This is a genomic window from Agrobacterium sp. CMT1, assembly GCF_037203725.1.
Classification (GTDB): domain Bacteria; phylum Pseudomonadota; class Alphaproteobacteria; order Rhizobiales; family Rhizobiaceae; genus Agrobacterium; species Agrobacterium pusense.
In genome coordinates this window covers 341392-556921 of the sequence record NZ_JBBCAR010000003.1, presented here as the reverse complement: position 1 = coordinate 556921, position 215530 = coordinate 341392, and the positions used below count along the sequence as shown (strand labels likewise).

The 215530-nt window shown below is 59.3% G+C and carries 198 protein-coding genes, 4 tRNA genes and 2 other RNA genes (1 of these 204 cut by a window edge); 88 read left to right on the top strand and 116 right to left on the bottom strand.

Annotated features, from left to right (window positions below; translation table 11 throughout):
* A partial coding sequence (locus WA845_RS07675; RefSeq protein WP_337322247.1) for a GTP-binding protein occupies positions 1 to 611 on the bottom strand: 611 nt, incomplete at its 3' end.
* Positions 612 to 1012: 401 nt separating this feature from the next.
* On the opposite strand from WA845_RS07675, the gene WA845_RS07670 reads away from it, so the two are divergent.
* Positions 1013 to 1645, top strand: coding sequence for a TerC family protein (locus WA845_RS07670; protein WP_004442646.1), 633 nt, complete (start codon positions 1013 to 1015; stop codon positions 1643 to 1645).
* A 455-nt stretch (positions 1646 to 2100) separates the two neighbouring features.
* Here WA845_RS07670 and WA845_RS07665 read toward each other — a convergent pair whose 3' ends face one another.
* Positions 2101 to 2469, bottom strand: coding sequence for an MliC family protein (locus WA845_RS07665; RefSeq protein WP_112557187.1), 369 nt, complete (start codon positions 2467 to 2469; stop codon positions 2101 to 2103).
* A 498-nt stretch (positions 2470 to 2967) separates the two neighbouring features.
* The gene (locus tag WA845_RS07660) at positions 2968 to 3417 is read right to left on the bottom strand and encodes a hypothetical protein (protein WP_004442652.1); all 450 of its coding nucleotides are present in this window, start codon (positions 3415 to 3417) and stop codon (positions 2968 to 2970) included.
* 262 nt (positions 3418 to 3679) lie between these two features.
* On the opposite strand from WA845_RS07660, the gene WA845_RS07655 reads away from it, so the two are divergent.
* Entirely contained in the window at positions 3680 to 4000 is a 321-nt protein-coding gene (locus WA845_RS07655) for a BA14K family protein (RefSeq protein WP_006700351.1), read from the top strand.
* Positions 4001 to 4138: 138 nt separating this feature from the next.
* Here the strand turns inward: WA845_RS07655 and WA845_RS07650 are convergent.
* Together WA845_RS07650 and WA845_RS07645 are read right to left on the bottom strand one after the other, a co-directional pair.
* A tRNA-Gly gene (locus tag WA845_RS07650) sits at positions 4139 to 4212 on the bottom strand.
* A 25-nt stretch (positions 4213 to 4237) separates the two neighbouring features.
* A tRNA-Tyr gene (locus WA845_RS07645) sits at positions 4238 to 4322 on the bottom strand.
* Positions 4323 to 4531: 209 nt separating this feature from the next.
* Between WA845_RS07645 and WA845_RS07640 the strand changes: the two genes are divergently transcribed.
* From WA845_RS07640 to WA845_RS07630, 3 genes are all read left to right on the top strand, one after another.
* On the top strand, positions 4532 to 5419 hold the full coding sequence (locus tag WA845_RS07640; RefSeq protein ID WP_006700352.1) for a TrmH family RNA methyltransferase: 888 nt from the start codon (positions 4532 to 4534) through the stop codon (positions 5417 to 5419).
* A gap of 76 nt (positions 5420 to 5495) precedes the next feature.
* Entirely contained in the window at positions 5496 to 5888 is a 393-nt protein-coding gene (locus tag WA845_RS07635; RefSeq protein ID WP_004442658.1) for an acyl-CoA thioesterase, read from the top strand.
* A 5-nt stretch (positions 5889 to 5893) separates the two neighbouring features.
* Entirely contained in the window at positions 5894 to 6487 is a 594-nt protein-coding gene (locus tag WA845_RS07630) for a hypothetical protein (protein ID WP_035209760.1), read from the top strand.
* A 65-nt stretch (positions 6488 to 6552) separates the two neighbouring features.
* Here WA845_RS07630 and WA845_RS07625 read toward each other — a convergent pair whose 3' ends face one another.
* Positions 6553 to 7029 carry a nuclear transport factor 2 family protein gene (locus tag WA845_RS07625; RefSeq protein WP_004442663.1) on the bottom strand — a complete coding sequence of 159 codons (477 nt, stop codon included), beginning with the start codon at positions 7027 to 7029 and terminating at the stop codon, positions 6553 to 6555.
* Positions 7030 to 7041: 12 nt separating this feature from the next.
* Entirely contained in the window at positions 7042 to 7653 is a 612-nt protein-coding gene (locus WA845_RS07620; RefSeq protein WP_006700354.1) for an NAD(P)-dependent oxidoreductase, read from the bottom strand.
* 145 nt (positions 7654 to 7798) lie between these two features.
* On the opposite strand from WA845_RS07620, the gene WA845_RS07615 reads away from it, so the two are divergent.
* Positions 7799 to 8182: a winged helix-turn-helix transcriptional regulator gene (locus WA845_RS07615; RefSeq protein ID WP_004442667.1), complete on the top strand. Its 384-nt coding sequence runs from the start codon at positions 7799 to 7801 to the stop codon at positions 8180 to 8182.
* Between the two features lie 39 nt (positions 8183 to 8221).
* On the opposite strand, the gene WA845_RS07610 is transcribed toward WA845_RS07615, so the two are convergent.
* Positions 8222 to 8644, bottom strand: coding sequence for a GNAT family N-acetyltransferase (locus tag WA845_RS07610; RefSeq protein WP_081859515.1), 423 nt, complete (start codon positions 8642 to 8644; stop codon positions 8222 to 8224).
* A gap of 102 nt (positions 8645 to 8746) precedes the next feature.
* Positions 8747 to 9100 (bottom strand): DMT family protein, encoded by a 354-nt coding sequence (locus tag WA845_RS07605; RefSeq protein WP_003507620.1) that lies wholly within the window; start codon positions 9098 to 9100, stop codon positions 8747 to 8749.
* Between the two features lie 263 nt (positions 9101 to 9363).
* On the opposite strand from WA845_RS07605, the gene uvrB reads away from it, so the two are divergent.
* Positions 9364 to 12333, top strand: a complete 2970-nt coding sequence (gene uvrB / locus WA845_RS07600) for an excinuclease ABC subunit UvrB (RefSeq protein WP_107339400.1) — start codon at positions 9364 to 9366, stop codon at positions 12331 to 12333.
* A gap of 90 nt (positions 12334 to 12423) precedes the next feature.
* Here uvrB and WA845_RS07595 read toward each other — a convergent pair whose 3' ends face one another.
* Positions 12424 to 13020, bottom strand: a complete 597-nt coding sequence (locus WA845_RS07595) for a hypothetical protein (protein WP_337322246.1) — start codon at positions 13018 to 13020, stop codon at positions 12424 to 12426.
* Between the two features lie 181 nt (positions 13021 to 13201).
* On the opposite strand from WA845_RS07595, the gene WA845_RS07590 reads away from it, so the two are divergent.
* Positions 13202 to 14170 (top strand): alpha/beta hydrolase-fold protein, encoded by a 969-nt coding sequence (locus WA845_RS07590; protein ID WP_112557190.1) that lies wholly within the window; start codon positions 13202 to 13204, stop codon positions 14168 to 14170.
* Positions 14171 to 14210: 40 nt separating this feature from the next.
* Here WA845_RS07590 and WA845_RS07585 read toward each other — a convergent pair whose 3' ends face one another.
* The gene (locus tag WA845_RS07585; RefSeq protein WP_112557202.1) at positions 14211 to 14630 is read right to left on the bottom strand and encodes a DUF1801 domain-containing protein; all 420 of its coding nucleotides are present in this window, start codon (positions 14628 to 14630) and stop codon (positions 14211 to 14213) included.
* A gap of 140 nt (positions 14631 to 14770) precedes the next feature.
* On the opposite strand from WA845_RS07585, the gene WA845_RS07580 reads away from it, so the two are divergent.
* Positions 14771 to 15226, top strand: coding sequence for a PRC-barrel domain-containing protein (locus tag WA845_RS07580; RefSeq protein ID WP_004442682.1), 456 nt, complete (start codon positions 14771 to 14773; stop codon positions 15224 to 15226).
* Between the two features lie 200 nt (positions 15227 to 15426).
* Complete coding sequence (locus WA845_RS07575) at positions 15427 to 15993, top strand: DUF922 domain-containing Zn-dependent protease (protein WP_443111965.1); 567 nt, start codon at positions 15427 to 15429, stop codon at positions 15991 to 15993.
* Positions 15994 to 16000: 7 nt separating this feature from the next.
* On the opposite strand, the gene WA845_RS07570 is transcribed toward WA845_RS07575, so the two are convergent.
* Complete coding sequence (locus WA845_RS07570; RefSeq protein ID WP_003522436.1) at positions 16001 to 16603, bottom strand: J domain-containing protein; 603 nt, start codon at positions 16601 to 16603, stop codon at positions 16001 to 16003.
* A gap of 393 nt (positions 16604 to 16996) precedes the next feature.
* Between WA845_RS07570 and WA845_RS07565 the strand changes: the two genes are divergently transcribed.
* Positions 16997 to 17350 (top strand): nuclear transport factor 2 family protein, encoded by a 354-nt coding sequence (locus WA845_RS07565; RefSeq protein WP_004442686.1) that lies wholly within the window; start codon positions 16997 to 16999, stop codon positions 17348 to 17350.
* A 61-nt stretch (positions 17351 to 17411) separates the two neighbouring features.
* Here the strand turns inward: WA845_RS07565 and WA845_RS07560 are convergent.
* Positions 17412 to 17487, bottom strand: a tRNA-Thr gene (locus WA845_RS07560).
* 212 nt (positions 17488 to 17699) lie between these two features.
* Between WA845_RS07560 and WA845_RS07555 the strand changes: the two genes are divergently transcribed.
* Positions 17700 to 19439: a GGDEF domain-containing protein gene (locus WA845_RS07555; RefSeq protein WP_337322245.1), complete on the top strand. Its 1740-nt coding sequence runs from the start codon at positions 17700 to 17702 to the stop codon at positions 19437 to 19439.
* A gap of 29 nt (positions 19440 to 19468) precedes the next feature.
* On the opposite strand, the gene WA845_RS07550 is transcribed toward WA845_RS07555, so the two are convergent.
* The 5 genes from WA845_RS07550 to WA845_RS07530 form a co-directional block, all read right to left on the bottom strand.
* Positions 19469 to 20578 (bottom strand): endonuclease/exonuclease/phosphatase family protein, encoded by a 1110-nt coding sequence (locus WA845_RS07550; RefSeq protein WP_112557194.1) that lies wholly within the window; start codon positions 20576 to 20578, stop codon positions 19469 to 19471.
* 74 nt (positions 20579 to 20652) lie between these two features.
* On the bottom strand, positions 20653 to 21681 hold the full coding sequence (locus tag WA845_RS07545) for an ATP-binding cassette domain-containing protein (RefSeq protein ID WP_112557196.1): 1029 nt from the start codon (positions 21679 to 21681) through the stop codon (positions 20653 to 20655).
* Positions 21669 to 23363: an ABC transporter permease subunit gene (locus WA845_RS07540; protein WP_112557198.1), complete on the bottom strand. Its 1695-nt coding sequence runs from the start codon at positions 23361 to 23363 to the stop codon at positions 21669 to 21671. The genes WA845_RS07545 and WA845_RS07540 overlap by 13 nt, the downstream gene beginning before the upstream one ends.
* 9 nt (positions 23364 to 23372) lie before the next feature.
* Entirely contained in the window at positions 23373 to 24356 is a 984-nt protein-coding gene (locus WA845_RS07535) for an ABC transporter substrate-binding protein (RefSeq protein ID WP_004442696.1), read from the bottom strand.
* A 335-nt stretch (positions 24357 to 24691) separates the two neighbouring features.
* Positions 24692 to 25936, bottom strand: coding sequence for an aminotransferase-like domain-containing protein (locus tag WA845_RS07530; protein WP_004442697.1), 1245 nt, complete (start codon positions 25934 to 25936; stop codon positions 24692 to 24694).
* Between the two features lie 272 nt (positions 25937 to 26208).
* Between WA845_RS07530 and WA845_RS07525 the strand changes: the two genes are divergently transcribed.
* Both WA845_RS07525 and WA845_RS07520 read left to right on the top strand, forming a co-directional pair.
* Entirely contained in the window at positions 26209 to 26661 is a 453-nt protein-coding gene (locus WA845_RS07525; RefSeq protein ID WP_004442699.1) for an RbsD/FucU family protein, read from the top strand.
* A 108-nt stretch (positions 26662 to 26769) separates the two neighbouring features.
* Positions 26770 to 27801, top strand: coding sequence for an endonuclease/exonuclease/phosphatase family protein (locus WA845_RS07520; RefSeq protein ID WP_337322244.1), 1032 nt, complete (start codon positions 26770 to 26772; stop codon positions 27799 to 27801).
* Positions 27802 to 27869: 68 nt separating this feature from the next.
* Here the strand turns inward: WA845_RS07520 and ilvC are convergent, their stop codons facing one another.
* From ilvC to WA845_RS07500, 3 genes are all read right to left on the bottom strand, one after another.
* Positions 27870 to 28889, bottom strand: a complete 1020-nt coding sequence (gene ilvC, locus WA845_RS07515) for a ketol-acid reductoisomerase (protein ID WP_003495030.1) — start codon at positions 28887 to 28889, stop codon at positions 27870 to 27872.
* Positions 28890 to 28938: 49 nt separating this feature from the next.
* A complete protein-coding gene (locus tag WA845_RS07510; protein ID WP_004442706.1) occupies positions 28939 to 29592 on the bottom strand; it encodes a TetR/AcrR family transcriptional regulator in 654 nt (217 codons plus the stop codon).
* 398 nt (positions 29593 to 29990) lie between these two features.
* Entirely contained in the window at positions 29991 to 30896 is a 906-nt protein-coding gene (locus WA845_RS07500) for an AraC family transcriptional regulator (protein WP_004442707.1), read from the bottom strand.
* Between the two features lie 189 nt (positions 30897 to 31085).
* Here WA845_RS07500 and WA845_RS07495 point away from each other — a divergent pair, with 189 nt between their 5' ends.
* Positions 31086 to 32132, top strand: coding sequence for an NAD(P)-dependent alcohol dehydrogenase (locus WA845_RS07495; RefSeq protein WP_004442709.1), 1047 nt, complete (start codon positions 31086 to 31088; stop codon positions 32130 to 32132).
* A gap of 69 nt (positions 32133 to 32201) precedes the next feature.
* Here WA845_RS07495 and WA845_RS07490 read toward each other — a convergent pair whose 3' ends face one another.
* Complete coding sequence (locus tag WA845_RS07490) at positions 32202 to 33467, bottom strand: NAD(P)/FAD-dependent oxidoreductase (RefSeq protein WP_004442710.1); 1266 nt, start codon at positions 33465 to 33467, stop codon at positions 32202 to 32204.
* A gap of 174 nt (positions 33468 to 33641) precedes the next feature.
* Positions 33642 to 34397: a pyridoxine 5'-phosphate synthase gene (locus tag WA845_RS07485; protein WP_006697805.1), complete on the bottom strand. Its 756-nt coding sequence runs from the start codon at positions 34395 to 34397 to the stop codon at positions 33642 to 33644.
* Between the two features lie 234 nt (positions 34398 to 34631).
* Here WA845_RS07485 and WA845_RS07480 point away from each other — a divergent pair, with 234 nt between their 5' ends.
* Positions 34632 to 35330, top strand: a complete 699-nt coding sequence (locus WA845_RS07480) for a MerR family transcriptional regulator (RefSeq protein ID WP_337322243.1) — start codon at positions 34632 to 34634, stop codon at positions 35328 to 35330.
* 6 nt (positions 35331 to 35336) lie between these two features.
* On the opposite strand, the gene WA845_RS07475 is transcribed toward WA845_RS07480, so the two are convergent.
* Positions 35337 to 36464 carry an ATP-dependent DNA helicase gene (locus tag WA845_RS07475; RefSeq protein ID WP_004442716.1) on the bottom strand — a complete coding sequence of 376 codons (1128 nt, stop codon included), beginning with the start codon at positions 36462 to 36464 and terminating at the stop codon, positions 35337 to 35339.
* 207 nt (positions 36465 to 36671) lie between these two features.
* Here WA845_RS07475 and WA845_RS07470 point away from each other — a divergent pair, with 207 nt between their 5' ends.
* The 3 genes from WA845_RS07470 to WA845_RS07460 are packed head-to-tail and all read left to right on the top strand — an operon-like array spanning position 36672 to position 38372.
* Positions 36672 to 37052, top strand: a complete 381-nt coding sequence (locus WA845_RS07470) for a COG4315 family predicted lipoprotein (RefSeq protein ID WP_048902723.1) — start codon at positions 36672 to 36674, stop codon at positions 37050 to 37052.
* Positions 37036 to 37587, top strand: a complete 552-nt coding sequence (locus WA845_RS07465) for an RNA polymerase sigma factor (RefSeq protein WP_022556561.1) — start codon at positions 37036 to 37038, stop codon at positions 37585 to 37587. The genes WA845_RS07470 and WA845_RS07465 overlap by 17 nt, the downstream gene beginning before the upstream one ends.
* Positions 37584 to 38372 carry an anti-sigma factor family protein gene (locus tag WA845_RS07460; RefSeq protein WP_022556562.1) on the top strand — a complete coding sequence of 263 codons (789 nt, stop codon included), beginning with the start codon at positions 37584 to 37586 and terminating at the stop codon, positions 38370 to 38372. Before WA845_RS07465 ends, WA845_RS07460 begins: the two co-directional genes overlap by 4 nt.
* Positions 38373 to 38390: 18 nt before the next feature.
* Here the strand turns inward: WA845_RS07460 and WA845_RS07455 are convergent, their stop codons facing one another.
* On the bottom strand, positions 38391 to 38984 hold the full coding sequence (locus tag WA845_RS07455; RefSeq protein WP_004442723.1) for a LysE family translocator: 594 nt from the start codon (positions 38982 to 38984) through the stop codon (positions 38391 to 38393).
* 162 nt (positions 38985 to 39146) lie between these two features.
* On the opposite strand from WA845_RS07455, the gene WA845_RS07450 reads away from it, so the two are divergent.
* Positions 39147 to 39992, top strand: a complete 846-nt coding sequence (locus WA845_RS07450) for an aldo/keto reductase (protein ID WP_112553873.1) — start codon at positions 39147 to 39149, stop codon at positions 39990 to 39992.
* 163 nt (positions 39993 to 40155) lie between these two features.
* Here the strand turns inward: WA845_RS07450 and WA845_RS07445 are convergent, their stop codons facing one another.
* From WA845_RS07445 to WA845_RS07430, 4 genes are all read right to left on the bottom strand, one after another.
* Positions 40156 to 40689: an SRPBCC family protein gene (locus tag WA845_RS07445; RefSeq protein WP_035209722.1), complete on the bottom strand. Its 534-nt coding sequence runs from the start codon at positions 40687 to 40689 to the stop codon at positions 40156 to 40158.
* A complete protein-coding gene (locus WA845_RS07440; RefSeq protein WP_006697797.1) occupies positions 40682 to 41050 on the bottom strand; it encodes an ArsR/SmtB family transcription factor in 369 nt (122 codons plus the stop codon). The genes WA845_RS07445 and WA845_RS07440 overlap by 8 nt, the downstream gene beginning before the upstream one ends.
* A 301-nt stretch (positions 41051 to 41351) precedes the next feature.
* Entirely contained in the window at positions 41352 to 41924 is a 573-nt protein-coding gene (gene ilvN / locus WA845_RS07435; protein WP_004442728.1) for an acetolactate synthase small subunit, read from the bottom strand.
* Between the two features lie 19 nt (positions 41925 to 41943).
* Positions 41944 to 43737: an acetolactate synthase 3 large subunit gene (locus WA845_RS07430; protein WP_037089928.1), complete on the bottom strand. Its 1794-nt coding sequence runs from the start codon at positions 43735 to 43737 to the stop codon at positions 41944 to 41946.
* Positions 43738 to 44118: 381 nt separating this feature from the next.
* Between WA845_RS07430 and WA845_RS07425 the strand changes: the two genes are divergently transcribed.
* Positions 44119 to 46125: an ATP-binding protein gene (locus WA845_RS07425; RefSeq protein WP_022556567.1), complete on the top strand. Its 2007-nt coding sequence runs from the start codon at positions 44119 to 44121 to the stop codon at positions 46123 to 46125.
* A 6-nt stretch (positions 46126 to 46131) separates the two neighbouring features.
* On the opposite strand, the gene miaA is transcribed toward WA845_RS07425, so the two are convergent.
* Complete coding sequence (miaA, locus tag WA845_RS07420) at positions 46132 to 47028, bottom strand: tRNA (adenosine(37)-N6)-dimethylallyltransferase MiaA (protein ID WP_112553875.1); 897 nt, start codon at positions 47026 to 47028, stop codon at positions 46132 to 46134.
* Between miaA and serB the strand changes: the two genes are divergently transcribed.
* Both serB and WA845_RS07410 read left to right on the top strand, forming a co-directional pair.
* Positions 47027 to 47917 (top strand): phosphoserine phosphatase SerB, encoded by an 891-nt coding sequence (gene serB, locus WA845_RS07415; protein WP_112553877.1) that lies wholly within the window; start codon positions 47027 to 47029, stop codon positions 47915 to 47917. The two genes, miaA and serB, sit on opposite strands and share 2 nt — an antisense overlap.
* Entirely contained in the window at positions 47914 to 48477 is a 564-nt protein-coding gene (locus tag WA845_RS07410) for a GNAT family N-acetyltransferase (RefSeq protein WP_004442733.1), read from the top strand. Before serB ends, WA845_RS07410 begins: the two co-directional genes overlap by 4 nt.
* Before the next feature lie 23 nt (positions 48478 to 48500).
* On the opposite strand, the gene WA845_RS07405 is transcribed toward WA845_RS07410, so the two are convergent.
* The 8 genes from WA845_RS07405 to WA845_RS07370 form a co-directional block, all read right to left on the bottom strand.
* Positions 48501 to 49250 (bottom strand): SDR family oxidoreductase, encoded by a 750-nt coding sequence (locus WA845_RS07405; protein ID WP_077987453.1) that lies wholly within the window; start codon positions 49248 to 49250, stop codon positions 48501 to 48503.
* Between the two features lie 88 nt (positions 49251 to 49338).
* Complete coding sequence (locus tag WA845_RS07400; protein ID WP_112553879.1) at positions 49339 to 50883, bottom strand: Do family serine endopeptidase; 1545 nt, start codon at positions 50881 to 50883, stop codon at positions 49339 to 49341.
* Between the two features lie 210 nt (positions 50884 to 51093).
* Positions 51094 to 51981, bottom strand: a complete 888-nt coding sequence (locus tag WA845_RS07395) for an EamA family transporter (protein ID WP_112553881.1) — start codon at positions 51979 to 51981, stop codon at positions 51094 to 51096.
* A gap of 132 nt (positions 51982 to 52113) precedes the next feature.
* A complete protein-coding gene (hflC, locus tag WA845_RS07390) occupies positions 52114 to 53037 on the bottom strand; it encodes a protease modulator HflC (protein ID WP_004442736.1) in 924 nt (307 codons plus the stop codon).
* A gap of 1 nt (position 53038) precedes the next feature.
* Positions 53039 to 54157 (bottom strand): FtsH protease activity modulator HflK, encoded by a 1119-nt coding sequence (gene hflK, locus WA845_RS07385; protein WP_004442737.1) that lies wholly within the window; start codon positions 54155 to 54157, stop codon positions 53039 to 53041.
* A gap of 143 nt (positions 54158 to 54300) precedes the next feature.
* On the bottom strand, positions 54301 to 54828 hold the full coding sequence (locus WA845_RS07380) for a dihydrofolate reductase (protein ID WP_337322242.1): 528 nt from the start codon (positions 54826 to 54828) through the stop codon (positions 54301 to 54303).
* Complete coding sequence (locus tag WA845_RS07375; protein WP_004442739.1) at positions 54825 to 55619, bottom strand: thymidylate synthase; 795 nt, start codon at positions 55617 to 55619, stop codon at positions 54825 to 54827. Before WA845_RS07375 ends, WA845_RS07380 begins: the two co-directional genes overlap by 4 nt.
* A 99-nt stretch (positions 55620 to 55718) precedes the next feature.
* Entirely contained in the window at positions 55719 to 56027 is a 309-nt protein-coding gene (locus WA845_RS07370; protein ID WP_004442740.1) for a DUF2853 family protein, read from the bottom strand.
* A 142-nt stretch (positions 56028 to 56169) separates the two neighbouring features.
* On the opposite strand from WA845_RS07370, the gene ssrA reads away from it, so the two are divergent.
* From ssrA to WA845_RS07350, 4 genes are all read left to right on the top strand, one after another.
* Positions 56170 to 56541: a transfer-messenger RNA gene (ssrA, locus tag WA845_RS07365) on the top strand.
* A gap of 230 nt (positions 56542 to 56771) precedes the next feature.
* Positions 56772 to 57284 (top strand): ClpXP protease specificity-enhancing factor SspB, encoded by a 513-nt coding sequence (locus tag WA845_RS07360; protein ID WP_112553883.1) that lies wholly within the window; start codon positions 56772 to 56774, stop codon positions 57282 to 57284.
* Positions 57285 to 57322: 38 nt separating this feature from the next.
* Entirely contained in the window at positions 57323 to 57526 is a 204-nt protein-coding gene (locus WA845_RS07355) for a DUF4169 family protein (RefSeq protein WP_035209709.1), read from the top strand.
* Positions 57527 to 57632: 106 nt separating this feature from the next.
* A complete protein-coding gene (locus WA845_RS07350) occupies positions 57633 to 57842 on the top strand; it encodes a ribbon-helix-helix domain-containing protein (RefSeq protein ID WP_035209777.1) in 210 nt (69 codons plus the stop codon).
* 373 nt (positions 57843 to 58215) lie between these two features.
* Here WA845_RS07350 and WA845_RS07345 read toward each other — a convergent pair whose 3' ends face one another.
* The 4 genes from WA845_RS07345 to WA845_RS07330 all read right to left on the bottom strand — a co-directional run bounded on the left by WA845_RS07345 (position 58216) and on the right by WA845_RS07330 (position 67862).
* Positions 58216 to 61914 (bottom strand): AsmA family protein, encoded by a 3699-nt coding sequence (locus WA845_RS07345; RefSeq protein ID WP_112553885.1) that lies wholly within the window; start codon positions 61912 to 61914, stop codon positions 58216 to 58218.
* 91 nt (positions 61915 to 62005) lie between these two features.
* Positions 62006 to 63418 (bottom strand): FAD-linked oxidase C-terminal domain-containing protein, encoded by a 1413-nt coding sequence (locus WA845_RS07340; RefSeq protein WP_112553887.1) that lies wholly within the window; start codon positions 63416 to 63418, stop codon positions 62006 to 62008.
* A gap of 131 nt (positions 63419 to 63549) precedes the next feature.
* Positions 63550 to 66699: an efflux RND transporter permease subunit gene (locus WA845_RS07335; protein ID WP_022556577.1), complete on the bottom strand. Its 3150-nt coding sequence runs from the start codon at positions 66697 to 66699 to the stop codon at positions 63550 to 63552.
* The gene (locus WA845_RS07330; protein ID WP_337322241.1) at positions 66696 to 67862 is read right to left on the bottom strand and encodes an efflux RND transporter periplasmic adaptor subunit; all 1167 of its coding nucleotides are present in this window, start codon (positions 67860 to 67862) and stop codon (positions 66696 to 66698) included. The genes WA845_RS07335 and WA845_RS07330 overlap by 4 nt, the downstream gene beginning before the upstream one ends.
* Before the next feature lie 223 nt (positions 67863 to 68085).
* Here WA845_RS07330 and WA845_RS07325 point away from each other — a divergent pair, with 223 nt between their 5' ends.
* From WA845_RS07325 to WA845_RS07305, 5 genes are all read left to right on the top strand, one after another.
* The gene (locus WA845_RS07325; protein WP_112553891.1) at positions 68086 to 68496 is read left to right on the top strand and encodes a carboxymuconolactone decarboxylase family protein; all 411 of its coding nucleotides are present in this window, start codon (positions 68086 to 68088) and stop codon (positions 68494 to 68496) included.
* 102 nt (positions 68497 to 68598) lie between these two features.
* The gene (locus WA845_RS07320) at positions 68599 to 71073 is read left to right on the top strand and encodes an ATP-dependent helicase (RefSeq protein WP_333898460.1); all 2475 of its coding nucleotides are present in this window, start codon (positions 68599 to 68601) and stop codon (positions 71071 to 71073) included.
* A gap of 103 nt (positions 71074 to 71176) precedes the next feature.
* On the top strand, positions 71177 to 71989 hold the full coding sequence (locus WA845_RS07315; protein WP_034498809.1) for a glycosyltransferase family 25 protein: 813 nt from the start codon (positions 71177 to 71179) through the stop codon (positions 71987 to 71989).
* Between the two features lie 272 nt (positions 71990 to 72261).
* Positions 72262 to 72744, top strand: a complete 483-nt coding sequence (locus tag WA845_RS07310) for a DMT family transporter (protein WP_045531899.1) — start codon at positions 72262 to 72264, stop codon at positions 72742 to 72744.
* Positions 72741 to 73166 carry a DMT family transporter gene (locus WA845_RS07305; RefSeq protein WP_022556583.1) on the top strand — a complete coding sequence of 142 codons (426 nt, stop codon included), beginning with the start codon at positions 72741 to 72743 and terminating at the stop codon, positions 73164 to 73166. The genes WA845_RS07310 and WA845_RS07305 overlap by 4 nt, the downstream gene beginning before the upstream one ends.
* Before the next feature lie 12 nt (positions 73167 to 73178).
* Here the strand turns inward: WA845_RS07305 and WA845_RS07300 are convergent, their stop codons facing one another.
* Positions 73179 to 74465 carry a DUF2778 domain-containing protein gene (locus WA845_RS07300; protein WP_045531901.1) on the bottom strand — a complete coding sequence of 429 codons (1287 nt, stop codon included), beginning with the start codon at positions 74463 to 74465 and terminating at the stop codon, positions 73179 to 73181.
* A gap of 451 nt (positions 74466 to 74916) precedes the next feature.
* Between WA845_RS07300 and pncA the strand changes: the two genes are divergently transcribed.
* A complete protein-coding gene (pncA, locus tag WA845_RS07295; RefSeq protein WP_112553893.1) occupies positions 74917 to 75543 on the top strand; it encodes a bifunctional nicotinamidase/pyrazinamidase in 627 nt (208 codons plus the stop codon).
* An 80-nt stretch (positions 75544 to 75623) separates the two neighbouring features.
* On the opposite strand, the gene WA845_RS07290 is transcribed toward pncA, so the two are convergent.
* Positions 75624 to 75860 (bottom strand): DUF2164 domain-containing protein, encoded by a 237-nt coding sequence (locus WA845_RS07290; protein WP_337322240.1) that lies wholly within the window; start codon positions 75858 to 75860, stop codon positions 75624 to 75626.
* A gap of 166 nt (positions 75861 to 76026) precedes the next feature.
* On the opposite strand from WA845_RS07290, the gene WA845_RS07285 reads away from it, so the two are divergent.
* Together WA845_RS07285 and WA845_RS07280 are read left to right on the top strand one after the other, a co-directional pair.
* Positions 76027 to 76746, top strand: coding sequence for an AzlC family ABC transporter permease (locus tag WA845_RS07285; protein ID WP_045531905.1), 720 nt, complete (start codon positions 76027 to 76029; stop codon positions 76744 to 76746).
* Positions 76743 to 77057 carry an AzlD family protein gene (locus tag WA845_RS07280; RefSeq protein WP_004442758.1) on the top strand — a complete coding sequence of 105 codons (315 nt, stop codon included), beginning with the start codon at positions 76743 to 76745 and terminating at the stop codon, positions 77055 to 77057. The genes WA845_RS07285 and WA845_RS07280 overlap by 4 nt, the downstream gene beginning before the upstream one ends.
* Here the strand turns inward: WA845_RS07280 and WA845_RS07275 are convergent.
* The gene (locus tag WA845_RS07275; RefSeq protein ID WP_112553895.1) at positions 77054 to 78895 is read right to left on the bottom strand and encodes a M24 family metallopeptidase; all 1842 of its coding nucleotides are present in this window, start codon (positions 78893 to 78895) and stop codon (positions 77054 to 77056) included. The genes WA845_RS07280 and WA845_RS07275 overlap by 4 nt on opposite strands.
* A 293-nt stretch (positions 78896 to 79188) precedes the next feature.
* Here WA845_RS07275 and WA845_RS07270 point away from each other — a divergent pair, with 293 nt between their 5' ends.
* Positions 79189 to 79362, top strand: coding sequence for a hypothetical protein (locus WA845_RS07270; RefSeq protein ID WP_003522343.1), 174 nt, complete (start codon positions 79189 to 79191; stop codon positions 79360 to 79362).
* Between the two features lie 147 nt (positions 79363 to 79509).
* Here WA845_RS07270 and WA845_RS07265 read toward each other — a convergent pair whose 3' ends face one another.
* The 3 genes from WA845_RS07265 to WA845_RS07255 form a co-directional block, all read right to left on the bottom strand.
* Complete coding sequence (locus WA845_RS07265; RefSeq protein ID WP_004442762.1) at positions 79510 to 80388, bottom strand: 50S ribosomal protein L11 methyltransferase; 879 nt, start codon at positions 80386 to 80388, stop codon at positions 79510 to 79512.
* Positions 80389 to 80468: 80 nt separating this feature from the next.
* A complete protein-coding gene (sco, locus tag WA845_RS07260; RefSeq protein WP_022556589.1) occupies positions 80469 to 81077 on the bottom strand; it encodes a cytochrome oxidase assembly protein Sco in 609 nt (202 codons plus the stop codon).
* A gap of 141 nt (positions 81078 to 81218) precedes the next feature.
* On the bottom strand, positions 81219 to 81377 hold the full coding sequence (locus WA845_RS07255; RefSeq protein WP_006697769.1) for a hypothetical protein: 159 nt from the start codon (positions 81375 to 81377) through the stop codon (positions 81219 to 81221).
* A 226-nt stretch (positions 81378 to 81603) separates the two neighbouring features.
* Here WA845_RS07255 and WA845_RS07250 point away from each other — a divergent pair, with 226 nt between their 5' ends.
* Entirely contained in the window at positions 81604 to 82071 is a 468-nt protein-coding gene (locus WA845_RS07250) for a chemotaxis protein CheW (RefSeq protein WP_003522339.1), read from the top strand.
* A 36-nt stretch (positions 82072 to 82107) separates the two neighbouring features.
* On the opposite strand, the gene WA845_RS07245 is transcribed toward WA845_RS07250, so the two are convergent.
* Genes WA845_RS07245 through gcvA form a run of 3 tightly spaced genes read right to left on the bottom strand, consistent with a single transcriptional unit; the run spans position 82108 to position 84199 of the window.
* Positions 82108 to 82599, bottom strand: a complete 492-nt coding sequence (locus WA845_RS07245; RefSeq protein ID WP_004442768.1) for a CreA family protein — start codon at positions 82597 to 82599, stop codon at positions 82108 to 82110.
* A 46-nt stretch (positions 82600 to 82645) separates the two neighbouring features.
* Complete coding sequence (locus WA845_RS07240) at positions 82646 to 83254, bottom strand: 3'-5' exonuclease (protein ID WP_045531907.1); 609 nt, start codon at positions 83252 to 83254, stop codon at positions 82646 to 82648.
* Between the two features lie 42 nt (positions 83255 to 83296).
* Positions 83297 to 84199 carry a transcriptional regulator GcvA gene (gcvA, locus tag WA845_RS07235; RefSeq protein WP_337322239.1) on the bottom strand — a complete coding sequence of 301 codons (903 nt, stop codon included), beginning with the start codon at positions 84197 to 84199 and terminating at the stop codon, positions 83297 to 83299.
* Between the two features lie 197 nt (positions 84200 to 84396).
* On the opposite strand from gcvA, the gene WA845_RS07230 reads away from it, so the two are divergent.
* Positions 84397 to 85326 (top strand): EamA family transporter, encoded by a 930-nt coding sequence (locus WA845_RS07230; protein WP_162719138.1) that lies wholly within the window; start codon positions 84397 to 84399, stop codon positions 85324 to 85326.
* A gap of 179 nt (positions 85327 to 85505) precedes the next feature.
* Complete coding sequence (locus WA845_RS07225; protein WP_035209694.1) at positions 85506 to 86039, top strand: GNAT family N-acetyltransferase; 534 nt, start codon at positions 85506 to 85508, stop codon at positions 86037 to 86039.
* A 4-nt stretch (positions 86040 to 86043) separates the two neighbouring features.
* On the opposite strand, the gene WA845_RS07220 is transcribed toward WA845_RS07225, so the two are convergent.
* The 9 genes from WA845_RS07220 to WA845_RS07180 form a co-directional block, all read right to left on the bottom strand.
* On the bottom strand, positions 86044 to 86937 hold the full coding sequence (locus WA845_RS07220) for a phosphotransferase (protein WP_112553899.1): 894 nt from the start codon (positions 86935 to 86937) through the stop codon (positions 86044 to 86046).
* A 64-nt stretch (positions 86938 to 87001) separates the two neighbouring features.
* Positions 87002 to 89176, bottom strand: a complete 2175-nt coding sequence (gene ligA, locus WA845_RS07215) for an NAD-dependent DNA ligase LigA (protein WP_072494635.1) — start codon at positions 89174 to 89176, stop codon at positions 87002 to 87004.
* A gap of 116 nt (positions 89177 to 89292) precedes the next feature.
* Positions 89293 to 90966: a DNA repair protein RecN gene (recN, locus tag WA845_RS07210; RefSeq protein WP_004442779.1), complete on the bottom strand. Its 1674-nt coding sequence runs from the start codon at positions 90964 to 90966 to the stop codon at positions 89293 to 89295.
* Between the two features lie 15 nt (positions 90967 to 90981).
* A complete protein-coding gene (locus WA845_RS07205; RefSeq protein WP_006697761.1) occupies positions 90982 to 91848 on the bottom strand; it encodes an outer membrane protein assembly factor BamD in 867 nt (288 codons plus the stop codon).
* Positions 91849 to 92081: 233 nt separating this feature from the next.
* Positions 92082 to 93041 carry a UDP-3-O-acyl-N-acetylglucosamine deacetylase gene (gene lpxC / locus WA845_RS07200; RefSeq protein WP_004442781.1) on the bottom strand — a complete coding sequence of 320 codons (960 nt, stop codon included), beginning with the start codon at positions 93039 to 93041 and terminating at the stop codon, positions 92082 to 92084.
* A 271-nt stretch (positions 93042 to 93312) separates the two neighbouring features.
* Positions 93313 to 95067, bottom strand: coding sequence for a cell division protein FtsZ (ftsZ, locus tag WA845_RS07195; protein ID WP_004442782.1), 1755 nt, complete (start codon positions 95065 to 95067; stop codon positions 93313 to 93315).
* Positions 95068 to 95158: 91 nt separating this feature from the next.
* Positions 95159 to 96490 carry a cell division protein FtsA gene (gene ftsA, locus WA845_RS07190; RefSeq protein ID WP_004442783.1) on the bottom strand — a complete coding sequence of 444 codons (1332 nt, stop codon included), beginning with the start codon at positions 96488 to 96490 and terminating at the stop codon, positions 95159 to 95161.
* Positions 96487 to 97419 carry a cell division protein FtsQ/DivIB gene (locus tag WA845_RS07185; protein ID WP_162719139.1) on the bottom strand — a complete coding sequence of 311 codons (933 nt, stop codon included), beginning with the start codon at positions 97417 to 97419 and terminating at the stop codon, positions 96487 to 96489. The genes ftsA and WA845_RS07185 overlap by 4 nt, the downstream gene beginning before the upstream one ends.
* Positions 97407 to 98333, bottom strand: coding sequence for a D-alanine--D-alanine ligase (locus WA845_RS07180; protein ID WP_112553903.1), 927 nt, complete (start codon positions 98331 to 98333; stop codon positions 97407 to 97409). The genes WA845_RS07185 and WA845_RS07180 overlap by 13 nt, the downstream gene beginning before the upstream one ends.
* A gap of 236 nt (positions 98334 to 98569) precedes the next feature.
* Here WA845_RS07180 and WA845_RS07175 point away from each other — a divergent pair, with 236 nt between their 5' ends.
* Both WA845_RS07175 and WA845_RS07170 read left to right on the top strand, forming a co-directional pair.
* Positions 98570 to 98698: a hypothetical protein gene (locus WA845_RS07175; RefSeq protein ID WP_333899972.1), complete on the top strand. Its 129-nt coding sequence runs from the start codon at positions 98570 to 98572 to the stop codon at positions 98696 to 98698.
* Positions 98699 to 98873: 175 nt separating this feature from the next.
* Positions 98874 to 100178: an MFS transporter gene (locus tag WA845_RS07170; protein ID WP_004442787.1), complete on the top strand. Its 1305-nt coding sequence runs from the start codon at positions 98874 to 98876 to the stop codon at positions 100176 to 100178.
* Between the two features lie 89 nt (positions 100179 to 100267).
* On the opposite strand, the gene murB is transcribed toward WA845_RS07170, so the two are convergent.
* The 18 genes from murB to WA845_RS07080 form a co-directional block, all read right to left on the bottom strand.
* Positions 100268 to 101233: a UDP-N-acetylmuramate dehydrogenase gene (gene murB, locus WA845_RS07165; RefSeq protein ID WP_004442789.1), complete on the bottom strand. Its 966-nt coding sequence runs from the start codon at positions 101231 to 101233 to the stop codon at positions 100268 to 100270.
* Positions 101230 to 102645, bottom strand: a complete 1416-nt coding sequence (gene murC / locus WA845_RS07160; RefSeq protein WP_004442790.1) for a UDP-N-acetylmuramate--L-alanine ligase — start codon at positions 102643 to 102645, stop codon at positions 101230 to 101232. Before murC ends, murB begins: the two co-directional genes overlap by 4 nt.
* Positions 102642 to 103778 (bottom strand): undecaprenyldiphospho-muramoylpentapeptide beta-N-acetylglucosaminyltransferase, encoded by a 1137-nt coding sequence (murG, locus tag WA845_RS07155; protein ID WP_112553905.1) that lies wholly within the window; start codon positions 103776 to 103778, stop codon positions 102642 to 102644. The genes murC and murG overlap by 4 nt, the downstream gene beginning before the upstream one ends.
* 6 nt (positions 103779 to 103784) lie before the next feature.
* Entirely contained in the window at positions 103785 to 104939 is a 1155-nt protein-coding gene (ftsW, locus tag WA845_RS07150) for a putative lipid II flippase FtsW (RefSeq protein ID WP_004442795.1), read from the bottom strand.
* A gap of 5 nt (positions 104940 to 104944) precedes the next feature.
* Positions 104945 to 106354 (bottom strand): UDP-N-acetylmuramoyl-L-alanine--D-glutamate ligase, encoded by a 1410-nt coding sequence (gene murD, locus WA845_RS07145; RefSeq protein WP_112553907.1) that lies wholly within the window; start codon positions 106352 to 106354, stop codon positions 104945 to 104947.
* Positions 106355 to 106357: 3 nt separating this feature from the next.
* The gene (mraY, locus tag WA845_RS07140; protein ID WP_003522196.1) at positions 106358 to 107458 is read right to left on the bottom strand and encodes a phospho-N-acetylmuramoyl-pentapeptide-transferase; all 1101 of its coding nucleotides are present in this window, start codon (positions 107456 to 107458) and stop codon (positions 106358 to 106360) included.
* A gap of 23 nt (positions 107459 to 107481) precedes the next feature.
* On the bottom strand, positions 107482 to 108915 hold the full coding sequence (locus tag WA845_RS07135) for a UDP-N-acetylmuramoylalanyl-D-glutamyl-2,6-diaminopimelate--D-alanyl-D-alanine ligase (protein WP_112553909.1): 1434 nt from the start codon (positions 108913 to 108915) through the stop codon (positions 107482 to 107484).
* On the bottom strand, positions 108912 to 110381 hold the full coding sequence (locus WA845_RS07130) for a UDP-N-acetylmuramoyl-L-alanyl-D-glutamate--2,6-diaminopimelate ligase (protein ID WP_112553911.1): 1470 nt from the start codon (positions 110379 to 110381) through the stop codon (positions 108912 to 108914). Before WA845_RS07130 ends, WA845_RS07135 begins: the two co-directional genes overlap by 4 nt.
* Positions 110382 to 110438: 57 nt before the next feature.
* A complete protein-coding gene (locus WA845_RS07125) occupies positions 110439 to 112181 on the bottom strand; it encodes a peptidoglycan D,D-transpeptidase FtsI family protein (RefSeq protein WP_004442804.1) in 1743 nt (580 codons plus the stop codon).
* Complete coding sequence (gene ftsL / locus WA845_RS07120; RefSeq protein ID WP_004442805.1) at positions 112181 to 112738, bottom strand: cell division protein FtsL; 558 nt, start codon at positions 112736 to 112738, stop codon at positions 112181 to 112183. The genes WA845_RS07125 and ftsL overlap by 1 nt, the downstream gene beginning before the upstream one ends.
* Position 112739: 1 nt before the next feature.
* Positions 112740 to 113765, bottom strand: a complete 1026-nt coding sequence (gene rsmH, locus WA845_RS07115) for a 16S rRNA (cytosine(1402)-N(4))-methyltransferase RsmH (RefSeq protein WP_022556601.1) — start codon at positions 113763 to 113765, stop codon at positions 112740 to 112742.
* Between the two features lie 14 nt (positions 113766 to 113779).
* Entirely contained in the window at positions 113780 to 114220 is a 441-nt protein-coding gene (mraZ, locus tag WA845_RS07110) for a division/cell wall cluster transcriptional repressor MraZ (RefSeq protein WP_035209666.1), read from the bottom strand.
* Between the two features lie 401 nt (positions 114221 to 114621).
* Positions 114622 to 115023, bottom strand: an RNA gene (rnpB, locus tag WA845_RS07105) — RNase P RNA component class A.
* 56 nt (positions 115024 to 115079) lie between these two features.
* Positions 115080 to 116270: an FAD-dependent oxidoreductase gene (locus WA845_RS07100; RefSeq protein ID WP_112553913.1), complete on the bottom strand. Its 1191-nt coding sequence runs from the start codon at positions 116268 to 116270 to the stop codon at positions 115080 to 115082.
* A gap of 60 nt (positions 116271 to 116330) precedes the next feature.
* Positions 116331 to 117518 carry an FAD-dependent oxidoreductase gene (locus WA845_RS07095; RefSeq protein ID WP_112553915.1) on the bottom strand — a complete coding sequence of 396 codons (1188 nt, stop codon included), beginning with the start codon at positions 117516 to 117518 and terminating at the stop codon, positions 116331 to 116333.
* Between the two features lie 88 nt (positions 117519 to 117606).
* Positions 117607 to 118146 (bottom strand): lytic transglycosylase domain-containing protein, encoded by a 540-nt coding sequence (locus tag WA845_RS07090; RefSeq protein ID WP_004442810.1) that lies wholly within the window; start codon positions 118144 to 118146, stop codon positions 117607 to 117609.
* A gap of 248 nt (positions 118147 to 118394) precedes the next feature.
* Positions 118395 to 119174: an N-acetylmuramoyl-L-alanine amidase gene (locus WA845_RS07085; protein ID WP_107339236.1), complete on the bottom strand. Its 780-nt coding sequence runs from the start codon at positions 119172 to 119174 to the stop codon at positions 118395 to 118397.
* Positions 119171 to 119911, bottom strand: coding sequence for a J domain-containing protein (locus WA845_RS07080; RefSeq protein ID WP_034498855.1), 741 nt, complete (start codon positions 119909 to 119911; stop codon positions 119171 to 119173). The genes WA845_RS07085 and WA845_RS07080 overlap by 4 nt, the downstream gene beginning before the upstream one ends.
* A 328-nt stretch (positions 119912 to 120239) precedes the next feature.
* Between WA845_RS07080 and WA845_RS07075 the strand changes: the two genes are divergently transcribed.
* The 7 genes from WA845_RS07075 to WA845_RS07045 all read left to right on the top strand — a co-directional run bounded on the left by WA845_RS07075 (position 120240) and on the right by WA845_RS07045 (position 128004).
* Entirely contained in the window at positions 120240 to 121451 is a 1212-nt protein-coding gene (locus tag WA845_RS07075; RefSeq protein WP_112554321.1) for a pyrophosphate--fructose-6-phosphate 1-phosphotransferase, read from the top strand.
* A 52-nt stretch (positions 121452 to 121503) separates the two neighbouring features.
* Positions 121504 to 122139 carry a LysE family translocator gene (locus tag WA845_RS07070; RefSeq protein WP_022556608.1) on the top strand — a complete coding sequence of 212 codons (636 nt, stop codon included), beginning with the start codon at positions 121504 to 121506 and terminating at the stop codon, positions 122137 to 122139.
* 123 nt (positions 122140 to 122262) lie between these two features.
* Positions 122263 to 123342 carry a transglycosylase SLT domain-containing protein gene (locus tag WA845_RS07065; protein ID WP_112554323.1) on the top strand — a complete coding sequence of 360 codons (1080 nt, stop codon included), beginning with the start codon at positions 122263 to 122265 and terminating at the stop codon, positions 123340 to 123342.
* 333 nt (positions 123343 to 123675) lie between these two features.
* The gene (locus WA845_RS07060) at positions 123676 to 124926 is read left to right on the top strand and encodes a DUF3419 family protein (protein WP_112553917.1); all 1251 of its coding nucleotides are present in this window, start codon (positions 123676 to 123678) and stop codon (positions 124924 to 124926) included.
* Complete coding sequence (locus tag WA845_RS07055; RefSeq protein WP_162719140.1) at positions 124923 to 125642, top strand: methyltransferase; 720 nt, start codon at positions 124923 to 124925, stop codon at positions 125640 to 125642. Before WA845_RS07060 ends, WA845_RS07055 begins: the two co-directional genes overlap by 4 nt.
* A gap of 233 nt (positions 125643 to 125875) precedes the next feature.
* The gene (locus tag WA845_RS07050) at positions 125876 to 126655 is read left to right on the top strand and encodes a GH25 family lysozyme (protein WP_112553921.1); all 780 of its coding nucleotides are present in this window, start codon (positions 125876 to 125878) and stop codon (positions 126653 to 126655) included.
* Positions 126656 to 126777: 122 nt separating this feature from the next.
* Positions 126778 to 128004 carry a lytic murein transglycosylase gene (locus tag WA845_RS07045; RefSeq protein WP_112553923.1) on the top strand — a complete coding sequence of 409 codons (1227 nt, stop codon included), beginning with the start codon at positions 126778 to 126780 and terminating at the stop codon, positions 128002 to 128004.
* A gap of 465 nt (positions 128005 to 128469) precedes the next feature.
* On the opposite strand, the gene metF is transcribed toward WA845_RS07045, so the two are convergent.
* The 3 genes from metF to ettA all read right to left on the bottom strand — a co-directional run bounded on the left by metF (position 128470) and on the right by ettA (position 132187).
* Positions 128470 to 129363 (bottom strand): methylenetetrahydrofolate reductase [NAD(P)H], encoded by an 894-nt coding sequence (metF, locus tag WA845_RS07040; RefSeq protein WP_006697742.1) that lies wholly within the window; start codon positions 129361 to 129363, stop codon positions 128470 to 128472.
* A gap of 1 nt (position 129364) precedes the next feature.
* Positions 129365 to 130378, bottom strand: a complete 1014-nt coding sequence (locus tag WA845_RS07035) for an ArsR/SmtB family transcription factor (RefSeq protein ID WP_022556615.1) — start codon at positions 130376 to 130378, stop codon at positions 129365 to 129367.
* 159 nt (positions 130379 to 130537) lie between these two features.
* Entirely contained in the window at positions 130538 to 132187 is a 1650-nt protein-coding gene (gene ettA / locus WA845_RS07030) for an energy-dependent translational throttle protein EttA (RefSeq protein WP_022556616.1), read from the bottom strand.
* Positions 132188 to 132334: 147 nt separating this feature from the next.
* Between ettA and WA845_RS07025 the strand changes: the two genes are divergently transcribed.
* The 4 genes from WA845_RS07025 (at position 132335) to WA845_RS07010 (ending at position 137181) form a co-directional block, all read left to right on the top strand.
* Complete coding sequence (locus tag WA845_RS07025) at positions 132335 to 133315, top strand: alpha/beta fold hydrolase (protein ID WP_112553925.1); 981 nt, start codon at positions 132335 to 132337, stop codon at positions 133313 to 133315.
* A 167-nt stretch (positions 133316 to 133482) separates the two neighbouring features.
* The gene (locus tag WA845_RS07020; RefSeq protein ID WP_112553927.1) at positions 133483 to 134685 is read left to right on the top strand and encodes a CaiB/BaiF CoA transferase family protein; all 1203 of its coding nucleotides are present in this window, start codon (positions 133483 to 133485) and stop codon (positions 134683 to 134685) included.
* Positions 134682 to 136349, top strand: a complete 1668-nt coding sequence (locus WA845_RS07015) for a thiamine pyrophosphate-dependent enzyme (RefSeq protein ID WP_162719141.1) — start codon at positions 134682 to 134684, stop codon at positions 136347 to 136349. The genes WA845_RS07020 and WA845_RS07015 overlap by 4 nt, the downstream gene beginning before the upstream one ends.
* 67 nt (positions 136350 to 136416) lie before the next feature.
* On the top strand, positions 136417 to 137181 hold the full coding sequence (locus tag WA845_RS07010) for a pyridoxamine 5'-phosphate oxidase family protein (protein ID WP_112553929.1): 765 nt from the start codon (positions 136417 to 136419) through the stop codon (positions 137179 to 137181).
* Between the two features lie 269 nt (positions 137182 to 137450).
* Here the strand turns inward: WA845_RS07010 and WA845_RS07005 are convergent, their stop codons facing one another.
* From WA845_RS07005 to WA845_RS06995, 3 genes are all read right to left on the bottom strand, one after another.
* The gene (locus WA845_RS07005) at positions 137451 to 137792 is read right to left on the bottom strand and encodes a RidA family protein (protein ID WP_004442838.1); all 342 of its coding nucleotides are present in this window, start codon (positions 137790 to 137792) and stop codon (positions 137451 to 137453) included.
* Between the two features lie 50 nt (positions 137793 to 137842).
* Positions 137843 to 138181, bottom strand: a complete 339-nt coding sequence (locus WA845_RS07000) for a TIGR01244 family sulfur transferase (RefSeq protein ID WP_003522797.1) — start codon at positions 138179 to 138181, stop codon at positions 137843 to 137845.
* 115 nt (positions 138182 to 138296) lie between these two features.
* Positions 138297 to 139130, bottom strand: coding sequence for a DUF4432 family protein (locus WA845_RS06995; protein ID WP_112553931.1), 834 nt, complete (start codon positions 139128 to 139130; stop codon positions 138297 to 138299).
* A 155-nt stretch (positions 139131 to 139285) separates the two neighbouring features.
* Here WA845_RS06995 and WA845_RS06990 point away from each other — a divergent pair, with 155 nt between their 5' ends.
* The gene (locus tag WA845_RS06990) at positions 139286 to 140671 is read left to right on the top strand and encodes a L,D-transpeptidase family protein (RefSeq protein ID WP_004442842.1); all 1386 of its coding nucleotides are present in this window, start codon (positions 139286 to 139288) and stop codon (positions 140669 to 140671) included.
* Positions 140672 to 140728: 57 nt separating this feature from the next.
* Here the strand turns inward: WA845_RS06990 and WA845_RS06985 are convergent, their stop codons facing one another.
* The 9 genes from WA845_RS06985 to WA845_RS06945 form a co-directional block, all read right to left on the bottom strand.
* The gene (locus tag WA845_RS06985) at positions 140729 to 141934 is read right to left on the bottom strand and encodes an MFS transporter (RefSeq protein WP_337322238.1); all 1206 of its coding nucleotides are present in this window, start codon (positions 141932 to 141934) and stop codon (positions 140729 to 140731) included.
* A 46-nt stretch (positions 141935 to 141980) separates the two neighbouring features.
* Positions 141981 to 142604 carry a TetR/AcrR family transcriptional regulator gene (locus WA845_RS06980; protein WP_162719166.1) on the bottom strand — a complete coding sequence of 208 codons (624 nt, stop codon included), beginning with the start codon at positions 142602 to 142604 and terminating at the stop codon, positions 141981 to 141983.
* Positions 142605 to 142772: 168 nt separating this feature from the next.
* Positions 142773 to 143489 (bottom strand): ParA family protein, encoded by a 717-nt coding sequence (locus tag WA845_RS06975; protein WP_112553935.1) that lies wholly within the window; start codon positions 143487 to 143489, stop codon positions 142773 to 142775.
* A 166-nt stretch (positions 143490 to 143655) separates the two neighbouring features.
* A complete protein-coding gene (locus WA845_RS06970; protein ID WP_112553937.1) occupies positions 143656 to 144030 on the bottom strand; it encodes a hypothetical protein in 375 nt (124 codons plus the stop codon).
* A gap of 17 nt (positions 144031 to 144047) precedes the next feature.
* Positions 144048 to 145193: an iron-containing alcohol dehydrogenase gene (locus WA845_RS06965; protein WP_104679546.1), complete on the bottom strand. Its 1146-nt coding sequence runs from the start codon at positions 145191 to 145193 to the stop codon at positions 144048 to 144050.
* Positions 145190 to 146578: an aldehyde dehydrogenase family protein gene (locus WA845_RS06960; RefSeq protein ID WP_112553939.1), complete on the bottom strand. Its 1389-nt coding sequence runs from the start codon at positions 146576 to 146578 to the stop codon at positions 145190 to 145192. Before WA845_RS06960 ends, WA845_RS06965 begins: the two co-directional genes overlap by 4 nt.
* A gap of 18 nt (positions 146579 to 146596) precedes the next feature.
* Positions 146597 to 147964 carry a glutamine synthetase family protein gene (locus WA845_RS06955; RefSeq protein WP_006697733.1) on the bottom strand — a complete coding sequence of 456 codons (1368 nt, stop codon included), beginning with the start codon at positions 147962 to 147964 and terminating at the stop codon, positions 146597 to 146599.
* Positions 147965 to 148028: 64 nt separating this feature from the next.
* Positions 148029 to 149543, bottom strand: coding sequence for an amino acid permease (locus WA845_RS06950; protein ID WP_022556629.1), 1515 nt, complete (start codon positions 149541 to 149543; stop codon positions 148029 to 148031).
* Between the two features lie 214 nt (positions 149544 to 149757).
* A complete protein-coding gene (locus WA845_RS06945; protein WP_006697732.1) occupies positions 149758 to 150531 on the bottom strand; it encodes an N-formylglutamate amidohydrolase in 774 nt (257 codons plus the stop codon).
* 174 nt (positions 150532 to 150705) lie between these two features.
* Here WA845_RS06945 and WA845_RS06940 point away from each other — a divergent pair, with 174 nt between their 5' ends.
* From WA845_RS06940 to WA845_RS06905, 8 genes are all read left to right on the top strand, one after another.
* Positions 150706 to 151584, top strand: coding sequence for a MurR/RpiR family transcriptional regulator (locus tag WA845_RS06940; protein WP_112553941.1), 879 nt, complete (start codon positions 150706 to 150708; stop codon positions 151582 to 151584).
* Between the two features lie 288 nt (positions 151585 to 151872).
* Complete coding sequence (locus WA845_RS06935) at positions 151873 to 152979, top strand: ABC transporter substrate-binding protein (RefSeq protein ID WP_006697730.1); 1107 nt, start codon at positions 151873 to 151875, stop codon at positions 152977 to 152979.
* A 100-nt stretch (positions 152980 to 153079) separates the two neighbouring features.
* On the top strand, positions 153080 to 153964 hold the full coding sequence (locus WA845_RS06930; RefSeq protein WP_037089843.1) for an ABC transporter permease: 885 nt from the start codon (positions 153080 to 153082) through the stop codon (positions 153962 to 153964).
* Positions 153961 to 154743 (top strand): ABC transporter permease, encoded by a 783-nt coding sequence (locus tag WA845_RS06925; RefSeq protein WP_004442862.1) that lies wholly within the window; start codon positions 153961 to 153963, stop codon positions 154741 to 154743. The genes WA845_RS06930 and WA845_RS06925 overlap by 4 nt, the downstream gene beginning before the upstream one ends.
* Positions 154744 to 154755: 12 nt before the next feature.
* A complete protein-coding gene (locus tag WA845_RS06920; protein ID WP_337322237.1) occupies positions 154756 to 155814 on the top strand; it encodes an ABC transporter ATP-binding protein in 1059 nt (352 codons plus the stop codon).
* 95 nt (positions 155815 to 155909) lie between these two features.
* A complete protein-coding gene (locus WA845_RS06915; RefSeq protein WP_112554331.1) occupies positions 155910 to 156953 on the top strand; it encodes a zinc-dependent alcohol dehydrogenase family protein in 1044 nt (347 codons plus the stop codon).
* A 58-nt stretch (positions 156954 to 157011) separates the two neighbouring features.
* A complete protein-coding gene (locus WA845_RS06910; RefSeq protein WP_112553945.1) occupies positions 157012 to 157788 on the top strand; it encodes an AAA family ATPase in 777 nt (258 codons plus the stop codon).
* A gap of 77 nt (positions 157789 to 157865) precedes the next feature.
* Complete coding sequence (locus WA845_RS06905; protein WP_004442867.1) at positions 157866 to 159197, top strand: MFS transporter; 1332 nt, start codon at positions 157866 to 157868, stop codon at positions 159195 to 159197.
* A gap of 69 nt (positions 159198 to 159266) precedes the next feature.
* Here the strand turns inward: WA845_RS06905 and metH are convergent, their stop codons facing one another.
* A complete protein-coding gene (metH, locus tag WA845_RS06900) occupies positions 159267 to 163040 on the bottom strand; it encodes a methionine synthase (RefSeq protein WP_112553947.1) in 3774 nt (1257 codons plus the stop codon).
* 179 nt (positions 163041 to 163219) lie between these two features.
* Here metH and WA845_RS06895 point away from each other — a divergent pair, with 179 nt between their 5' ends.
* Positions 163220 to 164479, top strand: a complete 1260-nt coding sequence (locus WA845_RS06895; protein WP_162719142.1) for an AGE family epimerase/isomerase — start codon at positions 163220 to 163222, stop codon at positions 164477 to 164479.
* Between the two features lie 130 nt (positions 164480 to 164609).
* On the opposite strand, the gene WA845_RS06890 is transcribed toward WA845_RS06895, so the two are convergent.
* Together WA845_RS06890 and WA845_RS06885 are read right to left on the bottom strand one after the other, a co-directional pair.
* A complete protein-coding gene (locus tag WA845_RS06890; protein WP_112554333.1) occupies positions 164610 to 165170 on the bottom strand; it encodes a dual specificity protein phosphatase family protein in 561 nt (186 codons plus the stop codon).
* 198 nt (positions 165171 to 165368) lie between these two features.
* Positions 165369 to 165821 carry a hypothetical protein gene (locus WA845_RS06885; protein WP_112553951.1) on the bottom strand — a complete coding sequence of 151 codons (453 nt, stop codon included), beginning with the start codon at positions 165819 to 165821 and terminating at the stop codon, positions 165369 to 165371.
* Positions 165822 to 166257: 436 nt separating this feature from the next.
* Between WA845_RS06885 and WA845_RS06880 the strand changes: the two genes are divergently transcribed.
* Together WA845_RS06880 and WA845_RS06875 are read left to right on the top strand one after the other, a co-directional pair.
* Positions 166258 to 166890, top strand: coding sequence for an outer membrane protein (locus WA845_RS06880; RefSeq protein ID WP_022556638.1), 633 nt, complete (start codon positions 166258 to 166260; stop codon positions 166888 to 166890).
* Between the two features lie 211 nt (positions 166891 to 167101).
* On the top strand, positions 167102 to 167467 hold the full coding sequence (locus WA845_RS06875; protein WP_006699675.1) for a hypothetical protein: 366 nt from the start codon (positions 167102 to 167104) through the stop codon (positions 167465 to 167467).
* 177 nt (positions 167468 to 167644) lie between these two features.
* Here WA845_RS06875 and WA845_RS06870 read toward each other — a convergent pair.
* Positions 167645 to 167720: transfer RNA gene (locus tag WA845_RS06870), tRNA-Ile, on the bottom strand.
* Between the two features lie 178 nt (positions 167721 to 167898).
* Between WA845_RS06870 and WA845_RS06865 the strand changes: the two genes are divergently transcribed.
* On the top strand, positions 167899 to 168642 hold the full coding sequence (locus tag WA845_RS06865; RefSeq protein WP_004442875.1) for an SIMPL domain-containing protein: 744 nt from the start codon (positions 167899 to 167901) through the stop codon (positions 168640 to 168642).
* A gap of 155 nt (positions 168643 to 168797) precedes the next feature.
* On the opposite strand, the gene WA845_RS06860 is transcribed toward WA845_RS06865, so the two are convergent.
* Together WA845_RS06860 and WA845_RS06855 are read right to left on the bottom strand one after the other, a co-directional pair.
* Positions 168798 to 169133, bottom strand: coding sequence for a hypothetical protein (locus WA845_RS06860; protein WP_004442876.1), 336 nt, complete (start codon positions 169131 to 169133; stop codon positions 168798 to 168800).
* 150 nt (positions 169134 to 169283) lie between these two features.
* Positions 169284 to 169706 carry a secondary thiamine-phosphate synthase enzyme YjbQ gene (locus WA845_RS06855; protein ID WP_045531971.1) on the bottom strand — a complete coding sequence of 141 codons (423 nt, stop codon included), beginning with the start codon at positions 169704 to 169706 and terminating at the stop codon, positions 169284 to 169286.
* A gap of 253 nt (positions 169707 to 169959) precedes the next feature.
* Between WA845_RS06855 and WA845_RS06850 the strand changes: the two genes are divergently transcribed.
* Positions 169960 to 172512, top strand: a complete 2553-nt coding sequence (locus WA845_RS06850) for an HWE histidine kinase domain-containing protein (protein ID WP_112554040.1) — start codon at positions 169960 to 169962, stop codon at positions 172510 to 172512.
* A 78-nt stretch (positions 172513 to 172590) separates the two neighbouring features.
* Here the strand turns inward: WA845_RS06850 and WA845_RS06845 are convergent, their stop codons facing one another.
* The 4 genes from WA845_RS06845 to WA845_RS06830 form a co-directional block, all read right to left on the bottom strand.
* Positions 172591 to 173508 (bottom strand): DUF930 domain-containing protein, encoded by a 918-nt coding sequence (locus WA845_RS06845; protein WP_004442882.1) that lies wholly within the window; start codon positions 173506 to 173508, stop codon positions 172591 to 172593.
* A gap of 194 nt (positions 173509 to 173702) precedes the next feature.
* Positions 173703 to 175757 carry an RNA polymerase sigma factor RpoD gene (gene rpoD / locus WA845_RS06840; protein WP_004442883.1) on the bottom strand — a complete coding sequence of 685 codons (2055 nt, stop codon included), beginning with the start codon at positions 175755 to 175757 and terminating at the stop codon, positions 173703 to 173705.
* A gap of 393 nt (positions 175758 to 176150) precedes the next feature.
* Positions 176151 to 178136 (bottom strand): DNA primase, encoded by a 1986-nt coding sequence (gene dnaG, locus WA845_RS06835; protein WP_045531976.1) that lies wholly within the window; start codon positions 178134 to 178136, stop codon positions 176151 to 176153.
* Between the two features lie 391 nt (positions 178137 to 178527).
* The gene (locus WA845_RS06830; protein WP_112554041.1) at positions 178528 to 178980 is read right to left on the bottom strand and encodes a GatB/YqeY domain-containing protein; all 453 of its coding nucleotides are present in this window, start codon (positions 178978 to 178980) and stop codon (positions 178528 to 178530) included.
* A 335-nt stretch (positions 178981 to 179315) separates the two neighbouring features.
* On the opposite strand from WA845_RS06830, the gene carA reads away from it, so the two are divergent.
* A complete protein-coding gene (carA, locus tag WA845_RS06825) occupies positions 179316 to 180521 on the top strand; it encodes a glutamine-hydrolyzing carbamoyl-phosphate synthase small subunit (RefSeq protein ID WP_045531978.1) in 1206 nt (401 codons plus the stop codon).
* A 37-nt stretch (positions 180522 to 180558) separates the two neighbouring features.
* Here the strand turns inward: carA and WA845_RS06820 are convergent, their stop codons facing one another.
* Positions 180559 to 181956: an MATE family efflux transporter gene (locus WA845_RS06820; protein ID WP_112554042.1), complete on the bottom strand. Its 1398-nt coding sequence runs from the start codon at positions 181954 to 181956 to the stop codon at positions 180559 to 180561.
* Positions 181957 to 182286: 330 nt separating this feature from the next.
* Between WA845_RS06820 and mcpU the strand changes: the two genes are divergently transcribed.
* Both mcpU and WA845_RS06810 read left to right on the top strand, forming a co-directional pair.
* Positions 182287 to 184377, top strand: coding sequence for a methyl-accepting chemotaxis protein McpU (mcpU, locus tag WA845_RS06815; RefSeq protein ID WP_112554043.1), 2091 nt, complete (start codon positions 182287 to 182289; stop codon positions 184375 to 184377).
* A 288-nt stretch (positions 184378 to 184665) separates the two neighbouring features.
* On the top strand, positions 184666 to 185145 hold the full coding sequence (locus tag WA845_RS06810; RefSeq protein WP_112554044.1) for a DUF2938 family protein: 480 nt from the start codon (positions 184666 to 184668) through the stop codon (positions 185143 to 185145).
* A 30-nt stretch (positions 185146 to 185175) separates the two neighbouring features.
* On the opposite strand, the gene ypfJ is transcribed toward WA845_RS06810, so the two are convergent.
* Together ypfJ and WA845_RS06800 are read right to left on the bottom strand one after the other, a co-directional pair.
* On the bottom strand, positions 185176 to 186093 hold the full coding sequence (gene ypfJ / locus WA845_RS06805) for a KPN_02809 family neutral zinc metallopeptidase (protein ID WP_004442894.1): 918 nt from the start codon (positions 186091 to 186093) through the stop codon (positions 185176 to 185178).
* A 98-nt stretch (positions 186094 to 186191) separates the two neighbouring features.
* On the bottom strand, positions 186192 to 186680 hold the full coding sequence (locus tag WA845_RS06800; RefSeq protein WP_112554046.1) for a DUF2306 domain-containing protein: 489 nt from the start codon (positions 186678 to 186680) through the stop codon (positions 186192 to 186194).
* Positions 186681 to 186727: 47 nt separating this feature from the next.
* Between WA845_RS06800 and WA845_RS06795 the strand changes: the two genes are divergently transcribed.
* The 3 genes from WA845_RS06795 to WA845_RS06785 all read left to right on the top strand — a co-directional run bounded on the left by WA845_RS06795 (position 186728) and on the right by WA845_RS06785 (position 191659).
* On the top strand, positions 186728 to 187591 hold the full coding sequence (locus tag WA845_RS06795) for a LytTR family transcriptional regulator DNA-binding domain-containing protein (protein WP_112554048.1): 864 nt from the start codon (positions 186728 to 186730) through the stop codon (positions 187589 to 187591).
* A gap of 158 nt (positions 187592 to 187749) precedes the next feature.
* Positions 187750 to 191238, top strand: coding sequence for a carbamoyl-phosphate synthase large subunit (gene carB / locus WA845_RS06790; RefSeq protein ID WP_107339153.1), 3489 nt, complete (start codon positions 187750 to 187752; stop codon positions 191236 to 191238).
* Positions 191239 to 191455: 217 nt separating this feature from the next.
* Positions 191456 to 191659 carry a hypothetical protein gene (locus WA845_RS06785; protein ID WP_006699640.1) on the top strand — a complete coding sequence of 68 codons (204 nt, stop codon included), beginning with the start codon at positions 191456 to 191458 and terminating at the stop codon, positions 191657 to 191659.
* 18 nt (positions 191660 to 191677) lie between these two features.
* Here WA845_RS06785 and WA845_RS06780 read toward each other — a convergent pair whose 3' ends face one another.
* The 3 genes from WA845_RS06780 to WA845_RS06770 form a co-directional block, all read right to left on the bottom strand.
* On the bottom strand, positions 191678 to 192817 hold the full coding sequence (locus tag WA845_RS06780) for a diguanylate cyclase (protein WP_112554052.1): 1140 nt from the start codon (positions 192815 to 192817) through the stop codon (positions 191678 to 191680).
* A gap of 135 nt (positions 192818 to 192952) precedes the next feature.
* Positions 192953 to 194395, bottom strand: a complete 1443-nt coding sequence (locus WA845_RS06775) for a UdgX family uracil-DNA binding protein (RefSeq protein WP_112554054.1) — start codon at positions 194393 to 194395, stop codon at positions 192953 to 192955.
* Positions 194395 to 195627, bottom strand: a complete 1233-nt coding sequence (locus WA845_RS06770; RefSeq protein ID WP_035209288.1) for a putative DNA modification/repair radical SAM protein — start codon at positions 195625 to 195627, stop codon at positions 194395 to 194397. Before WA845_RS06770 ends, WA845_RS06775 begins: the two co-directional genes overlap by 1 nt.
* A 221-nt stretch (positions 195628 to 195848) precedes the next feature.
* Between WA845_RS06770 and greA the strand changes: the two genes are divergently transcribed.
* Complete coding sequence (gene greA, locus WA845_RS06765; RefSeq protein WP_003522847.1) at positions 195849 to 196325, top strand: transcription elongation factor GreA; 477 nt, start codon at positions 195849 to 195851, stop codon at positions 196323 to 196325.
* A gap of 86 nt (positions 196326 to 196411) precedes the next feature.
* Positions 196412 to 197467: a glycosyltransferase gene (locus tag WA845_RS06760; RefSeq protein WP_112554058.1), complete on the top strand. Its 1056-nt coding sequence runs from the start codon at positions 196412 to 196414 to the stop codon at positions 197465 to 197467.
* Between the two features lie 19 nt (positions 197468 to 197486).
* Here WA845_RS06760 and WA845_RS06755 read toward each other — a convergent pair whose 3' ends face one another.
* Positions 197487 to 197954: an Lrp/AsnC family transcriptional regulator gene (locus WA845_RS06755; RefSeq protein WP_004442906.1), complete on the bottom strand. Its 468-nt coding sequence runs from the start codon at positions 197952 to 197954 to the stop codon at positions 197487 to 197489.
* Positions 197955 to 198204: 250 nt separating this feature from the next.
* Between WA845_RS06755 and trxB the strand changes: the two genes are divergently transcribed.
* From trxB to WA845_RS06735, 4 genes are all read left to right on the top strand, one after another.
* Entirely contained in the window at positions 198205 to 199179 is a 975-nt protein-coding gene (trxB, locus tag WA845_RS06750) for a thioredoxin-disulfide reductase (RefSeq protein WP_112554060.1), read from the top strand.
* A gap of 24 nt (positions 199180 to 199203) precedes the next feature.
* Positions 199204 to 200100 carry a LysR family transcriptional regulator VtlR gene (locus tag WA845_RS06745; RefSeq protein ID WP_034498849.1) on the top strand — a complete coding sequence of 299 codons (897 nt, stop codon included), beginning with the start codon at positions 199204 to 199206 and terminating at the stop codon, positions 200098 to 200100.
* 596 nt (positions 200101 to 200696) lie between these two features.
* Positions 200697 to 200987, top strand: a complete 291-nt coding sequence (locus WA845_RS06740) for an ArsR/SmtB family transcription factor (RefSeq protein ID WP_004442911.1) — start codon at positions 200697 to 200699, stop codon at positions 200985 to 200987.
* A 123-nt stretch (positions 200988 to 201110) separates the two neighbouring features.
* Positions 201111 to 202226 carry an alkene reductase gene (locus tag WA845_RS06735; RefSeq protein WP_006699634.1) on the top strand — a complete coding sequence of 372 codons (1116 nt, stop codon included), beginning with the start codon at positions 201111 to 201113 and terminating at the stop codon, positions 202224 to 202226.
* Positions 202227 to 202273: 47 nt separating this feature from the next.
* Here the strand turns inward: WA845_RS06735 and WA845_RS06730 are convergent, their stop codons facing one another.
* Both WA845_RS06730 and WA845_RS06725 read right to left on the bottom strand, forming a co-directional pair.
* On the bottom strand, positions 202274 to 202663 hold the full coding sequence (locus WA845_RS06730) for a DUF6220 domain-containing protein (RefSeq protein WP_035209279.1): 390 nt from the start codon (positions 202661 to 202663) through the stop codon (positions 202274 to 202276).
* Positions 202663 to 203700: an NAD-dependent epimerase/dehydratase family protein gene (locus WA845_RS06725; RefSeq protein WP_112554062.1), complete on the bottom strand. Its 1038-nt coding sequence runs from the start codon at positions 203698 to 203700 to the stop codon at positions 202663 to 202665. The genes WA845_RS06730 and WA845_RS06725 overlap by 1 nt, the downstream gene beginning before the upstream one ends.
* An 89-nt stretch (positions 203701 to 203789) precedes the next feature.
* On the opposite strand from WA845_RS06725, the gene WA845_RS06720 reads away from it, so the two are divergent.
* On the top strand, positions 203790 to 204734 hold the full coding sequence (locus tag WA845_RS06720) for a LysR family transcriptional regulator (protein WP_045532003.1): 945 nt from the start codon (positions 203790 to 203792) through the stop codon (positions 204732 to 204734).
* 102 nt (positions 204735 to 204836) lie between these two features.
* On the opposite strand, the gene WA845_RS06715 is transcribed toward WA845_RS06720, so the two are convergent.
* Positions 204837 to 205103, bottom strand: a complete 267-nt coding sequence (locus tag WA845_RS06715; RefSeq protein ID WP_004442919.1) for a DUF2188 domain-containing protein — start codon at positions 205101 to 205103, stop codon at positions 204837 to 204839.
* A 195-nt stretch (positions 205104 to 205298) separates the two neighbouring features.
* Between WA845_RS06715 and WA845_RS06710 the strand changes: the two genes are divergently transcribed.
* On the top strand, positions 205299 to 206405 hold the full coding sequence (locus WA845_RS06710; protein WP_006699630.1) for a calcium:proton antiporter: 1107 nt from the start codon (positions 205299 to 205301) through the stop codon (positions 206403 to 206405).
* Between the two features lie 59 nt (positions 206406 to 206464).
* Here the strand turns inward: WA845_RS06710 and WA845_RS06705 are convergent, their stop codons facing one another.
* Complete coding sequence (locus WA845_RS06705; RefSeq protein ID WP_004442922.1) at positions 206465 to 207667, bottom strand: pyridoxal phosphate-dependent aminotransferase; 1203 nt, start codon at positions 207665 to 207667, stop codon at positions 206465 to 206467.
* Positions 207668 to 207879: 212 nt separating this feature from the next.
* On the opposite strand from WA845_RS06705, the gene WA845_RS06700 reads away from it, so the two are divergent.
* The 4 genes from WA845_RS06700 (at position 207880) to WA845_RS06685 (ending at position 210967) form a co-directional block, all read left to right on the top strand.
* Positions 207880 to 208803, top strand: coding sequence for an EAL domain-containing protein (locus tag WA845_RS06700; RefSeq protein WP_112554064.1), 924 nt, complete (start codon positions 207880 to 207882; stop codon positions 208801 to 208803).
* A 136-nt stretch (positions 208804 to 208939) separates the two neighbouring features.
* Entirely contained in the window at positions 208940 to 209251 is a 312-nt protein-coding gene (locus WA845_RS06695) for a hypothetical protein (RefSeq protein WP_004442924.1), read from the top strand.
* A 152-nt stretch (positions 209252 to 209403) separates the two neighbouring features.
* Positions 209404 to 210306, top strand: a complete 903-nt coding sequence (locus tag WA845_RS06690; RefSeq protein ID WP_112554066.1) for an EamA family transporter — start codon at positions 209404 to 209406, stop codon at positions 210304 to 210306.
* Positions 210307 to 210751: 445 nt separating this feature from the next.
* Positions 210752 to 210967, top strand: coding sequence for a cold-shock protein (locus tag WA845_RS06685; RefSeq protein WP_003494703.1), 216 nt, complete (start codon positions 210752 to 210754; stop codon positions 210965 to 210967).
* A gap of 86 nt (positions 210968 to 211053) precedes the next feature.
* Here the strand turns inward: WA845_RS06685 and WA845_RS06680 are convergent, their stop codons facing one another.
* The gene (locus tag WA845_RS06680; protein WP_004442926.1) at positions 211054 to 211698 is read right to left on the bottom strand and encodes an MBL fold metallo-hydrolase; all 645 of its coding nucleotides are present in this window, start codon (positions 211696 to 211698) and stop codon (positions 211054 to 211056) included.
* A 229-nt stretch (positions 211699 to 211927) separates the two neighbouring features.
* On the opposite strand from WA845_RS06680, the gene WA845_RS06675 reads away from it, so the two are divergent.
* From WA845_RS06675 to WA845_RS06660, 4 genes are all read left to right on the top strand, one after another.
* Positions 211928 to 212527, top strand: a complete 600-nt coding sequence (locus WA845_RS06675) for a DUF1236 domain-containing protein (protein WP_004442927.1) — start codon at positions 211928 to 211930, stop codon at positions 212525 to 212527.
* A 237-nt stretch (positions 212528 to 212764) separates the two neighbouring features.
* A complete protein-coding gene (locus WA845_RS06670) occupies positions 212765 to 213271 on the top strand; it encodes a MarR family winged helix-turn-helix transcriptional regulator (RefSeq protein ID WP_022556671.1) in 507 nt (168 codons plus the stop codon).
* A gap of 2 nt (positions 213272 to 213273) precedes the next feature.
* Complete coding sequence (locus WA845_RS06665; RefSeq protein WP_006699625.1) at positions 213274 to 213987, top strand: response regulator; 714 nt, start codon at positions 213274 to 213276, stop codon at positions 213985 to 213987.
* A gap of 31 nt (positions 213988 to 214018) precedes the next feature.
* The gene (locus WA845_RS06660) at positions 214019 to 215398 is read left to right on the top strand and encodes an ATP-binding protein (protein WP_006699624.1); all 1380 of its coding nucleotides are present in this window, start codon (positions 214019 to 214021) and stop codon (positions 215396 to 215398) included.
* A gap of 14 nt (positions 215399 to 215412) precedes the next feature.
* Here the strand turns inward: WA845_RS06660 and WA845_RS06655 are convergent, their stop codons facing one another.
* Positions 215413 to 215530, bottom strand: the 3' portion of a protein-coding gene (locus WA845_RS06655) for a tRNA-binding protein (RefSeq protein ID WP_112554068.1). It continues 224 nt past the right edge of the window; the window shows 118 of its 342 coding nt (coding positions 225-342); its start codon lies beyond the right edge, outside the window; its stop codon occupies positions 215413 to 215415.

Here is a 215530-nt window from a genome sequence, read left to right as displayed (position 1 = left end):
ATCGGACGCTCAGGCGTCGGGATGTAGGCGTCAACCGCAGCCATCAGCTCGCGGATCGCGTCTTCACCGATCTTCTTGTCGGAATCTTCAAGAGCAGCAAGCGCCGAACCCTTGATGATCGGAATATCGTCGCCCGGGAAGTCGTAGGACGACAGAAGTTCGCGAACTTCAAGCTCGACGAGCTCGAGAAGCTCGGCGTCGTCAACCTGGTCGACCTTGTTGAGGAACACGACGATGGCCGGAACGCCAACCTGACGGGCAAGCAGGATGTGCTCGCGCGTCTGCGGCATCGGGCCGTCAGCGGCGGAGCAAACCAGGATCGCGCCGTCCATCTGGGCAGCACCGGTGATCATGTTCTTCACGTAGTCGGCGTGGCCGGGGCAGTCAACGTGAGCGTAGTGACGGTTGGCCGTCTCGTACTCAACGTGTGCCGTCGAGATCGTGATACCACGAGCCTTCTCTTCAGGAGCCGCGTCGATCTGGTCATACGCCTTGAACTCGCCGAAGAACTTCGTGATTGCTGCCGTCAGCGACGTCTTGCCATGGTCAACGTGACCGATCGTGCCAATGTTGACGTGCGGCTTCGTCCGCTCAAACTTGCTCTTTGCCATGTGAATTGCTTCCTGTGAACGTGAAGTAGTTTCCCCGGCGAACCGGTTTGGTGTCGCCGTTTAAGGCTTTGTAAGCGAATGCGCAAGACTTAATTGTGAAAGCGCCTTCGCGCGCGCTCTAAGCGTGCCTTGTGGGGCGTATATGGTGTATGTTTTGCGACATTCAAACCCGCGCCGTGGCATCACACAGAGATACAGACGAGCCGCCTTTTCAGTCGCAGCCGATCACTAATTAAGATATTTCCATCACAACTTCTTTACCTGGGGCGGCTCGATGGCTTAAGGACACTTCATCGCCGGGGGGAGACGGGCGAGCGGAAACGGGCGCTGCTGCGCTACCATGCATGTCTCGACCGCCGCTTTTCCCCGCGCCGCCTCTCTATCCGTTTCAGGACCAGCCAATGGAAATCTTCACAGCCGCCGGTTTCACGGCATTCTTACAGGTCATTGCGATCGATCTCGTTCTGGCAGGCGACAACGCCATCGTCATCGGCCTTGCCGCCGCCGGTCTTCCCGCGCATCTCCGCCGCAAGGCGATCCTTGTCGGCATCATCGCCGCCACGGTTCTCCGCATCGGGTTTGCCGCCGTCACCGTACAGCTTCTTGCCATCGTCGGCCTGCAGCTCTTTGGCGGCCTGCTGCTCGCCTGGGTCTGCTGGAAGATGTGGAGCGAACTGCGCGAAGCTTCGGGATCCATCGAGGACGAGGTGACGGATGAAGAGGCCGACCTGACCAAGGGCCACAAGACGTTCTTCCAGGCAGCGACCCAGATCGTCATCGCCGACGTCTCCATGTCGCTGGACAATGTGCTCGCCGTCGCCGGCGCCGCGCAGGAACATGTGACTGTTCTGGTCATTGGACTCATCGTCTCGATCGCGCTGATGGGACTTGCAGCCAACTTCGTAGCCAAGCTTTTGCACCGCTACCGCTGGATTTCCTATCTCGGCCTGATGGTCATCATCTACGTGGCGCTCAACATGCTGTATCACGGCACGCTCGAAGTCCTGCCCTACATTCAGGCCTATCTCGGCTGAGCCACCTGCAGAAACACACTTTCAAAAGGCCCGGAAGCCTCGCTTTCCGGGCCTTTTGCATGACGGGGCCAGCTCACCGACCACCCGGCCTTTGCGTTGGTGGAGCGAGCGGGGAATCAGCTGTCGCCTTCGCTGCAACATCCGGAGAAGATTGGGAAATCGTGATTTGTCGCCGGTGGATTCTGGCAATTGAGGTCAGCCACGGGCAAGCCTAGGGAGCTACTTATAAGTCATAATAATAAAAAGAAAGGTAGAGCTCCCAATGGCTTATGACTGGAGCGGCGGACGTACCCGTCGTCTTCGCCGAATGAAGCTTGGCGTCGTCGCCAGTTCTCTCATTCTGCTGGCGCTTCTGGCGTCGCTTGTTCTTGGCTGAGCATGCAGCCTGACACTGACCGGCGGCATGGCACGGTTTTCAAAACCGCCCTGCCGCCGCTCCATGAATATCATGGCGATCAGGTTTTTTTCTCTTCCACGCAGTGAACCGGTTGTTTCATGTCCGGATCCGCCATCACATCGTAGAGATCGGCTTCGTCTCCTTTGGACCACCAGACACGAGCGCCGCCCTGGTATTTTGCTCCGGAGCCTGAAACAACATTGGCGGCGACGATAACGCCGTCCTTCAAGCCCAGCCGAACAAGACTGATGTCGCCGGCATTGTAATAAACCGCCTCCACCGTCTCGGCGCCGCACCGATAGACAGCATCGGTTTTTTCAACCGTTGTATCCCCAGGAAGCGGAATCACCAGATCCTCGGCAAGCGCGCTGGAGGCAGCCGGCAGGGTTAGAGCGGCAAGATAGAGGGCTGCAACGGATTTCTTCATGATGGGCCTTCCTGATTTGACCCCGTCATAAGGTCACGCCAGCAAAGCCAAATTGCGGCAGCTCCAGGAACCGCCGCCATATCCCCGATTCATTGCCGCTGGACGCGTGCATCATTGCAATCCACCCCAAGCGGGGCTGGCTATCGAAACAACCAGTAAACAATGCCGAGAATCACAGCCCACATCGCCAAGGATATGGCCAGAACTACGAGATAATTTCGAAACCGTCTGGTCATCCGCCCCCATCGCCGGACGGCCGTTGCTCGACAACCGTAACCGTTGAATTGCTGGATGCGGATAAACCGCAGGGATCAGCCTGTCTACCAAGAGGCTGAATCACAGGCTATTCGGATATTTTACCCGCCCGAAATGGGGTCGATGGACGGAGCAGGACGCACAAATCCGCCAGCGCGCGGGTCTTCGCCTCCAGCGCTACACGCTTCATGCGATATCGGCTCGGGACAGGGCGGCGGAAACCGACCGCCGCCCCTGCCCGCCTCAGCTCTTCAGCGCCGTGTTGCACAGGCTCCAGTAGCCGCCGCCCTTCTGGATCCATTTCAGATCGCCGAGCGTACCGTCATTCTTGTTCTTGTGATAGGAGTCGACACAGGTTTTCAGGCGGGCCTTTGCCGGCGTCTCGCTTGAATATTTCTTGTCAACAGCGCTCGGGAAAGCGACGCCCTTCGGAGCCTTGATCGTCGCTTTTTCGGGTTCCTTCTCGGTTGTGGCCGCGACCTGCTTGTCGTCGGCCGCATCTTCAGCCGCCGCCTCGCTGCCGCAGAACTTGGCGCGATAATCGTTCCACTTGATGTCCTTGGCGGACCCGTCAGCTTTCGCTGCCTGATATTTTACGCTGCACTCCTTCATGGTGAGTGCCGCAGCGGGGGAGACAAACGCCGCCGATGCCAGCAGCGCAAAGGATGAGAGAATGACAACCCTGTTCAACATTGAAGACTCCCGTTTGCATGATTGCCGGTCGACTATCTGACCGGATTTTCCGCTTGTCAACGAGCAGTGCGGCATGGATACAAAGTCTGGTTGAGCGAGCATAAATCCATCCTTCCGCGCCTCGGATTCCCCATGAGGCCGCTCCGAATCCACGCTCTCCGATCAAGCCGAAGAATCACGTCTTCGTGTGGCGTCAAGCCTCCATCGGAACGAAATTCCTAAATTTTCGTTAGCATCCCGAACGAATAATGAGGATTTATCGATGTTGAGGATGCCGAAGACCATCTCCGCGCTCGCTCTTAGCGTCGCATTATCTGCTGCTTTTGTTATGCCCGCTGAGGCGTTGAGCCTCATACAGCCAGCCTATGAAACGCAGGCACAAAATTCAGGCCAGCGCGGTTATCCCGCATCCGCCTTTGCCGCGGGAACCGGGGAAGAAGCCACGCCTGACGGATACGCCCTGTCGCAGGCCGAAATAAATCACGTAAAATGGTGCGCGGCGCGTTACGCCTCCTATCATCCTACTGACAACAGCTACCTGGCGCCCGCAGGCACAAGAAGCCAGTGCCGTTCGCCTTACTGAGCGTGACTGGGGGCGCGGCATTCATGGCGTATAGGATAAATTAGAGCCCATCACCGCATCGGCTGAATGCTCACGGCACAAATACCCGAGGACGCGAAACACGTCGCGCAGCGATAAGGTGATTTACTGAGAGGAAGCTGGAGCGGGTAGCGGGAATCGAACCCGCGTATTCAGCTTGGAAGGCTGCTGCTCTACCATTGAGCTATACCCGCGGTGGCGATTTCGATCCGTGCAGAATGGTGGAGGGAGTTGGATTTGAACCAACGTAGGCGTAGCCAACGGATTTACAGTCCGTCCCCTTTAACCACTCGGGCATCCCTCCAGTTATCTGCGAGGATCAAGCGACCAAGCTCTTCAGATTTCGCTGCGGCGAAGCGCCGTTGCGTCGTCTGTGGCGCGTATATGACGGCCTCGTTCGTTTCTGTCAACACGCCCTTTCACGAATTTTCGGGAAAAAATTCAATCCCCTTTGCAGCCCTGTGGATTATCACGGGGGCTGGTGCGCGGCACGCGCCGGAGATATAAGGCGCCATGAGCAAAGACGATCCCAACAACAAATCCACCCGCGACACACATTACGCCAACCTGCGTCGTGCCGTGCGCGACGCGAAGCGCGAGCGCGGTGAAATTCCGACCCCGCAGCAGTCGAAGCGCCGGAACCGCGGCGCCGACGATTGGAAGCCGCCGCAACTTGCGCCAGACCAGGTGCACCTTTACGGCCTGCATACCGTACGCGCAGCCCTTGCCAATCCGGAGCGGCAGATTGTCAAGCTTTCGGTTACCCAGAATGCCTTTGCACGTCTCGATATCGGCGAGGCGGAGGCGCAGCCCTTCCCGGTCGAGATAGTATCCCCGCAGGATATCGACAGGGTTTTGGGGCCTGAGGCGATCCATCAGGGCGTGATGCTGGAGACCCGGCCGCTGCCGGTCAAGCGGCTGGGCGCGCTGAAGGATAGCCCACTCATTCTCGTGCTCGATCAGGTCACCGATCCGCATAATGTTGGCGCCATCATGCGCTCGGCAGTCGCCTTCAATGCGGGCGCCGTCATCACCACGATGCGCCATAGCCCGACCGAGTCGGGTGTGCTGGCGAAATCCGCCTCAGGCGCGCTGGAACTCATCCCCTATATCCAGATCACCAATCTCGCCGATGCGCTGGGTGAACTGCACAAGCTCGGCTTCTTCTCGGTCGGCCTCGATTCGGAGGGCCCCGCCCCGATTGAACGGACCTTCAGCGGCGAAAAAATCGCACTGGTGCTCGGCGCCGAAGGCAAGGGCCTGCGCCAGAAGACCCGCGAGACCGTCTCGGCGCTCGCCCGTCTCGATATGCCGGGAGCGATCAAATCGCTCAACGTGTCGAACGCGGCGGCCATCGCCCTTTACGCAACGCAGCAATTTCTGGGCAAAGCGTCGTCCTGACGCTTGCCATTCCTTGCGAAATCACAAAGCGCATCGCATGCTGCGCCTTTGTCATTCGCACGGAGCACATCTCAACATGACCGACCAGACCATCAAACCGACCGGCGAGCTGACGCTCAGAACGCTCGCCATGCCGGCCGACGCCAATCCGGCCGGCGATATTTTCGGGGGCTGGGTCATGTCACAGATGGACTTGGCGAGCGGCATTCGTGCGGCGGAACGCTCTCGCTGTCGCGTGGTCACGGCGGCAGTCAAGGAAATGGCCTTTGAACTGCCGGTGAAGATCGGCGACACGCTGTCCATCTATACCGATATTGCCCGCGTCGGCCGCACCTCCATCACGCTGACGGTAGAGGCCTGGGCGCAGCGGTCGCGTTACGACAAGCTGGAAAAGGTAACCGCCGGCACCTTCATCATGGTGGCGATGGACGAAAACGGGCAACCGACGCCCATTCCTCCGGCGGAGTAGGAGCGATGGAGGCCGCCGTCAACGCCGCAGAAGCCTATTCGCACATCCGCGCGGTCATGGGCATGGTGGTCGGCCTCAGCCTCGCCCGATTGCTGACCGGCCTTGCAGGTTTCGTGCAGCATCCCAAAAAAGAACGGATTTATCCCCTGCACATCGGCTGGGTGGCGTTCCTGTTTCTGATGCTGGTGCATTTCTGGTGGTGGGAGCACCGGCTTTCTGCCACAGGCCATGTACTGGGCTTCGGCGCGTTCCTTTTCCTGATCCTGTTCTGCTCGCTGTTTTATTTCCTGTGCGTTCTGCTCTTTCCCACGGAGATGAAGGAGTACAAGGGATATGAGGATTATTTCCTTTCCCGCAAAAGCTGGTTCTTCGCCTTTCTGGCAGCGCTTTTCGTCACCGATGTCGGGGATACTTTGCTGAAAGGCCAGGACTATCTCGCCTCACTTGGTCCGGAATACCTTATACGCACCGCCATCTACGTCATTTTGTTCACGCTGGCGATCTTCATCGAGAACCGCCGTTTCCATCGGTTTCTCGTCATCTTTGCGCTGATTTACCAGATCGCCTGGATTTTCCGTACTTACGATCTTCTGGCCTGAAGTTTACCCGTTCCGGCAAGCGGGCACGATCCCGGCGTGCCCGCCTGCCTCAAAAGTTCGTCGCCTCAGAACATCGTATTGTTGTTCGCCGCCGTCTCCGGCACGGGCTGGATTACATCCCAATGCTCGGTGATCTTGCCATCGGTCACCCGAAAAATATCGACGATGGCCCTGCCCCGGTCTCCGTCCTTTTCTGTTGAATGAATATGCAGATAGACAAGGTCGCCATCCGTGGCGCTTCTCACGATCCGCGCCTTGGACTGCGGGTTTTCCTTGAAGTGGCCGGTGAAGTAATCCACGAACGGTTTCTTGCCATCCGGCACCATGGGATTGTGCTGCTTGTAGCTGTCGACAATAACGGCAGCACCCTTTTCCACTTCGTGCTTGTTGAAGACGGTATCGTAAAACTCGATCACCAGCTTGCGATTGGCCTCTTCCCGGGCGAAATCCCGCCCGGCGGTTTCGGCCAGCACCGGAACGGCTGTCAATGCGGGCGCAAGAGCGAGAGCGGCGATGGCGAGACGACGTGTCATGACATTCATGGGTGATACCTCTCAATAACCGACGGTGAAGCGCTGGCGGGAATGCTGCGGCTTCTCGATTTCATCGACAAGCGCAATCGCGTAGTCTTCGAAGGAAATGCGGCTACCCTCTTCATTGCTCAGAAGATTGTCCTTGCCGATGCGGAATTTGCCCGTTCTTTCACCCGGCACGAACTCGGCGGAAGGCGAAAGGAAGGTCCAGTCGAGCTGCTTTTCCTGTTTCAGCAAATCAAGAAACTCCGCACCCTTGGTGGCCTCGGCCTTGTAAGCGGCAGGAAAATCCGGCAGGTCGACGACACGCTGACCGGGCGCGATTTCAAGACTGCCGGCGCCACCAACCACGAGGTAGCGTGGAACGCCGGAGGCACGCACGGCCTCGATCAGCGTCACCGGGTCGCTCGCCGTGAAATGCACCGAACTGATCACGGCATCGTGACCTGCAAGCAGTTTTGAAAGTCCGGTTTGATCGAAGACATCGCCTTTCTTTGCAACGACGTTCGGCAGGGTGGCAATCTTTTCGGGGCTGCGGGCAATGGCCGTAACATGATGCCCCCGGTCGGAAAGTTCCTTGAGAATACGGGACCCGGCATTGCCGGACGCACCGATGAGCGCGATTTTAGCCATGGCTTCTTCCTTTTGTTGCTATTGTCGTTGGTCTAAATAATAGACCGAAAGAAAGAGCTATGGTATCGCGTCCTCGGCCGCAAGAAGTCAGCAGCCGGTGATCTGGTCACACGGCGATGACCTGCAAGGATATGGGGTAATCGAAATGTCGGATACGCAGACGAAAGAAATCTTCGACTTCGAGCAGCCCTGCCCCATTCGGGATGTGCTGGACCGCATCGGAGACCAATGGAGCCTTCTGGTTCTCGAAGCGCTGCAGGGCGGCGTGCTGCGCTTCAACGAGTTGAACCGCAGGATTGACGACATTTCCAAGCAGATGTTGTCCCGTACGCTGAAGCGGCTGGAGGAGGATGGATTCATCCGGCGCACGCTTTATGCCGAGGTGCCGCCGCGCGTGGAGTATGAGCTGACAGGTCTTGGCCGCTCGTTTCTGGTACCGATGCAATTGCTGGTCCAATGGGCCGACGAAAACCACGTCCGCATCTGCAAGGCCCGCCTGCAATATTCCGAAAACGACAATCGCAGCTGACCATCAGAGCAATACCTGACCGGCAGCGGCACGCCGCATCTAGTCCAGTCGGTAAACCTTGCAGACCAACCCTTCCGGCTGGCGGTAGGTCATGAAGCCCATGGCATCATAATAACTCTGCCCGAGCGCATTGTCCGCGCCGATGCTGGCGTCGATATTCTTGAGGCCCCGCGCCTCCGCCGCCCTGCGCGTCGCGGCGAAGAGGGCGGATCCAACGCCTCTTCGCGCCGCCTGCGGACTGACATGGGTGCCGATGATGCCCCACCCTTCCGCCACGCCATAGGGATTGTCCGCCCGTGCATAACGCAGCGACTGGAAGCCCAGGATATGCCCGTCTTCATCCTCCGCGACCGAACACTCGATACGGTCGGCGTGCTGGATGTAATTCTCCAGCACCGCCGCGACGTCCGTCGGCGCTTTTCGAAGGCCGGCCGCGAATATCTCGTTTTGAACCGCTGCCATTCCCTTTGCATCGTCAAGTCTCGCAGGCCGTATTTTCATCGATACATCACCTCTTGTCCGTTGCGATGGTTCTGGGCAGGCAAAGCGCGGGTCTCCTCCTATTCAGGACCGGAAAATGAAGGAAGCACCGAAAGCGATCAGCGCAAAGCCGATGACATGGTTGATGGTGATGCTTTCCTTCAGCCAGAAGATCGAAAACAGCGCGAAGACCGCGAGCGTGATGACCTCCTGAATGGTCTTGAGCTGCGCGGTGGAGTAAACCTCCGACCCGATGCGGTTCGCGGGAACGGCGAGCACATACTCGAAAAAGGCGATGCCCCAGCTGGCGACAATCGCCAGAAAGAGCGCGCTGCCCTTGTGCTTGAGGTGGCCGTACCAGGCGAAGGTCATGAAAACATTGGAGGCGATGAGCATCAGGACAGGCCAGATGTGGGCAGGGCTGATTGAGAACGGCATGATGGGTCCTGGAAAAAGAGGGATGTTGAAAATGCAGCGGAAGAAGGCAGTCTGAGGGGATCCCTCATCCCGCCGTAATGGATTTGCTCTAGCGCATCCGACCGAAAACCGGAATCGATTTCTACGGATCGCGGCAAGGCCGTGTTCAGCCGCTACGCAACGCATCCGGCGGAATTTTGTTCCGCATGCTCCGTTTCCTTTTTGTACTCATTTTTTCACTGTCTCCCCTTCCCTTTGCGCGTGACTCTCTCCATATTTCGCCCATGGCCAGATCACCGAAAAACTCCACCTCCTCGCCCTCGGGCTTCGAGGAAGCTCCGCAATCGTCATTCGAAGGCGCGCCGCTCGGCGGCAGCGTTGCCGATTGGGTCAAGCAACTTGAGGCGGAAGCGGAAGCATCCTCCGTGGAGACCCAGCGCGAAATCGCTTCGAAGGCGGGCAAGCACCGCAAGAAGATCGAAATAGAAGCGCGCAAGGAAGCGGAAAAAGCCGCCACCAAGACGGCGAAAAAGACCACCGCGTCAAAAACGGCACGCGGCGTTTCGATCGGCGCGTCGAGCGATCCGAAAACGCGCGCCGCCGCGGGTCTCAATCCTGTGGCAGGGCTCGATGTCTCCTTGGAGGATGCCCAGTCCCTGGCACCGGGCGCGGTGACGGCGACGGTGGACGCGCTTTCCAAACTGATCGAAAGCGGCAACCCGCTCTTCAAGGATGGCAAGCTGTGGACACCCCACAGGCCGGCCCGTCCGCCGAAATCGGAAGGCGGCATCGCCATCGAGATGGTGACGGACTACAAGCCATCCGGCGATCAGCCGACCGCCATTGCCGATCTCGTCGAAGGCCTCAATTCCGGCGACCGCTCGCAGGTGCTGCTCGGCGTCACCGGCTCCGGCAAGACCTTCACCATGGCCAAGGTGATCGAGGCCACACAGCGCCCGGCCGTCATTCTGGCGCCCAACAAGACGCTGGCGGCCCAGCTCTATTCCGAATTCAAAAACTTCTTTCCAAACAATGCGGTGGAGTATTTCGTTTCCTATTACGATTATTACCAGCCGGAAGCCTATGTGCCGCGTTCCGACACCTATATCGAGAAGGAATCGTCGATCAACGAGCAGATCGACCGTATGCGCCACGCCGCAACCCGCGCCATTCTCGAACGTGACGACTGTATCATCGTCGCTTCGGTTTCCTGTATCTATGGTATCGGTTCGGTCGAGACCTATACGGCCATGACCTTCCAGATGCAGGTGGGCGACAAGCTGGATCAACGCCAGCTTCTTGCCGACCTCGTGGCCCAGCAATACAAGCGGCAGGACATCAACTTCGTGCGCGGCTCCTTCCGCGTGCGCGGTGATACGATCGAGATCTTCCCCGCCCACCTTGAAGATGCGGCCTGGCGCATTTCCATGTGGGGTGACGAGATTGAATCCATCACCGAATTCGACCCGCTGACCGGCCATAAGACCGGCGACCTGCAATCGGTGAAGATTTACGCCAATTCGCACTATGTGACACCGCGCCCGACGCTGAACGGCGCGATCAAGTCGATCAAGGAAGAGCTGAAGCTGCGCCTCGCCGAGCTTGAAAAAGCCGGCCGCCTGCTGGAAGCCCAGCGTCTGGAACAGCGCACGCGCTACGATGTCGAGATGCTGGAGGCCACGGGCTCCTGCGCCGGCATCGAAAACTATTCACGCTATCTCACCGGCCGCAATCCGGGCGAGCCGCCGCCGACCCTGTTCGAGTATATTCCCGACAACGCGCTGATCTTCATCGACGAAAGCCACGTCACCGTTCCTCAGATCGGCGGCATGTATCGCGGCGACTTCCGCCGCAAGGCAACGCTGGCCGAATATGGCTTCCGCCTGCCCTCGTGCATGGACAACCGTCCCCTGCGCTTCGAGGAATGGGACGCCATGCGCCCGCAGACCATTTCCGTCTCCGCCACCCCCGGAGGCTGGGAAATGGAGCAATCCGGCGGCGTTTTTGCCGAACAGGTCATCCGTCCGACCGGCCTCATCGATCCTCCGGTCGAAGTCCGCTCCGCCCGCACCCAGGTGGACGATGTTCTCGGCGAAATCCGCGAGACCGCCGCCAAGGGCTACCGCACGCTCTGCACCGTGCTGACCAAGCGGATGGCCGAAGACCTCACCGAATATCTGCATGAACAGGGTGTCCGCGTTCGTTACATGCACTCCGATATCGACACGCTGGAGCGCATCGAGATCATCCGCGACCTGCGGCTCGGCGCTTTCGACGTGCTCGTCGGCATCAACCTGCTGCGCGAGGGTCTCGATATTCCGGAATGTGGTTTCGTAGCCATCCTCGACGCAGACAAGGAAGGCTTCCTGCGCTCGGAGACCTCGCTGATCCAGACCATCGGCCGCGCCGCCCGTAACGTCGATGGCAAGGTCATCCTTTATGCCGACAATATCACCGGTTCGATGAAGCGGGCGATGGAGGAAACCTCCCGCCGCCGTGAAAAGCAGATGGCCTATAACCAGGAACATGGCATCACGCCGGAATCGGTCAAGGCGAGGATCTCCGACATTCTTGATTCCGTGTATGAACGCGACCACGTAAGAGCCGATATTTCAGGCGTTTCCGGCAAGGGCTTCGCCGATGGCGGTCATCTGGTCGGCAACAATCTCCAGGCGCATCTCAACGCGCTGGAAAAATCCATGCGCGACGCCGCAGCGGACCTCGACTTTGAAAAGGCAGCCCGTCTGCGCGACGAAATCAAACGCCTCAAGGCAGCCGAACTTGCCACCATGGACGACCCCATGGCCAAGGAAGAAGCACGTGCGGTCGAAGGCGGCGGGAAAAACAACAGACGGAGCCACTTGTCGATTTCCTCCCCTGAGGGGGAGACAGCCGGCAGGGCAGACGGGGATGCCGCTTCCACGAACGAAAGCGGGAAGTCTCTCTTCGCCAAACCTTCGCTGGACGAGATGGGTCCGGGCTCCGACGCAGGAAAACCGCTTTTCCGCAAGAACACGCTGGACGAGATGACCGTGGGTCGGACCGAAAAGCCCGTAAGGGGCGCGGTGCCCGATAAGCCCGCGACCGAACCCGGCAAGAGGTTCTCCCCGCTGCTGGAAGGCCAGCCCGAACGCGCCACGGACGATCCGCGGCCGCTGGTCCGTGGCAAGATCGGCGCCGGTTCCTATGAAGATGCCGGCGAGCAGAAGCGCAAAAGCCGGACCAAGGGCAAGACTGGCCGTCCAGGCCGCTGATACGCTCTGTGCAAGGCCCGCCTGACATGAACAGCGGCTAAGGCTCCCATCTTTCATGTCGGCGCCGTCTGCGCATGCCGGCGGCGCCTGTCAGCCTTCACAAGGCGTGATCAGCGACTTGACCGCGGTTGCCCCGAACAGCTTGACCAGATCCGCATCAAGCGATGTGGGAATATAGTCTTCGTTTTCCGCCGGTTTCATATAGATCGAGGAATAGATCGGGCCGGCGGGAAACGTGCCTTTGAAGCAGGCTTTCACGATCTTGATCTCGGTACTGCCCCTGATACGTGGACCCTGAGCGCGGGAACGGCGCACCCGCTCCTGTAGCTCCGCGAGCCTTCCGACGTCTTCGGGCTTTACCCGCCATACGCTCGCCAACATACCATCCCGTTTTTCCGGCCGGAATTTAGCGAGCGCAGCCGCATCCGTATCCGCCACCAGCGCGTAGGTCGCAACGGTTTCTTCGTCCGCGCCGTCCGTCCTGCTCCGGGTGATCATCACGGCGTCACCGGACCGGAGGGAAAGATTGGCTGGCAGTTGCAATCCGACCCGCACATACTCGAAATCCATCGTCAGAAAATCCTGCCGCATCAGCTTGGGAATGCTGGAGATCGGTACGGTCATGCAACCGGCGAGGAACAGGAGAAAAACAGACAGGCAGGCAAAACGCGATAATGGCAATGTCATCCTATTGGAACCTGAAAAAAGCAGCTTAATGAAGTGGGCTTGTCAAACCACGTCTGCGGCGTCGCAATCGCCAGACCGCGCGCAAACTTGCGCGAACAGCATTGCCGTAACATTATGAAATCAGGAACGCGTAGGCCCGGGGAACGTTGATCGCTTTCCGGAATGATGACAGGAGACCCATATGTATCGAAAAAAACTTATGGCCTTCTGTCTGTTCATGTCTTCCGGTTCAGCCTTCGCCGGCCATATCGAAGACGCCACCTTTCACAGCGCCGCCCTGAACGCGCCGCTCCCTGTCAATATCTATCGCCCCGAAGGTCCGCCGCCCGAAAACGGCTGGCCTGTACTTTACCTCCTGCACGGCCATGACGGCGACCAGAACAGCTGGCGCGATCTCGGCAATATCGAAAAGACGCTCGACACGCTCATCGAGGCTGGCGCCATCCGCCCTCTGGTTGTCGTGATGCCCGGCGTGAAAAACAGCTGGTACGTCGATTCCGCCGCCGTCGGTGGCCCCGGCGATTACGAGACCGCCCTGACCGGCGACCTGCGCCACCAAATTGAAAAAACGCTGCCGGTGCGAAAGGATCGGCAAGGCCGTGCCATTGCCGGACTTTCCATGGGCGGTTTCGGCGCCCTGCATCTCGCCTATGGCCACGAGGACCTCTATGGCGCCGTCGCCAGCCTGTCGGGCGCCATCTGGCAAAACGTGCCCGCCTCCGATCTCGACAAGACACCCGCCGAACTCAAGCTCATTCAGGACAGCGCCTTTTTCCACCGCGTCGACCGCACCACCGTCACCAGCGGCATCGTGCTTCCCTCAACCGGTGATCATTTCTCCGGCGCCTTCGGCACCCCTTTCGATGCACGTCTCTTTAACGAAAAGAATGTCTTCACCCTCGTCGCACAGCATGTCGCAGAAAGTCAGGATCTCCCCGCCACCTATTTGACTGTGGGAGATGACGATGGCTTCTTCCTCTGGCGCGGTGCCATTGCCCTGCATGAGACCCTGCAGGCGGACAACCGCAAATCCGAACTGCGGGTGACGGATGGCGACCACGTCTGGTCCGTGTGGAAGGCTTCGATCATTGATGCGCTGAAATTCATCGACGGAGAGTGGGACAATACAGCGGATGCCAACCGCGATTAAATCATGATCTGTCGTTCTTTGCGGGTGACACCGCCCGGCCTTATCCCCGCTTCTTTCCGCTTTTTCCCGCCACGTTCAACGCCACCGCAGCGCGGATCAGCGCTGCCAGCGCCTCCTCATCAACGACATCGCCCTCGTGAAAATCGATGGCGCGCCGCGTGTTGCCCTCAAGGCTCGAATTGAACAGGCTTGACGGGTCCTCCAGAGAGGCGCCCTTCGCAAATGTCATCTTCACCGCGCTTTTATAGGTTTCGCCGGTGCAGAGAATGCCCGCATGCGACCAGACCGGAACGCCGCGCCACTTCACCTCTTCCACCACTTCCGGATCGGCCTTCTGGATCACCGCGCGAACACGCGCGAGCGTCTCGCCGCGCCAGTCGCCCAGCTCCGCGATCTTCCGGTCGATGAAGTCTGATGGTGCGGTCTGCTCCGCATCTTCAGTCACCGTGTTTTTCGCCATGACATCCTCCCGATTTCGACGCACGCCTGTTTCTTTTTCACCATAGACCAAATTTTCCTGTCATCCCATGAGGAACCAAATCCGCTCTTTGCCGTTTCTTCCCCGAACGCAATGTTCAGCATAAAAAGGGAAGAAACATCATGAAAATCAATGTCATCGCTCTCGCTGCCGCAGCAGCGCTCTCCTCTTCCGTGGCATTTGCCCAGACGGCTGCCACGGCTCCTGCTGCCGGCGCGGATGCAACCTTGTCGGGCCCCGGCATTACCATGGGTACGAAGGCAACCGGCCCGCTGAAGTTCGTCAATGTCCAGAAGACCGATCTCACCGCTTCCCAGCTTGATGGCATGGATATCTATAACGCCCAGAATGAAAACATCGGCGAAATCGAAGACGTCGTGATCGGCGATGGCAAGGCGGTGATCGGCCTCGTGGCCAGCGTCGGCGGCTTCCTGGGCATCGACAAGAGCTACGTGGTGCTCGATCCGGCCTCCGTGGCCGTTCATAATGACAACGGCACATGGAAGGCCTTTGTCGATACCACCAAGGATGCATTGCAGAACGCTCCGAAGCTCGATTACGACAAGCTGGACGACTGATTACCCCTGCAGTCGAGGCTTGTCCCCCCGCGCTCCGGCGCGGGGGTTTTCATGCGTGGAAGTCTGAACATCAGGCAGCATTCCCACCGCTCGCACCCTTGCCTCACTGCCCGCCTCTCGCCTATCTTCGGCGCGCAACCTGCAAGGATCGATGCGTGCCCGTCAACAGCCTCCCCAAATTCACCGTCAGCGCCGCAACCATGTTGCTGAGCGCTCTCCCGCTATACGCACAGTCCACCGGCTGGAAACCCGCCGAGCAGATAAAGACCTATGCCGTCAGCGGCAATACGGGCGGTGCGCTTTATCAGTCCATCGGCGAGCGCGGCCCGACTGCGGGCGTGCAGGCCATTGCCCACACCACCTTCAAGCTGACGTGGCGGAGAGACTACCGACCGCAGCCCGACGGTGCCTGTGTGCTGGCCAGTGCCAGACCCAATCTCACCATCATCTACACCTGGCCAAAGGCGCCTGCCCATCTGCCGGCCGCCGTCGCCGCCAGCTGGAAGACCTTCATTTCCGGGGTGGAAACCCATGAGCGTGTTCATGGCGAGCACATTCTCGATATGGTGAGAAAGATCGAAGCCTTCAGCACCGGGCTACGGGCAGAAGACGATCCCAAATGCCAGAAGGTGCGCGCTGTTCTGCAGCAAAGGTTAGGTGAGCTTTCCAACGAGCAGCGCCAACGCGGCCGAGATTTCGACCGGGATGAGCTGTCCCCGGGCGGGCGGGTTCACCAGCTTATACTCGCCCTCGTCAACGGCCCATGACAGGCAGTTACTCCGCCGCCTCGCCCTTCAGCAACGGCTCGGCGAGCGTCACGCTCTCCAGCTCGTAGGAATAGCCCTCGAGCATGGTATAGGCCTGTTCTATCGCCTCGATCTGCGCCTCCGCGTTGCGTATGGCTTCGGCTATGGACTGGCTTCGGGCGCGGAGCATCGAACTCAGCACATCGGTTTCCGGCTTCCGTCCGAGACGGTCCATATGTTTACGCACCCGGGTACGGTGCCGTTCGAGTTCCAGAATATGGAAGCGGCTTTTCAGAATATCGTCGGTCAGCTTCCGGCGCATGGCAGCCACGGGATCAAAACTCCCGGGTTCCCGCTCGTCCAGGATGAATTCATTGACCAGCGTTTCCAGCATCAGCAGGCCCTTGAGATCCTTGGCATCGGCAAGCTGCGGATCGTAACCCGTGTCATCGAAGACCTTGCGGCGCACGGGATCCTTCAGAAGTTCATAGGCTGTCTGCAGGCGCGCGAACTGCTCGGCATCGCCACCGCTGTCGGGATGGGCAGCCTTCGCAACCTTGCGGTAGGCCGACTTGATCGCCGCCTCGTCGGCATCCCGCTCCACGCCAAGCAAAACATAGGGATCAATCACAAAAACACCTTCAAACGCAAACTGTTACCCGCACGCTGCTATCACTCTCAACCGGTCAGCAACCGGATCATAGGCCAAATCCGCCCCGTGCGGCACCCCGCGACGGCGCTTAAACCGGCAGAACACGAATTTACGCGCTCCCGCACGAGAGGGTCTCTCTGGCGAAAAAGCCCTTGAGGCTGAAATTTGTCGGACCCAAGGCGACTATACCGACAGCCGGGACAAAATTGTGGACAGTGGCAGCAAAACGTCGACCGGCATCGGAACCGCTCCAGCACGGGCCGCCACGAGAGATCGTCACGTGCCCCGAACAGGCGCATTTTCAGGAGGTTATGGTGGAATGTCGCCAAGGGGTGTAAGCTCCCCTTTTGGATCCGAGGGAGGGAAGATCCGATGCCGCAAACCATTACCCAGACCGTGACGGATTATGTGCACGCCATGGCCTATGCGGATGAAGGCCTGATGCGCGATGTTTTTGACCCGCGCGCCAGCATCGTCGGCACATTCGAAGGCGCGACTGAATGGCTGTCTCTGGAGGACTTTGTCGATCAGGTCCGCAAAACCGAACGCGGCCTTCCCGATCACGACCCCGCCTTCGAAATCCTCGGCATCGACAAGGAGGGAGACAGCGCCTCGGTAAAGCTGACAACCCGGTTCGACGGTATGGATTTTTACGAATATCTGTCCCTGCTGGAGCACGACGGCAACTGGACGATCGTACACAAGCTCTATCACATAAAGCCATAGCCGCTGCACGAACATCAGTCGTGCAGTGCGTATGAAAGACAGGCCAAATCCTTGAAAATACTGGTGCCCCCGGCAGGGTTCGAACCCGCGACCCCCTGATTACAAATCAGGTGCTCTACCAACTGAGCTACAAGGGCAATCCAGTGCCTTGCCAACTATCAGATTCTGACCGGGTGTAAAGCAAAAACTGATCGTGCAGCACGGGCGGCGCGCTTTTCCACACCATGCCCGCAGGCTTGGCGGCAGGATCGTCAAGACGGCAAAAGCGCAGCAATATAAGCGAAGTATTTACGCGGCGTAGCTAAAATGGTGATGAATTATACCCGATCGAGTGAGAACAACGCATCAAATGCGCGCAAGCATACAGAAAATTCAGCTAACGGGCACAATCGTCATCGCCGCGAGCTCCATCCTGCTGGCCACACTTGCCGCGCTGCCAAGCGTTTCCAACTACCTGCGTTACCGCACCAACGCGGCGCAGCTCACCCGCTTCGAAACCGCTCTCCAGTCCGCATGGCTTGTTTCGGCCGAGCGCGGTCCCGCGAACAATGTGATGGGCGCATCCACCGCTGAACAGGATTTGGTCGCAGCTCTCGCTGCCGCGCGCAAGGCAACGGACGACAAGCTGTCGGAACTGGAAGCTTCCTTCGCCGACGACATCAGGACCCAGCCGGAGCTGGCGAAATCGCTGGCCGAGACCCGCGAGAAACTCGCGCAGTCCCGCAACGCGGTGGATCAGGTAGCCGCCCTTCCACTGTCAGCACGCAGCCACACGGCCATGTCGGGCGCCATATCATCGATGTTCAAGGCCGCCGACAGTGTCAATCTGCTGCGTGGCAAGGCAGCGCGTGCCATCATCAAGGTGACGCCCGATGTGGCGATAGACGTCGCGATGACGGGCACCGCCGGTGTCATGCGGGACAGGATCGGCCGCCTCGGCTCCTATGTGATCATGGGGCTGCGGGCGAACAGACAGGAAAAGCTGGGTTATCGCGCCAAGTTCGATGCGGAGATGCAGAGCCTGCTATCACTGAAGGCATCGTTGACCAACTACACCGCCGCCTATCTTTCCACGCCGCGACTGGACAGGGCATTCCGCGATCTCGAAACCTATTATTTCGGACAGGCGCTGCGCTACGCGCAGAATACGATCGTGATCGCCATGCCGTCCGCCCAGCCGAGCGTGCTTGAATTTTCCAGGAACTATATTTCGGGGATGCGTTCATCCGATACGTTGCGCGATCTCATTCTGGCCGAGACACGCGCGCGACTCGAAAAGAAGCAGCAGGAAGCCCTGATCTACGGCGCCACATCGCTTTTTCTCGCAGGTATTGCGGTTCTGGTCCTGCTACGGCTCACATCTGTCTACAAAACAGCGCTGTTCCGGCCCATGCAATCCGTTCAGGCACAGATTGCGGCCATCGCCGCGGGCGATCTTTCAGAGGCGCAGCATGAGGACAGGGTCGCCCCGGAGGTGAAGAAGATGTTCCAGGAACTCGACTTCCTGCGGGAGCAGCTTCGTCAGAAGGGCGAAATGGAGAACCAGCAGCGCGCGCTGGCCGAACAGTTACGCGCACTTTCCGAGACGGATGCGCTGACGGGCGTCTTCAACCGACGGGCGCTCGAAAAGGCCGTTCGTTCCCTGTTGACGGGCGAGGACCAGTGTCAGTCGCTCGGCGTGATGATCGTCGACATCGACCATTTCAAATCGATCAATGACCGTTATGGCCATGCCATGGGTGACATTGCACTTCAAAAGACCGCGGCTCTGTTGCGGGGTGCATTGCGCAAGAACGACATTCTTGCCCGCTATGGCGGCGAAGAATTCGTCGTGGTGCTGCAGGATGTCAGCCATGCCACGGCAACGGCAACGGCCGACCGCCTCCGCCGCCTGATCGAAGCCCAGATCGTGGATGAACAAAGTGGATTGTCGCTGACGGCGAGCTTTGGCGTCGTCTGGCAGGAAGCGCGGGCGGTCAACAGCTGGGACGAGTTGATCGCGATTGCCGATGACCGGCTTTATGAAGCCAAGCGCGCAGGTCGCAACCGGGTCTGGGCCACCTATTTCCCGAAAGCCGCCAACGGTTAGAAGCCACCGGTTTCCGACCGCCGGCGACGTCAGATCAGGTCCAGCGTCATCACGACAGGGCAATGATCGGAAGCCTTGGGGCGGTCCCAGCCGGTGCGCGGATAACGCTCCACCTCCTGCCCCGGCGGAAAGATGGTGCGATAAGGCTGGCCGGCGCGGACGATTTCGGGAACCCGCGTCGCGTTGCTTTCGGCCAGGCGCGGAGAAAGCCAGATGTAATCAAGCTGGCACAAATGCTGCTCCTGTGGGCCCCGCGAATGATAGAGCGTCCAGCGGTCCATGACATCGCGACGCAGCATCGGATTGATGACGAAATCGTCGGCAGTGAAGACATCGAGCGCACTTCTTGCCTCTTCGACGGGCGTGAAGCTGTAGCCATTGCGCCTGTCACCGGCAATCGCGACGCGTTCCTGATAGTCGTTCATGTCGCCGCAGATCGCGAAATTCTTGTTGCGCGTATTGCCCGCACCCCAGCGATTTTCGATGATGCGGCGCACAGCCATGGCTTCCGCCTCGCGGATGGGCATGGTGCCGAGCCGGGCGTCCAATGCTTCGCGGGCATTGGTCATGGACTTGAAATGCGTGACGTAAAGCGTCAGCGGCTTGCCGCCGATCCTCAGATCGATTTCAAGGCAATCCCGTTTGAATATCTTGTCATCGATCTGGTTGGTCGCGGCAAGTGCCGGATTGAAGAGATCGAGATTGCGATAGGTCAGCGCCGCATGGCTCTTGATGTCGACCACCTCGATCTTCTCGCCATCCCGCGTCTCCTCGCGCATGACGACCGCGACATCGATACCGCGGCTGTCATTGCCCTCGACCAGATATTTCTGCAGATAGCCATTGCCGACCATGCGATAGAGATAGCCATATTCGAAGGCCTGCAGGGCCGCCATGTTGTCGACTTCCTGCAGGCAAAGAATATCGGCATCCGCGTCGGCGATGGCGAGCGCCGAAAGCTGGCGCGTATCGTCGGTGGAGGACACCATTCGCGCACTTTCAAGGGCCTGACAGGTCGCCTCGTCCCTGATATCAAAAAGCTGGATCGCCCTGTCGCGTCGCGTCTGGTTGCGAAAGCCGGTGAAATCGAAACGGGTGAGAAGATTTTCGATATTGAAGGTGGCAAGCCGAAGCGACATGAATCATTCCTATTGCTGCGACCCCAGCTTAGCCGGTGTCGCTTCGCCTTTCCAGCGTTCGGCAGTGCGTGCGCTCAAAGCCGCCACCCGCTGCGAATGGCAACCGGAAGCCTGTCACCCACAGCTGCGGCTTCACGCGAATAGGCTCTGACCGCCTGCCCATCCGGCAGGTCAAGACGAAGGGCATAACGCTCGCCCTCGTACAGAACCGAGGTGACGGTGCAGGCAATGCCTTCCGCATCCCGCACCACATCCTGCGGCCTCACAAGCACGTCGGCCTGCGATCCTCCCGCGCCTCTCTCCATCGCCGCCCGAAGTGCGGACCAGTCGAGATCGCGCGATGCCCCTTCCGGCAGTGGGAGGCTGAGGATCGTCCCCTGCCCGACCAGCGACCCGACCAGCCTGCCCTCCGGCCGCGCGTAAAGCTCCGCAGGCGCCGCGACCTGAAGCAGCTTGCCGTGCGACATGACGGCGACATCGGTTGCCAGCGCCATGGCTTCCGCCTGATCGTGAGTGACATAGATCATCGTCGCGCCGGAACGGGCATGGAAATCCCGAAATGTCTCTTCCATTTCCTGCCGCAGATGCCGGTCGAGGTTGGCGAGCGGTTCATCGAGCAATACGACGTCAGGCTCGGTGACGAGGCAGCGGGCGAGCGCAACACGCTGCCGCTGGCCACCGGAAAGTTCGGCGGGACGGCGATCCGCGAAGCTCTCAAGTCGGACGGCGGCAAGCGCCTGACGCACCCTCTCGCGGTATTTTTCGCCCGTAATACCGCGCACCTTCAAAGGGTAGCCGGCATTGTCGGCAACCGACATGTGCGGCCACAGCGCATAGGACTGGAACACCATTGCCATGTTGCGCCGCTCCGGCGCCACCATGCTGCCGGCATCGGCCAGCACCCGCTCGCCGAGCAGGATGGAACCATCCGTCGGCTGTTCGAACCCGGCAACCATGCGCAGCACTGTGGTCTTGCCGCAGCCGGAGGGTCCGAGCAGCGCCAGAAAGCCGCCTTCCCGCACAGTGAGAGAAACATCGTCCACGGCCGGTTTCGAACCGGCACCGAAGCTCTTCGACAGGCGGTTAAGGATCAGTTTCGCCAAGGCACAACTCCTTTTGGCAGATAGCGCCCCAGAATTTCGAGCAGCAGCATGAGGAAAATCACCATGATGACGACAAGCACCGATAGCGCCGAGGCGAGATCGAAGCTGCCGCTGTCATCGAGGTTGTAGATGAGCACGCCGAGCGTCTGTGTGCCGGCAGACCAAAGGAGCGCCGAAACCGTCAGCTCGTTGCAGGCGATCAGAAACACGAGGATGACGGAAGCCCCTGCCGCGGGCCCGACCAGCGGCAGGATAATATCCTTGAGCCGTCGCCAGAAACCCGCGCCCGACAGCCTTGCTGCCTCTTCCAGCGATGGATCGAATTGCAGGAAAGCGCTGACCATTGGTTTCAGGCTGACCGCGAAGAAAGAGGAGAAATAGGCAAGCAGAATGATCCAGATCGTGCCGTAAAGCGTAATGCCGAGCAATGGAATGGGAGCGGCGAAAAGCAGCACGAAAGAGACGGAAATCACCACCCCCGGCAGCGCATAGGGAATATCCACCAGCGCCGAGAGCAGGAACATGAACCGGCTTTTGCCACGCACCAGAAAGTAGGCCGTCAGCACCGTCACCGCCAGCAGGCAAAGCGATGTGGCGGTTGCCAGAAACAGCGAATTGCGGAAGGCCGTGCGGGTCACGCTCTGCCGATATAACAGCTCCTCATAGGCATGCAGCGTCGCGGTCTTGAGGCTGAGCGGCACGCCATAGGCGGGAGCGAGCGAGCTTGCCACCAGCGCCGTCAGCGGCGCCACCAGCATGAAGAACAGCACGAGCCACAGGGCAAGCTCCGCCGCCACCCGCCACAGCCCAAGCCGGAAGGTCGCCGCCTTGCCGGAAAGGCCAATGATGCGATAGTCCCTCCCCTTCATCGCCCGTTCCTGCAGCGCAAGCCCGGCGACCGAAATGATGGCGATCATGGTCGAGAGAATGGCGATATCGCCGAATGTGCTTGTGCCGAAACTGGCAAAACGGCTGTAAATGAGCGTCGGCAGGGTAAAGATCGAAGCGGGTATGCCGAGGATCGCCGGAATGCCGAAATTGCCGACGTTGGAGACGAAGGAGATCGCCGCGCCCGCGATCAGTCCAGGCGTGGAAAGCGGCAGGATGATATCGCACAAGACGCGCCGCGGTGAAGCCCCGGAAAGCTTGGCGGCCTCTATGCCATCCTGCGGCAAGGCGAGTAGCCCCGCGCGCAGCGACAGATAGACGAGCGGCGCGTGCTGCACACCGAGCAGGAGTGCGATGCCAGCGATGGAATAAAGCGGCTGCGGCGAACCCATCGCCGGCGCGAGACCGATGGCCTTCAGCAGCGTGCTCGACGGGCCGGTCATGCCGATCCACGACAGCGCCGTCACCTGCGGCGGGATCATCATCGGCAGCATGAACAGGAAGCTTAAGATCGACTTGCCGCGGATGTCGCAGAGCGTCAGGGCAAGCGCGAAAGCGCCGCCGATTCCGAGTGAAATCAGCATGCCTGAAAACGAGGTGGAGAGCGTGTTCAGCGCCGCATCCCAGAGCGCCGGATCGGCCAGAAGTCGCCATATATCACCATTCAGTGACGAAACGACGCCGGTATAGGCGAGGCGTCCGAGCGGCAGCGCGCTCAGCGCAAAAACAACACTCACCACAAAAGGAAACAGCCAGCGCGGCTGGCTGTTTCCATAAGCCTTGGAACGGGTCATTCCGATTTATCAGCCCTTGGAACCGAAAATATCGGAGAAGGTTTTGAGATCCTGTTCGGAATTCTTCAGTGCATCGGCAGCGCTGAGCGGCAGAACCTTGATCTTGTCGCGGGCCGGGAAACCTTCCGGCATGCCGGCATCGGCACGGACAGGGATGTAACCGAGCTTGACGAAGCCCTGCTGGCCCTTTTCCGAAAGCACGTAATCGACAAACTTCTTGGCCGCTTCCTCGTGCTTGGTGCCCTTGATGATCGCGACCGGCTCGGTGACAGCAGAAACGCCCTCTTCCGGGAAGACGAATTCGACCGGTGCGCCCTTGGCCTTTTCACGGATCGGCATGTAATCAACCACCACGCCGTAAGCCTTTTCGCCCGAAGCGACGGACTTCAGCACCGCGCCGTTGCCACCGCCGGCAATGGCTTCATTGGCCTTCAGCTGCTTGTAGTAATCCCAGCCGAGGCCATTTGCGGCGGCAAGCGTCTGCGCGTGAATCAGTGCGGCACCTGACGTCAGCGGGCTCGGCATGGTCACGAGACCCTTGGCTTCCGCCTTCGCCAGATCTTTCCAGCTCGTCGGCTTCATCGCGGCGGCCGTATTGTACATTATGCCTGTCGTGATGAGCTTCGTGGAGTAATAGAAGCCGTCCGCATCATAGAGCGTGGCATCGATATTCTTGGCTTCGGGAGACTTGTGGGCGAGCAGCTGACCGGCCTGCTTCATGCGCTCCAGCGTCACGGTATCGGCGATGAGAAGCACGTCGGCAACCGGATTGCCGGCGCTGATTTCCGCCATCAGCTTGGCCATGATTTTCGGCGTTCCGTCACGCACCCACTCGACTTCGAGACCGGGATTGGCAGCCTTGAACCCGTCAACGGTCGCCTGCGCGTCCTCATTCGGCTGGCTGGTATAAAGCACCAGATCGGCGGCATTGGCAGCAGTGGCGATGAAGCCAAGCGATACGATGGCGGTGAAAGCGGAGAGCAGCGTTTTCATGGATCCAGTCCCTGTTGTTCGGTGGGACCGCTAAAACATGATTGCATAACATGTATGTGACAGGCAGGATTTTAGTGGTGTGATCTGTTGGGGCCAGCGGGATTGAGGGGAACAGTGCCTCTTGGTGCTTGCGGCTCACCCCCCTCTGCCCTTCCGGGCATCTCCCCCTCAAGGGGGGAGATCGGCAAGAGGCGTTGACAGCACTTCATTTTCAACTGTTGCGATAGGCGATATCTTAACCGCGAGTCGATCTCCCCCCTTGAGGGGGAGATGTCCGGCAGGACAGAGGGGGGTGAAGCCACAACCCCCGTCGCCGCCGAAAAACCTCGCAACCCTCAAATCGCCGGAACTACCTCAGCCGTTTCCGCCTGAGCCGTCGCAATCAACCGCCCGAGGCGCTTCATGCCTTCCTCGATCATCGCCTCGTTGGCGCAGGAGAAGCTGATGCGCAGTGTGTTCGTGCCCGAACCATCCGCAAAGAAAGCACGGCCGGGAACGAAAGCGACCTTTTCCGTGGCAATGGATTTGGCAAGCAGCGCCGCCCCATCCATGCCCTCAGGCAGCGTCACCCAGATGAACATGCCGCCTTCCGGCTTCGTCCAGCTGGTGGTCTTCGGCATGTACTTCTCGAGCGCCGCCAGCATCGCATCGCGGCGTGCGCTATAGGCTGCCTTGATCTTGGCCACCTGCTTGTCGAAGCCGCGCGAGGCGACGCGTTCGATGGCGATCTGGTTGATCGTCGAGGAATGCAGGTCGGCGGCCTGCTTCATCAGCACCAGCTTACGGATGACAGGGGCGGAAGCGACGATGTAACCGACGCGCAGACCCGGAGCGAGCGTCTTCGAGAAGCTGCCGCAATAGATGGTGCGGGTGTTTTCGATGCCGCCCGAACGGGCAATGTCGAGCGCCATGATCGGCGGAACGGCTTCGCCATCATAACGCAGCGACTGATAAGCCGCGTCTTCTATGACGGCGATATCGAGCTCGTCAGCAAGCTCCAGGAGCTTCTGCCGTCCGGCCAGATCGACGGTTTCGCCGGTCGGATTGGAAAAATCGGCCGATAGATAAGCGAACTTCACCGAACCGCCAAGCTTGGCCGCGGTTTCGCGGTAAGCCTCGGGCGTGCGGTTACCGCCGGGGTTCAGCTGGTCATAATTGGGCTCATAGGCATTGAATGCCGAGAGCGCGCCGAGATAGGTCGGCCAGGTGACCAGCGCCGTATCCTTTGGCGACAGGAACAGCTTGCCGAGATAATCGAGACCCTGCTGCGAACCGGAAACGATGAAGACGTTGTCGGCGGTGCATTCGATGCCGATCTTGTCCATTTCGCCCGCCAGCCATTCGCGCAGCGGCTTGTAACCTTCGCTGACGGAATATTGCAGCGCGGCGTTGACCTGCGCGCCGGAAAAAATTTCCGCGTAAGCCTGCTGAAACTCCTCTGCTGGGAAAAGAGCGGGGTCCGGAATACCGCCGGCAAAGGAAATGATGTCGGGCTGCTCGAGCAGCTTCAGCAGCTCGCGGATTTCAGACGCTTTCATGCGCGAAGAGCGCGTGGCGAAAATTTGTTCCCAATTGAGCATGGGTACGTTTCCTCTTGTGTCGTTTTTATGCGTGCATCTTTACAGAAATGTCGATACGTCAGCAATACTGACTTATCAGTTTTTCGAATTATTTCTGCCTCCCTGCACATTGCCCTTAACTGGTCTCAATCGAGGCCGATTTCGCGGACAAAGCCAAATACACCCTTGCGCAAAGCTTCACAATCACACCTTTGCGATTGACGCCACGGGGTTTTCCGGCTGGATTGCACGCGAGCCACGACACGGCGAAAGCATCATGGGAGTTTGAGGACATGCTGAAGAATATCGACCCGGCACTGAATGCCGACGTTCTGCACGCGCTGCGCGCCATGGGTCACGGCGACACGCTGGTGATCTCGGACACCAATTTCCCCTCCGACTCTGTTGCCCGCCACACCACAGTCGGCAAGGTTCTTCACATCGACAACGTCTCCGCTGCCCGCGCAATGAAAGCGATCCTGTCCGTCCTGCCGCTCGATACCCCGCTGCAGCCCTCGGTCGGCCGCATGGAAGTGATGGGCGCGCCCGATCAGCTGGAACCGGTGCAGGCCGAAGTGCAGAGGGAAATTGACGCGGCGGAAGGAAAATCCGCCCCCATGTACGGCATTGAACGCTTTGCCTTCTACGAAAAAGCCAAGCAGGCCTATTGCGTCGTCACGACGGGCGAGACGCGGTTTTACGGCTGTTTTCTTCTGACGAAGGGCGTCATCCCGCCGGGCAAGTAAGATCGCACGACAAGATGGGCCGGGTATCTCACCCGTCATGACAATTTCAAGTTGTTGTGGCAAAAACTTCCCCTAGGTTTGCAAAACCAACCGGAGGGGTGAGGTATCATGACACGATATGTCCTGGCATTCTGGAATGTCGAAAACCTGTTTGCGCCGGAGGGGTATCCGGCGCGCGAGCCGTGGATTGCCGAGCGGCTGAAGAACGATCTGAAAGGCTGGAGCGAAGACCTGTTCAAAACCAAGGTCAAACAGCTCGGCCTGATCATAAGTCAGATCGGCGGCGCGGGACCGGATCTGCTGGGTGTCTGCGAAGTCGAGAACCGTTTTGTGCTGGAGACGCTGGCGGAACATCTGAACGATCTCATGCCCACGCGAGCCTATCGCGTTGTGCACGCCGATTCCAGCAAGGACCAGCGCGGCATCGACACCGCCTTCATCTATGACAGCAGGAAGCTGCTGATCAACGAGAACGAGATTTTCAGCCATTTCGTCATGCGCCGCACCGGCACGCGAGACATTACCCAGTGCACCTTCATCACCAAGGGGGGCCGCCAGCTTATCGCGCTTTCCAATCACTGGCCGTCGCGATCCGGCGGCGCAGTGGAAAGCGCCGGTTTTCGCATGACAGCCGGCGAAACGCTGGGCTACTGGCACCAGCGGATCAGGGAAGAGAAAGGCAACGACATCGCCGTCATCGCCTTCGGCGACTTCAACGACGATCCTTCCGATGCTTCGCTGCGCTACCACGCCAATTCCACCCGCGAGCGCGACGATGTCGAAAACTCGCAATCGGCCATGTTCTACAATCTTGCCTGGAACTACCTGCGCCAGCCGGTGATGGATTCCGTCGGTTCAGCGCGAACGATTTATGGCACGCTCTACTTTAACGGCGATGCCAATATCTTCGACCAGATTCTCGTCTCCAGATCACTTCTTGTCGGCAGCAGCGGTTTCAAGGTGCGGGAAGAAACCGCAAAGGTCGAAGCCATCGCCGCCATGGTCAGCCACAGCAAGAACGAGGGGCCTATCCGCTTCGGCCTGTCGAAGGGCGACGCGGTCAAAAATGTCAATCTCGGCGGTTTTTCCGATCACTTTCCCGTTTCCGTTATCGTCGAGGAAGACGACGCCATCATGTGAGGGCACATCGAAAACGAAAGGCCGGAGCTTTCGCCCCGGCCTCCAAAATTTTCATCAAGCAATGAAGCTTAGTTGACGGCCTTGTCGACCAGCTTGTTCTTGCCGATCCAGGGCATCATGCCGCGGAGCTTGGCGCCGACTTCTTCAATCTGGTGGCTGTCGTTGTTGCGACGGATACCCTTGAAGCGAGCGCCGCCGGCCTTCCATTCCTGCATCCACTCGGAGGTGAACTTGCCGGTCTGGATGTCGTGCAGGACGCGCTTCATTTCAGCCTTGGTGTCGGCAGTGATGATGCGCGGACCGGTGACGTATTCGCCCCATTCTGCGGTGTTGGAGATCGAGTAGTTCATGTTGGCGATGCCGCCTTCATAGATCAGGTCAACGATCAGCTTCACTTCGTGCAGGCACTCGAAATAGGCCATTTCCGGAGCGTAACCGGCTTCGACCAGAGTTTCGAAACCAGCGCGGATCAGTTCGACGAGACCGCCGCAGAGAACGACCTGTTCGCCGAAGAGGTCGGTTTCGCACTCTTCCTTGAAGTTGGTCTCGATGATGCCGGAACGGCCGCCGCCAACGCCGCAGGCGTAGGAGAGAGCGAGTTCAAGGGCGTTGCCCGAAGCGTTCTGGTGAACGGCAACGAGGCAGGGAACGCCGCCGCCCTTCTGGTATTCGCCGCGAACCGTGTGGCCAGGGCCCTTCGGTGCGATCATGACGACGTCGAGCGATGCCTTTGGCTCAATGAGGCCGAAGTGAACATTGAGGCCGTGTGCGAAAGCAATCGCTGCGCCATCACGGATGTTGCCGGCAATGTCGGCCTTGTAGATGTCGGCCTGCAGTTCGTCAGGCGTTGCCATCATCAGCAGGTCGCCCCACTTGGCGGCTTCGGCAACGGTCATGACCTTGAAGCCATCGGCTTCGGCCTTCTTGACGGTCGGAGAACCGGCCTTGAGAGCGATGACGACGTTCTTGGCACCGGAATCCTTGAGGTTCAGCGCATGGGCGCGGCCCTGGGAGCCGTAACCAACGACGACGACATTCTTGGACTTGATGAGATTGAGATCGGCATCACGATCATAATAAACGCGCATTTTATGGTCCTTCCCTAATGCTTGTCTCTCAGTTGTCTGAACCGGAAGCTTAAGCGACCTTGCCGCCCAGTTCCGAATGTACCTTTTCCGTGCCGTAGAGGGTCAGGAAGGCAATGACCGCCTTCTTCGCCCGGGCAGAAAAATCCTTGTCCGGCGCCTCGCCCAGCAGCATGCGCACATGCAGATCCGAGACGATAAGGCCGTAAAAACTGCGATATGCCTCTTCGGCATCATCGAAACGCAGGTAACCGGAACGGCGACCTGCCTCGATCAGCCCACGGGCGCGGCGGTCGATCTGGCGACGACCACGTTCCAGCAGCAGATCACCGAGCTTCGAGCCATCCCGGCTCGCCTGCCCTATCGCCAAACGGTTAAGCGCCAATGACACGTCGCCTGCCAGCACATCCAGCAGGTCATGGGCGAAAACCTCGAGGTGATCGGCAAGCTGCGGTGCGGAGACGCGGTCACCCGCCTTTTCGAAGGTGCGGACCTTGCTCTGCTGGAATGTGATCATCGCCGCCAGCAGGCCATCGCGATCACCGAACCACTTGTAAAGGCTTTCCTTGGAACAGTTGGCGGCGCGCGCCAGTCCCGATGTGGTCAGCGCTTTCTCGCCACCTTCGACCAATAGACGCAATGCCTGGTCCAGAACGGCGTTCTGGCGCGGCGAAAATTCCTGCGCTGTGATCGGGTCGGAAGCCAAGTCTTTCCACTCCAAGGGGCTCGATTGATGTACCGTACGGTACGGTTCGAACGCCATTTAAGCGGAGGCGGCGTTGCGGTCAAGCGGATTCTTTAGAGGGGGATGAGAATTGACGCGGTGCGGCGTGGGATGAATAGCACGCGGGGTACGTCTTCAAGCGGTTGTGTGTGGTAGCGGATCGTCGGTGGGTGTGGCTTACCCCCCTCTGCCCTGCCGGGCATCTCCCCCTCAAGGGGGGAGATCGATATGCGGCTAGGTTTCGACCATCTCAGCGGTCGAGGATGGAGTGGCGAAAGGGGCCTCTTGCTGATTTCCCCCCTTGAGGGGGAGATGCCCGGCAGGGCAGAGGGGGGTAAGCCACACCCACCGACGACCCGCTACGAATGCACAGCCCCAGTCTACCCCGCCGCAATCTCGCGCGATGCATCGACGTCCCGTGACGGCGACAGCCCGTAAAAGCGGCTATATTCTCGGCTGAACTGCGAAGGGCTCTGATAACCGACGCGATGGCCCGCGGTGCCGGCATCCAGTCGCTCCAGCAGCATGAGCCGCCGCGCCTCATGCAGGCGAAGCTGCTTCTGGTACTGGACCGGCGTCATGGCCGTGATCGTCTTGAAATGATGATGGAAGGACGACACGCTCATGCCGATGTGATCTGCAAGGTCTTCGACCCGCAGCTGGCGTGCGAAATTCTCGCGCAGCCATGCGATGGCGCGGGCGATGCGGTTGCCGTGACTTCCAGCGGCAATGATGTTCATCAGCTGCCCGCCGGCCGGTCCGGTCAAAATGCGATAAAGGATTTCCTGTTCGATGAGCGGCGCCACGGCGGCAATGTCTGCGGGACGATCGAGCAGGCGCAGCAGGCGGATGGCCGCATCGAGAAGTTCCGGCGTGGCTGTGTTGACCACGATGCCGCGCTGCGCATTCGTCGGCTCCACCGGCGGATCGATAGGAACACGCCGCATGAGATCGAGCAGCTTTTCACTGTCGATGGCAAGCGAGATGCAGAAATGCGGCACTTCCCTGCTCGCCTCCACCACCCGCCACGCAACCGGCAGATCAAGCGATGTCAGGAGATAATCGCCGGCACCGTAGTTGATGGTGTCCGTCCCCAATTGGACGCTTTTCGATCCCTGGATCACCATGGCGAGACAAGGGCGATAACTGCCGTGGCAGGGAGCGCTCGGAGTCGTACGCCGGCTGATGCCAAGGGAGCCGATTGCCGTCTGCACCTCGCCGTCGCTGGTGGCATGCCGCGCGGCGATGGAAGCAATTTCCTGATAGACATTGAACGACAAGGACATAGGGGAAATCCCTTGACTGACGGAAGAGGTGTATTTGATGTCATCTATCTAGAAAGCCTCTCGGCCCGCGCAAAGAGCGCACCATCATATTTTTGCAGGATCGTGCAAAAAGCTAGGAGGATCGCTCTAACGCCCGTTCATTCTTCCATTGCATATTCCGCCGTCCCCAACTCCCGAAAGGATATTCAGATGGCTATTGCAAGAGGTTACGCTGCGACAGATGCGTCGAAGCCGCTTACCCCGTTCACCTTCGAACGCCGCGAGCCGAATGATGACGACGTCGTCATCGATATCAAATATGCCGGTATCTGCCATTCCGACATTCATACCGTCCGCAACGAATGGAAGAACGCCGTCTACCCGATCGTTCCGGGCCACGAAATCGCCGGTGTCGTCCGCGCCGTTGGCTCCAAGGTCACCAGATTCAAGGTCGGTGATCATGTCGGCGTGGGCTGCTTTGTCGATTCCTGCGTCGGTTGTGCCACGCGCGATCTCGACAATGAACAGTACATGCCGGGTCTCGTGCAGACCTATAACTCCGTCGAACGCGACGGCAAGACCGCCACGCAGGGCGGTTACTCCGACCATATCGTCGTGCGGGAAGATTACGTCCTCTCCATTCCGGAAAACCTGCCGCTCGACGCCTCCGCTCCCCTGCTCTGCGCTGGTATCACGCTTTATTCGCCGCTTCAGCACTGGAATGCCGGTCCGGGCAAGAAGGTGGCTATCGTCGGCATGGGCGGTCTTGGCCATATGGGCGTGAAGATCGGTTCAGCCATGGGCGCGGATATCACCGTGCTTTCGCAGACACTCTCCAAGAAGGAAGACGGCCTTAAGCTTGGTGCGAAGGAATATTATGCCACCAGCGATGCCTCGACCTTCGAAAAGCTCGCCGGTACCTTCGACCTGATCCTGTGCACCGTTTCGGCGGAAATCGACTGGAATGCCTATCTCGGCCTGCTGAAGGTCAATGGCACCATGGTGCTTCTCGGTGTGCCTGAACATGCGATCCCCGTGCACGCCTTCTCGGTCATCCCCGGCCGCCGTTCTCTGGCTGGCTCTATGATCGGCTCTATCAAGGAAACCCAGGAGATGCTGGATTTCTGCGGCAAGCACGACATCGTGTCCGAAATCGAAAAGATCGACATCAAGGACGTCAACGAGGCTTATGAGCGCGTGCTGAAGAGCGACGTACGTTACCGCTTCGTCATCGACATGGCGTCGCTCGACGCTTGATGCGTCCGGAAACGGCGAAACAGGAAACGGCGGGAAGCCATGCTTCCCGCCGTTTCTTTGTCACTTGCCTCACGCCTCGTCCTTCAGCGTTTCTTTCTGGGTGATCAGCCGCGCGCTGTGCTGGCCACTCAAGTAAATCCAAAGCCAGCTCCACGCCACGGCCAGCCGCGAACGCGTTCCGATCAGGAAATAGATATGGGCAAGTCCCCATATCCACCATGCCAGCACGCCCTTGAGCTTGAACCGGCCAAAATCGATCACCGCGGCGCGTTTGCCGATCGTGGCAAGATTGCCCTGATGGCTGTAGCGGAAGGGTGAAGGAAACGGCTTGCCGTCAAGCCGCGCCTTGATGACCTTCGCGACATAAGCGCCCTGCTGCTTTGCCGCAGGCGCAATACCCGGCACCGGCTTGCCGTTTTCCTGATTGACGGCGGCGGTATCGCCGATGACGAAGATATCGGGATCGTCTTCCAGATTAAGCTGTGGCCCCACAATGGCCCGCCCTGCCCTGTCGGCGGCGGCATTGAGCCATTTGGCCGCGGGAGAAGCCTGCACGCCGGCGGCCCAGACGACCGTACGGCATGGATAATGGGTCTCGCCCACCGTCACGCCCTCGTCGCTGCAGGCCGTCACCGGCGTTCCGAGCAGAACCTCGACGCCAAGTTTCTCAAGCGCCTCCTTGGCATAGGCCGAAAGATCCTCCGTAAAGACCGGCAGCACGCGGGGACCAGCCTCGACGAGCAGCACACGGGTCTTTCGGGTGTCAACGTTGCGGAATTCCGCCGGCAGCGCCTTATGGGCAAGCTCTGCAATCATGCCTGCCATTTCCACGCCGGTCGGGCCTGCCCCTATGATGACAAAGGTTAGCAGTGCCTGTCGTTCCTCTTCGCTGGTCGCGAGTTCGGCCCGTTCGAAGGCAAGAAGCAGGCGGCGGCGAATTGTCGTTGCATCCTCCAGCGTCTTGAGACCCGGCGCGGAACGCTCCCACTCATCGTGACCGAAATAGGCGTGGCGTGCGCCTGTAGCCAGCACCAAAGTGTCGAAGCGGATCGTTTCACCGGTGTTGAGATGCACGGTCCGGGCCGCCCGATCTACGCCGGTCACCTCGGCAAGCAGCGTCGTGACCTCCTTGCGATCGCGGTAGAGATGACGGATCGGCCACGCGATCTCGGATGTCGCCAGCGCAGTCGTCGCAACCTGATAAAGCAATGGCTGGAAAAGGTGATGATTGCGACGATCGATCAATGTGATGCGGACAGGGGCTCCCTCCAGCCCGTGTACCAGCTGCAAACCGCCGAAGCCTCCACCCACGACGACAACATGATGTTCTTGCATATGTCTCTGCCTTCAAAAGCCCGAGCATCGGTCCGGAAAGTGAATTCCGACTATCGGAAACGCCGATACTCAACCCAGAACCTAGTTCGGCGGGACCGGTTCCGACATATCTCCCGCCGCCCTCGCGCACGGAGCATGCGCAAGGCAGAACATAGGCGAAAAAATTGGCTTTGGTTATGAAATAGCCTGACCGCAGGCCTGCCGAAAACGCCGGACTGTTTCCGCCATGCCATATTCCAGGGCATCCGCCGTCAACCCGTGGCCGATTGAAACCTCGGCCAGATAAGGGATACGTTTCATCAGCTTTGGCAGGTTCGCGACGGTGAGATCATGGCCCGCATTGACGGCAAGTCCGAGCGCCGCAGCATGGTCCGCCGTCCGCCCAAGCGTCTCGACGAGCACATCGGCCTTGTGCGGATCGTCATAACAGCCGCCATAGGGCCCGGTATAAAGTTCGATACGCGCAGCGCCCGTCTCAGCCGCCAGTTCCACCGGCTCGCGTTCGCCGTCGCCATCTGCGAAAAGCGACACCCGCATGCCGCCCGATTTCAGCCGTCCGACGACCTGCTTCAGAAATTTCGCATGCGCGCGGAAATCCCAGCCATGATCGGAGGTTGCCTGCGACGGATCGTCAGGTACGAGTGTGACCTGTTCGGGCTGGGTCTTTTCGCACAGAAGGAGAAAATCCTCACTCGGATATCCTTCAATGTTGAACTCCGCGGAGGGAAACCTGTCATCGATCAGCGCGCGCAGGGCCGGTAGATCCGAGAAGCGGATATGGCGCTGGTCAGGCCGCGGGTGTACAGTCAGCCCGCTCGCCCCCGCCTCCAGTGCAATATGCCCGAAATGCGCGACATCCGGCCACGGAAGATCGCGGCGGTTGCGTAACATGGCAATTGCGTTCAGATTGACAGAGAGTTTTGCGGGCATGGCATCGGGCTCCGGTTCGGAATTGACATCCTGTTTCACGCAGGTTGACGCCGACCGCAAGGAGGCTGATAAATTTTTTATCATACTGGGAACGAAAGTGCGCATGACACGTTCCGGTTTTGATGTAGCGTTTGGCATTATGTTTTTATCGAAAAACGGTCTGTTGCGGGGGAATAAGCAACAGACGCCTTTAAAAAGGCAGACACGCTGCCGGAGAGCGCGAAGGGGGAGACAATGCAGGATGGCCGGATGCCGTTCGAAAGTCACGGCGACGAGGACAAACCCAATCTAAGGGTCAACAGCTTTCTACCGGATATAAGCCTGCCCTCATCGCTGCCCGCGGAACCGGTTCCGATCGCCGACATGGCCAATATCTTCGGAGTGACCCACCGTACCCTGCATTTTTACGAAGAAAAGGCACTGCTGACGTCTAAACGCATCGGACAGATGCGGGTCTATTCTCACCGCAACGTCCAGCGCATGGCCGTTATCAACGTTTGCCGCGAAGTCGGTATTTCCGTGGCTTCGATTACGGAGATCATGGAAAAACTGGTCCGTTCTCTCTCGCAGGAAGAGGCAGACGATATATTTCGCGACGCACTAAGGCAGCGAAAGCGAGAGTTGACGGCGGAGCTTTCCACGCTCCAGCGCCAGGCCCAGCAGATCGAGGAACTGCTCGTCACCGATAGCGACGAAGATGGCGCGGACGCGGCCGAGAGGGGACAGGCAAACGACATCGCGCTAACCGATCTTGAACGGAAATGTCTCGAACTCATGGCGGAAGGATACGCCCCTGTCAGGCTCGCCCGCGCCCTTGGTCTTTCGGCAAACGAGCTTAACATCCTCGAAGCGAAGATTATCGGCAAGTTCAGCGCCAGCAACCGTTTTCAGGCGGTGGCCAAGGCGGTTCTGCTCGGCGTCATCCGCGCCTGATCAGGATCAGCGAACGATGGTCAGGGTCTCAGCCGCGCGGGTAATGGCGGTGTAAAGCCACCTCTCGCGCGAGTCCCGGAACGCATAACTCTCATCGAAGAGAACCACGTTATTCCATTGCGAACCCTGGGCCTTGTGCACCGTCAACGCATAGCCGAAATCGAATTCGTCATAACGCTTGCGCGTGGACCACGGAATTTCGGTCTCCACGTCCTCGAAGGCCGCCTTCAGCAGTTTGATCTTGGCCGCACCGCGATCCATATCGTCGTCTTCAGGCCGGATCATCAGGTTGATACCAGGCTTCACCGTCTCGCGCGACGAACTCATCACCTGCCACAGCGAGCCGTTGAGCAGGCCCTTGGCAGGATCGTTGCGAAGGCAGACCAGCTTGTCGCCCGATTGCGGATAATCGGCGGTAAAACCCTTTAGCTCGCGAAGACGTTGATTATAGCGGCGGCGGGTGCGGTTGGTGCCAACCAGCACCTGATCGGCATCGAGCACCAGCGACTGCGTCACCTCGGATTTGGAGATCACCTGCGCGGAACCATAATCGCCGCGCATGATCTCCCGGCCTTCCCGCACATCCATGGCAAGATGGATGATGGGATTGTCCTTCGCCTGGCGATGGATTTCCGACAGCAGATAATCCGGCTCCTGCTCGGTAAAGAAGCCTCCGCCCGAAACCGGCGGCAGCTGGCCGGGATCGCCGAGCACGAGGATCGGCGTGCCGAAACTCATCAGATCCTTGCCAAGCTGTTCGTCTACCATCGAACATTCATCGATGATGATGAGCGCCGCCTTGGCGAGCGGGCTCTGGCGGTTGATGGAGAACATCGGGGCAATCGAGGTCTTGCCGGTTTCTTCGTCTTCCACCGTCTCCTCTCCGCGCGGGCGGTAGATCAGGGAGTGGATGGTGCGGGCATTGGTCGCGCCGCGCGAACGCAGCACCTGCGCCGCCTTGCCGGTGAAGGCCGCAAACAGCACCTCTCCATCGACGTTTTCCGCAAAATGCTTGGCAAGCGTGGTCTTGCCGGTTCCGGCATAGCCGAACAGCCGGAAAACCGGCGACCGGCCTTCCTTGAGCCAGCGGGAAACAGCCTTGAGCGCTTCGTCCTGTTGCGGTGAAAATAACATGCGCCCTCATCGCAGGATTCGAGCCCGGTACGCAACAGAAAAAGAACGAAAGATGAATATCGTGAGCGCTGAAGCGCAGGTTTACGACCGGTTTTCCCCGTTCGTCATCAGGCTGCTGAAAAAAATATTTTGCGAAGGGAATAAATCACGGACCAGCGGTGTCTCTTGTTGTGCCGGCGGCTCGAGCCCGCCCGAACCAAGGAGGATATGTCCATGAAAATCCGCTTCATCGTCCCCGCCCTCGTTCTGGCCTTTGCCGGAACAGCCTATGCCGCCCCGGCGGTCGAAACGGTCAAGACCGCAAAAGGCAATGTGCTCGCAGGTGAAAAAGGCATGACGCTCTACACTTTCAAGAACGACAAGAAGGGCGTATCCAATTGTTATGACAAATGCGCCACGAACTGGCCGCCCTTCTTCGCTGCGGAGAATGCGAAAGCCGAAGGGGTTTACTCCATCGTGACGCGCAAGGACGGCAAGAAGCAATGGGCGAAGGACGGCATGCCGCTCTATTACTGGATCAAGGACACCAAGAAGGGCGATGCCACCGGCGACGGCGTGAACGGTGTGTGGGATGCAGCAAAACCCTGACGAGATGGAAGCTGCGACGCGGGGGAGACAGTCCCCCGCGGCCGGCAGCTTCGAAGCGGAGATGCTGGCCCTGATACCGATGCTGCGCCGTTATTCCCGCAGCCTTTCGCGCTCAGATACCGATGGAGAGGACCTGTTGCAGGACTGCGTCGAGAAGGCGCTGGCCAATAAAGCAACATGGCGGGGAACCGGTTTGAAATCATGGGCCTACACCATAATGACGAATCTTTATCGCAACCGCCACCGGACAGAGAAACGGCATCCTTCGGAAAGTCTCGATGAAACGATCGCCGCTGCCGAAACGCTGGGCGATACGCTGGAGAACGACCGCCTGCACGGCGCGCTTGCGCTGCTTTCGCCTGAGATGCGCGCCGTACTGATGCTGGTGACGGTGGAGGGCTACAGTTATCAGGAGGCGGCGGAGACATTGTCGATCCCGCTCGGCACCGTCATGTCCAGACTGTCCCGCGCCCGCGAAACCCTTCGCCAGCATCTGGCGGCGGATAATATCATTCCCCTGCGGAGACCACGATGAAACGGGCTGATGCCATAACCGAAGACGACCTGCACGCCTATGTCGACGGGCTTCTCTCCGACGATGACCGCGCGGCTGTCGAGGCATGGCTCGCGGAAAGACCGGAAGAGCAGAGCCGGGTGGAAGACTGGAAGAGACAGGCCGACAGCCTGAGAAATGCCTTCGCCTCCTATGCCGCCGCACATCCGCGTGACGCATCGATGCTGATTCGCGAAAAGGTCGCACGCGCCTGGCGGCTTAAACCCCTTCTCCTGCGAACCGCGGCAGCCTTCCTGATCTTCACGGCGGGCGCGGCAGCCGGCAGGCTTCTGCCGTGGTCCGTTTCCACACCGCAGGATGTGGTGCTGGCATCGCTGACGACGGACATTCCTGCACAGGCGAAATCCGCTTATCTCATCTACGCGAGCGAAGTGCGTCATCCCGTAGAGGTGGGGGCCGGGGAACAGCAGCATCTGGCAACCTGGCTTGGCAAGCGGCTCGGCTACCCCTTCGCGATTCCCGATCTTTCGAAGATTGGATATGACCTCGTCGGTGGGCGTCTTATCCCCGTCAGCGGCAAGCCGGGTGCGATGTTGATGTACCAGGACAGGACCGGCAGGCGGGTGACGGTGCTGATAGGCCACAACGAGGAAAACCGCACCACCAGTTTCCGCATGGCCAGCGCCGATGGAATCGAGACCTTCTACTGGATCGACAACGATCTGGGTTACGCCGTCTCCGCGGAACTGACGCGAGCCGAGGTACAGGCGATCGCCGAGGAATGTTACCGGCAGTTCCCGACATAGAGTCGCCGAGTGGAGCCGCTATTTCAGCATCGGCCAGAGACTGATGACGAGAAGCACGGCCATGCTGATGTTGAACCATTTGAGCCGGACCGGAACGGAGAGCCAGTCGCGAAGCGCCGAGCCGAAACCGGCCCAGGTGGAAACACTGGGAAGATTGACGGCAGCGAAGGCCACCCCCACAAGCATTACGGTAAGGAAATACTGCGTCTCATCCGTATATGTCGCCATTGCCGTGACCGCCATCACCCACGCCTTGGGATTGACCCACTGGAACGCCGCTGCTGCAAGAAAACTCATCGGCTGCGAAGCCGCCGTGCCTTCATGGAGGCTGCGGGACGTTCCGATTTTCCACGCGATCCAGACGAGATAAAGCCCACCCGCAAATTTCAGCCCGGTATAAAGTGCCGGTACCGAATGCAACAGTGCCCCGAGGCCAAATCCGACCCCTATCAGCAGCGAAAGAAAGCCCGCACCGATGCCGAGCATATGCGGGACGGTGCGACGGAAACCAAAATTCACGCCGGAAGCAAACAGCATCATATTGTTCGGACCGGGCGTGATGGAGGTGGTGAAGGCAAACAGCACCAGCGCGATAAATGTCTCGGCAGTCATGATCTCTCCTGTGAAGGCAACCCTACCCACGGGACCGCCATCAGACCAGCCCGGCAAACCGATCGACGAGGTCAATTTTTTTGATGGATCGATCCCGTCCGTGCCGGGTTGAGAAGTCGGAACAAAGGCTTATTCTTCGCCCGAGAACCCTGGAGCGAAACGATGTATGATGACATTCCCTACGTTGCCCTCCCATCCGGAAAAGAGGTCCCAGCCCTCGGCCTCGGGACGTGGAACATGGGGGAGACGAGATCATCCGCCGAGCAGGAGGTCGAAAGTATCCGAAGGGCCATCGACCTTGGCATGACGTTGATTGACACGGCGGAAATGTACGCGGACGGCCGATCGGAAGAGATAGTCGGCAGGGCTATCGTCAATCATCGCGAAGACGTGTTTCTGGTAAGCAAGGTCTATCCTTGGAATGCCAGTGCCACCGGCACTGTTGACGCCTGCGAGCGCAGCCTCGCCCGGCTCGGCACCGACCACATCGATCTCTATCTGCTGCACTGGCGCGGAGAGCACCCACTCGAAGAAACCGTGGCGGCTTTCGAAAGACTGAAGAGGGACGGCAAGATCGGCGACTGGGGCGTCTCCAATTTCGACACGGACGACATGGAAGAGCTTTTCGCCGTTCCTGACGGCAGGAACTGCGCCGCCAATCAGGTACTTTACAATCTGTCCCGACGCGGGCCGGAGTTTTCGCTGTTGCCCTGGTGCCAGCAACACGGCGTGCCACTGATGGCCTATTCTCCCATAGAACAGGGCCGTATTCTCAAGAACCATGAACTCATACGCATCGCCAAGGCCTATCAGGCGACCCCGGCGCAACTGGCTCTGGCCTTTCTGCTGGAAAGGGAAGGCGTCATCGCGATCCCGAAATCCTCGAATCCCGCGCGCGTCGAAGAAAATCGCGGCGCGACCGATCTTGATATAACCGAGGAGGACTGGGCCGCCCTGGATGCCGTCTTCCTCCCGCCAACGCGCAAGACGGCGCTGGAAATGCTTTGACGTAACAAACGGTTAGGAGACACTTCGGAATCAATCGCTCAAGCGGTTGGATCGGAATGTGAACGCCAGGTCCATAGTCAGCCCTGTCGCCCAGGGAAGATCAGGCGGACCAATCGAAACGGCGCGGCAAGCCGCGCCGTTGCATCACGAGAACGCACCGTGCCTATTGCGGTATCCGGTGCTCATATTCCTCTTTCAGACCCAGCCATGTTTCCCAGAAGGGTCCCGGCTCCTCCTCCTGAAGGCGGGCAGCGAGAACATCAAGGTGCACGTGCCAACCGGCGCTGACATTGAGCCTTGTGGTGCGATCCGCCAGCCGGCGATGGATCAGCGTCAGGAGCACGTCCTTACCAAGAGCCTGGAGTTCGATGGAAACCTCGGCACCCTCGCCCCATGTGAAGACAAGGCGGTGCGGCGGAACAACCGTAATGATGCGGGAAGCCATCCTGTGCTCTTCGGAAAAGCCCTCAGGGCGGCGTCCGGGTGGATTGGAAAGTTCATCATTCCGCCACACCAGCTCGAATGGTGCGCCGGCGGCAAGCCGCATCTCGCCGGAAGCCAGCCAGCGGCGGCGAAGGTCGCTTTCCGTCAGATAGGCCCATACCCGTTCGACCGGCCCCGGCAGCAGCCGCTCGATCTTCAGGGTCGTCGGTTCAACGAGGCGACCATAGGTGTCAGGCATTGCAATATCAGCCATTGTCATTTCCTCCATCTGCAGGGGTTTTTCCCTGATCTTCCTCCCTGAGCATCTGCTCAAGAATATCGAGGCGGCTGCCCCAGAACTGCCGGTAGAAATCCAGCCATTCATGCGCTTCTTCCAGCCGTTCCGGCGCAAGGCGGCAGACATGGATACGCCCCCTCACCTCGCGGCGGATGAGCCCCGCATTTTCCAGCGCCTTGATGTGCTTTGAAGCCGCAGCGAGCGAGATGTCGAACGGCTGAGCCAACTGTGTCACCGTTCGCTCACCGCGGGAAAGATCCCGCAGCATCGTGCGTCGCGTGGCGTCGCCCAAGGCATGAAAGACAGTGTCTAGATGTGAAGCGGATAATTCAACCATGTTGTTGAATATAGACGAGAGCCACAGAAAGTCAACCACATGGTTGAATATTGAGCCGCGCGATGGTTATAAAAAAACCGCGGCGAGTGCCGCGGTCTAAGGTGATGAAAAATATTGATATTTAGTTGACGTCATCCTTGGGCTCGGGACAAGGATTCAATCACGTCCAACAAAACTGAGATCTCGCAGATGCTCGGGACAAGCCCGAGCATGACGAAGAGAGCGTTCAAAACATTTACAAGTCCAGCCCGCCGCAAACCGCGGTTCGCACCGAAGGGAACTTGCTCTGCACTCGGAGAAATTACATCCCCTGCGAGCCACGGTTCATCGCGGCAATACCCGTGCGGCAGATTTCGATCAGGCCGAGCGGCTTGATGATCGCCACGAACTGGTCGATCTTCGACGACTTGCCGGTGATTTCGAAAATGAAATGTTCCACCGTCGCATCCACGACCTTGGCCTGAAACGCATCGGCAAGCCGCAACGCCTCGGCACGGACTTCACCGGTGCCGGCAACCTTGATCAGCGCCACTTCCCGCTCGATCGGCCGCTCCTGCCCCAGTTCACGGGCGCGAACGGTCAGGTCGAGAACCCGGTGCACCGGCACGATCCGTTCCAGCTGCGCCTTGATCTGCTCCAGCACGATGGGCGTGCCGCGCGTCACGATGGTGATGCGCGACAGATGCGCCTCATGTTCGGTTTCCGAAACCGTCAGGCTTTCAATGTTGTAGCCACGGCCGGAAAAGAGCCCGATGACCCGAGCCAGCACGCCGGGCTCGTTGTTGACGAGAACCGACAGCGTGTGGTTTTCGACGGCAGCCGTTTCCTTCTGGATGAAGTAGGCAGAGCCGGTGGGTTGTAGGTGTGCGTTCATGTCCTTTTCCTCTCCCGGCTCAGACTAGCTGACGGCCCTTGGCGTCAATGGCGTTGGCAACTGCTTCATCCGTCGCCTCATCCGGCAACAGCATCTCGTTATGAGCCTTACCAGACGGAATCATCGGGAAGCAATTGGCGAGATTAGCAACGCGGCAATCGAAAATGACCGGCTTCTTGACTGCGATCATCTCGGCAATCTTGTCATCCAATTCCTTCGGGTCGTCGCAATACATGCCAACCGCGCCATAGGCTTCCGCGAGCTTGACGAAATCAGGCATCGCTTCGGTATAGGAGTTGGACAGGCGGTTGCCGTGCAGCAGCTGCTGCCACTGGCGCACCATGCCCATATACTGGTTGTTGAGGATGAAGATCTTCACCGGCAGGCCGTACTGGATGGCGCAGGACATTTCCTGAATGCACATCTGGATCGAGGCGTCACCGGCAATGTCGATAACCAGCGCTTCGGGGTGCGCGACCTGAACCCCGATGGCCGCCGGCAGTCCATAACCCATCGTGCCGAGACCGCCCGAGGTCATCCAGTGGTTCGGCTCCTCGAAGCCAAAAAACTGCGCCGCCCACATCTGGTGCTGGCCGACTTCTGTCGTGATGTAGGTGTCACGCCCCTTCGATGCCTCATAAAGCCGCTGCAGGGCATATTGCGGCATGATGACATCGTTGGAATTCTTGTAGGCAAAGGAGTTGCGGGCACGCCAGCGCTCGATCTGTGACCACCACTCTGCGGTCTGCGCCTTCTCCGGCTTCTTCGGCAAAGCGCGCCACAGGCGAACCATGTCTTCCAGGACATGGCTAACATCACCAATGATCGGAACGTCGACGCGAACCGTCTTGTTGATCGAGGAGGGATCGATATCGATATGGATCTTCTTCGAATTCGGCGAGAAAGCGTTGATGCGGCCGGTGATACGGTCGTCGAAACGCGCGCCGACGCAGACGAGAACGTCGCAATCATGCATCGTCATATTGGCTTCGTAGGAACCGTGCATGCCCAGCATGCCGAGCCAGTTCTTGCCGGACGCCGGATAGGCACCGAGACCCATCAATGTCGACGTGATCGGGAAGCCGGTCAGCTCGACCAGTTCACGCAGCAACCGGGTTGCTTCCGGGCCGGAATTGATGACGCCGCCGCCGGTGTAGAAAACCGGCTTTTTCGCCTTCGACATCAGTTCGATGGCGGCATGGATGGCATTAAGGTCGCCCTGAACCTTCGGCTTGTAGCTCTTCTGCTGGACGGCAGCCGAAGGCGGCGTGTAGGTGCCGGTGGCGAACTGGATGTCCTTCGGGATATCGACAACGACAGGACCCGGACGTCCGGTCTGCGCAATGCGGAAAGCCTCATGGATGATACCAGCCAGTTCGTTGACGTCCTTCACCAGCCAGTTGTGCTTGGTGCAGGGGCGCGTGATGCCAACAGTATCGCATTCCTGGAACGCGTCCGAGCCGATCAGCGTGGTGGGAACCTGGCCGGACAGGCAGACGAGCGGAATGGAATCCATCAGCGCATCCTGCAGGGGAGTAACTGCATTGGTCGCGCCGGGACCTGAGGTGACGAGCATGACACCGACCTTGCCGGTCGAGCGGGCATAACCTTCAGCCGCATGGCCAGCGCCCTGCTCATGGCGCACGAGAATATGCTGGATGTCTTCCTGCTGGAAAATCTCGTCATAGATCGGAAGTACGGCGCCGCCGGGATAACCGAAGATGTGCTCGACGCCGTTGTCCTTCAGCGCCCGCAAAACGATCTCCGCACCTGTCATGCGATTGCTGTTTTCCGTATTGTCCTTATCCGTCATTGCCTGTTTCCATCCCGCTTTGGCTTTGGATATCGAGGAGCCCGAGGGCCTGTTTGAAGACATAAAAAAAGGCCCCTAGAGGAGCCTCGTTCAGCGCATGGGTGCTTTCGCCGGATGGTTACACCATCCTGCCCATGCGCCGTCCCACCACGATAAGTACGTTAAGATTTTTCATGGGCCGGAGTGTTAGCCACAAAAGCCCCAGCCGTCAACGCATATTGCATGAAAAAATCACCGTCGCCTTCTTTTATTACCGGAAAGCGCGTCTGCGCGAAATTTTCGAACGCAAGTGATACACCTGTTGTTAAGCATAATCTTTTATACCGGGAAGGCAGATGCTGCCGGAACCACCGCGATCATCCGCATGTACCGGGAAAAAATGTGAGTAACGACACGTTTCATAACGCGTCCCGCATGGGCGAAAACGAACGGCGATCCGGCGAGCAGCCGGCCAACCGCATGCTCGGCCGTGTCATCGCCTGCGACGGCGCACGCGCCACCATTGTTGCGGAAACCGAACCGGGTACCACAGACGTATCGCAACTCTGGTCCGTCGGACGCCTGATCTCCATTGAAATGGGCACGAGCCGCGTCGCCGCGCTTGTCTTTGCCATGCGGACCGGCGAAGAATACTGGGCGCCAGACAAGCCGAACAGGCTGCTGATCGACGTTGAACTCGTGGGCGAGGTTTATCGTACCGAAGATGGCAGCGAACGCTTTTCCACCGGCATCTCCCGTTATCCCTATCTCGGCGCGGTCGCGCATCGTATCCGTGCGAGCGACCTCTCCAGGATTTACGACGGCGGCAAGCGCGACGCCTGCGTCATCGGCAAGCTGACGCAGGACGATACGATCAATGCCGCCATCAATATTCCGCAGATGCTGGCCAAACATTTCGCCGTTGTCGGTTCGACCGGTGTGGGCAAGACCACTGCGGTCTCCCTGCTTTTGAACAAGGCAATCGAGACCGACCCGAAACTGCGTGTCCTCATTCTTGATCCGCACAACGAATTCGCCGCCGCCTTCCCAGATCATTCCGTCGTCATCGACACCGATACGCTGGACCTTCCCTTCTGGTTGATGCGCCTGGAGGAGTTCGCGGAAGTTGTGTTCCGCGGCCGCAAACCCGTGCCGGAGGAAATGGATGTTCTGCGGGATCTGATTCCCGAGGCGAAAAAAGCGTTTCGCGGAACCGAAGGTTCGGCCGTTCGCCGCACCTCCGACAAGAGCGCGATCACACCGGACACGCCGGTTCCCTACCGCATCGCCGATCTTCTCGCCCTCATTGACGAGCGCATCGGGCGGCTGGAGGGGCGTGGCGAAAAACCGGCGCTGCGCACGCTGAAAGGCCGCATTCTTTCGGCCATCAACGACACGCGCTATAATTTCATGTTCTCCAGCAATACGATCAGCGACACGATTCTGGAAACCGTGGCGCATATTTTCCGCATTCCCGGGGAAGGCAAACCGATTTCGGTATTCCAACTGTCGGGCATCCCGTCCGAAGTGGTAAACTCGGTGGTTTCCGTTCTTTGCCGTATGTCCTTCGAACTGGCGGTGCTGGCGCGCGGTTCGCTGCATATGCTCGTGGTGTGCGAGGAAGCGCACCGTTATGTTCCCGCCGACCCTGAGCGCGGCTTTTTCCCCACCCGGCAATCCATCGCCCAGATTGCCAAGGAAGGCCGGAAATACGGCATTTCGCTGGGCATCATCACCCAGAGACCCAGTGAGCTGGATCAGACAATCCTGTCGCAATGTTCGACTGTTTTCGCCATGCGGCTGTCGAACGAGATCGACCAGAAGATCATTCTCTCGGCTGTGCCGAACGCATCGGCCTCAACCACAAGCTTTCTTTCCTCCATCGGCAATGGCGAAGCCATCGCCTTCGGCGAGGCAGTCGGGGTGCCAATGCGCATGCGTTTCGACCGGGTGCCCACCATCAAATTGCCCAAGGCGAGCGGCACGATCAGCCACGCCAGCCAGGAAACGCCCGATACCGTTGACCTGAACGCCATCGTCACCCGCATGCGCGCCGCAAGCAGACCGGTTATCACAGGCTTTCAGCAGAGCGTGGAAGCGGCCTTTTCAGATCCGGCGGAACCGACCGCGCGGCCTCTCGATGCCGCCGATATCGATCCCTGGAAGCGGGAGTTGGGCGCGGCCGTAAGCGAGGAATACGAACCCTACCGCCCGGACATGCTACCTGGGCGCGCCCTGCCTGCATCACAAAATCCGGTAGGCACCGACACCGCCTCCAGCGCCGTCAACGAGTTGCGCAAAGCCGGTTTCCAGATGCAGGCGCAGAATGGTCCCCAGGGTGATACACGCCCGTCGCTGCGTGAAAGCCTGCTCAAGAAACCGCTCGGCAGTCTCTACAGGAAAGATTGAGTTCCTTCACGGCTGAATACGCATCCAGTCTTCATCCATCTGGTTGCGGAACCATGTCATCTGCCGTTTGGCGTATTGTCGGGTTGCAGCGGCCGATCTTTCAACTACATCCGCCGTGCTCATGCGCCCGGCCAGCATTTCAGCGATCTGGCCAACGCCAATCGCCTTCATGACGGTGGCATCGGCCGGAAGATCGAGGGCGAGAAGCGCCTGTACCTCCTCCACCGCACCGCTATGCATCATGGCTTCGAAACGCCGGTTGATACGCGCATGCAATACCGGCCTCTCCGGCAGGACCACGAGTTTTTGCGCCCGGTCCGGATCAACGATCATCGGGCCACGGGCAAGCTGAAAATCCCTGATGGACTTCCCGGTCGCTTCAAGCACCTCCAGCGCGCGGACAATACGCTGGCCGTCTCCCGGCTGGAGCATGTCGGCCATGACGGGATCGCGCCGGACAAGCTCGGCGTAAAGGATGGCTGCGCCTTCTTCGATCAACCGGGCTCGCATCGGCTCACGGATCGTGTCCGGAATGGCAGGCATGTCGGAAAGCCCGCCTGTCAGCGCCTTGAAGTAAAGCCCCGTGCCGCCGACGATGACGGGGAAACGCCCCTGCCCGCGCAGATCGGCAAGCACGACGGAGATGTCCCGCAGCCATTCGCCCGTGGAGTAGAGGCTGCTCGCCGGCACGTGACCGTAGAGGAGATGCGGCACCCCCTCCATCTCGTCTTCGGACGGTCGGGCGGTCAACACGCGCAGCGTGTCGTAAACCTGCATGCTGTCGGCATTGATGACGACACCGTCCCGCTCCACAGCCAGACGAAGCGCAAGCGCGGACTTGCCGCTAGCCGTCGGGCCGGTTATCAGGATCGCATCAAAATTCTCATCAAGGTTTTTCATCATGGCTATGGTTGCCACGCTTATCGCCAATCCGTCAAATCCTGTTCTGACACCGGCCCTCGGCGAAGCGGCCGCGAAGGCCGTGAACGCATCGGGCCTCTACTGGCTGGCGGACGGGATTGCCTGCGATATCGCACTGCCCTCCGGCACCGCAATAGAGCAGGCACACAGGGCTATCGCTGACACCCTCGCCGGCCAGCCGATCGATATCGTGATCCAGGAGCAGGACCAGCGTCGCAAGAAACTCCTGATCGCAGACATGGATTCGACCATGATCGGTCAGGAATGCATCGATGAGCTGGCAGCTGAAGTCGGGTTGAAGGACAAGGTCTCAGCCATCACCGCACGCGCCATGAACGGCGAAATCGCCTTTGAACCGGCACTGCGGGAGCGCGTCGCGTTGCTGAAAGGACTGCCGGTTGCTGTCATCGATGACGTCATCGAAAAGCGCATCACGCTGACCCCGGGTGGCAAGGAACTCATCGCCACCATGAAGGCGAAAGGCTATTACACGGCCCTCGTGTCAGGCGGTTTCACCGTCTTCACCAGCCGTGTCGCCGCGGTGCTCGGTTTTGACGAGAACCGCGCCAATCTGCTTGGTGAGGCAAATGGCGAGCTTGATGGCACCGTTGCCGAACCCATCCTCGGAAAACAGGCGAAAGTGGATGCGTTGAATGATATTGCCGCCAAACTCGGCATTTCTCCAGATGAGGCGATGGCGGTTGGCGATGGAGCCAATGATCTGGGCATGCTGCATGTGGCGGGCGCGGGCGTGGCCCTGCACGCCAAGCCGGCCGTGGCGGCCGAAGCGCAGATGCGCATCGACCATGGCGACCTGACGGCGCTTCTTTACATTCAGGGTTATCGAAAGACGGACTTTGTCACCCCATGATCATTCGCGAGACGCCAAGACTTATTCTGCGCGAGTGGAAGGAGAGCGACCGAGACCTTTTCCGTGAAATCAATGCCGACGAGAAGGTCATGGAATTTTTCCCCTTCCGCCGCAGCCATCAGGAAGCGGACGCGGTTCTCGAAACCATCAATGGCATGATCCGCGGCAGTGGTTATGGCTTCTATGCGATGGAGCAGCGGGAAACAGGCGAATCCATGGGATTTTGCGGTATTTCGCCCGTCCTTAATCTCGACCCGCCCTTCCCGGTCGGCACCATGGAGATCGGCTGGCGGCTCGCCACCCGTTTCTGGGGACATGGCTATGTCACCGAAGCGGCGCAGTCGCTGCTCGTGATGGCCTTTGACGAAAAGGAGACGCCGGAAATCGTCTCCTTCGCTGTCTGGAACAACCACCGTTCGACCGCCGTGATGGAGCGAATCGGGCTGAAACGTGATCCCTCGCGGGATTTCGACCATCCCCGCGTGCCCGCAGAGACGCATCCCCATCTGCGTCCGCACGTCACCTATGCGCTGACGCTGGAGCAATGGCGGGCGCGTTGACGTCGTGACCCGCCGGTCCGGAATTATTTCACCGCGGCGTTGCCACCATCGGCAAAAAGCGCCGCGCCAGCGACAAAACTCGCCATCGGGCTGGCGAGGAAAAGCGCTGCCTGCGCTATTTCCTCGGGCTGGGCGATGCGTTTCATCGCATGCAGGCCGGCGGCCCAGTCCTTTTGTGCCTGATCCCCTGCCATCGGCGTGTCCACACCCCCGGGCAACAACGCATTGGCGCGAACGCCGCGGGCGGCATAATCGGCGGTAATACCCTTCACCAGCCCCATCAGCGCGGCCTTCGCAGCGCCATAAGCCGACATGCCCGGTATGCCGACACTGGTGCCGACGAAGCTTGAGGTAAAGACGATGGAACCGCCGCCGCGCCTCAGCATCAGCGGAATCTGATAGCGCGCGCCAAGAAAGGCGGAAGTCAGGTTGACGTTAAGCACGTAATCCCATTCGTCAGGCGAAATCTCCGCCAGCGGCTTGGCGGCACCCACGCCGCCTGCATTGTTGACGGCGATATCGAGACCACCAAAAACGTCGGTGGCCGCCTCGGCCAAACGGGAATGGGTTTCCGCAACGCCAGCGTCGCCGGCAACCGTGTGCACATGTCCGCCCGCCTCACGAATCTCGGCGGCAACCTCGTCCAGCGCCTTTTCGCCGCGCGCATTGATGACGACGGCGGCGCCATGAGCGGCAAACAGGCGCGCCGTCGCGCGGCCGATGCCGGATGACGCGCCGATGATGATGGCGACTTTGTTTTCAAGTAATTTCATAGCCTTGGTCTCCGTTCGGTGGAGGCCAAGGCTTAAAGAGCCGGCAGCATCGGAACCACCCGATTCCTGCCCGACCGTGCGGAAAGCGTTATTCCAGCGGCAGCGCCACCACGCGCAGATTGCCCTGCGCATCGGCCACCATCATGTGGGCGTTCTTGCGGCCTTCCGATTTCAGACCATTCACCCGCACCAGCACGTCGCCGGGAACCTCCATGAAGTCCTGTCCGACTTCCACAATCACATCGCCTGCCTTCATGCCCTTCTGTTCTGCAGGCGAACCCGGATCGACACTTGCGACCAGCACGCCTTCAACGCTCTCGGCAATGCCCTTTTCCGTCCGCAACTCATTGCTGAGCACAACGAGATTCATGCCAAGCACGCTCTGCGGCGCTTCACGCACCTCCGGAGTCTGATCCTGGGCCTGATCGTCGCCGCCATCATTGTCTTCCGGCGCGATCACACCGCTGTCGCCGTCGTCAGTCTGCTGGTCGTCAGTCGAAGCCTTCTCATCCGTGGTATCCTGCAGCTGGCCCAGCTTGACCTTGACGGTCTCTTCCTTTCCGTCGCGCAGGATGACGACATCGACTTCCTTGCCAACCGGGCTTTCCGCCACGATCCGCAGAAGGTCGCGCATCTCGTGAATATCTTTGCCATCGAATTTCAGCACGACGTCGCCAGCCTGGATAGGACCGTTTTCCACCGGGCCGCCCTTGGCGACCCCGGAAATCAGCGCGCCCTTGGCGCTGTCCATGCCGAGGCTCGCGGCCACATCGTCCGTGACCGGCTGGACGCGAACACCCAGCCAGCCGCGGCGGGTCTCTCCGAATTCGATCAGTTGCTGAACGATGTTCTGTGCAAGCTCCGTCGGCACGGCGAAACCGATACCGATCGAACCGCCGCTCGGCGAAATGATCGCCGTATTGATGCCAATCACCTCGCCCTTCATGTTGAAGAGCGGTCCACCGGAGTTACCCTTGTTGATGGCCGCATCCGTCTGGATGAAATTGTCATAAGGGCCGGCATTGATATTGCGGCCGCGCGCTGAAATGACGCCAACGGTCAGCGATCCGCCAAGCCCGAAGGGGTTACCGACCGCCATTACCCAGTCGCCAATGCGCATGCTGCGCGAATCGCCAAATTTGACCGCCTTCAGCGGCGTTTTTGGCTCCACCTTCAGAACGGAAAGATCGGTCTTGGTATCGGTGCCGACAAGCGTCGCCTTGAGCTTCGAGCCATTCGGGAAAATCACCTCGATGGCATCGGCACCCTCGATGACGTGGTTGTTGGTGACGACATAACCGGCGGGATCGATCACAAAACCGGACCCGAGGGAATTGACCTTTTCACCGCCTTCCGGCTTCTGGCTGTCGAAATAATCCTTGAAGAACTCTTGGAAGGGCGAACCTTCCGGCAGACGTGGCGGAACCGGCCCCTTGCCATCTGTCTTGACGTTCTGCGACGTGGAAATATTCACCACCGCATCCAGCAGCGGCTCGGCAAGATCGGCAACAGATTCCGGCCCGTGGCTTTGCGCGCCCGCCGGAAGCGGCGCCGCAAGGCTGCCCGCAACAAGCGCTATTACCGCGACTGCGGAAATGCTGCTGCGAAAAGGCGAAAGAAGGGTCACGGCCATATGCGTCCTCGCGTTTCAAATCGTCTTGCCCTGCATATATCGTCAAAGCATAAGGCGGAATGATGAAGTGTAAAAATACCTTTTCGTGAACAGGCAATCGATTCCGCCACCTCATCGCGTCTCAAAGCCGTACAGAAAAGCGAGGACGAGGCAAACACCTATTGTCAATAGTAATGGTTTCCAGAAAAAAACGCAGAGGGCACACGGCGGTCATCGAGCGGGCGGCGTCGTCCGGCTGAACATTAGCCCAATAACTCCGCTGACGAAAACAAGGCAGTAGCCCGACCACAAAAGCAAAACGGGCTGTTCCGAGAAAAATAGGTAGCCGAACAACAAACTCCACAGAAGTTGGGTATATTGAAGTGGCGCGACGATGGACGATTGCGCCATGCGGATCGAAAGCGTGAGGCACAATCTCCCGATTGCCAGCAATGCACCCGCCCCAATGTAAAAGAGCCACTCAATCGGCGTTGGCGGAGTATAGCTTTCCGGGAGAAGGACACCGGTGATGAAAACCAGAATAATGACGGGCAGCATGGTATCCGCCAATGGAGTCGATTGGGCCCTCCATCGTCTCACCATGATAGTCGATGCCGACTGCGCAAAAGCGGCAGCAAAGGCGAGGGCAACGGCTAGGCTGTCTATTATGCCGCTCGGCTGCAGAACGACCAATACGCCGGCAAGGCCTAGAAGGGCGGACAGCCACTGAAGCCCGACAGGACGTTCGTTCAAAAACACCAGAGCCAAAAATATCGTGATGATCGGGCTCGTGAAGCGAATCGAATAAACATTGGCGATTGGCATACGAGAGATCGCATACAACGTCAGCCATATCATGGCGACGGACATGAGTCCCCGAGCAGAGACCACCGCCCATCCCTTAACCGAATTAATTTTGAATCCACCCAACGGCTTGGCAAGCAACAAACCGAAAAAGATCGCGAAAATTCCGGAGAAAAAGAGGACTTGAGGAAGAGAGTGCAAGCCGCTGAGAATTTTTGAAACAGCGTCCATCAATGAAAATGCTGCAAATCCTACTATGGCGAAAGTAAAAGCAGCTTTGTAATTGTCTCTGTCGTGGCCAGGCGTAGGCGACATCTTCCGGTTTCCATATGATGAAAGACAGAAGATTATTGCCGCTGACCCACAATTTTATGAATTTCAGAGCGCAACACCTCAAAAAGAAAGGGCCGGTAAAAACCGGCCCCTCCAAATTCATTTTATCCGCTATCAGTTCGCCGGCGCAGGTGCGGGCGCGGCCGGAGAGGCAGGGGCCGCACCGTCGATATTGTTGAAATAACGGAAGAAGGTCGAGTCCGGCGACAGAACCAGCGTCGTGCCATTGCCGTTCAGTGCGTTGGCATAGGCCGACATGGAACGATAGAACTCGAAGAAGTTCGGATCGCGCTGGAAAGCCTCGCCGAACACCTTGTTACGCTCCGCATCGCCTTCACCGCGCAGAACTTCGGACTGGCGGCGAGCGTCGGATTCCAGTTCCACAACCTGACGGTCGGCGATAGCGCGGCGGCGCTGCGCTTCTTCGTTACCACGGGCGCGGATCAGTTCGGCTTCCGCCAGACGCTCCGACTTCATGCGTTCGAAGGTCTGCTGGGAGACTTCCTGCGTCAGGTCGGTACGGCGGATGCGGACATCGACGATGCTGATGCCGAGCGATTCCGCATCGGGACGCAGATCGTCACGCACTTCCTGCATCATCGACGCACGTGCATCCGACAGCGCCGATTCAAATCCGCGCAGACCGTAAACCCGGCGCAGCGATGCGTCGAGACGGGTGCGCAGGCGCGATTCAGCCGACATCTGGTCACCGGAGACCGTCTGCCGGAAGCGGCGCGCATCCGTAATACGGTACACCACGAAGGCATCGACCTCGTAGAACTTGCCGCCGGAAACCTGAACACGGATATTATCGTGGTCGAAACGCAAGGCGCGGTTCTCGATATATTGCACGCGGTCAGCATCCATGAAGGCGAAGGGCAGCTTGAAATAGAGGCCCGGCGCTGTTTTCACGTCCTGGATTTCACCGAAGCGGACGACGATGGCCTGCTGGCGCTCGTTGACCACGAAGATCGACGAATAACCGAGAAAAAGCAGGACGGCGAGACCGACGAGAACGGCTGTAAGACGGTTACCCATATCAGTTGCCTCCCTGCGGTGCTGCGCCCGGATTGTTGCGCATGATCTCGTTCAGAGGCAGATAAGGCACCACGCCCTGTTTTTCATCGATGATGATCTTGTTGGATCCCTTCAGGACCTGTTCCATCGTTTCCAGGAACATGCGCTGACGGGTCACGTCAGGCGCGGTGCGATACTGGTCATAGATGGAGACAAAGCGCTGCGCCTCACCCTGCGCCTCGTTGACGACGCGCGACTTGTAGGCGTTCGCCTCTTCGAGGATCTGCGCGGCCTGACCGCGAGCAGCGCCGAGCTTCTGGTTGGCGTATTGATTGGCTTCCTGAACGAAGCGGTCTTCGTCCTGCTCGGCACGCTGCACTTCATCAAACGCGTCGGCCACTTCACGCGGCGGCGCCGCATCTTCGATGGCCACGGCATTGATGGAAATGCCGGCGCCATAACCGTCCATGGTGGACTGGATGATGGTGCGCACATCCGCCGCAATTGCCTGACGGTTATCGCGGAAGATATCCTGCGCCGGACGACGGCCGACGACTTCGCGCATGGCGCTTTCGGAAACCTGCTGCAGCGTCTCGGCCGGGCTGTCGACGTTGAAGAGATAGGATTTCGGATCGGAAACCGTATAGAGCACCGAGAACTGAACGTTGACGATGTTCTGGTCGCCGGTGAGCATCACGCCGCTCGACGAAGACGACGAGGCCCGCGAACCGATATTCTGCTGCTGCTCGGTGACCTTGACGATTTCAACCGTCTCGATCGGCCACAGATGGAAATGCAGACCGGGCATCGAGATTTCGTCCTTCGGACGGCCGAAACGCAGCTCCACGCCGCGCTCGTCCGGCTGGACGGTGTAGATGGACTGGATGCCGAGGAAAACCAGCACGACGAGAACCACGATGGCAACTGCGCCGCCATTGAAACCGCCGGGCAGCACATTTTTGAAACGGTCCTGGCTGCGCCGGATGATCTCTTCCAGATCGGGCGGACCGCCATTGCCGCCGCCACCGCCGCGAGGCCGGTTGGGCCCCTGCCCCCACGGGCCGCCACCGCCGCCCTGGTTGTTTCCTCCACCGCCGCCGCCCCATGGGCCGCCGCCGCCATTCTGATTGCTCCAGGGCATCAATACCTCTTTGTAAAAGCCTCTCCCGGTTCCGTTCGAAAGCGATTGCTCGCGTGCGGCGGGAATATCGACCCGTTATAGGAAGGAGAAGCGTTCGTTTCAACGCAGAGGTGGTAACTAAATACCCAATCTGGGTAAATAGTTCACTTTGCCGCGGCTCTCCGCATATACGTGGTAAACAGAACGGGATAATTGTCCTTTTCCCCAGCGGGAGCCGGGATTTCCTCGGTTTTCTCAAAAACGACGGGATCGATCTCCGGGAAAAAAGTGTCGCCATCGAGCTTTACCGGGACGTGGGTGACGGAAAGTTGATCGGCGAAGGGCATGGCCTGACGGTAGATCTCTCCACCACCGGCCACGAAGACCTCATCCACGCGGAGTTCCGCAGCCTTGCTTTTGGCGAGCTTCAAGGCCTCCTCCAGTGATGAGACGACATCGACACCCTGCGGCCGGTAATCGGCATTACGACTGACGATGATATGCGGGCGGCCGGGCAACGGACGCTCGCCGACGGATAAAAACGTCTTGCGGCCCATGATGAGCGGCTTGCCCATCGTCATCGCCTTGAAGCGCTTGAGGTCGGTGGAAAGCTTCCACGGCATGTCGAGGTCGCGGCCGATGACGCCGTTCTCGGACACTGCGACGATGATGATGATACGCGGCTCGGTCATACCGCAATCGGTGCCTTGATGCTTGAATCGGCCTCGTAGTTTTCCAGCGTAAAGTCTTCGAACTTAAAGCCGAAAAGGTCCTTAACATCAGGATTGAGGCGCATCGTCGGCAAGGCCTTCGGCGTGCGAGTCATCTGCAGCCGTGCCTGTTCGAAATGATTGGCATAGATATGCGCATCGCCGAGCGTGTGGACGAAATCGCCCGGTTTCAGACCAACCACCTGCGCGACCATCAGAGTCAAAAGAGCATAGGACGCGATGTTGAACGGCACGCCGAGGAAAATATCGGCGGAACGCTGGTAAAGCTGGCAGGAGAGCTTTCCGTCAGCAACATAGAACTGGAACAGGCAGTGGCAGGGCGGCAGCGCCATCTCGTCCACCAGCGCCGGGTTCCAGGCGGAGACAATATGACGGCGCGAGTTCGGGTTGGTTTTCAGGCCCTCGATCAGAAGCGCGATCTGGTCGATGTGGCGTCCGTCCGGCGCGGGCCAGGACCGCCACTGTGCGCCATAGACCGGGCCTAGATCGCCGTTCTCATCGGCCCATTCATCCCAGATGGAAACGCCGTTTTCCTTGAGATAGGCGATATTGGTATCGCCGTTCAGGAACCACAGGAGTTCATGGATAATGGACCGCAGATGCAGCTTCTTGGTGGTGAGGACCGGAAACCCCTCTGCAAGGTCGAAACGCATCTGGTAACCGAACACCGAGCGCGTGCCGGTGCCGGTGCGGTCTCCGCGGTCGGAGCCGGTTTCCATCACATGCCGGAGAAGATCGAGATATTGTTTCATGCGTTCTGCCGCCGATTCCCTGATATCAGGCAGATATAATAGCACAGGGCGGCAGAACCAATCACCGGGGAAACGCTTATCCCCGTTTTTCCGGGAAAATCAGAGCGACTGAAGCTTTCCGAGTTCCTTGGCGACCAGGTAATAAAAGGTCACGCGCGATTTTGAGCGGTCGGCGGCCATGGCTTTCGCAACGGCATCGATTGCCTTGTCGGCGCTGTCATCGGTGACACCAAGCTTCTTGCCGCACCAGCTAGCCTTCACACGTGCAAGCTCTTCCGGATCGGACGCGGACACCAGCGAGGAATCCCGGTTGCGCAGGGCAATGCCGAGATGTTTGACGATCTTGCCGACAACGGCTTCGTCGGCTGCTGCATCGTATTTCTTCACATCTGCGAGATAGTCAGTCATGTCCACTCCTTCGTGTGTCCCCGGCCCGGTGTTGCTTCTAATGACCGGTTGCAGGGAGAATGAGACAGCAATCCCTCGTCGTCAAGAATTGTCTAAATTGCCGGCGTCAAACACGAAACCTTTTCATCGAATTGTCATCTCCCCCCTTTTCTCAGCCGGTCGAAACGCCTATATGAGCCTTGCCGGGGCAACCCGGCTATGGCGATAAACGGTCGGTGTAATAAACCTATTGGACCCGGGGGCGGTACCCGGCGCCTCCACCAAAAACCGGCGGCTTTAAGATGAAAGGCCGGCTTTTGATGGGGGCGAAATAGGATCGACAAGGGTGTAAAGATCGAACTTTTGCTCGGCATGATACCGCCGTTATCGGGTCACAAGTGTAGTTGCAAACGACAACAACGCTAAGGAATACGCTCTCGCTGCCTAATGGCGGTGCGGGAATTCCGCTCTAAAGCCCTCACGGTTAGCCCCGTGAGGCGGGGTTCGGAGGTACCTGGCAACAGAAACCTCCACCTTCTCCATTTTGCCTGAATTGGTTATATGATAGCTGACTTGCGGACAGCATCGGCTTTTCCATTGCTGCCGTTCGGGACATTGCGTATACTTGAGCAAAGCGTAACCATCCGGATCGGAATTGATCCCGGCTCAAGGATTACGCAGAGATTCAAAGTGTTACAGCGTCCTTGGTACCCAAGGCGCGCCGTGCATGAAAAAGACGTTCGAATAAGGGAAAGACAGGACCGCATGGGGCAGGATCATATCCGTTACGACATTCTCGCACAGGATGCCCTTCGCGGCGTTATTCGTAAGGTATTGGGCGAAGTGGCCGCCACCGGCCGTCTGCCCGGCGACCACCATTTCTTCATTACCTTCTTGACCGGTGCACCCGGTGTGCGGATTTCGCAGCACCTCAAGGCGAAATATGCCGAGCAGATGACCATTGTCATCCAGCATCAATTCTGGGACCTGAAGGTCACCGAAACCGGCTTCGAAATCGGTCTCTCCTTCTCCGATACACCGGAAAAGCTCGTCATTCCCTATAATGCCATCCGCGGTTTCTACGATCCTTCCGTGAATTTCGAACTTGAGTTCGATGTCCCCCTGGCGGACGAGGAAGAAGTGGAAGACGCGGAAATCACCGCATATCCGGTGTCGCACGAGGCGAAGCCGGCTTCCGCTTCCGAAACGCCCAAGGCCGGCGAGGAAAAGAAGGAAGGCTCCGTCGTCTCGCTGGATGCTTTCCGCAAGAAGCAATAACGCCTGCCTGAGCGCGAAACCCGAGGAGACGTATCCGCATGGCCGCCGATATCGTCAATCTGCGCCAGTTCCGGAAGCAGAAAGCCCGCAGCGAAAAAGAAAAACAGGCGGAGCAGAACCGCCTGTCCTTCGGACGCACCAAAGCGGAAAAGAACCTCACATCAGCCCTGAATGAAAAGGCCGAAAAGGCACTTGACCAGGGCCGGCTCGAAAACGACGCTCACGAGCCCCGGAAGGACTGAGACCGGCCTGCCTAGGGACAGACAGAGCCAGCAAATCGGAAAAGAATCGTAAAACAGGGGCTTGCCGGCAAAACATGATTCAGATTTCCAGCCAAAGACCGATCTGATGATCCGCAAGCATTCCACGACGTTGCACGGCCACCGGACCAGTATTTCGCTTGAGGACGCCTTTTGGGATGAGTTAAAAATCATCGCGGAAAGACGCAAGATCAGCTTCGCAGCCCTGCTGGCCGAAATCGATGACAACCGCCCCTCCGACAGCAATCTGTCTTCGTCGCTACGCGTTTATGTGCTGAACTGGCTCAAGACCCGATAAATTCACGACGGAGTCACCCGGCGACGCCAGCCCGCAATTTATGTTCGCCGACTACAAAACATTCCCGCCGAAAACTGGTAACGCTGCGAAAGTATTCATTAAACATTCGCGGACTAATCTGCGCTGCAAGGCATTCCCGTATTGCGTAGCCTTGTTTCCTGCCTTTGTCCGAACCTCCCCGTCCAGACATCCCCCGATGGGGATACCCAGGGTTTCTCCGGGAACAGCCAAGCTTTCTCCCCTTCATTCACTGTCTCTTCAACCGTTTCGGACCTGAAAGTCCGGATTGCGGGGTAGCGACCGGAGCCGGTCCAGACCGCGGACATGGAACCGAAGCAGAGATGAAAAGCGACGCCGAGCCCTTTTCGGAAAATTACGGATTGGCGGGAGCATTTTCCGGGGCGAGTTCCCGGATTGCATTTTCCGTCGGTGGCACCACCAGAACCGGCGCTGACTGCGGCTGCGGCACGGGCTGCTGCTGTTGCTGCTGCAAACGTTCCTGCTGTTCCTTTTCCTGCCGCAGACGTTCTTCGGCAGCAGCCTTCAGCCGTGCTTCTTCCTCTGCCTTCGCCTTGGCTTCCGCCTCCGCCCGTTCCTTTTCCGCCTGCCGCTCAGCCGCCTGGAAACGATAAAGCGCCACTTCGCGGCGCAGGCGTTGCTTTTCAAGGACGCTTGCCTGCATTGCCTCCACCCTGCGCCGCTCCTTTTCGAAGGCCCGGAGGGACAGGTAGTTGGTGAGCGCCGAAACGTCGGTTGTCAGGGCTGGCGCAGCAAGCGGACCGTTGTAATTCAGGCGCAAAGACGGTTCGGCGCCGGCAACCGTTTCGGTGCCGGGATTGAACAGGAGATCGAAGTCGCCATTCACCGTGAAAGCAGCAAGATCAACCGTCGCATCGGCTGTCAGCGTCAATGGATCGATCGCCGCCCGCAAATTCTGGAAATGCAGCGCACCACCATTCACCGAGAACGGCAGGGATACATCGCCGAGCCCGATCTCGCCCTGCCACAGGCTCTGGTCCACCAGCGGCCGAACTTTCGGAGCATCGATCGGCTGCTGCAAGCCATCCGCCGCCTGCAGGATTGGCGGCAGGGCACCGGGATTGAGCCCCTTCAGCACCAGCCCGCTGGCCCGGATTTCACCCGAGCCACCCGCTGATTTCAGCATTTCACCAACGCTTTTGCCGGTCGATTCTGCCGTGAGATCAATGGCCACGCGGCCGGTCGCAACCGGACCGTTCGCATTCGCCCAAAGGATCGGCTCCGGGTTGGCGTCGGTTACCGCGATCTTGGTGCGGAAAATGCCCGCCCCCTCGCCCGTGGACATCGCAAACCGTCCTGCAATCTTGCCGCCCATGAAGCCGCCGGTGATGTCGTCGAGTGCGAGACTGCCCGAATCATGCGTTACCTTGGCCGTCAAACCCGTGACCGTGCCGAAAGGTCCAGCCTCGAAGCTTTCCGCCTTGAGCGAGAGAGACGCCTTGAGCTGCGGGAAAGCCGGCATGGCCAGCGGCTTGGCATTGAGGCCGCCGGTTTCCGGATCGATCACCGGACCATAGATTGCGTCGCCAAGCCAGGCGAGATCGGCGGTCCGGACTGAGAGATCGCCGCTGACGGAATGGGGCGCGGCGCGTTCGAACGTCAGATTGCCGGAGAAGGGATTACCGCCTGCCTGTCCGCCGACAGAAGAAAGCGCAATTTTTTGTCCATCCACCACAACCTTCGCATTGGCCTTCACCGCCATGCCCCCACCGAGCTGCGGCAGCCCAACGGCATTCATGATGAGATAGGGCTCGATATCAGCGCTTTCGAGAACGACATCGGCGCTGCCCTCACCGAAATTGGCAGCTGAAACGGCAAAGGAGCCGTTCGCCGAAAAATGTGTGCGTTCCGTCGAGAAGCGGATATCGGTCTGTGCCGGCGCGCCGAGCGTGCCATTGAGCTTGACCGACAGGAGGCCCTCGCCGTCAGCGTCGAAGGGCAACGGGTCAAGTCCGGCCTGGCCGAACAGGATGGCCGTCGACTGGTTTTTCAAGACAGCTTCCAGCGACATGGCCGTGTCATCGGTGATCGACAGGAAATCCGGCATCTTGGCGACGGCGGACAGCCGGCTGCCGTTAACGGTACCGGAGACGGCAACATTGGCGCCGCCGTTTTCGCTGTTGACCGAGACATCCATTGCAAGGTCGGAATTGGCGTACCATGGCGCGCTGGCCGCCAGGCGGCTCAGGAAGGGATGAGCAGGCAGTTTCTGCTGCAGCATCGTAAAGAACGGCTGCATATCCGCCGCGTGCAGGTTCACCGTGCCCTTCCCCGCATATTTCAGCAACGACCCCTGCAATTCGCCTTTTGCCCTGACCTCTGCACCGGCGATATCGCCGGCCGTCATATTTTCCAGCGAAAGAACCCCGCCCGCCATCGTGAAGGCGGTCTCGACATGATTGGCGGTCACCCCGGCTATGTTGAACCGGTCGGCCTTGAACTTCGCAGTAATGCGGTGGTCGAGAACCGAGCTTCCGACCTGATCGCCGAGCGCCAGACTGCCGAGTGCCTTCAGCGCGTCCAGGTCGATTTCGTTGCCCGCAAGATCGATCGAAAGATTGGAGGTCTTGCCGTCGGAGCGCCGTTCCAGCTCGCCTTTCAGCGACGCGTCGCCGATGGCGAGCTCCAGATTGTCGAAGCGCTGGTTCAGCGTCGTCAACGAGACATCGGCAGAAAAGCCGGCGGCATTGAGTTGCCGGATGGCCGGATCGACGGAGCCGGAAAGCCAGTTCGCCAGCCCCGAGGGCTGGTTGGACGCAACGAGCATATTGCCGTTGAAGGCCGGACCACCAAGCAGGGTCAACGATCCCTTGGCCTCCAGCTGGGTTCTTCCTGGCAACGTCGCCACCGCATTCACCACCTGCCAGCCGCTGCCCTGCGGCCGAACATCCAGCCGGATGTCACGAATGGTCGTGTCGTCGGAAACCAGGGCGGGAAGGCTGATGCTCGCCTTGCCCGGCACCGGCGGTACGGGAATGCGCGCCACCATGGCGGCAAAGGCCTCGATGCGCTGGCGCACGGAAACGGTGGGCTGGCGCGAGGTCTTGCCCGTCTGCACGACAGGCGGCGCAAAACGTGCGACATCGATCTGCTGGCCATCGGCCGTCAGCAGGAATTCGGGCTTGGCGCCGGTATCGAGCGTCGCCTCTCCGGTCACGACATAGGGATTTTCGTTACCGCCGAGTTCCATGCGGTAGCTCGGTATACGCACGCTCTCATTGGTCAGTTCAAAACTGCCGCGGGTGCGCGGCGAGGAGAAGAGTGATTGCCCGGCCTGTTTCTGCTTTTCGTCTTCCCTGAAGCTGAAAGAAAAGGAACCGCTATAGGCGGGCTTTCCCGCCGCTGCGGCAATGACGCCATCCAGATCGACCTCGACGGGATGCTCATCCGGCACGACACGGACGCGAAGGCCCATGCGGCCATTGGCATAATCAGGTTCGCTGCTTGAGAGGGAGAAAGAGCCGGGATGCCCGTCGACGGCAGCCCGCCCGTCCGCCTTCCATGGTCCGGCCAGCGAATTGGCGGACATATCGGCGGTAAGACCGGTGATCAGGCGGTTGCGGCCCGATTGCTCGTCGATGAACTCGATCTGGCCGCCCTCAATCTGCACGCTTTCCAGAACCACGGTTCGGGCGGGAATTTCCGCGCGGCTGCCGCGCATCCAGTCCAGCGTGCCGTCTTTCAGCAGCCTGATCTTCGCCTTGGGTTCCTCGATGCGCATGTCAAAGATGCGCGCCTCGCCGGAAAGGAAGGGCGCGAGCTCGGCGTCCATGGAAAAACGCGCGACCTGGATGAGCGGCGATCCATCGGCATCCGTCCCGGCCCGGACGTCATGCAACGTTACCGAAGGGAACGGCAGGATGCGGGCCTCGACGCGGCCATGCACCACAACCTTCTTACCGAGAATACGGCTCGCCTGATCCTCAAAATCACGGCGGAAATCCGTCCAGTCGACGAAATAGGGAATAAGCAGCGCCGAAAACAGCACCACCGCCAGCAGTCCGCCCAGAAAAACCAGAATACGCCCGAGCACTGACCTGCATCTCCCTTCACGAACGCTGCAAACCTATTCTTTTTTGCCTTAACGGCAAGCAGCCTTTTGTACCAATCAAATGTGAGAACGATCAGACAAGACGGAACAACTTGCCCGGATTGAAAATGTTGTCCGGGTCGAGCGACATTTTGATGGCGCGCATCACATCCAATGCATTGCCGGCCTCTTCGGCGAGGAAACTCATCTTGCCCTGTCCTATGCCGTGTTCGCCGGTGCAGGTGCCGTCCATGGCGATGGCGCGGCGGTTGAGACGGGCAACGAAGGCTTCGGTTTTCGCTACGCTTTCCGCATCTTTTCCATCGAACAGAATAAGGACATGAAAGTTCCCGTCGCCGGCATGGCCGACGATCGGTGCGAGAAAGCCGTTTTCCTGGATATCCAGCTGCGTTTCAACCACGCAATCCGCCAGCCTCGAAATCGGCACGCAGACATCGGTGGAAAGCCCGTCGAGATGGGGCGCAAGCGCCCGCGAGGCCCAATAGGCGTCATGCCGCGCCTTCCAGAGCTTGTTGCGTTCGGCGGCATCGCTTGTCCAGCGGAAGTCGATGCTTCCGCATTCAGCCGCGATTTCTGCGAACTGCTGCGATTGTAGCGCCCCCGTCTCCTCGGTGCCGTGGAACTCCACGAAAAGCGTCGGCTTCTCCGCATAGTTCAGGCCGGAATAGGCATTGCAGGCCCGGACCTGGACCTCATCGAGCAATTCGATACGGGCAACCGGAACCCCCATCTGGATCGTCATGATGACGGCATCGCAGGCCGCCTTGATGCTGTCGAATGTGCAGACGCCGCCGGCGATCTTTTCCGGTATGCCCTGCAGCCGCAGCGTCACCGAAGTGATGACGCCGAGCGTCCCCTCGGCCCCCACGAAAAGCCGCGTCAGGTCATAGCCGGCAGACGACTTCCGAGCGCGGCGCGCGGTGCGGATTTCCTCGCCGTTGGCGACGACGGCGGTAACGGCGAGCACATTGTCCTTCATCGTGCCGTAACGCACGGCATTTGTGCCGGAAGCGCGTGTCGAGGCCATGCCGCCGATCGAGGCATTGGCGCCGGGATCGATCGGGAAGAACAGGCCGGTATCGCGCAGATAGACATTGAGGTCCTCGCGCGTCACGCCCGGCTCCACCGTCACATCAAGATCTTCGGCATTCACCTCAATGATGCGATTCATCCGGCTGAAATCGATGCAGATTCCGCCGCTGGGCGCATTCACCTGCCCTTCCAGCGAAGACCCCGTCCCAAACGGAATCACCGGCACCTTATATTGCGAGCAGACCTTCACGACGGCCTTCACATCATCAGCACTCTCCGCAAAAACGACGCCGTCAGGCGCCTGGAGTGTCAGATAGGTGGTGGTGTGGGCGTGCTGCTCCCGAAACGCCTGTCCGGTCTGGAGCCTGTCGCCGAGTTGCTGCTTCAGAACGGCGAGCGCAGACGCAATGCCCTCTTCGTTACGCTTTCCTGCCACCACATCTTTCAACGCCATCGTCCGTCTCCACCGCAACATCAGCCCGTAAAGGATTCGATCCGTTACGAAATTCCGTCAGGTGGTATGGGATAAGGTTAACGCTTTGTCCAGCCGCGCAATGGCGCCAGACGGCAAGGCGGCAACCGTTTTTATTCCGCAGCAAGCAGCGGCTTGTCCTCTTCCAGCGCCTTGCGGCGGGCGGCAAGTTCCAGTTCGCGGTGAAGGCGGATTTCCTCATCCGCTTGCGGTTTGGCGAAGCGGGCGATCAGCAGGTAGGAGACCGGTGTGATGTAAAGCGTCACCAGCGTCGCGAAGCCCAGTCCGCCGACGATGACCCAGCCGAGCGCGATGCGCGCCTCGGCGCCGGCTCCCTGCGCCAGAACCAGCGGCACGCCGCCAAGGATGGTCGCGATCATCGTCATCATGACAGGACGCAGACGGATGCTGGTGGCTTTTTCGATAGCTTCCCGCACGGTCGCACCCTGATCACGCAGATGGTTGGCGAATTCAACAATCAGGATACCGTTCTTCGCCATGACGCCAACGAGCAGCACGAGGCCGATCTGGCTGTAGACATTGAGGCTGGAGCCGGTGACGAGCAGCGCGATGACGGCACAGGCAAGGCCGAGCGGCACCGTTGACATGATGATGATCGAACTCAGCACGCTTTCGAACTGCGCGGCAAGCACGAGGAAGATGATGGCAATCGCGAAACCGAAGGTGAGCAGCATGCCGCTCGAATTCTCCTCCAGTGTCGCAGCCTCGCCCAGCGGCAGCAAGCGTGCACCGGGCGGCAGGACGGATTGCGAGAGCTCGTTCACCTTTTGCAGCGCCTCGCCCAGCGAAACGCCGTCCTTGAGGTTGGCGGTAAAGCCGACGGAGGGAAGCTGCTGTTCGCGGTTGAGCTGCGGCGCGACCGCATTTTCCTTGAGCGACGCGATGACCGACATCGGCACGATCTTGCCGTCGCCCGTCTTCAGGAAGACATTCTCAAGATCGGTCGGATCATTGATCGGCCGGGTGGAGGACAGGAGCCGCACCGGGATCGCATCGCCATCCACGAAGACGTCGACAATCGAGCGCCCTTCCAGCAGCGACTGCATGGCGCGAGAGAGGCCGGTGATGTCGATGCCGAGATCAGACGCGCGCTCACGGTCGATGGAGACCGAAATCTGCGCCTGATTGGGTTCGTTGTCGAAACGTGGCGTATCAAACAGGCCGCTTTCTTCCATGGAAAGCAGCAATTTCTGCGTCGCCTCTGTCAGCGCCGCATAATTGCTGCCGACCATCGCCATCTGCAATCCGTTGCCGGCGCCGCGAATGCGGAGGCTGTTCGGCTGCATCGCATTGCCCCGCAACGCCGGAACCTTGTTGGCGGCAGAGGTGACATCGGCAGCGATCTGGTTCTGAGTGCGATCTCGGTCGGCCCAGGGCGCCAGCGTCAGCACCATGAAGCCGGTATTGGACGAGCCGTTCATGCCAGTGATGGAGTAGATGTTACGGATTTCCCCGCTGTCGCGTAGCGGCTGCAGGTTTTCCTCGATCCGCTGCAACTGGTCGCGGGTATATTCGAGGCTGACGCCCTGCGGCGCGGTGACCCGCATCATGATAGAGGCGCGGTCCTCGCGCGGCGTCAATTCACTCTGGATCATGCCGAAGGCGATCCATGACAGGCCGGAAAAGATGAGCGCAACGACGATGACGATGAGGGGGTTGTTGAGGCAGGCGGACAGCGTTGACTTGTATGTGGAGGCAAAGACATTACCGAACCAGGCGAGCGGCCCGGTCGGCTCCTTCAGTCCCTCCTTCAGCATGCGCGAAGCAAGCATCGGGCACAGCGTCAGTGCCACGATGGAGGACAACCCCACCGCGAAGGCCAGCACAAAACCGAATTCACGGAACAGGCCGCCAAGCTGACCCGGCAGGAAAGAAAGCGGAATGAACACGGCAGCCAGCGTCGCCGTCGTCGCGATGACGGCGAAAAACACCTCCTGCGTGCCGAGAACGGCAGCGGCCCGGGGCCCCATGCCTTCCGCCCGGCGGCGCACGATATTTTCCAGCACCACGATGGCGTCATCGACCACCAGACCAGTCGCCAGAACGATGGCGAGCAGTGTCAGGATATTGACGGAGAAGCCGACCATATAAATGGCGACAATGGTGCCAATCAGCGCCACCGGCATGGTGATCGCGGGAATGAGGGTGGCGCGCCAGTCGCGCAGGAAGAGATAAAGCACCACAACGACGATGATCGCCGAGAGCCCGAGCGCCAGTTCGACCTCGTGCAGCGCGCCTTCGATGAAGACGGCATCGTCACTGGTCACGACGACACGCGTGCCCTCCGGCAGATTGGCCGACATGGCGTCGACTGCGGCTTTCACACCGGTCGAGATACTGAGCGTGTTTGACTGTGCCTGGCGGATGATGCCAAGACCGACGCCCTGAACGCCGTTCGAGCGCAGCGACGTGGATTCGTCGTCCGCCCCCAGCATGACGGTCGCCACGTCCCTGAGGCGGATATTGTTCTTGATGAGAAGATTGGAAAAATCCTCGGGCTTTGTCAGGCTCGCGGTGGCGCGCACGACGATATCCTGCGTCGTGCTTTTCAGCGAACCCGCAGGCACATCGAGCGCTGCACTTGCCAGTGCATTGGAAACGTCGGTCACCGTCAAACCACGGCTGGCGAGTGCCGCCTGATTGAGGTCTACTCGAAAGACCTTTTCCTGATCGCCGTAAAGTTCCACGTCCGCCACACCATCGACGGCGGCCAGGCGGTCGATGATCTCGTCATCCACCAGCTTGGTCAGGTCTTCCATGCTGAGCGTGGAGGATGTAACGGCAAGACGCATGATCGGCTGGCTGTCGGAATCCGCCTTGATGATCTGCGGCTCGTCGGCATCGTCGGGCAACTGGTTGGTGACGCGGCCAATGGCGTCGCGCACATCATTGGCCGCAACGGCCATGTCGACATTGTCGCCGAATTCCATCGTCACGCGGCTGGTGCCGAATTGTGAGTTGGACGCGATGGATTTGATGCCGCTGACACGCGCCACCGCACCTTCGATGGTCTGCGTTACCTCCTGATCGATCGTTTCAGGCGCGGCACCTTCATACGTGGTCCTGACGCTGATCGTCGGCCGGTCGACGTCGGGCAATTCGCGCACTTCGACGCCGACCAGAGCGGCGAGGCCGGCAACGACCAGCAGCGTGTTAAGGACCGCGGCCAGAATTGGCCGACGCACGAACAATGCGGTAAAGGCGAGCTTGGAATCCTGACCAGAAGGCGGCTGGGTCGTCATTGGCTGGCAACCTCCTCGGGCTTGGGCTGGTTGCCGACCCGCACCGCCCCGCCTTCGCGCACGCGCTGCAGGCCCTCAATCACGACAGGTTCGCCTTCCGCCAGTTCAGCCTCGACGAGAACGGCATCCGGGTTGCGCTGCACGATCTGCACCCGCACCTTGTTGGATTTATTGTCAGCCACACGCCAGACATAGGAGCCTTCCGCATCCCACTGCACGGCCAGCGGATCAACCGAGGCATAAGTTTCCCCGGCGAAGCGCATGGTGACGCCGAATGACATGCCCGCCCTCAACTCATCCTTCTCATTTCCGAACTTCGCCCGGATGCGGATGGTGCGGCTCGCCTCGTCGACACGGTTGTCGACGGCCTCGATCTCCCCCTTAAAAGTCTCACCCGGGCGCGAAATCGACGTGGCCTCCACCGGCATGCCGATCTTGATCGCAGTCGCGAAACGCTCGGGAGCCCAGAAATTGACGAGAATTTCAGACCGGTCGTCAATGCTGACAATGGTGGACTGCGTCGTGACATTGTCACCGATATTGGCGGCGACGATACCGGCCACGCCTTCGATGGGCGCGACGATATCACGCCGCTTGAGATTGAGTTCGGCGGTGCTCAGCGCAAGCTTGGCGGCTTCTTCGGCAATCTGGGCATCCAGCACGTCGAGGCGGGAAACGGATTTCAGGTTCTTGTAGGAATTGGATTTTTCGACGGCGCTGCGCAGCGCCACCTGCGCCTTGTCGCGTTCGATCACCTGCTCCTCGTCATCGAGCCGCGCCAGCACCTGCCCCTTCACGACGCGTGCGCCGGACGATGTACGAATTTCAGAAAGCGTGCCGGAAACCTGCGGCATGACGACGACGGACTGGATCGCCTCGCCATTGCCGATGGCGTTCAACCGGTCGTTGACCGTGCCTTTCTTCACAGGAGCGGTCACAACCAGTGTGGCGTTATTGTTGCGGCGTGCACCACCCGCATTCTGTCCCGTCGGCGCGCCGGCCGCCGATCCGCCGGCTGCGGCGACTTCGACCGAAGCAGCGGGTGCTTTGACCAGCCCGATGCTGGCGAGCATATTGCGGGCGTCGGGCGAATAGACGCCCCAGAGACAGAGACCTGCCCCCACCACGGCCAGACTGACACCCACCTGTTTCCAGACCCGCATATAGTTCTCCGGTTGATCATCGCAGCATAAGAAAGCCCCTGAAGCTCAGGCTTCGGGACATCAGCAGTATTCCCCGTCGTTTAAAACGAGGCAACGCACAAATACGTTTCTTACGTAATTGTAATTTGTGATGGATTCTCGTCGAGCACACCATAAACGCTATATTATCGCAAATATTGTTCAGCGCGGTAGTCTGTCAGCACGAAATGAGCCGGAGGAAGCCATGAGCACCGTCACGAAAACACAAAATCCCGAAGCCGATCCGCGCGTGAAAGCGGTGTTCGATGATATCCGCACCACCCGCAAATCGGACTTCATCAACAATATGTGGCTTTACCTCGCCTTTGATCCTGATCTTCTGGAAAAGACATGGGCCGAGGTCAAGGCGGTGATGGCGACACCCTCGGCGCTCGACCCGCTGGTGAAGGAAATGCTTTACATCGCAGTGTCCGTCACCAATGGCTGCTCCTATTGTGCCCATTCCCATACGGCGGCCGCGAAAGCCAAGGGCATGACGAATGAACAGCATGCCGATCTGATGCGGATTATCGCGCTCGCCGCCAAGACCAACCAGCTTGCGGTGGCCCTTCAAGTGCCTGTCGATGCCGCTTTTGAAGCCGACCAGAGGGCATGAACCCGAAATAATGCCTTGGAATAGGCGTTTTGAGCGGCGATACCGGAATAAAAGCAGAACGCGGTTCTGGCCTTTATATCCCGAATCACTACATTGGGCCGCATGAGCAACAGTTTTGACGATATGCCGTTCTTCGATGAGGAACCCGTGGCGCCGCGCAGGGCGACGAACAATGCCCCTTCGGAAAACGGCGGCGGGCTTGGCATTGCCGCCCGCGCCATGGCTGCGCGCGATCAGACGCGTGCCGCACCCGATTATCTTTCCGGCCTCAACCCGGAACAGCGCGATGCCGTGGAAACGCTGGACGGGCCGGTTCTCGTCCTCGCCGGCGCCGGCACCGGCAAGACCCGTGTTCTGACAACCCGCATTGCCCATATTCTCGCCACCGGCCGCGCCTATCCCAGCCAGATCCTCGCCGTGACCTTCACCAACAAGGCCGCACGCGAGATGAAGGAACGTATCGGCGTTCTCGTCGGGGGCGCTGTGGAGGGCATGCCCTGGCTTGGCACGTTCCACTCCATCGGCGTCAAGCTGTTGCGTCGTCACGCCGAACTCGTCGGCCTGAAGTCGGATTTCACCATTCTCGATACGGATGACGTGGTGCGGCTGATCAAGCAGCTCATCCAGGCCGAAGGTCTCGATGACAAGCGCTGGCCGGCCAAACAGTTCGCCGGCATGATCGACGGCTGGAAGAACAAGGGCCTGACGCCGCCGGATATTCCTGAAGGAGACAGCCGCGCCTTCGCCAATGGCAAGGGCCGCGAGCTCTATACCGCCTATCAGAACCGGCTGAAAACGCTGAATGCCTGCGACTTCGGCGACCTTTTGATGCACCCGATCAGCATCTTCCGCCGCCATACGGATATTCTGAAGGAGTATCACCAGAAGTTCCGTTACATTCTGGTGGACGAATATCAGGACACCAACACGGCGCAATATATGTGGCTGCGGCTGCTTGCGCAGCGCGCCAAGGGCGAGCCGCAAAACGTCTGCTGTGTGGGTGACGACGACCAGTCGATCTATGGCTGGCGCGGCGCGGAAGTGGACAACATCCTGCGCTTCGACAAGGATTTTCCCGGCGCCAAGGTCATCAAGCTCGAACGCAATTACCGCTCCACCGAGCATATTCTCGGCGCGGCCGGCCACCTCATCGCGCATAATGAGGGACGCCTCGGCAAGACGCTGTTTACCGAACGCAGCAGCCCTGACGACGAAAAGGTCGTGGTGCATGCGGCCTGGGATTCCGAGGAGGAAGCCCGCGCAGTCGGCGAAGAGATCGAGCAGCTTCAGCGCAAGGGTCACCTGCTGAACGACATGGCGATCCTCGTCCGCGCCTCCTTCCAGATGCGCGAATTCGAAGACCGTTTTGTCACGCTCGGCCTCAATTACCGCGTCATCGGCGGCCCGCGCTTTTATGAGCGCCTCGAAATCCGCGATGCCATGGCCTATTTTCGCCTCGTCTGCCAGCCGGCCGACGATCTCGCCTTCGAGCGGATCGTCAATACGCCGAAGCGCGGCCTTGGCGATACGACGATCCGCAACCTGCACGACTATGCGCGTGCCCGCGACATTCCGATGCTGGCGGCGGCGGCCGACATCATCGAAACCGACGAGCTGAAGCCGAAGGCGCGCAAGGCGCTGTTCGATGTGGTGCAGGATTTCCGCCGCTGGCAGGGTCTGCTCGAAAACACCGAGCACACCACGCTTGCCGAGCAGATTCTCGACGAAAGCGGCTATACCGCCATGTGGCAGGCCGACAAGACGGCCGAAGCGCCCGGACGCCTTGAGAACCTGAAGGAACTCATCCGCTCGATGGAAGCCTTTGAAAGCATGCGCGGTTTCCTCGAGCATGTCGCCCTCGTCATGGATGCCGAGCAGAACGAAAATCTCGATGCCGTCTCCATCATGACGCTGCATTCCGCCAAGGGTCTGGAATTCGACACCGTCTTCCTGCCCGGCTGGGAAGAAGGCCTGTTTCCGCACCAGCGGGCGCTGGATGAAGGCGGCCGCTCCGGTCTGGAGGAAGAACGTCGTCTTGCCTATGTCGGCATTACGCGTGCCAAGAAACTCTGCCATATCTGGTTCGTCTCGAACCGGCGCATTCACGGGCTGTGGCAATCCACCCTGCCCTCGCGCTTTCTGGATGAACTGCCGCCCGCCCATGTCGATGTCGCAGCATCCGACAGCAATTACGGCGGTTATGGCGGGCGTGGTGGCTACGGACAATCGCGTTTCGACAAGGCAGATCCCTTTGCGAACACCTATTCCACCCCGGGCTGGAAGCGTGCGCAGCAGAACCGTAGCGATGCCACCCGCGACAACTGGGGCACGCGCTCCGGCCATGCGGTAGAACGAATCGGTTATGGCGAAAGCGGCCCGCGCACCCGCACTATTGATGGGGAACTGGTGGCCAAATCCGTGGCCGACACGCCGTCAAAATTCTTCGTCGGCGACCGCGTCTTCCACATCAAGTTCGGCAACGGCAATATCGCTGCCATCGAGGGGAACAAGCTCACCATCGACTTCGACCGCGCCGGCCAGAAGCGCGTGCTGGATGGATTTGTGGAAAAGGTTTGATTCAACAACTATGAGTGCCTGAAGGCCGCTTTTCCCATAGCCCACGTCACGCCATTGCAATAAAGGAGTTGCAATGGGATGTGAGAACCGGGTGAGGACTGCTTTGCATATATTGCCGAAAAGCCAGCGCAAGCTTGCGGTTTTCCTGATCAACATGGACGGCGCCACCAAGCGCCTCGCGGATATGACCGCGCGCCTTGATGCCATGGGTCTCAAGGCGGAGCGCATCCCAGGCGTCAATGGCAGGGAGCTGAATTATCCAATCCCGGAATTCAGCGAAATTTCCTATATGCTGATGCATGGCCGCCGCACGTCACCTCCGGAAATCGGTTGCTATCTCAGCCATGTCGCCTGCGCCCGAAAATTCATGGAAGGCGATGCCGATATCTCGCTCATCCTCGAGGATGACGTGATCTTCGATGATGATTTTCTAAATGCGATTGATGAGGCGGCGCTGAATGGCTCAGACTGGGACTTGCTGCGTCTCACGACGGTCAGCAATGGCCGGAAATTTCCGTTCCGTCCGCTCTCGAACGGTCGCTCGCTCGCCATTGCGCTGACACGCGAAAAAGGCTCAGGCGCCTATCTCGTCAACCGTCGCGCCGGGCAATGGATATCGAAGCTCATCCCGATGCGGCTCGCCTACGATATCGCCTTCGATCTTGAATATCTCTCCGGCTTGAAGGCCGCCTTCATCTATCCGCTCTGCGCCACACAGGATGCGGATGGTGAAAGCCAGATCCAGAACAATCTGCGCATTTACCGCCTGCCGCGCTGGCGGTATTTCACTGTCCTGCCCTATCGGGCCTATCTGGAAACCAGCCGGTTCCTGCTGCGCGGTATTCGCTTCGCGGTCGCCAGGGCGCGCGTTGCAATGGAACGCGGCAAGGGCAACGCCGCCCCAGCCGGTCATTGATCGCTCCGTCTTACACTTCGCCGGGCGTGAAGCCGATGAGATAAATTGCCGCCACAACGGCTCCGACAATAAAAATCGAGACGACGAAAATCGTCATCCGGTTCAACGGTTTGCGTGTCGTTTTCTTCATGCTGCAATAATGCGTGGCCACATCGCTTGTTCCGCAACGCACAGGATAATCCCGTCCAAATCCGCCAGCTCTCGCAATTCGATTCCGATTCACGCGCAGATGGGCTAAAGCTCGTGTCCATCTTCAGCTTTTCCGATCCGACATGACAGACACGACGCATCCACGCCTGAATCCGCTGCATCTCGCCGCCGCCTTCGCCAGCGGTTGTCTCTTGACGCTGATGGTGCATTTCAACGGACAGCTGGCCCATTACGGCAACGCGCTGTTTTCTTCCTGGACGGCGCACGGCACCGGCACGGTGGCGGCGCTGGTCTATCTGGCTATCATGCGTTCGAAGAAAGACCTTTCGGCCCCGGCAAAACCGAAAGCGCCGCTCTGGGCCTATTGCGGCGGCGTTGTGGGTGCCGCGATCGTCATCCTCACCTCCACCGCCGTCAATTCACCGCTTGCGCTTTCGGGAACCATTGCGCTCGGACTTGGTGGACAGGTCATCTTCAGCCTTCTGGCTGATATTTTCGGTCTGTTCGAACTGCCCAGAAGAAAGCCGGACCTTCGGGACATGGCGGCAGTGGCGCTCATTCTGTGCGGCAGCGCACTCATCATCCTTGTCGGGAGAACGGCATGATCGTCTGGATCGCCATGGCCTTTACCGGCGGCGTCTTCGTGGCGCTGAGCCGCCAGATCAACGGCCGGCTCAGCCTGTCAAACTCGCCGCTCATCGCGTCTTTCTGGAACCACATCGTCGGCTTTGCCGTACTGACCGTGATCGGACTCGTTGTCGGCGGCCTCATTCCACCGGGTGCGGCCGATGCACCCTGGCTTGCCTTTATCGGCGGCCCCATCGGCGTCGTCTTCATCGCTTCGGGAAGCTGGCTCATCCCCCGCATCGGCGCGGTCAACACCGCGCTTCTGGTCATAAGCGGCCAGATGGTCTCAGGTGTGATGCTCGATCTTTTCAGCGATCATCCGCCGAAAATCTGGGCCAGCGCTCTCGGCATCCTGCTCATTCTGGCCGGCATGGTGCTGACGCAGCGGCGCAGCCGTTAAATATTCGCGCAATCACGAGTCGCTGCCGCGCGAGAACATGCCGAGCAGCGTCTTGCCGCCGCTTTTACCACCGCTGCTCGCGAGCGTCGGGCGGTTGCCGTTCAGCTTCGGCACGACCACCATGCGCTTGACCTCACCGCGCTTGAAGGCCGCGAGGAAGCGGGAATAGTCGCGGAACACGACGCAGCCATTGGACTCGCCGCGTTTCGCTAGCATGTATGTATGGGCAAGAAGCCCGTCGCGGCCGTGCGGATTGACACCATTTTCCGGCGTCAGGCGAATGGCTTCAACGCCGTGGAAGCGCGCCTCGCGCATTGTCAGCTTGTAGCTTGAAGGCGGTGTGGACCCGCGCATCTTGACGTGAACATAATCGGGATTGTCGCGCATCTTGCCAATACCGGAATGCGCTTCCAGTTTCTCGCCATTCGGCATGTGCACCACACCGGAAGAAATATCGTAGATCGCCGTGCCATTGCCACGGTCAGGCCACGGAACCGCATCCATCTTGCTTGGCTCACGCATCGGATTATCCGGTTTCGCGAAGGCCAGCATGGCGCCGGTGCTCTGTTTCGGCGCCTGCGGCGCCCGCAGCGGAACGGGCGCATCGAAAGCAGGCGCAGAGGCGACAGCGGGAACGCGCTCATCCGCCTTGGCAGTTGCCGCAGGACGCGGTGACGGCTCGACCGTTTGAGCTGTCGCGACATCAGGTCTGAAGCTTGGCAGCGGCACGTCGTCGGGGAGCAGACTGCTTGCCTCTTCCTCGACCTGCGGTCGGGCCAGCGCCACTTCGAATGCCGGATGCTGCGGAACGGCGCTCTGATAGGCAACCTCGGAGGTGCGTCCAAGCGCCGAATCGACGATCGCGGAAGGCTGAAGCGCGGCAAGTTCCTTGACGGTCGCCTGTCCTTTGGCGTTTGCCGCCGCGCCAAATCGTTCGCCGAATTCTTTCGCGCCGATCTCCGGCATGATGCCGGCAAGGCGGACGGCCTTCTGCTGGCCGTGACTGTGGTCGCTCAGGCGCGAAAACTTGCGGACGTGAATATCACGCGCCGCCGTGCGGGCAATCGCCGCCTCGGCGGTATCCAGCCTTGCCACAAGCGTCTTTTCAAATTGTCCGACGCCATGCGAGGCGGCGGCCATGCTGTGCAGCGAAGCGAAAGCGGCAAAGGCAAAAAGGCCGGCAAAGGCACCGCCACCAAGAAGCGCCGACATTCGCCCGAACGAGAAGGATTTGCCTCTCTTGAGGGAATGCGAACCGGCAAGACCGGCGCCGTTATAGGCCGCAGCAGAAAACGCCATGATACTCGTTACTCGAACCGTTCACGCATACCCGGCCGACGCCGGAGGGATTTTGGGACATCCGAAGAACGGGCGAACACCGGGCCGCTTTCGGAACTGACTGGTTCGAAGCATGACGAATTATGGTAACCAAAGTGTTTACGAGTCCCTGCAAAAATATTTCGTTAAGGTCTGCGCATTGTGGGGCTAAGGCAAAACAATGACTTACGCGGATACCGTGTGCTTGTGCACCGCGTGGTCCCGGGGAAGCGCCCTAATGGCGTCATTGGCCTTGAAAAATTTCCGCCGTATTGTCAGGTAATTTCCGACTTTGCCGGAAATTTGCTGGAAATGCGGCAGGAGTGCGACATGAAAGGTCGCTGCTCCCCACCACAGCACATGCCGGGCAGGCGGAAAAAGGCTTGATCCCCCAGGAGCAGCTTGGCATCCTGCCCGGAAAAGGGAGGCCATCATGAAGGCGTTGCTGCTCATCGATATTCAGAACGGTTTCTGCCCGGGCGGCAATCTGGCCGTTGCCGATGGAGACAAGGTTGTGCCCACTGCCAATGCCCTGATCGACAATGGCGGCTACGACCTCATCGTCGCCTCGCAGGACTGGCACCCGGAAAACCACGGCAGTTTCGCCTCGCAGCATCCCGGCAAGAAACCCTTCGACATGGGCGAACTCTCCGGCAAACCGCAGATGATGTGGCCCGACCATTGCGTGCAGGGCACGGCGGATGCGGAATTCCACCCGGATCTGAAGACGGAAGCTTTCGACTACATTCAGCAGAAAGGCGAAAACCCCGCTGTCGACAGCTATTCCGCCTTTCGCGACAATGACCAGGGCGCGACGACGGGGCTTTCCGATTATCTGACCCGACAGGGCGTGACGCAACTCGATGTCTGTGGCCTCGCCACCGATTATTGCGTCAGTTTTTCGGTGCTCGATGCGCTGGACATGCTGCCCGGCGTCAAGGTCCGCTTCATCGAAGATGCCAGCCGCGGCATCGACCCGCAGGGTATAAAAGCCGCTATTGCGACGATGCGTGAAAAAGGCGCGATCATTCTTAAAAGCCGCGACATATTGGGCGATTAAAGGGAGCTGCGCCTACCAGTTTACCGATTGCCGTGCTCGCCACAGGAGCCCTTTTGATAGGCCTCTGCGCAGTGGGTGCATCAGCGCGGCTTCGGTTTCTCCAGCACGTCTATATCCCCCGCCCCGTCCTCAAGACGTCTCAGAATCGCCGCCTGCGCATCGCGAAGCCCCTGATTGTAGAACACATATCCCAATTCCTCCGCCAGAAAATCCACGAAGATTTCCGCCTGCAGAAGGCCGATTTCAGCTTCGGCTTCCCGGGCAAGATAGTCCCGGACACGTGCGGCCAACGCGGCCTTCTCCTGCTTCTCCAGCATCGATCTTCCATGGTCTGATTATTTAGCGGCGTCGGAAGACGGCGACGAGACCGTCAGCCGGCACCATACCGTAACGGAAGCTTCAAGTTAATCAATCGATCCATTCATGCAATTCGTTTGCCAGTCGGACGGGACGGCGATAGAGCGGCGGCAAGGAGTTCCAGAGATGTTCAATAAAGATTTTCGCGAGGGATTGAAGGGCGGTTTCCCGATCGCCCTCTCCGCCGCCCCTTTCGGTGCGCTGTTCGGCGCGGTCGCGGTCGATAACGGGCTGAGCGTCACCGAAGCCACGATCATGAGCGGCACCGTCTACGCCGGTGCAAGCCAGCTCGTCGGTATCGAACTGTTCGGCCAGAAGGTTGCCCCCTGGCTGATCGTTCTTTCCGTGTTCGCCGTCAATTTCCGCCATATCCTCTATTCCGCCGCCATCGCCCGAATGATCTCGAACTGGTCATTCCTACAGAAGGCCGCGGGTTTCTTCGTGCTGGTGGATCCGCAATTCGCCGAATCGGTGAGGAAATACGAAAATACCGGCACGGTGGGCTTTTCCTGGTACATGGGCTTTGCGGCACCCGTTTATGTGCTGTGGCTGGCCATGACCATTCTCGGCGCATCGCTCGGCAATATGATCGGCGACCCGAAAGCCATCGGTCTCGATGTCCTGCTCCCGATCTATTTCATGGGCATGGTGCTGAGCTTCCGTCAGCGAGAAAATTTCTACCCTGTCATGCTGGCAAGTGCAGTCGGCGCAACGGTTGCCTATCACATCGTCGGTTCGCCGTGGCATGTCAGTCTCGGCGCCGTCGCCGGAATTCTCGTCGCGGTCCTCTATCCGCCGAAACCGAATGGCGCGACGAATTCTGAGAATGGGGTGGAAACGCCATGAGTAACGTTCTGCACGCAGATACGATTTTCCTGATCGCACTCGCCGCCATCGCCACCTATCTCACCCGCATCGGCGGTTATGTGTTGATGACGCGGATGAAATCCATCCCGCCGCGGATGGAGGCGGGCCTGAACGCCGTTCCCGTGGCGGTTCTCACCACACTCGTCGCACCCGCCTTTTTTGAAGGCGGATACGAGGTGAAGATCGGCATGGTGGGCGCCCTTCTGGTCTGCCTGCGCTTTCCCGGCCTGACGATGCTCGCCATCGGCTGGGCCATCGTCATCGCCATCCGGCATTTCGGGCTGCTTTAGGCAACCCGCTCCAATGGCTTGGTCGCCGCAACGAGCCACACCTTGACTTCTTCGTCGGTTATCAGGGGAGAAAGCTTCTCCAGGACGCCTGCGTGGTAGGCATTTAGCCAGTTGAGCTCCTCGTCAGTTAAAAGTGCGGTGACCACCAGCCGTCGGTCAATGGGGCACCATGTCAGCGTCTCGAAAGAGAACATCGGCTGGTCGCCTCCGGCCACCTCTTCTGCCTCGCGCACATAGATGAGGTTTTCGATACGGATGCCGAAGGCACCGGGACGATAATAACCCGGCTCGTTCGACAGGATCATGCCGGGCAAAAGCTCCTGTGTCGACAGCCGCGAAATGCGCTGCGGCCCCTCATGCACCGAAAGATAGGAACCGACACCGTGGCCGGTGCCGTGGGCATAATCCGCGCCAGCTTTCCAGAGAGCGATGCGCGCCAGCGGATCGAGATCGCAACCGCGCGTTCCCTTTGGAAACCGTGCGGTGCTTATGCCGATCATGCCCTTCAGGACCAGCGTGAAGAAGCGCTTCTGCTCCTCCGGAACGCTGCCGACGGCAACGGTGCGGGTGATGTCCGTGGTGCCGTTGACGTATTGCGCACCGGAATCGACGAGGAACATCTCACCATCGGCAAGTGTTCGATCCGTATCTGTCGTGACGCGGTAATGGATGATGGCAGCATGTGCGCCGGCCCCGGAAATCGTGTCGAAAGAGACATCCTTGAGCGGGTTTTGCAGTCCCTGCCCCACCTTGACGCGAGCCGCCTCCAGCGCCTTGACGGCGTCGATTTCCGTCACCGTGCCGGGCTGCTGACGATCCAGCCAGCAGAGATATTCAACCATGGCCGCCCCATCCTGCACATGGGCGGCGGCGGAACCGGCAAGCTCAGCTCTGTTCTTGCGCGCGCGGGGCAGACGCACTGGATCGGCTTCCTCGATCAGGGAGCCGCCCGCTGCGGTAATTGCGCCGGTCAGCGCCACTGGCGTCAGATCGGCATCCACCATCACCCGGCCCTTGGCGCTGGCAATGGCGTGCAGGCGATCCGCGATCTTCGACGGCGGCAATTGTGTCGCGAGCTGCGCCAGATAGGCCTCGGCCTCGATGCCGGTCTTGCGCTTGTCGAGAAAAATATCGGCCCTGCCATCTGCATAAATGATCGCGCGGGCGAGCGGGTGCGGTGTATGCGGCACGTCGTTGCCGCGAATATTGAAAATCCAGGCGATGGACGATGGGTCGGTCACCAGCAGCGCATCTGCCCCCTTTGCGGAAACGGTTTCCGCCAGTGAAGCAATCTTCTCCTTCGCCAGCTTGCCGGTAAATGCCTCTGGCTGGATGACGACGGGCTCCAGCGGTTCGGAGGGACGGTCCTGCCACAGCGCATCGAGCGGGTTCTTTTCCAGAAGAACGATTGAACCGCCCTTGCCGGCGATCGCCTTTTCAAGCCGCTTCAATTCGGCGCCGGTGTGCAGCCACGGATCGATACCAAGCCGGAAACCCTTTGGAGCATGTTCGGCAAGCCAGACGGAAGGTGGCGCACCGACCAGATCACCACCAGTGAACACTGTCTGGTCAACCTGCGAGCTTAGCTGCGTCGTGTAGCGCCCATCGACGAATACCACCGCTTCCTTCCGCGTTACCAGTGCAATGCCGGCGGAACCGGTAAATCCGGTCAACCATGAGAGGCGCTCGGCGCACTCAGGCACATATTCTCCCTGATATTCATCGGCGCGCGGCACCAGAAACCCATCGATACCGAGGGCATCGAAACCGGCGCGCAGCGCCTCGACGCGAGCCTTGCCGAATTGCGGCGCGGATTTGTTTTCGAAGGTCTGGAACATGGGCATCTTTCGGGAACTGACATGGAGAAAGCTGTTTGTCGGCACCATCAAATCGTTGGCGCGCAACGACAATGCCACGCGGACAAAGCCGGTTTCAAGACATAAGTGATGCCCGGGATTGCGGTGATAAATTGGGCATATTTTGCGGAATAAGTAATACTGAAGGCTTAATGATATGCAAAAAATGCATTCCTACCCTGAGATATACCCTCTAACCAAACAAAAACACATCGCTTATATTAGGATCAACACAGCGAGAGAGACACTCTCCTGGCAAACAAGGATTTGAAGCAATGGCAAAATCTTTCCTCCGCACCGCCTTCGATCGCGTCGTTGAAGCACGCGAGCGTCAGGTCAGCCGTCATGTCAACGCCGCCCTTCTGAACCTCGACGACAAGTCGCTCGAAGCGCTCGGCATGAACCGCGCCGATCTGCGTCGCAAGGCAAAGTCCAGCTACGTATTCTGATTTTATCCGGCGCGGCATTCCTCCCTACCCCGCGTCCGGACAGGAATACGTCTACCCGCTTGAGCAAGCTCCTCCCAGGCTCGCGGGTTTTCAGGCGGCGCGAAAGCGCCGCCTTTTCTTTTGTCCGCAATAAATGTTGCGAGAGCTTCAGTCCTTGCGAAGATGCAGCGTCACCCAGCCATTGCGCCAGATGGTGCGGACATGGGAAAGCCTTGCGCCATTATAGGCGGAAAGCACTTTCCAGCGCTGTGACGCCAGAATGCCCGACAGGATGACAGTGCCGCCGGGTGCCAGATGCGTGACGAGCTGCGGCGCCATCTTGATGAGTGGCCGCGCGAGAATATTGGCGATGATGAGATCGAACGGGCCATGCTTGCGGAAGGCGTCCGAGTGAAAACCCGGCGCCGTCTCCAGCACCATGCCCGAAACAATGCCGTTAAGCCGGACATTTTCCTTCGCCACCCTCACAGCGACGGGATCGATGTCCGTCGCAAGCACGGGAATAGGACGCATCTTGCGCACGGCGATCGCCAGAACGCCGCTGCCAGTGCCGAGATCGAGTGCGTTGCGCACGGGCCGCGCCCGCAGAACCTCTTCGATCATTTCGAGGCACCCCGCCGTCGTGCCATGATGGCCGGTCCCGAAAGCCTGTCCCGCCTCGATTTCGATGGCCAGATCGTTCGGCCGCACCTTGTCGCGATCATGAGCGCCGTGAACAATGAAACGCCCTGCCCGGACAGGCTTCAAACCTTCAAGCGATTTGGCGATCCAGTCGACATCAGGAACAATCTCCTTCTCGATGACAAGGCCCGGAAAGGCCGGCGCAAGCAGCGTACTGATGCGCTCGCGAAATTCCTCTTCCTGCTCCGCCATCAAATAGACAGAGGCTTCCCAGATGTCGCGCTTCTCGTCCACCTCGGTCGTGGCGATCGCAACATCCTCCTCGCCGAAATAGTCCGACATCAAATCGAGAATTTCACCGGCCTTGATTTCGGTCGTGGTGACGTAAAGTCGGATTTCGCTCACGGCAGGCTGTTTCCTCTGGCTTCGGCTGTTCAATCTGCCTTTGCCACAAAACCGCCCTCAGTCCAATAAGCCGAACGCAATTAAACCTTCGCGCCCTTTAGCAGGTTCTGAAGCTTCTGCTCGGCAACATCGGGATTTTCACCATAGGCGATCGTTCCCGCAAAACGGCCATTGGCATCGAGAAGGATAACGGATGCCGTGTGATCCATGGTGTAATCGCCATTCGGGTCCTTCTCATCCACCGGCACCTTTTTGGCATAGATGCGATAGCCTTTCAGCGTCTCGGCAATCTTGTCGGCCGGTCCGGTAATGCCGGTGATCCGCTTCGACACGTTGGACACATACTGCTGCATGATTTCAGGCGTATCACGCTCGGGATCGACGGAAACAAAATAGGCCTGCAGCTTGTCGCCAGCCGGATCCACCTTCTCCATCCAGCCATTCAGCTCGAACAGGGTCGTCGGGCAGACTTCCGGGCAATGGGTGAAACCGAAGAAAAGCGCTGTCGGCTTGCCCTGAAAGGCTTTTTCGGTAATCGGCTGACCCGTTTGAGCCGTCAGTTCGAACGGCACGCCATAGGCGGTCTCCACCATCTGCTCGCGGGTCTTCGTCATTTCGATCGTCAGCCAGCTGACGACGCCGGCTAGAACGAGCACGACCGCCCACAATACGATGCGAATATTTCTCATTGTCCAATCCTACCCCGAAAGCCTGCGCCGTGTCCGGGCGTCCGACAGACAGATAGCGAAGGACGGCGGCGACGGCAAATCAACTGGCCGTATTTGAGCCGACCGCGCTGATTTGTCACAAAGCCCGACGACGGCGCGGCGTCACAGGCACCAGGCGATACCGCTCTGCACGGCGGAAAGGAAAATATCGGTGCCGTGCCGCACCCAGCCGTCAAACGCAAGAAGCACGATGGCAAGCGAAGCCACCACCGAAAGTCCAGCCAGAATAAACTTCAGAGGATGGGAAACGAGCGCGTTCATGTTCCTATCATAGCCCGTCCACGCACAGTCGAAAACCGGTAAAATACTGGAGTTTGCCGTGGCGAGATGGAGAATTGTTAGGGAAAGTTTAAAATCTTGCCATGCATTATGACCCCAGCGGCTTTTCAAGCCTCGACATGATGTCTCCCGGTCCATTCTCCGGCCGCCGCATAAAGCTCAATCCTGCGTGGGCCTGTTAGAGAGCCATCAGAGGAAACCTGCCGTCATGTCCAACGCCATCAAGCAATCCGGCGCATATCTCGAAATCGTTTCCTTTCATCTGGGCGATCAGGAATTCTGCATCGATATCATGGCGATCCGCGAAATCCGCGGCTGGGCGCCGGTGACCCCGATGCCGCACACCCCGCCTTATGTTCTCGGCCTCATCAACCTGCGCGGCGCCGTCATTCCCGTCATCGACATGGCCGGCCGCCTCGGCATGAAAATGACCGAGCCCTCCGAGCGCTCCGCCATCATCGTTACCGATATCGGCGGCAAGCTGGTCGGCCTTCTGGTGGAACAGGTCTCCGACATGATGACCATCCGCTCCGAAGATCTGCAGCCCGCGCCCGATATCATTCCGGAAGAACAGCGAAGCTTCTGCCGCGGTATCGTCGCGTTGGAAAAAAGCATGGTCTGCTTCCTCAACCTCGACACGGTTATCGCCGACGAACTGGCGCGCGAAGCCGCGTAATCCACGGCATCGACATGGCAATTGCGGGGGCGAGCCTTACGGCTTGCCCTTTTCCCATGTCACCTGCTGGTTATAGAGCGGCACCGTCGATATCGCCATCTTGGCGGAACCATCGGTCAGTTCCCGCGCGTGCACCAGATAAATCAGTGTATCATTGGCCTTGTCGTAGACGCGGCTGACGACGAGTTTCTTCCAGACCAGCGACATCCCCTGCCGAAACACCTCTTCGCCGCCCTTCGAAAGATTGATGTCACCAATCTCCACCGGCCCGGTCTGGCTGCAGGAAATGGCGTTGTTGGAGGGGTCTTCGAACCAGTTGCCGTTTTTCAGCCGGTCGATGACGCCACGCTCGAAATAGGTCACATGGCACGTCACGCCTTTGATCTTCGGATCAGCGATCGCCTCTATCATGATATCATTGCCGATCCAGTCGACGCCGACCTCGCCAACCACCTGCGAATTCGCCGCAGTCACCGGAAGCAACACCAGAAAGCCCGCAAACAAGCCCGACAGAGTTTTCTTTGTCATCGCATCTTCTCCGTTACGCTGCTTCAAACATAGGTGGAAGCCACCGTTACGCAACCCGGGCGGCAGGCCGTTTTTTCATGCTGCACGGCTGGTAGCCCGTGGCGGTAAGTCGACCGGCCACCATGCCGATTTTCTCCGGCAGATCGTGGATATGGGCAACACTCAATGCCTTGGCCGCCGCAATCGACGCGGCCGCGCAGACAACGGCATCTTCCGCGGCATTGTGGTGAACGAAACGCAGCTGAAGGTGATGAGCGATCACATTCAGCTTGTGCGACGCCAGATTGGGCCAGACATGCCGGGCGATCTTGACGCTGCACAGATAGGAAAGGTCGGGGTAGGACTGTCGATATTTGTCGAAGGACGCGCGCATGACGCTGAAATCAAAGGCGGCATTGTGGGCTATCATCGTCGCACCATGGAAGTCGTCGATGAACTCCTCCATCACCTCGGGAAATTCGGGCGCATCCTCGACATCGGCAGGGCGGATGCCGTGCACGGCGATGTTGAAGGGCGAAAACCGCATGTCCTTCGGCCGGATCAGCCGTTCCTCGACACGAACGATCGTCCCGTCTTCTATCCAGGCAAGGCCGACGGAGCAGGCGCTGCCCCGCTCTTCATTGGCGGTTTCGAAGTCGATGGCGATGGTTTTCAAGAGTGATTCCCATTGTTTCTTCCGGCATAAACCGGATCGGCCTCAAAGAGAACCGGGTTCGCTGGAATGCGCTTCCGAAAGCATCCAGTCGATGAGCGTCACGAGATCGGGATTATCGAGCATACGCCTGGGATAAACGAGGAAATAGGCGAGCGTGCTGGCCATGTCCTTACCGAATGGCGCAATCAATGCACCTTTGGCAAGCTCGCGGGAAACGAGCGAACGCCGGGTCAGTGCAATGCCATGCCCGGCCTTGGCGGCATCCAGCGCGCCGTTGCTGTCGATGAAAACGGTGCCGCCGGACGCGTCGACTTCCGCTGCACCTGCCGCTTCCAGCCAGCGCCGCCATTCATTGCGGTTTTCATCATGCAGCAGCGGGACCGATTTCAGATCGCCCGCTTCCCGTAGCGGGCCGTATTTTTCAAGAAGCTGGGGCGAGCAGACCGGCAACGTGCTGTCATCAATGAAGCGGATGCTCTCAAGCCCTTCGTACCGTCCGAAACCGTGCCGGACGGCCAGATCGACGTCGTCCCTCGAAAAATCCACCAATCGGTTCGTGACGCTGATGCGCACATCCACCTGCGGGTGCTGCTGCTGGAAGGCGGGCAATCGCGGCATCAGCCATTGGACGGCGAAGGTCGGTGTGCAGCTCAGCGTCAAAACGGTGATCTCGGACCGCGCTGTCAGCTCCGCCGTCGCCTCGCGCATCATCCGGAAAGCGGTGCGGAGCGCGCCGTAATAACGCTCCCCCTCGCGCGTCAGCTGGATGCTACGCGGCTTGCGAAAAAACAATTGCGCACCAAGCCGCGCCTCCAGCTCCCGGATTTGCAGACTGACGGCGCCGGGCGTGACATTCAACTCGTTGGAGGCAAGCGTGACGCTGCGATAGCGCGCTGCGGCCTCGAAGGCCTGCAACCCTTTCAGAGACGGGAGTTCGGCGGACATGATTTAGCTCAACTCAATTATCGAACGAGAAACAATCGTTTGAAAACACCATAAAACAGAGAGTAAATGGACGCAACCAGACACAGAGCGACGTGAAAACCCATCACCTCCGAGCTTGAGATTAACTCAACCAATATCGGGTGGATGGCGGGGATCCCGTCTGCGATCATGTCGATGCTCATGCGTTGGAGATGATAATGGCGATACAGAAACAGATGGATGCCCGCGAATGGGCGATGCTCGTCGCGCTTTCGCTCCTGTGGGGCGGATCGTTCTTTTTCATCGGTGTTGCGGTCAAGGAACTACCTCCCGTCACCATCGTCGCACTGCGTGTTACCCTTGCGGCAATCGCGCTTCAGATCGTCTGCCGCATCATGGGCCTTCGCCTGCCGAGGCAATGGGCGGTGTGGCGCGCCTTTTTCGGCATGGGCCTTCTAAATAACATCATGCCCTTCTGCCTGATCGTCTGGGGCCAGACCCATATTGCCAGCGGACTGGCTTCGATCCTCAATGCCACAACGCCGCTCTTCACGGTTATCGTCGCGCATTTTCTCACCACTGATGAAAAGATGACCGGCAATAAGCTGACCGGCGTATTGGTCGGCTTTGCCGGCGTGGCGACCATGATCGGCCCCGCCGCCTTTACCGGCTCATCCGGCCTCTGGGGCCAGATCGCCGTTCTCGGCGCGGCCATCTCTTATGCCTTCGCGGGCATATTCGGCCGCCGCTTCAAGGCCATGGGCGTGCCGCCGCTGATGACCGCCACCGGCCAGATTTCCTCTTCGGCACTGATGCTGATCCCGGCCGCCCTTCTCATCGACAAGCCATGGACACTCGCCATGCCGAGCCTCGGCACGTGGGGCGCGCTTGTCGGCATCGCACTGCTCTCGACGGCGCTCGCCTATCTCATTTTCTTCCGCATTCTTGCCAGCGCCGGCGCCACCAACCTTGCCCTCGTCACCTTCCTCATCCCCGTCAGCGCCATCCTGCTCGGTTCCCTGCTTCTAGGGGAGCAACTGGAAATGAAGCACTTCGCCGGCATGGCGATGATTGCTGCGGGTCTTGCGGCGATCGACGGCAGGCTGCCGTCAAAACTCAGAAGCCTGCTGGGCAACGCACCTGCTTGACAGAATTACACGGCAAAAGCATTGTGCGCCCATGATCGCGAAGCAGAACACCACCCGTCGTCACACCATCACCGGCCACCCGGCAGGGGAAGGTATGTCGTCGCGTTAAGCGATCCATTTCCACCCTGCCAGTCGAGCAGGGTTCGCACTCCTGCTCCCATACGCCCGAGGAGACAGGCATGCAGACTGTGAAATTTGCCGATAATGAAGATTCGCAATTCAGCTTGAATGAAGTCGTCCTGCGCGCCGCGCGTCTGGACGACGCTGAAGCCCTGACAGAAATGTTCAACCTGCCCGGCGTCCGTCACGGCACGCTTCGACAACCATTTCAGTCGGTTGAAAAAACACGAAAATCGATGGAGAACCGCGGCCCCAACGATATCGCCATCGTTGGCGAATGGCGGGGAAAGATCGTTGCCAATGCAGGACTGTTCCGCAGGGCAGGAAGACAGTCCCACATTGCTGATCTGGTAATCAGTGTCCACGACGATTTTGCCGGCAGAGGTGTCGGAACATATATTCTGGCGGCTTTGATCGACACCGCCGATAATTGGCACGATATCCGCCGCATCGAACTCAACGTCTTCACCGACAATCTCCCCGCGATCCGGCTTTACGAGAAATTCGGTTTTGAACTTGAAGGCACCCTGCGCAACGACGCCTATCGAGATGGCAAATACGTTGATGCCCACGTGATGGCACGACTTCGATAGTCGGTTAGCTGCGCAAGTGGTCGGCAAACACTTCCCGAATGGTCCGGCGCGACCATTCGGCCATTTTTTCGTTACGGCCGCGCTCGGCATCCAGAACGATCAGCGCCTTCCATAAGGCCCACCCGCGCCCGCGCTGCCATGTGGCCTCATCCAGATCGAGCGCTCTGCGAAAAACAGCCCGGCTTTCAGCATCAAGCACATTCCACGCGAGAATGAGATCAGAAGACGGATCGCCTACGCCGGAACTGCCGAAGTCGATGACGGCCGAAAGCCTGCCATCCTTCACCAGCAGATTGCCCTCGGCAATGTCGCCATGCACCCACACCCGCTGCTTTTGCCAATGACTCGAAAGCGCAAGCTGCCATATCTCGATAGCCAGCGCCTGATCCACCTCACCGGCAAGCCGCGCCGCCGAGGCCTTCGCTTCCCCGTCATAGACTGCAAGCGAGCCCCCGCGATGAAAGTTATGCGCCCCTGCGACCGGGCCATCCACAGCATCCGCCTCGTGTAATGATCTCAAGAACGTGGCGACATCAATGGCAATGACCGACAGATCGACCTTCTCCAGATGCTGAGCAAGCGGTTCCCCTTCGAGCCAGCGATAGACCGACCAACGGAACGGATAACCCTGCCCCGGCTGCCCGAGCGCTACTGGAGCAGGGATCGGAAAAGGCAGGAAAGGCGCAAGCGTTGGCAGCCATCGATGCTCCTTCTCGACCTGCGCCACGTAACGGGTGGCGCTCGGCATGCGGATGAGCATTTCATCGCCAAGGCGAAAACTGCGATTGTCCCAGCCGCTCAGTTCCACCGGCCGAACATCTAACGCCGCCCATTGAGGAAACTGGCTGACAACCAGCGCCCGGACCTGCTCTGCGCTGACGACGATGCGGTCATCCATGCCTTATCCTCCGTCTCAGGCACAAAGCTCTAGCGGCAGAGGACATTATTTCCATGACGGCCCCTCAGCCGCCGATCAGCGCCAGCCACTCGTCCTCATCCATGGTCTGCACGCCCAGTTCCGCCGCCTTGGCAAGCTTGGAGCCCGCTCCCGGCCCCGCCACCAGAATATCGGTCTTTTTCGAAACGGAACCGGCAACCTTGGCGCCCAGACTTTCCGCCCGGGCCTTCGCCTCGTCGCGGGTAAACTTCTCCAGCGAGCCGGTAAACACCACCGTCTTGCCTGCCACCGGGCTGCCTTCCGTTGAAGGCTTTTCCGCGTCTTTCGGACGAAGTTCCCTTATCAGCCGATCAATGACGTCGAGATTGCGTGGCTCCTTGTAGAACTCGACAATGGCGCGGGCCACCACCTCGCCGATGCCGTCGATGGCATTAAGCTCGGCCCAAGCCTCGCTTGCGGGATCCGCCGCCGCCTTCATGCTTTCTTCGAAATGGTCGTAAGTGCCATAAGAGCGCGCCAGAAGCTTCGCCGTAGTCTCACCCACATGGCGGATGCCCAGCGCGAAGATGAGCCTGTGCAGATCGATCTCGCGGCGGGCATCGATGGCGTCGAACAGCTTCCTGACGCTGACCTTGCCGAAACCGTCGATATTTTCGAGCTTGGTCAGATGGGAAGCATCCTGACGCGCCTTCAGCGTGAAGATGTCGGGTGCGGTCTTGATCGAGAGCGCAGGATCGTCACTTTCGAAGAAGAAATCGATCTGCTTGGTGCCCAGCCCTTCGATATCGAAGGCATTACGCGAGACGAAATGTTTCAGATGCTCCACCGCCTGGGCCCGGCAGACGAAACCGCCGGTGCAGCGCGTGACCGAATCGAGCTTGCCGGTCTTCTCATTACGCTCCCGCACCGCATGGCTGCCGCAGACCGGACATTTTTCCGGGAAGGCGTATTTTGCCGCCCCGGCCGGTCGCTTTTCCAGAAGCACGTCCAGAACCTGCGGAATGACATCGCCGGCCCGCTGCACGATAACAGTGTCGCCGATGCGGATATCGTGATCTTCCGGGCGGATGCGCTCACCGCTATTCCCGATGCCCTCGATATAATCGGCATTATGCAGCGTGGCATTGGTAACGACGACACCGCCGACAGTGATGGGGGTAAGACGCGCGACAGGCGTCAGCGCGCCGGTGCGGCCAACCTGAATTTCGATATTTTCAACCGTCGTAAAGGCTTGCTCTGCTGGAAATTTATGTGCGGTCGCCCAACGCGGGCTGCGCGAGCGGAAGCCCAGCCGTTCCTGCAGATCAAGCCGGTCGACCTTGTAGACCACACCGTCGATATCGTAATCGAGATCGGGCCGCGCAACACCGATTTCATTATAATGCTCAAGCAATTGCTGGGCGGACGTGAATCGCTTCATCAGCGGATTAACCGGGAAACCCCACTCCCTGAACTTCTCGACGATGCCATATTGGGTATCAGCAATCCGCGTCGGCTGACCGCCATTCGAAACCTCGCCGAGGGCGTAGGCGAAAAACCGCAGCTTGCGTTTCGCCGTCACATTGGCGTCCAGCTGACGCAGGGAGCCGGAGGCAGTATTGCGCGGGTTCACGTAGGTCTGCTTGCCTTCCGCTTCCATCTGGGCGTTCAGCGCCAGAAAGTCGCTTTTGGCCATATAGACCTCGCCGCGCACTTCCACCACATCGGGCGCATCGGCGGGCAGCTCGTTCGGAATTTCCTTGATGGTCCTGATATTGGGAGTGACATTTTCGCCGGTCGTGCCGTCACCGCGCGTCGCCGCTGTCTTCAGCCTGCGGTTTTCGTAGCGGATGGACATGGAAAGCCCGTCGATCTTCGGTTCCGCAGTGAAAGCAATGGAGTCATCAGGCAGATGCCCAAGGAAACGATAAACCGAACTGACGAAGTCGCGCAGATCTTCTTCCGAGAACGTATTGTCGAGCGACAGCATCGGTCGCGCATGCACGATGGGCGCAAAGGTCGGAAGCGGCGCGAAGCCTACTTTTTTCGATGGGCTGTCGGCCCGCACCAGCGCCGGGAAATTCGCTTCGATGGCGTCGTTGCGCCGCTTCAGCGCGTCATACTCCGCATCGGAAATCTCCGGCGCATCCTTGCCATGGTAAAGCGCGTCATGGCGGGCAAGCTCGGCCGCCAGAAATGCAAGCTCCGAAGAGGCTTCAAGCTCGGTGAGGTTTTCAACGGGTTTCTGGTCTTTCGACATGACGGCCTCTTTTCGGAATTACCGAACGCTTTTAGCCGAAATAACAAACATTAAAAACAGTTTTGCCGCTGGACTCACAATGCCGAAAGGCACTGCACTGGCATTGCCGCGAAGGGTCAGTCCTTGGCTGCTAGAAGACGAGCGGCAGCAGCCCTTGCCTCGTCCGTCACGGACGCGCCAGCAAGCATACGGGCGATCTCTTCGGTGCGGTGCTGCGGCTCCATCGTGGCGACGCGCGTGGCGATACGCTCGCTTCCATCGCCGGACGGACCCTTTGAAATGAGAAGATGGGTCGCCGCCCGTGCCGCCACCTGCGGCGCATGGGTGACGGAAAGGACCTGCACGGTTTTGGACAGGCGGCGCAGCCGCTGGCCGATGGCATCCGCCACCGCGCCACCGACACCCGTGTCGATTTCGTCGAACACCAGGGTCGGTGCCGAACCGCGATCCGCCAGCGCCACTTTCAGCGCCAGCAGGAAGCGGGACAATTCGCCGCCTGATGCGACCTTCATGATCGGACCTGGGCGCGTGCCCGGGTTGGTCTGCACGTGGAATTCCACCGTGTCGATGCCGTCGGCCGTCGCCTGCTCGGGATCGGAGGTGACCTCGACGGTAAACCGCGCCCGCTCCAGCTTCAACGCCGGAAGCTCGGCCATGACAGCGTTGGAAAGCGCTTCCGCTGCATTACGGCGTTTGTCGGAAAGCGACTGCGCGGCACGGTCAAAATCAGCCTTCACGACGCCGAGATTGGCCTCGAGCTTGCCAAGCTTTTCTTCGCCGGCGTCGAGATCGGCGAGATCGGCCACCATTTTTTCGGCGAGAGCGGGGAGGTCTGGCACGGCGACATTATATTTGCGTCCGGCGGCGCGCAACGCGAACAGCCGCTCCTCCACCCGCTCCAGCTCGCGCGGATCGAATTCTGTGCGGCGCAGCGCCGCTTCCACTTCCATCTGCGCATTGGAAAGATTGTCCAGCGCGGCATCCAGCAATTGCACGGTGTCTTCCAGCAGGCCGGGAGCCTCATGGCTCTTGCGCTCCAGACGCCGCATCATGGATGCTATGACAGGCACGGGCGAAGCATTGCCGTTCAGGAATTCGCTGGCTTCAGCAATATCGCCAGCGATGCGTTCGGATTTTTGCATCACCGCCCGGCGTTCGGCCAGTTCATCCTCCTCGCCATCGCGCGGCGAAAGAGTTTCCAATTCCTCGACGGAAGAGCGCAGGTAATCCGCCTCTCGCGCCGCAGCCTCGACTTTTGCGCGATGCGTCTTTAAGGCCCGGTCAGCATCTTTCCAGGTGCGATAGAATGCCTGAACAGCGCGAGCCTCTTCGCTCAGCCCGGCAAAGGCATCCAGCAGAGTGCGGTGCGCATCCGTATCGACAAGCGCACGATCATCATGCTGGCCGTGAATCTCGACCAGCATCTGACCAAGCTGGCGCATCATCTGCACGCTGATGGCCTGATCGTTGATATAGGCCTTGGTGCGCCCGTCGGAAGATTGCACGCGGCGGAAAATCAGGTCGCCATCGTCATCGAGACCGTTTTCGCGCAGGAGAAGCCTTGTCGGATGATTGTTCGGCACCTCGAAAGTCGCGGTGACCTGCCCCTTTTCCTCCCCGTGGCGCACAAGGCCGCCATCGCCGCGGCCGCCAAGCGCCAGCGAGAGACTATCGAGAAGAATGGATTTGCCCGCACCCGTCTCGCCCGTCAACACGGAAAGGCCCGCCTCGAAACCGAGGTCGAGCCTTTCGATGAGAACGATATCGCGAATTGAGAGCTGGACCAGCATGGCCTATGCCCCGTCTCAGGCGCCGATGAGCTTCTTGCCGGCGCGCGAAATCCAGGACCCCTTATTCTCACGCGGCTCCAGGCCCTGGCCCTTCAGCAGCTTGTAGGAATCCGCATACCATTGGCTGTCGGGATAGTTGTTGCCGAGAACGGCAGCCGCAGTCTGCGCTTCGTCCACCAGGCCCATCGCGTAATAGGCTTCCGTCAGACGCGCCAGCGCTTCCTCGATCTGGTTGGTGTTCTGGTACTGCTCGACGACGATGCGGAAACGCGACACGGCGGCGAGATATTCCTTGCGCTCAAGGTAATAACGACCGACCTGCATTTCGCGGCCGGCAAGCTGATCGCGGGCGAAACGGATCTTGGCCTGCGCATCCGCGACATATTCCGAATCGGGATAGTCGTTGACGACCTTGTTCATCGCCTCAACTGTGCGCTGCGCGGCGCGCTGGTCCTGCGTGACGTCGGAAATCTGCTTCGAATAGGCAAGACCGATCATGTACTGAACGTAAGCGGCGTCCTTGGAACGCGGATATTGCCGCAGGAAACGGCTACCGGTGGTGATTGCCACATCGTTCTTGTTGGTGCGCGTGGCAATGAAGGTCTGCATGACAAGCGCCTTCTGGCCCCATTCGGTGAAGGGGTACTGCTTGTCGATCGCCTCGAACTTGCGTGAGGCTTCCGTCATATTGCCTTTGTTCATGTTCGCCAGCGCTTGCTTGTACAGAACGTCAGGCGGATCGGTCTCCACGCCAAGCTTGGTGATGTCGATATCGGGATCGGACTGGCAGGCAGTGACGACGACGCTCGCGCCGACCAACATCAACGAAACGGCGATCCCCCGCATCGTACCCTTCATTGCACCAGACCCTACATGCTTCATTCGACAGTTCCCACTTCCCGCGCAAATACATAAGCATCGGCTTTGTATTGGCGTTCTAGCCATAAAAGCATCCGCAGGGCAACGCAATGATGACGCATTAACGCATTTTTATGGCATCACCCCATGCAATCGCACGATTATCCGGCGATAATTTGCAACTTCCTGCTCCGTCTCACGAAAAAGCCGTCCCGAAGGAGCGGCTTTTTCTGTCAATTGATAGCCTTCAAAAGACCTTACGCGGACCAGGGCGCGAATTCGGGCATATTGACGGCCACAAATTCGCGGGCGCGCACCATCTGGTTGCGTGCGGCCGGAGCCTCTACGATCTCGTAAGCCGTACGGTCGCTCAGCAGGGCCTTCAGCGCATTGGCATTGACCTTGTGACCACCGCGATAAGAACGGTAGCAACCGATGAACTGAGCGCCCGCAAGTGCCAGGTCGCCCACCGCGTCAAGCGTCTTGTGGCGGACGAACTCGTCCTTGGCGTAACGCAGGCCTTCCATGTTGATGACGCTGTTGTCGTCGGAAATGACAACCGAATTCTCAAGCGAGGAGCCCAGTGCATAACCGGCGGCCCAAAGGCGCTCGACATCACGCATAAAGCCGAAAGTACGGGCACGCGACAGTTCGTTCTTGAACGTCTCTGCCGTCAGGTCACCCTTCCAGGACTGCTTGCCGATCAGCGGCGTGTCGAAATCGATGTCGACCTCGAAGCGCGTACCGTCATAGGGACGGAACTCCGCCCAGGACGCACCCGAATCGATACGCACCGGCTTGGTGACCCTGATATAGCGGCGCTTCACGCCAAGGTTCTTGATGCCGACCGATTCGATCGCTTCAATGAAGGGAGCAGAGCTGCCATCCATGATCGGCGCTTCCGGACCGTCTACCTCGACGACAAGGTTGTCGAGGCCCATGGCGTAGATGGCGGCCATGACATGCTCGATCGTCGCTACTGACTGGGAAAGCGAACGGCCAAGCACGGTGCACAGATCGGTATTGCCGACATTGGCAGACACTGCCTTAAGCTCGGTGACGCTGCCATTGTCATGGAGGCGATGGAAGACGATGCCCGTTCCAGCTTCTGCGGGCTGGAACGTCATCGAGACCGGATTGCCGGAATGCACGCCAATGCCTTTAAGCTGAACGGCATGTGCGATAGTTGTCTGAAATCCGAGCAGTCCGATAGTCATTAGTGTATGCCTTTTTTGCAAACCGCGCCGCTTGGGGCCAGCGCCGTTCAAGTTTTCAAGCCGGGTTTTAACGACCGGCGAAGTCAGTCTGTTCCTTTACCCAGCCTCATACATACGCACATGTACGTGCCACGACAAATCACTGTTCGTTTCGGATTGTTACATGCGTAAGTAGCTGATAACGCTAATTAATTTAGTGTTAATGACGTAAAATAAACAAAACGCCCGGATCGTCGGATCCGGGCGTTTCGAGAGGCTAATGGAATCGCCCTCAGTTGGACTGGCGGCGCAGGAAGGCCGGGATTTCCAGCTGGTCATCATCGTGGTGGCTGGACGATGCAGGCGTTGCACGGCCGTGATCGTCGAGCTGGCCGCGACGGGGTGCGTAGAGGCTTGCTTCCGGCGAAAGCGGTGCGCGGCGCTGCGGCGCCATGCTCGGCGCATCCATCATGTCGGAAGGAACTTCTTCTTCTTCGCGGCGACCAAGCGAGTTGGTTATGCGCTTCAGAAGACCCATCGGGCCACGCTCTTCCTGGGCAGCAGGAGCGGCATGGGTGCGGTGGTCCAGCTCGGCCTTCACGACCGGCGGGAAGTCTTCGACCTTCGGCATGCGAACCGGCTCAGGCTGGCGGGCAACCGGTGCAGGTTCCTGATAGACGGGAGCCTGCGGCTGCTGCATGCGCGGTGCCGGAGCAGCATGCTGTTCCGGAGCGTGATAGACCGGTGCCGGAGCAACCGGAGCCGGAGCGGCCTGCTGAACCGGCTGGGCCGGACGGAGCGCCGCCGGTGCTTCAGCCGGAGAGGATGCGAACAGCTTGCTCTGCGGACGGAAGTCCTGGGCCGGCTGCTGATGTGCGGCAAAACCGAGTTCACGTTCCATTTCGGCCTCAGCCGAACGGATGGTCTGGGCGATCGGGTCTACGGCCTTCGGTGCCTGCGAAACTGCAGCAGGCTGTACTGCGGCCGGAGCGGGAGCAACGGCCGCGGAAGGACGGATAAGCGGCTTTGCAGCGGCGGCTGCGGCGCGCATTTCGGCAACGTTCTGTTCGCCGACGCCTGCAACGCGGTCAATGCCGGTTGCAACGACGGAGACGCGGATGAGGCCCTCAAGCGCTTCATCGAAGGTTGCGCCGAGGATGATGTTCGCATCCGGATCAACTTCTTCGCGAATACGGGTCGCAGCTTCGTCGACTTCGAACAGGGTGAGGTCGCGACCGCCGGTGATGGAGATCAAGAGGCCCTGTGCACCCTTCATCGAGGTTTCGTCGAGCAGCGGGTTGGCGATCGCCGCTTCCGCAGCCTGCATTGCGCGGCCCGGACCGGAAGCCTCGCCGGTGCCCATCATCGCGCGGCCCATTTCGCGCATGACCGAACGGACGTCGGCGAAGTCGAGGTTGATGAGACCTTCCTTCACCATCAGGTCGGTAATGCAGGCAACGCCGGAATAGAGAACCTGGTCGGCCATGGCGAAGGCGTCCGCAAAGGTCGTCTTGTCATTGGCAATACGGAAGAGGTTCTGGTTCGGAATGACGATCAGAGTATCGACGGACTTCTGCAGTTCCTCGATGCCCTGTTCGGCAAGACGCATGCGGCGGCCGCCTTCGAAGTGGAAAGGCTTGGTGACGACGCCAACCGTCAGGATGCCCTTGTTGCGCGCAGCCTGCGCGACAACAGGAGCAGCACCGGTGCCGGTGCCGCCGCCCATGCCGGCGGTGACGAAGCACATGTGGGTGCCGTTCAGATGGTCGATGATCTCGTCGATGCATTCTTCAGCGGCAGCGCGCCCGACTTCCGGCTGGGAACCGGCGCCGAGACCTTCAGTGACGTTGACGCCGAGCTGAATGACCCGATCTGCCTTCGTCATGGTCAGCGCCTGGGCATCCGTGTTGGCGACAACGAAGTCGACGCCCTGGAGGCCAGCCGTGATCATGTTGTTGACAGCGTTACCACCACCGCCACCGACACCGAAGACGGTGATGCGTGGCTTCAGCTCTGTGATATCAGGCTTCTGCAGCTGTATCGTCATTTTAACATTCCTTCTTTCTCTGGCCGCATCGCCCCGCTGGCCGATTCTTGAAACTCAACTCTGAAACCTCCGGCTTGCGCCCCGAGGCTACTCAAAAACTCTCTTTCAGCCATTGCCCCACCCGGGCTATCCGGCCGCTACCGTTACCAAACGGCGAGAACATTCCGCCTTGCGCCGCATGAATTTCGATGTCCGCCACCTGCGGATAGATCATCAGTCCGCAGGCGGTTGAAAATGCCGGGCCCTTTGCCGCGACCGGAAGACCAGCCACGCCCATGGGGCGGCCGATGCGAACGTTGCGGGCAAGAATGCGCCGCGCCGTTTCCGGCAGCCCCGTCAGCTGGCTTGCACCGCCGGTCAGGACGACGCGCTTGCCGACGATGGGGCTGAAGCCGGACTTCTGGATACGATCACGAATCAATTCCAGCGTCTCTTCGATACGCGCCCGCACGATGCGGGTAACCAATGCTCTTGAAACTTGCGATGGTTGATCGCGATCATCTTCGCCAATCGGCGGGATCGAAATCATGTCGCGCTCATCCGCGCCATTCAGCAAAGCCGAACCATGCACCACCTTCAGTCTCTCCGCATCTTCGATTCGTGTCGAGAGGCCTCGTGCAAGATCTGTCGTAACGTGATGGCCGCCAAGGCCGATCGCGTCCGTATGGATGAGCCGGCCCTCGGCAAAAACCGAGATCGTCGTCGTGCCGCCGCCCATGTCGATGGCGGCGCAGCCGAGTTCGACTTCATCGTCCACCAGTGCTGCTAGACCGCTGGCATAGGGCGTCGCGACCATGCCCTCGACGGACAGATGCGCGCGGTTGACGCAAAGTTCGAGGTTCTTCAGCGCCGTGCGTTCGACAGTCACCACATGCATGTCAACGCCGAGAAGATCGCCGTACATCGACAGCGGATCGCGGATACCACGCTCGCCATCCAGCGAATAGCCCGTCGGCAGCGAATGCAGGATCGCCCGGTCCTGACGCATGGACTGCTGGCTTGCCGCCACCAGAACCTTGCGCAGATCGCTTGCTTCCACTTCCTGCCCGCCGAGATCGATGCTCGCGGTGTAGATATCGCTTGCTAGTCTTCCTGCCGAAACATTGACGATCAGGCTGTCGACGGTCAGGCCCGCCATGCGCTCAGCCGCATCGACTGAAAGACGAATGACGCCTTCCAGCGCGTCGAGGTCAGCAATCACGCCAGACTTCACGCCGCGCGAACGCTGGTGGCCGATGCCGATGATTTCGACCTTGTGGGTGCGGCCAGGCAGGATTTCGCTTTCCTGACGGGGCGTCAGCCGGCCGATCATGCACACGACCTTGGTCGAGCCGATGTCGAGCACCGAAACGATGTGGCTGCGTTTGGAAGAAAGCGGCTTCAGACGAGGCAGACCGAAATGGGAAGAACCGAAAAAGCTCATGTGTTCTTCTCCGCTTTCTTGAGAGCCTTGGTGCGCGCATCGACGGCAGCCTGGCGGCGTTCGGCGGCACCTTCGGTCAGCTGGATCGTTGTACGGTCGGACAGGCGCAGGTCCACGGCAGCGACATCGCGCGACAGAACTTTCTCTTCCAGATCGAGCCGCGCGAGCAATTGCAGCGCCTGCGGCAGGTTTTCTTCTGGCAGCTTGACGACGATGCCGTTGTCGAGATGCAGGTCCCAGCGGCGGCCGGCGATACGCACGTAGGCTCGGACGCGGCTGCGGATTTCCGGCCAGTCAGCCAGCTGCTCGACGAAACCGGCAGCACCGGTTTCCGCGTCGCGGCCGACGAAAAGCGGCAGCGAGGCAAACTTGTTGTCACGCAGCGGCGCGATGACACTGCCGCTCTTTTCGATCAGCGACAGCTCCGAGCCGTGCTGCCAGATGCCAAAAGCCTCACGCTCCTTCAGACGAACCTCGACCGTCTTCGGATAGATCTTGCGGATATCGACATCCTCAACCCAGGGAAGCTGCACCAGCTTGCGGCGCGCGGCGTCGATGTCGAGCGCGATCAGGGACGTGCTGCCATCGAGACCGAGAAGCTGGAAGACATCGATTTCGGAGGTCTGCAGGTTGCCGGAGACCTTCACGTCCTCAACGGCGAAACCGGCCGCGGAGGTCGTTGCCTGCGTGACGATATTCGTATGGCCGCCGAGTGACATGCCATAAAGCCCGGTCGCCGCATAAAAGGCGACGGCCGCAATCGTACCGGTATGGGCGGGAATGTGGATACGTCCGGTCGCAAGGCTGACGCCGAAACGCACGACGCGACGCAGCGGACGCGGCAACACCATGCGATCGTCGGCACTGGCCGCCGCCGCGAATTGCTCGCGCTTTCTTGCCGTCGACTTTTTGCCGATCACCGCAAACACGAAGCGTCCTCCACCATCCAGCTGACAAGGTTACCAAAGGAGCGGCCAGCATGGGCCGCCATTTCAGGCACCAGGGAGGTCGGCGTCATGCCCGGCTGCGTATTCACTTCAAGCCAGATAACTTCGCCATCTTCTGAGAAACGGTCGTCGTAACGAAAGTCTGAACGGCTTACGCCACGGCACCCGATCGCCCGATGCGCCATAACCGCCAGTGTTTGAATTTTTTGGTAAATTTTCGGTGAAATTTCTGCGGGAATGACATGTTTCGAGCCACCAGCAGCGTATTTCGCATCGTAATCATAGAAATTGTGACCGAGCGGCACCACTTCGGTGACGCCCAGCGCCTCGCCGTCGAGCACCCCGCAGGTCAGTTCGCGGCCATGGATATAACGCTCGACCATGACATGGTCGCCGTATTTCCATTCAGAGGACGTGAGTATCTGCGGCGGGTGCGACTGGTCTTCCTTGACGATAACGACGCCGAAGCTCGAGCCTTCGCGCACCGGCTTCACCACATAAGGCGGCGCCAGCGGATGTTCGCTGGTGAAATCGAAGCGGTTCATGACTCGCTCGGCGGCGACAGGAATGCCGGCAGCAGCAGCAACCTTCTTGGCCTGCGCCTTGTCCATGGCAAGCGCCGAGGCGAGCACGCCGGAATGGGTATAGGGAATGGCGAGATATTCGAGGATGCCCTGAATGGTGCCGTCTTCGCCGAAGGGCCCATGCAGCGCGTTGAAAGCGATGTCCGGGCGCAGCGCATCAAGCACGGCGGCGACATCGCGGCCGACATCGACACGGGTGACCTTGTAGCCCTCGCCTTCCAGAGCCTGCGCGCAAGCGTTGCCCGACGACAGGCTGACCGGCCGCTCCGACGAAAATCCACCCATAAGAACAGCTACGTGCTTGCCGCTCATCGATACCTCTGACACCAACTCTCCGTTACGGACCACGCTCCTAACCGACCGGATTTCACGAACGGTGATTCTGGCACATGACCCTTGAGACCAGTTAAACGCCATTAAGGTTAATGAATCGTTTACTTTCGTTAACCGCCGCGCCCAACATGCCGAGTTTGTTAAAGAATCAGCATTGATCCGAATTCCCTCCTTGGAATCAGAGAGTTGCGCGGAATGCAACATGCAGGTTTTCAATGATCGGAAATAAAACGACGCCGGCGCGTCTGCTGCTGCGCGACAAAGGCAAGGCCGAAACGTTAACAGACAGCATTATTCCCCAGGCAAATTATCTGCGGTTTCAGGGTTTTAAAACCGCGGCCTGAATCAGTCTCTCAATCGACAAACATTCTCCGAGGCCGTGACCACACGTGTCGCCCTGATGGATCACATTATCTGCATTATTTCTTTTTTAGCATTCCATAAGAACAAAAATTGCGTTAACGCAGATGTCGCCTCCCAAGGCATGACATTGCAATCATCCAAAATGGAACCAATACCATGACCGACGCGATATCTCCGGTATCGCCGACCGCTGACAATTCGAACGCTGTAAAGACAAATTCGCCTGCACGAGTTCTCACTGCCAGTCTGGTCGGTACGACCATCGAGTTTTTCGATTTCTACGTTTATGCCACGGCCGCAGTGCTCGTGTTCCCGACATTGTTCTTCCCGAACAATGATCCGATGACGGCGCTTCTGGCGTCCTTCGCAACCTTCTCCATCGCCTTTTTCGCCCGCCCCCTCGGCGCCGTGGTCTTCGGCCACTATGGCGACCGCGTTGGCCGCAAGACGACGCTTGTCGCGGCGCTGCTGACCATGGGTGTCTCGACGGTCGTGATCGGCCTGCTGCCGTCCTATGAGACGGCCGGCGTTCTGGCGCCGCTGCTGCTCGCACTTTGCCGCTTCGGCCAGGGCTTCGGTCTTGGTGGCGAATGGGGCGGTGCCGTCCTGCTCGCGACGGAAAACGCCCCTCCCGGCAAGCGCAGCTGGTACGGCATGTTCCCGCAGCTTGGCGCACCCGTCGGCCTGTTCCTCTCGTCAGGCGTGTTCTGGATCCTGCTGCACTTCATGTCGCAGGAAGCGCTTCTCAGCTGGGGCTGGCGCATTCCCTTCGTCGCCTCGATCATCCTGATCGCTGTCGGCATGTGGGTTCGCCTGTCGATCACCGAAACGCCCGACTTCCAGAAGGCCATCGAAAAGGAAGAACGTGTGGCCGTGCCGGTTGCGGAACTGTTCCGCAACCACAAGCGCAGCCTCGTGCTCGGCACCTTTGTGGCGCTCGCCACCTTCGTGCTCTTCTACATCGGCACGGCCTATCTGCTGTCCTACAACGTCAAGGTCCTGAAAATTCCGTTCCTCGACGCGCTGGAAGTGCAGATCCTCGGCTCCGTCGTTTTCGGTATCTTCATTCCGATCGCCGGCAAGCTTGCGGAAAAATTCGGTCGCCGCGAAATTTTGATCCTGACGACAGTGCTGATCGGCCTGTTCTCCTTCCTGCTGCCCGGCCTGATGACCGGCAGCGAAGGCTCGATCTTCGTCTTCGCGGCTCTCGCGATGATGCTGATGGGCATGACCTACGGCCTGATCGGAACGGCGCTCGCCGCCCCCTTCCCGACCCGCGTCCGCTATACCGGCTCTTCGATCACCTTCAACATGGCCGGCATCTTCGGCGCGTCGCTGGCGCCTTACATCGCCACATGGCTGCAGGTGAACTACGGCATGGGCTATGTCGGCTATTACCTCTGCGTATCCGCGCTCATCACGCTCGCCTGCATTCTTCTGTCCCGCAAGGACGAAGTCTGAGTCCATAGATACCGACAGTAACAAAAAGCCCGCGAAACGAGAGTTTCGCGGGCTTTAATGTGTTTACATCTTAGCAAGGCCGACTGGCATCAAGCCCCCAGAAAAGGCTCCACTTCACGACCGGGCATGAACAGCCCGAGCCGCTTGATTTCCCATTCCAGCCGGATGCCCGATTTGTCAAACACGCGCTTGCGGATGGTCTCGCCTAGATATTCCAGATCGTAACCGGTCGCATGGCCGGTATTGATCATGAAATTGCAATGCAGTGATGACATCTGCGCGCCGCCGATCACAAGACCACGACCGCCCGCCTCATCGATAAGCTCCCATGCGGAATGACCTTCGGGGTTCTTGAAGGTCGAGCCGCCGGTCTGTTCGCGGATTGGCTGCACGGTTTCGCGGTGATGACGCACCGCATCCATATCGGCGCGGATTTTCGCCTTGTCCTCGGGATAGCCCTCGAAGAGCGCACCGGTGAAGATCAGGCCTGCGTCGGCGCCGGAATGGCGATAGCTGTAGCCCATATCGGCATTGGAAAGCACATGCTGGTTGCCCTGACGGTCGACCGCATAGACTTCCACGACACGTTCACGCGTCTCGCCGCCGTTTGCGCCCGCATTCATGCGCAGCGCTCCGCCGATGGAGCCCGGAATACCGTAATAGAAGTGGAAGCCGCCAATGCCATTATCCATGGCCATGGCTGCAATATGCTTGTCCGGGCAGATCGCGCCCGCCTTGATGCGGTTTTCACCGGCAAGCTCCACCTGACCGAAGCCCTTGGCGGACAGGCGCACGACCACGCCCGGAATACCGCCGTCACGCACCAGAAGGTTCGAGCCGACGCCAACCACGGTCAGCGGCACATCTTCCGGCAGAATTTTCAGGAAGGCAATCAGATCATCCGTATCGTGCGGCTGGAACATCACCTCCGCAAGACCGCCGGCTCTGAACCACGTCACGCGGTCCATAGGCGCATCCGGTGTCAGACGTCCCCGCAATTCCTTTACCCCGTCGCCGAGCCTCCCCAGCAATTTAACCCCATCGACCTGTCTCATTCAGACTTTCCTGATATGCTCTTCAATTCCGAAGGCAGCGACGCTGCCCATTGCGTGATATTCCCAGCCCCCAAGAGAACCACGAAATCACCCGGATTCGCAATGGCTGCGACCTGTGACGCAAGGTCCTCCCGCTTTTCGAGGAAACGCGCGTCACGGTGGCCAGCGGCCTTGATGGCCGAAACCAGCGCTTCGGAGCTTGCGCCTTCGATGGGATCTTCGCCCGCTGCATAAACCGGAGCAAGAAGAATCGTATCGGCATCGTTGAAACAATGCGCGAAATCATCAAACAGGCTCGAAAGACGGCTGTAGCGGTGGGGCTGGTGCACGGCGATGATGCGGCCCTTGCAGGCTTCCCGCGCCGCCTTCAGCACGGCCTTGATCTCGACCGGGTGGTGACCGTAATCGTCAAAAACCTGCACCCCGTTGGCTTCGCCCGTCAGCGTGAAACGTCGCTTGACACCACCGAAGGAGGCAAGCCCCTTCTTGATGTCGGCTTCCGAGATGCCGAGACGATTGGCAACCGCGATTGCCGCTGTCGCATTCGAAACGTTATGGCGGCCGGGCATCGGCAGGACGAGGTCCTTGAAAGAGAAAATCTTGCCGGTGCGGCGACGGCGGATTTCCACGTCGAAGACCGAGCGCGTACCGTCGATGCGGACATTCGAAAACCGCACGTCGGCCTGCGGGTTCTCGCCATATGTGATGACCTTGCGGTCTTCGATGCGGCCAACCAATGCCTGCACTTCGGGATGATCGAGGCACATGACGCCGAAACCATAGAAAGGCACGTTCTCGACGAACTGACGGAATGCGGCGCGTACGGCGTCGAAATTGCCGTAATGGTCGAGATGTTCCGGATCGATATTGGTGATGACGGCGACGTCAGCCGGCAGCTTCAGGAAAGTGCCGTCGGACTCGTCGGCCTCCACCACCATCCACTCACCCTCACCCATGCGGGCATTGGTGCCATAGGCATTGATGATGCCGCCATTGATGACGGTCGGGTCGAGATTGCCGGCTTCCAGGAGCGTGGCGACCATGGAGGTCGTCGTCGTTTTGCCGTGCGTGCCGCCGATGGCGATGGCGTTACGGAAGCGCATCAGCTCGGCCAGCATTTCCGCGCGGCGCACGATCGGCAGGTGCTTTTCCCGCGCGGCGACGAGCTCCGGATTGTTCTTCTTGATCGCGGTCGAAACGACGACGACCTCTGCATCGCCGATATTGTCAGCCGTGTGGCCCACAAAAACCTCGATGCCCTTGTCACGCAGACGCTGCACATTGGCGCTGTCGGCCTGGTCCGATCCCTGCACCCGGTGGCCGAGATTGTGAAGCACTTCGGCAATGCCGCTCATGCCGATCCCGCCTATGCCGATGAAATGCACAAGGCCTATGGCTTTCGGCATCTTCATGCCCCAACTCCTTCAATATTCTTCTTGAATTCCTGTACGGACCGGCCGGAGGCAATCGCCTCCACCAGATCGGCCAGCACATCCGCCGCGTGCGGTTTGCCGGTTGCCTTCGCCGCCGCCGCCGTTGCGGAAAGCCGCTCGGGTTCGGCAAGCGCCGAGGACAGCAGGCCGGAGAGCTTCTGCGGCGAGAGCTCCGCCTGCTTGATGACGCTTGCCCCACCCGCCGCCGAAAGCGCAGCCGCGTTCGCCGCCTGATCATGATCCAGCGCATGCGGATAAGGCACGAGGATCGACGGACGGCCGATCACCGAAAGCTCCGATACCGTCGAAGCGCCCGAGCGGCTGATGACCAGATCGGCCTCGCCGATACGCGACGCCATATCGCCGAAGAAAGGCGAAACATCCGCCTTCACGCCGAGCTTCTGGTAGGACGCGATGACGCTGTCCTTGTCTTCCGGCCGCGCCTGCTGGGTGACGACGATGCGCTTGCGCTGCTCGTCTTTCAGGAGGCAGATTGCGGCGGGTACCGCGCTCGAGAAAAACTGTGCGCCCTGGCTGCCGCCAAAGACGACGAGCCGGAAAGGCTCGCCTGTCTGCGAGGCGGTGTAGGGTATTTCAGAGGCGGCCAGCACCGCTGGGCGCACCGGATTGCCGGTCGCGACGGTCTTCTCGGAATATTGACCATTGGCGGGCGGCAGGAAGCCGCCGGCAATTGCCTTTACCCGCCCGGCAAGTGCCTTGTTGGCGCGGCCCATCACGGCGTTCTGTTCGTGAATGATCGACGGCACTCCAAGCCCGGTGGAGGCCAGCAGCGGCGGCACGGTGGGATAACCGCCGAAACCGACAACCGCGACCGGCTTCAGTTTTGCGACCAGCCGACGCGCCGCGCGCAGGCCAACCCAGAGCTTCCAGAGCGAACCCGCCACGGAAATTGGGTTTTTGGAGCCGATGGTGGCAGACGGAACCACATGAATTTCATCTGCCGGAAACTTGCCCGCATAACGCTCGGCGCGGCTGTCGGTGACGAGATGCACCTGATAACCGCGTGCCTTCAGCGTATGCGCCAGCGCTTCTGCCGGAAACACATGGCCGCCGGTTCCACCGGCGGCAAGAAGAACAATACCCTTGCTCATGATCGTTTACTCCGCGGGAACGCCGGAACCAACGCGGAAGAAACTCCGCTCCTGCGCCCGCTTTTCAGGTCTGTGGCGTGTCAATGCCAGAAGGAAACCGGCGGTCACGCATATCGCCATCATTGACGAACCACCATAGGAAATCAGCGGCAAGGTCATGCCCTTGGCAGGCATCAGTTCCAGATTGACGCCGATATTGATCATCGACTGCATGCCGATCTGCAGCACAAGGCCAGCCACGGCGAAGCGGCAGAAATCGTCCTTTTCCTTGAAGGCGTGCGACAGGCCGCGCAGCACGATGAAGGCGAAGATTGCGACGAGGAACATGCAGAAAACGATGCCGAATTCTTCCGCAGCCACCGAAAAGATGAAGTCGGTATGGCTATCGGGAATGATGCGCTTGACGATACCTTCGCCCGGCCCGCGACCGAACCAGTCGCCGCGAATGATCGCTTCGCGTGCGGTATCAACCTGGAACGTATCACCCTCACCCGTCCAGAACCGGTCGATACGGCCGGCCACGTGCGGCAGCATGAGGTAGGCGGAGATGATGCCGCCGACGCCGAGACCACCGAGCATGATGATCCAGAACCACGGCACACCTGCCATGAAGAACATGCCGCCCCAGACAACGGAGGTCAGAATGGTCTGGCCGAAGTCAGGCTGGGCGATGAGAAGTGCGGCCACGATTCCGAAGGTGATGATCGCAAAGAGATTGCCCGGAATTTCCGGATGGCGCGCCCGCTCTGCAAAAAGCCATGCGCAGACGATGACGAAAGCCGGCTTCATGAATTCCGACGGCTGGATCGAGAAAGTGCCGATGGAAATCCACCGCCGCGCGCCCTTCACCTCGATGCCGAAGAACAGTGCAAAGATCATCATCAGCAGCGAGGCGATCAGCATGATGACCGCCACGCGGCGCACCTGGCGCGGCGACAGGAAGGACAAGCCGACCATGATCGCCAGCGATGGCACCATGAACATGGCCTGACGCTCAACGAAAAAGAAGCTGTTGAGGCCGATACGCTCGGCAACGGCCGGCGACGCCGCGAAGGACAGCATCAGGCCGATGCCCATCAGCGCGATGAATGCCGCCAGAAAGAAACGGTCGATGGTCCAGAACCATTCCGCGACCGGACCGCGATCAACTCGGCTTACCATGGCCTTCAGCCCCCTTTTCCAGAGTGAACGAGCATCGTCATGCCATCGAGCGCCGCGACCTGCGCGACAAACGAATCACCTCTGACTTCAAAGTTCTTATATTGATCGAAGCTTGCGCAAGCCGGGGACAACATCACGATATTGCCGGGCGTCGCGTCTTTTTCCGCATCCGCCGCCGCATGCTGCACGGCCTTGTCCAGGGTGCCGGATATTTCATAGGGCACCGCTTCACCGAGCGTCGCTGCAAATTCCGCCGCCGCCTCGCCGATCAGATAGGCTTTTGCAATGCGCGGGAAAAGCGGTGAAAGGCTGGTAATCCCGCCGGCCTTCGGCAGACCGCCGGCAATCCAGTAAATGCGGTCAAAGCTCGAAAGCGCAGGTGCCGCCGCATCTGCATTGGTGGCCTTGCTGTCATTGACGAAGGTGACATTGCCGCGTCGGCCAACCGGCTGCATGCGATGCTTGAGGCCGGGGAAGGATTTGAGACCTGCACGAACTTCATCCTCGGAAACACCGACTGCGAGGCAGGCCGCAATTGCCGCCGCCGCATTTTGCGCATTGTGGCTGCCGCGAAGCGTCTGGATACCATCGAGATCAACCAGTAACGACGAAGTTCCCCCATGCGCCCGCAGGATGCGGCTGCCCTCGGCATAAAGACCTTCGGAAACGACATTGCGCTTGGAAATGCGCTCAACCCTGACGCCGGCACGCTCAACGCGATCGGCAATCAGCGTCGAGTAGCTGTCGTCGACACCGACAATCGCCGTGCCGCTGCCAGCAACAAGCCGTTCCTTGACGTCGGCATAGTGCTGCATCGTGCCATGCCGGTCGAGATGATCGGGAGTGAGGTTGAGAAGAATGCCGGCAGTCGGATTGATCGTGGGTGCCAGGTCAATCTGGTAGGATGAGCACTCAACAACGTAGAAGCGCTGCGCCTTAGGCGGATCGAGGCTCAGTACCGCCGTACCGATATTGCCGCCAAGCTGCGTATCGCGACCAGCCGATTTCAGAATATGTGCGATCAGCGCCGTGGTGGTCGACTTGCCGTTGGTCCCGGTAATCGCAATGAAGGGGCAATCCGGCGCGTGGGCACGACGTTCTCGGACAAAGAGCTCGATATCGCCGATGATCTCGACGCCGGAGGCTTTCGCCAGATCGACGGACCAGTGCGGCTTCGGATGCGTCAGCGGCACGCCCGGTGCCAGCACGAAGGAGGAGAAACTCGACCAGTCAATCGTCCGAAGATCCGCCGTCTTGATGCCCTCGGCCTCGGCCTTTGCGACGCTGTCGGGATTATCATCGAAAGCCACGACGTCGGCACCGCCGGCGACCAGCGCCCGGGCCGTGACAAGACCCGAACCGCCGAGCCCGAAAAGAGCGACTTTCTTACCCTTAAACGACGTGACCGGGATCATCGCTCACCTCAGCTTCAGGGTAGCGAGGCCAAGCAGCGCGAGGCCAACGGAAATGATCCAGAAACGGATGACCACCTGGCTTTCCGTCCAGCCCTTTTTCTCGAAATGGTGATGGATCGGCGCCATCAGGAAGACGCGCCTGCCGGTGCGCTTGAACCAGAAGACCTGGATGATGACCGACAGGGTTTCCATGACGAAGAGGCCGCCGACGATGACCATGACGATCTCGTGCTTGGTGGCGACTGCGATGGAGCCGATCAGGCCACCCAGCGCGAGCGAACCCGTATCGCCCATGAAGATGGCCGCGGGCGGCGCATTAAACCACAGAAAACCGAGGCCGGCACCGATAACGGCGCCGACAATAACGGCGAGTTCACCCGTTCCGGGCACGAAATTGATCTGCAGGTAATTGGCAAAAACGGCGTTACCGGCGAGATAGGCGATCACACCGAAAGTGGCGGCCGCGATCATGACCGGCACGATGGCGAGACCGTCGAGACCGTCGGTCAGGTTCACCGCATTCCCCGCGCCGACGATGACGAAAGCACCGAACAGCACGAAGAAATAACCGAGATTGATCACAAATTCCTTGAAGAAGGGAAAAGCGATGGAGCTGCCGAGCGTGCCGCCATGCGGTGCCGAGGCAAGCGCCATCTTCATCATGAAAAACACGGCAATCGCCGCGATCAGGAATTCGATGCCGAGACGAGCCTTGCCGGAAAAACCCTTGTCGCTCTGTTTCGTCACTTTCAGATAATCGTCATAGAAGCCGATGGCTCCGAAACCAAGCGTCACCATTAGAACGGCGACGACATAGACATTCGACAGGTCGCCCCAGAGCAGCGAACCGCCGAGAATGCCGGCGAGGATCATCAAGCCGCCCATGGTCGGGGTGCCGGCCTTCTTGAAATGCGTCTGCGGTCCATCGGCGCGGATCGGCTGGCCTTTGCCCTGGCGCACGCGCAGCGAATTGATGATGGCCGGTCCAAACAGGAAGACGATCAACGCAGAGGTGAACATCGCCGCCCCCGCCCGGAAGGTGATGTACCGGAACAGGTTGAAGATTTGAATTTTATCCGACAGTTCGACGAGCCAGATCAGCATAATTGCCCTTTCAAAAGGCTATTTCAGACTTGGCGTTCCGTCTCGGGGAATGCCGGATACTTGTCAAGCAGGGCGGCGACAATCTTGCCGAAACCAAGCCCAAGTGACGATTTTACCATCAGCGCGTCTCCCGGTTGCACCCATTGCAGGGCGAAATCGGTGAGTTCCGCCGTCGTCGGGAACCAGATGACGGTGACGCTATCAGGCAGCGCGTCGCGCAAAGCGGCCATCGCCTCGCCCGCCAGCCACACATGTTCGATACCCGCCGCAAGCAATGGCCCGGCCAATTCCTCATGTAGTTGCGCCGAAAATTCGCCCATCTCCAGCATGTCGCCGAGGACGGCAACGCGACGGCCATGGCCCTGCGTCGGCGTTTCCGCCAGCAACGCGATCGACGCCCGCATGGAGGCAGGATTGGCGTTGTAGCTTTCATCGATCAGAAGGAAGGAGCCGCCGTTGATCTGCAGATGGTGGCGCTGGCCACGCCCCTTCACCGCCTCAAGCGATCCCAGCGCTTCGAAAGCACGGTCGAGATTAGCGCCCGTGATCGCCACGGCGCCAAGTACCGCCATCGCATTGTCCGCAATGTGCCGGCCCGGAATGTTGAGATGCAGCTCGCTGGTTTCGCCGTTCAGGATCGCCCAGATCGTCGAGCCAGTCGTCGTGCTCTCGAAATCCGCGAGGCGGAAATCCGCCTTGGCATGCTGACCGAAGGTCAGGATGTGTTCGATGCCCTGCTCCTGCGCCGCCTCTTCAAGCTGCTCGAACTGGGCATTGTCGCGGTTGAGGATGACGGAACCGCCCTGCTCCACGCCCTCGAAAATCTCCGCCTTGGCGGCGGCGATCTCTTCGATGTTGTTGAAGTTGCCGAGATGGGCAGGCGCGATGGTGGTAATGATCGCCACATGCGGGCGGACCATCTTCACCAAAGGCCGGATTTCGCCGGAATGGTTCATGCCGATTTCGAACACGCCGAATTCAGTATCGGCGGGCATGCGGGCAAGCGTCAGCGGAACACCCCAATGGTTGTTGAAGGAAGCCACCGCCGCATGCACCCGGCCCGATGGCGCGAGCGCCTGCCGCAGCATTTCCTTCGTCGTCGTCTTGCCGACCGAGCCCGTCACCGCGATGATGCGCGCCGATGTTCTTTGACGCGCCGCGATGGCAAGCTTGCCAAGGGCTGCAAGAACATCTTCGACCACGATCATCGGCACCGTCAGGCGGCCGAGCGCTGGCAGCTTGGCTTCAGCAACGACCAGAAGTCCTGCCCCGTTGGCAACCGCGAAACTCGTATAGTCGTGACCGTCGACACGATCACCCTTGATGGCGAAGAAAGCTTCACCCGGCTTCACCGTCCGGCTGTCGATGGAAATGCCGGTGATTCCTGTCGGCAGGTTGCCCACCGGGCGTCCTGCGGTGATGGCGATCATATCGGCGACTGTCCATAACCAGCTCAAATTTTCGATCCTTCCAGCGCTGCCAGTGCAGTGCGCACCTGTTCATGATCGGAAAAAGGCAGTGTCACGGAGCCAACGATCTGCCCTTCTTCATGCCCTTTGCCCGCGACGATCAGCGTATCGCCATGCGACAGCATCGACACCGCATGGCGGATCGCCTCGGACCTGTCGCCAATTTCCAGAGCGCCGGGCGCCGCCGCCATCACCTCGGAGCGGATCGTCGCCGCGTCTTCCGAGCGCGGATTGTCGTCCGTGACGATGACGATGTCGGAAAGACGGGTCGCGACCTCGCCCATGATCGGGCGTTTGCCCTTGTCGCGGTCGCCGCCGCAGCCGAACACGGTGATGATGCGGCCGGAGGTGAAGGGCCGGACCGAGGTCAGCACGTTTTCCAGCGCATCGGGCTTATGGGCGTAATCCACATAGGCAAGCGCGCCGTTTTTCGTCTGTCCCACTAATTCGAGACGGCCGGCAGCGCCGACAAGCTTTTCGAGCGCCTTGAGCGCCGTTGCGGCGGCAACACCCGTCGACATGGCAAGACCGGCGGCAACAAGCGCATTGGCCACCTGGAAATCACCCGCCAGCGGGATATCGACTTCATGGATGACGCCGTCATGATGCACTTCGATCATCTGCTTGTGGCGGAAATGCTCGACGCGCTTCAAAGCGAGATATTGCCCGTTCCGTCCGACGGTGCGGACATCGAGACCCGCTTCGCGCGCCGCATGAACCGCCTTGTCCGACCAAGAATCGTCGGCGAAGATCACGGCGGGAGCGCCTTTTTCCATCAGCGTATCGAAAAGCCGCATCTTCGCGGCCATGTAATCCTCGACGGTCGGATGGTAATCCATATGGTCGCGGCCAAGATTGGTAAAGCCGGCGGCAGAAAGGCGCACGCCATCGAGGCGGCGCTGGTCGAGACCGTGGCTGGAAGCTTCCATCGCCGCGTGGGTGACGCCCTCGCTCGCAAGCTCGGCCAGAAGCGCATGCAGCGTCACCGGATCGGGCGTCGTCAGCGCGCCATAATCCTCCCGGCCGGGAGCGATGACGCCGGTTGTGCCGATCTGGGCTGCGGCATGGCCGGCGAAAGCCCAGATCTGCCGCACGAAGGAAGCAACCGAGGTCTTTCCCGCGGTGCCGGTGACGGCGACCATGGTTTCCGGTTGTTTTCCGTAAAAGCGGGAGGCGGCAAGGGAGAGATAAAGGCGTGGGTCGGTCACGACCAGAACCGGCACTTCGGCTTCCACCGCGTGCCCGGAAACAACGGCAACGGCCCCCTTGGCAACCGCGTCCTTCACATAGGTCGCACCATCAGCCTTGGTGCCAGAAACCGCAACGAACAGGCTGCCCGGCGCAGCCTTGCGGCTGTCTGCGGTGATCCCCCCGATTTCGATCGCCCCGATCTCAGACAGGAGCAATTCTTTCAATTCCGGAAACGCATTTCCGGATATATCTCGCAAATTCATCGACTGTTTCCGTCTTGTCCCCCCGGCACGAATCGCCGGAACATCATAAGCTAACAATCAATAAGACACGAGCAAGGCCGAGCCATCCTTGCCGAACTTCGGCTTCACACCCAGCACCGCCGCCGTGCGGCTGATGATATCGTGCACCATGGGTGCTGCGGACGTGCCGGCGAGTGCCGCGCCATTGCCCTTATCGGTCTTCGGTTCATCGATGAAGGACAGCACCACATATTGCGGATCATCCATCGGGAAAGCCGACAGGAAGGCGTTGAAGTTCTTGTCGTGCACATAACGGCCGTTGACGACCTTATCGGCCGTGCCGGTCTTGCCGCCGACGTTGAAGCCATCGACGCGCGCATTTCGGCCTGAACCGTTGACGCCGTTCCATTCGAAGAGGAAGCGCATATCCTTGCTGGCGCCGGGTTTCAGCACCTGCTTTGCCACCTGATCCGCCTGTTCACGGGTGCGCGGCAGGAAGGTCGGCTCGATGAGTTTGCCGCCATTGACGAGTGCCGCACCGGCAACCGCCGTCTGCAGCGGTGTGGTTGAAACGCCGTGGCCGAAGGAGATGGTGATGGAGTTGATCTTCTTCCACTCACGCGGCTGCGAAGGCAGCGCCACTTCAGGCAGTTCGGTCTGCATGCGGGTGAGAAGACCAAGCCGCGTCAGGAATTCCTTGTGCCCTTCGGTGCCAACGGTATCGGCAATCTTGGCCGTACCGATATTGGACGAAAACTGGAAGATTTCCGGCACCGAGAGCATGCGGCCCTTGCCGTGGAAGTCCTTGATGGTGAAGCCGCCGATGCGGATCGGGTAACGCGCGTCGAACATATCACCGAGGCGGACGCGGCCCGAATCAAGACCCATGGCAATGGTGAAGGATTTGAAGGTGGAGCCCATTTCGAACGTGCCGTTCGACATGCGGTTGAGCCAGCCTTCTTTCGCGCCTTCGGCCGGGTTGTTCGGATCGTAATCCGGCACCGAGGCCATGGCCAGCACTTCGCCGGTATGCACATCCAGAACCACGGCACCGGCGCCGATCGCCTGGAACTTGGTGATGGCCGAAGTCACGACTTCGCGCACGATGGACTGCACGCGCAGGTCGATGGAAAGCTTCACAGGCTCGAGCGGCTGATCGCTCGTCATGCCGAGCGCCGTGAGATCGGCAAGACCCTGGCTGTCGACGTAACGCTCCATGCCGGCAACACCGCGGTTGTCGATATTAACGTGACCGACGACATGCGCTGCGGTCGGCCCGCCGGGATAGAAGCGACGTTTTTCCGGACGGAAGCCGATGCCGGGAATGCCGAGCGCGAGAATCTGGCTCTGCTGCTTTGGCGTCAACTGGCGGCGCAGCCACTGGAACCGCGAATTGGAGGAGAGCTTCTGATAGGTCGTGCGCTGGTCGAGATCCGGCAGGACGGTGCGCAGCTTTTCGATGGCCTCGTCAATATCGACGATACGATGGGGCTCGGCAAACAGCGAGACGGTGCGGATATCGGTGGCCAGCACCTCGCCGTTACGGTCGAGAAGATCAGGGCGCGACGCCATCAGCCTGTCGGCCGGCGCGATGCTCGACACCGTCTCCTGCTCTGCCATGCCATATTGCACCAGACGGCCGCCGACGACGGCGTAAAAGGCGACGAAACCGAAAATGAGAAGGCCGACGCGGCTTTTCGCCTGCGCCGCGCGCTTCTTGCGCGCGCCTTCAAACGCCGCATGATCGGTGTGGATGCCGGTCGTGCTGGCGGAAAAGTGAGCCTTGCTCTTCAAAACCATGGCGCGGGAGAGAAAAGACATCAGCGGTTCACCGATCCTGTTATCGTGTCGTCCATGTCGGTTTCATCACCGGCGGTGGCGGAGGCAACGGGCACGGGTGCCGGTGCCGGGCGAGAAACACGGGCACGCGGCGTAGGCACCGGCACGCCGTTGACGGCAATCTGGCCTGCCGGCGGTGATTTTGGCTTGGAAGCGCCACCCAGCGTCGCGCCGGGTTTGGAGCCATTGACGGCAGCGGCGATGACATCCTCGACGCTCATGCCTTCCGGCTCGGGCGGCTGCGGCAATTGCGAACGCAGCATCGGCAGCTCGCGCGGCTGCGCCAGTTGCGTCGGCAGTGTCGGCGAAAGACCGAGTTCCGTTTGATAGGCATTGACGAGACGGTGCAGACGGTTCGGCTGCGTCAGCAGCGCCCAGTCAGCCCGCAGGAGATCGATCGTATCTTTCTCAAGCTTGATTTCCGCCTCCAGCTTGCGGACCTCCTCAAGCTTGAGATCGGCCTTGTGCTTGATCGAATAGGTCACGACCGCCGCAGCGACCATGACCCCCATCAAGATGACATCGAAAGTGCGCAGCATATCAGCCTCCCATCTTTTCAAGGCTGGCGAGATCGGGAAGCTCGAATATCGAGAAATCCGCAGCGCGCGCCGGTGCCGTGGTGCGCAGGCCAGCGCGGAGCTTGGCCGAACGGGCCCGCGGATTAAGCTCCGCCTCCTCGTCGCTGGCAGCAATCATCGGCTTCCCGATATTCTCGAAAATGGAGGGCTTGTCCTCCACCATCGGCAGATGCCGGGAACCGGCTGCCTTGCCCGAACGGTCGGAGAAGAATTTCTTGACGATACGGTCTTCCAGCGAATGGAAGGTGACGACGACCAGCCGACCGCCGGGCTTCAGAACCTGCTCGGCGGCAAACAATGCCTGCGCCAGCTCACCCAGCTCATCATTGACGAAAACACGCAGCGCCTGGAAGACCCGCGTTGCCGGATGAATCTTGTCCTTGGCTTTCCGTGGCGTGACGATCTCGATCAGGCCCGCCAGATCGCGGGTGGTGCGGAAAGGCTCTTCCGCTCTCCTCTTCTCGATAGCGCGGGCAATGCGACCCGGCTGCTTTTCTTCCCCGAGAAAACCGAAGATGCGGATGAGATCACCAACCTTGGCGCGGTTGACGACATCGGCTGCCGAAACGCCGGAAGCGGACATGCGCATGTCGAGCGGGCCGTTCTTCTGGAAGGAAAAACCGCGCTCGGCCTCGTCGATCTGCATGGAGGATACGCCGATATCGAGAACGACGCCATCAAGGCCGCCCTCGGGCGCATGTTTCGCGAGATCGGAAAATTGCGACTGGATGAGCGAAAGCCGGCCGCCATTGGCTGCGACCATTGCCTGACCGCCGGAGATCGCCGTTGGATCGCGGTCTAGTGCGATGACATTTGCGCCGCGATCGAGAATGGCCTGGGTATAGCCGCCGGCGCCGAAAGTGCCATCCAGAATAATTTTGCCGGGGGCGGGTTCAAGCGCGCTGATGACTTCACGAAGCAGCACGGGGATATGGCGCTGAGGTCCGCCATCGGCATCAGAAGATCGTCCGCCAGAATTCGCCGCCATTGAGTGTCCCCGTCCTAGGCGGGGCGAGCAGCCGAAAAACCGCGCCCCGCTCTTGCTTCCGCCTGCGCCGCCAAAAACGCATCCGGTTGCCAAAGCTGAAAATGATCCGCTCGTCCGACGAAGGTGACCTCGGTAGTGATGCCGGTGAATTCCCGCACAAAATCCGTCACCATCAATCGACCTTCCTGGTCGAGCTTCATGAAAACACCGCCGCCGTGAACCAGCAGCGACATTGCGTTCGCTTCCGGCGAGAAGGCATCCATGGACGCAATCTGCCGCTCGTAGCGCTCCAGCAGATCCGGACCGCCGACACTGATTGCCGGAAACGCAAAATCCTGGAGACAATAAAGCTCCTGAACGCCGCGCTTGGCCAGCACCGAACGAAACGGAGACGGAACCGAAACGCGCCCCTTGGCGTCGATCCTGTTCGTCACGTTCGATAAAAAGCGGTCCATTACTCAACTCGCCAAAACCGCATGCCGCAAAGCGATTCATCCGCCCCGCAGCCGACACCGGTACGCACGACACATCGCCAAGCGCCAGGGCGACGTGCCCTGCAGCAGCCCCTTGCAGGCTCCTCACTCGTTTCAGCGATTGCGGGTCAAAAACACGACCCAATGTGGTGTGCATTTGGGATACCATGGGACACTATGGGCGTCAATGGGATGAAGCCGGCACGATACCGCCTTCGCATCGGAAATTCATAAGCCGTTAAGTTTAACGAATGGTTTACTTTGCGCGCAGCAACCCGCTTTCACGACGCAAAAATGCATCATGGAAAAATCTATTTTCTTTTATGAAACAACAGGATGTCTTCATCCTGCCAAAATTTCCGCCCTCGAAGCCGAAGAAGAAATTCGCCAGTTGGCCTGTAAGCCGGGTTCTGTATGGCCCCGGTTTGACCCGGAACGTGGCAGCCATTCATCTGGGACGGCATTTGCATGCCGCCTCGCGCAACCCACCCGGATGACGGGCCCGGAAACCGGCTGTGAACGGGCTTTCGCCCGCCCCGTGTCATCCCTATTCGGTCTTGCTCCCGGTGGGGTTTACCTTGCCGCCGCTGTTACCAGAAGCGCGGTGGGCTCTTACCCCACCCTTTCACCCTTACCATGCGATGCATGGCGGTTTGCTCTCTGTGGCACTTTCCCTGGGGTCGCCCCCGCCGGACGTTATCCGGCACCGTATTTCCGTGGAGCCCGGACTTTCCTCACCTTACCGTCTTTCGACATTGGTAAAGCGCGGCTGCCCGGCCAACTGGCATGGGCTGCATAACCATGTTCCGCAGCGAAAGCCACCGAAAAGCGACGGCCAAGATTAAAGAAATGCGGGTTTGAAATCCGTCGAGAAAGCACCGTCGGCGATTTCTCCGTCTCGTAGCAGCAACGCGCCAAGCCGTCCGATCTCATCGGAGCTCTTGGCCGCCGTGCCGTTACCACCGGTCAGAACGGCGATGCGCGGCGAGGCTGTGAAACCAATGGCGGGATAACCGCTGCCGGTTTTGGAGACGACACAGGCGGCCATCGAGACACGCGAGAGATCGATGGCAGGCACCAGCGTTCCGACGATGTCAGCGAGATGATCCCGCACGCTTTCACGTCCGCCGGAACGGAACCATTCCCGGATTTCCGGATCACTGCCGAGCCGCTTGTCATCGGGATCACCGCCAATCTTCAGGTAGAATTTGCCATCGGGATAGCGGACCGGCGGCAGAAGATAGATATGTTTTGTCGTATCGCGCGGCTCGTAGATCAGCGACGGCATGCCGGCATATTGATCCAGATCACCCTCATCTATCTCAAAGAAAGCAACGGTGCGGGCATAGACATCCAGCGCTACCGGCTGGGGCAACAGATCTTTGGTAATCGAGAAGCCGCCAGCCGCCACCAACACCCGGTCTGCGGTGTAAACCGCACCTGATGCCGTATGAACCGATGCCCGACCACGTTCTTCCCGCGTGGAAACAACGATATCGTCGATCAGCGTAACACCCGCCTTTTCCGCCAGTATGGTCTGTGCTTTCACCAGCGCGCGGGGATTGACGTAACCGGCATTATCCCTCTCGAAGACGCCTTCGCAGCTCTGTTCGAAGGAGAAATAGGGAAAGCGGCTTTTCAGGCTCTGGTCATCCAGGAGTTCCGTGGAAACCCCGAGCCGAGCAGCCGCCTTCAGAACATCATCGACAAAGGGATTGGCGCCGCCCCGCTCAGGTCCAACCATCAGGCAGCCGACCGGCGCGTAAAACTCGACACCGCTGCGTGTCGCAATATCGCCATAACGTGCAATGGAACGGTTAGCGAGCAACGCCCAGTCGGCATCGCCATCGATGGTGCGGGTAATCCGCGCCTCGTCGTAATGGCTGGCGAAGACGCCTTGATGCGATTTTATATCTGCAGGCTCACCGGGACCGATCAGCGCGACGCCATCCACTGTTTCGGCCAGATGGCGGGCGGCGGCGGCGCCCATCATGCCGCGGCCCACGACGATATATTTGAAATGTCCCGCCATGCCGCCCCTCTTTACCCACTCACTTCCGTTGAAACCTTTTAGCCGCTTCGCCCGAAAATGTCAGACGAAAACCGGGGCCATTTCGGCGGCGAACTCATCCTCTGCCAGCTGACCGTTCAAAAGCAGCACGGCTCCCAGCCGTCCGATTTCGTCCGAAGATTTGGCGGAAACGAAATTGCCGCCGGTCAGAACGGCGATGTTGGAAGATTGCGTATAGCCAATGTAGGGATAGCCGCTGCGGGTGATGGAGGCGACACAGGAGCCGGAGGTCACGGGGCAGCCGGCAAGCTCCGGCATCAGTGATATCGCCCGCTTCTTCAAAAACTCCACCTCCTCAGGCGTGCCGTCCGAATGGAACCAGCCAACCGCGTCAGCCAGCGTTTCTAGCCTGCCCTTCTCGCTCTCGCCGCCGATCTTCAGATAGACCTTGCCGTCGGGATAACGCACCGGCGGCAGAATGTAGACGATGTCGTCCTCGGTCTCCGCGAGGACGATGGTGGATGGCATCGCTCCAAACAGGGCCTGCCTTGCCTCATCCAGCTCGAAAAACACGATGGTTCGGCCCGTTGCCGCCATATCGACCGGCGATGGAAGAAGTTCTGCCATGTTGGTAAAACCGCCGGCGGCTACGATGACCTTTTCGGCGGTGTGGATGGCCCCTTCGCGGGTCGAAACCTCAACGCCACGGGAGGTATCGCGAATATGCGCCACCGTCTCGCGCAGCAACCGTGCGCCCTGCGCTTCCGCAATGGCGCACTGCGCTTTCACCAGGGCCCGTGGATTGACGTGACCGGCATTCCGCGCCTCGAAATAACCGCCGTGATCGGCTGGCAGGGAGAACATCGGGAACCGGTCGGCAAGCACATCATGGCCCAGCGTCTCTACGCCAAGGCCTAGACGGTCGGCCGAGGAAAGGGCGCGCGAGACATAATCACCGGCAAGACCCTTGCCGTTGCCGGTGAACAGGCAGCCCGCTTCGGTGAAAAAGCGGATGCCGCTCTTAGCCTCGATCTCGTCATAACGGTGGATGGAACGTTGCGCCAGTTCCGCCCAGACGGGATCGCCGTCAAACCCGCGAGTGATGCGCGCCTCGTCGTAATGGCTTGAGAACACGCCTTTATGGGTCTTGGGATCGGCGGGTTCACCCGGGCCGATCAGCACCACGCCATCCGTTTGCACTGAGAGATGCCGCGCCGCAGCCGCTCCCATCATCCCGGCCCCGACGACGATATATTTGAAATCCGGCATGTCATGCTCCGTATCAGCTTTGCTTCTGACTACAGCATGCCGGGTGGAAGCGGAATCGCTTTTCGCAATTTCTCAGACGATGGAGGCCTCAGCCGGCCAGCAGCGCCTGCACCTTGCCGCAATAACGCTTGGAGACCGGGTTCATGCGGGTTGCGCCATGGCCGGCATTGTACCGCAGGATCGTGCTGCAAACCTGACCGCCGCCCAACTGATGCGCCGTCGCCAGATATTGCATGCCCCAGCGAATGTTGGTCTCGGGGTCGTACAGCGCCTTGGTCGTGCCGCGATAACCCATCATCCGCGCCGTTGCCGGCTTGATCTGCATCAGCCCGACCTCGCCGGCGCTGCCACGAGCCTTGGGGTTGAACTTGCTTTCAACCGAAACCACGGCATGCGCCAGATTGGTGGGAACGCCGTAACGCTTGGCATATTTGACGATCAGATCGGAATAATCGTTCCTGAGCGAAGAAGGCAGGCTCTTTTCTGGCATGGGATAACCGGGCTTGCGGAAGAAATTCTCCAGCGTCACGGTTTTGGTCTTCACGTCTTCATCTTTGGCAAAAGCAATCCCCGCCTGCGAAGCGAGTACAGCAATACCCACTACGACAGCAACAACAACCCTGTTCATATGTAGAAAAAGTCTCCAGATCGGAGGACCGGAACAATGAATCGGCACAATTAGTCAACGCCCGGAAAGTCGATCGCGACTCTCCGCTGTCCGGTCTCCTTGATTGATATTGACGGCAGGTTCCCCTGAAGAACATCACCGCATACAGTGCTGTTCTTAAACTTCCTCAATGCGGATTAACTGTGGCAACCCAAAAAAAGCGACTTGCGGAGCGCGGCAAACCGGGATTTGTTTTCCAGAATCTGCGTTCAGGCGACCGAAAATTTCGGCAGGCTGGCAATCAGCCGGTGCAGGGTGTCAATGGTGGAAAAATCCGCAATGCCATCCACCAGTGCGGGCCGGAAATGCCTCTGGAACGCCGCCACGGCGCCCTCGGTTTTTTCACAATAATTGCCCGTTATTTCAACGCCGTAACCGTAGATGGACAGCATCGACTGCAGCGCTTCGACGGGCTGGCCATGGTCGCCGCGCTGGAAAAAACGCCCGCCGCGGATTGGCGCGGGTTCAACCCAATGGCCGACACCGTGCTGCGACAGGATGTCCCACGGGAATTTTTCGCCCGGATCGACCTTGCGGATCGGCGCCACGTCCGAGTGGGCAAGCACCCTTTCAGGGGCGATATGCCACCGCTGGCCGCAATCGCGACATAATTCGATGACGGCTTCCACCTGCTCCATGGGGAATTCCGGCAGCCCGCCGGGATGACCCTGATTGGCGATTTCGATGCCGATGGAGCGGGAGTTGATGTCCTCGTCCCCGGCCCAGGAGCTTTTTCCCGCGTGCCATGCACGTCGGGTCTCCGGCACAAGCTGGACGATGCGCCCGTCTTCGAAAACAAAGTAGTGGCTCGATACCTGGCTTTCGGGATTGCAGAGCCACGACAGAGCGCCATCGGCTGTCGTCATGCCGGTATAATGAAGAAGAATGATATCGGGACCGGGCACGCCGATCCTCTCGCCGTGATTAGGCGAAGGCGCAACAGTTGCGCCCCCGAAATCCGGGGTAAAATCCGGCAGGCATTCACTCATGCGACGCGGCGTTCTTTCTCGATGGCCGCATAGGCGGCGTTGAGAGCCGCCATACGCTCATTCGCAGCCGCATGCAATTCCATGGGAACGCCACGGGCGATGAGCTTGTCGGGATGATGCTCCGCCACCAGCGAACGGTAACGCTTGCGGATATCCAGGAAGTCGTCGGACGGCGAAACACCGAGCACGCGGTAGGGATCGCGCCCATCCATATGCACATGCCGCGCCATGATCGTTTCGAAATGATCTTCGGTGATATGGAAGATTTCCGCGATACGGCCGAGGAAGGCGAGCTCACGCTCGTGGATCAGGCCATCCGCCTTGGCGATATGAAACAGGCCGTCGATGACGCTTTCCAGCATCTCGCAATTATCGTGACCGGAACCGCAAAGACCGGCAAGCCGCTCCGCATAGGCTTCGTAACCCGCAACGTCCTGACGCGCGAGGTTATAAAGACGGGCAACGTTTTTGGCTTCTTCTTCCGGAAAATCGAAAATCTGCCTGAAGGCCCGCACCTCGGCATCGTTGACGATGCCGTCGGCCTTCGCCATCTTGGCGGAAAGCGCGATGATGGCCACGGAAAAAGAGACCTTGCGGCGCGTTTCCGGATCACCTTCGAACAGGGTGCGGATGGCTTCCACCACGCGACCAAGCGCGTTGCCTGCCGCGTCGCCGATTGCGCCGAGCAGCCGTTCCCACAGGGATGAAATTTGCAAACAGGCGAAATCGAACATCATGACCGCAAGCATGACGGGATATTGCCGCGAATGCAATATCCACAGCGGGTAAGCGGCATTAACTTTTATTCATCTTTGCGACAGTTTTGCTTCAGGAACAAGATAGCGGGGTGAACGGAACTCTGAGTTTTCCACAGGGCACTGGGCCCGTGTCCGCAATGGGCCTATTGAAACGATTATATTCGCCCGGTCAGGTCAAGCCGCTGAAAAAGCGCGAGAAATCGGCGTTTTTCTTGATAAATTCACTTTACACCTACACGCGGCTGTCGCATCCATTTGCCAGACATGTCCAGACATGTGTTTGAGTATACGCAAAAGGAGAGCCATGATGGCCAAACAGAAAGTCGCAATGCTGACCGCGGGTGGCCTTGCGCCCTGTCTCTCTTCGGCCGTGGGCGGCCTGATCGAACGATACAGCGATATAGCGCCTGAGATCGACATCATCGCTTACCGCTCCGGTTATCAGGGCGTGCTTCTGGGTGATCGCATCGAAATCAGCAAAGACATGCGGGAAAAGGCGCATCTGCTGCATCGTTACGGCGGCTCGCCGATCGGCAACAGCCGCGTCAAGCTTACCAACGCCGCCGATTGCGCCAAGCGCGGCCTCGTCAAGGAAGGCGATAATCCGCTTCGTGTCGCTGCCGAGCGGCTGGCGGCTGACGGCGTCACCATTCTTCATACCATCGGCGGTGACGACACCAATACGACCGCAGCGGACCTCGCCGCCTATCTCGGCGCCAACGGCTACGACCTCACCGTCGTCGGTCTGCCGAAGACGGTGGACAATGACGTGGTTCCGATCAAGCAGTCGCTTGGCGCCTGGACGGCCGCCGAAGTCGGCGCGTCCTTCTTCGACAATGTCAGCAACGAGCAGAGCGCAGCCCCCAAAACCTTCGTTATCCACGAAGTCATGGGCCGCCATTGCGGCTGGCTGACGGCGGCTACCGCCCGTGCCTATATCCAGAAGACCAACGGCAACGAATATGTCGAAGGCCTGATGATGAACACGCAGATGAAGAACATCGACGGCATCTACCTGCCGGAAATGGCCTTCGACATCGAAGCGGAAGCCGAGCGCCTGAAGGAAATCATGGACAGACACGGCTACGTCACGCTGTTCGTCTCCGAAGGTGCCGGTCTCGATTCCATCGTCGCTGAACGCGAGGCTTCCGGCGAAGCGGTAAAGCGCGATGCCTTCGGCCATGTGAAGATCGACACGATCAATGTCGGCGGCTGGTTCCAGAAGCAGTTTGCCAGCCTCATCGGCGCAGAACGCTCCATGGTGCAAAAATCGGGCTATTTCGCCCGCTCTGCCCCCGCCAATGGTGACGATCTGCGCCTCATCCAGGGCATGGTGGATCTCGCCGTGGAAAGCGCACTCAACAAGGTCTCCGGTGTCACCGGCCACGACGACGACCAGAATGGCAAATTGCGGACCATCGAATTTCCGCGTATCAAGGGCGGAAAGCATTTCGACCTCTCTGCCAAATGGTTTACCGAAGTGATGGAACATGTCGGTCAGCCGTTCACAGCGGCCTGATTTTACGGTAGGCTAAAATAAGACGGCGACAGGGAGGGCAAGGAGGAAGAGAATGTCTGGACAGGCCTGGCTGATTTTTTGTGCAGCATGTGCCGTGGTGTTCGCACTCCCCTCTCCCCTTGTATTTTCTGTCGCCTCTTATGCCGCCATCCGCGGCAAAAAGACGCTTTTGGCTTCCGTCAGCGGCGGCGCTCTCGGTATCGTAACCGCCATGACGATTTCAGCCATTCCTGTGGCCGGCTTTGCCTATATGCCGCAGTCTTTCGTGGAAATCGTGCAATGGGCCGGGCTCGGTTGGCTGATGCTGTTTTTCCTGTGGACTTTCGCCACTCCCGCCGCCCAGGCGGCCAATGCCGATAATGACAATCTGGCTGGCAAGTCCGGGAGCGGAACGTTCCGCGATTGTTATGCAACCGCCGCCCTGAGACCGCGCTATTTCACCTTCTTCCTGGCGCTGTTGCCGCAATTCATCTCCACCACCGGCAATGCGGTAGAGACGTTTGCCGTGGCGCAGGCCGCAGTCCTGCTACTGGCTCTGGCCATTCTCATCGTGCAGGGGCTGTTTCCCGAATCGACTCTGGCACTGGTGCGGCGCATGTCTGGCGACAAGAAAATCCGCCAGAAGTACCGCACGCACTTCATTTCGGGCCGCGCGGTCAGCGCCGGATACAGGCGCATCGCGGCCTGAAACACTGCAAGTCGCCTCCCGGCTTGCCGCTTTCCTTACAATAGGTTAATGAAGCTCGACGGGACACTGCCTGCTTCGCTCGACGCGGGGGTATCGAAAGACAGGCATAACGAAGGCGGCAACATGCGAAATTCGGGCAAATTCCGCGGAAGAAGGACACTTCTTCTGTCTTCCACCGTGGGTCTGGCACTGGCATTGAGCGCATGCACCAGCGTCGAATATACCGCGAAGGATGGGCCAAACGGCCCTAAAATCGCAACGGTCGACCCCGCGACCACTCCTGCGTCGACATCCGCGCAGCCGGCAGCGACCGAGGCCGCAGCAGCAACCCCGACAGCTGCATCGGTTCAGACCGCCGAAACCGCAGCCTCTTCTCAGGCAGCAGCACTTCCCACAGCCGTCGCCGTCAAGGGCGGACGCGTGGCGCTGCCGCCGGCTACCGAAATAGCTGCCGCCGCTGCGATCACTGCCCAGATGCAGCCGCAGCAGACCGAGGTCGCCCAAGCCGCCGTGGCGGCATCTGCACCCACCGCGGCCGCAGCACTCGCACCGGCAAGCGCCGCTCCCGCGGCGGCAGCCATCGAAACGGCGGCTGCGGCGGCCAAACCTGCCTCCCATAATGCCGCGGCCTATCTGCCGCAGGTGGTTGCCGTCAAGGGCAGCTTCCCGCCGGCACCGCCGCCACCCGGCTCACCCTCCATCGGCACCGAACTGACGGCCGAACGCAAAGTCATTCCGCTGCCCAAGCCGGACAGCACCGTTCTCGCCTATGCCGCCGGGCCGACCAACGCCGCCCTTGCCGCCATCCGGCAGAATGAAGCGATGACTGCGCCGCTTAATACGCCACCTGCCGGACGCGAAAAATTGAGCGGGCTGATTTCCAAATACGCCAGCATGTATGATGTACCGGAAGACCTGGTTCATCGCGTGGTGCAGCGCGAAAGCCGGTATAATCCCGGCGCATATAACAGCGGTAACTTCGGCCTGATGCAGATCAGGCACGCTACGGCACGCTCCATGGGCTTCGATGGCCCCGCCTCGGGCCTGTTCGACGCCGAAACCAATCTCAAATACGCCGTAAAATATTTACGCGGCGCATGGGTGGTAGCGGGCAACGACCGCGACAACGCCGTCAGGCTTTACGCGCGCGGTTATTATTACGATGCAAAACGCAAGGGCATGCTGCACGTTCTGCGCAAGTGATCGCCTTTGGCGTCGCTCTGAGCGCGGTGCAGCCGTTCGCCTTCCTTGAGCGTCGAGCATTTTCCATTCGCCATCCCTGGTTTTGTCCCAAGGATTTGAAAACCTCGCAAATATCAGGACGTGCAGATCCTCGGGACGAGCCCGAGGCGACGTATCCGTAGCGGCGCCAGTTGCCTCCCCGTCCGTCGCTGGGGCGGTTCTTTGTGTCCCGCAGTGCCGGCCCCGTCTGGTTTTCCAGCGTCTCCATCATTCCCCACCTTCGCCCACAGCCCCTGTCATCAAACTGTAGCGTCACGGCTGTAGACGCCTCTCAATCGACTGAGAGGTGAACAAATGACGAGTGCGGCACCCAAGACCGGCTTCAGCAAGAACACGAAACTGAAGTCCGCATTGCTCCAGCACAAGGCTCTCTCGAAAAGCGGCCTCTCCGAGCGGTTCTTCGGCGTTCTCTTCTCCGGCCTCGTCTATCCGCAAATCTGGGAAGATCCCGAGATCGACATGGAGGCGATGGAGCTGGGCGAAGGTCACCGTATCGTCACCATCGGTTCCGGCGGCTGCAACATGCTGGCCTATCTCTCGCGCAACCCGGCCAGCATCGACGTGGTTGACCTCAATCCGCATCACATTGCGCTGAACAAGCTGAAGCTCGCCGCCTTCCGCCATCTGCCCGCCCATCAGGACGTGGTGCGTCACTTCGGCCGCGCCAATATGCGCAGCAATAGCCACGGTTATGATCGCTTCATCGCCGAACATCTCGATGCCACGACCAAGGCTTACTGGTCGAAGCGCACGCTTTCTGGCCGTCGTCGCATTTCGGTGTTTGACAGGAACATCTATCACACCGGCCTGCTCGGACGCTTCATCGGCGCAGGCCATCTCATGGCCAGGCTGCACGGTGTGAAGCTCACCGAAATGGCCAGGACCCGGACGCTCGAAGAACAGCGCCAGTTTTTCGACAGCAAGGTCGCGCCGCTCTTCGACAAGAAGGTGGTCCGCTGGTTGACGAAACGCAAAAGCTCCCTCTTCGGTCTCGGCATTCCGCCCCGCCAATATGACGAACTGGCAAGCCTTTCCGATGACGGCACGGTTGCCTCGGTTCTGAAGCAGCGGCTGGAGAAACTCGCCTGCAACTTTCCGCTGAGCGACAATTATTTTGCCTGGCAGGCCTTTGCACGCCGTTATCCGGAGCCGCATGAAGGCTCTTTGCCCGCCTATCTCAAGTCGGAATATTACGAGACAATCCGCAACAATACGGCACGCGTCACCGTGCATCACGCCACCTACACCGAGCTTCTCTCCAAAAAGCCGGCAAGCGCCGTCGACCGCTATATCCTCCTGGACGCGCAGGACTGGATGACGGATGTGCAGCTCAACGAATTGTGGTCGCAGATCAGCCGCACCGCCGCATCGGGCGCTCGCGTCATCTTCCGCACCGCAGCCGAAAAGAGCGTGATCGAAGGCCGGCTTTCCCCCGATATCCGCAATCAGTGGGTCTATCTGGAAGAGCGCTCCAGCGAGCTCAACGCCTTGGACCGCTCGGCCATTTATGGCGGTTTCCATATTTACCAGAGGGCTATGGCATGAAAACCGTCGGTGAGAATGTAAGTCTTGCAGATAGTGCACATGCGAGCCTGATGGACCGCATGTATCGCCACCAGCGGCATATCTACGATATCACCCGCAAATATTACCTTCTTGGCCGCGACCGGACCATTTCCGGCCTGAACGTACCAAAGGGCGGCACGCTCCTGGAAGTCGGCTGCGGCACCGGTCGCAACCTGCTGCTGGCCGGCCGCAGGTTTCCTGACGCGAAACTATTCGGCCTCGACATCTCCGCCGAAATGCTGCTGACCGCAGCCGAGAATTTCGCCGGCAGGGCGGAACGCCCGATTTTACGCGTGGCCGACGCCACCGCTTTCCGCCCCTCCGAGTTCGGTCAGCCCGACGGGTTCGACCGGGTCATGATTCCGTATGCGCTGTCGATGATACCGGACTGGGAAAAGGCAGTGGAACAGGCGCTCAAGGCGCTGAAACCCGGTGGCGCGCTGCATATTGTCGATTTCGGCCAGCAGGAACAGCTGCCGAAGTGGTTCCGCACGCTCCTGCACGGCTGGCTCACGCGCTTCCATGTTACGCCCCGCGCCAATCTTCGCTATGTTCTGGCCAATATGGCAGGCTGTTTTGATGGCAACCTCGAATTTGAGGAAATCGCCCGTGGTTACGCTTGGCGGGCTGTCATTACCCTTCCGGTCACTGAAGCGCAGCAACCGAAAATCCACCGCATCCTGGCCGAGGCCTGATTGCAGAAGGTAGAACGGACCCCGCGCAGCGCCGAGGGGCGTCACCGTCAAGGCTCCTGCAGCGCCTTATTCGGCGATGAATGCGCAAATCGCTTCAAATCCAGCGACTGTCGGGTGCAAAAAGCACGTTGCCACTTGCCATATCAGTTTGTTTACCATGTTATGCGTAAATCGGGAGATACGGCGCGCGGTTTTGGCGGCCGTATAGGGGCAATATTTTCATCAGGGTTCCAATGCGGCTGCGTTTATCGGCACTATTGTCGGCTTTGCTGTTGATCGGCGGCTGCAACTCCACGAGTTACGATCTGCTCGAAACCGCGTCCGTATCCAAGCCAAAATTTTCCGATACCGACCCGCAGGATTTCGGCGTCAACAACCCGCACCGCCATGAGGTGCACGGCATCGACGTGTCCAAATGGAATGGCGATGTCGACTGGCAGACCGTGCGCAAGTCGGGCGTGTCATTCGTCTTCATCAAGGCAACGGAGGGGTCGGATCGAATCGATCCGAAATTCGGCGACCATTGGCGCAGCGCCGCAGCCGCGAATATTCTGCATGCGCCTTACCACTTCTATTATTTCTGCTCGACGGCAGACGCGCAGGCCGACTGGTTCATTCGCAACGTGCCGAAGGACGCCGTTACTTTGCCACCGGTTCTCGACGTCGAGTGGAACCCTGCCTCCCCCACCTGCAAGACGCGCCCGGCCCCCGGCATCGTACGCGCCGAAATGCAGCGCTTCCTCGATCGCATCGAAGCCCATTACGGCAAACGTCCGATTATCTATACCTCGGTTGATTTCCACCGCGACAATCTCGTCGGCCAGTTCAAGGACTATCATTTCTGGGTGCGGTCCGTCGCCGCGCATCCGACCAAGATCTATGAAGACCGGCAATGGGCCTTCTGGCAATATACCGCAACAGGCGTCGTACCCGGCGTAAATGGCCCGACCGACATCAACGTCTTTGCCGGAAGCGAGAAAAACTGGCGGGAATGGATCGCTTCGGCCAAATAGGACGGCCAAGAAGCAACACTTTCCAAAATTCGGCGTTGTTCAACCACGTCAGATCGCCCGATCCGTTTTTTTGTCGCAAACATATGGGTAAAGCGGGCTAACAACCTATCGAGGAAATTCCCATGCCCACGTTCCGGTCGCGCAGCATCATCTTTGCCGCCGCTCTGTCTCTTTTGTCTTCCAGCGCAGCCCTCGCCACGCCACCGGTTGCATCGCCTGACGATCCTAAGCAGGTCGCCTGCGGTGGTGATCTCGGTACGTTTCTTGAAGGCGTCAAGGCCGATGCGCTTGCCAAGGGCATTCCGGCAGATGCGATCCAGAAGGCATTGGCGGGCGCACAGATCGACCAGAAGGTGCTATCGCGTGACCGCGCGCAGGGCGTTTTCCGCCAGACTTTCCTCGAATTCTCGCAGCGCACCGTCAGCCAGGCTCGTCTCGATATCGGCCGCAGGAAGCTGCAGGAGCTCTCCTCCACCTTCGCCCGCGCCGAAAACGAGTTCGGCGTGCCCGCTGGCGTCATTGCCGCCTTCTGGGCCATGGAGACCGATTTTGGCGCCGTTCAGGGCGATTTCAATACCCGCAACGCGCTGGTAACCCTGTCGCATGATTGCCGCCGCCCGGAGCTCTTCCGCCCGCAGCTGCTCGCGCTGATCGAAATGGTTCAGCATGGCGATCTCGATCCTGCCACCAATACGGGCGCATGGGCCGGCGAAATTGGCCAGGTGCAGATGCTGCCGAAGGATATCATCGCCTTCGGCGTCGATGGTGACGGTGACGGCCACATCAACGTCAAGAGCAGTGCGCCCGATGCCATTCTGACGGCTGCAAAATTCATCCAGCACCTCGGCTTCAAAAAGGGCGAACCCTGGATTCAGGAAGTTTCCCTGCCCGAGAACCTGCCCTGGGAAAAATCCGGCCTTGGCGGTCCGCTGACCGCCGGCGAATGGTTTGCGCTTGGCGTCACACCGCGCGATGGCAACAAGAACTTCGCCGCCCTTCCCGCCGCACTCATCATGCCGCAGGGCCGCAAAGGTCCGACTTTCCTCACCTATCCGAACTTCAACATCTATCTGGAATGGAACCAGTCGTTCATCTACACGACCTCGGCCGCCTATTTCGCTACCCGCCTGATGGGCGGCCCGGTCTATGACAAGGGCAACCCAGATCCCGGCTTTGATGACGCCACCATGAAGCAGCTTCAGACCAAGCTCGAAGCACGCGGCCATAATGTCGGCAAGGTGGATGGCATTCTCGGTTCTGGCACCCGCGTCGCCATCCAGAAGGAACAGCAGCGCCTCGGCATGCCGGCGGACGGCTGGCCTACGGCAGCTCTTTTACAGGCGCTTTAACCTGTCTTAACGCTGCTCTCCGGCCCTTAATCTGTCGGCCGGAATCAAGGCGGAAATCGTTAATCTCGACCGGATGACTGGGGATAAAACCCCGGTCATTTACTTTTTTTAAACACATGAAGCACTGCGTGATAAGAAAATAACCATTCATTTTCAAATAATTACGGAAATTCCTTTTTTGAGGCCCTGAAAGACGTGCTGCACCGCATCACAAAAACCGCTTTTCAACTGCCACAAAACGGTCATATTATCGAAGCTGTCAACAAGAGGAGGCACCCATGGGACTTACAAAATCTCTCAATGCCTTGGCAGTCGGTTTGGCGTTTTTGTTCGTAGCGATGATGCTTTTCATCTGACGAGACGTGAAGACCAAACGCAGTGAAGAACCGTAGATGACACGAATTTAAAAAGCGCAGGTCCCGAGGGACCTGCGCTTTTTTCTGTCCGAAAATAGACTGGCTGAAATCACGCGGCGCTGCGGCGCAGACGCTCCAGGCCCAGATTTTCAAGCACGGCATCCACCAGCGGCGCGCGGTTCATGGTATAGAGGTGGAACTCATTGACGCCGCGCCGCTGGAGATCGGCGATCTGCTCGGCCGCAACCTCTGCAGCCACGCGGGCGCGGCCCTCCAGATCCTCGTCATAGCCTTCAAAACGCTCATCCAGAAACGCAGGAATGCTTGTGCCGCAACGTCCGGCGAAACGCTTGAGCTGGGTGAGATTCTGGATCGGCATGATGCCCGGAACCACTGGAATGGTGATCCCCGCCGCCGTAACCCGTTCCATGTAACGTTCGAACACGTCATTATCGAAGAAGAACTGCGTCAGCGCCCGGGTAGCGCCATTATCCGCCTTGCGCTTCAGCATGTCGATATCAACAGCTTCACTTGCGCTTTCCGGATGCTTTTCAGGATAGGCAGAGACGGAAATCTCAAAGTCGCCCAGCTCCTTGAGGCCCTTTACCAGCGCCGCGGCGTTCTCGTAACCCTGCGGATGCGGCTGGTAAGCCGTGCCGATACCAGTGGAGGGATCACCGCGCAGCGCCACGAAATGACGAACGCCCGCATTACGAAACTCGTCGACGACCTGGTGCACCTCATCGCGGCTCGCGTCCACGCAGGTCAGATGTGCGGCCGTCGCCAGGTGGCTGTCACCGATCATCCGGCGCACCGCGTCCAGCGTCGGCGCCTTGGTGGAACCACCGGCACCGTAGGTGACGGAGACGAAATCCGGGTTCCACTTCTTGAGTTCGGCAACCGTTTCCCAGAGCTGGGTTTCCATCTCGGCGTTCTTGGGCGGGAAAAATTCGAAAGACAACCGGATGTCGCCATCACGGCGTGCGGTTTCCGACCTCAACATATCATGCCCTCCCGGAGCGAAGTAAAACCGCCTCTTGCGCCACATCGTCTGCCATCAGCAGCCGCTGGTCGCGGGCAACCCAGATCGTAACGTCCAAAGCCTCGTCGGACGCCTTTTCAGAACGCAGATCGACGGCACGTTCCAGAGAAAGCCCGGCCTTCTTCATCCACTCTTCCATCAGCGGGTGCGAGAAGCCTAGCCGCACATGCGCGTGTTCGTCGCGCAGATATTCAAAGGAATGCGGCGCAAGATCGATGACGATCAACCGACCGCCCGGACGCAGCATACGCGCGGCTTCCGAAAGGGCGATCTCCGGCTGGTCGAGAAAATGCAGCACCTGATGGATGACGATCAGATCGAAATCCTGTCCCTCAAGCGGCAGATTGAGAATATCGCCATGGCGCACGGAGGCGTTCACGACGCCCGCCTTGTCCAGATTGGCGCGTGCCACCGAAAGCATGTCGCGGCTCGCATCCACGCCGATGGCACGGCGATAAATGCCGCTCAGAAGCTGCAGGATACGGCCGGTGCCCGTGCCGAGATCGAGCAGCGAATCGACGGGCGTGGTGCCCACCAGCTTCAGCAGCGCGCCTTCCACGGCTTCGTCGCTGACATGCAGGCGACGCAGTTCGTCCCAGGCGGACGCATTACGGCTGAAATAATCCTGCGCCCGCTCCGCCCTCACCCGCTTGACGGCGGCCAGTCGCTCACTGTCACGCTGAAGAACCGCGTCGGAAGGCGAGGCCGCTGCAAGCAACTGCCGAACGACACCCGCAGGCTCGCCATCCTGCCGCAAGCGAAAATAGGCCCACGCACCTTCCTGATAACGCTCGATCAGCCCCTCTTCCGTCAAAAGCTTGAGGTGACGGGAGATACGCGGCTGCGACTGGCCAAGGATTTCCGTAAGGTCGGTCACCGTCAGATCGCCGGCCGAAAGAAGCGCCAGCAACCGGAAGCGCGTCGGCTCACCCGCCGCCTTCAGGAGATCCACCAATTTGTCCAGACCGAACGCCACTCTGCCGCGCCTCGCAAGCTAATCAAGATATAAAGATATCTTTATGTCGATGCGGCGCGAGATGCAAGCGCAAAGTGCCGCGCGAGACGATCATCTCCACTTATTACACGGAGAAAAGCCCGCTTTGCGGCGGGCCTTTTTGAAGTGATGACAAACGGATCAGCGTGTCAGACGCTTGTAGCTCACGCGGCCGGGCTTGATGCTTTCCGGGCCGAGGCGACGGACCTTGTCCTTTTCGTAGTCTTCAAAGTTGCCTTCGAACCATTCCACGTGGCTGTCACCCTCGAAAGCGAGAATGTGGGTCGCGAGGCGGTCCAGGAACATGCGGTCGTGGCTGATGATAACGGCGCAGCCGGCGAAGGCTTCCAGAGCTTCTTCAAGTGCCGCCAGCGTTTCCGTATCAAGGTCGTTGGTCGGTTCGTCGAGCAGCAGTACGTTGCCGCCCGCCTTCAGCATCTTGGCAAGGTGCACGCGGTTGCGCTGACCACCCGAGAGGTTGCCGACCTTCTGTTGCTGATCGCCGCCCTTGAAGTTGAAGGCGCCGCAATAGGCGCGCGAGTTCACTTCGAACTTGCCGAGCTTGATGATGTCGTTGCCGCCGGAGATTTCTTCCCACACGGTCTTGTCACCCGCCAGCGCGTCGCGGCTCTGGTCGACGTAACCGAGCTGGACGGTATCACCGACCGTGATCGAACCGCTATCCGGCTGCTCCTGACCCGTGATCATCTTGAACAGCGTGGTCTTGCCAGCGCCGTTCGGGCCGATGACGCCGACAATACCGCCCGGGGGCAGCTTGAAGGACAGGTTCTCAATCAGCACGCGGTCGCCATAGGATTTGGTGAGGTTCTCAGCCTCGATGACGACGCGGCCCAGACGCTCAGCGACCGGAATGACGATCTGCGCATCGCCGGGACGGCGGTTTTCCGCTGCTTCCACCAGCTCGTCATAGGCCTTGATACGCGCCTTGGACTTCGTCTGGCGGGCCTTGGGGCTGGAGGCGATCCATTCCTGTTCGCGGCTGATGGCCTTCTGACGCGAAGCATCTTCGCGGGCTTCCTGCTGCATGCGCTTGGCTTTCGCCTGCAGATAAGCGGAGTAATTGCCCTCGTAAGGAATGCCGCGACCACGATCGAGCTCGAGAATCCAGCCCGTCACGTTGTCGAGGAAGTAGCGGTCGTGGGTGATCATCATCACGGCGCCGGGATAGTCGCGCAGGTGCTTTTCGAGCCAGGCGATGGTTTCAGCGTCCAGATGGTTGGTCGGTTCGTCGAGCAGCAGCAGGTCCGGCTGCGACAGCAGCAAACGGCACAGTGCCACGCGGCGGCGCTCACCACCCGAAAGGCCGGTCACCGGCGAATCGCCGGGCGGGCAGCGCAGGGCGTCCATGGCCATTTCGACCTGATTTTCGAGGTCCCACAGGTTCTGGCTGTCGATGATGTCCTGAAGCTTCGCGCCCTCTTCCGCCGTTTCGTCGGAATAGTTCATCATCAGCTCGTTGTAGCGGTCAACGATCGCCGTCTTGCTCGCCACGCCTTCCATGACGTTTTGCATCACGGTCTTGTTTTCGTCGAGCTTCGGCTCCTGCTCGAGATAACCGAGCGTCGCACCTTCGGCGAGCCACGCCTCACCGGTATATTCCTTGTCAAGGCCGGCCATGATCTTGAGAACGGTCGACTTACCCGCGCCGTTCGGGCCGAGGATACCGATCTTGGCGTCAGGGTAGAAGGAGAGATGCACATTCTCCAGAACCTTCTTCGCGCCATAGGACTTGTTCAGCCCAGCCATGTGATAGATGAATTGACGTGCCATTGTAGCGAATGCTCCACATCGGATTTTTAAGAGTACGTATCGGGAAATTTGCCGCTATGTAGGGTAAATAGGACCTTGGGGCAACCTCTGGCACGATTATGACCCCATGATTATGACACGCTGCGCGATGAGACGACGGGTGCGACGATGAATGAGACGACCGATAACTTCGCATTCAGCCGGATTGAGAGGCTGGAAGCCCCTTCCGGCGCATCCATCGCCTTCCGTCATCAACCTTCCGCCCTTGCGCCCGCCCGCGGCGTGCTGATGATCTGCCACGGCCTTGTGGAACATGCCGGCCGTTACCGCCGTTTTGCCGACGTCATGTCGCAGCAGGGTTTCGAGGTCTATGCCCACGATCATCGCGGCCACGGTCGCACGAAAGCGGCGGATGCGCCTCTTGGCCGTTTTGCCTGGAAGGATGGCGCGGACAAGGTCGTGGCCGACGTCATGGCGATGCGCCGGCTGGCCGGCGAGCGGCATCCCGGCCTGCCGGTGATCCTGTTCGGCCACTCCATGGGGGGCCTCGTGGCGCTCAATACCGCTGTCAGTTACCCCGACGCCTTCGATGGTCTGTCGATCTGGAATTCCAATCTCAATCCCGGTCTCATGGGCCGTTTCGCGCAGATTGTGTTGCGGCTGGAAAAAATGCTGAAAGGCTCGGATGTGCCGAGCGCCATCCTGCCGAAAGCCACTTTCCGCGCCTGGAACGCGAAAATGCCGGAAAAGCGCACCCATGCGGACTGGCTGAGCCACGACAAGGCGGCGGTGGACGCCTATGTGGAAGACCCGCTCTGCCAGTTCGAGGCGAGCGTTTCCCTCTGGCAGGATGTCTTTGCACTCTCCTATCGCGGCCCGAAACTTATCGAGCGTCTGCCGAAGGCTTTGCCGCTTTTGCTGGTGAGCGGTGATGAGGACGCCGCCACCAATGACGGCAGGGAGATCGTGTGGCTTGCCGAACGTTTCCGGGAGGCGGGCTTCAGCCATGTCGAGCACACGATTTACAAGGGCATGCGGCACGAAACCCTGAACGAAATCGGCTGGCAGCCCGTCGTAGCGGATTTCGCCGCCTGGTGCGGCCGCGTCGTGGATGACAGTAAAACGCCCTCCCCGTCATTCCGGCCTTGAGCCGGAATGACGGAATTAGGGGACTCTCAAAATACCGAATGTCGAAGCTGCCGTGTCAACCCCAGTTTAGTGCCGTTCCAAAACGGAATAAGTCCATGAGATAAAATCACATGCGACGCGGCAAGCAGCGGTCTATAAACCGGCAGACACCAAGTACCGGGGGATAGATGACCGACAAGCCGAACAGGAAACCGCCGCTATCGGGCATCCGCGTCATCGAATTGGCGCGTGTTCTCGCCGGTCCCTGGGCGGGGCAGATGCTGGCCGATATGGGCGCAGACGTTATCAAGGTCGAAAACCCCGAAGGCGGCGATGATACACGTGCATGGGGACCGCCCTTCGTTGAGAGCAATGACGGAGAAAACCTCTCCGCCGCCTATTACCACGCCACCAATCGCGGCAAACGCTCCATCGTCGCCGATCTCAAAACACCCGAGGGCTGCGAACTGGTGCGCCGGCTGGTGCGCACCGCCGACGTCGTCATCGAGAATTTCAAGCGCGGCGGGCTTGCCAGATATGGCCTCGATTACGAAAGCCTGAGGGCGCTCAATCCAAAGCTGATCTATTGCTCCATCACCGGCTTCGGCCAGACCGGGCCCTATGCCGATCTCGCCGGATACGATTATATCGTGCAGGGCATGTCCGGCTTCATGTCGATTACGGGCGAAGCCGATGGACAGCCGATGAAGGCGGGCGTGGCGGTCGCCGATATCTTCACCGGCATCTATTCCGTATCGGCCATTCAGGCGGCACTGATCCACGCCATTCGATCTGGCGAAGGCCAGCATATCGACATGGCGCTTCTCGATGTGCAATCGGCCGTGCTCGCCAACCAGAACATGAATTACCTGATCTCCGGCAGGCCTCCCGTCCGGCTCGGCAACGCCCACCCGAATATCTCCCCCTATGAGGTGGTGCCAACGGCCGACGGCTTCCTGATCCTCGCGGTCGGCAATGACGGTCAGTTCCGCCGCCTCTGCAATATCCTCGGCATCGGCGCGATCGCCGATGACGAGCGATACGCGACAAACAAGGCCCGCGTGGCGCATAAGGTCGAGGTGCGGCAGATCGTTTCCACGGAGACGCTGAAATGGCAGAAGCGCGATCTTCTGACCGCCTGCGAGAAGAACGCCGTTCCCGCCGGACCGATCAATTCCATCGAGGAAATGTTCGCGGATCCGCAGGTGAAGGCACGCGGCCTCCGTATCGATCTGGAGGCGGAAGACGGCACTGTCATCCCCGGTGTCCGCACACCCATTATCATGTCTCAGACGCCGCTGCGTTATGAACGCCCGAGCCCTAAGCTCGGCGAACATCAGGCGCAGGTGCTGGCCGAACTGGAAAACATCGAAAGGACCACGACGCCATGACTGCAGCCGGAATGAAAAGAACAGGCGGGCAATTGATCGTCGAAGCGCTGAAGGCCAATGGTGTCTCCCGCGTTTCCTGCGTTCCGGGCGAAAGCTATCTGGCCGTTCTGGATGCGCTTTATGAAAGCGGCATCGAAACCGTGGTCTGCCGTCAGGAAGGCGGCGCAGCCATGATGGCCGATACCTGGGGGCGGCTGACGGGTGAGCCTGGCATCTGCATGGTGACCCGTGGCCCCGGTGCCACAAATGCTTCGGCCGGTCTGCACATTGCAAGGCAGGATTCCATTCCGATGATCCTGTTCATCGGTCAGGTGCAGCGGGATGCCCGCGAGCGCGAGGCCTTTCAGGAAGTGGAATATCGCCGCGCCTTTACCGAATTCGCAAAATGGGTGGGCGAGATCGATGATGCCCGCCGCATTCCCGAATTCGTTACCCGCGCTTTTGCCGTCGCCACTTCCGGCCGCCCCGGCCCCGTGGTGCTGACGCTGCCCGAAGACATGCTGGTGGAAGAGGTCGAAGCTCCCGAGGCAAAGCCCTATACGCCCGTCGAGGCACATCCAGGCCTGTCGCAAATGGCCGCCTTCGCCAAAATGCTGGGCGAGGCAAAACGCCCGGTCTTCATCGCCGGCGGCACCCGCTGGTCCGAGGAAAGCGTCACGGGCTTCAAGGCTTTTGCAGAAAAGCACAAACTTCCCGTGGGCTGTTCATTCCGCCGCCAGATGCTGTTTGATCATCTGAGCCCCTCATACGCAGGCGATGTCGGCATCGGCATCAACCCGGCACTGGCCAGGGAAATCAAGGAAGCCGACCTCGTGGTGCTGCTCGGTGGCCGCCTCTCCGAAATGCCCTCCTCCGGTTATACGCTGCTCGATATTCCCTACCCGTCGCAGAAGCTCATCCATATCTATCCGGAGGCGGAAGAGCTTGGCCGCGTCTATCGGCCGGACCTCGCTATCTGCGCCTCCCCGAACGATTTCGTTGCCGCCCTTGCCTCCATCGATCTTGCCGGCAATGCCGCCTGGGCCGATCGCACGGCCTCAATGCATGAGGCCTATCTCAAATGGTCAACGCCGCCGCAGACAGGCCCCGGCGCCGTGCAGATGGGTCCGATCATGGACTGGATCGAGGCGAACGTTGCTGAAGACGCCATCTTCACCAATGGCGCCGGCAATTACGCCACCTGGCTGCACCGCTTCCACCGCTTCCGCCGCTTCAATACGCAATCGGCCCCGACATCAGGCTCCATGGGTTACGGCCTGCCGGCGGCGGTGGCCGCCAAGCACCTGTTCCCGGAACGCGAGGTGATCTGCTTTGCCGGTGACGGTTGCTTCATGATGCACGGGCAGGAATTCATCACCGCCGTGCGTTACGGGCTGCCAATCATCACCGTGCTGGTCAATAACGGCACCTATGGCACGATCCGCATGCATCAGGAGCGGGAATATCCCGGTCGTGTCAGCGGCACCGATCTCGTCAATCCGGATTTCAACGCCTTTGCCAAAGCCTATGGCGGACACGGCGAAACGGTGGAAAGAACGCAAGACTTCGCCGCCGCCTTCGAACGGGCACGGGCAAGCGGCAAACCGGCGATCATCGAGGTGAAGCTGGATGCGGAAGCGATCACGCCGACGCGTACCCTGACGCAGATCAGAACCCGAAGCTGATATCGCGCATGGACATGGCTTCGGCATGGTGTAAATCCTGACTGTGACTCACAGCTTAGGAAACGCCATGCCGGATACAGCCCCTCCCGTCATCACCCCACGCGGCGCGAAGATCGAGCCCTCGGCCGGCGCGCCTTTCGAGGCAGTGCGCGTGGCCCGCGATGTGCTGCACGCGTCCCGCACGGCAGCACTCGCCACGCTCGATCCCGTCAGCGGTTATCCCTATACAACCGCGACCAATATCGGCATCGAGCCGGATGGCACGCCGTTCTTCTTTGCGGCCGGGCTGACGCTGCACGCCCGCAACATGGAAAGCGATTCGCGTATCTCGCTGACACTCGCCCCTTTCGGCAAGGGTGACGCGCTGACGCTGCCGCGCCTGACACTGGTGGGCAGGGCGGAACAAATCAGCCCGGATGAAGTGCCGATCGCCATCGCGCGCTACGTTGCCCGCTACCCCAAAGCGAAACTTTATCTCTCCCTTCCCGACACAAGGCTTTACCGGCTGCGGACGGAAGGCGTGCAGATTAATGGCGGCCCGGCCCGCAACGCCAGCAATATCATCCCCGCCGATCTGCGCACCGATCTGTCAGGCGCAGAAGAACTGATGGCGGCGGCGGAAAGCGAAGCGACCCGCCTTAACGCCATCAAGGGCGAAGCAGCTCGGCTCGCCGCTCTAGCTGGCGCAAAGGCTGGCCGCTGGACGATCACCTCCATCGATCCGGATGGTATCGATTTCGCCTCGGCCAGCGATCTGGCCCGGCTTTGGTTTACGGAGCGGGTGACGACGCTGAAGCAGTTTGAGAAGGCGCTTGCTTCGCCGGTGAGGTGACGGACGCAAGCGATTCAAAAAACATGAAAATTGCTTCTACTTGGCATTTTGTGGCCATGTCGCCGCGCCGCGCCGTCACCCCGGACTAGATCCGGGGTCCAGCGCGATCAAGTCCTTGATCGCGAGAGACTCTTTTCACGGCGCAGACGCGCCGTGGCTGGATGCCGGGTCAAGCCCGGCATGATGGGGCGAGTTTTTGACCCCATCCCATCAAAAAAGGCCGGGCCGCATTCCGCGACCCGGCCTTTTCTTAAAGATCAGACTGATGCTCAGAGAGCAGCGGTGACGATGAATTCAACCTTGTAATCCGGCGTTGCCAGCGCGGCTTCGCTGGTGGCGCGGGCCGGCGGGTTTGCCGGGTCGATCCAGCCTTCCCAGACAGCATTCATTTCGCCGAAGGTGGACATGTCGGAGAGGTAGATGATGGTCTGCAGGATCTTTGACTTGTCGGAACCGGCAGCAGCCAGCAGGCGGTCGACTTCAGCGAGAGCCGACTTGCTCTGTTCCGTCACGCTCGTACCTTCGCCAACCTGGCCGGCCAGATAAACGGTGTTGCCGTGAACGACGGCGCCGCTCATGCGCTTGCCCGGCTCGATACGCTTGATGGTCATGGAAAACTCCTGTTGATTGGCACTTGAAAAATAGAATGATGCGCGAAAAATCAGCCGCGCAGGTGATGGGTCTTCTCGTAGATCGCCGTGGAGCGCGCGCCGGAACGGCAATAGCCGAGCATCGGGCGCTGCAATTCATCGAGCGCATCCACCATGCCGGCAACGGCATCGGCGTCGACGCCATAGCGGCCGACCGGCACATGCATGATCGTCAGGCCAAGCTGCTCTGCACGCTCGGCAATATCGGCAAAAAGCGGCTGACCGTCTTCTTCGCCGTCCGGGCGGTGGCAGACGATCGACTTGAAGCCGAGTGCCTTGATCTCATCCAGATCGGCGACGCTGATCTGTCCAGTTACCGAATATTCGTCGTCTATGCGCCTGATATCCATGTCATGCCTCCTGAAACCGGCGTCCGCGCCGCTGGCCGTCATCCTTGAAATCCGCATCCGATGTAAGCGGTCAAATCCCATGCGTCAATGATGCCCGGTCTTCATTCGGTACGGCTCAGAGGATGGAAAAGCGCAGACCGAAGGAACGGCTTTCGCCCGGCTGAAGAATATTGAACTCACCGGCTGCCTCAAGCTCGCTACGCCCCACCCAGCGATGCGAAACCGGCTCGATGCCGAGCACGTTCGCCGGTGCCTGCTGGTTGCGCCACATCTGCAGATAGGGCAGCGTCTCCGTGCGAAAACGCACGGTGAGCGTCTTCCCGCCAATGGCCGTAATCGGGCCGAGTTTCAATTCCGCCCATTCAGTCTTGCCGGCCGAGACACAGAAAACACTGCCCGGCTCCTCGCCAAAACGCCAGCCATGGCCGCCGCCATCCAGCATTGCGCCTTCAAGCCGCACCGCATCGTCAAACAGGCGGCCGCCGACATTCATATGGTACATCAGGAATACTGGAATCGGCCGCCCGGACGTATTGACGATCCTGTCATCGAGGCTGACCTCGCCGCTTTCGCCATCGATCTTCCATGTCCGTTCCAGCAGCGCCGTGCCGCCATCGGCAAGCTTCACGGGAACCTCGACGCGCGCCAGCGCATTGGACTCGAGAACATCGAACGCGGTGATCGTTGCGGGATGCGAGGAGAAGGAGCCATGCAAGGGATATCGACGCCCCTCGCGGTCACCATCAATCGGTTCGGGATGACGGATATGATCGGGACCACAGGTAAAAAGAAAGCCTTCAAGCGAGTGGTCGATACGCGCATCGCCATCATCGGGAATGGCGCGGCCGGGCGCGATGTCTATGCCATCGACGACGCAGGCGCCGATATCGAAAACGGAGGTCTCATCGAGGAAAATGCGTGGCGATCTGCCAGCCTGAAACGAACGCAAGACAACCTCCCTGTGGCAGTAAAAACGCATGGTTCACGGAAACGCTACTAACCGTGACGGAAATTAAGATTGCATTAACCGCGAATTCACCTTTTTCACAATAGGGTCAAGATTACGGTGTGTTTATCGGTGACGAAGCAAGGGATAGCAGAATCGTGAAACAGTTTCTTAACGCAGCTCTGGGCCTGACGATCGCCGTGGCGTCGATTTTCGCTCCGCTACAGGCTGGCGCGCAGCAGCGTTATGGCGAACAGACCATGCTGGTTACGCCGGATGGCCGCGTTCTCGATTTCATGCCGGAACGTGGCGACATCGTCATCAGCCGTGATGCGATGGGCCGTACCGTGTTCTATGACCAGTACGGCAACCTGCTGGCCACCGAAATGCCCTCCGGCTACCAGCAGCGGCAGCAGGTACGCCAGCGCGACACCACCTATTATCCACCCGCCCCCGGTGGCCAGTATCGTGAGCCGCCGCGCGACTACGGTTATCAGGACAACGGCAACGTGCGCGATTATCGCGAATATCGCGGCGACGGCTCCGATGAGAATCTCTACACCGGTTCCGTGCCAGCCCCCGGCGCGGTGGAAAGCGGCCCGCTCGGCCAGCCGATGCCGGGAGAAAGCACCACGGCCGCCGTTCCGCAACCGGACCACCTGATCGAGCGGCATACGCCGGTAACGACGCCGGTCAACCGTTCCCGCCAGGAAATCGTCGCGCTCCAGACCTTCCTCGACCGCGAGGGCATCTCCCCCGGCGTGATCGACGGGAAGATGGGCGACAATGTCAACAAGGCCATAGCCGCCTGGCAAGACATGACGGGCGAAAAGCTCGACCCGAACAATTCAGAAGACATTCTGGAGCGCCTGCGCGCCTCGGGCGGCATGCCGATTGTGGATTACACGATCACCGCCGCCGATGCCGCCGGCCCCTACGTGGCCTCCATCCCGGACGACTATGCCGAGAAATCGCAGCTGCCTGCCCTCTCCTTCACGTCGACCTCGGAAGCGCTGGCCGAACGCTTCCACATGGATGAGAACTATCTGAAAGAGCTGAACCCCGGCGTCGATTTCTCCGTGCCCGGCACTATCATCAAGGTCGTCAATCCCGGCGAGGCGAAGAAGGGGCAGGTCGCCCGCATCGTTGCGCACAAGGGTATCAAGCAGGTCTTCGCCTATGGCCAGGACGGCAATCTGATTGCCGCCTATCCAGCCACGATCGGCTCCACGGACACCCCCTCGCCAAGCGGCACCCATACGGTAGAGCGTATCGCGCTCAATCCGGGCTACACCTATAATCCCAAGATCAACTTCAAGCAGGGTCAGAACGACAAGATCCTGCAGATCCCGCCGGGCCCGAACGGTCCTGTCGGCACGGTCTGGATCGCCCTGTCGAAGCCGACCTACGGCATTCACGGCACGCCGGAACCCTCGAAGATCGGCAAGACGAACAGCCATGGCTGTATTCGCCTGACCAACTGGGATGCCACCGAACTAGCGAAAATGGTCCGTCCCGGTGTGGTGGTCGAATTCGCGGAGTAAATCGACTGGAAGAAAAAGAAAAAGCCCGGTGGTCCGGGCTTCTTTAGTTATGACGTTTCAGTCGCGCTTTTCCGTCAGGAAATATAGCAGCGCCGCTACCGGAAGAGCAAAGCCGATCCAGGAGGCGGCTTGCCATTCGCCAACCGCATAGGCCCAGCCGCCAACGGCGGAACCAATTGCACCGCCCATGAAAAATGTCGCCATATAGATGCCGTTCAGGCGGCTGCGGAATTCCGCCCCCAGCGTGAAGATCGCCCGCTGCCCAAGCACCAGATTGGTGGTGACACCGAAATCCAGAACGATTGCGGCAATGACAAGAATGGCGAGCGCCAGATGCGATCCCTCGGGCGCAAGATGCGTGACGGCGAAAGAGAGTGCTACCGCCAGCAGTGCAAAGAATGTCGCCGCCCGCGTCCATCCGCGATCGGCCATCCGCCCGGCAATCGGGGCGGCGACGGTGCCGGCCGCACCAGCCAGTGCGAAGAGTGCGATCTCACCCTGGCTGAGATTGAAATGCGGCCCACTCAGATAAAGAGGCGTCGTGGTCCAGAACAGGCTGAAGGCCGCGAAGAGAAACGCATGATAGATCGCCCGCCGCCGCAGGACCGGCGTGTGAAGCGCCAGCCGGCCCATCGAAGCCATCAAGGCGCCATAGCTCAGCCGCGCTTCAGGCATACGGGTCGGCAGGAGCCGGAAAAGCACCACGGCAAGAAGCGCCATGACGGCCGCAGACGTCAGAAACACACCGCGCCAGGAGACAATTTCCGACAGAAGGCTGGAAACCGGCCGCGCCAGCATGATGCCGGCCATCAACCCACTCATGACATTGCCGACCACCCGCCCGCGAATGGCGTGCGGCGCCATATGGGCCGCATAGGGAACGATGACCTGCACCGCCACCGAACTGACCCCTACCAGGAAGGCTGCGATCAGAAACGGCGTCGCATGTGGCGCGAATGCTGCGGCCGCAAGGGAAAGCACCGCCATGGAGACGGAGCCGACGACCAGCTTGCGGTTTTCCACGAGATCGCCGAGCGGCACGACAAACAGCAGACCGATACCGTAACCGATCTGTGTCAGGGTCACGATCAGCCCCGTCGCGCCAGCGGAAAGACCAAGCTCCGCACCGATGATGCCGGCAAGCGGCTGACCATAATAAAGATTGGCCGCGATCAATCCGCAGGCTGTCGCCAGCAGGAAAGTCAAAGCCGGGGAAATGGATGGTGCCTGAATATCATCCCCATCAATCACACGCGTCGTCATCATTTTCTCCAATATGGAAACAATCGTTTCCTAAATATTCACAAAATTACTCGGCAAGCCTCATGGCAATATCCACCACGGCCACCATGTCTTTAAGGCTCCGCCCTGTCTTTCCCACCACGCGCATACCGTACATCATGCACAGCATCGCCCGCGCAAGATCATCGGGATCAGCCTTGGACCGCACGGAACCATCCTTCTGCCCTTCGGCAACGAGGCGGGCGACGATCCGCTCCCTCGCCTTCACGGCCCTCTCGACCACAACGGCGATGTCGTCGTCCAGTGCCGCCAGATCAGCAGCGGCACCAACCACCAGACATCCGTCGGAGCCGACACCGCCGTGGGATCGTTCGGCGTAAAACATCAGCCCCGCTCTCAGCCTCTCATAACCGGTGTCGAAACCGGCCACAGCTGCCTCAAAACGCTCGGTCTGTATGATCCTGTAGCGCTCCATCGTCGCGATGAAGACGGCTTTCTTATCCTTGAAGGCCTTGTAGAGGCTACCCTGGGCCAGCTCCATCGCATCGGTAAGATCGCCTACCGAGGTGGCGTGGTAACCGCGCCGCGAGAATACCTTGATCGCGCCATCGAGCGCGCGTTCAAGATCGAACTCGCGCGGTCTGCCGCGATGGCGCTGTTCCGGGGAATGGGGCTGGCTGAAATTGCTCATGAGCCGAATATAGGAAACGATCGTTTCCAAATCAAGCAAAAATTTCGCGCCATGAAGAGGTCGCGGGAGCGCCTCGTAAAGGCGCCTCTTCTCCGCATTTTTGTGGGGAACCCATTTCACCAAACCGTCGCACCGTCGCCGCAACCGGGCGGGATTCGCAACGCGAGGTCAGGCAGCCCTGCGTGTCACGAGACGTGCCAGGTGCGCAACGCGCCTCGGAAGTCTTTTCGGCAGGAGGTTGATGACTTCCTCGGCAAAGGCCGCCGCATTTTCTACCGCCTTGTCGATATTGCTAACCTTCTTGCCATCCAGACAGAGAAGCGTGCCGCCATAGTCGAAAATATCGCGATAGGCCGCCCGCTCGACAATCGCCGTGTTGAGCACGGAGACGTTCTTTTCCGCCAGCAGCATCTTGACGAGCAACAGCGAACGCGTTGCCACCATGGCGTTGACCCGTGTCAGCACGATGGAATGGGCGATCGCTTTGCCCATCTTGCGGTTCAGGAATTCGATGTGATCGAGAACTTCGGCAGCACCGCGCGCATCCATGGCCGATCCCTGCACCGGGATCAGAACATGATCGGAAATACCGAGAGCCATGGTCAAAAGCGGCGTTTTTGCGCCGGGCAGGTCAATGATGAAACAGTCTGTATTGGCCCGGTTTTCGCGAATGTGGCCTTCAAGCGAAGCCATCGTCACATGCGAAATCACTGACAGATTTGCTACCATGCCCGAGAGTTCGTACCAGCGGGAAATCCACAATTGCGGATCGGCATCCAGAACCGTCACCCGATGGCCGCTACGGGCGAGTTCGGTCGCCAGAAGCAGCACAGCCGTGGTTTTTCCGGCGCCGCCCTTGGTATTGGCGAAAGTGATGACTGACATGATACCCCCTGTTTGTCAGAGCCGTTTCATGCTCATTCACGCACCGACGCACTTCATGGTGCTTTCCATAATCTTAACGAACAGGGTTAATAAAACGCTAACGCCGGGGCGAAGCGCTATGAGAAAAGCCCGCGACTGATATCGCGGGCCTCTGCCATCATATTGATCACGTTAGCTTTCGGCAGGAACCCACATCGTCAGCCCGCAGGCGGCCGGCTTTGAGGTCTTCATATTTTGGCAGATCCAGGGAACCGCCCACCCTTTTCTCAACAGTTGCGCGATCAAGCTTGATCAAGCGTCCAGCGCTGGTGAAGGACACAATGCCCTTCTTTCCCGAATACGCCATAGTTGCGCGCATTTCACAGAAATAGCGATCTGAGCCCTTGGACAAATTCCATCCCTGGTTTCCCGCTCTATTGTTCGTCAGGGCCCCCACCTTATAGCCCTGACCGGAAAGCTCCTTAAATGAAGCGGCCTGCGCCACGACGGGTATGCTTAGAAACGCCACTGCGAGCAATGGCGAAAAAACTGAAAACCTCATGGTGCTGTGCCTACCCCTTAAAAGCAGTCCTCGAACAATTTCTTCGTATTTTCCAGCGTCATCGGCACTGGATTGCCGCCGCAGCTCGGGTCCTTGATCGCTTCCGCCGCCAGTTCGTCGATACGATCCGGCTTGATGCCCATGGCGGTGAGATTCTCCGGCACGCCGAGTTCCTTGCGAAGCTCCAGCACATAGTCATAAAAGCCGTCGAAACCGCCGGAAATGCCAAGATAGGCAGCGGCGCGGGCAATCTTGTCCTCGATGGCAGGACGGTTGAAACGCAGCACCGCCGGCATGACGACGGCATTGGTCATGCCGTGATGGGTGTTGTAGACAGCGCCGATCGGATGCGAGAGCGAATGGATGGCGCCGAGGCCCTTCTGGAAGGCAACCGCCCCCATCGCTGCCGCCGCCATCATGTTGGTGCGCGCTTCAATATCCGTGCCATCCTTATAGGCGCGCGGCAGGAATTCCTTGACGAGACGCAGACCCTCCAGCGCCACACCGGCACTCATGGGATGATAAAAGGGCGAGGAATAGGCCTCCAGGCAATGGGCGAAAGCATCCATGCCCGTGCCGGCCGTGATGACCTTCGGCATACCAACCGTCAGCTCCGGATCGCAGATGACGACGCCGGGCAAGAGCTTCGGATGGAAGATGATCTTTTTCACATGCGTCTGCGAATTGGTGATGACGCTGGCGCGACCGACTTCCGAACCGGTGCCGGCCGTCGTCGGAACGGCAACGATAGGCGCGATCTTGGAAGCGTCCGCCCGTGTCCACCAGTCGCCGATATCTTCGAAATCCCAGACCGGGCGGGTCTGCCCGGCCATGAAGGCGATGGTCTTGCCAAGATCGAGCCCCGAGCCGCCGCCGAAAGCGACGACACCATCATGGCCGCCATCGCGGTAAGCTTTCACGCCCGCTTCCATGTTGATTTCGTTCGGGTTCGGATCGACCTCGGCGAAGATCGCCCGGCCGAGGCCCGCCTCTTCCAGCACATCCAGCGCATGCGCGGTAATCGCCATATTGGCAAGGCCGCGATCCGTCACAAGAAGCGGCTTCTTGATACCAAGCGTCTTGCAGGCTTCCGCCAGTTCCTTGATCCGGCCACGGCCAAGCTTGACGGCGGTGGGGTAGCTCCAGTTGGCGACGATATTCATTTCGTGACTTTCTTCAGATGGTAGGATTTCGGGCGGGTCAGGTTCTGGAAGCCGAGGACGGAGAGCGAACCGCCACGGCCCGTTTCCTTCACACCGGTCCAGCAAAGCGCCGGGTCGAGATAATCAGCGCGGTTCATGAACACGGTTCCGGTTTCGATCTCGCGGCCGATGCGCCCGGCGCGGGCGGCATCCTGCGTCCAGAGCGAAGCGGTCAGCCCGTATTTGCTGTCATTCATCAGCGCGATGGCTTCGTCGTCGTTCTTGACCTTCATGATGCCGACCGCCGGACCGAAGGTTTCTTCGGTCATGAACTCCATGGAGTGATCGACGTTGACGAGGACTTGCGGCGCGACATAGGCGCTTTCGCCATCATCGGCAGGGAACAGCTTTGGATCGACCAACGCCTTGGCCCCCTTCGAGACGGCATCGGCAATCTGCGCACGAACCACCTTGGCAAAACGCTTGTTGGCCATCGGCCCGAGCGTGGTTTCCTGCTCCAGCGGATTGCCGAGCTTGTAGTTCGACACCCACGCGACCGACTTCTCGACAAAGGCGTCATAGAGGTTTTCGTTGACGTAGATGCGCTCGATGCCGCAGCAGCATTGCCCGGAATTATAGGTGGCGCCATCCATCAGCGTATCGACGGCGGCATCGAGGTCGGCATCTTCCATGACGTAACCGGGATCCTTGCCGCCGAGTTCAAGACCTAGACCGGTGAAGGTGCCGGCAGCGGCGCGCTCGATCGCGCGGCCACCTTCCACTGAACCGGTGAAGTTGACGAAGTTGAAAAGGCCCTCGGAAATGAGCGCCGAGGTCGTGCCATGGTCGAGGAAGACATTGATGAAGACATCGTCAGGCACACCGGCCTCGACAAAAGCCCGCACCATGCGCTCGCCGACCAGCAGCGTCTGCGCCGCATGTTTGATGACGACCGTATTGCCGGCCATCAAAGCCGGCGCGACGGTGTTGATCGCCGTCATGTAAGGATAGTTCCAGGGCGCGATGACAAAGACCACGCCATGCGCCTCACGTTCGATGCGGCGTTCGAAATTGCCGCTTTCCTCGATGACGAGCGGCGCCAACGCATCGGCTGCAATGGAGGCGACATAGTTGGAGCGTTCGTTGAAGCCTTTGAACTCGCCGCCATAGCGCACCGGACGGCCCATCATATGGGCAAGTTCCGGCACGACCTCGTCCACCATTTCGTTGAGGCGTGCGACGCCTTTCAGAACCAGCTGAACGCGGTCCTCAAGCGGGCGTCGTGCCCAGTCCTTCTGCGCCTTGCGCGCCTCTGAAACGGCGGCCCGTGCCGCCTCCAGCGACATCGCCTCCCGCTCGGCATAAACTGAGCCGTCGATGGGCGAGATATTCTGGATCATGGTCATGATGTTTTCCCGTAATGATTAGGCTCGTTCGAAACCGCGCGCCACTTCCCAGTCGGTCACGCGGCGGTCGTATTCTTCCTGTTCCCACGCCCCGGCGCGGACGTAATGATCGATCACATCGTCGCCAAAGGCGCTGCGCAGCATTTTCGATCCGTCCAGAAACGCAGTGGCGTCACGCAGCGTCTTGGGTATCTCGCGCACATCCTTGCCGCCATAGGCATCACCGACAAATTCGGGCTCAAGTTCAAGTTTATTTTCGATGCCGTCAATGCCTGCTGCAAGCAGGGCGGCCATAGCGAGATAGGGGTTGAGATCGGAGCCGCCCACGCGGCATTCGATGCGGATGCCCTTGGTATCGGCGCCGCAGAGGCGATATCCCGCCGTGCGGTTGTCGAGGCTCCAGATCGCTTTTGTGGGCGCGAAGGTACCCGCCATGAAACGCTTGTAGGAATTGATGTACGGGGCGAGGAAATAAGTAATTTCACTGGCGTGGGCCAGCAGCCCGGCAACATAATGCCGCATCAATTGCGACATGCCGTGCTCCGCATCTTTGTCCAGGAACGCGGGCGTCTTCCCGTCAAGGCTCCACAGCGACTGGTGAATATGTGAGGAACTGCCGGCGGCATTGTAGTTCCACTTGGCGAGGAACGTCACCGCCTTGCCCTTGGACCAGGCGATCTCCTTGGTGGCGTTCTTGATGATCGCGTGCCTGTCTGCCATGGTCAGCGCATCGGCATAACGAACATTGATCTCCGCCTGCCCCGCGGACGCTTCGCCCTTGGAATTTTCAACCGGAATGCCGGCTCCCTGCAGGCCCTTGCGCAGCGCCCGCATCACATCTTCCTCCTTGGTCGTCTGGAAGATATGGTAATCTTCATTATAGCCGCTGGCGAGGTTCAGCCCCTTGTAACCGCTGGCGCGCGCCGCGTCGAAAGTCTGGTCGAAGAGGAAGAATTCAAGTTCGGTCGCCATATAGGCCTTCAGCCCCATGGCCTCCAGCCGAGCCACCTGCTTCTTGAGAAGCGCGCGCGGCGAATGCGGAACCTCTTCGTGGGTGTGATGATCGAGCACGTCGCACAGCACCAGCGCCGTGCCTTCCAGCCACGGCACACGGCGCAGCGTCGAAAGATCGGGCTTCAGGACATAATCGCCGTAACCCTTCTCCCAGCTGGAGGATTTGTAACCGGGAACGGTCTCCATCTCCATATCGGTGGCAAGCACATAGTTGCAGCTATGGGTTTCCTCAAAGGCGCTTTCGACGAAGAATTCAGCCTGGAACCGTTTGCCCATCAGACGCCCCTGCATGTCGACAAGGCAGGCCAGAACCGTGTCGATGCGCCCTTCGGCGACATCCATTTTAAGCGCGTCAAATGTGTAGCTCGTCATTTTATCCGTTCCCTTTATTGTCGTGACCGGGCGGCCGGGTTGCGGCCGCCCGCTTGTTTAAGCATCAGGCCTTTGCAGCCGCCGCTGCCATGGCAGCCTGCTTGTGCTCCAGCGCGAATTCCTCTTCCGGCGAGAGGATGAGGCGATGACGGCCGATGAAAGCGAAATAGGCGATGGCGACCGCAAACCAGACGGCGACCCAGAGCACGCCCTTTGTGAAGTTCGGATCCTGGATCTGGTAAAGCAGCGTGACGATGGCGATGATGACAGTCAGCACCGCACCTGGAATGCCGAAGGGCGAACGGAACGGCCGCTCGATATGCGGCAGGTTCTTGCGGAGCAGGATGAAGGAAATCGCCTGCATGATGTAGGAGAACATCGCGCCGAACACGGCCATGTTCAAAAGCACGCTGCCGATGATGCTGCCGCCCTGTTCCGCACCCAGCGCGAACCAGATGACCAGCATGACCGCAAGGCCGACGATCGCGCCGGTGATGTTGGCCACGTATGGCGTGCGGTATTTCGAGTGGGTGATCGACAGCACCGTCGGGAAATAACCCGCACGCGACAGCGAATAGATCTGGCGGCCCTGCGCATAGAGGATCGTATGGAAGCTGGCGATGAGGCCGGTAAGCGCGACGAGACCGAGCAGCACCACACCGCCATCGCCATAGATCGCCTTGAAGCCATCAAGCAGCGGCTCAAGCGAGGAGCTGAGATGGAAGGCGCCGACGCCCGGCAGCGACGGGTTGAGCAGCACGATCATGAAGGCCGAAACCATCAGCGTGACCATGCCAAGGATGATTCCCTTCGGCATGTCGCGTTTCGGATCGACGGATTCCTCAGCCGCGAGCGGCAGCTGCTCGATGGCGAGGAACAGCCAGACCGCGAAAGGCAGCGTGGCGAGAACGCCCGAAAAACCGAACGGGAAGAACGAGCCACCGCCCTCCGGCAGTTCCACCGCCTTGCCATCAGGTCCGACGCCGATGTTGAGCGCAAAACGCGAAAAATCGATATTGGGAATGGCACTGATCCAGAAGAACACCAGAACGGCGAGCGAAATCAGTGTGATGACGAGCGTCACCTTGAAGGAAAGCTCAAGCCCGAAGACGTTGAGCGCAAGGAATATCGCGTAAAACGCTATCCACACGAAGGGTGAATAGGCCGGATCGAGGCCGAGAATCGAGTTCACATAGGCTGTGATGAAGGTGACGACGACCGCCGGCGTCAGCACGTATTCAACATTCTCACAAAGACCGGTGATAAAGCCGCCCCAGGGGCCCATGGCCGTGCGAGCGAAGGAATAGGCCGCACCCGTGTGGGGCAGCGCCGGGCTCATTTCGGCGATCGAGAATGTCAGCCCGAGATACATGATGGCGATGATGATGCCCGCCACCAGCATGCCGCCCCAGCCGCCGGTGGAGAAACCGAAATTCCATCCGGAAAAATGCCCTGATATGACCGCGCCGACGCCAAGCGACCAGAGCGACCACACGCCCGCATAACGGGATAGTCCGCGTTTTTCGAAATAGGATGCATCAGCTTTCTTGTAGCTGACGCCTGACGATGAACTGTCCATGCCCTTCTCTCCTGATAAGAAAAAAACAAGCCAGTCAGCCGTTATTGGCCGATTGTGCCCCAGTCTTCGGCGCCATCAGGAAACTCCCGGATCGCGCCGCACGCATCTGCTGTTCCCGTACCGCTTCGTTTTCCCGGCTTCTTTGACCGGATGGCGGCAGTCTCCCTTCGATGCCTGACCCCGGTGTGTTCACCATCGGCCGGCCCCTGCTCCCTCACTCGTCGATCGATGCGAGTGCCTTCCCCATAAGCTCGTGTAGAAATGCGGCGATGTTCGCCTGCTCTCCTTCATCGGCGATCAGATCGTTGCGGATCTCGATCATGACGTTCAAAAGCCCGTCCGGCAGCGCATGCAGTCGCAACGTATGCGTCACGCCATCTTCCGGGCCATAAGGATCGTTGCGATTGACCGTGAGCGAGGCCCCTTCGGCGCCTGTCAGCATGGCGTCAGCGAGACGGCTGTCGGTATCATGCAGGATGCCGATCTCAACCTCGCGGAACCGGCCGTGATAAACCGGCGTGAAACTGTGGATGGTCACCACCACCACCTTGCGGCCCTTCGCCTGCCGCTCGGCGATGATCTCGCTCACCCGGTCGTGAAACGGCACATACAGCGCTGACGTTCGGGCAAACCGCTCCGCTTCGGTGAGGTCGAAATTGCCCGGAATATCATATACTTCGCTTTTTACCGGCATGGCGGACGGCGATTCGGGGGGCCTGTTGCAATCATAGACCAGGCGGGAAAACCTCTGATAAATGAGCGTCGCGTCGAGCTTCTCCGAAAGCAGACGGGCAACGGCCAGAGCGCCGGGGTCCCATGCCACATGACTTGAAAGAACCTCGGGCGACAGGCCGAGCGTGCTTAATCTTTGCGGGACGGTGGCCGAAGCATGTTCGCAGACAAGCAGGACATCGCCCGCCGCACCGGCATTTTCGATGCCAACGGCCTGCCCTTCCGCTTCTGTGAAAAACCGCGAACGCACCGTCATGCACGTACCCCACCCGGAAAACCGTCTTCACTAACGGCGAAAAGAATTCTTCACATTATGGCGGGTGTCAAATGGAATTTTGAAATTTTCTCTTCATTTTTCCATTGACTCAATCACGGGCAGAGATGTTTATTTTAGCGCACACACCGGCAGAAAGACCGGAAGGGGAAAGATTTGCGCAACACCGCGGCCACCGTGTCGGATGTCATCCATGCCCATTACGACGCGCTGACACGTTCCGAAAAACGGCTGGCAGAAAGCCTGCTCGGCAATTATCCGGTGTCCGGCCTCGGCAGCATCACCACGATTGCCGAAAATGCCGGTGTTTCCACCCCGACAGTGGCGCGGATGGTGCAGAAGCTCGGCTATAAGGGCTACCCCGAATTTCAGGCGCATCTGCACCAGGAGCTGGAAGCGACGATCTCCGGTCCGGTGGCCAAACATGACCGCTGGGCAACCAACGCGCCGGGCCTGCACATTCTCAACCGTTTCGCCGACGCCATTACCGGCAATCTGCGCGATACGCTTGGTGATCTCGATACCGCCGTCTTCGACAATGCCGCCGCGCTGCTTTCCGACCGCAAGCGCAGCATCTACTTCGTCGGCGGGCGCATCACCGGTGCGGTTGCCGAATATTTCTTCACCCACATGCAGGTGATCCGACCGAAGACAACGCTGATGTCGTCCAACTCCAGCGCCTGGCCGCAATATATGCTGAATATGAGCGCCGGCGATGTGCTCGTCATTTTCGACATCCGCCGTTACGAGCACGATATGACGACGCTGGCAGAGGTGGCCAAGGCAAATGGGGTGCAGATCATCCTCTTTACCGACCAGTGGACATCGCCGGTGGCGCGTCATGCGCTGCATATTTTCCGGGTCAAAATAGAGGCCCCGTCCGCGTGGGATTCGTCTGTCGTTACGCTTTTTGTCGTCGAGGCGCTGATCGAAGCGGTGCAGAGCGGCACGTGGGACGAAACCAAGGAACGCATGAACGCACTGGAGGGCCTGTTTGAACAGACACGCCTGTTCCGACGCCCTGACAGAACGTGAATATGCGTAGCCGGCATACGACTTGACGCCGATGCCGCACGCTGATTGGATACCTGCGATCGCTACCAGCACGATAAAGCAGGGGAAAAACCAAGCTGGGGAACGCATCTGGTCTAACGGACAAAAACGGTCAACTCGCGCAATTGCTGGCAAAAAGCCCGATAATGGCGGAAAATGGGTTTAAAGTGGCGGAATCCGGATAAATGAATTGCCATCCAGCCGTCACATTAGCTTCATCGAGAATCCGTATCAGCGTCCGCAATATGAGAACACGAAGAGGAGAAAAAAGTGATCTCTCACTGCCGCCGACTGCTTGCTACAACCACCGCACTGGTCATCGCCTCCACCGCTATTGCCGCCGCTGAGCCGAGCGCCGAACTGATCGCCGCCGCCAAGAAGGAAGGCATGCTGACCACCATCGCCCTGCCGCACGACTGGTGTGGTTACGGCGACGTGATCGCCGCCTTCAAGGCGAAATATCCGGAAATCACCGTCAATGAACTGAACCCCGACGCCGGCTCCGCCGACGAAGTCGAAGCAGTTAAGGCAAACAAGGACAATAAGGGCCCGCAGGCGCCTGACGTCATTGACGTCGGTCTTGCTTTCGGCCCGCAGATGAAGGCCGAAGGCCTGCTGCAGCCCTACAAGGTCTCCACCTGGGACGAAATTCCTGACAACGTCAAGGATCCCGAAGGTTACTGGTACGGCGACTATTACGGCGTGATGTCGTTCTTCGTGAACAAGGATCTTGTCAAGGAAACGCCGAAGGACTGGGCAGACCTTCTGAAGGCTGACTATTCCGGTCAGGTCGCGCTTGCGGGTGACCCGCGCGCCTCCAACCAGGCTATCCTCGGTGTTCTCGCCGCCGGTCTTTCAACCGGAGCAAAATCCGGCAAGGAAGCCGGTGAAGCCGGCCTGAAATATTTCGCCGACCTCAACAAGGCTGGCAACTTCCTGCCGACTATTGGCAAGGCCGGTACACTTGCACAGGGTGCCACGCCGATTATCGTTGCCTGGGACTATAATGCGCTGTCCTGGAAGAAGACGCTGAACGACAACCCGCCGACGGAAGTCGTCGTTCCCGAAAAGGGCGTTCTCGCCGGTGTTTACGTGCAGGGCATTTCCGCTTACGCCCCGCATCCGAATGCTGCCAAGCTGTGGATGGAGCACCTCTACTCCGACGACGGTCAGCTCGGCTGGCTGAAGGGTTATTGCCACCCGATCCGCTTCAACGCCATGGTCAAGGCCGGCAAGGTTCCGCAGGACCTGATCGACAGCCTGCCGCCGGCAGCAGCCTATGAAAAGGCGATCTTCCCGACGCTCGAGGAAGTCGATGCCAACAAGGCGGCCGTCACTGGCGGCTGGGATAGCGTTGTCGGCGCGAACGTGAAGTAAATTGTTGAAAACGCACCCCGGCCGATCAAAGCCGGGGTGCTTCTTTTATAATATAGACCTTTATAGACAGACCGTTTGAAAACGGCGTTTGGGGACAAGGATGCCATCAACCAACACCGGCGGACCATCCGACGCGCGCAGAAAGCTGCCGCTGCATTGGATAGGCGTCGTACCTTTTGCCGTTTTTGTGCTGCTGTTTCTGATTATGCCGACGATGAAGATCGTCGTTGGCGCGTTCCAGCGGACAGACGGAACTTTCACGCTTGAAAACATTGCAGGGCTTTTTACCGCATCCATCCTTTCGGCCTACTGGATCTCGATAAAGATCAGCCTCGCTTCTGCAGCGCTCGGCTGCCTCATCGGCTTTGCCGTAGCCGCGGCCGTAGTGCTCGGTGGTCTGCCGCAGCGTATCCGCGGACCGCTTCTCACCTTTTCAGGCGTCGCATCGCAATTCGCCGGGGTACCGCTTGCCTTCGCCTTCATCGCCACGCTTGGCCCGGTCGGCCTCCTGACCGTCTTCCTGAAGACGCAGGTCGGCATCGATCTCAGGATGCTCGGCTTCAACATCCTGTCCTTCTGGGGTCTCACCGTCACCTATCTGTTCTTCCAGATTCCGCTGATGATCCTCATCATCACGCCCGCGCTTGACGGCCTGAAACGCGAATGGCGCGAAGCGGCGGAAATTCTCGGAGCCACCGGCTTTCAATATTGGCGCATGGTGGCCTTTCCGATCTTGCTGCCGTCGCTGCTCGGCACCATGTCGCTGCTGTTTGCCAATGCCTTCGGCGCAGTGGCCACCGCAATTGCGCTCACCGGCTCCTCGCTCAACATCGTACCGATCCTGCTCTTCGCGCAGATTCGCGGCGACGTTCTCGGCAATCCGCATCTCGGTTACGCGCTCGCCTTCGGCATGATCGTCGTGACAGGCATTGCCAATGCACTTTATATCTGGCTGCGCGCCCGCAGCGAAAGGTGGCTGAAATGAAGCGTTTCTTCGCCTGGGGCGCGCTGATTTTCGGCCTGCTCTATTTCGCCCTGCCGCTGATCGGCATGACCAATTTCTCGCTGAAAATGCGGCGCGGCGAATATTCTTTCGACGCTTATGCCAAGGTGCTGGGCGACCCGCGCTTCCAGGAAACCTTCAGCTATTCCGTCGTCATGGCGCTGTTCACCATCATTTTCGGCGTCCTGCTGGTGGTACCGACAGCCTATTGGGTGCGTCTGAAACTGCCGGGCCTGCGCCCCTATATCGAATTCATCACGCTTCTGCCGCTGGTCATCCCGGCCATCGTCATCGTCTTCGGTTATATCAGGCTTTACAACACCTCCAGCTGGCTGCCGCTGACCGGCACGAGCTTCGGCACCAACCTGCTTCTGATGTTCGGTTATGCCACGCTCGCCCTGCCCTATATGTACCGCGCCGTCGATACCGGCCTCAGAACCATCGACGTGGCGACACTGACGGAAGCGGCGCAGAGCCTCGGCGCGGGCTGGACGACCATCCTTTCGCGCATCATCCTGCCCAATGTTCTGGTCGCCGTGCTGTCGGGCGCCTTCCTGACCTTCGCTATCGTCATCGGTGAATTCACCATGGCAGCCCTTTTGAACCGCCCGGCCTTCGGCCCCTACATGCAGCTGCTGGGTGCCAACCGCGCCTATGAACCGGCAGCGCTTGCCGTGATTTCCTTCGGCATTACCTGGGGTTGCCTCGGTCTGATCCAACTCGTTTCACGCTACCAGAAGGGCGCGCCTCCCAAGGCCTGAGGACAATATTTCATGAGCTTTTTGACACTTAGCAACATCAAGAAATCCTTCGGCTCCGTCCAGGTCGTACATGATTTCAACATGGCCATCGAAAAGCGCGAGTTCGTCTCCTTCCTCGGGCCATCGGGCTGCGGCAAGACCACGGTACTGCGCATGATCGCCGGTTTCGAAATCCCGACCGGAGGGTCGATCGTCATCAACGGCAAGGACCAGACAACGCTCCGGCCCAACCAGCGCAATATTGGCATGGTGTTCCAGGCTTATGCGCTGTTCCCGAACATGAATGTCTATGAAAACGTCGCCTTCGGCCTGAAAGTCGCAGGCAAACCGAAAGCCGAAATCGACGCGCGCGTGAAAGAAATGCTCCAGCTCATCCACCTGGAGCATCTGGCTGACCGTTATCCCTACCAGATGTCGGGCGGCCAACAGCAACGCGTGGCGTTGGCCCGTGCGCTCGCGCCGAAGCCGGAAGTGCTTTTGCTGGACGAACCGCTCTCGGCACTCGACGCCAAGATTCGTGTTTCGCTGCGCGAGGAAATCCGCCAGATTCAGCAGAAACTCGGCATCACCACCATTTTCGTGACCCACGATCAGGAAGAGGCCCTGTCGATTTCCGACCGCATCGTTGTCATGAATGCCGGCCGCGCCGACCAGATCGGCTCGCCCTTTGATATCTACAACACGCCCGCCACCCGCTTCGTCGCCTCCTTCGTCGGCACGCTGAACCTCATCGACGCGACCGTGGTGGATTCCTCGTCCAACACCATCCAGGTCGGGGAGCAGCAGATCACCCTGCCGAAGCCGGTCGATGCCGCGAATGGCGAAAAAATCACGCTGGCGCTTCGCCCGGAAGCGGGCTCCCTCGGCAGCGATGCGAAAGGCGACGTCGCCATTTCCGGCCTCGTCACCTCCAGCCAGTTCCTCGGCTCGGTCATCCGCACACGCCTTGATCTGGGCGGTTCGACGCTGTCTTTCGACATGTTCAACGATCCCGGCACAGCACCGCCCGCCGTCGGTGAGCAGGTCACGCTGAAATTCGCAGCCGGCGACCTGATGCTTATCAAGGACTAAAACGCTTTTCCAGACGCAAAACCGCTTCGCCCATTTGCGGGACATGGTAGAGCAGGTATGACTTCAAACCTGCATACCAACGATGTGAGGCCATGATGCGCGCGCTTTATTACGAACGATTCGGTGAGACCCCCGTTGTCGCGTCCCTGCCGGATCCGGAACCGACAGATGGCGGTGTGGTCATCGAGGTAAAGGCCACCGGCCTTTGCCGAAGCGATTGGCACGGTTGGATGGGACATGACCCGGATATTCGCCTGCCGCATGTTCCCGGCCACGAATTCGCCGGGGTGATTGCCGCTGTCGGCAAGAACGTCACCCGTTTCAAAACCGGTGATCGCGTTACCGTTCCCTTCGTCTCAGGCTGCGGCCACTGCCACGAATGCCGCTCCGGCAACCAGCAGGTCTGTGAGGCGCAGTTCCAGCCCGGCTTCACCCATTGGGGCTCCTTCGCCGAGTATGTCGCGATCGATTACGCCGATCAGAACCTCGTGCATCTGCCCGATGCGATGAGCTACGCAACGGCGGCCGGCCTCGGCTGCCGGTTTGCCACCTCCTTCCGGGCAGTGACCGATCAGGGACGCCTGAAGGGCGGTGAATGGCTGGCGGTGCATGGCTGCGGCGGCGTCGGCCTGTCTGCCATTATGATCGGCGCCGGCCTCGGTGCGCAGGTCGTCGCCATCGACATCGCCGAAGACAAGCTCGAAATGGCCCGTCAGCTCGGCGCAACGGCCACCATCAACAGCCGGTCCGTGGCCGACGTCTCCGAAGCGGTGCGCGAGATCACTGGCGGTGGTGCACATGTTTCGGTCGATGCGCTGGGTCACCCGCAAACCTGCTGCAACTCCATCAGCAATCTGCGTCGGCGCGGCCGTCACGTGCAGGTGGGCCTCATGCTGGCAGACCACGCCATGCCCGCCATCCCTATGGCCCGGGTGATCGCCCACGAGCTGGAAATCTACGGCAGTCACGGCATGCAGGCGTGGCGTTACGACGATATGCTGGCTATGATCGAAAGCGGCAGGCTCGCGCCAGAAAAGCTGATCGGCCGCCACATCTCCCTGACCGAGGCCGCAGCTGCCTTGCCCGCCATGGACAGCTTCAGGGAAAGCGGCATCAGCATCATCGACCGTTTCGAATAGGGATAATGGCTTTTGACACGGTGACCGTTTAAGTGTCTTCCGTCAGGAGGAGCCAAACATGCTGTTTCTCGATAGCGTAACCACAAAAGAGAACCTCGACGGAAGCGACGTCTACCCCTTCTCCGTCCCTGCGCTGCGCCATCTGCAACGTCTTGAGTTCAAGACGCCGATCACCTTTTTCGCCGGCAATAACGGTTCGGGCAAATCAACACTGCTGGAAGGACTGGCGGCGGGAATGACTGCCTATGCCATCGGCAATCACGGTCAGGTAACCGGCGACCTTTACCTTCAGCACGCCGAGACCGTGGCGAAGTCGTTCTATTTCGCCCGCAAGAAATATCCGAAAATCCGCATGTTTCTGCGCGCCGAAGACGTGCTTGGTTATATCCGCCGCCAGAATGAGGAAGCGCTGGACGATTTTCGCTGGGAGCGGGATAAGGCACTGAAAAAAGGCGAGGATTTTCCGGAGGAGACGCCCGAGACATTTCGCAGGATCGTCAGGAACAATATACTCGACCGCCGTTCCCACGGCGAAGGGTTTATGGACATCATGCAGCAGAGGTTGCACGGTGCCGGTCTTTATTTTCTGGATGAACCGGAAAGCCCGCTTTCAATGCAGAAACAGCTCGAACTCGCCGCGCTCATCCGCCATGCGGCCGATCGAGGCGGGCAATTGATCATCGCCACCCATTCGCCCGTCCTTCTGGCCATTCCAGAGGCAACGATTTATCATTTCGACGAGGATGGCATCACCGAACGTCTTTATGACGAGTTGGAGACCATAATCTTCCTGCGGCGCTTTCTCGACAGCCCATCGAAATACCTGAGTGATTGAACAGCATAAGGCTTGAAATCGCGCTGCGCTTGCCGCATTCCCATAAGTAATACGAAATTTAGAAAAGAAGCAGCCTCATGTCTCCCACCACCACACCGGCGGCAGCCCGGCCCCTCAATAGCCAGGATTACAAAACGCTCGGCCTTTCGGCCCTGGGCGGTGCGCTCGAATTTTACGACTTCATCATTTTCGTATTTTTCGCGACCGTGATCGGCCATCTGTTCTTCCCGCCTGAGATGCCGGATTGGCTGGTGATGATCCAGACCTTCGGCATCTTTGCCGCCGGTTATCTGGTGCGGCCGCTGGGCGGTATCGTACTGGCGCATTATGGCGACCGTTACGGCCGCAAGCGTGTCTTCGCTTTCTCGATCCTCTTGATGGCTCTTTCCACGCTGGGCATGGCACTGATGCCGACCTACGCCACCATTGGCGTGGCCGCTCCCATCCTGCTCATCATCCTGCGCATGCTGCAGGGTGCCGCCATCGGCGGTGAAGTGCCCGGCGCCTGGACCTTCGTTGCCGAACACGTGCCCTTCCGCCGCGTCGGCCTCGCCTGTGGTTTCCTCACCTCCGGTCTTTCCTTTGGCATCATGCTGGGCTCGTTGATCGCCTTTGCCATCAATTCGCTTTTCACGCCGGAAGACGTGGCCGGTTACGCCTGGCGCATCCCCTTCCTGCTCGGCGGCATTTTCGGCCTCATCGCCGTTTATCTGCGCCGCTGGCTGGAAGAGACGCCGATCTTCATGGAAATGAAGAAGTCGAAGTCACTTACGGACAAGCTGCCGCTCGGGCTGGTGCTGAAGCACCATATGCGCGGCGTGATCATCTCCGCCCTGCTGACCTGGGTTCTGTCAGCGGCAATCGTCGTCACCACGCTGATGACGGCGACCTTCCTGCAAAAGCTCTACGGCTATACGCCAACGCAGGCGCTCGCCGGCACCAGCTTCGGCACGCTGTTCCTGATCTTCGGCGTCATCATTGCCGGCGCGCTGATCGACCGTATCGGCTCCGGCCTCTTCTTCATGGGCGCCAGCATCTTCTTCGGCATCGCCACCTTCACCTTCTACAGCTACGCCGGCACCTCGCTTCAGACCATGTTCTTGCTTTACGGCGTCATGGGCCTTTCGGTCGGCATGGCCGGTGCGGTGCCCTATGTCATGGTGCGGGCGTTCCCGGCATCCGTCCGTTTCTCCGGCCTCTCCTTCGCCTACAACGTCTCTTATGCCGTCTTTGGCGGGCTGACGCCGATCGGCGTGACGACGGCGCTTGCGATCAACCCCATGGCCCACGCCTGGTATCTGGTCTTCATCGCCGTCCTCGCCTTCGCGATCGGTCTCTACCTCTATCTGCGCGGCAGCGAGATAGAGAGCCATGTCGGCATTGAGGAACTGGCGGCGTTGCGGTCATAGGTTCCACAGTAAACAAAAAAGCGCGGGCAAGACCCGCGCTTTTTATTTGTCCCGGCAATGCGTGAACCATCAGGCCGCGCTATCGATTTTCTCCTCGCCGTTCGTCGGCACGTAGTTGAGCACAGGGCCGAGCCAGCGCTCCACTTCCTCAACCGGCATATCCTTGCGGCGCGCATAATCCAGCACCTGATCACGCTCCACCTTGGCAACGCCGAAATAATAGCTTTCGGGGTGGCCGATATAGATGCCCGACACGGAAGAGCCCGGCCACATGGCGTAGCTTTCCGTCAATTCCACGCCCGCCGCATTGGTGGCGTCGAGCAGGGCAAACAGCGTCTTCTTTTCGGTATGGTCGGGCTGGGCCGGATAACCAGGTGCCGGGCGGATACCTGCATAGGCCTCGCCAATCAGCTCATCACCGGCAAAAGCCTCATCCGGTGCATAACCCCAGAACTCCTTACGCACCCGCTCATGCATGCGCTCGGCGAAGGCCTCCGCGAAACGGTCGGCCAGCGCCTTGACGAGGATGGACGAATAATCGTCATTCGCCCGCTCGAAACGCTCGGCAATCGCCACCTCCTCGATACCCGCCGTTACCACGAAGCCGCCGACATAATCGGCAACACCGCTATCGACAGGCGCGACGAAATCGGACAGCGCCACATTGGGACGTCCGTCTCGCTTGGAAAGCTGCTGGCGCAGCGTGAAGAAGGTCGCCAGCTCTTCTTTACGGCTCTCATCGGTAAATAGCCTGATATCGTCGCCCACCGCATTAGCCGGCCAGAAGCCGATCACCGCGCGCGGCCGGAACCAGTTCTCCTCAATGATCTTCTTCAGCATCGCCTGCGCATCGCTATAGAGCTGACGCGCCGCCTCGCCCTGCTTTTCGTCATCGAGAATCGCGGGGAAGCGGCCCTTCAATTCCCAGGTCTGGAAAAACGGCGTCCAGTCGATATAGCGAGAAAGCTCTTCCAGATCATAGGTCTCGAATACCTTTGTGCCGAAGAACTGCGGCTTGACGGCGCTATAGCTCGACCATTCAATCTTGTGCGCATTCTCGCGGGCGCGGGAAAGCGGCAGGCGCTGCTTCTCACGCTCGTTGCGGGCGTGAGCCTCTGCCACCTTGGCATATTCGCTGCGAATACCCTCGATATAAGCCGGCTTCTGCTCGGCGGAGAGCAGTGCTGACACGACGCCCACGGCGCGCGAGGCGTCAGTCACATAGATCGCCTGCCCCTGCTCATACCGCGGATGAATTTTTACCGCCGTATGCACACGGCTCGTCGTCGCACCACCGATTAGCAGCGGGATGTCGAAACCCTGCCGTTCCATTTCTGCGGCCACATGCACCATCTCGTCCAGCGACGGGGTAATGAGGCCGGAAAGGCCGATCACATCCACCTTTTCGGCGATTGCCGTTTCGAGGATTTTCGTCGTCGGCACCATGACGCCGAGATCGATGATCTCGTAATTGTTGCAGGCGAGAACGACACCGACGATGTTCTTGCCGATATCGTGCACATCGCCCTTGACGGTCGCCATCAGCACCTTGCCGGCCGCCTTCTTCTCTTCGCCGCCCTTCAGGCGCTTTTCTTCCTCCATGTAAGGAAGAAGCACCGCCACGGCCTGCTTCATCACGCGGGCGGATTTCACCACCTGCGGCAGGAACATCTTGCCCGAACCGAAGAGGTCACCCACCACGTTCATGCCGGCCATCAGCGGCCCTTCGATGACGTGCAGCGGACGCTCCGCCTTCTGGCGCGCCTCTTCCGTATCGGCCTCGATATAGTCGGTGATGCCGTTGACCAGCGCGTGCTCCAGCCTTTTCTCGACGGGCAGTTCACGCCAGGAAAGATCCTGAACCTTGGTATCCTTGGCGCCCGTGCCCCGGAAACGCTCCGCGACCTCCAGCAGGCGTTCGGTCGCGTCATCGCGGCGGTTCAGCACCACGTCCTCGCAGGCCTCGCGAAGCTCCGGGTCGATATTGTCATAAACCGCAAGCTGACCGGCGTTGACGATGCCCATATCCATGCCAACCTGGATGGCGTGATACAGGAACACGGCATGCATCGCCTCGCGCACCGGTTCATTGCCGCGGAAGGAGAAGGAAAGGTTGGAAACGCCACCGGAAATATGCGTAAGCGGCATGGTTTCGCGGATGGTCTTGGTGGCCTCGATGAAATCAACGCCGTAATTATTGTGCTCCTCGATACCGGTCGCGACAGCAAAGACGTTCGGATCGAAGATGATGTCCTCAGGCGCCAGGCCGGCCTTTTCGGTCAGCAGCTTGTAGGCCCGCGCGCAGATTTCCACCTTGCGCTGATAGGTATCCGCCTGCCCCACCTCGTCAAAGGCCATGACAACGACTGCCGCGCCGTAATTGTGGACGAGCCGCGCCTGCTGGAGAAACTTCTCCTCGCCTTCCTTCAGCGAAATGGAATTGACGATCGACTTGCCCTGAACGCATTTCAAACCTGCCTCGATGATCTCGAACTTCGACGAGTCGATCATGACAGGCACGCGGGCGATGTCGGGCTCGGCAGCGATGAGGTTCAAAAACTCGACCATCGCCTTTTCGGAATCGATCAGGCCTTCATCCATGTTGATGTCGATGATCTGCGCGCCGTTTTCCACCTGATCGCGGGCAACGGCCAGCGCCGCCGTGTAATCACCGGCGGTGATAAGCTTGCGGAACTTGGCCGAGCCGGTAACGTTGGTGCGCTCGCCGACATTGACGAAAGGAATGTCCTTGGTCAGCACGAAGGGCTCAAGGCCCGAAAGCGACATGAAGGGCTTGTGCTCGGGGATCGGGCGCGGCTTGTAATCCTTCACCGCCTCGGCAATCGCCCGGATATGCTCCGGCGTCGAGCCGCAGCAACCGCCAACGATGTTCACGAGGCCGTCGCGGGCGAAACCCTGCACCTGACGCGCCATCATCTCAGGCGTTTCGTCATATTGCCCGAACTCGTTCGGCAGGCCTGCATTCGGATAGGCGCAGACGAAGGTATCGGCGACATCCGATAGCTCCTGCAGGTGCGGACGCATGGCATCCGCACCGAGCGCACAGTTGAGGCCGATGGTAAAGGGGTTGGCGTGGCGCACCGAATTCCAGAAGGCAGACGGCGTCTGGCCGGAAAGCGTGCGGCCGGATAGGTCTGTGATCGTGCCCGAGATCATGACCGGCAGGCGGATGCCCTTGGCCTCGAAACGCTCCTCGCAGGCGAAGATCGCCGCCTTGGCGTTCAGCGTATCGAAGATCGTCTCGATGAGGATGATATCGGCGCCGCCGTCGATCAGGCCGTCGATCTGCTCGCCATAGGCGATACGCAGATCGTCAAAGCTGACGGCGCGGTAACCGGGATTGTTGACATCTGGCGAAATCGAGGCAGTACGGTTGGTGGGGCCTATGGCGCCAGCGACAAAACGGCGGCGGCCATCCTCCCGCTCGGCGCGCTGGGCGGCTCGGCGAACGATCTGCGCACCCTCGCGGTTGAGGTCATAGACCGCATTTTCCATCTCGTAATCGGCCTGCGCGATGCGGGTCGAGGAAAACGTGTTGGTTTCGAGAATATCCGCACCCGCCATGGCGTAGCGATAGTGGATGTCTTCGATAGCGTCCGGCTGGGTCAGAATCAGAAGGTCGTTATTGCCTTTCTGGTGACAGGCGCAGCCGATGAAGCGGTCACCACGAAAATGATCTTCGTCAAAACCGAGACCCTGAATCTGCGTGCCCATGGCGCCGTCGAGAATGAGGATGCGCTCGCTGGCGGCTTCGCGCAGCGCCTTGAAAATTTCCGCGCCGTCGCGCTTTGCCCCCTCAGGGCCAAACAGATCGTCAAACACGGGCACACTCCTCATTTCGATTTGCAAGATCGCAAGTCGTCAAGTCACATAAAGATATGTTTATGTCAATATATCTTCAAGGGACAGGCATGGCTTTGCGTCGTTGCGTCACGTTACGAAATATCGCTGACAGATGACAGGTTTATACGGCAAGGATATAAGCCGAAGCAGCAAACCGCATGGAGGACGCGATGTCTGAGGACGATCACAACAGCCGAAACTGGAATACCCTGCCCTGGCACCGCCAGTGGCTGGTAAAACAGGCCGAGGGGCTTTTCGACTTCTTCCAGTACCGGGCGCTCAATCCTGCCGGCGGCTTCTTCGATCTCGATGTCAAGGGCGCGCCGTTGCAGGCAAACGATCCCGTGCGCGGCATCCATGCCTCCGCGCGCATGGTGCATTGCTTCTCCATCGGCCATCTGCTCGGCCGTCCGGGCTGTGGCGATATTGTCGACCACGGCATGACCTATCTCTGGAACAGGCATCGCGACAGCGAGCATCGCGGCTATTTCTGGCAGGTTAACGATGCCGGCCCCGTGGACGCCACCAAGCAGGGTTACGGCCATGCCTTCGTGCTTCTGGCCGCCTCCTCCGCCAAGACCGTCGGCCACCCGCTCGCCGACCAGATGCTGGCCGATATTACCGAAGTGCTGGAAACCCGTTTCTGGGAAGAAAAACACGGCGCGATCGCCGAGGAATTCAACCGCGACTGGTCGCCCATCGATAATTATCGCGGCCAGAATTCCAATATGCATCTGACCGAAGCGTTGATGGCCTCCTATGAGGTGACCGGCGACAAAAACTACCTCGGCAAGGCCGAACGCATCGCCGATCTTCTCATCCGCCGTCGCGCCGGTGAACTGGATTTCCGGGTTCCGGAGCATTTCGACGACAACTGGACACTCGACAAGGACTATCGCGGCAACGAGATGTTCCGTCCCTCCGGCTCCACCCCCGGCCATTGGCTGGAATGGGCGCGCCTCCTACTCCAGCTTTGGGTGTTGGGTGATCGCCGCCACGACTGGATGCCGGTGGCCGCCAAATCGCTGTTCGTGCAGTCCATGGCGCTTGGCTGGGATCGGGAAAAGGGCGGCTTCTTTTATACGCTCGACTGGAACGACACTCCCGACAAGCGGGCAAAGCTCTGGTGGCCAATGTGCGAAGCGGCGGGTGCGGCCCATTTTCTCAACGAAAACCTGCCGGCGGACCCTTTCTATGAAGACAGCTACCGCCGCATCTGGAGCACGATCGCCAACAGCTTCATCGACCATGAAAATGGCGGCTGGCATGAGGAACTGACGGAAAATCTGGTTCCCGCTCACACGCTGTTCCCAGGCAAGGGTGATATATACCACGCCCTCCAGGCCTGCCTCATCCCGCTTTTCCCGGCTACGGGCAGCCTGACAAGGGTGATCGGGGAAAGCGGCGGGGTTTATTAAGCGCGTTGTTCGCAACGGCGTTCGAAGACTTCTCCACTGTCATGCTCGGGCTTGTCCCGGGCATCTGCAGCCTATCGGCCGGACGCAACGCGGTTAGATCCCCGGCATTGGGCCGAGGATAAAGCAACAGTCAAAACCGGATTGTTTCCTCGAAGTCATCCCAGGACTGATACATTTCATAACGCCCGATGCCGGGGATCGGCACATGGCCGTAATAGGGCGAAAGTTGAAACTCGGCGGCCGCCTCGCTCTTGCCTGCCACGGCGGCAACATAGATCGCAGAGGCAAGCCCGGTGCGGTTCGCCCCATGTTCGCAATGGATGAGAACAGGCTTTTCCGCGTTGCGCAGCACCGCCGCCAGCGTTTCTGAATCTTCCACCGAGACTTTCTCGCTTGAGCTCAGCGGATAGTCGACCAGCCGGATGCCGTTGTTTTTCGCGGCCTTGCTTTCGGTATCATACCAGGCTTCACGCTTTTCATCGCGCAGGTTGATGATGGTCTTGATGCCATAGGCCTTGGCGTAAGCGGCGATGTCCTTGCCACTCGGCTGAGCCGAACGATAAAGCTCGCCGGGGATGACCTCGTGAAAATTCCCCGTCAGCTGGCCGATGCCCATATGTGCGCCGGCCAAAACCGGGAGGGCAACGAGGCCAATGGCCGTGATCTTCAAAAACTTCAGAAAAATACGCAAAACATCAACCCGCGACATCAATCGAATGTGTGGCAGATGACACCGCAAACCGGCGAAAACAAGTCACGCCCCGTGGCGGCCTGTGCGCTTCGCAAGCAGCCGGGCACGGCAGGCCCATGGAGCGGTTGCAATGCAGGGCCTTTGGACCCAAGCATAAATTCTCAAAATACCGTGATTGCCGGCACCGGCGTGATCTCTTCAATCAAATTCGGCGGAAATGACGGTAACCCGCCACTCCAGCCTTTGCGGTTCCACCCGCTCGTTGTTGCGCAGGCGAAATGTCCGGCAGGCGGCGAAGGTTTCCCCGGCTTCGATCCGCCTTTCGCTCACCTGATAGGGATCGAACGATACGGAAGCTCGAAAGGCCGGTTCGAAGCCCTCCAGCGTGTAGGTCAGACGCTGCACCGCGACATTGTTATCATTGCGGAAGCTGACGCGAATGGGCAGTGCAGGATCCGGACAGGTGGCCTCGAACCCGGCAGTCGCAACGATATGCTCCAACCGCTGGCTGCTGCGACGCCAGTCGTAAATGACAAAGGCAGCCGTGCCGGCCCATATCAGGAGCAGGCAAATGACCACCGGTTTGAGATGCCGCGGAAATGCAATAAGGGTGAGGAGAAGAATGGCGCTGAGAACGGCTCCGACAATCACGTCGCCCCTCCTCCGCTAAAATAAAGCTCCATACGTTTCTGCCCTCCCATGCCCTTCCAGCCACAAACGGCCGCGCGAGGCGGTCGTTTGGGTATTATCTCGACGGCGGCTCAAGCCTCTAGCATATGGCGCGAAGTACCGGCATCGCAGCCGTCAGCCACAACTCTATGGGCGCTCCCCCCGGTGTCAAGACAACCAAGCGTGACAGGTGGCGCTGGCATTGCCGTCCTCAGAAAGAACGGCGAAGGGAACCAAACGCCGCCGAAGACGTTCGCAGCATCAGAACAGCATGGCGGGACATAACGAAACGCCGCGGCATGGAGGTCAGTAGGCCAGCCGGCAGGGACGACAAGCCGCCCCTTGGCACCGCCGAAAGCCACCCCATATTAAAAGTTACTAAACTATGCTACATATCAGTCAGCTCAGGGAGAAAACGATGAAAACGCTGATCGTAACGTCGCTCCTGGCCCTTTCGGCCAGCACCGCAATGGCCGCGGATGCCGTCTACGAAACACCGGCGCCCCCGGTCGCACAGGAAACGTTGCCGGTCTTCACCTGGTCTGGTCCTTATCTTGGTATTCAAGGTGGCGCGGGCTGGGCAAATGGTGATTTTTCGGCCGGTGCCCCCATAGGCTCGGATAATTTCGATGGCGGCATTCTCGGCGCCTTCGCCGGTTACAATTACCAGTTCGACAATAATTTCGTTCTCGGCATCGAGGGTGACGTCGACTATAACTGGAATGACAATGATTATGCGGGTGTGAATATCGGCACCGACTGGCAAGGGTCCGTTCGTGGCCGCGTTGGTTATGCCTTCGATCGCGCCCTGCTTTATGGCACCGCCGGCTGGACCGCCACACGCGGTTTCATCGACACCCCCGGCGCCGGCAAGGATAGCGCCACCTTCAACGGCTACACCGTTGGCGCAGGTCTGGATTACGCCTTCACCGACAATGTCTTTGGCAGGCTGGAATATCGTTACAACGATTACGGCGACAAGGACATATTTGGCATCAATACCGACCTTGACCAGCACACCGTCAAGGTGGGCCTCGGCGTGAAGTTCTGATCACAATCGAGTTTTGTAGACCCGAAGCCCGGCCATCCGCCGGGCTTTTTTCGTTGCAGAAGATCAGCGCAGGCTACGATCCGCTCTGCGAAAAAACGGAACAATATGAACTCCGTAAAAATGAAACATTCACAAGCCGTTCAGCAGTTCCGTGCCATCATGCGAGCATAATGAGCCTCTATCTCCCGAAGCAGGCTTATGGAGTAGCCCGATGAAAAAGATAATTCTTTCCACGATTGCCGCGCTTGTTGCCACTGGCAGCATCTTCGCATCCTATGGCAGCGCCGGCGCGCAGGACTATCCCTACCGTCCGCGTTACGATCGCGGTTACGACCGTGGCGGCCCGCCGCCACCGCCCTATCGCGAACACCGTCGCCACAACGATGGCGCAGCCATTGCCGGAGGCCTCGCCGCAGGCGTCATCGGTGGCCTGATCGGCGGCGCCATCGCCAATAATAGCGGCCCCCGTTATTACGAACCGCCACCGCCGCCGCCGCGCTGCTGGTTTGAAGACCGGCGGGTTCCGAATTCCTATGACGGCGGCTGGCACACCGAAAGCATGCGGGTCTGCAACTGATGTCCGATCCTGCGACCCGGTTTGCTTCAAATGGCAAGCCGGGCTGCTTTCAGCGAATGAGATTGCGGGACACGATTTTCATCCCCACCACGCGCTCTCACCGACACTGCGTGAGGCGCGACAGCACCCCTGCGATCAGCACAGAAAATCAACAACCATCTGATTAAAAAAGAAAAATGGTGGGCCTGGAGAGACTCGAACTCCCAACCAAGCGGTTATGAGCCGCCGGCTCTAACCATTGAGCTACAGGCCCCTTCGGAAAACGCTATCCGAAACACCGGTTTCGCAATGGTTCGAATCCGGTGGTCACGCTCTAACGCAATTTTTACAGCCCGACAAGCCATTGATGCTTTCGCTAAACAGTGCCGCCGTATTAGCTACACAATCTAAGGCAATACCCGTTCAAGGGACTCAATCAACGAGGAAACACCATGAAGACAAAATCGGCCCGCCTTTTTGCACTTACCGCAATGACAGCAGCAGCCATGATGCCGCTCTCCGGCCAGTTGCTCGCGCAGGAGGCCACCCCGCGTGAAGCCACAATCAGCGTTTCCGGCGAAGGCCAGGCGGCCATCGCTCCTGATATGGCAATCCTGTCGTTCAGCGTCGTCAAGCAGGCAGAGACCGCGGCGGCCGCTCTTTCGGAAAATTCAAAGGCGCTGGCCGATGTTCTGAAGGCGCTGAAGGAGGCGGCGATCGAGGATCGTGACCTGCAGACCAGCAACTTCTCGGTGCAGCCGCTCTACAAGCATTATGAGCCAAAGGACGGCGTCTATGTCGCTCCCGAAATCACCGGTTACCAGGTGTCCAACGGCCTGACCGTGCGGGTGCGGGACCTGAAGAAACTCGGCGCGATCCTCGATACATCCGTCAAGCTCGGCATCAACCAGGGTGGAGACATCAGCTTCACCAACGACAAGCCTGAAGCCACCGTCACCGAGGCTCGCAAACAGGCCGTGGCCGACGCTCTTTCCAAGGCCAAGACCCTGACGGAAGCTGCTGGCGTAAAGCTCGGCCGTGTCATCCAGATCACCGAAAACTCGCAGCGCCCGATGCCGGTGCCGCAGGCCATGATGCGCGCCTCCATGGCGAAGGAAGCGGACAGTGTCCCGATTGCCTCTGGTGAAAACAGCTACAGCGTTGTGGTCAACGTCACCTTCGCGCTCGAGCAATAATCGGCAAGGGGCGGCTTTTGGGTCGCCCGCACCGGCTCGGCCTCCGCCATAGCACAGATAAAATGAAACGCCCCTCGCCACCGTTCAGGAAGCGAGGGGCGTTTTGTCCATCTGCCGGGACGGGGATGCCGGCAGATCGATCAGGATCGCTGCCGTTAGCGGCGGATTACCGGGCAGCCGCGCTCATTGGCGAATACGATGCGGTCACGGCCGTGGCGGTCAAAACCTGCAACGACGACGCGGCGCGGAGATACATCAACAACACGCGCGCGGCGAAGACCCATGCGGCTTGCCTTTTCTTCCGCAAGCCAGGGCGAGCAGCCACGGCGCGGGCGATCCGGGCGGCCCCAGCCGGGACGATGACCATAACCATCCTGAACCTGAACTCGGAACTGTACATCCGAGCCGGCCGAAGCAGCTGGAGCGGTGACGGAAATACCACCAAGGGCGATGAGGGCAGCCAGGCCGGCTTTTGCGAAGGTGCTGAACATGAACTCACTCCGTTTGTTTCTTTGACGGCGGGGGAACATCCCCCGGCGATTGACGAGACCCTAGACTCGTCCATCTGAATATCAGCAGAACCGAATGTTCAGCAGGCGTTCAGGGTGGTTAACGCGCACACCCCGATCAGGATCCGCACATCACGGCGAGATATGCAGCACGACTTCGCGCCGATGCGACTGATCGCGATGTTCGAAGAGATAAAGGCCCTGCCAGGTGCCAAGCACGAGCCTGCCATCCGTGATGGGAACGCCGATGGAAACCATTGTGAGCGCCGATTTGATGTGGGCGGGCATGTCGTCGGGCCCCTCCAGGGTGTGGACAACCCACCGCATGGAAGGATCGCTAGAAGGCGGGACGAGACGGGAGAAAAACTCCGTGAGATCGCGCCGGACGTCGGGATCGGCATTTTCCTGGATGAGCAGGGAACAGGACGTGTGCCGGACAAAGACTGTCAGCAAGCCTTCCGTTACGCCGGCCTGATTTACGAAGCCTTTTGCTTCAGAGGTAAACTCGTAAAGGCCCTGCCCGTGGGTAGAGATGATTATTTTCTTTTGCGGCACGTTTTTCTTTCAAATAGTCGGGAACAAAATCGGCGCTGCGAACGTTGCACCATGTCAAATTCTATCCGATGGCGATAAGTATAAGACGACAGGGCGATAACAGCCCATGACAGCAGAACGGAAAACCGCCACTGCAGTTGCATAAAACGGGGAAGGGTTGGCAATATCATAATGAATTATCCAGGCTATCCCTTCTATAGACAAACACGGCATTTACAGCGCAGGACTGACACAGGGTGCGAAAGACTTTCTCATGGCACCCACTGACTATCGTGTCGATCTGACCAATTGCGACCGCGAGCCCATCCATATCCCCGGCTATATTCAATCCCACGGCTGTCTCATCGCCTGCGATAACGCTTTGCGCATGGTGCTGCGGCATTCGGCAAATTGCTGCGACATTCTGGGTGTGGAAGGTGATATCAATGGCCGGACCGCCGAAGAGGTTCTGGGCAAGGACCTCGTACACAACCTCCGCAACGCGCTGACTGTAACCGGGAGGACAACGCGCCCGGCCATGTTGCCCGCAACGGAAATGGGCGACGGCCGAAGCTTCGACATTTCGCTCCACCGCTACAAATCCACCACGATCATCGAATTCGAACCGTCCCGCAGCGAAACCCAGCCCCTGGGCACCGCACGCAAGATGGTGGATCGCATTCGCGAGGCGGACAGCGTGGAAAGCCTCATCTCCAGAACGACCAGGCTGGTAAAGGCGACGCTTGGCTACGACCGGGTAATGATTTACCGCTTTGAGGAAGATGGAGCCGGCAAGGTCGTCTCGGAAGCAAAGCAACCGGAACTGGAAAGCTTCCTCGGCCAATATTTCCCCGCCAGCGACATACCCCAGCAGGCCCGCACGCTTTATCTCAAGAACACGCTCCGCATTATCTCTGATGCCAGCGGCACACGAATTCCCGTGCTGCCAGCCCTCGATATCTCCGGCGAACCGCTCGACCTCTCTTTCGCGCATCTGCGCAGCGTCTCTCCCATCCATTGCGAGTATCTTCGCAATATGGGCGTCGCCGCTTCCATGTCGATTTCGGTGATTGTCGATGGCGCCCTCTGGGGTCTGATCGCCTGTCACCATTATTCCCCGCGCGTCCTGACCATGCCGGTGAGGATTGCCGCTGAAATGTTTGGAGAATTCTTCTCCATGCATTTGCAGGTCCTCAAGCAGAAACGTCGGCTGGACACCGTCAACCATGCCCATGCCGCGCTCGATCGCTTCCTGCGGCTAGCCGCGCACCACGCCAATATCGAAGAACTGCTGATCGACAGTTTTCAGGATTTTGCCGATCTGATGCCGTGTGATGGTGTCGGCCTCTGGGTAGACAACAACTGGCACGGCCATGGCGCAACACCACCGCATGACGCCATTCCAAGGCTCGCGCGTTTCGTCGCCTCGGCTTCGGAAGGCAGGGTCTGGGCGACCCATGCGCTGTCGCAGGCGATACCTGAGGCGGAAATCTACGCCGACACGGCAGCTGGAATGCTCGCCATCCCACTTTCTCAGGTGAAACAGGACTATCTCCTGTTTTTCCGCAAGGAGATCGTGCAAAATCTGAACTGGGCCGGCAATCCGGAAAAATCTTATGAAACCGGCCCGATGGGGGACCGTCTCACACCACGCAAGAGTTTCGCGATCTGGAAAGAGACGGTGCATCAGAGGGCGCAGCCCTGGTCGGAAGATGACCGGGAAATAGCAGAAGCCGCCAGAATTGCGCTGGTCGAGGTCGCCTTCCATCACAGCGAGCTAATGGCCGGCGAAAGGGAACGCGCCGAAGTGCGCCAGCGCATGTTGAACGAGGAGCTCAACCACCGCGTCAAGAATGTTCTCGCCATCATCAAATCGCTGGTCGGCAATCCCTCACAGGAAGGCAAGACCCTGCAGGAATATGTGGCTGCCCTGAAGGGCCGTATTCAAGCCTTGTCCTTTGCCCATGATCAGATCATCCGAGGCGAAGGCGGCGGCGCGCTGCGCGATCTTCTCGACGCGGAATTGTCGCCGCATCGTTCCCCGGAAACGACGGTGAAACTCGAAGGTCCCCACGTCACACTTGATTCGCGCGCCTTCTCCGTCATGGCGCTCGTTCTGCACGAACTGGCGACGAACGCCGCCAAATACGGCGCGCTTTCGCAGAACGGTGGGCAATTGCATGTGCGCTGGTGGGTCAACGAAAACCGCGATTGCGAAATCGAGTGGCGGGAAGTGCTGACCACCAAACTGCCGACGCCATCCCGCGCCGGCTTCGGCACGGCGCTGATCAGCCGCAGCATTCCTTACGATCTCGGCGGACGCAGTACGTTGCGCTATTTGCCCGATGGATTGGAGGCAGAAATTATGCTGCCCTTCCGTCATGTCTCGTCGGCCACCGAAAGTGTCGAAGTACCCACAGAAAATGAGCCCGCGCGGCAATCCAGCCGCTATAACCGGGAGGAGCCGTTGAAAATATTACTCGTCGAAGATCAGATGTTGATCGCCATGGACGTCGAAAACATGCTCGAGGATAACGGCATCAAAACCATCGAAACGGCGACTTCGTCTGCGATGGCAATTGAAAAGCTGAAAAGCTATGTGCCTGACGTGGCAATTCTCGACATCAATCTCGGTTCGGACACCTCCATTCCCGTCGCCCGGGAACTTCACCGCCGTGGCATCCCGTTCATGTTCGCTACCGGCTACGCCGATGGCAGCATGGTGCCGGATGAATTCGGCGCTGTTCCGGTTATCAGGAAGCCCTATGATGAGGATGCTCTGATGGCCGGGATCGGGGTTTTGGTGGGCGATACGGAGCGCGTTTGAGCGACAAGTGACAAACGTCAACCGAGGTTTTCCGTGCATTTGGAGGGCGGATCATTTTTTAATTCGGCGACCGATCTGCTACCGACCGGTGAAACCCCGTTTCCTTGCTTCAGCTGGCGTGATGACGTCCCCCATCTTAATTCTGAAGGCCGTCACTGCATAGTTATCGACATCCACCTCGCATTGAAACGTGACATCGCGCCAGACGTCGCCGACGTTGAATGCGCCGCCAGTCGCGTCAAGAACATTGCCCGATATACGTCCGCCCGTGTCGGAAAAGCCATACATGCCGCGGGTATCAGCGTAAACCTGTCTTATTTGGGCCAGTGCTTCCGCTTGGCAAAGCTGCACGATACGACGCCGCGGCGGTAGATCGCCAAACATCTGCCGTCTCTGCGCCGGTGTCAGTAGAGCCGATGAAAGCAAACTCTTAGCCGCAGGAAGTTTCGCGGGCTTGTTTTCCCTTGCCTCAGAAGGCTTTTCCTCAGGCGGCTTTGGTTGCGGTACTGGCGGCTGCTCCGGTGACGCTTCTTCTTTCATCGGCGCAACCGCGATCTCTCCCTGCTCGGCGGAAACCTTGAGGTCGCTGTTGGCGGCGGCGGGCGCAGGCTTTTCCTCGGCCGCTTTCTCGGGCTCGCGCGGCGGTTCTGCGGATGGCTGTGTCTTTTCCGCTTCTTCAGTCTTGCCGGCCTTGTCCTCAGGATCTGCCTGCGCCTCTTCCGGCCGCATGGCGATGGAAGGCAACGTCGCCTGCGGTTGCGGCACCGGTTTCGCTTCTTCAGCCGGTGGCGCGGGAGGTGGTGGCGGAGGTTGCGGTTTTTCCTCTTTCGCCTTCTCCTCACCGGGCGGCGGGGCCTCTTCTGCCTTTTTTTCCTCAGGCGGTGGCACCAGATCGACGCTGATGCTTTCCGGTTCCTGCGGCTCGGCTACACGCTCCGGCAATTCGAAAAGGAAAATCGCCACGACGACAAGATGCAGAAGAACGGAGACGGGCATAGCCCATCCCTTCCACCGCCACCTTCCTGCCGAAACCTGTTGCATCTTACTGAACCAAATCGAACCCGGACATATCCAGCGGAAGCGGATCGCCTGCCTCACACATAGGGCTTGTCGCAGAGTTCGCCAGTGCGGAAAACAAAAAACCCGGCCAGAGCTGACTGACCGGGTTCAATTTTAAAGGAAGCAAAAGCTTAGCTGTCGAGGAAGCTGCGGAGCTTTCTCGAGCGGCTTGGGTGCTTCAGCTTGCGCAGCGCCTTCGCCTCGATCTGGCGAATACGTTCTCGCGTAACCGAGAACTGCTGGCCGACCTCTTCCAGCGTATGGTCCGTGTTCATGCCGATGCCGAAGCGCATGCGCAGAACACGTTCCTCACGCGGTGTCAGCGAGGCCAATACGCGGGTGGTCGTTTCACGCAGGTTCGCCTGAATGGCGGCGTCGATCGGCAGCAGCGCGTTCTTGTCCTCGATGAAGTCACCGAGATGCGAATCCTCTTCGTCACCCACGGGGGTTTCGAGCGAGATCGGCTCCTTGGCGATCTTCAGAACCTTGCGCACCTTTTCCAGCGGCATGGCCAGCTTTTCGGCTAGTTCTTCCGGGGTCGGCTCGCGGCCAATCTCGTGCAGCATCTGGCGCGAGGTGCGAACGATCTTGTTGATCGTTTCGATCATGTGCACCGGAATACGGATCGTGCGGGCCTGGTCAGCAATCGAGCGGGTGATCGCCTGTCTGATCCACCATGTCGCATAGGTCGAGAACTTGTAACCGCGACGGTATTCAAACTTGTCCACCGCCTTCATCAGGCCGATATTGCCTTCCTGAATGAGATCGAGGAACTGCAGACCACGGTTCGTATACTTCTTCGCAATCGAGATCACGAGACGCAGGTTGGCCTCGACCATCTCCTTCTTGGCGATGCGCGCTTCGCGCTCACCCTTCTGCACCATCGAAACGATGCGACGGAATTCGGCGATGGAAATGCCGGTTTCCGTGGAGAGGTTCTGGATCTCCTGGCGGATTTCCCGGATCGTGTTGCTTTCTTCGCGCGCGAATTCCTTCCAGCCGCGGGCGGCCAGATTGGCGATCGACTTCATCCAGTTCGGATCGAGTTCCGCACCGTGATACTGCTCGAGGAAGCTGTCGCGCTTGACGCCATAGGATTCGGCAAGGCGCAGCAGCCGGCCTTCGTTCTGCATCAGACGCTTGGAAATGTCGTAGAGCTGCTCGACAAGGCTGTCGATGCGGTTCTGGTTCAGCGAAAGCGACTTCACGGCCGTGATCAGCTGATCCTTCAATTCCTTGTAACGGCGCTCCTGGCCGGAAGAGAGCGTACCGGTGCAGGCCAGACGCGCTTCCACCTGCTGATCCTGAAGCTTGCGCAGCTTCTTGTAGGTGTCGGCAATGGTGTCGAGCGTTTCCATGACCTGCGGACGCAGTTCGGCTTCCATCGCGGCAAGGGAAAGATTGGACTCGTCGTCGTCCTCTTCTTCCTCTTCCGGCGGCAGGCCGTCACCACCAACATCGGTGACATCCTCGTCACCGGTCGGAGCACGCAGCTTGCGGGTCTTTTCCTTTTCTTCGGCGGCCTTGCGGTCGGCCTCGATCTTTTCCGGGCTCTGGAACTGCGGCGCAGCCTTGGCTTCCGGGCCGGAATAGGTCGTTTCGAGATCGATGATCTCGCGCAGCAGCGTGGTGCCTTCGTTGAGTTCGTCGCGCCAGATGATCAGCGCCTGGAACGTCAGCGGGCTTTCGCACAGGCCCGAAATCATCGTCTCGCGGCCAGCCTCGATGCGCTTTGCGATGGCGATTTCGCCTTCGCGCGACAGAAGCTCGACAGAACCCATCTCGCGCAGATACATGCGCACGGGGTCGTCGGTGCGGTCGGTTGGTTCTTTCTTCTTGGCGGTCGCAAGCGCGGTGCCGCTGGAAGGCGCAAGTTCGCCACCCTCGGAATCGTCACCGTCGGAATCGCCGTCGTCATCGCCACCGGCGGCTTCCTCGGCATCCTCGTCCTCGATCACGTTGATGCCCATGTCGGACAGCATCGCCATCGTGTCTTCGATCTGCTCGGAGGTCACCTCTTCGGACGGCAGGACGGAATTCAGCTCGTCCATCGTCACATAGCCGCGCTTCTTGGCGGCCTTGATCATTTTCTTGACCGCGTCATCCGAAAGGTCGAGAAGCGGGCCGTCCGTCGCACCGTCGCGTTCGTTTTCTGCTTCTTCGTTTTCTTTGACTTTGGTTGCCATCTATCTCGTCGCTTTCCCTGACGCTAACACCTGTTCCGCCGCATCGCCGTCCGCCCCTTGAGCATCCGGCGCATTGCCGCGAATCACTGTCAGACACCTAACGGAGTGATCTTTAATTGCCGATTAACCACGGCAGCCTCAGGCAGAATGCAAGGACAGTGCACCCGGAAATGCTTGCTCATGCAATTTCTATCCGCCAAGGCTCATTCCACCTTACTTTTCCTGAATTGGTGATTCCCGCTATTTCCCGCCCCGTCAAGCCTTTGAAGGCGAGACAGCCACGGAAATTCTTAAAAAGAGCCGCATTTTGCGAATTATCACCAGACTATCCCCTATTTAGGACGCCTGCCGCAAAAGGCAACCCCACACACCTTTCAATTCTTGCCGCGACCATCATCCATGACCGACGGCCGGTCCCTTCACCCGGCCGGACATGACCCCGAAACCATCGATGATGGCCTCCTGATTTTCCATTCGGCCGATCTCCAGCTGAACCTCGGCAAGCGCGCGCACCAGAAGGGTGCCGCGCTCATCATCCGTCGCCTCGGCAATTTCGCGCTCGAGCTCCTTTTTCTGCCAGAGGAGCGACTTTGTCCTTTTGTGCAGGGAAAGCGCCTGCACGTAACCTTCCCGTGCATCCTCCATCGCCGCCTCGCCGGTCGCCGTCCACAGACGGGCATTGCGCACCTGCTGATCCATGGTTTTCAGCAGTACGTCGAAGCCCTGCTGCGACAGGCGCTCGATCAGCCCCGCCCGCGATATCGCAGCCGCATTTTCGGCCGCGTAGGTCAGAACCGTAGACCACAGGCGTTGCAGGTCACGGTTCTCATAGTCGATCGCGGCGATCTCGTCATATTCCTCGAGAAGCAGTTCGGGATGGTTGACGATGGTGATGGCCAGAACGCTTTCCCGAAGCGACGGCTTGGTCTGATAACCCCTGACGAGGCCGGATTGCGCCAACCGTTCCGAAATACTGCTGGCAGGTGTCGCCATAGCCCCACCCCGGCCCGGTGCGTTACGCTGAAAGCCACGCCCCGGCGCCTGTGCGCCATTGCGGCGGAAATTGCCACCTTGCTGCCCGCCTGCCTGAAAGCGCGGCTGGAAGAAGGCATTCAGCCTGTCACGCATGTCCTGTTGATAGAAGCGCCGCACCGTCTCGTCACCGATAACGGCCACGATCTGCCGCAGGCGGCTCTCAAGCTGGGCACGCTTTTCCGGCGTATCGAAAGTAACGCCTGAGGTCTCGCGGCTCCAGATCATCGCGGCCAGCGGCTTTGCCTCGGAAAGAACGCGGTCGAAAGGCGCCCTACCCTCCAGACGCACGAGATCATCCGGATCCTTGCCGTCGGGCAGAAGCGCGAAGCTGACGGAGCGATCCGGCTTGATATGTGGCAAGGCGAGATCAGCGGCACGGTTGGCGGCGCGAATGCCGGCGCCGTCGCCATCGAAGCAGAGGATCGGCTGCGGCGACATCTTCCAGAGCAGATCGAGCTGGCTTTCGGTCAAGGCAGTGCCGAGCGGTGCGACGGCATTTTCGACGCCCGCCTGATAAAGCGCAATGACATCCATATACCCTTCGACTGCAATGACCGTGCCGCCCGCCGCCTGTGAGGCCCGACGTGCACGGGCGAAATTATAGAGAACATTGCCCTTGTGAAAGAGCTCGGTCTCGTTGGAATTGAGATATTTCGCCACCGCATCCGAAGCCATGGCGCGGCCGCCGAAGGCAATCACCTTTTCCCGCGAGGACAGGATCGGGAACATGATGCGGTCGCGAAAACGGTCATAGGAGACCGGCACGTTTTCATGGACCACCAGCCCGCAGGCTTCCATCTGCTCCTTCGACACACCCTTGCTTGCCAGATGCTCCTTCAGCGCGTTGCGACTGTCAGGCGCATAACCCAGCCGAAAAGTCTCGATGGTACGACCGGTCAACCCGCGATCGCGCAGATAAGCCCGAGCCCGAGCGCCGAGCGCCGTCTGCAGCTGATCCTGAAAGAACAGCGTCGCCATTTCCATGACATCCTGCAGAGAGGTGCGCTCACGCTCCCGCTTCTCCGCCTGCGGATCGGGCTGCGGCATGGAAATGCCGGCCATATCGGCGATCTGCTGCACGGCTTCCGGGAAACTTAAGCCCTCAAGCTCGGTCAGAAAGCGGAAATGATCGCCGGAAACGCCGCAACCAAAGCAATGATACCGCCCTTTGCGGTCCTCACAGTGAAAGCTCGGGCTTTTTTCGCCATGGAACGGGCAGCAGGCCCAATAATCCCCCCGCGGCGCATTGGTCTTCTTCTTGTCCCAGGACACGCGTCTGCCGATCACATCGGAGATGTTCACGCGGTCGCGTATCTCATCAAGGAAAGAGTTGGAAAAGCGCATGGGTTACCTGTTCGAGGCCGGTCTTTCATATAAGCGCAGAATGGCGCCAGCACCAACCCTATGAACCAGTTCACAGCCACAATACCCGTTATTCACAGGGTGGCGCAAAAGCTGGCACAGCCCTTTGCGCCTGCTTCAGGCAAATTTGTGGCACTGCATCATCACTAAAAATTATGTTTTTGTAATTTGAGCAGTCCGTCCGCGCGATGTAAAAACATAGCCACAGTCAAAGCAACGAAATCACAGCAATCTGCCGACGCCCTGCAGGCACGTCCCCCGAAAAAGCCTGCGCTCGAGAGCATTCTGATCCGCCGGAATGCCGTTTCGTCGACAGAAAAAGGCAGGGCAGCCCACATCTGCCCTGCCTTTACTTTTTCCCGCAACGCCGAATTTACTTCAGCAGTTCCTTCACGACGCCCGAGGCTTTCGCAAAGTCGATCTGACCGGGATAACGTTCCTTCAGCGCATTCATGCATTTGCCCATGTCACGCAGGCCGGAAGCACCGGTTTCGGCGATGACGGCCTGGCAAAGTTCGCGCACCTTCTCGGCCGGAATTTCTTCCGGCATGAATTCCTTGATGATGACGATTTCTTCGCGCTCCTGAGCGGCAAGTTCGGGACGGCCCGCACCTTCATAGATGCTGGCGGATTCTTCCCGCTGCTTCACCATCTTGGTCAGAATCTGCATGATATCTTCATCGCTGACGGGGTCCTTGCCCACGCCGCGATTGGCGATATCGCGATCCTTGATGGCCGTCTGGATGAGACGCACGGTCGAGGTGCGGCGTGCATCACGAGCCTTCAATGCGTCCTTCAAAGCGTTTGCGAACGTGTCGCGCATCATTTTTCTTCTCCTTGGGAAAGCGCTTTCCGCAGCTTCTCGATACGGAAACTTTCCACCTCATTTTTCGAAACGACATAAACGAGCCGACACGCTCAAGCAAATCAAATGCATAAGACCTTGAAAATACGGCGGTTTAATTCCACGTAAATCTTGGCCCTGCGGTTGACCGCTTGGGCTGCTTTCGTTATTTTCCGGCACCTGCACGAGATTTTAACGAAGGGTCGGAACGCGAGCTTTATCGCGCGCCCCTTTATGTCACGAAGCCTGCGACAAAAATGGCCCCTTACCCCCTGCCTTTCAAGAGGCGGGGTGCGAAGCGGCAGAAACGGAACGAGATGACCGAGACAGCGCCCTGGACTACCCGCAAACCGACCGCAATGCTTGTTCTTGCCGATGGCACAGTGATTGAAGGAACGGGCATCGGCGCAACCGGTAAGGTTCAGGCCGAGGTCTGCTTCAACACGGCGCTGACGGGTTACGAGGAAATCCTCACCGACCCCTCCTATCTCGGCCAGATCGTTACCTTCACCTTCCCGCATATCGGCAATGTCGGCACCAATGAAGAAGATATCGAAGACCTGACGCCCGCCGCCCGCCGCGGCGCCGTCGGCGTCATCTTCAAGGCCGACATCACCGACCCCTCGAACTTCCGCGCGGTCAAGCATCTGGATGCCTGGCTGAAGGCCCGCGGCGTCATCGGCCTCTGCGGCATAGACACCCGCGCCCTGACGGCATGGATCCGCGAAAACGGTGCGCCGAACGCGGTTATCGCCCATGATCCGAACGGCGTCTTCGATATCGAAGCCCTGAAGGCGGAAGCCAAGGCATGGAGCGGCCTCGTCGGCCTCGACCTCGCCATAGAAGCCACCTCCGGCCAGTCTTCCACCTGGGCGGAAACGCCGTGGGTCTGGAACAAGGGTTACGGCACGCTCGGCGAAGCCGATGCGAAGTATCACGTCGTCTGCGTCGATTTTGGCGTCAAGCGCAACATCCTGCGTCTGTTTGCCGGTCTCGATTGCAAGGTCACGGTCGTTCCGGCCCAGACTTCGGCTGAAGACATCATGGCGCTGAAGCCGGATGGCGTGTTCCTGTCCAACGGTCCCGGAGACCCGGCCGCGACGGGCGAATATGCCGTTCCCGTTATCCAGAACCTCATCAAGACCGACCTGCCGATCTTCGGCATCTGCCTCGGCCACCAGATGCTCGGCCTTGCGGTTGGCGCAAAGACCGAAAAGATGCATCAGGGCCACCATGGCGCCAACCATCCTGTCAAGGACTTCACGACCGGCAAGGTGGAAATCGTTTCGATGAACCACGGCTTTGCGGTGGATACCAAGTCGCTGCCCGAGGGCGTAGAAGAGACCCACATCTCGCTGTTCGACGGTACCAATTGCGGCCTGCGCATCACCGGCAAGCCGGTCTTCTCCGTCCAGCACCACCCGGAAGCATCGCCGGGCCCGCAGGACAGCCACTATCTCTTCCGCCGCTTCGTCAACCTGCTGCGTGAAAAGAAGGGTGAGGCAGCGCTCGCCGAGCGCTGATACTTTTCCAATCCGGACGTTACATACGGCCCGCTTCTCAGCGGGCCGTTTTCATTTCACGCTTCACAAGCAGCACGAAGCGGATGGTAAGAAGAACGGCGGCTGTCGAAAGACCGATCACAAAGCCGAACCAGACACCGCGCCCGCCGAAACCGAGCGGAAAAGCCATGGTCCAGGCAAGCGCCAGCCCAATCGGCCAATAGGAGATCAGCGCCAGCATCGCCGGTATACGCGCATCCTTCAACCCGCGTAGCAGGCCTGCCGTGACCGCCTGAATGCCATCGACAAGCTGGAAGATGCCGGCAATCACCACCAGGCTGCTCGCATAAGCCAGCACTTCCGCAGCTTCCGGAAGTTTGGGATCAAGGAACCACTTCGCCAGAAATTCCGGCACCGCCGCAAATAGGATGCCACCGCACAGGGCGATGCCACAGGCGATGGCGTAAATCATGATCGAAGCGCGGATGAGGTTCTTGAAGTCCCCCTGGCCCCGCGCCACGCCGACGCGAACGGTCGCTGCCTGCGAAAGGCCGAGCGGGATCATGAAGGCGATGGAAGCGAGCTGCAGGGCAATGCCGTGCGCCGCGAGCTGTACCGTGCCGATCTGCCCCATCAGGATCGAGGCGGCAGCAAACAGGGTCACCTCGGCAAGAATGGTGATGCTGATCGGCAGGCCAAGACGCAGCACTTCGAAAAGCGCATGCCAGTCTGGCCGCCAGAAGCGCACGAACAGCTCGTATTTCTTCGTTTCCTCGCGCGTCTGCACATACGCCACGATGAAGATGAAGCTGAAGGCGTTGACGATGACCGCAACCACGGCCGCGCCATTCATGCCCATGGCCGGCAGCCCGAAATGCCCGAACACAAGAGCATAGGCGAGTATACCATTCATCACCAGCATGATGATGGTGACATAAAGAATGATGCCTGCGCGGCCGATGGCGCTGACAAGGCCACGCAGCACATAAAACAGCAGCGCCGGCAGAAGGCCGAACTTGGCGATGGCGAGATAATGGCCTGTCAGCGACGCCACATCCGGGTTCTGCCCAAGCGCAACCAGGATGCGCTCGGCATTCATGAAGATCGGCAGCGTCAGAAGCCAGTACGCGATCGCCACCCACATGCCCATGCGCAACGAGCGGCGCGCAGATGTCGCATCGCCCTGCCCGTAAGCCTGCGCCACCATGGGCACAACGGCGACCGAGAAGCCTGTACCAAAAATAAAAACGACAAAGAAAAACTGCCCGGCCAGCACCATGGCCGCCAGCTTCTCTGCACCCAGCTGACCGACGATCACCATATCGGTGGTATGGATGCCAAGCTGCGCGAGCTGCGCGCCGATAAGCGGAATCCCGAGAACAAGCGTAGCCTTGAAATGAGAAAACCACGACCCCGATCCGGAAGGAACGGTTCCTGCAACAACCGACGAAGACATTGTAATTCACCCGAACATTGGCCGTTGCCCGCGATTTGCGCAACGGCAGCACGAGGATGAATAAAATAATCGCTGTCTGCATGCAACCGGCAGCAGTGCATGGTTAAAAATTACGCAGTTCTGAAACGGCTCGACAAATTCGCAATACGAGCCCTCACCAAACACAAGTTTAGTCGAATTTTACCATTCGCCTTTATCCATTAGAACATCGAATAGTTCTTCTAAAATCATAAGCTGCATGACGCAGAATATTCCCGCCTTCGAGGCATGTTTCCCCAACCATTGTTCAAGATGACCTTATCGGTGCATCGGGCTTCAAGGATCTGTAGCTTGCCAAAGAAAACCAATCTTATGACGCGCATTCTGGTTGCCGCGTCATCTCTTGTCGTCGCCGCCTTTGCGGGCTTCTCGTATTATATCGACAGCCTTCAGCATCGGGTCACCACCGAAGCGGTGGCGGAAAATATCGATTCTTCCGGCAAGCAGGCCGCCCAGAGCATCGCGAATTGGCTGAATGGCCGCATCATGCTGACGGAAACCGTGGCAAAGACGCTTGCCAAGCTTCCCGAGGACGGTGCGAAGCTGCAGTTTCTGGAGAATGAGGTGCTGACCGCGCAATTCATGTCCACCTATTTTGGCAATGCGGAAACCGGCACCTTCACCACCTTCCCGAAGACACCGCTGCCGGAAGGTTACGATCCACGCAAACGCCCGTGGTATCTGGATGCTGTGAAGGCCGGCAAAACCGTTCTCACCGAGCCCTATAATGACGCCTCGACCGGCGGGCTCATCATCACGGCCGCCATTCCCGTCTCCGTCAACGGCAAGCTTGCCGGTGTGACAGGCAGCGATTTCTCGCTCGACTCCCTGGTCAAGATGATCACGTCCGTGGATGCCGGCAAGGACGGGTATGCCTTCCTGGTCAGCAAGGATGGCAAGATCCTCATCCACCCCGATGCAAAATTCGTCGACAAACCGCTGACCGATCTCTTCAAAGTCGATACGCCGGTGATTTCTTCTGCAATTTCCCAGACGGAAATCGACGGCAAGGGCAAGATCACGAGCTTCATTCCGGTCGCCGGCCTGCCTTCGGTCGACTGGTATCTTGGCTTTGTTGTTGATTCCGATGTTGCCTATGGCGCCATCGGGCAGTTCCGCATGGCCGCCACCATCGCCACCATTCTCGCCGCCACGATCATGATCGGCCTGCTGGCGACCGTGCTCTCCCGCTTCATCGTTCGCCCGGTAACGCAGATGACCTCCGCCATGGAAGGCCTGGCTGCCGGCAATCTCGAGGTCGCCATTCCTGGCCAGGAACGCACCGATCAGATCGGCTCCATGGCTGCGGCCGTTGCCGTGTTCCGCTCGAACGCCATGGAACGCCTGCGGCTCGAAGGGGACGCCGAACAGAACCGCACACTTTCCGAACAGGAGCGTAACGAGCGGGAACGACTGGCAGCAAAAGACGCGGCCGATATTCAGTTTGCAGTCGATTCACTGGCAAAGGGTCTTGCTCATCTCTCCAACGGCGATCTCAATTATCGTATCGATACGCCGTTTGTGTCCCGCATCGATCGCCTGCGCGACGACTTCAACAATTCCGTTGCGAAGCTGAATGCTGCGCTCAGCACCGTCGGACAGAACGCGCTTGCGATCGATGCCGGTGCCGGCGAAATTCGCCAGTCAGCCGACGATCTGGCGCGACGCACCGAACAGCAGGCAGCCTCCGTGGAAGAAACGGCGGCGGCGCTTGAGGAAATCACCACGACTGTCAAGGATTCCGCCCGCCGTGCGGAAGAAGTCGGCCGCTTGGTCGACCGCGCCCGCGGCAATGCCGAACAGTCCGGCGTCATCGTCGAAGATGCCGTACGCGCCATGGAAGGCATCGAAAAATCATCTTCCGAGATCAGCAACATCATCGGCGTGATCGACGAGATCGCCTTCCAGACCAACCTGCTCGCACTGAATGCCGGTGTTGAAGCCGCCCGCGCCGGCGAGGCCGGCAAGGGTTTTGCTGTCGTCGCCCAGGAAGTCCGTGAACTTGCCCAGCGTTCCGCCAATGCGGCAAAGGAGATCAAGACGCTGATCAACGCCTCCACCTCACAGGTGCAGTCCGGCGTCGAACTCGTCGGCAATGCCGGCAAGGCGCTGGAAACCATCGTCCGCGAAGTGCAGGAGATCAACCGCCACATCGACGCGATCGTCACCGCATCGCGCGAACAGTCGACCGGCCTCCAGGAAATCAACACCGCCATCAACACCATCGATCAGGGCACGCAGCAGAATGCCGCCATGGTCGAGGAGCAGACGGCAGCAAGTCATGGCCTCGCCTCGGAAGCGGCGGCGCTGAATGAGTTGCTAGCGCAGTTCCAGCTCGCCACGGCTACGCGGCGGCAGGTGGAATATGGGCGGGCTGCTTAAGGGAGAATGGATATTGGCCGATCGTTATAGCACCGGATCATGGCCAACCATCACCACGCTCGACGTCATCCTCAGGCTTGTCCCGAGGATCCAACCACGTCTCGTATAAAACATACGTCGCAGATGCTCGGGACACGCCCGAGCATGACGGAGGTGAAATCTTACGCCTTTCTCACCCTCATGGCCGGAGCGATCCGGCCATTTTTTTGTCCACCCTCCTAATAGTCGGTTCCCGCCATTCACACGATCCGCTAGAGCTTGATCGATCATGATCATGCGGAGGGATTCATGCTGGAACTGATTTGGCGCGGCATTGCCATGGGCATTGGCGGCACCGTGTTTATGGACATATGGGCAATCATACTGCACCGGTTTTTCGGCCAGTCCGCCCCGAACTGGGCGCCGGTCGGCCGCTGGTTCTGGCATGTGCCGAAAGGCAGGATATTTCACGACAGCATCGCCACGGCTGAACCCTACGAGCATGAACTGGCGCTCGGCTGGATTTCGCATTACGCAGTCGGGATTCTCTATGGTGTCATTCTTGCCCTGGTGGTCCCGCCCGCCTGGTTTGCAAACCCGTCCTTCATAGCGCCGTGGGCCGTCGGCATCATAACGGTGGGCGCAGGCTGGTTCCTGCTGCAGCCGGGTCTCGGCATTGGCTGGGCCGCATCGAAGACACCGAACCCCACGAAGGTTCGCGTCCTCAACCTCGTGGCCCATACCATCTTCGCCCTCGGCATGTATGTCGTGGCGCTCTCGATGCGCTAAACGAAAAGGGGGCTGAAAAGCCCCCTCTCCTCAGATATTCGCCGAGAAAGTATCGCAGTCCTCGACCCGGCCGCTCTGGAAGCCGCGCTTAAACCATTCCATGCGCTGCGCCGAGGTGCCGTGGTTGAAGCTATCGGGCACCACATAGCCTTGAGTCTGCTTCTGCAGCGTATCGTCGCCGATCTGATGGGCGGCGTTCAGGGCTTCCTCAAGGTCGCCGGTCTCAAGAATGCCCTTCTGTTCGGTAAACTTGCCCCAGATGCCCGCATAACAATCCGCCTGAAGCTCCACACGCACCGACATCTTGTTGGCGTCCGTCTGGCTCATCGACTGACGGCGGCGGTTGAACTCAGGCAGAACGCCGGTCAGGTTCTGGATGTGGTGGCCGACCTCATGCGCAATCACGTAAGCCTGCGCGAAATCGCCAGCCGCGCCGAAACGCTGGTCGAGTTCCTTGAAGAAGCTGGTGTCGAGATAGACCTTACGGTCGCCCGGGCAATAGAACGGACCGCTGGCAGCGGAAGCATAACCGCAGGCGGAAGACACCTGCCCGGAGAACAGAACCAGCGTCGGCTTCTGATAGGTTTCGCCTGCCGACTGGAAAATGCCGCTCCACGTATCCTCGGTCTCGGCAAGAACGGTGCGGACGAAGGCGGTCGTCTCGTCGGACGATTGCCCCTGTGGTCGCGTGCCGGACTGCTGGGTCCCCGACTGCGTAGTACCGCCGCCATCCATCGACAGATCGCCGCCGGTCAGCAGCGTCAGTGGGTTGATGCCGAGCACCCAGCTGATCAACAGAATGACCAGAAGACCGCCAATCCCGATACCGCCGCCGCGACGCCCGATTGGCACGCGCATCCCGCCTCGGGAAAAAGGATCACTCGGCCCCGCCGACATGCCGCGCCGATCCTCAATATTGTCCGACTGGCGGCGCCCTCTCCATTCCATGCTATTCTCCCGGCGACTATCGCCTCAACAAGCTGCCTTATAACGGCACTATAATACATCTTGTTCCGGAAGAAAGCAGAGGCGGTCAGCGGAGTCTTTCATGCGGCTCTGCGTCTTTGTTTCAACACGGTCAGAAACAGGAAGGCAAAGACCAGAGCGCCGGCGGAAACGGCCACAAATCCCGCTCCGCCGCCACCAAAAGCAACCTCATTCATAAGGCGTCCGGGAACGAAGGTGAAACCTCCGGCAATCACGATGCCGCCCAGATAAACGCTCTGCATAATCCGCATATGGCGTCTGATATCGCCACGCCGGGCGAAGTAGATCGATTGCAGACAGCCATATATCGTGAAAGCTGAGAGCAGATGGATCGGGCTGAAGCCGTAAAACATCCTCAATTGATGGATGAAGAAGGTCGAAACGGAAGTCGAAACCATCAGCATCACCCAGATCTTGCCGAGCAGTCGGTGGATGGCGGTTCCCTTGGGACGCAGGAAGATGAAGGCCCCGAGAATGGCTGCGGGCATGACGGTGGCGACATGGAATTGCACGGCAAGCGGTGCGTCTAACAGAGGCTGGAATGACATGGTTGCTGTTTCGGCTCGGTTGAAATCACCGGCAATTTCGGCGAAACATGCGGACAGGAAAAACGGATTGGCGCCATCAGCAGGAAAACTTCGTGGATCACCCGTATCTGCAATCCACGCTTCGTGAAATGCACGCCGTTCTGCAATCGCGCAGGCTGTGGCTGACATTCCTTGCGGTACTGGCGATCTTCATCGTGACCGGGCCCTTCGGAACGAGCGAAACCATGAGCTTCGCCGACCGGTTGCTTTACTGGACAATCATTCAGGCCGGCGCCTGGATATTTGCCATATCCTTTTCCATCATCGCCAACAGCATCCTTGCCGGCCGCATCGAAAATATGCTGGCGCGCATGATGATCGGCTCGCTGACGGCCGCCTTGCCGATCGGGCTCTTGCTTACCATCACAAACGGGGTCTTTTCAGGCAGGGAAATGGGTTTCGGCCCCTTTTTGCAGAGCAGCCTGTCCTCCCTGCCTCTCTGCGCCATCTTCTGCCTGCTGAGTTATCTCACCGCCTGCCAGTCGTTCGAGACGACGGCCAATGCCTCTACGGTCAGAGACGAAGACATCAAACACGCTAAGGGCCTCGCACCGCTGCTGGAGCGGATTCCACCGCAAAAGCGTGGCGAACTGCTGCGGCTCTCAGTGCAGGACCATTATACCGAAATCGTCACCACGCGCGGGCGTCAACTCGTCCTCTTGCGTTTTGCCGATGCGCTGAAGGAGATTGGCGAGACGCAGGGCTTGCAGGTGCACCGCTCCCACTGGATTGCCGATACGGATGTCATCGCGCTGCGTAAACAGACAGGCCGCCTGCTTCTCATGACAAGGGACGGTTCCGAGATCCCCGTCAGTCGCTCCTATGCTGCGGCGGTACAGGCCCGTTTTGCCGCGCTTGCCCCTGCCCGTTAAGAGTTTCTGTCGATTCCGGAATTTATGGGGTTCCGTTCTCAAAAACATTTGCCTATAAGCCGCTTCTAGCCTGAAAACATTTGAATTGCGCTCCCCGGCCGGTGATCTTCCACCCTGGCCGGTGTTTTGCGCAACCGAAAAGCGGAACGAGAGAGCCCATGCCGAAGCGCCAAGATATCAAGTCCATCCTCATCATCGGCGCGGGACCGATCGTTATCGGTCAGGCATGTGAATTCGATTACTCCGGCACGCAGGCCTGTAAGGCGCTGAAGGAGGAAGGTTACCGGGTCATTCTGGTCAACTCCAACCCGGCGACGATCATGACCGATCCGGGTCTCGCGGACGCCACCTACGTCGAGCCGATCACCCCTGAAGTCGTGGCCAAGATCATTGCGAAGGAGCGCCCGGACGCGCTGCTGCCGACCATGGGCGGCCAGACCGCGCTCAACACCGCGCTTTCTCTCAAGCGCATGGGCGTTCTCGACCGCTACAATGTCGAAATGATCGGCGCAAAGCCCGAAGCCATCGACATGGCCGAAGACCGGGCCCTCTTCCGCGAAGCCATGGCCCGCATCGGCCTTGAAACCCCGCGCTCGATGCTCGCCAACGCCACGGAAATCAAGGATGCAGACCGCAAGAAGCATGAAGCTGCGCGGGCGGAGTTGAAGGGCAAGCTCTCCGGCCCCGAACTCGACAAGGCGCTGGACGACCTCGAAAACCAGTGGAACCTCGGCGAAACCGACCGCAAGCAGCGTTACATGGCCCACGCCATGGCCATTGCCGCCCAGGCCATCGATCATGTCGGCCTGCCCGCCATCATCCGCCCGTCGTTTACACTGGGCGGCACGGGCGGCGGCATTGCCTATAACCGCTCGGAATTCTTCGACATCGTCTCCGGCGGCCTCGACGCCTCGCCGACGACGGAAGTTCTGGTCGAAGAATCGGTTCTGGGCTGGAAGGAGTATGAGATGGAAGTCGTCCGCGACACCGCGGACAATTGCATCATCATCTGCTCCATCGAAAACATCGATCCGATGGGCGTCCATACCGGTGACTCCATCACTGTCGCGCCAGCGTTGACGCTGACCGACAAGGAATACCAGATCATGCGCAACGCCTCGATTGCGGTGCTGCGTGAGATCGGCGTCGAGACCGGCGGCTCCAACGTGCAGTTCGCCGTCAACCCGAAGGACGGCCGCCTCGTCGTCATCGAAATGAACCCGCGCGTGTCGCGCTCCTCTGCGCTGGCTTCCAAGGCAACCGGCTTCCCGATCGCCAAGATCGCCGCGAAGCTCGCCATCGGCTATACTCTGGACGAACTCGAAAACGACATCACCGGCGGCGCCACCCCGGCATCGTTCGAACCCTCGATTGACTACGTCGTCACCAAGATCCCGCGTTTTGCCTTCGAGAAGTTCCCGGGCGCGTCGCCGATCCTCACCACCGCGATGAAGTCGGTCGGTGAAGTCATGGCCATCGGCCGCACCTTTGCGGAATCCCTGCAGAAGGCGCTGCGCGGTCTCGAAACCGGCCTTACCGGTCTCGATGAAATCGAAATTCCCGGTTACGAAGAGGGCGAAGGCTCCAAGAACGCGATCCGCGCCGCTATCGGCACGCCGACGCCGGATCGCCTGCGCATGGTCGCCCAGGCGCTGCGCATGGGCATGACCGAAGAGGAAGTCCACGAGAACTCGAAGATCGACCCCTGGTTCATCGCCCAGTTCAAGGCCATCGTCGATACGGAAGCCCGCATCCGCGAGCACGGGCTGCCACAGGACGCCGAAAACCTGCGCATGCTAAAGGCCATGGGCTTCTCCGATGCCCGCCTCGCCAGCCTGACCTCCAAGCGTCCAAAGGAAGTGGCCGAACTGCGCAACAGCCTGAACGTCCGCCCGGTCTTCAAGCGCATCGACACCTGCGCCGCCGAATTCGCCTCGCCGACCGCCTACATGTATTCGACCTATGAAATACCCTTCGTCGGCGCCGCCCGCTCTGAAGCGCAGGTCTCCGACCGCAAGAAGGTCGTCATCCTCGGCGGCGGCCCGAACCGTATCGGCCAGGGCATCGAGTTCGATTATTGCTGCTGCCACGCAGCCTTCGCGCTGAAGGATGCCGGCTTTGAAGCGATCATGATCAACTGCAACCCGGAAACGGTGTCCACCGACTACGACACTTCCGACCGCCTCTATTTCGAGCCGCTGACGGCCGAAGACGTGATCGAGATCATGCGCGCCGAACAGGAAAAGGGTGAACTCGTCGGCGTCATCGTGCAGTTCGGTGGCCAGACGCCGCTGAAGCTTGCAGAAGCGCTGGAAAAGAACGGTATCCCGATCCTCGGCACCGCGCCTGACATGATCGACCTTGCCGAAGACCGCGACCGCTTCCAGAAGCTCTTGATGAAGCTCGATCTGGCCCAACCGAACAATGGCATCGCCTATTCGGTCGAGCAGGCCCGCCTTGTCGCTTCTGAAATCGGCTTCCCGCTGGTGGTTCGCCCGTCCTACGTTCTGGGTGGCCGCGCCATGCAGATCATCCATTCGGAAGGCCAGCTCCAGACCTACCTGCTCGACACGGTTCCGGGTCTCGTACCCGAGGACATCAAGCAGCGTTACCCGAACGACAAGACCGGCCAGATCAACACCCTGCTCGGCAAGAACCCGCTTCTGTTCGACAGCTACCTGACCAACGCCGTCGAAGTGGACGTCGACGCGCTGTGCGATGGCGAAAACGTCTTCGTATCCGGCATCATGGAGCACATAGAAGAGGCTGGCATCCACTCGGGCGACTCGGCCTGCTCGCTGCCTTCGCGTTCGCTCAGCAAGGAAACGCTCGACGAACTGGAGCGCCAGACGACGGCGCTTGCCAAGGCGCTCAAGGTCGGCGGCCTGATGAACGTTCAATATGCCATCAAGGACGGCACGATCTACGTTCTCGAAGTCAACCCGCGCGCCTCGCGTACCGTGCCTTTCGTCGCGAAAACAATCGGCGCGCCGATCGCCAAGATCGCCGCCCGCGTCATGGCGGGCGAGAAGCTCGATCCGGCGATTGCCGCTTACGGCGAGAAGCCCGATCCGCGCAACCTCAAGCACATTGCCGTCAAGGAAGCCGTCTTCCCCTTCGCGCGCTTCCCCGGCGTCGACATTCTGCTCGGACCGGAAATGCGCTCGACCGGTGAAGTCATCGGCCTCGACACTGATTTCGCGCTCGCCTTCGCCAAGAGCCAGCTCGGCGCAGGTGTCGACCTGCCGCGCTCCGGCGCGGTCTTCGTCTCGGTCCGTGATGAGGACAAGGAAGGCGTTCTGCCAGCCATCCGCATTCTTGTGGAAAGCGGCTTCAGAGTGCTGGCGACCGGCGGCACCCAGCGTTTCCTTGCCGAAAAGGGCATCAACGCCGAAAAGATCAACAAGGTACAGGAAGGACGTCCGCATATCGAAGACGCCATCCGCAACCGTCAGGTCCAGCTCGTCATCAACACCACCGACAGCAACAAGGCGATTTCCGACTCGAAGTCTCTGCGCCGCGCAACGTTGATGCAGAAGGTGCCCTATTACACGACGATGGCAGGTGCCGAAGCAGCCGCCCTCGCCATCAAGGCGCTGAAGGCCGGTAATCTGGAAGTGAAGCCGCTGCAGAGCTACTTCAACTAAGAGGTCAGCAAGAAAGCCTGACGAACTGAATGAACGCCGGAACGCCGCGAACCACCAGGTTGGCGGCGTTTCTCATTGCGTAATACACCTGCAATCCAACGCCGGTATCAAAAAAACATCATTTCCACCCGCAGGCCGATGACGATTTTTCCCTGTCCCGAGAATTCTCCGCCATCGCCGATCACCCAGTTCCTGAACCCGCATCTGGAGCAAAAGCATGACTGGACGACCGCCCGGCCCGATGCGTGTAGCTTTCCCACTGCGCATCGAACCGGTGATTTTGAACGCTGTCCGCCAGACTGCGAGCGACGAGCTGCGCAGCATTAACGCGCAGATCGAAATTCTTCTGAAAGAAGCCCTTAGGCAGCGTGAGCGAGAGGTAGGCCATGACATGGGCCAAAAATCGAACGAGAGCGAATAGCATCTGAAACGGCAGGCTTTAAGCCGCCAGTGCTTCCCGGACGCAGTTGCGGCCTTCGCTCTTGGCGCGGTACAGCGCGCGGTCGGCCATGTCGGCCAGCGTCTGGAGATCACAGTGTATCTCGCCGCTTGTCGCAATGCCGATGCTGATTGTCACACCGACACGCAGGCCGCCGCAGTCCACCTCTTTCAAAGCAACCGCGTTGCGAATGCGCTCGCCTATCATTGACGCCTTTTGGCTTCCTGCGCCGGGCAGGAAGATGATGAATTCCTCGCCGCCATAACGGGCCAGCACGTCGCCACTGCGAATACTGCCGCCGATCCGCTTTGCCACTTCCTGCAGGACGCTGTCACCGACGGAATGGCCGAAGCGGTCGTTGATCGATTTGAAGTGATCGATATCGAGCAGCATTGTCGCATCGGTGGGATCAGGCCTTGTGGGCATCGTCTGGAAGAAGAAGCGCCTGTTCTTCACGCCTGTCAGCGGATCCGTATTGGCAAGGATCAACAGTTTCCGCTCCGAGCGTTCAGCCACCAGCACCATCACGAACAGGGCAATCGCAAAGTTGAGCATAATGATGAGGAAGAACGCATTGACGATGTTGATGGAGGCGAGAGAGGGTGAAAGCACCCCCTTTACCACCAGAAGTGAAATCAGCCCCGAGACGGTGGTGATCGCGCCCAGCGCGATGCGGGAAAGAAGCGGCTCTTTGCGCCAGCCGCTAAACAGCACCGCGGCCGCGCCGAGATAGGCAAGCGCCGCACAGCCATTGAACAGCGCAGCGCGCAACGCATTGTTCTCCGCCACCTCATACGCGAGGACAATCCCGAGAACCACGATAAGACAAGTCCGAAGCAGAGTTTTCCGCGACACAAAACGGCCGTCGCTCAACGTTTTCAGACCAAGCCAGATAAGCGCATAACCTGCAATACCGAATACGATACTGCCCAACCGCCACAAGGCCGGCGACAATATCTTCCACTCGCCATATCCGGCAAGCGTTGAGCCGACGGCCATTGCCGCAAAGCCCGCGGCAAGAGTGACAGGACCGCGCAGGCCGCGATTGGTCAGCATCAAATAGATAAAACTCAGCAGCCCTACGATGTAGGAGCATTTTTGCATTAGTATGACTGTTGCAAGGTCAAGTTCACCAAGCATAATACGCCCGTCTATAAATATTTTGATGAGACATATAAAATGCTCAAATAAATTTCAATTAAAACGAAAAACTGACAATGCGTAAAGCACAACAACGCCAAGTTGATATTCGATAAAATATATACTTAGAAAAGACTATTCAAAATTTCTTACATAAAGCATGTCCTGTTTGAATTTCTTGATTTCCATCTCTTTAGCCTGCTCATCAGGAAGGCGAAGCAGGTAGGATGGGTGCACGGTGACAAAAAGCGTCCGCCCTTCTTGCATTGGCAAGGGACGGCCGCGAATCTCCGAGACCTTTTCTTTGCCGCCGGTCAGCGCATATAGCGCCGTTGCACCCATCGCAACGATCAGCTTCGGCTGAACAAGCGCGATTTCCTGGTTGAGCCACCAGCGGCATTGCTCCACTTCCCCCGCATTCGGCCGCTGGTGGATGCGCCGTTTGCCGCGCGTTTCGTATTTGAAGTGTTTCACGGCATTGGTAACGTAAAGCCCGCCGCGGTCCACACCGATCTCTCTGAGCGTCCTGTAGAACAGCTGGCCAGCGGGGCCGACAAAAGGTTTTCCGGCCAGATCCTCGTGATCGCCCGGCTGCTCGCCGACGACCATGATCTTCGCGTTTTCCGGCCCGTCACCAAAAACGGTCTGCGTCGCCTTGCAATGCAGGGCACACCGTGTGCAGTGGAGCGCTTCATGCGCCAGCGAAGCAAGCGTGCCATCCGGCAAAGTTGACTGCTCTTCCCGTGCGGAAGCCGCTGCCTGGAGGCGATGGTGAAACGGCTTCGGTTGGCTCGCCTCCTTCGCCGCCATCTCCAGCACCCGCGCCTCCGCGCCCAGAATCAGGTCAGGGATGAGCTCGGCTTCCGGCAGATTCTTCCAGTATTTCTTCGGCATCTCCGCTGTCATGGCCTTGATCTTCAAGCGGGCCGGGTTGAAAATATTAGCGTAATAGGTCCGCCAGAGATCGTCCGTTTCATCCTTGAGATCAGGCTTGGCGGCAGCCTCCCGTGATGTCTGCAGCAGGTTTCCGTCCCATCGGGCGCTGCCCTTCGGCGAGACAATCAACCAGTCCATGTCGGTGAAGCGACGTTGAAAAAACGGAGCCGTGCGTTCGATGATGAAATGGTCCGGTTCGAACCACGCCACGAACCGCCGTCGCCCGCCCTGCCCTTGCGGCAATGGCAGCTCCTTGAAACGCACGAAGGCCGTCATCTTGTGATAATCGCGACGGACAGACTTTTCGAGCAGCCGCACATCGGAAACATCCGGATCGGACTTGAACTGCAGCAGGGCCCGATCCCGTTTCAGCCGCCACAATAACCTGTAGAGCAGCGCGAAACGGCCGGGATCGCTGTGGCAGATGACGGCCTGCGCCAGTGCGACAAATGCGGCAGATACGGAAACCGGGGCGGCGCCCTCCGTTGGCAATGGCGCACCGGAAAAGTCGAGAAGCCCAAATCCGTCATCCTGCAGCCGCCAGTCGATCTTCCCCGGCGGTATATTGGCCGCAAGCGCCGCGCGCGCAGCATCGCGCCACTCGGTGAAATCCCCCCGCCCCTCCAGCATCGGGCCATACATCACAACAACGACAATTGTTCAGGCTGCGGCGCAAACATCGCGCGCAGATCCGGCCGTTCGATCAGCTTGCCCGGTGTCCATCCCTCCGCGACGATAAAGGCCTTCACCTTTTTGAGAGATACGCCGAAGCGGGCGATATCTTCCAGCCGCAGGCTGCGGAACTTCCGCGACGAGAGAATCGAGGCAACCGTCTTGGTGCCGAAACCGGGTACACGCAGCAACATTTCGCGATCCGCCGCATTGACGTTTACCGGAAACTGATCGCGATGCTTCAATGCCCAGGCAAGCTTCGGGTCGATGTCAAGATCCAGCATGCCGTTTCCGCCGATAGCGGTTATCTCGCCGATATCGAAACCGTAAAAACGATAAAGCCAGTCCGCCTGATAGAGGCGGTGTTCGCGCATCAGCGGCGGCTTGATGAGTGGCAGGTTCTTCGACGAATCCGGAATTGGGCTGAACGCCGAATAATAGACGCGCCGCAGACCATAGCTTCCATAGAGCCGCGCGCTGGTGGAAAGAATGGTGCTGTCATCGGCGCCGTCGGCGCCCACGATCATCTGCGTGCTCTGTCCGGCGGGCGCAAAACGCTTGGTTTTTCGCGTTCTGACGGTAGGCTCGCCCGCCTCCTCGATCTTCAGGCGAATATCGGCCATAGAGCGGCGAATATTGGCGGGCTGCTTTTCCGGCGCAAAACGGCCGATGCCGCTATCGGTGGGCAACTCGATGTTGATCGACAACCGGTCCGCATAAAGCCCCGCCTCCTCGATCAATTTCGGAGACGCTTCCGGGATGGATTTGAGGTGGATGTACCCACGAAAGCCATGGGTGACGCGCAGTTCACGCGCCACACGCACCATCTCCTCCATCGTGTGATCAGAGGAACGGATGATACCCGAGGATAAGAACAACCCTTCAATATAGTTGCGCCGGTAAAATTCGAGCGTCAGCCACACCACCTCTTCTGCGGTAAACCGCGCCCGTTCCACATTGCTGGAAGAACGGTTGATGCAATAGGCGCAATCATAGATGCAGAAATTGGTGAGCAGGATTTTCAGGAGCGATATGCAGCGCCCATCCGGCGCATAGGCATGACAGATGCCAGACCCTTCTGTCGAGCCCAATCCGCCAGAGGCTGCGGAGTTCCGTTTCGCCGTCCCGCTCGATGCGCAGGAGGCGTCGTATTTCGCGGCGTCAGAGAGAATGGCCAGCCGTTGCCTGATTGACTTCTTCATAATAATGTTCACTATATGTTCTCTTGAAGATTGTCAATCAGGATGTTCAAGTCATTGGAAAGACGAAGAAATATTGATGCCTCAAATTTGCTGGCATTTCGCTGTCGTCTTCTGATATAGTCCGCTCAGTTATGATTTTGGCATGGTTCCGGAGTTCCCCTCCGGAACCTGTTTCTTTTTGTGTCTGCAGGTAAAGCGACCGGAATGCGAAGGATAAAAAAATGGTAGAAAAAGTACCGATGACCCAGGGTGGATTCGTCAAGCTTCAGGAGGAGCTTCGCTGGCGCCAGCAGGAGGAACGCCCCCGCATCATCGAGGCGATTGCGGAAGCGCGCGCCCATGGCGACCTTTCGGAAAACGCCGAGTACCATGCTGCCAAGGAAGCGCAGAGCCATAACGAGGGCCGCATCACGGAACTCGAAGATCTGACGGCGCGCGCTGAAGTCATCGACCTTTCCAAGATGTCGGGTTCGAAGATCAAGTTCGGCGCCACCGTGAAGCTGGTTGACGAAGACAGCGATGAGGAAAAGACCTATCAAATCGTCGGCGACCAGGAAGCCGACGTAAAGGCCGGCCGTATTTCCATCTCTTCGCCGATTGCCCGCGCCCTGATCGGCAAGGAAGTTGGCGACAGCATCGAAGTCAACGCGCCTGGCGGCGCCAAGGGTTACGAGATCCTCGCGGTTCAGTGGGGCTGATTGCCCCATGCAATGCGCCCCCCCAGCGGGCGCATTGCTTTTGACCTGTTGCTCCCCTGAACCAGCCGCAAAGACGGAAGCCCATCTTGTCCCACGTCAGCCTGAAAGATGTGCAGGTGCTTGCGCCGAATTTCAAACGCAGGCTCTCCGGCGTCACCTCCACAATCGTTCAGCTGATGCCGGTGCAGAACCGGCTGGGACAGAAGGTCGCCACCATCGGCCCCGGCCTGCCGCCGCATCTGCCGCATGTGCGTTTCCGCGACCTGTGGCGGCTCTGGCAAGGCGGCCCGTTTGGCGGCCCGCGCATCTGGCATGCCCGCCGCAACCTCGAAATGTTGCCGGGAATTTTCATGCGTGATGTGCTGCGCATGAAGGTGAAGCTTCTCTTCACCTCGGCCGCGCAGAGGCGGCATTCCGCCTATACCCGTTTCCTGATCTCCAGGATGGATGCCGTGGTGGCCACCAACATCCGCTCGGGCTCATTTCTTGAAGTGCCCCATCGCGTTGTCATGCATGGCGTGGATACCGAACTTTTCCATCCGGCAACCGGTCCTGAGGACACGATAGCCGCGACCGGCTTGCCGGGACAATATCTGATCGGCTGCTTCGGGCGGGTCCGCCACCAGAAGGGCACCGATCTTTTCGTGCGTGCCATGATCGAACTTCTGCCCGCCTATCCGCAATGGACAGCTGTGGTTTCAGGCCGCGTGACGGCGGAACACAAGGCTTTTGCCGAAGCCCTTGAAGCAGATGTCAGCGCCGCCGGCCTCGCAGATCGTATCGTGTTTCAGGGTGAAGTTGATGACATCAAGCCGTGGTACAGGCGGCTGACGCTCTATGTCGCGCCTTCGCGCAACGAGGGCTTCGGGCTGACTCCGCTTGAAGCAATGGCCTCGGAAACGGCCGTCGTCGCCAGCAATGCCGGTGCCTACGAGGAAATGATCGTCAAGGGCGAGACCGGGGCGGTTGTTGAAGCGGGGGACTATGCATCACTGAGGGATGCGATAAAGACCTATCTCGCCGATCCCGCCATGGCCAAAGTCCACGCGAGTACCGGACTTGCGCATGTGCGCAGCACTTTTCCGCTGGAAAAAGAAGCGGCCAGTCTTGGCGAAGTCTATGAGGCGTTGCGGCGGGGGTAATGCGTCGCAAACCGGAAAATCAGATTTCCACGAGACCGACGCGCTTGACCTGACGGATGGTCAGCATGGTGCGCACCGTATCGACATTCTCATCCGCAGTCAGAACCTCGATCACGAAGTCCTGAAATTCCGTCAGGTTTCTTGCGACGCAATGTAACAGGAAGTCGCTTTCGCCGGATACCATCCAGGCCTGGCGCACGAGAGGCCACCCGGCCGTCGCCGCGGCAAAGGCCTTCAGATTGCTGTCCGACTGGCGCTTGAGACCGATCATGCAGAAGGCGACGAGATCAAAACCGAGCTTCGGCGCGTTCAACATGGCGTGATAACCCTCGATCACCCCCGCCTCCTCGAGCTTGCGCACACGCCTTAGGCACGGAGGAGCCGAGATACCGACCCTTTCGGCCAGTTCCACATTGGTCATGCGCCCGTCACGCTGCAATTCGCGCAGGATTTTCAGATCGATGGCATCGAGTTCGACGCTGGTCACGGAGGAGTACCTCGTTAAGCTGGAGAACTTCCTTGTACTATTCGGCGCGGGATTCGCAACAATATGCCGCCAACCGGTCACAAAATTGCGCGTGCATCCACAACTGCCTTGTTGGTAACGCAAGGCTGCCCTTGAATAAAGGCACTAGACAACCTTAAATACCCGCCAACGAAGGGGTTATGGCCCGTCCGCCCTGCCGCGGCTGGAAGGCCCTCGACTGAAGACCCTGCTATTGAGAAGGAAATTTCCCATGTCTGCCCGCCATACCAAGGTATTGATCATCGGCTCCGGTCCCGCAGGCTACACGGCGGCGATCTACGCGGCGCGCGCAATGCTGAAGCCGGTGCTGATCGCCGGCATGGAACAGGGCGGTCAGCTGATGATCACCACCGATGTCGAGAATTACCCGGGCTTTGCAGACCCTATCCAGGGCCCGTGGCTGATGGACCAGATGCTGAAGCAGGCGACGCATGTCGGCGCGGAAATCGTCAGTGACCTGGTGACCGAAGTTGAAACCAGCGTTCGCCCGTTCGTCGTGAAGACCGATTCTGGCCAGGTATGGACCGCCGACACGCTGATCATCGCCACCGGCGCCAAGGCCAAGTGGCTCGGCATCGAGAGCGAGCAACATTTCCAGGGCTTCGGCGTTTCCGCCTGCGCCACCTGCGATGGTTTCTTCTACCGCAACAAGGATGTGATCGTGGTGGGCGGCGGCAATTCCGCCGTGGAAGAGGCGCTTTATCTCGCCCATATCGCCAAGTCGGTAACGGTCGTGCACAGACGCGACAGCTTCCGTTCGGAAAAAATCCTTCAGGAACGGCTCTTTGCCAAGGACAACGTCAATATCCTCTGGAACACGGAAGTTGCCGAAATTACCGGCGCGCCCGCAAAGCCGCCGATGCCGCCCTCAGTTTCCGGCGTCAAGCTGCGCGACACCAGAACCGGCGCGATCAGCGAAAGGCCCATTGACGGCGTCTTTGTCGCCATCGGCCACGCGCCTGCCGTGGAGCTCTTCAAGGGCAAGGTGAAGCTGAAGGACAACGGTTATATGTGGACCGCTCCCGATTCCACCGCAACCGACGTGGAGGGCATTTTCGCGGCCGGCGACGTCACCGACGACATCTACCGTCAGGCAATCACCGCCGCCGGAATGGGCTGCATGGCCGCGCTGGAAGCGGAACGTTATCTCACCGCGCATCAACCGCTTGCTGTCGCAGCGGAATAACTGAAAGGCAGGATAGGCATGGCAATGCCATTGGACTGGGATAAACTGCGCATATTTCATGCCGCAGCCGAAGCAGGGTCTTTCACCCATGCTGCCGACAAGCTGCATTTGTCCCAGTCGGCCATCAGCCGCCAGGTCAGCGCGCTGGAGCAGGATGTCGGCGTCAAGCTGTTTCATCGCCACGCCCGCGGCCTGATTCTTACCGAACAGGGCGAACTGCTCTATCGCACCGCTCACGATGTGCTGCTGAAGCTCGAAACGGTGAAGATGCAGCTCACCGAAACGACGGAAAAGCCGAGCGGCAAGCTGCGCGTCACGACGACGGTGGGCCTCGGCCAGGGCTGGCTGACGGACAAGGTGCAGGAATTCCTGCAGCTCTATCCGGAAATGTCGATCCAGCTCATCCTCGACAATGAGGAGCTGGATGTGAACATGCGCCACGCAGATTGCGCCATTCGCCTGCGCCAGCCCCAGCAATCGGACCTCATCCAGCGCAAGCTGTTCACGGTGCACATGCACGTCTATGCCGCGCCGTCTTACATCAATCGCCATGGCGAGCCCCAGTCGGTTGAGGATCTGGACAACCATCGCATCATCTCGTTTGGCGAACCCGCGCCGAACTACCTGCTAGATGTCAACTGGCTCGAAAATGCCGGGCGGTCTTCCGACAATACCCGCACCCCGCATCTGCAGATCAACAGCCAGACCTCGATCAAGCGCGCCTGCCTGCTGGGAATAGGTATCGCCTGCTTGCCGGATTACATTGTCGGCCGGGACCCCGGCCTCATCCAGTTATCGCTCGCGGCCGACATTCCGTCATTCGACACCTATTTCTGCTATCCGGACGAGATGAAAAATGCTGCAAAGCTGAAGGCCTTCCGCGATTTTATCGTCGCCAAGGCGCGCAACTGGAATTTCTGACGTTTAAATAGCCGAACGGCTGAAATAGACGTTATTTTTCAAGGAGCTACAGGGGAATTAATGGAAGGGCGACCAGTCGCCCTTCGCCAGCTTTGCACATAAAATATACCTGAAATATTGAGGCCTGCACCCGACGCATGCCTGACCTGCACAAAAAAGAATTGTTTCGTGCACAAAAAAGCACCATATCGCTCTCAGCTGATGCACACGGTGGCTTTTCCTCCCAGTTCCACCGCATCAGCTGTTCCCCTCTGGAGGTTTTTGACCTTCACACTTAAAGGGCCCTGGATACATCCGGCGGCCCTCTTTTTTTACCCGCAAGAATTTTCTCCAAATTGGCGAAATATCGGATGATGCAACCTTGTTTTGCATTGTCGCTCCCACCATATCTTGGTTGGCTGTCACGCTCGCTCAGGCACGCGACAGCTGTTCCCCTCTGGAGGTTTTGACCTTCAAACTTATCAGGCCGCGGAAATATCCAGCGGCCTTTTTTTTGCCGATGCCACCGCGCCCGTGCAGTCCTCACAGAGACGTGAATTGTATATCGATAATGGTCGATATAAATATCGGGTATGTCAGATATTGAAGAAACCCCAATGAACCCGGAGGAAGTCCTCAAAGCCCTTTCGCACCCCGCACGGCTGAAATTTCTGGAATGGCTGAAGTCTCCGGAAAGTCACTTCTGTCAGGAGCATCCGCTCAGCATGGGTGTTTGCGCCAACCAGTTTCAGATCAGCGGCCTGTCGCAATCCACCGTCTCCTCGCATCTTGCGGTACTGCAGGCGGCGGGCCTGATAAGGTCGAAGAAGGTGGGACAATGGGTGTTTTTTGAGCGCAACGAGGAAACCATCGATGCTTTCCGCAATTATCTGCAAACCAATCTCTGAGCCTCCCAAGCTTTGAGCCCCGGGGTGCCGGACGGGAACCGCGACACGGTTTCGCACCGGCACCCATATCAGGATAGCGCGCCTGCCGCGCAATTTCGCCAACCGACCAGAAAGTGAAGTCGCATGACCAGTCTTTTCGAACCGGCACAGGCCGGCGATATCGCACTCGCCAACCGCATCGTCATGGCCCCTCTCACCCGCAATCGCTCCCCGGGCGCCATTCCCAACAATCTCAACGCCACCTATTACGAGCAGCGGGCGACAGCCGGCCTGATCGTCACTGAAGGCACTCCCATTTCCCAGCAGGGCCAGGGTTACGCCGATGTTCCCGGTCTTTATAAGCGGGAAGCGATTGAAGGCTGGAAAAAGATCACTGACGGCGTTCATTCGGCGGGCGGCAAGATCGTTGCCCAAATCTGGCACGTGGGCCGAATTTCCCACACCTCGTTGCAGCCGCATGGTGGCCAGCCGGTCGCCCCCTCGGCCATCACCGCCAAATCGAAGACCTATATCATCAATGATGACGGCACCGGTGCCTTTGCCGAAACCTCCGAACCCCGTGCCCTCACCATCGACGATATCGGCCTCATCCTCGAGGATTACCGCAGCGGCGCGCGCGCGGCACTGGAGGCCGGTTTCGACGGCGTCGAAATCCATGCCGCCAATGGTTACCTGATCGAGCAGTTCCTGAAATCCAGCACCAACCAGCGCACGGATGATTACGGTGGCTCCATCGAAAACCGCGCTCGCTTCCTGCTGGAAGTCGTCGACGCGGTGGCGGAAGAGATCGGCGCCGGCCGCACCGGCATCCGCCTCTCGCCAGTTACCCCTGCCAACGATATTTTCGAGGCTGATCCGCAACCGCTCTATAATTACGTTGTCGAGCAGCTGGGCAAGCGCAATCTCGCCTTCATCCATGTCGTTGAAGGTGCGACGGGCGGTCCGCGCGATTTCAAGCAGGGCGACAAGCCTTTCGATTACGCGTCCTTCAAGGCGGCTTATCGCAATGCCGGCGGCAAGGGCCTGTGGATCGCCAACAATGGTTACGACAGGCAGAGCGCCATCGAAGCCGTGGAAAGTGGCAAGGTTGATGCCGTTGCTTTCGGCAAGGCCTTCATCGCCAATCCTGATCTGGTGCGCCGCCTGAAAAACGACGCGCCGCTGAACGAACCGAACCAGCCGACCTTCTATGGCGGCGGCGCCGAAGGTTACACCGACTATCCGGCCCTCGCCCAATAGCAATGAACAAGACGCCGCATCGTTGAAAAAGGATGCGGCGTTTTCGTTCATTGCGCGCTTCTCGCATGCCGCGCGGCAAAATCGGAAAAGGCGCCCATTACGAAGGCATTGGGCAGATGCAGCGCCTGCAAAAGGCCATTGCCCGTTTCCCGACCGATGCTCATCAGCGCCACCTGCAGACAATAGATAGCAAGCAGCACCAGCGAACGGCCAAGATTGGGCCGCAGGTCCTCGTATCGCAAAGCGAGGACCGCCAGCGACAGGATCGGAACGGCGATCAGAAGGCCGAGCCCCTTGTGCAGCGACAGCAGCGATCCATCGTAATAGATCGACAGCCCGGCCAGCAGCACCTGAGCGAAGATCAGCACGGGCACGCTTGCCGAAATCACGGCAAAGGCGCGACGCCTGGTCGACATTCCGTTCGCAACCGCGCCCATCACGCCCTGCCTTCGGCGTCGGCCGGATGCGCAAGGTTCGACGGCCGCGGCCTCTCGTCAAGGCAACCGAGACCCGCCAAAGTGGTCGCCACCGCAATGTCGATAGGTGTCTTCGGCTCGCTTCCAAGGAAATCTGTCAGCTTGCGATTGCTCATCCTGATCGGCATCTGCCAGAGATATTGCATTTCCAGCACTTCGCGGAACAGCGGAACGAACGGCGCAACCATTTTGATGCCTGTCCAGGATAAACGTCGCCGCTTGACCGGATGGCCCACAACCCGCTCGATCGCTTCAATCAGTTGCAGCCCGTCGAAATCCCAGAAACCTTCCATGTGGTAGACGGCAAAGGACGGAAGCTCGTCTGCACGGTCGAGCAGTCGGCCAATGGTTTCCGCCACGTCAGGCAGATAAGCCCATTGGTGTCCTGCATGGCGGACGGAGGGGTTCTGCACCCTGCGAACCGGCCTGCCGGGTCGCACCAGCATCTGCGAAAACCAGTTGTTTCTCGCATCTTGCCCAAAGAAGTCGCCCGCCCGGACGATCAGCACCGGCACGCCGCGCATTGAAGCCAGTTTAAGCCGCCGCTCCATCTCCACACGCAATGCGCCCTTGCGGGTAAAGGGCTTTTGCGGGCTCTCCTCGCTCAGCAGCGGAAAGGCGTCAGAGCCGAAATTATAGATGGTCCCCGGGAAAACAATCCTCGCCCCACAGCTTTCAGCAGCCGCGATCGTGTTGTCCAGCATCGGCAATACCTGCTTCTCCCAATCGCGGTATCCGGGAGGATTAACCGCATGGACGATCAGCCGAACACCTTGTGCCGCCTTCAAGACGTCCTGTCCGCTCATGGCGTCACCCACCACGAACTCGACATCGCCAGTGATGTGGGAAGCCGCATTCCGCCGCGTCATCGCCCTCACGCGCCATCCCCGTTGCTGCAGCATACGGGAGACCTGGCCGCCGACACCCCCATTCACGCCCAGGACCAGCGCCAGTGGCCGATCATTCTCTGCTGAATCTGCGTTGTTTTCATATATCATCGCCGTACTCCTTGTTCTGGGATGGAGTATCGTCGCGTTTCGCGATATACGAAATTATCGAAATCAGTGGATCGGCTATACAAAATTTTATGAGCAAGAACCGCGACGTCAGCTGGGATTTTTATCGCACCTTCCTTAGCGTGCTGAGCGACGGTTCGCTGTCCGCCGCCGCCCGCGAGCTTGGCATCACCCAGCCGACGGCGGGACGTCATATCGGCGCGCTGGAAGAGGCCGTCGGCTTTCCTCTGTTCATCCGCTCGCCGCACGGCTTGATGCCAACGGAAGCAGCCCTTGCGCTCCGCCCCTATGCGGAAAATCTGGCGGCGACGACCGCCGCCCTCATTCGCGCGGCCTCCGGCGAAGTCGGCAAGATCGAAGGCACGGTGCGCATCAGCGCATCTGACATCATCGGAGTCGAAATGTTGCCGCCGATTATCACGGCCATGCAGGAGGTTCACCCGCGGCTTGAAATCGAGCTGTCATTATCAGATACGCTGGAAGACCTTCTAAGACGCGAGGCGGATATTGCCATTCGCATGACCGAGCCGCTGCAGGACGCGATCGTCATGCGTTACATCGGCAATTTCCGTCTGGGATTTCATGCGACGCGCGACTATCTGGCAAAAGCCGGAACGCCAAAGAGCATGGAAGACCTGAACCACCACCGGATGGTTGGTTTTGACCGCAAGACGCCGTTCATCCGGGCGGCCATCCAGCGGATGCGTTCGCTCGATCCTGATATCCCCGATGTTGAGGAAATTTCCTTCGAAATACGCGCCGACAGCAACCTTGCACAACTTGCCATGATCCGCGCCAGCGCGGGCATCGGCGTCTGTCAGATTGGGTTGGCCCGCAAGGACCCGCGACTGGTTCAGGTTCTGCCGAACATCGACATCCCGCTCCATACCTGGGTCGCGATGCACGAAAACCTCAAGACCTCACCGCGATGCCGCGCCGTCTTCAGCGCCCTGGTCGAAGGCCTCAAGGGTCATCTCAAGGAAACCGATCCGGGCGCGCCACCGAAACGGCGCTAAGGCAGTGCCGCGTCGATACGAGGCAGCCCGCGATCCCCAACTGGAAGGGACCGGCGGAACGGAAAAGCGATCCTGGTTTGCATAAAATCCACGGATCGCCCGTCAGAATGGTTCGGCCTGCTGCGTTGTCTTGTCCACCACCTCGGCTTCCGGGCGGTCGCCGCCCTGGCTGTATTCTTCATGCCAGTGGCCGCTCTCATCCTGATAGCTGATTTCCTCGTCATCGCCACCCACCTGCTGTTCGGCAGCGACGATGCGCGCAGCCTCGACGGCATCCGCATAGGTAGGAAATGTTTCGGAATAAGCGCCGTTCATGCGGTAGGCGAAGCCTCCGTCATGTTCGACGATTTCATACACCACTTTGGTCATGCATGTTCCTCCTGTTTCGGTAGGCGACATGGCAACCACAACCGCGCTTCAAGCATTGCACCCGATGGGGACACCGCGGCATGAGCAGCATGTCCTGCGACATCACTATCCTACCAAAAGCACTCAAGCGCAAATCCTGCTTGATCTGAGGGACGATACGTCACAGCCTAAGCCGATCCGGGGGAAGGGAAATCAATGGCGGGTTCTATTCTGAAACAGGAGCGTATGCTGCTTCTGGCGATACCGGCGGCAATCGTCGCCTATCTGGCCGAACATGCAATCTTCGAAGCGGGAAAGACGGCGACGATCATCGCTGCCGTCGTGCTGATCGGGCTCATTGTTCTCGTCTCGATGCGGGTTGCCCATCACGCCGAAATCCTGGCCGCCAAGGTGGGCGACCCCTATGGCACCATGATCCTGACGCTGTCGGCCGTTGCGGTGGAAGTGCTGATACTCGCCATCATCATGAGCGAATCCAGTTCACCCACGCTGGTGCGGGATACGATCTATTCCGCCGTGATGATCGACATCAACGGCATTCTTGGTCTCGCCGCGCTTCTTGGAGGCCTTCGCCACGGAGAACAGCCGTATAACGATGATTCCGGCAAGACCTATGGCGTGATGATCCTGACGGCTATGGGCATATCGATGATAGTGCCTGAGTTCATTCCTGAACAGAGCTGGCACATCTACTCGGTGTTCACAATCGTGGCGATGATTGCGCTTTATGCGCTGTTCCTCAAAATGCAGGTGGGCCCGCACAGCTATTTTTTCAGCTACACTTACCCTCGAAAGCCACATCCGGCCGGCCAGCCAGCAGGCAGCCATGCGGAAGAGGACGATGAAGGCAACGTACCACTCTCCATCGGCCTCATCATCGCCGGCGTGGTTCTGATCGGCGTACTGGCGGAATTCATGTCCGCCTTCCTGGGCGAAAGTCTTGAAGGCACCAGCGCACCGCCAGCGCTGATGGCCGTGGTGGTGGCGACGATCTCGGCATCGCCGGAAATTCTCACCGCGCTCAGGTCCGCCCTGCGCAACCGTATGCAGGCCGTGGTCAATATCGCCATGGGCGCATCGCTTTCGACGGTCATCCTGACCGTGCCTGTGATGGAGGGTATCGCGCTCTATACCGGCCAGCCCTTCATCATGGCGATGACGCCCGTTCAGACCGTCATGGTCTTCATCACGCTCATCGCCGCCGCCATCAACCTCAATGACGGTGAAACCAACGCGATTGAAGGAATGACGCATTTCATTCTCTTCGCCACCTTCATCATGCTGCTGTTCCTGGGGCTCTGACCGAAACGAAAAAAGCCCGGCATCGCTGCCGGGCTTCTTCAATCGAGGTTACAAACCGATCAGCGGCAATCGGCGCAGAAGCGCTGGATGCGCTTGCAGGCCTCTTCCAGCAACTCTTCCGAGGTGGCATAGGAAATGCGGAAGTTCGGGCCGAGACCGAAGGCCGAGCCCTGCACAACGGCAACGCCTTCGGCTTCAAGAAGCTCGGAGACGAAATCCGTATCCGTCTCGATGACCTTGCCCGACGGCGCGGTCTTGCCGATCAGGCCGGCGCAGGACGGGTAAACGTAGAACGCACCTTCCGGAGCCGGGCAGCTGATGCCCTTGGCCTGGTTGAGCATGGAGACGACCAGGTCACGGCGGCCTTCGAAGATTTTCTTGTTCGCCGGAATGAAATCCTGCGTGCCGTTCAAGGCTTCGACCGCGGCCCATTGTGCGATGGAGCTCGCGCCCGAGGTCTGCTGACCCTGGATCATGTCCATGGCCTTGATGAGCGGCAGCGGGCCGGCAGCGTAACCGATACGCCAGCCGGTCATGGCATAGGCCTTGGAAACGCCGTTCATCGTCAGCGTGCGGTCATAGAGCGAAGGTTCTACTTCCACCGGCGTGACGAATTTAAAGTCGCCATAGGTCAGGTGCTCATACATGTCATCCGTGAGGATCCATACATGCGGGTGCTTGACGAGCACATCGGTCAGCGCCTTCAACTCGTCGTGCGAATAGGCCGCGCCCGACGGGTTGGACGGCGAGTTGAACACGAACCACTTGGTCTTCGGCGTGATCGCCTTTTCCAGCGCTTCCGGCTTCAGCTTGAAATTGTCTTCCAGCGTCGCGTCGACGAATACCGGCGTGCCGCCGCAGATCGAGACCATCTCGGGATAGCTGACCCAGTACGGCGCCGGGATAACGACTTCATCACCGGGGTTCAGCGTCGCCATGAAAGCGTTGAACAGGATCTGCTTGCCGCCGGTGCCGACAATCGTCTGCTCCGGCTTGTAGTCGAGGCCGTTTTCACGCTTGAACTTGTCGGCAATAGCCTTGCGCAGTTCCGGAATGCCGGAAACAGGCGTGTATTTCGTTTCACCGCGTTTAATCGCGTCAATGGCCGCTTCCTTGATATTGTCGGGCGTATCGAAATCCGGCTCGCCGGCGCCAAGGCTAATCACATCGCGGCCCTGCGCTTTAAGCTCGCGGGCTTTCTGGCTAACGGCGATGGTGGCGGATGGCTTTACGCGGGAGAGAATGTCGGCAAGGAAGGCCATTTTTAATCGGTCCTATTGGGGTTGACATCGCAGAGCTTGGAAATCTCGTCTGCTGCGGCAATTTCTATGTCGAAAGACGGGCCTAGTTTCAAGGCCAAAAGCCAGCCTATCCGCCGTGGGGTACAATTTAAGCCTTCCTTAACCCGGAAGTAACGCTTGTTGAGCTACATTCGCGAGCCTAGGGGTCGTGTCTCTCTATAGCTGGTTGAAAAATGGCGCCCAAAAGCATCTTTTCCAGTCTTGTCCGCGAGGCCGATGGCACATGGTCCACCGCCTATAACAGCTTCAACCTCAAGTCCGCCCTGCAGCCCATATTCCGTCGCACATCAAGCGGCCCGCTGGACATCGATTCCTTCGAAGGTCTTGTGCGCCCCCACCGCAACGGCGAACCGGTAACACCAGGTGAATTTTTCTCGCTGGTGGCACCCGAAGACATCGAAAATATCGACAGCATCCTGCGGACCATCCACATTCTCAACACCGGCAGGCTCAGCCGCTCCCGCGCGCGCATCTTCGTCAATTTCCATCCCGGCCTGTTCCAGACGCCAGCCAAGATGCGGCAGGAAGTGGAGCGCATGCGTCTCGCAGCCCACGAGGCCGGCATGACGGCAGACCGTATCGTCTGCGAAATCTCCGAGAAGAAGGCCTCCGACACCCAGATGGTCGCAGATTTCGCCTACCACATGCACGATATCGGCTTTCGCGTGGCGCTCGATGACTACGGCGCCGGCGATACCGCCATCGAACGGGTAAAGCTCATCAAGCCGGACTATGTGAAATTCGAAGCGGGCTGGGTGCGCGACTTCATGCAGAATTCTGCGGGCGCCGCTCTCTTGCGCGTCATTGTCAGCCAGTTTCGGGAGGATGGGATAGAGCCGGTTTTCGAGGGGTTGGAAACCGGTTGGCAGGTGGAGCAATGTGAAGAACTCGGCGTTTTCCTGATGCAGGGCTACATTCTAGCAAAACCGGAACTTGCGCCCACCAGTTTCGACGCGCGCTTTCCCGAGCTGGGCAGCGCATATTTTTCCCCTGCCGCACGACTGGAGAAAAGCTCCGCGGCTTTTTTCCGTGAGGAGCGCACCACTGACGCGCATCCCCTGCGCCAGACCCGGACATTCGGAAAACGCGGCCTCTGAAGCCAATTCCGGTTCAAAAACGCCCCCGCCACAATATTGCCGCAATAAATGCCGCGGAACGCCAGAATTCGGTCTCCAAGCCGTCCATTTCGAAGCCTCTTTTGTCCTTTAAGAACAGGGACAAGAGGCGACAGCCATGTTTACCAACGACCGCACTTCCGTTGAAAGGTTAAGGGCACAGAGAACGCTGTTTTCCCTCTGGATGGCGGTCGCGGCTTTTCTTGTCATCATCACCATGGCAGCCGGCATCGCGACATCGGCCAATGCGGCTGCGCAAGCGGTGGACACCCTGCATACCTCCGCCATACCGCAGGTGGCTGCGACGACGAAGGCAGGTCCGCATATCCTGCTCATCGTCCTCTCGGCCGCGGCGTTCGTCGGCCTCGGCCTTGGCGGCCTGATGCTTACCCGGCGCAGCCTGAAGGACGAGGCCCGCCGTTATAGATAACGGCCCTCCCCTCGACTTGCGGCATCGGCATGTTGCTGCTAAAGCACCCGGGAAACAGTCGTCCGACACAGCTGGATGACACCTCACAAAATCCCCTGTTTGCCCGGCCGTGACGTCAATGATCTCCCGGCCCCGCATTGCTGGTGCCAATAATGACGCGAATTCAGGCCAATATGCTGCTTCTGCTCGCCGCAGCAATCTGGGGAGGCGGCTTTGTCGCACAATCCTCAGCCATGGCCTCGATTGGCCCTTTCTGGTTCGTCGGTTTGCGTTTCGCCATCGCCGCCATCGCCGTGCTGCCCTTCGCGCTCATGGAAACCCGGTCCCTGAAATCACCGCCCCGCCCGCGTCAGATCGGCAGCTTCATTCTCGTCGGTCTTGCGCTGTTCGGCGGCGCCACCACCCAGCAGGTCGGGCTGCTGACCACGACGGTCACCAATTCCAGCTTCCTGACCGGGCTCTATGTCATCTTCGTGCCCGTGATTGCCGTTCTGCTTTACCGCCGTCACCCCCACTGGGTCGTCTGGCCCTGCGCGCTGATGATGCTCGGCGGTATATTCCTCCTTTCCGGCGGCGCCTTCGAGACGCTGACGAAAGGGGATATTCTCAGCATCATCTGCGCTTTCTTCTGGGCGATCCAGATTACGCTCGCAGGGCGCTTCGTCTCCGAAAGCGGCCGGCCGCTTGCGCTCTCCTGCACACAATTCGCGGTTTGCTCCCTTCTTAGTTGCATGATCGGCGTTGTGTCCGAACCGATCAGCATGGGCGCCATCGAGGCGTCGATGGTGGAAATTCTCTATGTCGGCCTCGTTTCTTCCGGCCTCGCCTTTGTGCTTCAGGTGATTGCCCAGCGCTACACAACAGCGCCGCAGGCCGCGATTTTCCTGTCGTCGGAGGCGCTCTTCGGCGCCCTGCTGGCCTCGATTTTCCTCAAGGAAACCATTTCCGGTGCCGGCTATGTCGGCTGCCTGATCATTTTCATCGCCATCCTGATCGTGGAATTGGTACCGGAACTGACGCGCAAACGGCAAAAAACCGCGACAGAAGCGGCGTGACGCGAAAAGAACTGTTTTTTCTGTTTTCTCGGGAAATCGCGGTCACGCGTCCAAATTTTTGCCGGGAAAGCTCAGACCGACCGGCAATTATTTCATCAACTATCACTTATGCGAAAAAAATGTGCGGTTCCCACGCGCAACTCTACCGCAGGTTTTTTATCTGACAAAAAGCCCGTAAAAACTTTTGCTTGCCAATTTTCGATAAACGCAGCAATCTACTGCGGTTCGGGCAATTTGCGAGCATGGGAAGGCCTATAAATTTGCGCACTGGGGACGCTATAAACCTCGGGCGGTGGGACGAAAAACGTTGGATGAGAACGCCATTACTTCCCGCTGCGAAGGTCCATTTTCTCAATAGTCAAAAACTGCCTGCCAACGCCCACGCGGGGCAAAACTGTAATGCTGCCTGTAGCTGAACGCGGGCAGAGCGAAAAGGACCTGATGCATGGCCGAAACTGGCACCGTAAAATTCTTCAATACAGACAAAGGCTTCGGCTTCATCAAGCCAGACAATGGTGGCGCTGATATCTTTGTTCACATCTCTGCCGTACAGGCTTCCGGCCTGTCCGGACTTTCAGAAAATCAGAAAGTGAGCTTCGACACGGAACCGGATCGTCGCGGCAAAGGGCCGAAGGCAGTCAATCTGCAGATTGCTGGCTGACCCTAAAACGGCTTTCTTTTCTAGTTGAAGCCCGGCAGGAATGCCGGGTTTTTTTGTGCGCGCCGCAGGCCGCAGCCGTCCGGCGCTCACAGTCCCTTGAGATAGGGGTTGGTCAGCCGCTCCTCACCCAGCCGTCCGCCCGGGCCGTGGCCGCAGATGAAGCCGACATCGTCGCCAAGCGGCAGCAGCTTATCGCGAATGGACGCCATCAGCTGCTCGTGGTTTCCACCCGGCAGATCCGTGCGCCCCACCGACCCGGCAAACAGCACGTCGCCCACATGGGCGAAGTTCTGGTCGCGGTTGTAATAGATTACATGCCCGGGCGCGTGCCCCGGGCAATGATAGACCTCGAAGACGTGATCACCAAAGGAGACCTTGTCACCTTCCTTCAGCCATGAATCCGGCACGACGTTCTTCAGACCGCTGATGCCGTATTTCTGCGCCTGCACCTCAATTCTCTCCAGCAGGGGCCGGTCATCTTCATGCGGCCCGATCACCGGCAGGGAGAGTTTTTCGCGCAACTCATCCGCACCACCGGCATGGTCGAGATGGCCGTGCGTCAACCATATTTCCTTGAGCGTGATGCCGTTTTCAGCAACTACCTGAAGAATGACGTCCACATCCCCGCCAGGATCGACGACGACGCCTTCCTTGGTGTCCTGATCAAACAGGACGGTACAATTCTGCTCAAATGGCGTGACCGGAATAATCCCGGCCTGCAACTTTCCCATATCCCGTGTCTCCTGTCTGAAAGATCCGCCATCCTATAGCCCGCTACCGGTTACGGCACAATGGCGACAGGTCACCTTGTTCTCAGCGGCGAATTCACGAAGAAAATCCCTATTCCATACAGTCAGATAACACGAAGAGGCGGCTTGATGAGACATGATCTTCCCGAAAAATGTGGAACGCCCTGGGGATTGCGACGTTGTAGCACCAGTCTTGAAAGGAGTGAGACACATGGACAAGACGCTTAAAATGCTGATCGCTGGTGGCGCCTTCGCCTTGATGGCGGGCTATGCAAATGCCGCCATGGTCGCAACAACCGCCTCGGATATTTCTGTCCGGTCCGGCCCCGGTGACGACTATCCGGAAGTCGGCCTCGCCACGCGTGGCAGCAACGCCGTGCTGGACGGCTGCATGGAAGGTAGCAGCTGGTGTCGCATCGAGGTGAACGGTCTGCGCGGCTGGGCCCATGCCGATTACCTGAACGTGATGTATGAAGGTTCGCCCGTCATTCTCAAGGAACGCCGCACGGAACTCAGCGTGCCGGTCGTGACCTACGAAAAAACCTCGAGTGTCCAGGCTGAACCGAACCCCGGGGATCCGAATCTGGGCCGCGTCGGCGAAGTCGATCCGCCGCAGTCGGTCATCACCTATATTGACGAGCACCCTGCCGATACCATCACCTATGACGGTGACATTGCCGTTGGCAGCGTCCTGCCGGCCGATACCCGTCTGGTTGAAGTTCCAGATTATCAGTATCGGTATGTGAGGGTGAACGATGTACCTGTACTCGTAGAACCCTCGACACGTCGTATCGTCTACGTCTACCAGTAAGACGGCCATTACCACAGTAATGCTTGAGAGCGCGGAGTTTCCGCGCTCTTTTGTATTTGCGGTGAAGGTCGCGCAGGATTCCAGTTGCACCGGCACCCTCGCCATATTATCCACCGCAACAGAAAATGATCGCGGCATTCTCCCGAGCGGACGCATTTTCGGCTATGTTTACAGAATATTGGCGCATCGACGCCTGCAACATATGATCAGACAGCCGCAGAATATGAAGGAACCGCAGTGCCACCGCAATCGCTCAAAACCGCCGCCGCCAGACAGACACCGGCACTGCCGAAGGTTGACGACGGCAAGATTGACTTCGACACGATCGAAGCGCTGTTTTTCGCCTATCGCGATTTCGTCTCCGATCCCGACGTCATCCTGTCGAAACTTGATTATGGGCGCGCGCATCACCGGGTGGTCTATTTTGTCAGCCGGCAGCCGGGCATGACCGTGGCGGATCTCCTCGATACGCTGCAGATAACCAAACAGAGCCTCGCCCGAGTGTTGAAGCAATTGATCGACGACGGTTACATCCGCCAGATGGCAGGTCCTGAAGACCGCCGCCAGCGCCGGCTCTATCCGACGCTGACAGGCCGCGAACTGGCGTTGGCGCTCAGCGAACCACAATCACGTCGCATCGACCGCGCGCTGGAAGGCCTCGGTCCCGATGCGCGCACCTGCGTGCGCAAATTTCTGGCGCAGATGCGCAGCCCGGCGACGATGACCAGCGTGGAGGATGAGTGACGATGGCGCAAGCTCCGGCAAAACGTCCACCGGCGGACGACGATGCGGCTCATCTCCTGATCGTCGACGATGACGCCCGCATCCGCGATCTCCTGCAGCGTTTTCTTGGCGACAAGGGATATCGCATCTCCGTTGCGGCCGATGCAGCAGAAGCCCGCCGCAAGATGGTGGGCATCCGTTTCGATCTGCTGATCCTCGACGTGATGATGCCCGGAGAGAACGGGCTTTCGCTGACCCGCTCGCTGAACGAAGATAAATCCGTGCCGGTCATTCTTCTGACCGCCCGCTCGGAAGCGGATTCACGTATTGCCGGGCTGGAAGCGGGAGCGGACGATTATCTCGCCAAGCCTTTTGATCCGCGCGAACTGGTCCTGCGCATCAACAATATTCTGCGGCGCAACACCTCCCCGGACACGCCGAAGATCGAACAGATCATGTTCGGCCCCTACAGCTTCTCCATTCCCAGAAGGGAACTGCGGCGCGGTCCGGAAACGATCCGCCTGACAGATCGTGAACAGGAGATCATGCTGCTTTTTGCGCTACGCGCCGGCGATACCATTCCACGGCACGAGCTGGTGGAAGCGGAGTCGGAAGTGGGCGAAAGAACGATCGACGTGCAGATCAACCGTCTTCGCCGCAAGATCGAAGACGACCCTGCCAACCCGGTCTATCTGCAAACGGTGCGTGGCATCGGTTACCGCCTCAGCGTGGACTGACGAGCACCCAACGAAGGGCGAACGCACGACCATGGCGAGCCTCGATTTTCTCGACACGTTTAAAAAAAGCGCCGTCGCAAAGACCTGGCGCTCCCTCGGCAGATGGCTGCGACACTGGCTGCCCACCGGGCTTTACACCCGTTCGCTCCTCATCATCATCCTGCCGATGATCCTGCTACAGGCCGTGGTCGCGGCCGTCTTCATGGAGCGCCACTGGCAGCTGGTGACCGAACGCCTTTCGGCAGCGGTGACCCGAGATATCGCCGCGATCATCGAACTTCTACAGACAGACCCCGAAGAGGATGACTATCAGCGGGTCATCCGTATCGCCCGCGACAAGCTGGGTCTCAGCGTCTATATCGAGCCCAAGACGGATCTGCCGGCGCCACGGCCGGAGCCGCTGTTCTCGATTCTCGATACCATCCTCGCAAACCAGCTCAGCCAACAGATCGGCAGGCCCTTCTGGATCGATACCTATGGCAACGGCTCACTGGTGGAAATCCGTGTCCAGCTGGATGACAAGACGCTCCGCGTCTTCACCAGCAGAAGCGCGGCCTATGCCTCCAACACCCACATCTTCCTTGTCTGGATGGTTGGCGCATCGCTGGTGCTCATTGCCATTTCGATCCTCTTCCTGCGCGGCCAGATCAAGCCGATAGAAGCGCTTGCCAAGGCGGCGGAGAATTTCGGCAAGGGCCAGAAGGTCAGCGCCTATTCTCCCCGCGGCGCGGATGAAGTACGCCGGGCGGGCCTTGCCTTCATCCTGATGCGGGAGCGCATTGAACGGCAGATGGAGCAGCGCACCGCCATGCTGAACGGTGTCAGCCACGACCTGCGCACCATCCTCACCCGGTTCAAGCTGCAGCTGGCGCTCGCCGGCGACAATCCGGATCTCGAGGGCCTCGACAAGGATGTGGAAGACATGCAGTCGATGCTGGAAGCCTATCTGACCTTTGCCCGTACCGATGTGGAAGAGGATGTCGGCACGCTGGAGCTTCCTGCACTTCTCGAAAAAATCGGCCATGATTTCGAACTGCACGGCAAGAAATTCAGCTACGAACTCTATAATATCGAGAGGATCATCGCGCGGCCGAACGCACTTTCACGGCTCGTCGCCAATCTCGCCGAAAATGCCCGGCGTTACGCCAGCAACCTCCACGTCGATATCCGCAAGGCGCCACGCTCCATTATCATGACCTTTGACGATGACGGTCCGGGCATTCCGGAGAACTCACGCGAGGATGTATTCAAGCCGTTTTTCCGACTGGACGAGGCGCGCAACCTCAATGCCTCGGGCACCGGCCTTGGCCTTTCCATCGTCCGCGACATCGCCCGCAGCCATGGCGGCGACGTGTCGCTGGATAAAAGCCCGATGGGCGGATTGAGGGTTATCGTCAAAATCCCGGCTTGACGGCAGGCCGCCAATCAGCACATTTTCTCGCCGTTTGGCACCGGCCTTTCAACCGCAGCCAGTACGATATCTCCATTGGCGTCGGCAAAGCCAAGCGTCAGGACCTCGGAGCGGAACGGCCCGATCTGTCGC

Bases quoted from the DNA above. Each gene is read 5' to 3' on its own strand.
- WA845_RS07670 (WP_004442646.1), top strand. From the start codon at position 1,013: ATGGAAATCTTCACAGCCGCCGGTTTCACGGCATTCTTACAGGTCATT.
- WA845_RS07665 (WP_112557187.1), bottom strand. From the start codon at position 2,469: ATGAAGAAATCCGTTGCAGCCCTCTATCTTGCCGCTCTAACCCTGCCG.
- WA845_RS07660 (WP_004442652.1), bottom strand. From the start codon at position 3,417: ATGTTGAACAGGGTTGTCATTCTCTCATCCTTTGCGCTGCTGGCATCG.
- WA845_RS07655 (WP_006700351.1), top strand. From the start codon at position 3,680: ATGTTGAGGATGCCGAAGACCATCTCCGCGCTCGCTCTTAGCGTCGCA.
- WA845_RS07640 (WP_006700352.1), top strand. From the start codon at position 4,532: ATGAGCAAAGACGATCCCAACAACAAATCCACCCGCGACACACATTAC.
- WA845_RS07635 (WP_004442658.1), top strand. From the start codon at position 5,496: ATGACCGACCAGACCATCAAACCGACCGGCGAGCTGACGCTCAGAACG.
- WA845_RS07630 (WP_035209760.1), top strand. From the start codon at position 5,894: ATGGAGGCCGCCGTCAACGCCGCAGAAGCCTATTCGCACATCCGCGCG.
- WA845_RS07625 (WP_004442663.1), bottom strand. From the start codon at position 7,029: ATGAATGTCATGACACGTCGTCTCGCCATCGCCGCTCTCGCTCTTGCG.
- WA845_RS07620 (WP_006700354.1), bottom strand. From the start codon at position 7,653: ATGGCTAAAATCGCGCTCATCGGTGCGTCCGGCAATGCCGGGTCCCGT.
- WA845_RS07615 (WP_004442667.1), top strand. From the start codon at position 7,799: ATGTCGGATACGCAGACGAAAGAAATCTTCGACTTCGAGCAGCCCTGC.
- WA845_RS07610 (WP_081859515.1), bottom strand. From the start codon at position 8,644: ATGGCAGCGGTTCAAAACGAGATATTCGCGGCCGGCCTTCGAAAAGCG.
- WA845_RS07605 (WP_003507620.1), bottom strand. From the start codon at position 9,100: ATGCCGTTCTCAATCAGCCCTGCCCACATCTGGCCTGTCCTGATGCTC.
- uvrB (WP_107339400.1), top strand. From the start codon at position 9,364: ATGGCCAGATCACCGAAAAACTCCACCTCCTCGCCCTCGGGCTTCGAG.
- WA845_RS07595 (WP_337322246.1), bottom strand. From the start codon at position 13,020: ATGACATTGCCATTATCGCGTTTTGCCTGCCTGTCTGTTTTTCTCCTG.
- WA845_RS07590 (WP_112557190.1), top strand. From the start codon at position 13,202: ATGTATCGAAAAAAACTTATGGCCTTCTGTCTGTTCATGTCTTCCGGT.
- WA845_RS07585 (WP_112557202.1), bottom strand. From the start codon at position 14,630: ATGGCGAAAAACACGGTGACTGAAGATGCGGAGCAGACCGCACCATCA.
- WA845_RS07580 (WP_004442682.1), top strand. From the start codon at position 14,771: ATGAAAATCAATGTCATCGCTCTCGCTGCCGCAGCAGCGCTCTCCTCT.
- WA845_RS07575 (WP_443111965.1), top strand. From the start codon at position 15,427: ATGTTGCTGAGCGCTCTCCCGCTATACGCACAGTCCACCGGCTGGAAA.
- WA845_RS07565 (WP_004442686.1), top strand. From the start codon at position 16,997: ATGCCGCAAACCATTACCCAGACCGTGACGGATTATGTGCACGCCATG.
- WA845_RS07555 (WP_337322245.1), top strand. From the start codon at position 17,700: ATGCGCGCAAGCATACAGAAAATTCAGCTAACGGGCACAATCGTCATC.
- WA845_RS07550 (WP_112557194.1), bottom strand. From the start codon at position 20,578: ATGTCGCTTCGGCTTGCCACCTTCAATATCGAAAATCTTCTCACCCGT.
- WA845_RS07540 (WP_112557198.1), bottom strand. From the start codon at position 23,363: ATGACCCGTTCCAAGGCTTATGGAAACAGCCAGCCGCGCTGGCTGTTT.
- WA845_RS07535 (WP_004442696.1), bottom strand. From the start codon at position 24,356: ATGAAAACGCTGCTCTCCGCTTTCACCGCCATCGTATCGCTTGGCTTC.
- WA845_RS07530 (WP_004442697.1), bottom strand. From the start codon at position 25,936: ATGCTCAATTGGGAACAAATTTTCGCCACGCGCTCTTCGCGCATGAAA.
- WA845_RS07525 (WP_004442699.1), top strand. From the start codon at position 26,209: ATGCTGAAGAATATCGACCCGGCACTGAATGCCGACGTTCTGCACGCG.
- WA845_RS07520 (WP_337322244.1), top strand. From the start codon at position 26,770: ATGACACGATATGTCCTGGCATTCTGGAATGTCGAAAACCTGTTTGCG.
- ilvC (WP_003495030.1), bottom strand. From the start codon at position 28,889: ATGCGCGTTTATTATGATCGTGATGCCGATCTCAATCTCATCAAGTCC.
- WA845_RS07500 (WP_004442707.1), bottom strand. From the start codon at position 30,896: ATGTCCTTGTCGTTCAATGTCTATCAGGAAATTGCTTCCATCGCCGCG.
- WA845_RS07495 (WP_004442709.1), top strand. From the start codon at position 31,086: ATGGCTATTGCAAGAGGTTACGCTGCGACAGATGCGTCGAAGCCGCTT.
- WA845_RS07490 (WP_004442710.1), bottom strand. From the start codon at position 33,467: ATGCAAGAACATCATGTTGTCGTCGTGGGTGGAGGCTTCGGCGGTTTG.
- WA845_RS07485 (WP_006697805.1), bottom strand. From the start codon at position 34,397: ATGCCCGCAAAACTCTCTGTCAATCTGAACGCAATTGCCATGTTACGC.
- WA845_RS07480 (WP_337322243.1), top strand. From the start codon at position 34,632: ATGCAGGATGGCCGGATGCCGTTCGAAAGTCACGGCGACGAGGACAAA.
- WA845_RS07475 (WP_004442716.1), bottom strand. From the start codon at position 36,464: ATGTTATTTTCACCGCAACAGGACGAAGCGCTCAAGGCTGTTTCCCGC.
- WA845_RS07470 (WP_048902723.1), top strand. From the start codon at position 36,672: ATGTCCATGAAAATCCGCTTCATCGTCCCCGCCCTCGTTCTGGCCTTT.
- WA845_RS07465 (WP_022556561.1), top strand. From the start codon at position 37,036: ATGCAGCAAAACCCTGACGAGATGGAAGCTGCGACGCGGGGGAGACAG.
- WA845_RS07460 (WP_022556562.1), top strand. From the start codon at position 37,584: ATGAAACGGGCTGATGCCATAACCGAAGACGACCTGCACGCCTATGTC.
- WA845_RS07455 (WP_004442723.1), bottom strand. From the start codon at position 38,984: ATGACTGCCGAGACATTTATCGCGCTGGTGCTGTTTGCCTTCACCACC.
- WA845_RS07450 (WP_112553873.1), top strand. From the start codon at position 39,147: ATGTATGATGACATTCCCTACGTTGCCCTCCCATCCGGAAAAGAGGTC.
- WA845_RS07445 (WP_035209722.1), bottom strand. From the start codon at position 40,689: ATGGCTGATATTGCAATGCCTGACACCTATGGTCGCCTCGTTGAACCG.
- WA845_RS07440 (WP_006697797.1), bottom strand. From the start codon at position 41,050: ATGGTTGAATTATCCGCTTCACATCTAGACACTGTCTTTCATGCCTTG.
- ilvN (WP_004442728.1), bottom strand. From the start codon at position 41,924: ATGAACGCACACCTACAACCCACCGGCTCTGCCTACTTCATCCAGAAG.
- WA845_RS07430 (WP_037089928.1), bottom strand. From the start codon at position 43,737: ATGACGGATAAGGACAATACGGAAAACAGCAATCGCATGACAGGTGCG.
- serB (WP_112553877.1), top strand. From the start codon at position 47,027: ATGGCTATGGTTGCCACGCTTATCGCCAATCCGTCAAATCCTGTTCTG.
- miaA (WP_112553875.1), bottom strand. From the start codon at position 47,028: ATGATGAAAAACCTTGATGAGAATTTTGATGCGATCCTGATAACCGGC.
- WA845_RS07410 (WP_004442733.1), top strand. From the start codon at position 47,914: ATGATCATTCGCGAGACGCCAAGACTTATTCTGCGCGAGTGGAAGGAG.
- WA845_RS07405 (WP_077987453.1), bottom strand. From the start codon at position 49,250: ATGAAATTACTTGAAAACAAAGTCGCCATCATCATCGGCGCGTCATCC.
- WA845_RS07400 (WP_112553879.1), bottom strand. From the start codon at position 50,883: ATGGCCGTGACCCTTCTTTCGCCTTTTCGCAGCAGCATTTCCGCAGTC.
- WA845_RS07395 (WP_112553881.1), bottom strand. From the start codon at position 51,981: ATGTCGCCTACGCCTGGCCACGACAGAGACAATTACAAAGCTGCTTTT.
- hflC (WP_004442736.1), bottom strand. From the start codon at position 53,037: ATGGGTAACCGTCTTACAGCCGTTCTCGTCGGTCTCGCCGTCCTGCTT.
- hflK (WP_004442737.1), bottom strand. From the start codon at position 54,157: ATGCCCTGGAGCAATCAGAATGGCGGCGGCGGCCCATGGGGCGGCGGC.
- WA845_RS07380 (WP_337322242.1), bottom strand. From the start codon at position 54,828: ATGACCGAGCCGCGTATCATCATCATCGTCGCAGTGTCCGAGAACGGC.
- WA845_RS07375 (WP_004442739.1), bottom strand. From the start codon at position 55,619: ATGAAACAATATCTCGATCTTCTCCGGCATGTGATGGAAACCGGCTCC.
- WA845_RS07370 (WP_004442740.1), bottom strand. From the start codon at position 56,027: ATGACTGACTATCTCGCAGATGTGAAGAAATACGATGCAGCAGCCGAC.
- WA845_RS07360 (WP_112553883.1), top strand. From the start codon at position 56,772: ATGGGGCAGGATCATATCCGTTACGACATTCTCGCACAGGATGCCCTT.
- WA845_RS07355 (WP_035209709.1), top strand. From the start codon at position 57,323: ATGGCCGCCGATATCGTCAATCTGCGCCAGTTCCGGAAGCAGAAAGCC.
- WA845_RS07350 (WP_035209777.1), top strand. From the start codon at position 57,633: ATGATCCGCAAGCATTCCACGACGTTGCACGGCCACCGGACCAGTATT.
- WA845_RS07340 (WP_112553887.1), bottom strand. From the start codon at position 63,418: ATGGCGTTGAAAGATGTGGTGGCAGGAAAGCGTAACGAAGAGGGCATT.
- WA845_RS07335 (WP_022556577.1), bottom strand. From the start codon at position 66,699: ATGACGACCCAGCCGCCTTCTGGTCAGGATTCCAAGCTCGCCTTTACC.
- WA845_RS07330 (WP_337322241.1), bottom strand. From the start codon at position 67,862: ATGCGGGTCTGGAAACAGGTGGGTGTCAGTCTGGCCGTGGTGGGGGCA.
- WA845_RS07325 (WP_112553891.1), top strand. From the start codon at position 68,086: ATGAGCACCGTCACGAAAACACAAAATCCCGAAGCCGATCCGCGCGTG.
- WA845_RS07320 (WP_333898460.1), top strand. From the start codon at position 68,599: ATGAGCAACAGTTTTGACGATATGCCGTTCTTCGATGAGGAACCCGTG.
- WA845_RS07310 (WP_045531899.1), top strand. From the start codon at position 72,262: ATGACAGACACGACGCATCCACGCCTGAATCCGCTGCATCTCGCCGCC.
- WA845_RS07305 (WP_022556583.1), top strand. From the start codon at position 72,741: ATGATCGTCTGGATCGCCATGGCCTTTACCGGCGGCGTCTTCGTGGCG.
- WA845_RS07300 (WP_045531901.1), bottom strand. From the start codon at position 74,465: ATGGCGTTTTCTGCTGCGGCCTATAACGGCGCCGGTCTTGCCGGTTCG.
- pncA (WP_112553893.1), top strand. From the start codon at position 74,917: ATGAAGGCGTTGCTGCTCATCGATATTCAGAACGGTTTCTGCCCGGGC.
- WA845_RS07290 (WP_337322240.1), bottom strand. From the start codon at position 75,860: ATGCTGGAGAAGCAGGAGAAGGCCGCGTTGGCCGCACGTGTCCGGGAC.
- WA845_RS07285 (WP_045531905.1), top strand. From the start codon at position 76,027: ATGTTCAATAAAGATTTTCGCGAGGGATTGAAGGGCGGTTTCCCGATC.
- WA845_RS07280 (WP_004442758.1), top strand. From the start codon at position 76,743: ATGAGTAACGTTCTGCACGCAGATACGATTTTCCTGATCGCACTCGCC.
- WA845_RS07275 (WP_112553895.1), bottom strand. From the start codon at position 78,895: ATGTTCCAGACCTTCGAAAACAAATCCGCGCCGCAATTCGGCAAGGCT.
- WA845_RS07270 (WP_003522343.1), top strand. From the start codon at position 79,189: ATGGCAAAATCTTTCCTCCGCACCGCCTTCGATCGCGTCGTTGAAGCA.
- sco (WP_022556589.1), bottom strand. From the start codon at position 81,077: ATGAGAAATATTCGCATCGTATTGTGGGCGGTCGTGCTCGTTCTAGCC.
- WA845_RS07255 (WP_006697769.1), bottom strand. From the start codon at position 81,377: ATGAACGCGCTCGTTTCCCATCCTCTGAAGTTTATTCTGGCTGGACTT.
- WA845_RS07250 (WP_003522339.1), top strand. From the start codon at position 81,604: ATGTCCAACGCCATCAAGCAATCCGGCGCATATCTCGAAATCGTTTCC.
- WA845_RS07245 (WP_004442768.1), bottom strand. From the start codon at position 82,599: ATGACAAAGAAAACTCTGTCGGGCTTGTTTGCGGGCTTTCTGGTGTTG.
- gcvA (WP_337322239.1), bottom strand. From the start codon at position 84,199: ATGTCCGCCGAACTCCCGTCTCTGAAAGGGTTGCAGGCCTTCGAGGCC.
- WA845_RS07230 (WP_162719138.1), top strand. From the start codon at position 84,397: ATGGCGATACAGAAACAGATGGATGCCCGCGAATGGGCGATGCTCGTC.
- WA845_RS07225 (WP_035209694.1), top strand. From the start codon at position 85,506: ATGCAGACTGTGAAATTTGCCGATAATGAAGATTCGCAATTCAGCTTG.
- WA845_RS07220 (WP_112553899.1), bottom strand. From the start codon at position 86,937: ATGGATGACCGCATCGTCGTCAGCGCAGAGCAGGTCCGGGCGCTGGTT.
- ligA (WP_072494635.1), bottom strand. From the start codon at position 89,176: ATGTCGAAAGACCAGAAACCCGTTGAAAACCTCACCGAGCTTGAAGCC.
- recN (WP_004442779.1), bottom strand. From the start codon at position 90,966: ATGCTGGTCCAGCTCTCAATTCGCGATATCGTTCTCATCGAAAGGCTC.
- WA845_RS07205 (WP_006697761.1), bottom strand. From the start codon at position 91,848: ATGAAGCATGTAGGGTCTGGTGCAATGAAGGGTACGATGCGGGGGATC.
- lpxC (WP_004442781.1), bottom strand. From the start codon at position 93,041: ATGACTATCGGACTGCTCGGATTTCAGACAACTATCGCACATGCCGTT.
- ftsZ (WP_004442782.1), bottom strand. From the start codon at position 95,067: ATGACGATACAGCTGCAGAAGCCTGATATCACAGAGCTGAAGCCACGC.
- ftsA (WP_004442783.1), bottom strand. From the start codon at position 96,490: ATGAGCTTTTTCGGTTCTTCCCATTTCGGTCTGCCTCGTCTGAAGCCG.
- WA845_RS07180 (WP_112553903.1), bottom strand. From the start codon at position 98,333: ATGAGCGGCAAGCACGTAGCTGTTCTTATGGGTGGATTTTCGTCGGAG.
- WA845_RS07175 (WP_333899972.1), top strand. From the start codon at position 98,570: ATGATCGGAAATAAAACGACGCCGGCGCGTCTGCTGCTGCGCGACAAA.
- WA845_RS07170 (WP_004442787.1), top strand. From the start codon at position 98,874: ATGACCGACGCGATATCTCCGGTATCGCCGACCGCTGACAATTCGAAC.
- murB (WP_004442789.1), bottom strand. From the start codon at position 101,233: ATGAGACAGGTCGATGGGGTTAAATTGCTGGGGAGGCTCGGCGACGGG.
- murC (WP_004442790.1), bottom strand. From the start codon at position 102,645: ATGAAGATGCCGAAAGCCATAGGCCTTGTGCATTTCATCGGCATAGGC.
- murG (WP_112553905.1), bottom strand. From the start codon at position 103,778: ATGAGCAAGGGTATTGTTCTTCTTGCCGCCGGTGGAACCGGCGGCCAT.
- ftsW (WP_004442795.1), bottom strand. From the start codon at position 104,939: ATGGTAAGCCGAGTTGATCGCGGTCCGGTCGCGGAATGGTTCTGGACC.
- murD (WP_112553907.1), bottom strand. From the start codon at position 106,354: ATGATCCCGGTCACGTCGTTTAAGGGTAAGAAAGTCGCTCTTTTCGGG.
- mraY (WP_003522196.1), bottom strand. From the start codon at position 107,458: ATGCTGATCTGGCTCGTCGAACTGTCGGATAAAATTCAAATCTTCAAC.
- WA845_RS07130 (WP_112553911.1), bottom strand. From the start codon at position 110,381: ATGAATTTGCGAGATATATCCGGAAATGCGTTTCCGGAATTGAAAGAA.
- WA845_RS07125 (WP_004442804.1), bottom strand. From the start codon at position 112,181: ATGTCTTTTCTCTCCCGCGCCATGGTTTTGAAGAGCAAGGCTCACTTT.
- ftsL (WP_004442805.1), bottom strand. From the start codon at position 112,738: ATGCTGCGCACTTTCGATGTCATCTTGATGGGGGTCATGGTCGCTGCG.
- rsmH (WP_022556601.1), bottom strand. From the start codon at position 113,765: ATGGCGGCGAATTCTGGCGGACGATCTTCTGATGCCGATGGCGGACCT.
- mraZ (WP_035209666.1), bottom strand. From the start codon at position 114,220: ATGGACCGCTTTTTATCGAACGTGACGAACAGGATCGACGCCAAGGGG.
- WA845_RS07100 (WP_112553913.1), bottom strand. From the start codon at position 116,270: ATGGCGGGACATTTCAAATATATCGTCGTGGGCCGCGGCATGATGGGC.
- WA845_RS07095 (WP_112553915.1), bottom strand. From the start codon at position 117,518: ATGCCGGATTTCAAATATATCGTCGTCGGGGCCGGGATGATGGGAGCG.
- WA845_RS07090 (WP_004442810.1), bottom strand. From the start codon at position 118,146: ATGAACAGGGTTGTTGTTGCTGTCGTAGTGGGTATTGCTGTACTCGCT.
- WA845_RS07085 (WP_107339236.1), bottom strand. From the start codon at position 119,174: ATGAGTGAATGCCTGCCGGATTTTACCCCGGATTTCGGGGGCGCAACT.
- WA845_RS07080 (WP_034498855.1), bottom strand. From the start codon at position 119,911: ATGATGTTCGATTTCGCCTGTTTGCAAATTTCATCCCTGTGGGAACGG.
- WA845_RS07075 (WP_112554321.1), top strand. From the start codon at position 120,240: ATGGCCAAACAGAAAGTCGCAATGCTGACCGCGGGTGGCCTTGCGCCC.
- WA845_RS07070 (WP_022556608.1), top strand. From the start codon at position 121,504: ATGTCTGGACAGGCCTGGCTGATTTTTTGTGCAGCATGTGCCGTGGTG.
- WA845_RS07065 (WP_112554323.1), top strand. From the start codon at position 122,263: ATGCGAAATTCGGGCAAATTCCGCGGAAGAAGGACACTTCTTCTGTCT.
- WA845_RS07060 (WP_112553917.1), top strand. From the start codon at position 123,676: ATGACGAGTGCGGCACCCAAGACCGGCTTCAGCAAGAACACGAAACTG.
- WA845_RS07055 (WP_162719140.1), top strand. From the start codon at position 124,923: ATGAAAACCGTCGGTGAGAATGTAAGTCTTGCAGATAGTGCACATGCG.
- WA845_RS07050 (WP_112553921.1), top strand. From the start codon at position 125,876: ATGCGGCTGCGTTTATCGGCACTATTGTCGGCTTTGCTGTTGATCGGC.
- WA845_RS07045 (WP_112553923.1), top strand. From the start codon at position 126,778: ATGCCCACGTTCCGGTCGCGCAGCATCATCTTTGCCGCCGCTCTGTCT.
- metF (WP_006697742.1), bottom strand. From the start codon at position 129,363: ATGTTGAGGTCGGAAACCGCACGCCGTGATGGCGACATCCGGTTGTCT.
- ettA (WP_022556616.1), bottom strand. From the start codon at position 132,187: ATGGCACGTCAATTCATCTATCACATGGCTGGGCTGAACAAGTCCTAT.
- WA845_RS07025 (WP_112553925.1), top strand. From the start codon at position 132,335: ATGAATGAGACGACCGATAACTTCGCATTCAGCCGGATTGAGAGGCTG.
- WA845_RS07020 (WP_112553927.1), top strand. From the start codon at position 133,483: ATGACCGACAAGCCGAACAGGAAACCGCCGCTATCGGGCATCCGCGTC.
- WA845_RS07015 (WP_162719141.1), top strand. From the start codon at position 134,682: ATGACTGCAGCCGGAATGAAAAGAACAGGCGGGCAATTGATCGTCGAA.
- WA845_RS07010 (WP_112553929.1), top strand. From the start codon at position 136,417: ATGCCGGATACAGCCCCTCCCGTCATCACCCCACGCGGCGCGAAGATC.
- WA845_RS07005 (WP_004442838.1), bottom strand. From the start codon at position 137,792: ATGACCATCAAGCGTATCGAGCCGGGCAAGCGCATGAGCGGCGCCGTC.
- WA845_RS07000 (WP_003522797.1), bottom strand. From the start codon at position 138,181: ATGGATATCAGGCGCATAGACGACGAATATTCGGTAACTGGACAGATC.
- WA845_RS06985 (WP_337322238.1), bottom strand. From the start codon at position 141,934: ATGACGACGCGTGTGATTGATGGGGATGATATTCAGGCACCATCCATT.
- WA845_RS06980 (WP_162719166.1), bottom strand. From the start codon at position 142,604: ATGAGCAATTTCAGCCAGCCCCATTCCCCGGAACAGCGCCATCGCGGC.
- WA845_RS06975 (WP_112553935.1), bottom strand. From the start codon at position 143,489: ATGTCAGTCATCACTTTCGCCAATACCAAGGGCGGCGCCGGAAAAACC.
- WA845_RS06970 (WP_112553937.1), bottom strand. From the start codon at position 144,030: ATGAGGTTTTCAGTTTTTTCGCCATTGCTCGCAGTGGCGTTTCTAAGC.
- WA845_RS06965 (WP_104679546.1), bottom strand. From the start codon at position 145,193: ATGAATATCGTCGCCAACTGGAGCTACCCCACCGCCGTCAAGCTTGGC.
- WA845_RS06960 (WP_112553939.1), bottom strand. From the start codon at position 146,578: ATGACCATGATCCAGAATATCTCGCCCATCGACGGCTCAGTTTATGCC.
- WA845_RS06955 (WP_006697733.1), bottom strand. From the start codon at position 147,964: ATGACGAGCTACACATTTGACGCGCTTAAAATGGATGTCGCCGAAGGG.
- WA845_RS06950 (WP_022556629.1), bottom strand. From the start codon at position 149,543: ATGGACAGTTCATCGTCAGGCGTCAGCTACAAGAAAGCTGATGCATCC.
- WA845_RS06945 (WP_006697732.1), bottom strand. From the start codon at position 150,531: ATGACGGTGCGTTCGCGGTTTTTCACAGAAGCGGAAGGGCAGGCCGTT.
- WA845_RS06930 (WP_037089843.1), top strand. From the start codon at position 153,080: ATGCCATCAACCAACACCGGCGGACCATCCGACGCGCGCAGAAAGCTG.
- WA845_RS06925 (WP_004442862.1), top strand. From the start codon at position 153,961: ATGAAGCGTTTCTTCGCCTGGGGCGCGCTGATTTTCGGCCTGCTCTAT.
- WA845_RS06920 (WP_337322237.1), top strand. From the start codon at position 154,756: ATGAGCTTTTTGACACTTAGCAACATCAAGAAATCCTTCGGCTCCGTC.
- WA845_RS06915 (WP_112554331.1), top strand. From the start codon at position 155,910: ATGCGCGCGCTTTATTACGAACGATTCGGTGAGACCCCCGTTGTCGCG.
- WA845_RS06910 (WP_112553945.1), top strand. From the start codon at position 157,012: ATGCTGTTTCTCGATAGCGTAACCACAAAAGAGAACCTCGACGGAAGC.
- WA845_RS06905 (WP_004442867.1), top strand. From the start codon at position 157,866: ATGTCTCCCACCACCACACCGGCGGCAGCCCGGCCCCTCAATAGCCAG.
- WA845_RS06895 (WP_162719142.1), top strand. From the start codon at position 163,220: ATGGAGGACGCGATGTCTGAGGACGATCACAACAGCCGAAACTGGAAT.
- WA845_RS06880 (WP_022556638.1), top strand. From the start codon at position 166,258: ATGAAAACGCTGATCGTAACGTCGCTCCTGGCCCTTTCGGCCAGCACC.
- WA845_RS06875 (WP_006699675.1), top strand. From the start codon at position 167,102: ATGAAAAAGATAATTCTTTCCACGATTGCCGCGCTTGTTGCCACTGGC.
- WA845_RS06865 (WP_004442875.1), top strand. From the start codon at position 167,899: ATGAAGACAAAATCGGCCCGCCTTTTTGCACTTACCGCAATGACAGCA.
- WA845_RS06860 (WP_004442876.1), bottom strand. From the start codon at position 169,133: ATGTTCAGCACCTTCGCAAAAGCCGGCCTGGCTGCCCTCATCGCCCTT.
- WA845_RS06850 (WP_112554040.1), top strand. From the start codon at position 169,960: ATGGCACCCACTGACTATCGTGTCGATCTGACCAATTGCGACCGCGAG.
- WA845_RS06845 (WP_004442882.1), bottom strand. From the start codon at position 173,508: ATGCCCGTCTCCGTTCTTCTGCATCTTGTCGTCGTGGCGATTTTCCTT.
- rpoD (WP_004442883.1), bottom strand. From the start codon at position 175,757: ATGGCAACCAAAGTCAAAGAAAACGAAGAAGCAGAAAACGAACGCGAC.
- dnaG (WP_045531976.1), bottom strand. From the start codon at position 178,136: ATGCGCTTTTCCAACTCTTTCCTTGATGAGATACGCGACCGCGTGAAC.
- WA845_RS06830 (WP_112554041.1), bottom strand. From the start codon at position 178,980: ATGATGCGCGACACGTTCGCAAACGCTTTGAAGGACGCATTGAAGGCT.
- carA (WP_045531978.1), top strand. From the start codon at position 179,316: ATGACCGAGACAGCGCCCTGGACTACCCGCAAACCGACCGCAATGCTT.
- WA845_RS06820 (WP_112554042.1), bottom strand. From the start codon at position 181,956: ATGTCTTCGTCGGTTGTTGCAGGAACCGTTCCTTCCGGATCGGGGTCG.
- WA845_RS06810 (WP_112554044.1), top strand. From the start codon at position 184,666: ATGCTGGAACTGATTTGGCGCGGCATTGCCATGGGCATTGGCGGCACC.
- ypfJ (WP_004442894.1), bottom strand. From the start codon at position 186,093: ATGGAATGGAGAGGGCGCCGCCAGTCGGACAATATTGAGGATCGGCGC.
- WA845_RS06800 (WP_112554046.1), bottom strand. From the start codon at position 186,680: ATGTCATTCCAGCCTCTGTTAGACGCACCGCTTGCCGTGCAATTCCAT.
- WA845_RS06795 (WP_112554048.1), top strand. From the start codon at position 186,728: ATGCGGACAGGAAAAACGGATTGGCGCCATCAGCAGGAAAACTTCGTG.
- carB (WP_107339153.1), top strand. From the start codon at position 187,750: ATGCCGAAGCGCCAAGATATCAAGTCCATCCTCATCATCGGCGCGGGA.
- WA845_RS06785 (WP_006699640.1), top strand. From the start codon at position 191,456: ATGACTGGACGACCGCCCGGCCCGATGCGTGTAGCTTTCCCACTGCGC.
- WA845_RS06780 (WP_112554052.1), bottom strand. From the start codon at position 192,817: ATGCTTGGTGAACTTGACCTTGCAACAGTCATACTAATGCAAAAATGC.
- WA845_RS06775 (WP_112554054.1), bottom strand. From the start codon at position 194,395: ATGTATGGCCCGATGCTGGAGGGGCGGGGGGATTTCACCGAGTGGCGC.
- WA845_RS06770 (WP_035209288.1), bottom strand. From the start codon at position 195,627: ATGAAGAAGTCAATCAGGCAACGGCTGGCCATTCTCTCTGACGCCGCG.
- greA (WP_003522847.1), top strand. From the start codon at position 195,849: ATGGTAGAAAAAGTACCGATGACCCAGGGTGGATTCGTCAAGCTTCAG.
- trxB (WP_112554060.1), top strand. From the start codon at position 198,205: ATGTCTGCCCGCCATACCAAGGTATTGATCATCGGCTCCGGTCCCGCA.
- WA845_RS06745 (WP_034498849.1), top strand. From the start codon at position 199,204: ATGCCATTGGACTGGGATAAACTGCGCATATTTCATGCCGCAGCCGAA.
- WA845_RS06740 (WP_004442911.1), top strand. From the start codon at position 200,697: ATGAACCCGGAGGAAGTCCTCAAAGCCCTTTCGCACCCCGCACGGCTG.
- WA845_RS06735 (WP_006699634.1), top strand. From the start codon at position 201,111: ATGACCAGTCTTTTCGAACCGGCACAGGCCGGCGATATCGCACTCGCC.
- WA845_RS06730 (WP_035209279.1), bottom strand. From the start codon at position 202,663: ATGGGCGCGGTTGCGAACGGAATGTCGACCAGGCGTCGCGCCTTTGCC.
- WA845_RS06725 (WP_112554062.1), bottom strand. From the start codon at position 203,700: ATGATATATGAAAACAACGCAGATTCAGCAGAGAATGATCGGCCACTG.
- WA845_RS06720 (WP_045532003.1), top strand. From the start codon at position 203,790: ATGAGCAAGAACCGCGACGTCAGCTGGGATTTTTATCGCACCTTCCTT.
- WA845_RS06715 (WP_004442919.1), bottom strand. From the start codon at position 205,103: ATGACCAAAGTGGTGTATGAAATCGTCGAACATGACGGAGGCTTCGCC.
- WA845_RS06710 (WP_006699630.1), top strand. From the start codon at position 205,299: ATGGCGGGTTCTATTCTGAAACAGGAGCGTATGCTGCTTCTGGCGATA.
- WA845_RS06705 (WP_004442922.1), bottom strand. From the start codon at position 207,667: ATGGCCTTCCTTGCCGACATTCTCTCCCGCGTAAAGCCATCCGCCACC.
- WA845_RS06700 (WP_112554064.1), top strand. From the start codon at position 207,880: ATGGCGCCCAAAAGCATCTTTTCCAGTCTTGTCCGCGAGGCCGATGGC.
- WA845_RS06695 (WP_004442924.1), top strand. From the start codon at position 208,940: ATGTTTACCAACGACCGCACTTCCGTTGAAAGGTTAAGGGCACAGAGA.
- WA845_RS06690 (WP_112554066.1), top strand. From the start codon at position 209,404: ATGACGCGAATTCAGGCCAATATGCTGCTTCTGCTCGCCGCAGCAATC.
- WA845_RS06685 (WP_003494703.1), top strand. From the start codon at position 210,752: ATGGCCGAAACTGGCACCGTAAAATTCTTCAATACAGACAAAGGCTTC.
- WA845_RS06680 (WP_004442926.1), bottom strand. From the start codon at position 211,698: ATGGGAAAGTTGCAGGCCGGGATTATTCCGGTCACGCCATTTGAGCAG.
- WA845_RS06675 (WP_004442927.1), top strand. From the start codon at position 211,928: ATGGACAAGACGCTTAAAATGCTGATCGCTGGTGGCGCCTTCGCCTTG.
- WA845_RS06665 (WP_006699625.1), top strand. From the start codon at position 213,274: ATGGCGCAAGCTCCGGCAAAACGTCCACCGGCGGACGACGATGCGGCT.
- WA845_RS06660 (WP_006699624.1), top strand. From the start codon at position 214,019: ATGGCGAGCCTCGATTTTCTCGACACGTTTAAAAAAAGCGCCGTCGCA.